Annotated in this window: 152 protein-coding genes, 2 tRNA genes and 1 other annotated feature; of the genes, 36 read left to right on the plus strand and 118 right to left on the minus strand. The window is 36.2% G+C overall.

Annotation, left to right across the window (positions count from 1 at the left end):
- Positions 1-123 precede the first annotated feature (123 nt).
- The 11 genes from ACLRVU_RS08295 to sufC all read right to left on the minus strand — a co-directional run bounded on the left by ACLRVU_RS08295 (position 124) and on the right by sufC (position 11389).
- A complete protein-coding gene (locus tag ACLRVU_RS08295; RefSeq protein WP_412891504.1) occupies positions 124-1401 on the minus strand; it encodes an EAL domain-containing protein in 1278 nt (425 codons plus the stop codon).
- A 56-nt stretch (positions 1402-1457) separates the two neighbouring features.
- Positions 1458-2927, minus strand: a complete 1470-nt coding sequence (locus ACLRVU_RS08300; RefSeq protein ID WP_412891505.1) for a methyltransferase domain-containing protein — start codon at positions 2925-2927, stop codon at positions 1458-1460.
- A 53-nt stretch (positions 2928-2980) separates the two neighbouring features.
- Positions 2981-3835 carry a hypothetical protein gene (locus tag ACLRVU_RS08305; protein WP_412891506.1) on the minus strand — a complete coding sequence of 285 codons (855 nt, stop codon included), beginning with the start codon at positions 3833-3835 and terminating at the stop codon, positions 2981-2983.
- Between the two features lie 7 nt (positions 3836-3842).
- Positions 3843-4556: a sporulation protein YunB gene (locus ACLRVU_RS08310; RefSeq protein WP_412891507.1), complete on the minus strand. Its 714-nt coding sequence runs from the start codon at positions 4554-4556 to the stop codon at positions 3843-3845.
- A 48-nt stretch (positions 4557-4604) separates the two neighbouring features.
- Positions 4605-6014, minus strand: coding sequence for a lipopolysaccharide biosynthesis protein (locus tag ACLRVU_RS08315; RefSeq protein WP_412891508.1), 1410 nt, complete (start codon positions 6012-6014; stop codon positions 4605-4607).
- A gap of 79 nt (positions 6015-6093) precedes the next feature.
- On the minus strand, positions 6094-6630 hold the full coding sequence (locus tag ACLRVU_RS08320) for a 5-formyltetrahydrofolate cyclo-ligase (RefSeq protein WP_412891509.1): 537 nt from the start codon (positions 6628-6630) through the stop codon (positions 6094-6096).
- Positions 6623-8026, minus strand: a complete 1404-nt coding sequence (sufB, locus tag ACLRVU_RS08325; RefSeq protein WP_412891510.1) for a Fe-S cluster assembly protein SufB — start codon at positions 8024-8026, stop codon at positions 6623-6625. Before sufB ends, ACLRVU_RS08320 begins: the two co-directional genes overlap by 8 nt.
- 2 nt (positions 8027-8028) lie before the next feature.
- Positions 8029-8466, minus strand: coding sequence for a Fe-S cluster assembly sulfur transfer protein SufU (gene sufU / locus ACLRVU_RS08330; protein ID WP_147552095.1), 438 nt, complete (start codon positions 8464-8466; stop codon positions 8029-8031).
- Complete coding sequence (locus ACLRVU_RS08335) at positions 8450-9679, minus strand: aminotransferase class V-fold PLP-dependent enzyme (protein ID WP_412891511.1); 1230 nt, start codon at positions 9677-9679, stop codon at positions 8450-8452. Before ACLRVU_RS08335 ends, sufU begins: the two co-directional genes overlap by 17 nt.
- On the minus strand, positions 9680-10576 hold the full coding sequence (locus tag ACLRVU_RS08340) for a SufB/SufD family protein (RefSeq protein WP_412891512.1): 897 nt from the start codon (positions 10574-10576) through the stop codon (positions 9680-9682).
- Between the two features lie 9 nt (positions 10577-10585).
- Positions 10586-11389, minus strand: coding sequence for a Fe-S cluster assembly ATPase SufC (sufC, locus tag ACLRVU_RS08345; protein ID WP_412891513.1), 804 nt, complete (start codon positions 11387-11389; stop codon positions 10586-10588).
- A 352-nt stretch (positions 11390-11741) separates the two neighbouring features.
- Here sufC and ACLRVU_RS08350 point away from each other — a divergent pair, with 352 nt between their 5' ends.
- A complete protein-coding gene (locus ACLRVU_RS08350; protein ID WP_412097168.1) occupies positions 11742-12830 on the plus strand; it encodes an AI-2E family transporter in 1089 nt (362 codons plus the stop codon).
- Positions 12831-13160: 330 nt separating this feature from the next.
- Here the strand turns inward: ACLRVU_RS08350 and ACLRVU_RS08355 are convergent, their stop codons facing one another.
- Both ACLRVU_RS08355 and ACLRVU_RS08360 read right to left on the minus strand, forming a co-directional pair.
- A complete protein-coding gene (locus ACLRVU_RS08355) occupies positions 13161-13238 on the minus strand; it encodes a YjcZ family sporulation protein (protein WP_074434793.1) in 78 nt (25 codons plus the stop codon).
- Between the two features lie 14 nt (positions 13239-13252).
- Positions 13253-13345: a YjcZ family sporulation protein gene (locus tag ACLRVU_RS08360; RefSeq protein WP_074434788.1), complete on the minus strand. Its 93-nt coding sequence runs from the start codon at positions 13343-13345 to the stop codon at positions 13253-13255.
- Between the two features lie 127 nt (positions 13346-13472).
- On the opposite strand from ACLRVU_RS08360, the gene ACLRVU_RS08365 reads away from it, so the two are divergent.
- From ACLRVU_RS08365 to ACLRVU_RS08375, 3 genes are read left to right on the plus strand one after another with little or no spacing between them, the layout of a single operon-like run.
- Positions 13473-14429, plus strand: a complete 957-nt coding sequence (locus tag ACLRVU_RS08365; protein WP_412891514.1) for a peptidylprolyl isomerase — start codon at positions 13473-13475, stop codon at positions 14427-14429.
- Between the two features lie 4 nt (positions 14430-14433).
- Entirely contained in the window at positions 14434-15312 is an 879-nt protein-coding gene (locus tag ACLRVU_RS08370) for a hypothetical protein (RefSeq protein ID WP_412891515.1), read from the plus strand.
- A gap of 51 nt (positions 15313-15363) precedes the next feature.
- Positions 15364-15768: an HIT family protein gene (locus tag ACLRVU_RS08375; RefSeq protein WP_412891516.1), complete on the plus strand. Its 405-nt coding sequence runs from the start codon at positions 15364-15366 to the stop codon at positions 15766-15768.
- 10 nt (positions 15769-15778) lie between these two features.
- On the opposite strand, the gene ACLRVU_RS08380 is transcribed toward ACLRVU_RS08375, so the two are convergent.
- From ACLRVU_RS08380 to ACLRVU_RS08395, 4 genes are read right to left on the minus strand one after another with little or no spacing between them, the layout of a single operon-like run.
- On the minus strand, positions 15779-16735 hold the full coding sequence (locus tag ACLRVU_RS08380) for an HD domain-containing protein (protein WP_412891517.1): 957 nt from the start codon (positions 16733-16735) through the stop codon (positions 15779-15781).
- On the minus strand, positions 16728-18704 hold the full coding sequence (locus ACLRVU_RS08385; protein ID WP_412891518.1) for a glycosyltransferase: 1977 nt from the start codon (positions 18702-18704) through the stop codon (positions 16728-16730). Before ACLRVU_RS08385 ends, ACLRVU_RS08380 begins: the two co-directional genes overlap by 8 nt.
- Positions 18705-18709: 5 nt before the next feature.
- Complete coding sequence (locus ACLRVU_RS08390) at positions 18710-19735, minus strand: lysylphosphatidylglycerol synthase transmembrane domain-containing protein (protein ID WP_147552073.1); 1026 nt, start codon at positions 19733-19735, stop codon at positions 18710-18712.
- A gap of 4 nt (positions 19736-19739) precedes the next feature.
- Complete coding sequence (locus tag ACLRVU_RS08395) at positions 19740-20744, minus strand: glycosyltransferase family 4 protein (RefSeq protein WP_412891519.1); 1005 nt, start codon at positions 20742-20744, stop codon at positions 19740-19742.
- 218 nt (positions 20745-20962) lie between these two features.
- Between ACLRVU_RS08395 and ACLRVU_RS08400 the strand changes: the two genes are divergently transcribed.
- Together ACLRVU_RS08400 and feoB are read left to right on the plus strand one after the other, a co-directional pair.
- On the plus strand, positions 20963-21235 hold the full coding sequence (locus ACLRVU_RS08400) for a FeoA family protein (protein ID WP_147552068.1): 273 nt from the start codon (positions 20963-20965) through the stop codon (positions 21233-21235).
- Positions 21195-23237 carry a ferrous iron transport protein B gene (gene feoB / locus ACLRVU_RS08405; RefSeq protein WP_412891520.1) on the plus strand — a complete coding sequence of 681 codons (2043 nt, stop codon included), beginning with the start codon at positions 21195-21197 and terminating at the stop codon, positions 23235-23237. The genes ACLRVU_RS08400 and feoB overlap by 41 nt, the downstream gene beginning before the upstream one ends.
- Positions 23238-23341: 104 nt before the next feature.
- Here the strand turns inward: feoB and tnpA are convergent, their stop codons facing one another.
- The 3 genes from tnpA to nifJ all read right to left on the minus strand — a co-directional run bounded on the left by tnpA (position 23342) and on the right by nifJ (position 31098).
- Positions 23342-23839, minus strand: a complete 498-nt coding sequence (gene tnpA, locus ACLRVU_RS08410; RefSeq protein WP_412891521.1) for an IS200/IS605 family transposase — start codon at positions 23837-23839, stop codon at positions 23342-23344.
- Between the two features lie 140 nt (positions 23840-23979).
- Complete coding sequence (locus tag ACLRVU_RS08415) at positions 23980-27117, minus strand: hypothetical protein (protein ID WP_412891522.1); 3138 nt, start codon at positions 27115-27117, stop codon at positions 23980-23982.
- A 468-nt stretch (positions 27118-27585) separates the two neighbouring features.
- A complete protein-coding gene (gene nifJ, locus ACLRVU_RS08420; protein ID WP_412891523.1) occupies positions 27586-31098 on the minus strand; it encodes a pyruvate:ferredoxin (flavodoxin) oxidoreductase in 3513 nt (1170 codons plus the stop codon).
- A 324-nt stretch (positions 31099-31422) separates the two neighbouring features.
- Here nifJ and ACLRVU_RS08425 point away from each other — a divergent pair, with 324 nt between their 5' ends.
- The gene (locus ACLRVU_RS08425; protein ID WP_412891524.1) at positions 31423-31935 is read left to right on the plus strand and encodes a phosphatase PAP2 family protein; all 513 of its coding nucleotides are present in this window, start codon (positions 31423-31425) and stop codon (positions 31933-31935) included.
- A gap of 83 nt (positions 31936-32018) precedes the next feature.
- On the opposite strand, the gene ACLRVU_RS08430 is transcribed toward ACLRVU_RS08425, so the two are convergent.
- Positions 32019-32888 carry an NAD(P)-dependent oxidoreductase gene (locus tag ACLRVU_RS08430; protein WP_412891525.1) on the minus strand — a complete coding sequence of 290 codons (870 nt, stop codon included), beginning with the start codon at positions 32886-32888 and terminating at the stop codon, positions 32019-32021.
- A 138-nt stretch (positions 32889-33026) separates the two neighbouring features.
- On the opposite strand from ACLRVU_RS08430, the gene ACLRVU_RS08435 reads away from it, so the two are divergent.
- Positions 33027-33500: a hypothetical protein gene (locus ACLRVU_RS08435; protein WP_412891526.1), complete on the plus strand. Its 474-nt coding sequence runs from the start codon at positions 33027-33029 to the stop codon at positions 33498-33500.
- A 50-nt stretch (positions 33501-33550) separates the two neighbouring features.
- Positions 33551-34045: a deoxyuridine 5'-triphosphate nucleotidohydrolase gene (locus tag ACLRVU_RS08440; protein ID WP_412891527.1), complete on the plus strand. Its 495-nt coding sequence runs from the start codon at positions 33551-33553 to the stop codon at positions 34043-34045.
- Positions 34046-34101: 56 nt separating this feature from the next.
- Here ACLRVU_RS08440 and ACLRVU_RS08445 read toward each other — a convergent pair whose 3' ends face one another.
- The 4 genes from ACLRVU_RS08445 to ACLRVU_RS08460 all read right to left on the minus strand — a co-directional run bounded on the left by ACLRVU_RS08445 (position 34102) and on the right by ACLRVU_RS08460 (position 37640).
- Positions 34102-34962 carry an EamA family transporter gene (locus ACLRVU_RS08445; RefSeq protein ID WP_412891528.1) on the minus strand — a complete coding sequence of 287 codons (861 nt, stop codon included), beginning with the start codon at positions 34960-34962 and terminating at the stop codon, positions 34102-34104.
- Between the two features lie 48 nt (positions 34963-35010).
- Entirely contained in the window at positions 35011-35520 is a 510-nt protein-coding gene (locus ACLRVU_RS08450) for a flavin reductase family protein (protein ID WP_412891529.1), read from the minus strand.
- 50 nt (positions 35521-35570) lie between these two features.
- Positions 35571-36899, minus strand: coding sequence for a citrate synthase (locus ACLRVU_RS08455; protein WP_412891530.1), 1329 nt, complete (start codon positions 36897-36899; stop codon positions 35571-35573).
- 105 nt (positions 36900-37004) lie between these two features.
- A complete protein-coding gene (locus ACLRVU_RS08460) occupies positions 37005-37640 on the minus strand; it encodes an HAD family hydrolase (RefSeq protein WP_412891531.1) in 636 nt (211 codons plus the stop codon).
- 91 nt (positions 37641-37731) lie between these two features.
- Here ACLRVU_RS08460 and ACLRVU_RS08465 point away from each other — a divergent pair, with 91 nt between their 5' ends.
- A complete protein-coding gene (locus tag ACLRVU_RS08465; RefSeq protein WP_412891532.1) occupies positions 37732-38934 on the plus strand; it encodes an AI-2E family transporter in 1203 nt (400 codons plus the stop codon).
- 236 nt (positions 38935-39170) lie between these two features.
- Here the strand turns inward: ACLRVU_RS08465 and ACLRVU_RS08470 are convergent, their stop codons facing one another.
- The 11 genes from ACLRVU_RS08470 to ACLRVU_RS08520 all read right to left on the minus strand — a co-directional run bounded on the left by ACLRVU_RS08470 (position 39171) and on the right by ACLRVU_RS08520 (position 52193).
- Positions 39171-40706, minus strand: coding sequence for a sulfatase-like hydrolase/transferase (locus ACLRVU_RS08470; RefSeq protein WP_412891533.1), 1536 nt, complete (start codon positions 40704-40706; stop codon positions 39171-39173).
- A gap of 167 nt (positions 40707-40873) precedes the next feature.
- The gene (locus ACLRVU_RS08475) at positions 40874-41251 is read right to left on the minus strand and encodes a hypothetical protein (RefSeq protein ID WP_412891534.1); all 378 of its coding nucleotides are present in this window, start codon (positions 41249-41251) and stop codon (positions 40874-40876) included.
- Positions 41252-41555: 304 nt separating this feature from the next.
- Entirely contained in the window at positions 41556-42950 is a 1395-nt protein-coding gene (ffh, locus tag ACLRVU_RS08480) for a signal recognition particle protein (protein ID WP_412891535.1), read from the minus strand.
- 9 nt (positions 42951-42959) lie between these two features.
- Complete coding sequence (gene ylxM, locus ACLRVU_RS08485) at positions 42960-43286, minus strand: YlxM family DNA-binding protein (RefSeq protein WP_147552032.1); 327 nt, start codon at positions 43284-43286, stop codon at positions 42960-42962.
- Position 43287: 1 nt separating this feature from the next.
- The gene (gene ftsY, locus ACLRVU_RS08490) at positions 43288-44268 is read right to left on the minus strand and encodes a signal recognition particle-docking protein FtsY (RefSeq protein ID WP_412891536.1); all 981 of its coding nucleotides are present in this window, start codon (positions 44266-44268) and stop codon (positions 43288-43290) included.
- 11 nt (positions 44269-44279) lie between these two features.
- Entirely contained in the window at positions 44280-47213 is a 2934-nt protein-coding gene (locus ACLRVU_RS08495) for a chromosome segregation protein SMC (RefSeq protein ID WP_412891537.1), read from the minus strand.
- Between the two features lie 79 nt (positions 47214-47292).
- Entirely contained in the window at positions 47293-48681 is a 1389-nt protein-coding gene (locus ACLRVU_RS08500) for an ATP-binding protein (protein ID WP_412891538.1), read from the minus strand.
- A gap of 3 nt (positions 48682-48684) precedes the next feature.
- Positions 48685-49362, minus strand: coding sequence for a response regulator transcription factor (locus ACLRVU_RS08505; RefSeq protein ID WP_147552022.1), 678 nt, complete (start codon positions 49360-49362; stop codon positions 48685-48687).
- A 96-nt stretch (positions 49363-49458) separates the two neighbouring features.
- On the minus strand, positions 49459-50397 hold the full coding sequence (locus ACLRVU_RS08510; protein ID WP_412891539.1) for a DHH family phosphoesterase: 939 nt from the start codon (positions 50395-50397) through the stop codon (positions 49459-49461).
- Position 50398: 1 nt separating this feature from the next.
- Entirely contained in the window at positions 50399-51607 is a 1209-nt protein-coding gene (locus ACLRVU_RS08515) for an acetate/propionate family kinase (protein WP_412891540.1), read from the minus strand.
- 376 nt (positions 51608-51983) lie between these two features.
- Complete coding sequence (locus tag ACLRVU_RS08520) at positions 51984-52193, minus strand: alpha/beta-type small acid-soluble spore protein (protein WP_041138305.1); 210 nt, start codon at positions 52191-52193, stop codon at positions 51984-51986.
- A gap of 99 nt (positions 52194-52292) precedes the next feature.
- Here ACLRVU_RS08520 and ACLRVU_RS08525 point away from each other — a divergent pair, with 99 nt between their 5' ends.
- The 4 genes from ACLRVU_RS08525 to gdhA all read left to right on the plus strand — a co-directional run bounded on the left by ACLRVU_RS08525 (position 52293) and on the right by gdhA (position 57136).
- On the plus strand, positions 52293-52727 hold the full coding sequence (locus ACLRVU_RS08525; RefSeq protein WP_412891541.1) for a hypothetical protein: 435 nt from the start codon (positions 52293-52295) through the stop codon (positions 52725-52727).
- A gap of 18 nt (positions 52728-52745) precedes the next feature.
- On the plus strand, positions 52746-53504 hold the full coding sequence (locus tag ACLRVU_RS08530; protein ID WP_412891542.1) for a PIG-L deacetylase family protein: 759 nt from the start codon (positions 52746-52748) through the stop codon (positions 53502-53504).
- 115 nt (positions 53505-53619) lie between these two features.
- Complete coding sequence (locus tag ACLRVU_RS08535; protein WP_412891543.1) at positions 53620-55677, plus strand: elongation factor G; 2058 nt, start codon at positions 53620-53622, stop codon at positions 55675-55677.
- A gap of 115 nt (positions 55678-55792) precedes the next feature.
- Positions 55793-57136, plus strand: a complete 1344-nt coding sequence (gdhA, locus tag ACLRVU_RS08540) for an NADP-specific glutamate dehydrogenase (protein WP_412891544.1) — start codon at positions 55793-55795, stop codon at positions 57134-57136.
- A 209-nt stretch (positions 57137-57345) separates the two neighbouring features.
- Here gdhA and ACLRVU_RS08545 read toward each other — a convergent pair whose 3' ends face one another.
- From ACLRVU_RS08545 to ACLRVU_RS08605, 13 genes are all read right to left on the minus strand, one after another.
- Positions 57346-57807: an ABC-2 family transporter protein gene (locus ACLRVU_RS08545; RefSeq protein ID WP_412891545.1), complete on the minus strand. Its 462-nt coding sequence runs from the start codon at positions 57805-57807 to the stop codon at positions 57346-57348.
- 29 nt (positions 57808-57836) lie between these two features.
- On the minus strand, positions 57837-58121 hold the full coding sequence (locus ACLRVU_RS08550; RefSeq protein ID WP_412891546.1) for a hypothetical protein: 285 nt from the start codon (positions 58119-58121) through the stop codon (positions 57837-57839).
- Positions 58122-58124: 3 nt separating this feature from the next.
- Positions 58125-58928, minus strand: coding sequence for an ABC transporter permease (locus ACLRVU_RS08555; protein ID WP_412891547.1), 804 nt, complete (start codon positions 58926-58928; stop codon positions 58125-58127).
- Entirely contained in the window at positions 58925-59899 is a 975-nt protein-coding gene (locus ACLRVU_RS08560) for an ATP-binding cassette domain-containing protein (RefSeq protein ID WP_412891548.1), read from the minus strand. The genes ACLRVU_RS08555 and ACLRVU_RS08560 overlap by 4 nt, the downstream gene beginning before the upstream one ends.
- 244 nt (positions 59900-60143) lie before the next feature.
- Complete coding sequence (locus tag ACLRVU_RS08565) at positions 60144-61424, minus strand: galactokinase (protein ID WP_412891549.1); 1281 nt, start codon at positions 61422-61424, stop codon at positions 60144-60146.
- A 1-nt stretch (position 61425) separates the two neighbouring features.
- Entirely contained in the window at positions 61426-62448 is a 1023-nt protein-coding gene (locus ACLRVU_RS08570) for an aldose epimerase family protein (RefSeq protein ID WP_412891550.1), read from the minus strand.
- A gap of 4 nt (positions 62449-62452) precedes the next feature.
- On the minus strand, positions 62453-63940 hold the full coding sequence (locus ACLRVU_RS08575) for a UDP-glucose--hexose-1-phosphate uridylyltransferase (RefSeq protein ID WP_412891551.1): 1488 nt from the start codon (positions 63938-63940) through the stop codon (positions 62453-62455).
- Entirely contained in the window at positions 63937-64947 is a 1011-nt protein-coding gene (locus tag ACLRVU_RS08580) for a LacI family DNA-binding transcriptional regulator (protein ID WP_412891552.1), read from the minus strand. Before ACLRVU_RS08580 ends, ACLRVU_RS08575 begins: the two co-directional genes overlap by 4 nt.
- A 99-nt stretch (positions 64948-65046) precedes the next feature.
- Positions 65047-65712, minus strand: coding sequence for an MBL fold metallo-hydrolase (locus tag ACLRVU_RS08585; protein ID WP_412891553.1), 666 nt, complete (start codon positions 65710-65712; stop codon positions 65047-65049).
- A gap of 88 nt (positions 65713-65800) precedes the next feature.
- Entirely contained in the window at positions 65801-66421 is a 621-nt protein-coding gene (locus tag ACLRVU_RS08590) for an HD domain-containing protein (RefSeq protein ID WP_412891554.1), read from the minus strand.
- The gene (locus ACLRVU_RS08595; RefSeq protein ID WP_412891555.1) at positions 66414-67076 is read right to left on the minus strand and encodes an HAD family hydrolase; all 663 of its coding nucleotides are present in this window, start codon (positions 67074-67076) and stop codon (positions 66414-66416) included. Before ACLRVU_RS08595 ends, ACLRVU_RS08590 begins: the two co-directional genes overlap by 8 nt.
- A 71-nt stretch (positions 67077-67147) precedes the next feature.
- On the minus strand, positions 67148-68059 hold the full coding sequence (locus ACLRVU_RS08600) for a hypothetical protein (RefSeq protein ID WP_412891556.1): 912 nt from the start codon (positions 68057-68059) through the stop codon (positions 67148-67150).
- 258 nt (positions 68060-68317) lie between these two features.
- On the minus strand, positions 68318-69082 hold the full coding sequence (locus tag ACLRVU_RS08605) for a metallophosphoesterase (protein ID WP_412891557.1): 765 nt from the start codon (positions 69080-69082) through the stop codon (positions 68318-68320).
- Between the two features lie 137 nt (positions 69083-69219).
- Between ACLRVU_RS08605 and ACLRVU_RS08610 the strand changes: the two genes are divergently transcribed.
- The 3 genes from ACLRVU_RS08610 (at position 69220) to ACLRVU_RS08620 (ending at position 71344) form a co-directional block, all read left to right on the plus strand.
- On the plus strand, positions 69220-69849 hold the full coding sequence (locus ACLRVU_RS08610; protein WP_412891558.1) for a PTS sugar transporter subunit IIB: 630 nt from the start codon (positions 69220-69222) through the stop codon (positions 69847-69849).
- Between the two features lie 95 nt (positions 69850-69944).
- Positions 69945-70562: a PTS sugar transporter subunit IIB gene (locus ACLRVU_RS08615; protein WP_412891559.1), complete on the plus strand. Its 618-nt coding sequence runs from the start codon at positions 69945-69947 to the stop codon at positions 70560-70562.
- A 32-nt stretch (positions 70563-70594) separates the two neighbouring features.
- Positions 70595-71344, plus strand: coding sequence for a MurR/RpiR family transcriptional regulator (locus tag ACLRVU_RS08620; RefSeq protein WP_412891560.1), 750 nt, complete (start codon positions 70595-70597; stop codon positions 71342-71344).
- 75 nt (positions 71345-71419) lie between these two features.
- Here ACLRVU_RS08620 and ACLRVU_RS08625 read toward each other — a convergent pair whose 3' ends face one another.
- The 17 genes from ACLRVU_RS08625 to ACLRVU_RS08705 form a co-directional block, all read right to left on the minus strand.
- Positions 71420-72745: a GHKL domain-containing protein gene (locus tag ACLRVU_RS08625; RefSeq protein WP_412891561.1), complete on the minus strand. Its 1326-nt coding sequence runs from the start codon at positions 72743-72745 to the stop codon at positions 71420-71422.
- A 1-nt stretch (position 72746) separates the two neighbouring features.
- Positions 72747-73466 (minus strand): LytR/AlgR family response regulator transcription factor, encoded by a 720-nt coding sequence (locus ACLRVU_RS08630; RefSeq protein WP_412891562.1) that lies wholly within the window; start codon positions 73464-73466, stop codon positions 72747-72749.
- A 100-nt stretch (positions 73467-73566) separates the two neighbouring features.
- Positions 73567-74259: a YoaK family protein gene (locus ACLRVU_RS08635; RefSeq protein WP_412891563.1), complete on the minus strand. Its 693-nt coding sequence runs from the start codon at positions 74257-74259 to the stop codon at positions 73567-73569.
- A 50-nt stretch (positions 74260-74309) separates the two neighbouring features.
- A complete protein-coding gene (locus ACLRVU_RS08640; protein WP_412891564.1) occupies positions 74310-74864 on the minus strand; it encodes a DJ-1 family glyoxalase III in 555 nt (184 codons plus the stop codon).
- 89 nt (positions 74865-74953) lie between these two features.
- Positions 74954-75718 carry a MurR/RpiR family transcriptional regulator gene (locus ACLRVU_RS08645; protein ID WP_412891565.1) on the minus strand — a complete coding sequence of 255 codons (765 nt, stop codon included), beginning with the start codon at positions 75716-75718 and terminating at the stop codon, positions 74954-74956.
- Between the two features lie 431 nt (positions 75719-76149).
- Positions 76150-76563: an ASCH domain-containing protein gene (locus ACLRVU_RS08650; protein WP_412891566.1), complete on the minus strand. Its 414-nt coding sequence runs from the start codon at positions 76561-76563 to the stop codon at positions 76150-76152.
- A gap of 248 nt (positions 76564-76811) precedes the next feature.
- Positions 76812-77516 (minus strand): phosphoribosyltransferase, encoded by a 705-nt coding sequence (locus ACLRVU_RS08655; protein ID WP_412891567.1) that lies wholly within the window; start codon positions 77514-77516, stop codon positions 76812-76814.
- Positions 77517-77540: 24 nt separating this feature from the next.
- Positions 77541-79406, minus strand: coding sequence for an aryl-sulfate sulfotransferase (locus ACLRVU_RS08660; RefSeq protein WP_412891568.1), 1866 nt, complete (start codon positions 79404-79406; stop codon positions 77541-77543).
- A gap of 19 nt (positions 79407-79425) precedes the next feature.
- Positions 79426-81282, minus strand: coding sequence for an aryl-sulfate sulfotransferase (locus ACLRVU_RS08665; protein ID WP_412891569.1), 1857 nt, complete (start codon positions 81280-81282; stop codon positions 79426-79428).
- Positions 81283-81297: 15 nt separating this feature from the next.
- Positions 81298-81609 carry a thioredoxin gene (gene trxA, locus ACLRVU_RS08670; protein ID WP_412891570.1) on the minus strand — a complete coding sequence of 104 codons (312 nt, stop codon included), beginning with the start codon at positions 81607-81609 and terminating at the stop codon, positions 81298-81300.
- Positions 81610-81623: 14 nt separating this feature from the next.
- Positions 81624-82538: an NAD(P)/FAD-dependent oxidoreductase gene (locus tag ACLRVU_RS08675; RefSeq protein WP_412891571.1), complete on the minus strand. Its 915-nt coding sequence runs from the start codon at positions 82536-82538 to the stop codon at positions 81624-81626.
- A gap of 100 nt (positions 82539-82638) precedes the next feature.
- A complete protein-coding gene (locus ACLRVU_RS08680; RefSeq protein ID WP_147551951.1) occupies positions 82639-84114 on the minus strand; it encodes a citrate transporter in 1476 nt (491 codons plus the stop codon).
- A 171-nt stretch (positions 84115-84285) separates the two neighbouring features.
- On the minus strand, positions 84286-85590 hold the full coding sequence (locus ACLRVU_RS08685) for an AraC family transcriptional regulator (protein WP_147551949.1): 1305 nt from the start codon (positions 85588-85590) through the stop codon (positions 84286-84288).
- 302 nt (positions 85591-85892) lie between these two features.
- Positions 85893-86405 carry a putative immunity protein gene (locus tag ACLRVU_RS08690; RefSeq protein ID WP_147551947.1) on the minus strand — a complete coding sequence of 171 codons (513 nt, stop codon included), beginning with the start codon at positions 86403-86405 and terminating at the stop codon, positions 85893-85895.
- Between the two features lie 71 nt (positions 86406-86476).
- Positions 86477-86917: a hypothetical protein gene (locus ACLRVU_RS08695; RefSeq protein ID WP_147551945.1), complete on the minus strand. Its 441-nt coding sequence runs from the start codon at positions 86915-86917 to the stop codon at positions 86477-86479.
- Positions 86918-87265: 348 nt separating this feature from the next.
- Positions 87266-87988 carry a MerR family transcriptional regulator gene (locus tag ACLRVU_RS08700; protein WP_412096583.1) on the minus strand — a complete coding sequence of 241 codons (723 nt, stop codon included), beginning with the start codon at positions 87986-87988 and terminating at the stop codon, positions 87266-87268.
- A 349-nt stretch (positions 87989-88337) separates the two neighbouring features.
- Positions 88338-89189 carry a tyrosine-type recombinase/integrase gene (locus tag ACLRVU_RS08705; RefSeq protein WP_147551941.1) on the minus strand — a complete coding sequence of 284 codons (852 nt, stop codon included), beginning with the start codon at positions 89187-89189 and terminating at the stop codon, positions 88338-88340.
- 301 nt (positions 89190-89490) lie between these two features.
- Between ACLRVU_RS08705 and ACLRVU_RS08710 the strand changes: the two genes are divergently transcribed.
- The 4 genes from ACLRVU_RS08710 (at position 89491) to ACLRVU_RS08725 (ending at position 92717) form a co-directional block, all read left to right on the plus strand.
- Positions 89491-90102, plus strand: coding sequence for a helix-turn-helix domain-containing protein (locus ACLRVU_RS08710; RefSeq protein ID WP_147551938.1), 612 nt, complete (start codon positions 89491-89493; stop codon positions 90100-90102).
- Positions 90103-90236: 134 nt separating this feature from the next.
- Entirely contained in the window at positions 90237-91145 is a 909-nt protein-coding gene (locus tag ACLRVU_RS08715; RefSeq protein WP_147551936.1) for an ABC transporter ATP-binding protein, read from the plus strand.
- Positions 91138-91887 carry an ABC transporter permease gene (locus tag ACLRVU_RS08720; protein WP_147551934.1) on the plus strand — a complete coding sequence of 250 codons (750 nt, stop codon included), beginning with the start codon at positions 91138-91140 and terminating at the stop codon, positions 91885-91887. Before ACLRVU_RS08715 ends, ACLRVU_RS08720 begins: the two co-directional genes overlap by 8 nt.
- Positions 91884-92717: an undecaprenyl-diphosphate phosphatase gene (locus ACLRVU_RS08725; RefSeq protein WP_147551932.1), complete on the plus strand. Its 834-nt coding sequence runs from the start codon at positions 91884-91886 to the stop codon at positions 92715-92717. The genes ACLRVU_RS08720 and ACLRVU_RS08725 overlap by 4 nt, the downstream gene beginning before the upstream one ends.
- A 276-nt stretch (positions 92718-92993) precedes the next feature.
- On the opposite strand, the gene ACLRVU_RS08730 is transcribed toward ACLRVU_RS08725, so the two are convergent.
- The 8 genes from ACLRVU_RS08730 to ACLRVU_RS08765 all read right to left on the minus strand — a co-directional run bounded on the left by ACLRVU_RS08730 (position 92994) and on the right by ACLRVU_RS08765 (position 104682).
- Positions 92994-93782, minus strand: coding sequence for an HAD family hydrolase (locus tag ACLRVU_RS08730; protein ID WP_147551929.1), 789 nt, complete (start codon positions 93780-93782; stop codon positions 92994-92996).
- Between the two features lie 320 nt (positions 93783-94102).
- Positions 94103-95140, minus strand: coding sequence for a serine hydrolase domain-containing protein (locus ACLRVU_RS08735; protein WP_147551927.1), 1038 nt, complete (start codon positions 95138-95140; stop codon positions 94103-94105).
- Positions 95140-97476: an excinuclease ABC subunit UvrA gene (locus tag ACLRVU_RS08740; RefSeq protein WP_147551925.1), complete on the minus strand. Its 2337-nt coding sequence runs from the start codon at positions 97474-97476 to the stop codon at positions 95140-95142. The genes ACLRVU_RS08735 and ACLRVU_RS08740 overlap by 1 nt, the downstream gene beginning before the upstream one ends.
- A 47-nt stretch (positions 97477-97523) precedes the next feature.
- Entirely contained in the window at positions 97524-98456 is a 933-nt protein-coding gene (locus tag ACLRVU_RS08745) for an AraC family transcriptional regulator (protein ID WP_147551923.1), read from the minus strand.
- A gap of 123 nt (positions 98457-98579) precedes the next feature.
- Positions 98580-101306, minus strand: coding sequence for a GGDEF domain-containing protein (locus ACLRVU_RS08750; RefSeq protein WP_147551920.1), 2727 nt, complete (start codon positions 101304-101306; stop codon positions 98580-98582).
- Between the two features lie 291 nt (positions 101307-101597).
- On the minus strand, positions 101598-101933 hold the full coding sequence (locus ACLRVU_RS08755; protein WP_147551918.1) for a PH domain-containing protein: 336 nt from the start codon (positions 101931-101933) through the stop codon (positions 101598-101600).
- Between the two features lie 21 nt (positions 101934-101954).
- Positions 101955-102575: a hypothetical protein gene (locus ACLRVU_RS08760; protein ID WP_147551916.1), complete on the minus strand. Its 621-nt coding sequence runs from the start codon at positions 102573-102575 to the stop codon at positions 101955-101957.
- A gap of 148 nt (positions 102576-102723) precedes the next feature.
- Positions 102724-104682 (minus strand): helix-turn-helix domain-containing protein, encoded by a 1959-nt coding sequence (locus ACLRVU_RS08765; protein WP_147551913.1) that lies wholly within the window; start codon positions 104680-104682, stop codon positions 102724-102726.
- Positions 104683-104918: 236 nt separating this feature from the next.
- On the opposite strand from ACLRVU_RS08765, the gene ACLRVU_RS08770 reads away from it, so the two are divergent.
- Positions 104919-104995 (plus strand) — tRNA-Arg (locus tag ACLRVU_RS08770).
- 748 nt (positions 104996-105743) lie between these two features.
- A complete protein-coding gene (locus ACLRVU_RS08775; RefSeq protein WP_412096582.1) occupies positions 105744-106985 on the plus strand; it encodes an MFS transporter in 1242 nt (413 codons plus the stop codon).
- A 202-nt stretch (positions 106986-107187) separates the two neighbouring features.
- Here ACLRVU_RS08775 and ACLRVU_RS08780 read toward each other — a convergent pair whose 3' ends face one another.
- The 6 genes from ACLRVU_RS08780 to ACLRVU_RS08805 all read right to left on the minus strand — a co-directional run bounded on the left by ACLRVU_RS08780 (position 107188) and on the right by ACLRVU_RS08805 (position 112141).
- Positions 107188-108429: an HD domain-containing phosphohydrolase gene (locus ACLRVU_RS08780; protein ID WP_412891572.1), complete on the minus strand. Its 1242-nt coding sequence runs from the start codon at positions 108427-108429 to the stop codon at positions 107188-107190.
- A gap of 165 nt (positions 108430-108594) precedes the next feature.
- Positions 108595-109728, minus strand: coding sequence for an AI-2E family transporter (locus ACLRVU_RS08785; RefSeq protein ID WP_147551904.1), 1134 nt, complete (start codon positions 109726-109728; stop codon positions 108595-108597).
- Positions 109729-109744: 16 nt separating this feature from the next.
- On the minus strand, positions 109745-110323 hold the full coding sequence (locus tag ACLRVU_RS08790; protein WP_147551901.1) for a phosphatase PAP2 family protein: 579 nt from the start codon (positions 110321-110323) through the stop codon (positions 109745-109747).
- Positions 110320-110859, minus strand: a complete 540-nt coding sequence (cysE, locus tag ACLRVU_RS08795) for a serine O-acetyltransferase (RefSeq protein WP_147551899.1) — start codon at positions 110857-110859, stop codon at positions 110320-110322. Before cysE ends, ACLRVU_RS08790 begins: the two co-directional genes overlap by 4 nt.
- Positions 110860-110952: 93 nt before the next feature.
- On the minus strand, positions 110953-111666 hold the full coding sequence (locus ACLRVU_RS08800; protein ID WP_147551897.1) for a lysophospholipid acyltransferase family protein: 714 nt from the start codon (positions 111664-111666) through the stop codon (positions 110953-110955).
- A gap of 1 nt (position 111667) precedes the next feature.
- Positions 111668-112141 (minus strand): dihydrofolate reductase, encoded by a 474-nt coding sequence (locus ACLRVU_RS08805; protein WP_147551894.1) that lies wholly within the window; start codon positions 112139-112141, stop codon positions 111668-111670.
- Between the two features lie 423 nt (positions 112142-112564).
- On the opposite strand from ACLRVU_RS08805, the gene ACLRVU_RS08810 reads away from it, so the two are divergent.
- The 3 genes from ACLRVU_RS08810 to ACLRVU_RS08820 are packed head-to-tail and all read left to right on the plus strand — an operon-like array spanning position 112565 to position 114442.
- Positions 112565-112957: a GntR family transcriptional regulator gene (locus tag ACLRVU_RS08810; RefSeq protein WP_147551892.1), complete on the plus strand. Its 393-nt coding sequence runs from the start codon at positions 112565-112567 to the stop codon at positions 112955-112957.
- Positions 112941-113801, plus strand: a complete 861-nt coding sequence (locus tag ACLRVU_RS08815; protein WP_147551890.1) for an ABC transporter ATP-binding protein — start codon at positions 112941-112943, stop codon at positions 113799-113801. The genes ACLRVU_RS08810 and ACLRVU_RS08815 overlap by 17 nt, the downstream gene beginning before the upstream one ends.
- On the plus strand, positions 113798-114442 hold the full coding sequence (locus ACLRVU_RS08820) for an ABC-2 transporter permease (RefSeq protein ID WP_147551888.1): 645 nt from the start codon (positions 113798-113800) through the stop codon (positions 114440-114442). Before ACLRVU_RS08815 ends, ACLRVU_RS08820 begins: the two co-directional genes overlap by 4 nt.
- A gap of 96 nt (positions 114443-114538) precedes the next feature.
- On the opposite strand, the gene ACLRVU_RS08825 is transcribed toward ACLRVU_RS08820, so the two are convergent.
- A complete protein-coding gene (locus tag ACLRVU_RS08825; RefSeq protein WP_412096581.1) occupies positions 114539-115198 on the minus strand; it encodes a DUF1905 domain-containing protein in 660 nt (219 codons plus the stop codon).
- Positions 115199-115406: 208 nt separating this feature from the next.
- On the opposite strand from ACLRVU_RS08825, the gene ACLRVU_RS08830 reads away from it, so the two are divergent.
- A complete protein-coding gene (locus tag ACLRVU_RS08830) occupies positions 115407-115871 on the plus strand; it encodes a MerR family transcriptional regulator (RefSeq protein WP_147551886.1) in 465 nt (154 codons plus the stop codon).
- 86 nt (positions 115872-115957) lie between these two features.
- On the opposite strand, the gene ACLRVU_RS08835 is transcribed toward ACLRVU_RS08830, so the two are convergent.
- Positions 115958-117409, minus strand: coding sequence for a GntR family transcriptional regulator (locus tag ACLRVU_RS08835; protein WP_412096580.1), 1452 nt, complete (start codon positions 117407-117409; stop codon positions 115958-115960).
- A 144-nt stretch (positions 117410-117553) separates the two neighbouring features.
- On the opposite strand from ACLRVU_RS08835, the gene ACLRVU_RS08840 reads away from it, so the two are divergent.
- Together ACLRVU_RS08840 and ACLRVU_RS08845 are read left to right on the plus strand one after the other, a co-directional pair.
- Positions 117554-118978: an EAL domain-containing protein gene (locus ACLRVU_RS08840; RefSeq protein ID WP_412842431.1), complete on the plus strand. Its 1425-nt coding sequence runs from the start codon at positions 117554-117556 to the stop codon at positions 118976-118978.
- A gap of 188 nt (positions 118979-119166) precedes the next feature.
- Positions 119167-120801 carry a potassium/proton antiporter gene (locus ACLRVU_RS08845; protein WP_147551881.1) on the plus strand — a complete coding sequence of 545 codons (1635 nt, stop codon included), beginning with the start codon at positions 119167-119169 and terminating at the stop codon, positions 120799-120801.
- A 227-nt stretch (positions 120802-121028) separates the two neighbouring features.
- On the opposite strand, the gene ACLRVU_RS08850 is transcribed toward ACLRVU_RS08845, so the two are convergent.
- The 4 genes from ACLRVU_RS08850 to ACLRVU_RS08865 form a co-directional block, all read right to left on the minus strand.
- A tRNA-His gene (locus ACLRVU_RS08850) sits at positions 121029-121104 on the minus strand.
- Positions 121105-121352: 248 nt separating this feature from the next.
- Entirely contained in the window at positions 121353-121517 is a 165-nt protein-coding gene (locus ACLRVU_RS08855; protein ID WP_412842434.1) for a winged helix-turn-helix domain-containing protein, read from the minus strand.
- A gap of 200 nt (positions 121518-121717) precedes the next feature.
- On the minus strand, positions 121718-122518 hold the full coding sequence (locus tag ACLRVU_RS08860) for a CPBP family intramembrane glutamic endopeptidase (protein WP_147551879.1): 801 nt from the start codon (positions 122516-122518) through the stop codon (positions 121718-121720).
- A 10-nt stretch (positions 122519-122528) separates the two neighbouring features.
- A complete protein-coding gene (locus tag ACLRVU_RS08865; RefSeq protein WP_147551877.1) occupies positions 122529-123329 on the minus strand; it encodes a helix-turn-helix domain-containing protein in 801 nt (266 codons plus the stop codon).
- 202 nt (positions 123330-123531) lie between these two features.
- Between ACLRVU_RS08865 and ACLRVU_RS08870 the strand changes: the two genes are divergently transcribed.
- Positions 123532-124359: a Cof-type HAD-IIB family hydrolase gene (locus ACLRVU_RS08870; RefSeq protein WP_147551876.1), complete on the plus strand. Its 828-nt coding sequence runs from the start codon at positions 123532-123534 to the stop codon at positions 124357-124359.
- A gap of 2 nt (positions 124360-124361) precedes the next feature.
- Here ACLRVU_RS08870 and ACLRVU_RS08875 read toward each other — a convergent pair whose 3' ends face one another.
- Complete coding sequence (locus ACLRVU_RS08875; protein WP_147551874.1) at positions 124362-125186, minus strand: Cof-type HAD-IIB family hydrolase; 825 nt, start codon at positions 125184-125186, stop codon at positions 124362-124364.
- Positions 125187-125318: 132 nt separating this feature from the next.
- On the opposite strand from ACLRVU_RS08875, the gene ACLRVU_RS08880 reads away from it, so the two are divergent.
- On the plus strand, positions 125319-125555 hold the full coding sequence (locus ACLRVU_RS08880) for a hypothetical protein (RefSeq protein WP_147551871.1): 237 nt from the start codon (positions 125319-125321) through the stop codon (positions 125553-125555).
- A gap of 603 nt (positions 125556-126158) precedes the next feature.
- Positions 126159-126623 carry an NUDIX domain-containing protein gene (locus tag ACLRVU_RS08885; protein ID WP_147551869.1) on the plus strand — a complete coding sequence of 155 codons (465 nt, stop codon included), beginning with the start codon at positions 126159-126161 and terminating at the stop codon, positions 126621-126623.
- 24 nt (positions 126624-126647) lie between these two features.
- On the opposite strand, the gene ACLRVU_RS08890 is transcribed toward ACLRVU_RS08885, so the two are convergent.
- The 4 genes from ACLRVU_RS08890 to ACLRVU_RS08905 are packed head-to-tail and all read right to left on the minus strand — an operon-like array spanning position 126648 to position 130271.
- Positions 126648-127232 (minus strand): sugar O-acetyltransferase, encoded by a 585-nt coding sequence (locus ACLRVU_RS08890; protein ID WP_147551867.1) that lies wholly within the window; start codon positions 127230-127232, stop codon positions 126648-126650.
- 15 nt (positions 127233-127247) lie between these two features.
- Positions 127248-127841, minus strand: coding sequence for a DUF1349 domain-containing protein (locus ACLRVU_RS08895; RefSeq protein WP_147551864.1), 594 nt, complete (start codon positions 127839-127841; stop codon positions 127248-127250).
- Positions 127822-129291 carry an HAD family hydrolase gene (locus tag ACLRVU_RS08900; RefSeq protein ID WP_412096577.1) on the minus strand — a complete coding sequence of 490 codons (1470 nt, stop codon included), beginning with the start codon at positions 129289-129291 and terminating at the stop codon, positions 127822-127824. Before ACLRVU_RS08900 ends, ACLRVU_RS08895 begins: the two co-directional genes overlap by 20 nt.
- Positions 129291-130271, minus strand: coding sequence for an ROK family protein (locus tag ACLRVU_RS08905; protein WP_147551862.1), 981 nt, complete (start codon positions 130269-130271; stop codon positions 129291-129293). Before ACLRVU_RS08905 ends, ACLRVU_RS08900 begins: the two co-directional genes overlap by 1 nt.
- 231 nt (positions 130272-130502) lie before the next feature.
- Here ACLRVU_RS08905 and ACLRVU_RS08910 point away from each other — a divergent pair, with 231 nt between their 5' ends.
- The gene (locus ACLRVU_RS08910) at positions 130503-131453 is read left to right on the plus strand and encodes an alkaline phosphatase family protein (RefSeq protein ID WP_147551860.1); all 951 of its coding nucleotides are present in this window, start codon (positions 130503-130505) and stop codon (positions 131451-131453) included.
- A gap of 825 nt (positions 131454-132278) precedes the next feature.
- On the opposite strand, the gene ACLRVU_RS08915 is transcribed toward ACLRVU_RS08910, so the two are convergent.
- Complete coding sequence (locus tag ACLRVU_RS08915) at positions 132279-133916, minus strand: DAK2 domain-containing protein (protein ID WP_147551858.1); 1638 nt, start codon at positions 133914-133916, stop codon at positions 132279-132281.
- A gap of 17 nt (positions 133917-133933) precedes the next feature.
- Complete coding sequence (locus ACLRVU_RS08920) at positions 133934-134290, minus strand: Asp23/Gls24 family envelope stress response protein (RefSeq protein ID WP_041138238.1); 357 nt, start codon at positions 134288-134290, stop codon at positions 133934-133936.
- Between the two features lie 229 nt (positions 134291-134519).
- On the opposite strand from ACLRVU_RS08920, the gene rpmB reads away from it, so the two are divergent.
- Entirely contained in the window at positions 134520-134705 is a 186-nt protein-coding gene (rpmB, locus tag ACLRVU_RS08925; RefSeq protein WP_041138237.1) for a 50S ribosomal protein L28, read from the plus strand.
- A gap of 161 nt (positions 134706-134866) precedes the next feature.
- On the opposite strand, the gene dnaJ is transcribed toward rpmB, so the two are convergent.
- The 14 genes from dnaJ to ACLRVU_RS08995 all read right to left on the minus strand — a co-directional run bounded on the left by dnaJ (position 134867) and on the right by ACLRVU_RS08995 (position 150824).
- A complete protein-coding gene (gene dnaJ / locus ACLRVU_RS08930; protein WP_147551855.1) occupies positions 134867-135994 on the minus strand; it encodes a molecular chaperone DnaJ in 1128 nt (375 codons plus the stop codon).
- Positions 135995-136053: 59 nt separating this feature from the next.
- Positions 136054-137862: a molecular chaperone DnaK gene (gene dnaK / locus ACLRVU_RS08935; RefSeq protein WP_147551853.1), complete on the minus strand. Its 1809-nt coding sequence runs from the start codon at positions 137860-137862 to the stop codon at positions 136054-136056.
- A 19-nt stretch (positions 137863-137881) separates the two neighbouring features.
- Positions 137882-138448: a nucleotide exchange factor GrpE gene (grpE, locus tag ACLRVU_RS08940; RefSeq protein ID WP_147551851.1), complete on the minus strand. Its 567-nt coding sequence runs from the start codon at positions 138446-138448 to the stop codon at positions 137882-137884.
- Between the two features lie 11 nt (positions 138449-138459).
- Positions 138460-139494: a heat-inducible transcriptional repressor HrcA gene (gene hrcA / locus ACLRVU_RS08945; RefSeq protein ID WP_147551849.1), complete on the minus strand. Its 1035-nt coding sequence runs from the start codon at positions 139492-139494 to the stop codon at positions 138460-138462.
- Positions 139495-139594: 100 nt separating this feature from the next.
- A complete protein-coding gene (gene hemW / locus ACLRVU_RS08950; RefSeq protein ID WP_147551846.1) occupies positions 139595-140719 on the minus strand; it encodes a radical SAM family heme chaperone HemW in 1125 nt (374 codons plus the stop codon).
- A complete protein-coding gene (locus ACLRVU_RS08955; protein WP_147551844.1) occupies positions 140712-141929 on the minus strand; it encodes an L-serine ammonia-lyase, iron-sulfur-dependent, subunit alpha in 1218 nt (405 codons plus the stop codon). The genes hemW and ACLRVU_RS08955 overlap by 8 nt, the downstream gene beginning before the upstream one ends.
- Positions 141930-141938: 9 nt before the next feature.
- Positions 141939-142904, minus strand: a complete 966-nt coding sequence (holA, locus tag ACLRVU_RS08960) for a DNA polymerase III subunit delta (protein ID WP_412096576.1) — start codon at positions 142902-142904, stop codon at positions 141939-141941.
- 17 nt (positions 142905-142921) lie between these two features.
- Positions 142922-144892, minus strand: coding sequence for a ComEC/Rec2 family competence protein (locus ACLRVU_RS08965; protein ID WP_412096575.1), 1971 nt, complete (start codon positions 144890-144892; stop codon positions 142922-142924).
- Positions 144883-145347 (minus strand): helix-hairpin-helix domain-containing protein, encoded by a 465-nt coding sequence (locus ACLRVU_RS08970; RefSeq protein WP_147551839.1) that lies wholly within the window; start codon positions 145345-145347, stop codon positions 144883-144885. Before ACLRVU_RS08970 ends, ACLRVU_RS08965 begins: the two co-directional genes overlap by 10 nt.
- Before the next feature lie 39 nt (positions 145348-145386).
- Complete coding sequence (gene ruvB / locus ACLRVU_RS08975) at positions 145387-146382, minus strand: Holliday junction branch migration DNA helicase RuvB (protein WP_147551837.1); 996 nt, start codon at positions 146380-146382, stop codon at positions 145387-145389.
- 7 nt (positions 146383-146389) lie between these two features.
- Positions 146390-146947 (minus strand): Holliday junction branch migration protein RuvA, encoded by a 558-nt coding sequence (gene ruvA / locus ACLRVU_RS08980; RefSeq protein ID WP_147551835.1) that lies wholly within the window; start codon positions 146945-146947, stop codon positions 146390-146392.
- A gap of 9 nt (positions 146948-146956) precedes the next feature.
- A complete protein-coding gene (locus tag ACLRVU_RS08985) occupies positions 146957-147658 on the minus strand; it encodes a gamma-glutamyl-gamma-aminobutyrate hydrolase family protein (RefSeq protein WP_147551833.1) in 702 nt (233 codons plus the stop codon).
- Positions 147659-147814: 156 nt separating this feature from the next.
- Complete coding sequence (locus ACLRVU_RS08990) at positions 147815-149365, minus strand: DEAD/DEAH box helicase (RefSeq protein WP_147551831.1); 1551 nt, start codon at positions 149363-149365, stop codon at positions 147815-147817.
- A gap of 82 nt (positions 149366-149447) precedes the next feature.
- A complete protein-coding gene (locus ACLRVU_RS08995; protein ID WP_412891573.1) occupies positions 149448-150824 on the minus strand; it encodes a D-2-hydroxyacid dehydrogenase in 1377 nt (458 codons plus the stop codon).
- 118 nt (positions 150825-150942) lie between these two features.
- On the opposite strand from ACLRVU_RS08995, the gene ACLRVU_RS09000 reads away from it, so the two are divergent.
- Complete coding sequence (locus ACLRVU_RS09000; RefSeq protein ID WP_147551828.1) at positions 150943-152424, plus strand: LCP family protein; 1482 nt, start codon at positions 150943-150945, stop codon at positions 152422-152424.
- A 60-nt stretch (positions 152425-152484) separates the two neighbouring features.
- A complete protein-coding gene (pepT, locus tag ACLRVU_RS09005; RefSeq protein WP_147551826.1) occupies positions 152485-153696 on the plus strand; it encodes a peptidase T in 1212 nt (403 codons plus the stop codon).
- Between the two features lie 52 nt (positions 153697-153748).
- Here pepT and greA read toward each other — a convergent pair whose 3' ends face one another.
- The 11 genes from greA to ACLRVU_RS09060 all read right to left on the minus strand — a co-directional run bounded on the left by greA (position 153749) and on the right by ACLRVU_RS09060 (position 164627).
- Positions 153749-154225: a transcription elongation factor GreA gene (gene greA, locus ACLRVU_RS09010; RefSeq protein WP_147551824.1), complete on the minus strand. Its 477-nt coding sequence runs from the start codon at positions 154223-154225 to the stop codon at positions 153749-153751.
- A 35-nt stretch (positions 154226-154260) separates the two neighbouring features.
- On the minus strand, positions 154261-154881 hold the full coding sequence (gene udk / locus ACLRVU_RS09015; protein ID WP_147551822.1) for a uridine kinase: 621 nt from the start codon (positions 154879-154881) through the stop codon (positions 154261-154263).
- On the minus strand, positions 154878-156125 hold the full coding sequence (locus ACLRVU_RS09020) for a peptidase U32 family protein (protein ID WP_147551819.1): 1248 nt from the start codon (positions 156123-156125) through the stop codon (positions 154878-154880). Before ACLRVU_RS09020 ends, udk begins: the two co-directional genes overlap by 4 nt.
- Entirely contained in the window at positions 156112-156996 is an 885-nt protein-coding gene (locus tag ACLRVU_RS09025) for a U32 family peptidase (protein ID WP_147551816.1), read from the minus strand. The genes ACLRVU_RS09020 and ACLRVU_RS09025 overlap by 14 nt, the downstream gene beginning before the upstream one ends.
- Positions 156993-157601, minus strand: coding sequence for an O-methyltransferase (locus tag ACLRVU_RS09030; RefSeq protein ID WP_147551814.1), 609 nt, complete (start codon positions 157599-157601; stop codon positions 156993-156995). Before ACLRVU_RS09030 ends, ACLRVU_RS09025 begins: the two co-directional genes overlap by 4 nt.
- Position 157602: 1 nt before the next feature.
- Positions 157603-158646 (minus strand): endolytic transglycosylase MltG, encoded by a 1044-nt coding sequence (mltG, locus tag ACLRVU_RS09035; protein ID WP_412891574.1) that lies wholly within the window; start codon positions 158644-158646, stop codon positions 157603-157605.
- A gap of 200 nt (positions 158647-158846) precedes the next feature.
- Positions 158847-159215: a DUF1292 domain-containing protein gene (locus tag ACLRVU_RS09040; RefSeq protein WP_147551810.1), complete on the minus strand. Its 369-nt coding sequence runs from the start codon at positions 159213-159215 to the stop codon at positions 158847-158849.
- A gap of 11 nt (positions 159216-159226) precedes the next feature.
- Entirely contained in the window at positions 159227-159646 is a 420-nt protein-coding gene (gene ruvX, locus ACLRVU_RS09045; RefSeq protein ID WP_147551807.1) for a Holliday junction resolvase RuvX, read from the minus strand.
- Between the two features lie 4 nt (positions 159647-159650).
- Positions 159651-159908 (minus strand): IreB family regulatory phosphoprotein, encoded by a 258-nt coding sequence (locus ACLRVU_RS09050; protein ID WP_041138215.1) that lies wholly within the window; start codon positions 159906-159908, stop codon positions 159651-159653.
- A 62-nt stretch (positions 159909-159970) separates the two neighbouring features.
- Positions 159971-162583 (minus strand): alanine--tRNA ligase, encoded by a 2613-nt coding sequence (alaS, locus tag ACLRVU_RS09055; RefSeq protein ID WP_412891575.1) that lies wholly within the window; start codon positions 162581-162583, stop codon positions 159971-159973.
- Between the two features lie 35 nt (positions 162584-162618).
- Positions 162619-162805, minus strand: a binding site (T-box leader).
- Positions 162806-162896: 91 nt separating this feature from the next.
- The gene (locus ACLRVU_RS09060) at positions 162897-164627 is read right to left on the minus strand and encodes an EAL domain-containing protein (RefSeq protein WP_412891576.1); all 1731 of its coding nucleotides are present in this window, start codon (positions 164625-164627) and stop codon (positions 162897-162899) included.
- Between the last annotated feature and the right edge of the window lie 102 nt (positions 164628-164729).

Genomic DNA, 164729 nt, shown 5'->3' on the forward strand with positions numbered 1-164729 from the left:
TCAGCCTTCCAAGCTGACTACGTGGGTTCGATTCCCATCACCCGCTCCAAGTTTAATAATACCTTTAGATAAAGATATCCTGCCAGATATCTTTTTTTGTGGTTAAAATAAAAAAATCCTTTATTAAAGGACTTCTTGACTATGCTGCTGATCCAGCAATACTTGAAACTCTTCCAACGGCATTGGCTTGTAATAATAAAATCCCTGAATATAATCACAGGCAATCGATTTTAGAAAGTCTACATATTCTTGAGTTTCTACGCCTTCAGCAAGGACTTTCATCCCCATTTCCTTGATCATACCTACCAAATGTATGATCATTTGTTTTCTTTTCTCATCTAACGGTTCTTTAAAAAAGAGACGATCCAGCTTGATAATATCTAAATCGGAATTAATCAGTACCGCAAACGAAGAATTCCCTCTGCCAAAATCATCAATCGAACAAGAAAACCCCGCCTCTTTAAACTCTTGAATGATTTCAAAGACATGATTTCCCTGATCAAATTTTATATCTTCCATAAACTCAAACTCAATGTATGAATGAGGAACCCCGATTTCTTCGGTTATACTTAAATAATCATTCACAAAAGCATGATCGCTAAAATTATTCGCACAGATATTAAAACTCATCGGTACACGTGCCTGATGCTGATCCAAGCCTTCTTTAAGATATGTACAAACACTTCGATAAGTTTTAAGATCAATCAGATAAATTTCACCAAACGTACTCAGATAAGGTATGTATTCATTGGTTGGAATCACTTTTCCCGACTCATCCTTCCACCTTAAAAGGACCTCCCCGCCAATGATCTTATTTGTTAATAGGTCAATCTTAGGCTGAATATAATAAATAAAATGATCATGGGTTCTGGCATGCGTGATACAGCGCATCTGTTTAATGTGATTTAAATAGCGCTGATATTTTCCCTCTGTAAAAACTTCAAAACAAAATGAACGTTTCATTAGCTCAGGGCAGTTAGTACGTATGATCGACGCTTTATTGACTAATTCCTCATAAGTACCCTTAAGCTCCCAAGGAGGCAAGATGCCAAAAGAAGTATAAACATTATGGAACAGCAATGGGTAAGGGATATCAAAAAGCTGATCGACCAATTCACTTAGAAAAGCATCGAGTACTTGATCATCCAATTCTTTATCGGGATTCTCATCAAATAAAATTAAGAAATGAAAAGTTTCTCGATAGATTCGCTGTAAAAAGCCGCGGTCACCAATAAAATGTTCGAGAATCTTCGTCACTTCTTCTAAAATCTCATTCCCCGTTTCGGCTCCGCAAGCCGCAAAAAAATAATCCCAGTTTTTTATCGTCATTTCTGCAAAAGCATAGCGTGATGCTTCTTGACTGCTCATGGCTTCATAAACCATTTTAACATTAGCTATCATCTTACCACCAGTCTCTCTCCCCTTATTATACCAAGATTATGTCGACAAAAAAAGCACTACTTCACCTGAATGATGAAGAGTGCACTTTGTCCTCTGCGGATGGTCATTTTCTTTTCGTCGATCAGTTCGATCTGATCCTTATAAAAACGCATTGCTTTCTTAAAAATCTCCGTATCGCTTGTATGAGCAAAAATAAATCCCTCCGGAACGGTTAGTTCGATCGCTTTCTTCATAAACTGCATATACAGTGTTTCAATGCTTTTACGATCTTTGTTAGCGGATTGTATTGGTAAATTCGCCATCACCTCATCAAACTGATGGGCATGGGTAAAACGATTCAGATCTCTTTGCACAAAATGAATGTTAACTCCTGCCAGCTCGCTGTTTTCCTTTGCCATCTTGATAGCATCATTAAAAACATCAATTCCCATCAAAAACTTACAGGGTTCAATATAATCACGTTCAATCAACAATGTCCCACTGCCGCAGCATAAATCAATAACTTTTGCTTTCGGTGTAACAAAAGGCAAAATCAAGTCTGCGATGCTTGCCGCCACATATGGCTGCATAGATGTTGCCAAAGCATTTTTACGATATTCAAAACGAGGATCATGATACGTATAAAGCTTTAAAAAAACTTGACAGAACCCTTTAGGCGTTTCTCTTAATCTTAATTCGATATCATAGTCTGACGCATTATTGATCAGTTTTCCCTCTGATAAAGTTTGAATTTTAAGCCCTAATCGTTTAATTTCATCGTTTTTAAGCTTATCTTTCTTTAATGAAGAGGTTTCAATTCTAAATGAATAGATGCCATCGCCTTTATGCATCTGATTTAATTGTTCCACTAATCCGGAATCTACGATTTGTTTCGCAATGACATCAATATTAAAGTCAATTTCTTTGAACCCTTTCAGCACCAGTAACAATTCATTATAATCACGAATCTTTTCAAGATCACGAATAGAATCCGCCAACAGCAGGATACCCATAGATGTCATTTTTTTATTCTTTGTTTCCAGTTTATCGAAAACCAATTCGCGGTTTGTATTCAATGTAGTTAAGATCACTTTTGTTTTTTTAGCTAAATCGATAAACTGTGGATGTTTAATGCTTCCATAATAATGGAATATTTCCATCAAACGCCCCTTCATTTCCTCTTTATGGCGCCAGTTTGGATCATCCAATGATACATTTAAACCTTCATAAAATTCCTGCAGCATCAATAAATGATCTTTCAATGAGAAGTTTTTGATAGCTTCAATCATCTCATTTTTTACGATCCAGTTTTCTTCCTTCAAAAACAGTTCGATAAATTCCTTTTCATGATCCATAAGTCCGCAGCAGCGTACAATCACAGCTGCATTTTTTCTTATCTTATTATCTTCATCCGTTAACAGATCAAAAAGAAAATCTGTCTCCAATTCAACCGGATTTTCTTTTACAGCCTCTTTTAGCAAAGTGACCATCGCTCTTGTATCCTGATGATTTTTGATCGCCTCGATCAATGTTTGTATATTCTTCATGACATCCCTACTTTCTTTGTAATCATAGCATAAATTAGGGATGTTGTTAAGCATTAAAGCCATTCTAACGGTCTTAATTGAGTTGGTTCGGCAATAAAGGTATAAAAATCCTTCAGTCTTTTTTCACTGATTTCAATATGCTGATAATATTTAACAAACGCCTTTTCATCAATTTGATCCTGAACATATAAAAGAATATCACTAAAGAAATCCTCCGGATACAACATGGCACTGTACATATAAATCAGATCAGCCGACTGAAATGAAATTGTATATTCCTTGACCTGATCGATCGTTAAATAAGAACGACTGTACATTCTCACTAAAAAGTTCAGATAATGATCGGTTCTATAACAAAAGGGATTCAGCCAATCTAAATAAGTGTCCAGCTGTCTGGCATGCAGAGACAATGACTTTTGAAAGGTCATTGTTTTATTAAAATAGTCCTGCAGATAAGCCAATGCACTTTCCGCCATCCCTAAATAATAAATAGTGAGAGCATAAAGATACTCAAACTGATGAGATTGCCCCATAATTGCCGGTAGAACACGGTTTTCAACAAGGTCCATCTCTTTAATCCACTTATTGATAATCTCTTCATAGCGTCCTGTTTCAATAGGAAACAGGCTTTGCTGAATTAGTTCTGTCAAATACACCTCTTTGTCCTTTGAACAAAGTAATATCCTATTTGAAGAGATATAGTGCTGGTAGCGATTTTTCACTAAATACAGATGATGGGTACCGCCGGTATTTAAAAAACTTTGTTCATACACTTGATACTGCTTAATAAAAGCCGCTTCCTCTAGCTTGCATTCCAAGCAGAAATAATGCATATTTTCATATTCAAAATAATTTCCATTAATATATTCTACATAGATTCCATAAAAGTCATAGATTAAATTTTTCATAGTCCTCCTAATTCAAAATATTATTTTGGTATTGCCCCTGATTCTGATTGGGATTTTGATAAACACTGTAATAACCCGGAACCAATCCATTGACCAGTTTTACCACCAGAGGATACTGATAAGTAAAAATACATGGTTCACTAAAAAAAGGAGATATCACATTTTGCTGGACACTGATTTCAATGACGATCTTCACTACAACATGGTTGATTCCATAGTTTTTCACATCCGTTTTCACTTCTGATTTTACATTAGAGATCATTTCATATTTTAATGGCACTTTGACATTGAGATAAGAAAGAATCGGAACATCCATTAAGCTTGCTACCGGAATATAAGAAACTATCCCTTTATTATCGCTTACTTCTTTAATGATCCTGCTGTATGTATCCTCTCCATCATCCTCATAAGTGCCACGCATAATATAATTTAAATCAGTTTCAATATGATAAACAAGTTCATTGGCAATCTCATTTACCCCTGCCAAGTTAAAATCAACACTGCTAATATCTCCCGATTCATTACGTCCAACAATAATTAATCCTTCCTCATCAACATCTTTATAACTTAAAGTAGCATGATTAACGACGACATTGACAAATTTCTCAACTTCCATTTTTCCGTAGTCTTTTGCTTTAGGTATCATTTGCAGGTATTGCCCATAGAGATAATAGCCAAATAAACTGATAATAATAACAACAATCAGTAATTTTATTTTCATATGACCTCCCTTTAAAGTATATGATGTAAAATAAAAAACTAATACAATTTATCGATGTATTAGTTTTCTTAAAATTTGATTAATTAATTTCTGATTGATAAACCATGCCACCACAACAGACAGCAGCATGCTTAAAAGCATGACATAAAGATTATCTACATAATATAAACACACCAGCAAAATCGTTATAATCATCACCAAAACGATCAGGCGATAATTATATTTGATTTTATAGTAATGCTTATTGATGTCGTAAGCACGATACAATGTCAGTACTAAGAATGATACAAACGTAGAAATAACCGCAGCATGAAGCCCCAGCCAAGTAATTAAAGCAAAATGGACAACTAGATTGACAACTGCCGCAATAAAAGAGGTAACCCCCGCTTTTTTCGATTCCTTACATACAACATAGACACTGCCATAGAAAGCCGCTATGCAAGATAAGTAAGTAGAAACGATTAGCAATGGCATATAGTTGATCGCTTCAAAATAAGAAGCACCTCTTACTAACACCTTAAACACAAACGGAGAAAAAGCAATCAAAAGCAGAAGTCCTCCTGACAGCAGCTTAAAGAGCTGAGCGAACATCCGCGAATAGTATTTTTCTAATCCGTTTTTATTGGCATTTCTTGAAGCAGACTCTGTCCATGCCAAGTTAAATGCCTGATAAAACATATTAAACATATTCGGTATTTTATATGCTGTTGCATAGATTCCCTGCGCAGCTTGACCTAATATCGCTATAATAATGACCTTATCGGAAAAATTAATCACAAACCAAGAGATCGCATTCGGAATCAGCGGCAAAGAATAGCGCAGCAGTTTTCCAAGATACTCCTGATCAAAATAACGCAAACGAATATATCGATGCAGTTTTTCATGCCAAATCAGATAAGCTAAGGCGACAATATCAGGTATCAGCAAAGAAAGCATATAACCATTGACTCCTGCTTTTAATACCATCATCGTAATGACCATCATGATAAAGTTGACAATGACTGAGATAATACTGTTTAACGCATATTGAGCATTCTTTCCTAAACCACGTACCACATTCCTAAAAAATAAAATCAGGGTTTCAATCCCGACATAAACAGAAAGAACGATTCTCAACATCGGTGTATTTAATCCGCTGATCGGAATAAAATACATGACAACCATCGCGATCAAGGATAAAAGCAAGACAAGAAAATAACCCGTTGAAATATAACGCTTTTTCTGTTCTTCATTCTTCGCATCGATCAAATAGCGGAAGACACCATTTTCTAATTGTAAAGTTAATACCGGAACGACTAATCCTAAAATGATTGTCGTTACATAATCTACCCCACCAAACTCTTCAACATTTAAGTAAGAACTGTAAATTGGGATTGTAAGAACAGTGAAAATTTTTGGCAACACCATCCCAATTGCGAGTATGAGGGTATTTTTTATTAATTGTTTATCTTTTCCCATAAATTTTCCTTTCTTCTCATTCATTATAAAGAAAGTTACCCGATTAAGCAAGAAAAAGCGATGGAATCCCACCCATCGCTTACTTATAAATTCGTTTTTCAGTAATAATATAATCTAGTGGCTGATCATGCGTTTCCCCGACAAATTCCTGCTTTTGAAATTCAAAGGCAATCCCAATCGTTTGCGGATGATATTGTTCAATATAGCGATCATAGTAACCCTTGCCATAGCCGATTCGTTCCTTCTTTTCATTAAAAGCAACTAAAGGAACAATCAAGGTTGAAAGATCTTCCGCTAAATCATCACTTGGCGGCTCCATAACTCCAAAAGTTCCTAAGATCAGCTGATCCAAACTATCAATATTATAAAAGCGCATACCATCCCGCTCTACTTTAGGCAAGGCTACACGAATGCCCCTTTCCAACAGATTGCAAATTAGATGAAGCGTATCAACTTCATGACGGATGGTCATATAGATTCCCAATGGTTTTTCCTTATTAAAAAAAGAAGAAGTCAGCAATGACTCTATAATTTTCAAAGAGTATGACTGATATTCTTCCTCATTAAGTGTCAAGCGCTGTTTGATCATTGCTTGACGAATTGTCTTTTTATCCAACGCTGCCTTCCATATCCAATTTAATTAACTGGTTAAGTTCAACTGCATATTCCATTGGTAATTCACGGCTGAACGGTTCAATGAAACCCATGACAATCATTTCCGTTGCCTGTGCTTTGGTCAAACCACGGCTCATCAAATAAAATAACTGATCTTCTGATACTTTTGATACAGTTGCTTCATGCTCAATAATCGAATCATTATTCATCATGGCATTGATCGGTACTGTATCACTTGTTGACTGCTCATCTAAAATCAAAGTGTCGCATTCTACTTTACTCTTTGCGTCATAAGCATTTTTGCCATGATGCACCAAGCCACGATAATTCACTTTCCCGCCTGTTCTCGAAATCGATTTAGAGATAATCTGACTAGACGTGTGCGGTGCCAGATGAATCATCTTTGATCCTGAATCCAAAATCTGACAATCTTCGGCTACTGCAATCGTGATACATGTTCCTTTAGCACCTTCTCCTGCTAAAATACATGTCGGATATTTCATTGTGACTAAAGACCCAATGTTTCCATCCACCCATTCCATAGAGCCGTTTTTATATACTTTAGCACGCTGTGTTACTAAGTTGTAAATATTCTTTGACCAGTTCTGAATCGTAGTATAGCGGCATTTCGCCCCTTCCAGCACAACGATTTCCACTACTCCGGCATGCAGTGAGTCTTTTGAATAAGACGGCGCTGTACACCCTTCAACATAATGAATATCCGATCCTTTATCAACAATAATCAGTGTTCTTTCAAACTGTGCCATTCTTTCAGAATTAATTCTGAAATAAGACTGCAGCGGTTTTTCTAAAGTTACTCCCGGAGGAACATAGATAAATGATCCGCCTGACCATACCGCTCCATTCAGAGCTGAAAACTTATTATCGCTATAAGGAATGACAGTATCAAAATATTTCTTAAAAATTTCCGGATATTCTCTTAATCCACTGTCAATGTCTAAGAAAATAACACCTTTTTCTCTGACTTCCTCTAACATATTATGATAGACAACTTCAGATTCATATTGTGCCGAAGCTCCGGCTAAGAAATGCTGTTCTGCTTCCGGAATCCCTAATTTATTAAAGGTATTCTTAATCGTTTCCGGAACTTCTTCCCATTTATCCGTTAAGTTGTCACTTGGACGATTGTAATAGATGTATTCATCAAAATTCATCTTGCTTAAATCTACACCCCAAGTTGGCATTGGCTTTTCTAAAAAGCATTTTAATGACTTTAAGCGATACTCTAACATCCATTCAGGTTCATTTTTAATTTTAGATATTTCTCTCACTATCTCTTCATTCAACCCTTTGGGTGTTTTAAAAACCGAAACATCTTCATCTTTAAAATCATACTCTGCATTGTTTGTAGGAATATCAAGATCTTCTATTGCCATGCTTATTCCTCACTTTCTTCTATCAATTTAATAAGCCCATTCCATCCTAATGTTGCACATTTAATACGGTTGGCTTGTTTATGTGTATTTTTGAAAGCAATTGCTTCCTCTAAAACCTCTTCATCATAATCTTTTTCATAAATCATATTCATATACTGTTCAATAATATAACGGGCATCTTTTAAATTTTTTCCCGCTAACAGCTCGCTCATGATTGAAGTAGAAGCTGTGCAAATCGCACAGGCTTCACCGTCAAAACGAATATCTTCTATGATTCCATTTTCTATCTTCGCCTGAACATCGATATTATCGATACAGGTTTCACTATCCATATTCACTCTTTTATATCCTGCTTCATCAGTCAATTCATGGTTACGTGGATATTCGTAATGGTCCATGATAATTTCTCTAAGCAGCATTGGATCATCTAAAGAACGCATCTAAGAAGTCATCCCCTTTCTTGCAGGCTTCTACCAATTGATCGATCTCCTCTTTCGTATTATAGAAATAAAGAGAAACACGCAGTGTCTGACTTACCTTTAAGTATTCATCTAAAATCTTGGCACAATGCTGTCCGGAACGAACTGCAATGCCTTTGCTGTTAAGCAAAGAGGCTCCATCTTGTGAAAAGACACCTTTTATATTAAAGGCAATCGGTCCTGCCCCATCCTTATTATAGATATCTAAATTATCTAACTGTGACAGCTTTTCGATCGCATAATGGCGCAGCTCCAATTCATACTGATGGATATTTCGCATGCCAATCGCACTCAGATAATCAACTGCCGCTCCTAAGCCAATCGCCCCTTCAATGTTTGGCGTACCCGCTTCAAATTTAGCCGGTGCATTCTTTAAGCTGACAATCCCACAGCTGTTAAAACGGGCATTTGAACCGCCCCCAAAACGAATCGGATTGGTTTTCTGTAATAGATCGTATTTTCCATAAAGAACGCCTATTCCTGTTGGGCCACACATTTTATGCCCGGAAAAAGCCAAGAAGTCAACATCCAAATCTGTGACATCTACTGGCATATGCGGAACACTTTGAGCGCCATCGACAACGACTTTAATTCCTTTAGTATGAGCCAACGCAGTAATTTCTTTAACCGGTGCTTCAAACCCCAATACATTGGTAATCTGAGCAATCGAAATGATACGCGTCATCGGAGTAATTGCTTTTTCCACGTTTTCAAGTGTGATTTTCCCCTCTTCGTTCAATTCAATATATTTTACTTTAGCTCCCGTTGCTTTTTCAATCTCAAACCATGGTAAAAGATTAGAAGCATGTTCTGCCACAGTCACTAAAATCTCTTCATCTTTTTTGATGCGAGGATAAACATACCCAAACGCTACTAGATTTAAAGATTCCGATGCTCCTGAGGTAAAGACAATTTCATTTTGATCCTCGGCATTGATAAAATTCGCAATCTTTTTTCTTGCCCCTTCAAAAGCAACATCTACCTCATAGCTTAAATCATAATCCCCACGATGACAGTTTCCTGAATAATCGGAAAGATACTCACATACTGCATCAATGACTTTCTTAGGTTTTAATGCCGTAGCTCCGCTGTCTAAATAGATTAGCGGCTTCCCCTGCATAGTCTTTCCATTCAGCATCGGAAAGTCTTTTCTTATTTTGTATACATCAAACATCTAATCACCCATTCTTTTTTCAAGTGTTTCATTAAACGCCTGTTTTACTGTTTCATTATCAATAACATCCACTACCGGAATCAAATATCCATAGGTAATCAAACGCATTGCATCATTTTTAGTCATTCCTCTTGACTGCAAATAGAATAGATGTTCCTCATCCATGCGCCCTACACCAGCCGCATGACTCGCTTTAACATCATATTCATCAATAAATAAATAAGGATTCGCTTTGGCTACACACTCCTTATCAAAAACCATAATTCGGCTGGTCTGATGTGTTGCCGACTGACTGTAGCCTTTTTCGATATGTCCAATACCATCGAAGAAAAGATGCCCTTGATCTTTTACTACCCCATAATTATTCATTTCCCCATAAGTCACTTTTGCACTATGTAATAAAGAGACTTCATAAGATTTTTTATACTGTTCGCTAGAAAGAGCAGCCATCTTAATTTTCGCGCTTGCTTCTTCACCGATGAGATGATAAGCATATTTACCCGTCACATCGCTCAATGATAATTCGGCATAAGCACTCTCCACGTTAGCGAATCGGTCAATTTCTACCTCATCACTGACCTTGATGCTGCTGTCGCTTTCGTCCAATGTCAGCATCGCTAAATGGGCATTTTCTTTTACTTGAATCTGACGCTTTAAGTGATGTCCATGACCACCTGAGCGGGTTTCAATGAGTTCTACCGAAACTCCCGGATTTAAAATATAGCGAACTTCAACATCCTGTTTTTCAATCTCAATATTCAAATTCATTGAGATTGGTTCGCTTGATTCGAAAATAATTGTTGTCTGATCGATTTTAACTCCTGTCGGTAAATCCTGAGAATGAATCTGATCGTCTTTGATTGAAATAGAATATTCCAATTTAACTCCTTGTTCCATACATTCTCCCTATGCTTTCTTTCCGCAGTTTTCCAAAATGATCGGACGTCTTGCTTCTTCTACTTCCATTTCAATCCCTAATTCTTTAACCCAATCGTAACCTTCCTGATCAATTTTTCCGATCACTTCATAGCCACCGTCTAAAACGATCTTTCCAGCTACCAATACATGGACATGGGTAGGTTTAACTAATTCAAATAAACGTTCATAATGAGAAACCATCACACACCCAAAATCATCGCTGCGCATTGAATTGATCGCTTCTGATACGACACGAAGTGCATCGACATCCAACCCTGAATCGATTTCGTCCAATAAAGCAAACTTAGGCTTTAACAGTTTCATTTGTAATATTTCATTGCGTTTCTTTTCTCCCCCAGAAAACCCTTCATTTAAATAACGATGTGCAAGATTTGGATCCATTTCCAATTCTTCAATGCCTTTGTCTAAGGTACGAATAAATTTAAATAATGAGATAGGTTTTTCTAAACGTGAGTTGATCGCTGATTTAAGAAAATCCGAATTTGTAACTCCGGGAATTTCCTGAGGATACTGCATCCCTAAAAAAAGACCGGCACGTGCACGTTCATCTACTGACATGCTTAATACATCTTCCCCGTCTAATGTGATACTCCCTTGAGTGACTTCATATTTAGGATGTCCCATGATCGCTGATAATAACGTTGATTTTCCGTTACCGTTAGGTCCCATGATGGCATGAATTTCTCCAGTGTTGACTTCTAAATCAATCCCCTTTAATATTTCTTTTTCACCAATACTTACATGTAAATCTTTTATTTTTAAAGTCGACATTGTATCGCCCCTTTCTAAGTTATTTTAGTAGAAAAACAAGATAAAAACAATGAATATGATTATATTTTTAAGAGAATATGTGATATTTTTTCAATTATCGATTTAATTCCTATCATTCCTCTTATAAATTTAATAAAAATCTACTTAAATCAACTGATTTAAGCACTATTAGGATACCTTTTTACGTATTATTTTTCAAGCGTAACGCACCTTATATATGACATAAATAAACGCTTTTATTATCAAAAACAGCAATTCCAACAAATTTCACAAATATTATTTTTTATTATTTAGAAAAGCACTTATAAATACGATGAAATGTGTTATATTTATAATGAGTAGGAGGGCTAATATGGAATACTTGAAGAAACTCATACAACAAATCAGCAGCCGGCGCTTTATGTTCACGATCCTAAACATTTTAGGACTCTCAATCATTATTTATATTTTATACGCAACTCAAGCAGTATGGATGAGCTGGGTCCGTATGGTATTAAAAATCATTGAGCCTTTCTTTGTTGGATTTACAATCGCTTATGTATTCTCGCCCTTTGTCAGTTATTTAGAAAAGCATCGCATCAAGCGCAACTATGCCATCGGCATTACCATCATTTTAATTCTGTTGTTTTTGGTTGCCATGATCGGTACCTTGCTTCCATTGCTTTATAAAAACATCATGGAATTAACAACTACCTTCACTAACGGTATTCAGGAATTAGAAAAGATTCTGATGAATTCATTCAACATCGATATTTCCAGTTACAGCGGCTATTTGATCGCTAAGATCAATGAAGTGATTCGCCCGGACAGTATCTTAAATACATCATTGAGTATGGTCGGACAAGCCCTGACAATTTTAGGAAATGTGATTATCTATATTGTTTTAAGTATTTACTTCTTAGCAGATTACAGCAATGTACGCAAACGCATCAAAAAAGTATCTCACTTTATTTCCCCAAAACTGCCGATTTATCTTAAAAAAATTGACGTGGGACTAATAGACTATATTAAAGCATTTTTAATTCTTTCTTGTATTCAAGGAGTTTTATATGGTGGGATGTATTTGATTCTCGGACATCCTAACTGGTTTACCTTGGGCTTGCTTTCAGGAGTCAGTGGGATCTTCCCTTATATCGGACCGATCCTCGCCAATACTTTTGGATTTATTACCACTTTAGGATTAGGAACAACAAAAGTCTTACTGCTTCTTTTGATGATCTTTATTTTATCTAATTTGGATGCTTATTATATTACCCCCAAGATTTATTCTAAAAAGATCGAGATCAAATCGATCTGGGTATTGTTTGGTATCTTAACCGGTTCGACGTTATTTGGTCCGATCGGGGTTGTGATTGCGATGCCGCTCTTAGTAATCTTTAAGATTTCTATTCAGACTTATCGTGAGCAAAACAGCTATCAGGAAGAAAATTACTATGATTAACAAAAAGGGAACTGATGATCAGTTCTCTTTTCTGCTTTTAAAATAATATAGATACGATTTACAATTGACCACATACATTCTTTCTCACTCAAGATCATCTATATTCTTTCCTAGTCTTCATTGCGATGATGCAAATAATGAACACAAAGTCGCATCTGTGCTAACAGTTTATCTGATCTCATCATTCTCTCCTTACTGTTCTGTACTCATTATTATAAAAAACATTTAGAGAATATCAGGGTGCCAACAAATAAAAAACACCCCACAGCTTGATCGCTATGAGGTATTATTTATACTGATTTTTTCTTTTTTGTTTGCTTTTTCTTCCTATTAAAAGATACCACAGATGATAACTAATAGGATAAATAAGACTAAGATCAAGCAAAAAGAGTTTTCATGAGCTAACATATTTTCCCCTCCCTTCAAGTGTTACATACGCAGCCAATGATAATCAAAAGGATGAACAAAACAATGACCAAAACAAATGGATTTTTTCTTCCTCGACATTCTTCCATCAATCTCACCTCACACTCTTAGTATATATTATGGGAAAATGCATAATCCTCATGTGTTTTCGCCTATTTTATTGAAAAAAATATATAAAAAGTTTATAATAAGACTGTTAAATTTAAGGAGGATCATATGAAACGAAACAAAATAGCTGCGTTAGCGATCGCTTTCATGCTAGTATTGAGCGGGTGTTCAAGCACAACCGGCAAAACAGTTGATGGGAAATCAGCACTGGCTTCAGTAAACGGTGAATATATATTCGCTGATGATATTTATGATGGCATCATTTCTTCAGCCTCAGGAGCGCAAACGCTTTATCAGGTTATCTTGCAGGAAATTGTGAAAAAGGAATGTCCGGCTACAGAAGATATGAAAACAGAAGCCGATGTCATGATCAGTTCGATTAAGCAAAATTATTCCGGTAAGGAAGATACATTAAAAACACAACTTAAAAATATGGGATATAGTGATCTTGATGAATATAAAGATGCCTATATGACCTATCTTCAATATTCAGAATTTATGAATCAGTATATCGAATCTCATTTCGATGAAATCTTTGAAGATTATTATAATTTAACTTCTCCAAGAATTGTAAGCCATATCTTAGTAAAGATGACAGATCCTAACAATCCAACTGAAGAAGAAGCGGCAAAATTGAAAGAAGTTCAAGACTTGCTGGCTTTAGGAAAATCATTTGAAGAAACAGCAAAGGAATATTCAGATGATGGTTCTGCAGCAAACGGCGGAAGCTTAGGAGTATGTGATAATAAAACAAACTTTGTTGAAGCATTCAAAACAAAGATGCTGGAAATGAACGAAGGCGAAGTCAGCGAACCGGTAAAAAGTGAATATGGGTACCATATTATTAAGATTGACAGCACCGATAAAGAAACTATTAAAGAACAGCTGTCTGCAAGTGATTCTGCATTAAAAGACTGGTCATCTGATACATTCTATGATCAATACTTAGAGTATATTGTTTTCAATTCATATAATGTTCAATATGGAGATGAAACCATCGAAAAAGCAGTCACTGATTACGTAAAAAGTGCGTTAGAACAAAGAGAAACATCAAGACAGGGGTAATGATATGAAAAAAACAATGATAATTGCAGCAGTGGCGTTACTTCTTAGCGGGTGCACCTCTAATAAAACCACAATCACTTCAAAAGTGACAGGTGGCGATAACATTGCTGTTAAAACGGAAAACGGAATTGAACTCACAAAACAAAAAATTTATGAAAGCCTGCTTTCTACTTATGGTGCCAACAAAGTTGTAAATGAGGCATTACTGATAGCGGCAAATATTGAAGTCACAGATACAGAGGCGATCAATAATAAAGTAAATGAAACGATCAAATCTTATACTGATATGCTCGGCGGAGAAGATAAGCTGTTAGAATACGTTAAATCAAATGGTTTTGATTCAATAGACAGCTACAAAGCAGAAATGATCGAACCAAGTGTTAAACAAACATTGATGATACAAAAGTATATCGAAGAAAACTTTGATACTTTAGCTGAAAAATACGGTTATGCTTATATTCGTTATTTCAGTGTAGACAATGAATCCGATGCGATCAGCTATATCAGTAAAATTGATAACGGTGAAATGACTTTTGAAGATGCTGCCAACGAGGCAACTGGCAGTGTACCGGATAAAAAACTGACTTATACAAAAGCTTCGACAAGTACAGTGGACAGCAGCATTGCGAAAATGTCAACCTCTTTTACAACTGATGGAATGTATAGTGTACCGGTTGCTTTATCGGATGGAAAGTATGCCGTCATCAACGTTATGGATACCGACCGTCAGGCAAACAAAGATGCCATTGTCACAAGCTTATTAGCGATTACAGATGTGACTTCTGAAGCAGAAGCACATTATTTAAAAGCTTATCAATTTGAAGTTTTTGAAAAAGGATTAGCTGAAGACATCAAGGGAATTAATGAAAATTATCTTAAATAATTGGGCTGTTTCAGCCCTTTTTATGTTAGAATAAAACAGGAGGGATTACTTATGTCAGATTGTATTTTCTGTATGATTAAAGATCATCAAATCAACAGCACCGTTCTTTATGAAGATGATATTTGTATGGCGATTCTCGATCTTTCTCAAGCAACCAGAGGTCACGCTTTAGTGATCAGTAAAGTGCATTATGATTCCGTCTTAGAAGCAGACGATGAGGCTTTGGCACATATGATTGTAGCAGCCAAAAGATTAGCGAATCAGATCAAGAAAAACCTGAATGCCCAAGGGATAAATATCTTAACAAACGCTAAAGAAGCAGCCGGACAAACAGTCAGTCATCTGCATTTCCATATTATCCCCAGATATGATCAGCATGATGGATTTAATCCAAAATTCACCGATCATCAGGGACAATGGGATTTAGAAGACATTAAAAATGAAATACTAAAGTAAAATATCCGGATTACTGTTCCGGATCTTTTTCATATAGTTTTGGTTTATAAAAACTGCGGTTTTCCAAAGAGAACACACGTTTAGTGAAGCCTCCCGGTTCAACTCCTTCAAGAGCTTTATCCATCATATTCATACGGGCATCGATATTATCGATTAAATATAAGATCTCCGCTTCTTTCACTAAAGGCAGTACCGGTGATCCATATTCCATCTTTCCATGATGTGATAAGATCATATGTTTTAATAAAACAACCTCTTCTCCCTCAATCTGCTTTTCTTTTGCACAATGCTCGACTAAGGCCTGAGCAATCGAAATATGACCAAGCAGCTTACCTTCCATCGTATATTCCGGAACAATCGGTCCGCTTAATTCAAACACTTTGCCTAAATCATGCATAATCACTCCGGAAAACAGCAGGTCTTTGTTTAGTGTTTCATACTGCTGACATAATGTTTCGGCAATCTGAAGCATCGATAAAGTATGATATGCTAATCCCGATACATATTCATGATGGTTGCGGCTTGCTGCCGGAAAGATCACATAAAGATCCTGATGTTCACTAAACAATGCTGATACAATCGTATTCAGCTTTTTATTTTCAATCTTAGCAACATACTCTTCAATCCCTGTAAGCAGATCTTCTCTTTCCATCGGCGCTGCTTTTAAATATTTCACCTGTTCTTCTTCACTCGAATCCAAGATTTGAAGCTTATTGACCTTTAACTGCAGATCATCATTATATTTTATCGCATCACCAACGACATGAACAACTTTCCCCGCTGTTACAGTAGCAATCTGTTCCGGTGTTGCTGCCCATAATTTCGCATCCAGCAATCCTGTTGCATCTTGAAATGTTAAAGAAAGATAAGGGGCTTTATTCGTCTTTCCATTGACTACATGTGTGATAATGGCATCAAATTCGACTCCATTATCTCCTGCCTTTATTTCCTGGATTTTTTTACTCATCTTCATAACCGCTCTCTTTCATTACTTGTTTAATCAATTGATAGTCAAATCCTTTTCTCATTAAATAGATATAGATTTTATTATATAAAGGCTTGCCATCAAATTTCTGACTATAACGCTTAAATGCTTTATCAAATTCTTTTAATATCAATTCTTCTTCTAGTTCCTCATCAGCATAGAAATCAAATGTCGTCATTACCTTATTGATAACAGCTGACGAGAACCCTTTCAGGTACAACTTATCTGCAATCGCATCGATCATCGCTGTACGTGACTTGCGTGAATTAGCGGCATAGGCCTTTTCAACGATTTCCAAAGCTGTTTCATATTCCTGCTCTTCACCATAGGCTTCTCGATTCCTTTCGATTACCTCATCTTCAATTCCCTTCATTCTCAAATTACTGATTGCCTTGTTGATCCCCAAGCCAAGCTTTGAGGCTCTCTGCAAATAATCAATCGTGTACTCTTCATCATTGATCAGATTCTTATCCATCAAAAGATTCACTGTCATATCAATCTGAATATCATCATAAAGTTCCAAACGATTCAATTTTTCGACAATTTGTTTTTTAGTATAGTCTTTAACTGTCAAAAAACGTAATGCTCTTTGATAAGCTTCCGCCACCTTCTCATGATCATTTAAAGCGTCAAATTCATCACGCTCAACGGTTTTTCCTTTATATAAGCCATATTTATTAATAATGCTTTCTGGAAGTTCAAAAGTAATTTCATTTTCATCTGATTTTAAAACACATTCATAACGATTGTTTTTTAAAGGAAATAAATTCTGTACTTTGTAGCTATAGTGTTTATGTTCAATCGCTAACTGATAAACACCATAGACCTTTTCATAAAATACATCATCACTGTATTGCTGTGCATCTAAATAAGCTTGATGACGAATATCTGCCGTATCCATCATTTGCACCATCTTAATTTTTTCCGCTAAATCTTTCGCATCGGTAAAATAGAAACCGTTCTTTCCATCTACAATCACACTTTCTAAATTCTTATCATGACGTGCCAACACCACTAAACCGGATGCCTGCGCTTCTATGAAAGTCAAGCCCTGTGTCTCTGTAATTGATGCTGATACAAACAGATCAGAAGCATGATAGTAGTTAGGCACCTGATCGCTTGTCACCGGTCCGGTAAAAATCACTACATCGTCAATTTTTAAACGACGTGCTTCTTCCTTCAGATCATCTAATGATGGTCCTTTTCCGACAATCATCATTTTAAAATGTACTCCATCCTGCTTTAATAATGCTCCGGCTTCAAGAATGAGTTCTACGCTTTTTTCAGGAGCTAAGCGCCCTAAAAAGGTCACAACAAATTCATCCTTAATCTGATACTGTTCACGAATTGCCGCTACTTTTTCCTGATCGATATTTTTTTCATCAAACGCATCCAAGATCAATCCAGTCGGAATGATATGAGCATCTTTTTCTAAGCCATAGCTGATCAGCGCTTCTTTTGTTTTTTCCGAAGGAACGATCAGTTCTGTACAATTATCGCCATAAATACGGCTGATATTTTCAATTGACTTTTTCACAATCGTATTCAGCGGTGTCAGTCCTCCGGCAACATAATGCGTATAGTCCTCATACATCGTATGGTACGTATAAACCACTGGCAGGTTTAGGATTTGCGCAGCAATCTTTCCAAATATGCCAATACCAAACTCTGTCTGAATATGAATAACGTCCAATCCTTGATTCGTAATTTCTTTCATTCCCTTGAAAGAAAAGATATTTGAAATGCGGTAGCCATATATTTTCTTCATTTCAATCCCCGGCAGTCGCAGTACATTCTCTTCATCTTTATAGTCACTGTCATCTGGAAGTTCAGAAGTCACAATCAATACTTCATGCCCATGCTTTTCCAACGCATGACGTAAGATGTGAGAAGATGTCGCAACTCCATTGATATCCGGTAAATATGTATCTGTAAAAATTCCAATCTTCATAATTTCTATTCCTTTCGATTGATTTGCGGATCTAAAGCAAAGACTAATGCCCCTAGAATCAGCATTAAGTAATACGTTACAAAACGCCAAACGATCATACTGCTTTTAGCTCCAACGCCTCCTAGTAAAAATCCGAACATAATAACGAATGTTCCTTCACTTCCTCCGGAAGCTCCCGGAATAGGGATAAAAGAAGTGATCATATAAATAAATGCCGTAATTCCGATAAACTCACTGACATGCAGCTGAGCAATATCTAAACTTAGTGCTTTGGCACAAAAGTAAGGCACGATATACAACACAGTTAATTTTAAAACATTGATGATCGATACGGTAATTAATATATTTTTATTTTTCTGCAGAACTTTCAGTTCATTGCGAAAGTCTTCCAAATGGCGTTCCACTTTCATCGCTGTTGTTTCATAATCTTTTACGATTTTTACTTTTGCTCCAATGCGTAAGACGACATTGACAAAGAAACTTTGTAAGGTACGAGATTTTGCTCCGACAAACAACCCTACAATAACCACAAAATTAATCGCAAATCCAATCAGTGCCAAAGAGAAAAACTCTGAAAAATTCTTACTGTAGTAAGAATATTTAAACAGTACAATGACCAGTGTATAAAGCACTACTATTGATTGATAGACTATAAAGTTCATCAAAAGAATACTAGCCGAATACGATGGCTGAATCCCCTGTTTGTTGAAAACATACACCTGAGCAAATTGTCCTCCGCTTTGAAATGGTGTAATCCCATTAAAAAATGTTGCACAAAAAGAATTGACAATGCCTTGTCTAAAAGAATACGCCTTATTATAAAGTTTCCCAAATATCGATAAGGCATACCCCTCTAATAAATTGTAGACCACCATAAAAATAAAGGCTACGATAATCCAATTTACTTTTGCGTTTCTAATGGTATCCATAATAAGATGAAATTCACCCTTTAAAGAAAAATAAAGCGCCACAAAAGCAAATAAGAATATCCAGACAAAGTTCATGACATATTTTTTTATTATCGCTTTCATAAGGTTACCTCTTCAGTACACTCTCGTATACCTTTCTCAAATCTTCCCCAATATACTGCAAGCTTCTCTTACGTGCCACTTCATACCCCGCTTCTTTTAATTCCGGTACTTCTTTGTTGATAATCTGTCTGATCAATGTAATAAATTGTTCATTATTTTTTCCCATATAACAATTTTCTTTATCGACTAGCCAGCCGTCAAAAACCGGAATATCACGAACAAGCACATTCGTCTCACTCGCTAAAGCCTCCAATACAACGATCCCTTCTGTTTCTTCTCGGCTTGGGAAAAAGAACACATCCGCATTAGAATAAGCTCCTTTGATGACATCCCCGCTGATATAACCCGGAAGAATGACATTTTTAGGCGGATTCATCATCAGCTTTCGAATGTTGTTGGTAGGCGCCGACATAAGTTTATCACCAAACCAAATAAATGTGTATTCCGGCAACTGTTCTGCTACTTCACAAAAAGTATCAAACCCTTTTCTTTCAAAAAACCACCCGACACAGATTATCACTTTCTGTTGTGGGGCAAGCTGAAAATATTCTCTGAATACTTTTTCTTTCGCAGCATCCTTTTTAAAGTTGTTTAAATTGATCCCGTTAGAAATTGGATAAATCTCTCTTTGAATATGGTAACTTTCCAATACCCTTTTTGAATATGGTGTCGGAGTTACAATGACATCACCAAAGTTATACATATGAATCAGCCATTTTTTATATAGAGGGGCAAGCAGATTACTAAACATAAATGAGTTTTTAAAATCTTCTTCTGTGGAATGCGCATGAAACACGATTTTCTTTTTTAAGCGCTTCGCTTTTCTTGCCTGTCGCCAGCTGTTATACCAAACGGTATTGATATGCAGGATATCATAATCTTTTGAGGAGCTGTCTTTTGTATATTCAATATTATTTAAACGCAATGCTTCTTCCTGATGCTTCATTGCTCTTCCGATTCCTGACTTGGCAATGGCATTTTCATTTTCAAAGTATAACTTTATTTTCATTTTATCACCTATCTGTATTATACTACATTTCCCATTAAAACAAAATACAGCTTATAAAGATTTCACTTTGCTGTCTATGGTCATAATGATACTATAATTTCTCCCCTTTTACAAACACTATTCTAGTTGTTTACTGATACTTTTTAGGCTGATTGGATAACCATTTTATAAGATAAGTCATAGAATAGAATGGCAAAGAGAAGAAGGAGTCATAAAATATGATAAAAATGAATACGTTAGAAGAAGGACAGATTGGTTATGTAAAAAACATTAATACGAGTGGCAGCATGCGTCGACGTTTACAAGACATCGGCCTAATCATCGGCACTAAAATAGAATGTATTTTGAAAAGTCCTGCGGGCGATCCTATCGCTTATGATATCCGTGGTGCTGTTATCGCATTGCGCAATGAGGATGCTCAAAAAATTATAATAAATGAGGTCGATAGATTTGAAAGAAATACCGATACTTGCTTTAGCCGGGAATCCTAATGTAGGCAAAAGCACAATCTTTAATGCTTTAACCGGATTAAACCAGCATACCGGCAACTGGACTGGCAAGACAGTCGCTAAAGCAGAAGGGAGTTTCTCGATCCATGATCAATCCTATACGTTAGTGGATTTACCTGGAACCTACTCCCTTTTTGCACATTCTGCTGAAGAAGAAATTGCCCGTGACTTTATCTGTTACGAAAACAATAAAGCGACAATCGTCGTTTGTGATGCAACCTGTCTGGAAAGAAATCTAAACTTAGTCTTGCAGACAATAGAGATTACAGATCACGTCATCGTCTGTGTCAATTTAATGGATGAAGCTAAAAAGAAAAAGATTAAGATCAATCTAATTAAGCTGGAACAGCTTTTAGGGGTTCCGGTTGTGGGTGCGGCTGCTCGTGATCCCCATACGATTGATCATCTCTTAAGCACCATAGAAACGATTGACGATTATCCTTTTTCACCGTTATCTATTGTGTATGATGAAAACATTGAACAGCATCTTTTAACACTGCAGGCACTTCTGCCTTCTGATACTCTTCCATCTTCTCGCTATCAAGCATTGCGCTTATTAGACAGTCCGTCTAACGAACGTCTCAATGCATACATCAAAACCCTCGATAACTGCGACGTTATTTTTGAGGCACAAAAGAAGATTCGAGATTCACTAAAGACGGAAGCTTTAGAAGACCAAATTATTCATACTATCGTTAAAAAGGCAGAAACGATTGCCAGTCAGGTCGTCACCGCCTCTCAGGAGCCCCATAAAGAACGAAAGATTGATAAATGGCTGACCAATCGAGTAACAGGCATTCCTATTATGCTTTTGCTCCTTTGCGTCATTTTCTGGATTACTATTTCCTTAGCTAATTATCCATCCCAGCTTTTATCAAATACACTGTTTGCCTTGGAAGATCAGCTCGCTCTTTTTATGAACAGTCTGCATATTCCCACCATATTAATTGACATGCTCATTCATGGCATGTATCGTGTATTGGCTTGGGTTGTAGCCGTCATGCTTCCGCCAATGGCAATCTTTTTTCCGATGTTTACTTTATTAGAAGATCTTGGCTATCTGCCTAGAATTGCCTTTAACCTAGATCATTATTTCAAAAAGGCTAAAACCTGTGGGAAACAAGCCTTGACCATGTGCATGGGATTGGGCTGCAATGCTGCCGGTGTCACCGGATGCCGCATCATTGATTCTCCCAGAGAACAGCTGATTGCGATTATTACCAATAATTTTATTCCCTGCAATGGCCGCTTTCCTACCCTGATTGCTTTGATCTCGATGTTTTTTATCGGCAGTCAAAGTGGATTTATGGGAACGATCTATGCTGCCTTATTGCTGACAGGTGTCATTTTGCTAGGGGTTCTTTTAACGTTTGTTTCTTCCCGTCTGCTTTCTTCTACTTTATTAAAAGGCGTGCCTTCATCTTTTATTCTTGAACTGCCGCCTTACCGCAAACCACAGATTGGAAAGGTGATTGTTCGTTCCCTGTTAGACCGTACCCTCTTTGTTTTAGCACGTGCCATCGCTGTCGCAGCTCCTGCCGGACTCATCATTTGGCTATTAGCCAATATTCAGGTAAATGGGTTAAGCGTATTGATGCACTGTGCTCATTTTCTTGATCCCTTAGGACATTTAATCGGGTTAGATGGAGTAATCTTATTTGCTTTTATTCTTGGTTTCCCAGCCAATGAAATTGTTGTTCCCATCATTATCATGACCTATATGTCTACCAGCAGTCTGATCGAACTAAGCAATCCTCAATTATACACACTTCTTTTAAATAATGGCTGGACATGGGTAACCGCCTTATGTACGATTGTGTTTTGTTTACTGCATTGGCCATGTTCAACAACATGCTTAACCATTAAGAAGGAAACTCAAAGCCTAAAGTGGACAATTTGTTCTTTTTTACTGCCAACTGCTTTTGGTTTTGTCATCTGTTTTGTGATTGCGACAACAGCTCGTTTATTCCATCTTATTCCATAATCATAACCACGCCTAAAAGACGTGGTATGCTCGCGCCCTATAAGGGCATTCTGTTGCGCTATATTTCATATATTGAAGCCTGACAGCCGCAACGCCTTTACTGGCTAGCCCTTAAAGGGCTTTTCTTTTTTGCCCCTTTTTACCGGCTCACCCGTAAACGGGTCTATAAATTCTTTCATACTCATTTGATCATATACTTTATCTTCCTGCAATTGTGTTTGGATATATTCTCTTATTACTTTCTCGTTCTTTCCTACTGTATCACAGAAATAGCCTTTCGCCCAAAAATGTCGACTTCCATACTTATACTTTAAATTTGCATGTCGATCAAATATCATTAATGTTGATTTGCTTTTTAAATATCCCATAAAATCCGATACTGCATATTTCGGTGGTATTTCTAAAAGCATATGTATATGATCTGGACATGCTTCTCCCTCTATTAATTTAACATCGGGTTTCCTATTGATTAAGAGTGTCAATATTTGTACAATATCTCTCTTCAATTTATTATATATAATTATCCTTCTATATTTTGGTACTATAACAATGTGATATTTACATCTATATGATGTATGTGATAAACTGTTTGTGTCTTTCATTAGACTCCCTCCTCTGTATTTTAATATTTAGCTGCCAGGCCAAATACTATTATATCATTGGAGGTTTTTTCACAACGCTAAAGCTAAAATCTTACCACGCGCATAGCACGTGGTATTTACTTCGTTAATGAAAAGAACCGTTATTTCACGGTTCTTATTTTCTTTTCCCTGATTAAAATGAGTCCTAGTAAACTACATGTCAGCCATGCTGCTAATGATAATAATGGAGTTGGATCCGCAGTATTCACCTGTTCATCTGATTTTTCTATAGGATCTTGTGATACTGACTGATCCGCATTTTGCTCAGGTACTTTTTCCGGAGGAAGCGACTCACTTGGTTCATTTTCGTTTGGTTTTTCCTCTTCCGGTTTATTTCCTGTATCTGGTTGCTGTGAAACGGTGACATAAACATTCGCTTCAACTTGTTCATAAATAGTTGTATTTTTAGGAATGAACAGCATTTTAAAATATCCCGAAGCGGTTGGAACAAAGTTAGGATCAGCAAAGACAAAATAGCCGTCCCCAACATTCCCTGACAACTGTCCCTGTGCCAATGTTTTTCCCCATTCCAGCTCTATTGAAGTCGGAAAAGTTACTGTTGGTATTAATGGATTGACTAAAACTTCTATATTGAGATCGTTTTGAACATTGTAAAGTGTATAAAGATCTCTTTTTTCACCCTCTCCTTGATAAACTGTACCATTCACTTTGACTGTAAGATTATCTTGAATATAGCCATTTTTCGGAGTGACTTTAAATTGGCAGTGATTTCCTTCAATAATCAGTCCCTCTATGTCCGATTCCTCGATAATGAAGATATGATAATCATTCCCTTGCTTATACGTCAGATGATGATATGTCTGACTAGGAAAATCATCAGATAAAGATGGGGTTAAATACCCAAATTGCGGAAAATAAAATTTATTGCTGTCTTCACCTTGATAGATGGACCAAATAGAAGGATCAGAGAAGGTCATATGATTCAAGGCATCTCCACCAGCCATCTGTCTTGTACGCAATCCTTTGACAAAAGGCTGATCCTCTACAGGAGTGATGGTATTCATATCTGAATATAATGCACCAACTGCTGTCTGCGGTTCTTTTTGAATTAAATCTTGATTATAATAGCAGTATTCTTCTTTCGATGTATAGGCAGTACCACTGCCATCATCAGCTCCTAAAAATTGATACGTTGTATTTCCGACAATACCGCCAACCTGTCCATTTCCCAACGCATTTTCCATTTCAAAACGTCCGCTTACATAACAATCTCTGATTTCTGATAAATTGATCCCTGCGATTCCGCCCGCTCTGATATCCTCTTTTAATCCATCACTCACCAAAGTTCCAATATGATAACAGCTTTGAATCGTTCCGTAGTTCCAAGCGGCAATACCTCCAAATGTCATATTTCCATTAACGATTCCCGTATTATAGCTTTGTATGATGGTTCCTCGGTTAGATCCTACTAATCCGCCATTGTTGCTTCTTCCAATAATCCGTCCGCTGTTATCTGATTTTTCAATCCGTGCTGTCTCCATTGTAGATCCACTGATACCACCGAATATCTGTTCACTGCCACTGATCTGTCCTTCGTTATGACATTGGCTCACCATTCCGCTTTGAGCCCCAACGATACCGCCAAGTGTCTTTTTTCCATCAACATTTCCTAGATTTTTACTATTGGTTAAAAACGCATTCTCGGACTGAGTTCCAACGATTCCGCCAATCGAACGTTCACCAGTAATATTTCCTTTGTTCGTACATTGATCTACCCGGCTGTTTTTGCCACTGACTCCGGCAATACCACCAACAAACAAGCTGCCACCGATCATTCCTTCGTTTTGACATTGAGTAATGGCTCCAAAAGAATAGCCAGAAATACCCCCGACCGATTGGTTGAATGCATCAACAGTCCCAAAATTGAAACAATTTTGAATCATGCCCTTAGAATACCCTACAATTCCTGCCACATAACTATCGCCAATAATTAAGCCACCATTTGTACAATCCGAAACCACCACATTATCCGAAGATGTCCCAACAATCCCTCCAACATAAGAATTACTTGAGTTTACTTCATTTTTATTGTGACAATTAGAAAGAGTGATAGCCCCTGTGGCATATCCCGCAATTCCCCCAACAGATTGATCCGTTCCAATAATAAGACCTGAGTTCACACAATTTTGAAGGGATCCTTTCGTATAGCCTGATACTCCGGCGACATATTTCTTTCCATCGATAGTATTCTCGTTTATACAGTCTGTGATAACCACATTTGTTAAGGAAGTTCCGGCTATTCCGCCGATATAAAAGCCATTTACCTTGATGTCATTTGCATTTGTACAATTAGAAATCGTAAGTCCTGATGTAGCATACCCTACAATCCCTCCTGCATAATTTCCCGTTCCGGATACAGTTCCATAATTATTGCAGTTTTTTAAAGAAGTTCCTGTGCTGTCTCCGATCACACCTCCGAAATAATTGGCCCCTCCTTCAATCGCTCCATAATTATCACAATTTAAAATCGTTGTATTTTCTTTTGTATATCCAGCAATCCCACCTAACATCTGTCCATTAGAGGTCACTGAGGCATAATTAATACAAGATTCAATCGTTCCCTCATTATACCCCACCACCCCTGCAGTAGTGGATTTTGCCGTAGTATTGACAAGGGATCCCTTGACCGTACAGTTTTTAACTGCCCCCCTGTTATATCCGACTAAAATGGCACGACTTACATTTCCTCCTGAAACTACCGTTCCATTGACTGTCAGATTACGAACTTCTCCCTCTTTATTTAACCAACCAATTAACCCTTGATATTCCACATATGGATTAGCATCATTAAGATATAAATTATGAATAGTATGTCCCTGACCGTCTAAAATTCCTTCAAATCCAATCATATTGCCCATCCCGACTGGTGTCCATACGTTTTGAGTCGGTAATTCATCCGAATTTAGATACAAATCCTGCTCTAACTTAACCACCTGTCTTTCACCGGTATTAATGGACAAAAAACTGTAAGCATTGGTATTGACCAACTGCATCAGCCCGGCAAACTGCGCCGCTGTATGTAAAGTGAATTCCGCTGAATAAACATTATACCAGCTGACATCCTTTGTAACACCGTCCCAATACGCATCATTGCTGGCAGCAGGACTGCTTTTTTCTTCTCCTACATTTACCGCCTGTACTGGATTTTGCTTTGGTAAGATAACGAGGCTTAACAATAACACCAATCCCATAAATACGAAAGTGATTTTCTTTTTCATTCCTTATATTCTCCCCTATTCTTTCTAGTATTTTAAGAAAAATAATAACATAATAACGATTATGTGGTATAATACGAGAAATTCATGAAGATTATTTACTTGTTTTTCTAATTCTCCGATATTTCCAAAGAAAAATATTGTTAAAATGCGGAATATATTGAAAATAAACGATAAAAACAGTATAATACAAATAAAGTTTCACAACATAATCGTTATTATGTTGTGTTTTTTCATACACAAAAGACCTGCCTTTATTCGATAGGTCTATCTATTTGGTATAACAGAATACTTACTATTCATTTCTAAAAATATATCACTCCTGATTAAATACACATCCGATTTTTCATCTGTTATTGCGCTCCTCTTAACTCAGTTTAACAGGGGCGCTTTTCTTTTTACTGTAATTTTTATAGTGTTAATAAAGCTTTAATAAGCAATAAACAAAAAAGAGACCTTTCGGTCTCTTGATTACATCATTCTGTCTAAACGTGCACGACGTTTTTTAGCGTCAGCTTCACATTTTTCCATTAATTGTTTTGCATGATCAGGATTTACTTTCATTAATTGAGAGAATCTGTTTTCAGATAGTAAGAAGTCTTGGAATCCAGTGAAATCAGGTTCTTTAGAATCGATTTGTAATGGGTTCTTTCCTTCATCTTCTAATCTTGGATCATATCTCAATAAGTTGAAGTATCCACATTCAACAGCACGTTTTTCTTGCTGCTGATGGTTAGCCAATCCGCCTTTGATACCATGTTCAGCACATGGAGAATAAGCGATGATTAATGATGGTCCATCATATGCTTCTGCTTCTTTGAATGCTTTGATTGTCTGCATTGGATTTGCTCCCATAGCCACTTGAGCTACATAAACATGTCCATATGCCATAGCAATTTGTGCTAAATCTTTCTTAGCTACTGCTTTACCGCCAGCTGTAAACTTCGCAATAGAACCTGCTTGAGATGATTTAGAAGACTGTCCACCTGTATTAGAATATACTTCAGTATCTAATACTAAGATGTTGACGTTTTGATCATTTGCTAATACATGGTCAACTCCACCGTATCCGATATCATAAGCCCATCCGTCTCCACCAACGATCCATTGTGATTTTGTAACGATATCTCCTTTATAATTTAAGAGATCTTTTACAGCTTCACATTTTGAAGCTTCGATCAAAGCGATCATATCATTGTATAATGCTTTTTCTTCTGCTTTATTTCCTTTAACTTCAATATATTTATTGAATACTTCTTTTAATTCCGGTTCAACTTCATCTTTAGTTGCTTCAATTACTTCTAAAATATGTTTTGTTTTGTAGTTGGCAGCTAATTTCATACCAAATCCAAATTCCGCATTATCTTCGAATAATGAGTTTGCCCAAGCTGGTCCTTGTCCGTTGTCGTCAATAACCATTGGTGTAGATGGTGTAGAACCTGCATAGATTGAACTACATCCTGTTGCATTAGCAATCAGCATGTCTGAACCGAATAACTGAGAAGCTAAACGATAATATGGAGTTTCCCCACATCCACCGCAAGCACCAGATACTTCGAAGTATGGTTTCATGAAACCAACACCCTTAACTGTTGTTGTTGGGTATTTATCTGCTTTATATGATACTTTATTGTACATGTAATCTGCTAATGGTGCATGTTTTAATTCTTCTTTAACACTTACCATTTCTAAGGCTTTCTTACCACCTTTACCTGGACATTCAGTCACACATAAACCACAGCCAACACAGCTGTCTGGTGAAACTTGAACACGGTAAACTAATCCATCAACACCTCTTCCGATTGGTTTTAATACATCGTTAGAAATATCTTCCGGAGCATTTGCCATTTCTTCATCATCTACTAAGAATGCACGGATTGTCGCATGCGGACATACCATCACACAGTTGTTACATTGGATACAGTTTTCTTTAATCCATGTTGGTACTTCTGTAGCGATAGCACGTTTTTCTTTTAATGCCATACCAGATTTCATGGATCCGTCTAATTTATCCATGAAGCTGGAAACTGGAAGATCATAACCATCTAATTCATTGATTACAGTAACGAAATCATCAAAATGATCATCTCCTGTACGAGTACGTGTAGTATTTACTGTTAAATCAGCCCAAGATGGATCAATCGCTACTTCTTCAATTGCATCTTTACCTTGATCGATGGCGATGTAATTTAATTTAACGATTTCTTCACCTTTTTTGCTGTATGATTTTTTAGCGGCTGCTTTCATTAAATCAATTGATTTTTCAATTGGTAAAATCTGCGGATTCAATGCGAAGAATGCTGATTGTAAAATGGTATTTGTTCTACGTCCCATACCGATTTCATGAGCAATCTTGTTAGCATTGATAATATAGAACTTAGCGTTCTTTTCTGCTAATTGTTTTTTGATTTTATTTGGCAGATAATCCACAACTTCTTCTTTAGAGAATTCAGTATTTAATAAGAATGTTCCACCTTTACGTAAAGATTTCAGCATATCATATTTTAATACATAGTTATCTACTGAACAAGAAACAAAATCCGCATTATCAATATAATAAGTCGCACGGATTGGAGAATGTCCGAATCTTAAATGAGAACGAGTTGCTCCACCGGCTTTTTTACTGTCATAAGCAAAATAAGCTTGAGAATAAAGATCTGTATTATCTCCGATGATCTTAATTGAGTTCTTATTTGCTGAAACAGTACCGTCAGATCCTAAACCATAGAATAAACAAGCTGTATAGTCTGATTCTACTTCAAAATTCGGATCTGTATCTAATGATAAATGAGTAATGTCATCTTTGATACCGATTGTAAATCCATTGAATGGATTTTCACTATCTAAATGTCTGTAAACAGCGTTGATATGTTTAGGGTTTGTATCTTTAGATCCCATACCGTAACGTCCGCCGATCACTTCGATATCTGTATCTTTTAATACAGAAACAACATCTAAGTATAATGGTTCTCCAGTTGCACCCATTTCTTTTGTTCTGTCTAATACGGCGACTTTTTTCACTGTCTTAGGTAAAACATTTAATAGATATTTAGCTGAGAATGGACGATATAAATGAACTTTTACTAACCCGACTTTTTCACCGCGTTTCATCATTTCATCTACTGTATCAATAATTGTTTCAGTAACAGATCCCATAGCAATAATAACTTTAGTTGCTTCTGGATCTCCGTAATAAGTAAACGGTGCATAATGTCTTCCTGTTACTTCTGAAATTTTATTCATGTAATCAACAACGATTTCAGTAACAGCGTCAAAATGTTCGTTTTGAGCTTCTCTTCCTTGGAAGTAGATATCGTCGTTTTCTGCCCCACCACGCTGAATTGGGTTCGTATGTGGATTCAAAGCATTTTCTCTAAATTTAGCTAAAGCTTCTTTGTCAATTAAATTTTCAAATACTTCGTAATCTAATACTTCGATTTTTTGGATTTCATGAGAAGTTCTGAATCCATCAAAGAAATGCATTACAGGTACAGAAGCTTTAATAGCTGTTAAGTGGGCAATCCCCCCTAAGTCCATAACTTCCTGCACTGAATGAGAACAGATCATTGGCATTCCTACTTGACGGCATGCATAGATATCTTGATGATCTCCAAAGATATTTAACGCACGTGTAGCTAATGCTCTTGCCGCTACGTGGAATACACCCGGTAATAATTCTCCAGTGACTTTATATAAGTTTGGAATCATCAGCAATAATCCTTGAGATGCAGTGAAAGTCGTTGCTAAAGCGCCTCCTTGCAAAGCCCCATGAACAGCTCCGGCTGCCCCTGCTTCTGATTGCATTTCAATAACATTCACTTGTGATCCAAAAATATTTTTCTTCCCTTGTGCTGACCATGCTTCCGCATGTTCTGCCATTGGTGAAGAAGGTGTAATTGGATAGATGGCTGCTACTTCTGAAAACGCATACGCAACATGAGCTGCAGCTTGGTTCCCATCCATTGACACATAATTTTTTGCCATTTTTTATAGTCCTCCTTATTGTTACTATATCTATTATACTCTTTAATAAAACAAATTTCTACCACCTAATAATATAAAAGTTGCACTTTTATAATTTTTTTATCATTCTAAAAAAATGTAAGATGGACCCTTAATAAAAATCTGATCTTTCAAACGTAGAAACATTTTGTCGCTACGTCTATCACTTTACCTTATTTTTTCACTTTTCTCAATGGATTTGCACCAACCAAATCAAGCAATTTTCCCCTTCTGATTCGTTTCTTATTATACTGGCAGCCCATCATAAAATATGATATAATGTGGACACTATTAGGGGGCCTAGAAATGATTAAAAAGATTCAGGCATTTGATTTATATCTCTTTCAAAAATTAAATCAGAAAACCTTTCCAAAATGGCTGGATCGCTTTATGATCTTTATGTCCTATATCGGAAACTGCGGTTATTTTTGGCTGTTTGTCACTGCTTATTTTTATTATGGGGCACCACCAAGGCAAGAAGGGATAAAGCTCTTTTTGGTTCTGATCTTTGCAACACTTTTAGGACAGGTAATGATTAAGCCGATCGTCAAAAGGAAACGTCCCTGCCATATACATAACATTCCCCTAAAAATTAAAATGCCAAAAGATTATTCATTCCCTTCGGGACACACGATGTCATCATTCGCCTGTGTCATCATTATTTTAAACTATAATCCATTTTTAGGCATTCTCAGCCTGCTTGTCGGTCTAGGCATCGCTGTCTCTCGAATCTATCTGAATGTCCATTATTTCAGTGATGTATTCTGCGGTGCTCTGCTGGGATTACTCGTTGGCTGGTGTCTGATTCTTTGGTTCTAAACGCATTTATTGCGTTTTTTTATTTTTATCTTCTGATCTATCTTACATTTTGAAGTGAGAAAAAACGATACTAAATCGTATCGTTAATGGTTCTCTTCATAATATTTAATCAATGCCTGAGTCCCTAAATCGCCTAACCCCTCATCCTGCAATGTCTGATACATTGAAAGGACGGCTTCCATAATCTGAAGATTAATGTGTGCTAAACCGGCTTCCTCTTTAGCAATCTTTAAATCCTTAATATAATGCTTGATGAAGAATCCGGGAGCGAAATCCTCTTTTTGAATACGTGGTGCCATATTGCTCATCTGCCAGCTGCCTGCCGCACCTGATGAAATGCAATCCAGCATATTTTGAATATTTAATCCGTTTGCCTCAGCATACGTCATGGCTTCACATACTCCCGCAATTGCTCCACCCAAGGCAATCTGATTCGCCATTTTAGTATGCTGTCCGTTCCCAGCTGTTCCAGTATAGTTCAATGTTGTTCCTAAAACCAATAGGATCGGCAGAACCTGCTGGTAAGTAGCTTCATCTCCTCCAACCATGATCGATAAGGTTCCCTTTTGTGCCCCTACATCACCGCCGGATACCGGTGCATCTAAAGCAGAGATTCCCTTTTCTTTAGCTGCTTTATAAATCTTTTGAGCCAAAGCCGGTGAAGAGGTAGTGAAATCGATAACGACTGCCCCGGTTTTTGCGTGAGCCAAGATACCGTTTTCAGCAAAATAAATCTCTTCTACATCTGACGGATAGCCTACCATGCTCATAATAATATCTTGATCTTTTACGCAGCCGGCAACATTATCATGCCATACGGCTCCTTCTTGGATGACATCTTCCACCTTACTTTTAGTCCGTGTATAAATCGATACCTCATACCCTTTTTTCATGAGGTTTCTTACCATGGATTTACCCATCACCCCAACACCAATAAACGCTATTTTTTCCATATTCCCATCTCCTTAATTGTTATCATACTTTATTTTCTCAGATTCGTCATCAGAATTCATTATTTTTTCAAAGTATAAGAGTTATAGATGTGCTTCATCAAAAAGTATGCTATAATGGATGCCATAGGTGGTGATGAAATGGGACTTAAAGAAGATATGCAAAAACGAAAAGAGCGTCGCGAAGCTATGCAGTATTTCCGCAGCAACAATGATGCCTTTCTTTCACCTGCACAGTATGCAATTGTCATTGTGAGCATTCTGGTAATTTCACTTGTCTGCGGGTTTATTCAGGCAGCAATCACATCAGGAACGACAGTTCGCTTTGGAATCGTTTATTTATTAAGTGCATTTTTGATTGCCAAGGTTGCTAAAAAGACGTCATCGTTTGTCAATCCGAAAGTACGAGTGATCTGCTATATCGGGTATGCACTGTCAATTATCGCAACCCCAATCTTTATTTTTGCGATTGCGGTTGGATTACAATACTTGCCCGCCCTTATAATAGAACCGCAAATGTGGGTCTATGCTTTAAATGCAATCCTGCGTCCTGATATATTTGGCTGGATTTTCTATATTTTAGGGGCTGCAGAATTAACCGCGTTATTAAAATAAACTCACTGCTGTGAGTTTTTTGTATGCTATAATGATGATTGGAGGTCACTATGAAAAGAATTGCACAATTTCACAAAGTTAGTTTTGAACAATTTAAAGAGGGCTGGGACTTAGGCGGAGATGTTGAAGAAATCTATCAGCAGATCAAATTGCCTAAGCGAGCTACAACCGGTTCAGCCGGATATGATTTTTTTATGCCGATTACCGTTGAATTAAAACCACAGGAAACGATTAAAATTCCTACCGGAATTCGTGTGGAGATGAAGGATGAATGGGTGTTAAAGCTTTATCCGCGCAGTGGTTTAGGCTTTAAATATCGCTTGCAGCTAAATAATACTGTCGGTATTATTGACAGCGACTATTTCTATTCCGATAATGAAGGGCATATTTTTTCTAAAATTACTAATGATACCAACGAAGATAAAACGGTTGTGTTAAAACAAGGTGAGGGCTTTATGCAGGGAATCTTCATTGAATACGGAATTACTATCGATGATGATGCTGCTTCATTGCGAAACGGCGGTTTTGGAAGCACCACCAAATAAAAAGTATAGACATTATTAAAAAGGCAGATCCGTCATAAAAGACTCAGATCTGCTTTTTATTTTATCAATAAAGTGAATGTCCCTATAACAATCAAAATCAAACCTAAGAAAGCTTTTTTAGAAAGTCTTTCTTTAAATACAAAGTAGGCAAAGCCGATGCTGACTAAAATACTGAGTTTATCGATTGGAATAACGATGCTGGCTTGACCGATCTGTAAAGCTTTATAGAAACAAAGCCAAGATAATCCTGTCGTTACTCCCGATAAGATCAGATACAGCCAGCTTCGGCAATCAATTTCTTTTATTTGACTTTGCTTATGCTGCATAAAAACAATAAGCCATGCCATCATCAGCACTACAATCGTACGAATTGCCGTTCCTAAATTAGACTCGACATTTTCTATTCCGACTTTCCCTAAAATAGAGGTCACACTGGCAAATACAGCCGATAATAAAGCGTAGCCAAGCCAAGCTTTGCTTTTTACAGTCTGTGAGGTTTCCTTTTTTTGAATCATCAAGGCAGTTCCTACTCCCATAAAAAGAATGCCTAATATCATTGGCAAAGTCAGTGGTTCTTTCAAAAAGATAAAGGCTAATATCATCGTTAAGATCGTGCTTGATTTATCGATGGGAACCACCTTATTAATATCCCCTAACTGCAAAGCTTTAAAGTAACAGATCCAAGAGGCACCGGTTGTTAATCCGGATAGGATTAAAAAGAATAAAGATGTCAAGGAAAGGGAAGGCAGTGTTGAAAAAGAACCTACAACAAATACCATCAGCCAGCTACATATTAAAACAATGATCGTTCTTAAAGCTGTCGCTAAAGAAGAATCTACCTTTTGCACCCCAACCTTAACTAAAATAGAAGTAATACCTGCAAAAAATGCAGAGAGTAAAGCAATGATTACCGACATCGCATATTCCGCCTCCCTTCTTCTAGTATGGCAATAAAAAAAGAGAAATTAATCTCTTTTTAAGACATCAATAATTTCCGCAATATAAAGATCATGGTAATCTTTTTGAGGATAGTTCTTCGCATCAATGTCTTTATCTAAAAATCCTTCCGGTAAGATCGGAGCTTGATACAGCTTTTTACAAATTAATACTAGCTTTGCCTCAGCAAAATAAGTGGTATCATCTATAAACTGCGGTGTTATTCCGGCTTTTTGAATCTTATCTTCATCTTTTCCAGAGACCCTTCCTAAATAACCTAATTGTTTTTTATAGTCTTCATCAAATACACAAAGGGAAAAGGTTTCCTCTTCATCAAGAAATTTCTTAGTATAACGCTGTGGTCGAATATAAATGGTCGCAACGGGCTTATTCCAATTAATTCCAAGTCCGCCCCATGAAGCGGTCATTGTGTTATAGCCTTTTTTTTCGTTTCCGGCTGTGACCAGCATCCATTCTTTACCAATCATGGTAAATGGGTTGCAAGTTAATTCTTCTACTGCTATCTTTTTAAAACTCATTTTATCACCTTCCATTTATCCTATTCTGATTTCATCTAAATGATACCACATTAGCGCTCAGAGATGTCGATATATTTTTTTATTTTTCCTACATACTGCGTTGCCGGACGAATGATGCGATCGGCATATAGTTTATTTTCTATATTGTGTGCCAACCAGCCGACACTGCGGCTGACAACAAAAAGTAATGGATAAAGATCCGTCGGAATCCCCAGCATATCATAGACCAGTCCGCTGTAAAAATCAAAATTACTGCAGACCTGTGTTCCCTTAATTTCTTTAATAGTTTCCGCAGCGATCTGATCAAACAGACGATAAAAGCGATATTCTTCTACACGTCCCTTTTCAATAGCCAGTTTTTCGCATTCCTTTGCCATTAATTCGCTTCTTGGATCACTCAACGTATAAATCGCGTGTCCCATGCCATAAACTAAACCGGAATGATCATTCGCCTCTTTATTTAAAATCCGGATAATCATTTTACGAATGAGCTTGTGATCATCCGTCATTCCGATTTCCTTCATCACTTCCAGCATCATCTTTCTGGCAGCTAAATTTGCTCCGCCGTGACGAGGACCTTTCAATGAACCGACAGACCCGGCAAAAGCAGAGTAAATATCTGTGCCGGTAGAACTGATAACCACATTCGTAAAGGTTGAATTATTTCCCCCACCATGATCAGCATGCAAGACTAGTAAAGTATCTAAGACACTTGCCTCATTTTTACTAAATGATTGATCCGGTCTTAGTAAATATAAAATATTCTCGGCAATGCTGTAGTCTTCCTTAATATGATGAATATATAAACTCTGATGATCAAAATGATGCACCTTAACATGATAATCATAAATCGTAATGCTCATTAACTGAGCCAGCAAATTTAGCCCCTGCTCCAAAGTATTTAACGGACTGACATCATCTGCCTGCTCATCATAGGCATAAAGTGCCAATATATCCTGCTGAAGCTTATTCATTAAGTTTGAAGCCGGATGGCGCAGAATCTGTGACTGCAGAAAATCCTCCGGCAAATGATAGCGCAAGCGAAGCTGAAAGGTAAAAGCTTCCAGTTCCAAAGCGTTCGGCAAATAGCCAAATAAGATTAAAAAGCAAACTTCCTCATAAATCAGACGACTGCCCTTATTGTTTATAATATCCTTAATGCTGATACCACGATAATAAAGATCACCGATGCAGTCTTTTTTTACACCATCAGCCATCGTATACCCAACAACATCTGCAATTGTTGTCAGTCCTACTAACACGCCGGTGCCATCTTCATTTCGCAATCCTTTTTTAACATCATAGTCTTTATAAAGCTGGTTTTTTATATCGTTATGAAGCAATGCTTTATTAAAAAAAGTACTGATTGACGTTTCCATATCCTCACCTCTTTTGAGATAGTATATCATCAATCAGTAAAAATTTAAATATTTTTAGTATTTTTATATATTATCTATCAATAATTGTACAATTTCAAAAACAATCTAACAAAATTCATTCCAATCTCTTATATATCGATCTGCCAGCTGCTGAATCTGCTGACGATGATCGATTTCATCATCATCTTCGATCGCATATACTCGATACCCGTTTTTCTTCAATGTTTCAATTGCATGCAGGGCATCTTCAAAAACAATCACCTCTTCTTTATTTAAATGCATTAGCTTGCAGGCTGCATCATAAATCACAGCTTCATCTTTTTTATTTGTGTTATACTCACTGGTTGTTATGATATGATCCATTAAGTCTGTAATCCCTAAACGATCTAAACACCCTAAAATAAACTCTTTTTCACTCGCTGTTGCAATGACCATTTTAATTTTAGCTTCATGAAATGCTTTCAGCTTTTCTAAAACACCATCTTTTGCTTTTACTAAATGATCATATTTTTCTTTTACTTTCACACTCACACGCTCGATCATTTCTTCACGAGTATACGGTAATTGAAAACGCTCAATGATGAAATCATTAGCTTCTTCCAAAGAAAAAGAACGCATCTCTAAATAAAGTTCATCCACATCGGGCAGTCTCAGTTCTTCAAAAATCTCCACTGTTGAACTTTTCCATACCCATTGTGAATCTAATAGTGTACCATCTAAATCAAAAATATATCCCTTCATCCTTGTCTCCTCTATCTAATGATAATATAATGAAATAAATTGAATTAGTCAATGAAAAATGGTAATATGGAAAAACTAGGGGAGGAATACAATGAATAACCAAACGATCAAGAAAATTATTAAACCATGGGTCATTCTGGTGACATTTACAATTATTTTAGCGGCTGTCATCTTCAACTTCACAGCGGTTTTAAATAAGGTGTGGTATTGGATCATGCTGTTTAAGCCACTGTATTACGGAATTGCGATTGCCTATGTCTTAAATCTGCCAATGAAAAAGATTCAGCAGTTCATCATCGCCCATACCAAAGAGAACTCTTTTATTCATAAGCGTTCAAGGGGAATTGCTGTTATTCTAACATTGGTGTTTGCTTTTATTATTTGTGCTTTAATCGTCAGTGTCATTATTCCAAAATTGATTGAAAGCTTCGGCATGCTGTTTAACAATTTCAGCGTTTATTTGCAGCATACAGTAACCTATGTCAATGAAGTGTTAGAATATTTCCATATTGATTATGATGCGTCTAAATCACAGATCGTTCAATATTTAAATACCTTAAGATGGGATGATATATTAAAAAACAGTGCGAAATGGCTGGGGGTTGGCGCGAGCAGTGTGATTAATACATCAGTTAATTTCATCGGATCATTTGGAACTTGGTTTACTGCCTTTATGATCAGCTTATATCTGTTAAATTCAAAAGAAGAATATATCATTCAATTAAAAAAGGTGATTGTCGCGATTTTCAGAGACCGCCCGGCTCAGTATATTTTCCGTATCGGTAAAAAAGCCAATGCTATCTTTGCCGGATTTATTGGGGGACAATTGGTAGAAGCCGTAATTTTAGGCGTTCTCTGCTATATTGGAATGCTGATTTTCCGTTTTCCATTCCCGGAACTGATTTCAGCAATCGTTGCTTTGACAAGTTTAGTGCCAATGTTTGGGGCGATGTTTGGAATGGCATTTGGCTGTTTGCTGATCTTTGCGATTAATCCGATTCAATCAATCTGGTTCATTGTCTATTTTCAAATCCTGCAGCAGTTTGAAGGAAATGTCATTTATCCTCGTGTGGTTGGCGGATCAGTGGGAATTTCGGGTATCTATGTATTGTTATCTTTAATCATTTTCGGTGGTCTCTTTGGACTGATTGGAATGTTAGTGGCTGTGCCGCTGACCGCATTGCTATATTCAATGACAAGTGAATTTGTTCATGAACAGCTTAAAAAGAAGCGTGCTTATGTAGATGAAACCGATTATTATATTTTACCTGAAGAAGCAACTGAAACAAAATGATAAGCTTTATCATCGTATAATAGCGTAAAATGGATACCTTAATAGGTATCCATTTTAATTTCGTTTTAATACGTTTAATCAAGTACTGCAAATATTTCGTTTAGTACCTTGCAGTTTGAAATCCATAAATGCAAATTGAACAATCCACCTGCTGCAAAGTATACCTCTTCATCTACTAGCTTGATATTTCCTCCCACTTTATCTGGTCGATGCCCCTAAGCTTTCTTAATATCAGACTAACGTTCATCACGATGATAGGGAACCTGATCGCAGGTTTCAATCATAAACTTTAATAATTCTTCTTTCATTTCTGTAATGATTTTTTGATATTGTTCTTCCTGAATCTGATTATTTAATTCTAAAGGATCCAGCGTTAAATCATAAAACTCATCTAACTCATACAAACGTTTCACGTATTTATACTTATGGCTGCGTATCATGACCGCTTTGGTATGTTGTGGCATTTTCATTTGTTCACTAGTTCTTGGCCAGTAAAGATGGTCTTTAGGATGCCCGCCATCCATGCAGTGTGTTTCATCTTCTCTTCGTCCACCCTCACAATGGACATAGCGGCGATGCTCTTTGATTGTAGTAAACTGTGAGCAAAGTGATCTTCCAAATTGCGGATAGGATAAAGGCATCATGGCAATTTCGCTGATCGTTTGCGGAATATCTGTAAGTTCAACTAAAGCAGTACGGATCCCAGGTTTTACCTCCATAGATTTAGGCGGCTTAATAACCAAAGGAACTTTTGTCAGCACATCTTCAAAGGTATTCTGATTGATTTCCGCAATGCCATAATCTCCTGCATAATCTCCATGATCACTGAACAAAAATATAGCCGTAGCATCATAAACCTGCTTTTGTCTAAATGCTTCTATCACCTTGCCAAAGTTCTCGTCTACATGATGTACCATTGCCAGATAGGTTTTCTTGATTGCCAACAATTCTTCCTTAGACCAATGATAAAGCTGATAATTTTCCCGCATGCCCTTCATAATACTTGGCTTTAACGCTGCCTGCGATGGCGTTAGTGTCACCATTGGTGACAATTTTTCTTGATCGATGACAGCATCGTCCTCTTTTGTACAGGCATAAAACGGATGCGGCAGGGTTAATGAGAGATACATGCATAACGGTGCATCACCCTCATAATTTTCTAAATAATGAATAGCATCTTTTATTTGTGCATCTTCCGCCCCCATAAAACCTATTGCAAAAGGATTCGTGTCATCAACAATTCCCTGATAAAAACTATAATAATTCTTTCCATCTTGTGTATGCCGGCTAGCTTCTTTCGCATTCGCAGCTTCAATCGCCATCTGCTGTGTTACTCCTTGTAAAATTGAACGATAGCCTTTTTTTATCGGCACTCCCTGAGCAATACAGCCTAATTCACTATAAGCATCACTGCGGTCATCGCAATATAAAGATAAATCTACCTCTTCTTTAAAGACGTCATTTTTACCGCCAAAGTAAACATGATAGCCATTCTTTTTCAATTCCTTCAACAAATTATCATCTTGTGCAGACATTAAATGATGCATTGTACGAAAACCATTCACATGCGGATAATTACCGGATAAAAAGCTGCATCTGCTGGGGACGCAGACCGGATTTTGACAGAACGCATTTGAAAAAGAAACCGCGTCATCATCGATTAGCGCATCAATATTAGGGGTAACAGATGCTTCGTTTCCTAAATGATGTACTGCTTCACTGCGAAAATGATCACTTACAAATAATAATAAATTAGGACGTTTATTTCCCATTATGTTTATCCTCCTTGTATCTATTTGTTCAGCTATTAAAACGATCTTACTATCTTCAGTCTATTCTTATTTGAAACTTATTTCAATCCATTTTCATATTTTTGATATTTTTATCAACAAACAAACCATTTAACTAAAAAAGAGGCAATCAACATATTACAGCCTCTTTATTTAACAGATATTTTTTTATAGATATTAATCAGGCAAAAAGCTATGATAATCGTATATCCTTCCAGCCAATAATAGGTATAGGGAATCTTTAAAAAGAAAATTGAAGCAATTAAAAGTATCATTATTCCACCCAATGTCAATGGTAATAACAGCTGATTCCCTTGATCCTTGCTTTCTATGCGATGGCAAAGAAAAATAGCTAAGATTGGTAATGCAGTCTTAATTAAAATTTTAATGATATAATAGACTTTAAAATAATCACCAAATAAAGCGTTCTTTGCCCATATACTGCTGTCATAATAATTAAAAAGTCCTAAACTAAACAGCAATCCAAACACAATGACAGAAAATAAGATTTTATTCTTTCTATGCATTTTAATTTCCTCCTCATCTTGTATTTGATATGAATGACAGTGTATCATAGCTTTAGTCGTATACATAAATAGATGTCACTATATTAAACTACCGCTATTTTATAAAACAGTTGGTGATTCTCATCTAAAGAATACCATTCTTTTTTAAGAATAAGATTTAATTTCTTTATTCTAAATTGGTGTGAACTATGTTTTTTCAAATGTTATAATTGAATAGATAGGGTAGAAAACTAAGAAACAAATAATATATTTCAATAAAAAAAGATTAAATGAGAGGTTAATTTCATTTAATCATTTTTTTATATTAACGTTTTTTCTTCTTTTTATGACGTTCTTTTTTACGGTTTCCCTGTACAACTGGGGCTTTTTTTGGTTTTCCGCTCATCATTCCCGTCATTGGATTCATACGCGTCATGTTTTCCATCATGGCTTTTGATTGTTCAAACTTCTTCAATAAGCGGTTGATATCTGCGACCTGCATCCCACATCCGCTGGCAATACGAATCTTGCGTTTTGCGTTCAGCACGGAAGGATCACGGCGTTCATCTTTCGTCATCGAGTTAATGATGGCTTCTGTTTTGACCATTTCCTTTTTCGCATCTTCATCATTAACATTAGGAATCGCTCCATTCATGCCCGGAATCATCTTTAATATACCAGAAATAGGTCCCAATTTTTGAACCTGTTTCAATTGGTCGAGCATATCGTCTAGTCCGAACTGTCCTGAGGTTAAACGATCCAATGATTTTTTAGCGCTCTTTTCATCAATAACATCCTGTGCTTTTTCGATCAGCGACATGACATCTCCCATACCTAAGATACGGTCAGCCATACGTTCAGGATAGAATAAGTCTAAGGCATCTAATTTTTCACCGGTACCGATAAACTTGATTGGCACTTGAGTAATGTGACGAATAGATAAAGCACCACCACCACGGGCATCCCCATCTAATTTGGTTAACACAGCTCCGGTAATGGATAATTTTTCATTAAAGCTGCTTGCCACATTCACAATATCCTGTCCGGTCAAAGCATCGACAACTAACAAGATTTCATCTGGATGGGCAATCTCTTTAATATGAAGCAATTCATCCATCAGCAGTTCATCGATATGTAAACGCCCGGCAGTATCGATTAAAATAACATCATGGTTATTTTCTTTTGCGTACTCCATCGCTTCGCTTACGATCTGTTCCGGTTTTACTTCTGTCCCTTTAGAAAAGACAGGAACATCTAATGAACGTCCCAATGTTTCTAACTGATCGATTGCGGCTGGACGATAAATATCGGCAGCAACTAATAACGGACTTTTCTTATATTTTTTACGAATCAGATTAGCAATCTTACCACCGGTTGTTGTTTTCCCGGCCCCTTGAAGTCCGACCATCATAATGACTGTTGGCTTCTTGGTAAAATTGATTTCTGATACTTCTGTCCCTAATAATTCCACTAATTCATCATGCACGATTTTAACGACCATCTGTCCCGGTGTTAAAGATCCCATGACATCTTGTCCTAACGCTTTTTCTTTGACGTTTTGGATAAAACTTTTAACGACTTTAAAGTTAACATCGGCTTCTAATAATGCTAAGCGAATCTCGCGAAGCATCTCGTCCATATTTTCTTCAGTTAATGAACTTTGGCCACGAATTTTCTTGATGGAACTTTGCAAACGTTCCGATAATGATTCAAATGCCATAATAGCCTCCTAAATATTTTTGATTTTTTCCAGATAAGTATAAAGCTTGTCATGATCTTCTGCTTCAAATGCTTCAATCTGGTCAATGAGTTGTAGTCTTTTTTGATGCTTCTCCAATAAGCCTAATTTTTTTTCATAGCTTTCTAATAAAGCAATCGCTCTTTTAAGATTATCATAGACAGCATTGCGTGAAACTTCCATTTCATCAGCAATTTCCGCTAAAGAAAGATCTTCATCATAATAAAGCGTCAAATAGCTTAATTGTTTATCGGTCAGCAACTGACCATACATATCCATCAATAAATTGACACGCTGTGTTTTTTCTAATGAGTCCATGTTATTCTCCCATCAGATTTTTGCATAAACCATAGACATACTGTTCTAGGTCAAAGGCCTGGAGATCATCCATTTTTTCTCCTAAGCCAATGAATTTAACCGGTATATTCAGGGCATCTTTAATCGAAAGAACGATACCTCCTTTAGCGGTTCCATCCATCTTAGTTAAAACAATGCCGGTAATCTCTGTAATTTTAGCAAATTCTGTTGCTTGTGATACTCCGTTTTGCCCGGTTGTCGCATCTACAACTAATAAAGTTTCATGTGGTCCATTAGGAATTTCACGTTTAATAATACGATTCATTTTTTCTAATTCGTTCATTAAATTGACTTTATTTTGCAAACGTCCGGCAGTATCAATAATCAGCACATCGGCTTTTTTTTCTTTTGCCTGTTTAATGCCATCGAATACCGCCGCTGAAGGATCTCCGCCTTCCTTACCTTCAATGATTTCAACATCTAAGCGTCTTGCCCATTCGGCTAACTGATCAATGGCACCCGCTCTGAACGTATCACCTGCCACCAACATGACGTTTCTTCCTTCATCTTTCATTCGATGTGCCAACTTGGCAATGGTGGTTGTTTTACCCGCACCATTAACTCCTACCATCAAGATGACCGTTAAGGCATTCTCCTGATAATTGATCGTGTTGGTCATTACACTATCGTTAGCATAGATCACAAACATCTTATCAATGATGATCTCATTGATATCTTTAGGATCGGTAATACCCTGCAAGCGGACTTCTTTTTTGATCTCATCCACTATTTTCATGACCATGTTGACTCCAACATCACTCATAATTAAGATATTTTCCAATTCTTCAAAATAATCATCGTCAATTTCTCTGAAACGTGCCGCTAACTGATTGATACGGTCTGAAAAACTGGCGTTTGATTTATCTAACCCCGCAACATATTTTTCATTTTGTTTAGCTGATTTTCCAACGATCTTCTCTTTTACTTTACTAAAAAATCCCATCTGTCGTCCTCCTAGTTCACTGTTTCAGCGACATCTTCAAATTTAACACTGATTAGCTTCGTAACTCCTTTTTGCTGCATGGTTGCCCCATACAGGATATCACACTGTTCCATTGTTCCCGGTCGGTGTGTCACAACGATAAATTGTGTTTTCCCGGCAAATTCCTTTAAATATTTAGCGAAACGTTCTACATTGGCTTGATCCAATGCCGCCTCCACTTCATCTAAGATGCACATTGGCACCGGACGCACCTTTAAAATCGCAAATAGGCATGAAATAGCAATTAAGGCTTTTTCTCCACCGGAGAAAAGCGAAATGTTCTGTACTGATTTTCCCGGCGGCTGAACATCAATATCGACTCCGGTTTCCAAAATGTTATCCGGATCCGTATATTTCAGTAAGGCTCGACCCCCACCCATTAACGCTCTGAAAACTTCATTAAATTCTTCATTAATTCGATGGAAAGTTTCATCAAATCGAGTGACCATTACATGATCCATCTCATCAATGGCTTTCAGCAAGCCGTTTTGTGCCTCTAATAAATCAATACGCTGTGTGTTTAAATGCTCATAGCGTTCATTCACACTCTTGTACTCTTCTATAGCATCTAAGTTGATATTGCCTAATCGCTTAATTTCTGTTTTCAAAGCAAATACTTCGCTGCGAGCTTCTTCATTATACACTTTATTGCCATAATTTTCGCTTGCATATTCAAATGTCATTTTATATTCTTCATTTAAATAAGCCAGTTTACCACTTAACTGTGACTCTACTTTCGTAAATTCAACACGTTCATTCATCAGCTTTGATTTTACATCTGCCATCGCTTTACGAATCTGACGCAATTCTTCTTCCAAAGCTTCATTATCATTGACATAGCCCATACGGGTTTCACGCTTCGCTTTGATAGATTCCGTTAAATCATCACGCTTTTGAATCGCCGCATTTAACTGTTTAACGACATCATTTTCAGCTTCATCATTCATAATCTGATTTACTTCCAATTTTTCGTTAGACAAAGTTTCATATTGTACCTTCAAACTTTTAAACTGAGCTAATTTAGATGAAACCTCTTCTTCTAAACGAGCAAAGGAAATCTTCTTTTGAAGCAGTTCATTGCTGTATTCACGACTACTTAAATCTAATTCATTGATCTGTGTTTTAAGATGAATCACATTGCTTTCTAAAGAAGTCATCTCGCTTTGAATGTCTTCCATCTCTTTTTTATGTGAATAACTGTTTTGCTGCTGACGGTTTTGTCCTCCGGTCATCGATCCACCGACATTCACTACATCTCCGTTAATCGTGACGATCTTATAGCGATAATATAAACTATTCGCTAATGCATTGGCTGTTTCCATGCTGTCTACAATCAGAGTATTCCCCAATTGATTCGCAATAACCGTTGCATATTTAGGTTCATACTCCACAAATTCACTGGCAATGCCTAAAAATCCTTTGGTATTTTTAGCTACTAATAAATGGTCTTCTCGTACCGTACGTTTAGATAAGGCATCAATAGGTAAAAAGGTAGCACGTCCGGCTTTATTCTTCTTTAAATACGCAATAGCCGTTCTGGCACTGTTTTGATTTTCAGTTAAAACAAACTGGGTTGCTGCTCCTAAGGCTGTCCCGATTGCCTGTTCATAGCCAACTTTAGGTGTCACCATCTTTTCTAAGACAGAAATAACACCATTGATGGAAGAAGATAAAATCGTTTTTACCCCATACTGATAGTTACTGTGATTTTGCTGCTGTTCTTTTAAAAGCATCTGCTTTGTTTTTAGAGTATTATATTTTGAATTCTGCTGTTCATGCAGCTGGCGCAGCCCTTCCATTTTCTTATTGACGGACTGGCGTGTTGCTTCCAGCTCATCGATTTCTTTTTGCGACTGATCATAACGCTCTACACGGTTATTGTACTCGCTTAATATATCCCCCAGCATCTGCTTTAATGAGGTAATCTTATGCTCCAGATCTGCTCCGGATTGATTTTCAATAATATGCTTGCGTTTTTCATCGATCTGCACTTTGCTGGTGGATAGCTGATTGACTTCTTCCATCGCCTGCATTAAGGCAACCTGCATTTCATCAACCTCTTTATCCAGCATCACCATCTTATTTTTCTTTGTTTCCAAAACAGCCTCTTTAGACGCTAAATCACTACTGTATTCTTGATCAAAGCGTTCTAAAGATGCAATCGATGCTTTTAACTGATCCAATTTATCTTTTAATTCCTTTGATTCAAAAACGATCAAACCAATCTCTATATCTTCCAATTGTTTCCTTAAAGCCAAATACTGTTCTGCTTTTTCTTTTTGCTTTTTCAAGGGAATGATCTGTTTTTCAAGTTCATTGACAATATCACTGATACGACTTAAATTATCATTTGTTTTTTCTAATCGCTTTAACGATTCGATCTTTCTTTTTTTATACTTTGCAACCCCGGCCGCTTCTTCAAACATTGATCGACGATCTTCCGGCTTAGAATCGGCAAAGCTGGAAATATTTCCCTGCGAGATCATAGATAAAGAATCACGCCCTAATCCGGTATCCATCATTAAATCAATGATGTCTTTTAAACGGCAAGGCTGTTTATTTAATAAATACTCCCCTTCATTATTATGACGGTAGATTCTTCTGGTAATTTCAATTTCCTGATAATCGTTGTCAATATAACGATCAGCATTATCAAAAACGAGGGTAACCTCTGCCACATTTTGTGGTTTACGATCCTGTGAACCTGCAAAGATGACATCGATCATCGAAGTTCCACGTAATGATTTGACTGACTGTTCACCTAGCACCCAGCGAATGGCATCGGTAATATTGCTTTTCCCGCAGCCATTGGGTCCGATGATTCCGGTAATCCCCTGTTGGAATTCTAGATTGACACGATCAGCAAATGATTTGAAACCATGTAGTTCGATTCTTTTTAAATACATATGCTCACCTCTTGTCTCAGTATATTATTATATAATAAATGACTTTAAAAATAAAGAAAGAAAAATAGAGGAGCTTCCTCTATCCCTCTTTACGATATGATTTAAAGACTTCTTTTAAAGCATTGTTTCTTTCATATGGGAGATTCACATAAAATTCTGAACCGACATCTTTTTGTGATTTCACCTTAATCGTTCCAAAATGAAGATCGACGATACTCTTTACAATCGCTAAGCCTAACCCGTTTCCTCCCACACTGCGAGCTTTATCTTCACGATAAAAACGTTCGAAAATATGTCGCTGTGCTTCTTCGTCCATGCCGATTCCGGTATCACTGATCATGACTTCAACATCTTTACTGTTGCGTTTTAAATTCACGGAAATATACCCGCCTTCATTCGTATATTTAATCGCATTATTCAACAAGTTGATCCACACCTGCTCCAAACGGTTCTGATCACCGCTGATCATAATGTCTTTTTTAGGAATATTGACATCGATTTCAATATCCTTCTGCTTAGCAAATTCTTCTAAAGAAGAGATCACACGATGTAGTTGCTCAGTCAGCGAATAGTTTTCTACATTTAAGGTAATGTCTTCTCCATCCAGCAGTGTCAGCTGCAGCATGTTTTTGCTTAGCTGTGATAAACGTCGGCTCTCAAACAAGATGATATCTGTATATTTTTCTCTTTGTTCAGGCGGTAAATCCTCATTTTTTAATATGGTCGCAAACCCGTTGATCGACGTTAAAGGGGTTTGAAATTCATGGGAAACATCGGAAATAAACTGCTGACGGGTTTGCTCGGTTTTCCCCAGCTGCTGTGCCATCAGGTTAAAGCTTTTATTTAATCGTCCAATCTCATCATTGCCGACATAATTAACACTGACTTTGTAATTTCCTTTTGCTAACTCCTGAGTAGCACGTGTCAAACGCGTAATCGGCTTAACAATAATATCCGCAATAATCAAGAAGACAACACTTCCCACGATAAAAATAAAGCCAACCGCCAATAATGCAGAATGTTTAAAAATGTTCTCCTGCTGAGAGATATTTTTCTGTACAAACAAAGTATATTGTGTTCCGTCGATTTCAAAATGGGTTCCTACCGTTTGAAAGAAGGAATTTCGCATATCGATATAGCCGTCTTTTTTATCTTTCAAATTAGAAATCGCTTCATCTAATTTATCCGGCTTTTTAAACTGTCCATACACAATCTCCGAATCATCATGGCTGACTAGGATTGCCACGTTCAAAGATTCGGAAATATTAGTAAGTACCTGTCCTACCTGATCATCTTCGACATAAGTCATTTGATTCAAGATCAGTCGTGTGGCATCCTGCAGTTCCACCCGGGTAAATTCAGATAGCTCCTCTGAATTATTTTTAAGAACAAAATAGCCGGCAAAGGAGAAACTAATCAGAATACTGACAAGAAATCCAAGAATCAGTTTTCCATAAATGGATTTCATTGCCTACTGTGCTTCCACTTCTACTTTATAGCCCAGTCCGCGCACCGTTACTACTTTAAAATCATCGATATGTCCTAAATTCTCACGAATTCTTTTAATATGAACATCAACGGTACGATCAAATCCATCATAATCCATGCCCCAAATCCTTTCGATTAGCTGTTCACGAGAGAATATCTGATTGGGATTTTTAGCGAGTTCAAACACCAATTCAAATTGCTTTAACGGTAAATGAATTACTTCTCCTTTATAATGAATTTCATATTTATCCCCATCTAGTGTCGTATTGCCAATCGTAATGATATTTTGTGCATTGACACTATATCTTTTTAAAATAGTTTTGACACGTGCCATTAATTCAGGTGCATCAAAAGGCTTTACCACGTAATCATCGATGCCCAAATCAAACCCTTTTAATTTATCTTCGGATGTCCCTTTTGCCGTCAGCATAATCGCTGGAATATCACGAATTTCTTTCATTTCTTTCACAAATTCATAGCCATCCATGATCGGCATCATGACATCGACAATAGCCAAGTCAATAAACTCATTCTCTACGATTTCCAAAGCTTCTTCGCCATTGCTTGCTTCTCGTATCTCATAGCCTTCTTTATTCAGATAAAACTTGATTAATTCACGAATATGAATTTCATCATCTACCACAAGTATTTTTGTCTTCATATATTGCCTCCACATATTCTTTCATTACTATAACTGATTTTTTTGAACTTTATATGACTATTATACTAAGAAAAAAGATTGTAAACAATTACAATCTTAATCTCTTTTCATTTGTTCCTCGATGACTTCGATCAATTTTGGCAAATCCTCGATCGATTCCAAAGTAGCTCCACTGGCTAGCTGATGTCCGCCACCATTAAATTGTTCAGCGACTTTATTCACTGATACATCACGGCTTCTCAAACTGACACGCCAGTTATTCGCTTCTGAGTTTTGAGTAATTGCCATCCATACACGAAATTCCTGAATATTTGACAGCATATTCACATAATCAGAACCACGTTCACGAGTAATACCTAATTCATCTAAATCCTCCTGATTTAGTGTATAGTAAGCAATGCCGCTGGCAGTTGACTCATAACGATTCAAGATAAAACGATTAATACGCAGATCAATTTCTTTACGCAGATACATTCTTTGATAAATATTTTCCATGTCAATGCCACAATCCAGCAAATAAGCACCGGCTTTTAATGTACTTCCATCGGTGCTGCGGAATAGAAAGCGATTGGAATCGGCAATCATTCCAAAATATAAGCAAGTGGCTGCCTGACAATCCATCGGTTCTTTAAAATAAGCCTGATACAATTCCGTAACAATTTGCGAAGTCGAAGATTTAGTCGGCTCCTCAATGTTTATATCACCAAACGAATCGACAATCAAATGATGGTCAATTTTAATTCTGCCTGCACATTGTGCATAATCTTCTCCATCAATCCGCTCATGATTGGCTGTATCTAAAACAATCGCCAAAGCATCACTGACATCTTCAAAGCTATCCCATATATAATCTTCTTCTAATTTCGTCAGAAGTTCTTCGTTTCTTTGTCCCTTCAGCATGATCTTGATGTTAGGAAAATGCTGACGCAGGATATGAGCCATCCCTAATTGTGAGCCATATGCATCAAAATCCGGATTGACATGACGATAAAGACATACTTTTTGATAAGTCTTAATAGTTTCAAATATACTCATTTTATTCTCCTTCGTTAATGCCAAGTAAACGCACCGTATCACGAACGATAACTAATTCTTCGTTGGTTGGCACGACCATGACTTCCACCTGTGATGACGGCAGAGAAATGACACGGCTTTCATCAGAGCGCTGATTATTTAACGCTACATCGATATGGCAGCCTAATGCTCTTGCGACATCATCGATGATCAGCGCTCTTAAATAAGGTACGTTTTCACCGATTCCGGCTGTAAAGGCAATGACATCGACACCGCCTAATTCCATCACATAGCTGCCAATATATTTTGAAACATTTCTTGCATAAAGCAATCCGGTCAATAATGCCCGTTCATTTCCTTCTTTAAACAAGGCCTGTTCAACATCACGTGAATCTGATGAGATACCGGACACTCCCAACATTCCTGATTTTTTATTGTAAATATCCAATACTTCCTGAGCCGTTTTATTCAGCTTTTTGCATAAGTAAGGCATGATCGACGGATCCACATCACCGCTGCGCGTTCCCATCATTACTCCAGCTAAAGGTGTAAAGCCCATTGAGGTATCGATGCATTTCCCATCTTCCACGGCAGAAATGCTTGCCCCATTTCCTAAATGACACACAATAATACGTGAACGCTTTGGATTACCTAAATGTGCAATCACCTGCTGTGAAACATATTGATGACTTAATCCATGAGCTCCATATTTTCGTACACCTAAATCAGTATAGTATTCATATGGCAGTGCATATAAATAACGTTCTTTATCCAATGTTTGATGAAAAGCGGTATCAAACGCAAAAACATGACGACTGTTAGGTAATGCTTCTTTAAAAGCACGATATCCGATTAAATGCGCCGGATTATGTAATGGCGCCAGTTCACACAATTCCTCTACTTTGCTTACAACATCCTCATCAACAATCACAGACTGATTGAAATATTCTCCGCCATGGACAATACGATGTCCACAAGCTTCAATTTCATCTAATGACTCGATGATATGATAATCCAATAATACTTTCAAGATAAAATCGACACCTTCTTTATGTGTTGGGAAAACATCTTGAACAACTTCCTTTTTACCATTGTATTTAATAACAGCCTGTCCGCTCTCCAAACCAATTCTTTCAACATTTCCTTGAACCAGCACTTCATATCCTGGCATTCTGTAAAGCTGAAATTTTAAAGACGAGCTTCCGGCATTGACCGCAATGATCATTGACATAATTTTTCCTCCAATTCCCAATATACATTTATTATCAACGAAAACATGTGATAAATATGCTTTTTTTATAATTCTGAAAACAATTTTTTGCCCTCATTATTCATTCTAACGGAGTTTTCAAAATATTTCAACGAATTCGATTATAACCGCTTTCAAAAATAGAAACTAATTTTATTTTTCAATTGAAAGTTTGCTGCTTTATTAGACAAAACTAGGTTAAACCGCATAAAATATCATGAATGTTTGAAAATAACAGGATAAAATAGAATGAGTAATAAAACTTAATAAAGACAAGGAGGAGTAAGCTTAGGAGTAAAGTAGGCGTAATTTAAATTAAAAAGAAAAATAGAGCACTCAAGAGTGCCCTATTTCATCATTAGTTTTGAGAAGATCCTTTAATTTGGTTTTGTCCCATTTGAACTAAACGTTTAGTGATTTCTCCACCAACTGAACCGTTAGCTCTAGCAGTAGTATCAGCACCTAATGTAACACCAAATTCGTTAGCGATTTCGTATTTCATTTGATCGATAGCATTTTTAGCTCCAGGAACTACTAATTTGTTAGTACTTGAGTTATTTGAATTCATATATCTCACCTTCCTTTCAAGATTATTGTGTAACTGTTTTAATTTTATATACTTATTTTTTTTAATTTATGTTAAAATATTTTAAAAGGCGGTGTCACCATGTTTCATATCATCATTATAGTACTATTAAAAATCATTACATTTGGGATTTATTTCTTTGATTATTCAAAGACCAAAAAATTATTAAAACAAGATCGTACGATCAAGCGTGTTTTATCCCTTCCTCAAAAAATGGAAGTTTATCTTTTTAATATCTACGTGGTTCTTCAATTCCTGATTCCTTTATCTGTTATGAATGAATCAATCTCAACATTGATTCATGTAGCTGGATTAATTTTAACCTATTGGCATTTGAATCGCTGGGTTTTTGTTTCAAAAAAATCGGTTATCTGCCGTGATGAATTTATTCGTGTGAAAAACATTCAGAAAGCAAGCTATGAAAAACATCGATTAACTTTCAAAGTTGGAAGTCGTCAATATAAAATCTTATTTCCATTAGTCACTAAAGAACATCTTGAAAAAACAATTATATAAAAAGAAAGGAAGATGTAAATGGATTTTACGATTGCTTATCCGAAAATGGATGATATCAAAACAGCTCTCTTTATTCAGCCGCATCCGGATGATAATGAAATCGGTGCCGGCGGAACAATGGCTTATTTAGTGAAAAAAGGAGTCAAGGTCTATGGACTGACTGTCACTCAAGGACGCGGCGGTTCAAATGATCCGGCAATCACTCCGGAAATGCTGGGAGAGATTCGTCAAAAAGAAGCACAGGCAGCAATGGATATTACAGGCACTATTAATTTAGGAGATCTTGGTTATCATGATCAAAATCCTGCTACCCATGAACAATTAGTTAAAGATTTTGTCAGAGTAATACGTGAAGTCAAGCCGGATGCCATTTTCACAGTTGATCCGGATTTACCCAATGAAATGCATCCGGTACATATTCAAACCGGTAAAGCACTTTGTGAAGCATTCATGCGCTGCGGTCAGCCTTATTATCCTTATGAAGACAATCGCCCGCATCCCGATGCTTTTTCTGTAAAAATCATCGGTTTCTATTTTACCAGCGATGATAACACAACCGTGGATATCACGGATTATATTGAAACAAAGATGGAAGCGATTCGCGCTCACCAATCTCAGATGGACGAAAAGCAGATACAGATGTTTTATTCGTTATTTGAAATGATGGCTTATAATACTTCCTATAAATATGCGGAACGTTTTAAACTTTTAGATGCTACATTGACACATTGTTTTGCCATTCCAAAAGAGTTAAAAGCAAAATTAAATGAAAAATAACTGCCTTCTTTATTATGGCAGTTTTTTTACCCAATAGTATGAAAGCGCTTTACTAAAAAATGAGATATGATAAAATAAAACTATAGATAGACCTTATTCAAAGGAGCGTGATAACATGAGAGTTTATCATTCAAATGAAATTGGAAATGTCGTTGTTTTAGGTCATAGTGGCAGCGGAAAGACATGTATTATAGAATCGATGGCCTACCGTGCCGGAAGCATCAGCAAAATTGGGAGAATTGCGGATGGAAATACACTCAGTGATTATGACAACGAAGAAATCAAACGTAAAATATCCATCAATACCACCATTGTTCCGCTGGAATGGGAAAACTGCAAGATCAACTTATTGGATACACCGGGAAACATTGATTTTGTATCTGAAATCAATCAAGCCATTCGTGCCGCTGAATCTGCTTTGATTATAGTTCCTGCCAGCAAAGGCATTAATGTTGGAACAATTCAAGCGATGAATAAAACCAAAGGGATGCCGAAAATGATATTTATCAATGGCTTAGATGATCCCAACAGTGCCTACCAGCAAAAGCTGACGGAATTAAAAGAAACATTTGGAAAAGCGATTGCACCTATTCAGGTTCCGATCATGGAAGATCATAAGATGGTGGGTTATGTCAATGTCGCTAAAATGGAAGGACGTCGTTTCCAAGGCGATCATACCATTCCTTCAGATATTCCCGATCATATGTGGGATGAAGTGAATCCGATTAAAGAAATGATTGATGAAGCGGTTGCCAATTCAAGCGATGCATTATTAGAAAAATATTTTAATGGGGAACCTTTCAGCAAAGAAGAAATTTCTTGGGCATTACGTCAGGGTGTGATGAATAATACAATTATTCCGGTATTGTGCGGAACAGAGACAATCGGGATTCAAATCATCTTAAATTCAATCGTCGCCTTTTTCCCTTCAGCTGCCGATACTTGTAATTCCTTTATTGTGAATAATCTTGAAACCAATGAACAAGATATCATTGGCTATAACGAAAGTTTGGCACCTTCTGCTTTTGTTTTTAAAACGATTGCGGATCCGTTTGTTGGGCGTATCTCACTTATCAAGATTTGTACAGGAACGCTTAAAAGCGGCATGACTCTTTATAACAGCAATAAAAAAGAAGCTGAAAAATTAAATAAGCTCTTTATTATGAAAGGAAAAGAATTGATCGAAACCTCAGAGCTGAATGCTGGGGATATCGGTGCCCTGACAAAATTGCAGTATACACAGACAAACGATACGCTTTGCACTTTAGATTATCGCGTTGCTTATGAACCGATTGAATTCCCTACGCCTTATTATTCTAAAGCGATTCGTCCTGTGGGCAAAGATAATGAAGAAAAGATTGCCAATGCCATTCATCGCTTGTTAGAAGAAGATCAGACACTGCGCTTTGAAACTAATCCTGAAACAAAACAACAGCTGATTTACGGAATGGGAGATCAACATTTAGATATCATCGTATCTAAACTAAAGAGTAAATTTAAAATTGATGTTGCCTTGGGGGATGTCATCATTCCTTATCGTGAAACGATTCGTTCGATGATTACTCAGCGTGCTAAATATAAAAAGCAGTCCGGTGGTCATGGACAGTATGGAGATGTTGAGATTACGTTTGAACCTTCTCTTCAATTAAATACCCCATATATCTTCGAAGAAAAAATTGTTGGCGGAGCCGTACCAAGAGCTTACTTCCCTGCGGTTGAAAAGGGATTGGCAGAAAGTGTAAAAGAAGGCGTGCTGGCTGGATATCCGGTCATCGGAATTAAAGCGACACTCATTGATGGGACTTATCATAATGTCGATTCTTCTGAATTAGCCTTTAAAACAGCTACCAGCATGGCATTTAAAGAAGCAATGGCAAAAGCCAAGCCGGCTTTATTAGAACCCTTCGTTAAAATGATAATTACCGCAGATGAAAAATACACCGGTGATATTATGAGTGACATTAATAAAAAGCGCGGACGTGTTGGCAACATTGATCATCAAGAGGGAACTGTTAGGATTGAAGCAGAAGTGCCGCAAAATGAAATCATGGAATATGCGATTGATCTTAAAGCAATGACACAAGGACAAGGAACATTTGAAATGGAATTTCTTGGTTACGAAATCGCTCCTGAAGCTGTTCAAAAACGTGTCATCGAACAAAGTAAAAAGTAAATTTCGAATGAAACCGGTATCTTAATGCCGGTTTTTTGTTAATTGCAAAAAATTTACTTTTTCTCTTTATTTATATCCTGCTTTTTAGTAAAATGAAAAACAAGGGGGATGAATTATGAAATATATCGAACGCGTTTTAAAAGAAGTTAAAGAAAAAAACAGCCATGAGCCAGAATTCAGCCAAGCTGTAGAGGAAGTGCTGGAATGCCTGACACCTGTCATTGAAGCACATCCGGAATATGAAAAACTTGCTATCTTAGAAAGAATCGTTGAACCGGAAAGAGCCATCATGTTTAAGGTTCCTTGGACAGATGATCAAGGCCAAGTTCAAGTAAACCGTGGTTATCGTGTCCAATTCAATGGAGCGATTGGTCCTTATAAAGGCGGACTGCGTTTTCATCCAAGTGTAAATTTAAGCATCGTTAAATTTTTAGGCTTTGAACAGGTTTTTAAAAATTCACTTACCACATTGCCAATCGGTGGGGGTAAAGGCGGGTCTGATTTTAATCCGCAAGGAAAATCAGATGCTGAAATCATGCGTTTTTGTCAAAGCTTTATGACAGAACTCTATCGCCATATTGGACCGGATATCGATGTTCCTGCCGGTGATATCGGTGTCGGTGCTCGTGAAATTGGTTATTTATATGGACAATATCGCCGCATACGCGGAGCCTTTGAAAATGGTGTACTGACTGGTAAGCCTCTGCCTTATGGGGGAAGCTTGATTCGTCCCGAAGCAACCGGTTTTGGAGCGATGTATTATGCTCAAGAAGTGCTTAAAGAAAAAGGCGAAAGCTTCGAAGGAAAAACGATTATTCTTTCCGGTTATGGTAATGTAGCTTGGGGTGTTTGCTTAAAAGCCAAAGAATTAGGAGCAAAAGTCATTTCAATCTCCGGAAGAGATGGTTATATTTACGATCCAAACGGAATTAATACCGATGAAAAAATTAATTTCCTAGTAAAGATCAGAGAATCGAATGATGTGAAATTAGCAGATTATGCGAAAGCCTTTAACTGTGAATTCTTCCCGGGACAAAAACCTTGGGGACTAAAAGGCGATATTGCTATGCCTTGTGCTACACAAAATGAAATCGGTTTAGAAGAAGCAGAACAATTGGCAAAAAACGGTATTCGCTATGTCATTGAAGGGGCGAATATGCCAACTCGTCCAGAAGCGATGAACTTCTTTAAAGCAAATAAAATTATTTTAGGTCCTGCAAAAGCGGCTAATGCCGGAGGCGTTGCGGTATCCGCTTTAGAAATGGCACAAAATTCAATGCGCTATAGCTGGACTTCAGAAGAAGTTGACGCAAAATTAAAACAAATCATGCAGAATATCCACGCTGCCAGCAAAGCCGCAAGTGAAAAATATGGATTAGGTTATGACCTGGTTGCCGGGGCTAATATTGCCGGATTTGAAAAAGTCGTAGCTGCCATGATCTCTCAAGGTATTTATTAATAAAAGTCAAATAGAGGATAAATAAATCTAATCCCACTAAAATAGACGAATGAAATTATTAAATTTCAAAACAGCTATGGAGTGGGATTTTTTATACCAAAAATTTAGCAACAGCTTACGATGGACAGCTAGTCCAGTATATTTATCTTTAAATATCTGAGGTTTTTTCATACAAAAATACAGTTCATTATCGAACTGTATTTTCAAATTTATGAACCGGTAGACTTATAATGCCTTAATCCTATCTTCCATAGAAGCAGACAGGGAATTAAAAATAAAAAAGCAAGAAACGGAGCGAACATATAATGGATATCCTGAGTTTTTCCAATGAGATATAAGAATGGATAGTATTGAAATAAAGCTAATGGAATAATATAGGTAAATAATTTTAATACTCCTTCGCCATAAATAGAAAAAGGATATTTACCGAACTCTCTTCCGCCATCTGTAAAAATATTTAGGAATTCCAGCCCTTCTGTTGTAAAGAAACATAGGGAGGCATAGATAATAAACAATCCACTAAATACAGCAACCCCGGAGATTATCATCAGAACTAATGTGAAAATCTTATCCGTACTCCATATAATCTGACAGCGCGGGATAGCGTAGGCAAAAATGATGGCAGATTGAATAAAGCGACCGATTCTAGACAATTCAATCTTAGTTGCCAATACTTGAAAAATAATATTGCGCGGGCGGACTAAAATACGATCAAATTGACCATTCCCAAAATTGAAGAAAACCCGTCAAAGCCACGGACAAAGCATTCTGCTAATGCAAAGGCAAGCATGACAATCGCAAAGCATAATAAGACTTCTTCAAAAGTAAAAGCATTTACGGTATGAAAACGTGTCATCATAAAATAAATCTCTAAAAAAGCAGAAAAAGATAAAATAAACTGTCCTATAATGGTGAGCAAAAAGGATACTTTGTACTGCATCTGACTATGCAGATGAATTTGAAAATATTTCAAGTATAGTTTCATCTTTTAACCTCCCTGTATAATAACTTTCTTCAGAGATTGATGCATCCACCATTTTCCAAATAAAACTAACACAACAGCCCAGAATATCTGAAGAAATAATCCCTGCACCAATGCTGCCCCTTGAATATTCCCATTATAAACTTGCAAAGGAAAATTAACCATCGATCCAAACGGGCTCCACTCCAAAAGAGTACGCAGATAGGTTGGCAGGAACGCTAAGGGAATAATCGCTCCTGAAAAAAATTCAGTCATCGAGGTTGCTACAATACGGATGCCCATCGGATTCATTGTATGAAAAGTAGCAATATAGATCAGCATGCAGTAAGCTACAACTATAATTACCGCAAGGATCATGGCTCCGATAAAGCAAATAAAACTTAGCCAAGAAGCTGGTAAACTCATTCGATATGGAACTGGCAGTAAAAAGGCAATCAGTAAAATTGGAATAAACCGCAAAGCAGCTTTCGCTAAACGAGTCGCCACATTTTTAGTGAACCACATCGTATAAAGATCCAATGGGCGCACTAATGAATAAGCTACTCCGCCAGAAGTGATCTCTTCAAAAAGATCGTTTTCTAAAAACCAAACCATCAGCAAAGCAATAGTGGATTGCTGTATCCAAATATAGGCTGACAGCTGACTAAAGGTCATCGGAAAAGCATTGGGATCAGCATCATAAAAAGCATGAAACATAAGCAAGGTCATGATTCCCCAGAAAAATTGCGTTACCATCCCTGCATAGGCTGCTCCGCGATACTGCAGCAATAAATTAAAACGGATCCTAAAAAAACTTAAATACTTTTTCATATGTGATACTCCTTATATAAGGAGATAATGATATCGTCAATGAAGGGAGGATCGATCGTGAGATCGTGAATATCGACTTGTGTTGATAAATAATCGATAGCTTCATTGATACTTAACTTTTCTTGATCCAATATGAGTTTAGCAATCTGCTGGTCTTCTTCATTCACCACTAATCCTTCTTTAGGAAGAATCGTTCCGCCATGATGCTCTAATCGGATAAACTTGTAATCCCCGTAACGTTTTTTTAAGGCTTCCAGTGGTCCGTCAAATAAGATACGACCATGCCCAATCAACAATATCCTAGAAGTCAGTGCTTCTATATCCTGCATATCGTGTGTCGTTAAAATAATCGTGGTGTGACGAGTTTCATTGATTTTTTTAATAAAATTTCTGACGGCTACCTTGCTGACTGCATCTAATCCGATGGTCGGTTCATCTAAAAACAAAATCTTAGGATCGTGAAGCAATGCCGCCGCAATTTCACAGCGCATTCGCTGACCTAAGCTTAATGAACGGGTTGGTGTCCTTAAAAGTGTTTCTAATCCAAGCAGCTCACTTAATTCTTTTACGTTGCGCTGATACACCGTTTCATCGATCTCATAAATATCCTTGAGCAATTCAAAGGAATCGACTACCGGAACATCCCACCATAACTGGCTTCGCTGTCCAAAAACAACCCCAATCTGTTTTACATACTTTTTTCGATCCAGCCATGGTACCATGCCATTGATGACACAGCGTCCATGTTCAGGCGTTAAGATTCCGCACATGATCTTGATCGTACTGCTTTTTCCTGCTCCATTAGGACCAATATAGCCCACAATTTCTCCTTCATTGATTTTAAACGAAATATCTTTTAAAGCTTCTACTTCAACCATCTCTTTTTTAAATAAAGATTTAACGGCTTCTTTAAAACCGGCATTTCGCCTGCCTACTTTGTAGGTCTTACTAATGTTTTCCAATTCAATCATTTTTTCACCCCTCTTTTTAAACAAAATAAAAGTACTACCATCGTAGTACTAAAAAATGGCAGAGCAATGTATCCTTTAGTTATCAATCAGCCATGCTTTCATTCTTCTGCCTCCTTACTTAAGGAGTGTAATGATAACACATTTTATACTTTGTTTCAATTCTTTCTTGTTTAAATCATAAAAAATGATCTATTTATTTAAATAGACCATTTTTGTACACTATTTGCGGATACGTAATCAAGACTTAGATGACTTTAATGCCTCCATGCTTTCTGATTTTTAAAATATGGCAAGTCCCTTCACTAAAGAAGTTTTCAATATAGGTCTGATAAGCTTCAACGAGGTGATCAGGAACGAAGGCTTGGATTGTACCGGCAAAACCACCGCCGTGAACACGACATACTCCCGCATCCTGCAAGAAGTTTTCAGTTAATGCCAATCCTAACGGAATACTTTGATTTTGAATATCATGGTTTGAGTAAACATTCTGCAGATATTTAAATGAACTGTTGCCAGAAAGCTGCACTTGCTTTTTAAACGCTTCACAATCATGGGCATTTAAAGCCTCCACTTCTTTTTCAACACGTTTATTTTCTTCAAAGAGATGAATCGCTCTTAATAAAGCGCGGTCATGACAGCTTTCATGTACTTTATTTAAATTAGCATAAAAATCAGCCTCCGAGATGTCACATAAAAACTGCTGACCAAACACTTGTGCTACTTCCTTCATTTCTACCGGAATGGCAGCATAATCATCTGTCAGATCCGCATGGGACCCTTTTGTATCGACAATACACAGACTATGCTTAAATGTCGGAAAATCAACTTCTAAACGTTGAATCTGAGGCTGATCTATATTTTTAAAATCTATGGATATAATCGATCCTACTGAAGATGCCATCTGATCCATCAGTCCACATGGTTTTTTAAAGTAGATATTTTCTGCATATTGCCCTACTTTTGCAATCTCCACAGGATCAATCGTCATCTCATTATAAAGTCCGGATAAAATCGTTCCGACTGCCACTTCAAACGCCGCCGATGAAGAAAGTCCGGCTCCCATTAGCACTTCACTGGTCATATAAGCATCAAATCCACCAATTCGATAGCCTAAAGCTGCAAGTTGGTGACATACTCCTCTTATTAATGCTTCTGAGGTTCCATTTTCATCCTCATTAACAGCTAAGTCATTTAAATCAATCGGCGCAATATCAAAATCATCGGACACAATTTTTATAATCGGTTCTTCCCGTTTAGCGACAATCGCTATGCAATCCAGATTAATAGAAGCTGCCAATACTTTTCCATGCTGATGATCGGTGTGATTACCACCGATTTCACTTCTTCCCGGTGCGCTGTAAATTTCAATTTCTTTTATGCCATATAGATTTTCAAATTGTTCAATCGCATTTATATAGCGTTGTCTTTGCTTGTCTAATTTATTTTCATCAATATAAATATCTAAAAGACACTCATCATACAGATGGTTTTCTATTTCTTTTTTTAAAAATGTAGATTGTTTCATATTATTTTTCCACTTCAAAGCGATATGCCGTAACAGCATCATAGCTTTCGCCCTTTCTTAAAATAACTTTCGGTTCTTTCGCCAAATGAATTTCATCCGGCATGTATTGTGTTTCTAAGCAAATCCCTTCTCTGGCTTTATAGGGATGCCCCTTTTTCCCGATCAATGTCTCATCTAAATAGTTAGCGGTATAAACTTGAACGCAAGGCAGATTGGTGCTGATGCTTAGCTTTCTGCCGCTGCGAGGATGACGCAGACAAATTTGATCCTGTGGCTGACTCAGCATGAATGGGTGATCGTATCCTTTTCCTAAAGCAAGCTGAGAATGAGACTGTTTTAAACCCTCTCCGATTGATTGAAACTCATTAAAATCAAAGGGCGTTCCCTCTACCTTTAAGAACTTGCCGTCAGGAAGTCCATCCTGATCGATGCAGGCAATTTCATCTGCCTTAACCATTAGTTCATGATGATCAATCAATTCTGTTTCATCACTTAAATTAAAGTAAGAATGATTCGTAATATTAATTAGAGTATCTTGATCACTGACAGCATGTGCGCGCATTGTCAGCGTATCCTCAATCAATTCATAAGTAATACTTAGATCAAGATTGCCCGGATAGCCTTCTTCTTTGTCCTTTGATAAATAATGAAAGACAACTCTATCTCCCTCTATTGTATAATCAAAGATTTTTTTATCAAAACCAATCAAACCGCCATGAAGATGATTCGGACCATTATTGATCGCTAAATGATAGTCTTTCCCGTTCAGACTGAATTCACCATGTTTAATACGATTAGCCACTCTTCCTGCAATAGCACCAATAAATTTATCCTGTTTTTGATAAGTTTCAAGATCCGAAAATCCTAAGACAACATCTCCAAAGTGTCCTTTTTTATCAGGCATTAAAACAGAAATGAGATGACAGCCAAAGTTCGTTACCATTACTTTAAGCTGATCATTCTCCATTTTGATCATGACAATTCCCGTTTGCGGATCTTTTTGTATCATATTGATGGTTGTCATTATATTATCCCAAATTAGAAACAAATCTCTTGAATGCTTCTATCCCTTCTTTATTTAATTTAAATACCCCGGCATCTTTTAAAACTTCAACAAAGACTTTCCCAATTTCTTCTTGAATTTTTTCTTTTACGTTCTCTTTAGTATACGTATGCACCTTGGCAATAGCACTTACCCATTCCTGATGTGTCCCTAAGATAGGATCATCCATTGCTCTTTCTTGAAGCAGAGCCTCTTCTACATACTGCATTTCCTTTACCAAACGCGCCGGTAAAATTGCCAGCCCCATGACCTCAATCAGTCCAATATTTTCTTTTTTGATATGATGTACTGCTGGGTGCGGATGAAAGATACCATCCGGATACATATCATTGCAGCGGTTATTTCTGAATACCAGATCCAACTGATAAAAGTCTCCCACTTTTCTAGCAATCGGTGTGATTGTATTATGAGGTACCCCCTCACTAAAAGCAATAATATCGACAGATTCATCACTGTAATACTGCCAAACAGCTAAAATATGTTCACTAAGTTTCAATAATTCTGCTTTATTTTTTGAGGTTAGACGAAGTGTGGATAATGGCCACTCAATTATTTCTGCCTTTACCGCCGGATAAGCTTTAAATGAATATTCTGCCAACACTTTAGCCGTCTCAATTGGAAAATGATGACATCCGCCTTGAAAATGATCATGGGATAAGATAGATCCCCCAACAATCGGTAAATCTGCATTCGATCCTATAAAGTAATGTGGCAGAACATCTAAGAAAGCAAGCAGATGTGAAAAAGTCTGCCCATTGATTTTCATCGGTAGATGCTGTTCATTAAAGACAATACAATGTTCATTGTAGTAAACATAGGGGGAGTACTGCAAATAATAGTGGTCTTCATCAAGTTTCATCGGAATAATTCGATGGGTTTGTCTGGCATTCTTCTTTAAATCTCCGGCAAAACCAACGTTCTCTTTGCATAACAGACATTTTGGATAATCTATAGATTTGATCAGTTTTGCTTTTTCGATTTCTTTTGGATCTTTTTCCGGTTTAGAGAGGTTGATGGAAATCTGAATATCCCCATAGGGACTGTTTGCAACCCACTTCATATTCTTATCCACTCTTGATTTACGAATATAGTTAGATGCAATCGACAATTGGTAATAGGCATCTGTTGCCGCTTTTGGACCTTTTATACTATAAAGTGAGTAAAAACGTTCAATGACTTCACTTGGCCGCGGCATTAAACAATTCATAATACGTGTATCAAATAGATCCCGATGGGTGGTGTCATCTTCAATCAGTCCCCGCTGACATGCCTCATCTAACAGAATCTTCAAAATTGGCGTACATTCTGTTAGATGCTCATTGATTTCTTCTTTTTGAAATTCATTCAGCTTTAATACATCCATTAATAAATTCGCTGCATAATCAAAATCGGTTTCCGCTATCAACTGCTGTTGTAAGGCAAAATTTAATAAGCGATTGATTTCATGGTTCATTTCTGATCCTCCTTTATCTGACAAGTCTCTCGTTTTACTAAATGACAGGGGAGATAAATCTTCATGGGTATCAACGTATTGCATAACAGCTTTGAAGCCACTAGCTGAGCTGCATATTCACCCATTTCCTGAGCGGGAGCATGAATAGTTGTCAGCGGCGGATTAGTATATGCCGAAGCCAAGATATCATCAAAGCCAATCAGACTGACCTGCTTTGGCACTTCGATTTTAGCCTCCTGCAAGGCTCTTAATGCTCCTATTGCAATCGGATCACTGGCAGCAAATAAAGCAGAAGGCAGAGTTCCATCATCAATCATTTTCTTTGTCATTTGATAACCGGATTCACTCGTATATTGTCCCAACATGATATATGGCTGAACCTCCAGATCATGAAGCAAAGCATATTGGCGAAACGCTTTTAAACGAGCATCACTAAATTTTTTATGATCACTGCCAAACTCTTCCCCGCCTAAATATCCGATTTTATGATGATTTAAACTACACAAATAATCCAATCCATCCTGCATGGCTTTATCAAAATCCAGCACAATGGAATTTTCCTGAATTGTTTCTGAAATCAAATCAACAAATAAAATATTCTGACAACAGGTTTTAAAATAAGCGATCTCTTCTTCACTGAACTTTCCAATGCAAATCAGTCCATCTTTTTGACCAATGTCAGGATAATGCTGGTCATTCTTAAAATAGCGGACAATAGGAATTTCCTGCTGCTGACAGTAGCGCTCCACCCCTAAACGAACAGACAGATAATAAGGATCTTCTAATTCCTGTTCCAAGCTATACCACTGTACAATGCCAATCGTAAAAGAAGGTACAAGCTTAATTTGATTTCTTGTCTTTTTCGTGTACTGAAGTTCTTTTGCAATCTTTAGCACCTTTTGTCTTGTTTCCGGTGTTACTGATATGGTGGTATCCTGGTTAAGAATACGGGATACTGTTGCCGAAGAAACCTGAGCCAATACAGCAATATCTTTTATCGTCGCCATAATGATTCCCCTTTCATTTCATCTTTATCTTAAAACCTTTTAGTAAATAAATCAATAGTTTACTAAATATTTACTAAAGAAAAAAGAAGGTTTCCCTTCTTAATAATAGAAATGAACATGCTTTCCTTGATATTCCCGACAAGGCATCTTTGGATGCGGGCTGCTTTCTAGCTCTCCGTCTTTCAAATGCACGGCATCCTCTAAGCAATAATCGATATAATTCGTCGAAATCGGACAGTCATAATGACTAGGCAAAAGAATACTGATCTGATCTTTCATGTTCATTAATTTCTTTAGGCTCTTAATATAAAGCTCAAGATTGCGATGACCGCCAAACATATAAATTGGTCCATCTTTTTGTACCGTATCTCCAACAAGCAGCCACTGATGATGAATTTCTAACAAAGCGATACTGCCATGCGTATGCCCCGGGATCTCTATTATTTTAAACTGATAATCTCCAATATCAATGATATCCCCCTCTTTTAAAAAATAAAAAGGAATTGTCGGGTTAATCTTTGTCTCTTCTGCCTGATGAAAACGGCATACCTTGAATTGATTAAGATTACCCGTATGATCGCCATCACCATGTGTTAAAACCACTTCAATGGGTAAAGACGTTATTTTTCGAATTTCATCAAGAATAGGTGTATCAGAAAAACCGGTATCGATCAACAAAGCATGATCCTTTCCTAAAATTAGGAATTCTCTCACCCGCTGATCATCTAAAATATAAAAGTTACTAGCAAATTGTGTAATCGTCATAAAATCTCCTCCTTTTTATGTTTCTATAAAAATTATAGTGTTCCTATATCATATAAGCAATAAAAACGATGAACGTTATTGCCCATCGTTACTTCTTATTTTGTTTAATGACTGTTTCAAAACGGTCTTTTAAAGCTGCCGGATCCTTTAACAGTGAACGCAGTGCATTGAGTCCTGCTTTGTTTTTCTCTGTCTCTAGGTACAGCTTTAGATAACCGCCCTCTCCATACTTTTCTACTAAATGGTTATAGCAGCGGGTATACTGTTCCTTTTCATCAAGCTGAGGATCATGTGTCAAACCATACTGCCACGTTCGATAGAGGATTGTATCGACATCTAAATCACGGTCAGCTTCGGCAATGATTTTTCCATACAGACTGCGTGGTTCTGTCGTATTGCTGGCACGATGATCTTCAATCGCTTCCTTGATAATTAAAAGCTGTTCTGGTGTAAAATATTCATTCAAGACATGATCGTAATATGCTAAGATAGCAGAACTTAAGTGATGATCCTTTCTGCCAAAAGGCATTCCTAAGTCATGGAACGCCGCAATAACATAAACCATCTCCTGATTCACATTATAATCTTCAGCAATCTCCATACTGTTAGCAATTACTTTTAAAACATGAGCTTCATCATGTCCCTTATCATAATTTCTATACGTTGGGATAATGATTTGCTTTAAATAATCTTTTAGCTTTCTATCCATCTTTCTTCCCCATCTCACTAAAGTCCTGAATGGTTTGGATAACTCCCGGCAACACAATAAACACTTCCTCTTTTTCCTTTGGACAGACCACAATAATGTTTTGGCAGCCTGCTTTGTAAGCATGATGAATGCCCGCTAATGAGTCTTCAAAAATTATGGTTTCTTGAATATCACACTCCAACAGTTTAGCAGCATCTAAAAACATTTTCTCTTTATTTGTATAACTGCCATTATCATAAACAATTTTTAAGGGATCCATCCAGCGATCTAAATGAAAGCTTTCAACAAAGAAATCAATATTCTCTTTTATCGAAGCACTGGCAATCGTAAAGGGAATCCCTTGTTTTTTTAATAAATCAAAATAGTCCTCTACACCTTTTACCAAATGAAACGACTCAGGATCATTCAGACAAGCCTGACGATATAACTCCTCTTTCATTAAAGAATAGTATTTGCTTTCCTTTTCATCTATTTCTCTTTGCATAAAATATTCGATAATCTGATGATTGGGCACACCATTCAGCCGTGTATGCAGTTCTTCTTCACTGATTCCTTTTTGACGAAGATGCAAAGACATCTCATTCCAAGCCTTAATATGTTTATCATTATCAAAAAATAAAGTTCCATTAAAATCAAAAATCACTGCTTTTTTCATAGGCGCCTCCTTGTTCTTATATTATACAAAAGCAAGAAGTGTTTTGCAAAAGAAAAAACCGATTCCTCGGTTTAGTCTAAACGTTTTACTTCGTAGCTGTTTGAAACATAATGATTGATTGAAGAAATATAACGGAAGCTGGCAAATGCCATGAAGACATAGCCGATCACGATATCCTTCACAAAAGCACCCATGATCTCAGGCAGCTCCATGAAGCTAGGAACAGCTTTGATAGCTTCAAATATTGTGACATCAAAGACCTTGTAGATTTCAACTCCGATACTTACATATTCTGCCAAAAATAAAACGATAATACTGATGATAATAGATATCCAAAGTCCTTTTTTAGATAATGATCCAGCGAATTTTTCATATCCTTTAACGGCACAAACCACCATTAAATAAGCTGCGATCGCTACGATATAGCCTAATTGATAGACACCTACCCAAATAGCCCCGCCAATTAAAGCACCGAGAACAGCCCCAACTATCCCCATATCAATATTCTCTTTCTTTGCTGATTTTTCAGTTGTAGCATTAACGATCTTTTCATAGCATTCTGGACAGATGACTTCCACATTTCCCTGAATACTGTAAAAGTCTAAGCCATTTTCATTTTCACAATATTTGCATGTATGAATAAATCCTTCTAATTGACAATAACTCGTTACTTTTTTCAATATTTCAGCTAATGCTTCACTGCTTGTTTTTTTATTATCTTTTAAATTAATTGATACAATGCCTTCATTATAGCTAACGTAGTTCACGTTTGCTACTTCTTTCGCCATTGAACTAAACATATCACGATTTTTTTCATTATCGCTTCCTTCAGGTTCTTTCGCATTCACTGTAATTAAAAAAACTTTACGTACCTTATCATAAACAACGACAACCGGATAGCTTTTAAAAATACCATAAACAGCATTTCGCTGCTTATCCTCTTTAAAGTTGTTTTCAATTACAAATTGTTGTAAATTTTTCATAAATCCTCCCATTAATCAACATAATTTGACATTTCCCTGCCGGTATCAGTATATCATAATTCCTACTTATATGGTATATGCTTTGAAAATAAAATAAACAAAATTTCTTATTTGTCCCTTACAACAAATCCTCCATTTTGCTTATTTTCCAGTTGTTTCCAACTATCGGCTTGTTTATATTAACACATTCCATGTCTTTTGACACAAACGAAGCACCTCTTACTAAAAAAAACACATACCCACAAATATAGGTATGTGTTAATGATCAGTGACATTCTCATTTTTCGAATAAACTTCTGATTTTTTTATAGTCGTAATGGACATATTATTTAAACAAAGACAGTTGATCTGTCCGCCCTCAAAACTTCCTAATCCGCCGTCAATACCAATTTTATCATGGAATATCGGATCTTCCCAAATATCAAAAATCTGTTCCCCATGTAAGAAGCAGGTCGGTGTATGCCCAAAGATGATAGTTTTTCCATCTAATCCCTTGCTCATATAAAAATATTCGCGCATCCATGCGCATTCTTCTTCGGTTTGATCATATAATCCTTTTTCAGGATTGATTCCCGCATGAATCAGCACATATTTCTTTTTATTCATCATGACTTCAATAAAGCTCGGACAATCATTTACAAAACGAATCATATCCGCTAAGAACGTAGCTCTAACCTGTTTATATTCTTCTTCACTGATATTTTTCTTATTCAAATATTGGTGATAGTTATCAATTGTTTTTCGCCCGCCGTTTTCTATCCACATACGAAACTGGTTCGTCGTCGTATCATTATCTTTTAAGAGCGATTCCCGCATCATGATCTCATGATTGCCTTTGATCAGCTGAATATTTTTACGTTTAAATATTTCAAAGTAAATATCCAGACTTTGTGGTCCGCGATCACAGACATCGCCTAATATATACATATCATCTTCATCTCTGAATTGAATCTTTTCCAGTAATTTCATGAACACCTGATAATGTCCATGCAAATCAGAAATGATATAGACCTTTTTTGCCATACTATCACCTCGTTTTTATTGTATCATACTCTTAGAATAAATCTATTGAAATACATGAAAAGATTTTACTAATTAAGAAAATGAGAAATAGCGGCAATAATTGTTGCTATAATGTATAAAAAGGGGTGTGATGATCTATGGATCAATTTTATCAAAATATCTACAGTGATTTGTTTTATTATTGGGTTATCGGTAAAAAAACCGATTTTCACCAGCATCATATCCTGATGAGCAAAGTTGATAATAGTGATTCTGCACGTATCATCCGCTTTGATTTAACAAATGCGACCGCCTATCTTAAAATTTGGAAGGAAGATCTCATCGAAGAAGAAATCATTGATGAAAACGGAGAACATATATTCTATCTGCATTACCACATCAACGATATCCGTCAGTGTCGTTACTTATTTTATGAATTCTATAAAGTGATCTTACATCATAATAATCAAATCAAAATAAAAGTAGCTTTATGCTGTTCGGGCGGGTTGTCGACTTCACTTTTTTCTGTCAAGCTGGCAGAATTAGTAGAACTGGAAAAACTAAATTATGATTTTACTGCCATCAGCATCTATCATTTACGTTATCAGCTGAATGATTTTGATGCTATCCTACTGGCACCTCAGATTGCCTATCTGGAGCCTGCAATCTTAAAAGCAACAAATCGTAAGATTCCTATCTTTTGCATTGAACCGATTGATTTTGCGACCAATAACTATCACCGGGTACTAACCCAGCTGAATCAGTTGCAGCTCAGCAAGTTAAAATAACATTTTCATTTTTTACAAATCGTTTACTTCTTTGGAAAATGTGCTTTATTACAAAAGTTCTCTGTTATGATAAAACTGTAAAGGAGGCGAAGAAAATGGATGAATTTTATAATGAGCTTTATGGAGATCTTATCTTTGAATGGATTAAAACCCTTTGTTTTAAATATCAGTTTCCTCATGCTTCGCAAAAAGAAGAGGAGATGTACAAAAAAGCATCAATCAAAAAAGAAGATTATTGTGGCAGTGTCACTTTATGGCTAAAAGAACACATCATCGAAGAAGAAATCAAAGATAAAGACAATCATACAATCTTCTATCTGCATTATAATATCGTATCTTTAAAGCAGTGCTACAGTTTTATTCACGATTTTTTCAGAGCTTTCATCAATTTTTTGGAGTTATCTCATACACGTGTCTTATTATGCTGCTCCGGCGGACTTTCGACTTCCTTGTTTTCATATAATTTACAAGAAGTAGCTGACAGCTACCACCTCCCTATTACATTTTCAGCAGTCGGTGTTACTGAGCTAAAAGACGTTTTCCATAAATATGATATTATCTTATTAGCTCCCCAGATTGCTTATATGCAATCCACCATTGCTCAATATAAAACAAATGATAAACAAAAAATCATCTGTATTTCACCAAATGATTTTGCAGCTCAGAACTATCATCAATTAGTTTTAGAAATTGTCGATAGGAATTTAACTTAAAAACGTTTATAATAGAAACAGGAGGGGATTTTATGATCACGTTGCTGAGTCGTATTTTAACTTATTTAAATGGTACATTATTCAATGATGATTATTACCGTTTCTGTCTTTTTGTCATTGAAAACTATACTCAGATGGATAGTATGACTTTAGATAAAGTCATTGGAAAAAGTCGTGTAAAAAAAGGCGATATTTTAGCTTTCTGTCGACTTTTGGGCTTTGACAGCTATGAAGCTTTTAACGAATATTTGATGCAGACACACAGTATGCGTATGGATCAAATACGCGCTAGAATGATCGATGTCAACAGTGATACATTTATGGATATGATGGGCGGAGTCTACAGTAAGGAAGAATTAAAAGATAAGATTTCCATGATCTGTAAGATGATTTTTGAAGCCGATCGCATCGTCTTGTTTGGTGCCCAGTATCCAATGGCAATCAGTGTAGAAATGCAGACAGACTTTATTTCATTAGGCAAACCAAGTATCCAGTATCATAGTTTTATCCCTATGCAGCTAACTGAAAAAGATGTTGCAATCGTTGTTTCCGGTACCGGACGCTATATTCAGGATTTTAATCGTGAAAAAGAACATGTTCATCTAGAAAGAGCACAGTCAATTCTGATTACACAAAATAAAATCTATGCTGACAGCTCAATGTCTTTAGCAAAACATACCATTATCATTCCAGGAAAATATGATGGCATTAACTTTAATTATCAATTAATGATGATCTTTGACTTATTGAGAATTCATTACTATCAACAATATTATTTATAAAAAAGCAGCGAATTATAGTTGCAGTGCCCTAAAAAGTTAAATCAACTTTAGAAGGACACTGCAAATCGCTGTTTTTTAATGGTTTAATAATAACTGTATTTTAAAGGTTTGATCGTCATAAGTAATATTGGTAATCCCGTTATACTTACTTACTATCTTTTTAATAGAGGGAATCCCAATTCCGATCTGATGCTCTCGTTTACTGGAAATAATCCCATCTTCTTTTTCAATAATTTCTCCCTCATAGCTATTGCTGACCACAATCATAAACGAATCTGTTCCGGAAATTCCCGCTTTAATATCAACAAACCGCAGCAGTTCCCGCTGGCGTCTGCAAGCTTCAAAAGCATTCTCTAATAAATTCCCCAGCAAAGTAATCAAATCCTGTTCATTAATCGCTATCTGCTGAGGTAATTTAAGAGAAGTCGTCATTCTTATATTATCTTTTTGTGCTTCCTTTAAAAAATGCTGCACCATCGCTTCAACCACAATATTATCACATAAGCAAATCGATTCGTTATGGATCTTATTCAGCATTGAATCCAAATAATGATCGGCTTTTTCACTTTCTCCCATAGAAAGATATTCCCTGACCACTAACACATGATGTCGAATATCATGACGTATACGGCGCATATCGTTAAACTGCGTTTCAATCATTCGATACTGATTTTGCTGCAACTGGTTCTGACGATCCAAGGCATGGTATTTTTCTTCAATCTCCTTTCCTTCAATCGTTCTTTCCAGTGTAATAAATAACCCTGTGTGAGCTAATGTCACCGCTACATACCAAAAAATCGGCACTGTTATATTCGTAATAAAGAGATCACTCAGCTTCATATATTCAATAGACGGCAATAAACAAAAGCGATGAATCAGAAAGAAGCACACCGGTACCAGCCATAAATAATTAGATAATGGCAATTCCTTTGATTTCATAATAAGCGGCTTAATTACACGTTTAACGATTAGAATCATCGGCGGCAGACAGACTATATTAATCAATATATACACAATCAATGAGATCAAAAGAAGAGATTCGTTTTTTATCACTACCGGTAAAATACGATCATACGAACGGTAGAACAGATAAATGGCATCGCTGTAATTGACAATAATCATAAAGGTAAAGATTAAATCATTTAGTCGAAGCTTACATTTTTTCTTAATTAAAGAAATTATCAGCAACTGCCAAATCAGGATCACAACAAAATCAATGCGATCATCTAAAAAATAATAGTGAATGAAAATAGCGATGAGATCATAGACCATGAATTCTCCTACTATCATCCACATCTGCTTTCCTGTAAGGTTCGTTAAATCCTTAAATAAATACCAGATAATAAAGGCTAACGAGAAAAAAACAAGCCAAGGTTTAAGCAGATGATCAATTGGGAACATCTTAAAGGGTTCCTTCTAGTTTAGCAAACTGATAATCTGCATACTGCTGTCGAATCTCCGCACGCTTCGCTCTGGCGATTGGAATTCGTTCCTGATTATCCATTAAGAAATCTGTAGTATCCATTTTACTGACCCTATCCATATTGATGATGCAGTTGCGATAGCAATTCAAAAATGACGGATAGCATAGCAGCATTGGCGCAAACCGGTCAAAGGGCATATAGCTTTTAATCATTCGTTGTGTTGTATGTATCTGGATATAATGATTATTATAATCCGTATAAATAATATCCTTCAATAGAACCTTAATCTGAATTCGTCCTTCTTTTACCTGAATAAACTTGCTTTTCGCATTCAACTGCTTCAGGCATCTTTCCATCACTTCAACTAACAGCTCATATTGATAAGGCTTCAATAAATAGTCAAATGCTTTTACCCGATAACTTTCCACTGCATAATCTTTGCTGGTCGTTGTAAATATCAAAATTTTATCTGTATCCTTTTGCCGAATCATTTTAGCAATCTCTAAGCCATTTATTCCCGTTAAATAGATGTCAATGAATATAATGTCATATTCGACATATTCTGACTGGAGGAAAGATTCCCCATCTTCAAAATGATCAATATCCATTTCCAAATGCTGCAATTGATTATATGTCTGAAGATATTCAACCAACTGCTGCTGTTCCTTTGGTGAATCTTCAATGATCGCTATTTTCATAAGATCATACCCCACTTATCTACAAATTTTGTCATTTATATTATACATGAAAAAACAACAGATTTAAATAAGGAATCCACAACAATAAAAACGACTGCAATCAGTCGTTTTTGGATTCTATAAACATGATTATAAAAACGATAGCTAAGACAAATACACTAATTAAGATCGATTTTTCCATCAGAAACCGAGTCAAATACATTGACATTACAGCCCCAATGATAAACAGTACAATAATCATAAAGTACTGCAAAGCATGTTTTTTAGCGGTTTGATCATGATGAATCACCGCTTTATACAGCTGCTCACTTCCACTTCTTAAATTACCTGTACACATTGTTGAGGCATAGGCATTCCCATTCACCTTACGAAAACTTTCTGCCTGCAGGGAACAGACAAAGGAAATCGCCACATTGACCATTAAATCATATTTCCCGCTAGGAACAAGAGCAACGATGCCCATGATCGCTAGTTCAAACAACACGATGATCTGACGCCAATGGATATTGAGATCACTTTTATACTGATAATGTTCACGAACTCCTTCTGCCAGCAAAACTCCAAGAATAAAGGCAAGAACCGGAATTAGATAAGAAGCGGCTTTAAGATAATCCCCATTGCCGATATTAAGCCCTAAAAAAATAATATTTCCGGTTTGAGCATTGGCAAATACGCGCCCACGGCAAAAATACGTATAAGCATCTAAATATCCTCCCACAAAGGCAAGCAAAGATGCCAAAATGAAAGATTCCGAAACTTGCTGTTTTGTAAGTTGTTCTCGTAAGAATTTCATCCTTTTCCCTCTAGTCCACGTTTTCTTTTTTCTATTGTACTCTTTTATCCTTATTTTTCAATATCCAAATACAGCATTCCTTTCTTTAACGGATCACTGTCTCCTCCTAATAAGTCAACAACAGCATAAGCAAACGGCAAAGTAGTCGCCGGTCCTCGACTGGTAATCAATCGATCATCAATCACGACTGTTTCCTGACAATATTCTGCTTCTGTAAATAAGCTTTCATATTTTTCACCCGGATAAGACGTTATTTTTCTTCCTTCTAAAATTCCGGCTGCATGCAAAACGATCGGTGCAGCGCAAATAGCTCCAATATATTTATGCGCCTTATCAAAATAACGAATAAGCTCAAGTACCCTTTGGTCATCTCTTAAATTCACTGCTCCCGGCATTCCTCCTGGCAAGATTACCATATCATAATTATAAATTTCTTCATCTAAAAGATGGTCGGCTTCCACTTTAATACCATGAGCTCCTGTAACCCATCCCTCTTTAGTGGTACTGATTAACTCTGCTTCAAAACCTGCTCTGCGCAAGATATCAGCGACAAATAAAGACTCCCCTTCTTCATATCCGGTGGCTAATAATAACGCTATTTTCATATTCATCTCTCCTTTCACACTCACAAGTATACTAAGAATACATGGTCCCTTCTATTCATTTCCTAAATTAAGAAATGAAAAAACAAGGATCATTCCTTGTTTAAATAAGCGTATTCCTGAGCAATTAAACTGGCAATACATTGCAATTGATAAGGATGACTTGCCTGATCCTGTAATGAATCAAAATGAATTGTTTCTATAAACTCCTCCTGTGGTTCTTCTCCGCCATAAACAAAATAGAGTTTAGGACATTTCAAGGACTGCGGCAAGCGGCGAAACTCATAATCAAAATAGGCACCTGTATAACTAAAAATAATAATTAAGTCGTCCTGAGTGGCAGATTTAAGATATTCCATCTGTTGTTTATAGGAGATTTTAGTATAAGTCACTTTCCCCAGCATCAATAAATCACTCTGTAAATTGAGTGCTACTGAACCGGCTTTCATCAATCCAAACAAAGCAACCTTATGGTAGCGCTGAATATCCTGACATAATTGTCGAATCTGTTTAGGTTGAATAGATTTTATAACCTGATCTATACTTTCTTTGATCTTTACACTATACTCCTCGATGCGTTTTTCCAGCAAAGGTGATGAGGAATAGAGTTCAAAACGAAGATCCGGCAACGTTAACAGCGTTTTAAGTTCGTTATAATCCTGTAAGCCAATCTCTTTACAAAAACGAGAGATTGAACTGATTGCTACGTGACACTGTTCTGCCAATTCACGAATACCGATCGCTTCCATATCATTTAAATGAGTTAAAATGAATTCTGCGATCAAGCTATTGGTAGATCCATCTTTTTCACTTGCCAGTGTGCTTAAAAAAATGATTGGAAGTTTACTGTAAAGCATGTTTCTCATCTCCTCTTATTTAAATCAAAATGAATTCTTATGAATAGATTTCCCATCTATTTTTGAATTGTTATTTAAAAATCCTGCAGGATCACTCATCTTGCTGCTTTAAACAACTATTTAAGCCTCTTTACGGTTGATTATTATGAATTTCCAGCTTTCAGATTTACCTATTAGTATGGTATATAACCCTCTAATCAGCACCTATCTTAATTTCGTCAAGAAAATATATCCCTAATAGAGAATTGTTGTTCCATAATCATTATTAACCTTATGTTAAATCAATTGCCGAATCTCCATCCATTCTAATTTTCCTTTTTTAATAACTTTCTTACTAGATTGGACTTTCCTATTACGTTCTCCTATGGTGCCTAAGATTTTATCTGCATATTTTTCCTTTTGTTATTAAGAAACTTTATGAAATCATCAATTTATTGGTTAAATATCTCAACAACCTCAAAACGTTCAAAAGTAATAGGTGTTTGTTCTGTAAAAGTATAGCCACGTTTTGCCGCATCTCGTGTCCAATAACGTATATTCCCCGTTCTCCACTCTTCAAAAGTTTCATCTTCACCTTCAAGCTTTACCATATCCCAAGTTAGATTACAAAACTTGACAGTTTCAAGAGCCACTGTTTTTATTACGCAGGCTGGATTGCCACATCCATCGAGTACCAGTGATAAATCTCCAATATTAGGTGTCTTCTCATTTTCTAATATAACCGAAACTGTGGCAGTTTTCTTTCCGGAAAGTACAAGGGCCAATAGCTCGTCTGCCATTTCGGGACTATCACCGAATGCAAAAATTTCAAAATAATCTTGATTTGTGTTCTTCGGATCGTTCATTTCCTATCTATCCTCCTACAGTTTTAATTTATAGGGATATTATAGCGTTATTTAATACCATTAACAACTTTATCCCCTTCATTCAACATAAATTCACTCATTTTGGCAATTTATTAGATACTATTCTAACAATAGAAAATTTTGAAATAGCTTTCTGCTTTAATCCTATTATTTTACCTTTATCAGATTATGACAGCTAATAACTTTTACTAAACAAAAACGAATGTTCAATAGAACATTCGCATTTATTAAAGCATTTGATAACCATAAGAATTAACGACTGCATCTAATGATTTGCCAGCCTCGCAGTCAGGGCAGTGATGAGGATCTGATAATTTGAAATTAGGCAGATCTTCATGAGTGAAAACACCATACACCGGATAATCATCAACCTGATCGACATTAGCAAAGATTACAGAAAGTCCGGTCACTTTACCACCATAAGCTAGGATCGTTCCGATAGCTTTAGAAATGGTACGCCCGCTCATCGCTGTCGCTAACACCACTAATACATTTTTACCTTTAATCATCGGTTTAATATTATTACGAACCACCATCTGTCCGGTATTATCAAACTCCGGCGTGATGACATAAAAGCTTTTATGCTTATTATTTGAAGGGAACCCTCCATCACTTAATTCTTCTGCTAAATAAGCACCAATCACTTCACAGCCGTCCATACAGATAATGGTATCTACAGGAGTACGGTTAGCGCCGATTTCCGCCATTGCTTCTAAATTAATTCCCATTACATTTCCAGGCAGCTTTACCTTTTTGACATATTTTTCTGCCATCACTTTTGCAACTAATTTAGCTTCTGACTGTCTCATCTTTAATGAAGACATATCAATATAGTAGTTGACGTGAAAGCGATCGCTGGAGAAATGCCCCGGAGTAACTCTCAGCACCAGCTGGTCATTTGATTTTGCCGGAATCTTGATTTGTTCTTTCATTGATTGGACTCCTTTCTTTACCTTCTAGCAAGTAATTTTAATGCCTGTTTCGTATTTTTTGTCATCGACAATAACACGTACATCATAAGTTCCATTTAATCCGGCTTTATTAACTGAACAGCTGATCTTTCTGGCATCTTTTTCTATAAAGGTTCCACAGCATAATGCCGCAAACGGTGTCTTTGCTGTAGAAATGAAATAACCATGCTGTTCATCATTTTGTTCCAGCATCAGCATAACCAGCTGACCGGATTCAAATGTTGCTTTGAAAGTGAAGCGATCATCTTCCTCTTCAATTGCTGCCTCATAAATATGACTTAATTCTTCATTGCATGAATCCATAGGGATTAATGTATCTGATTCTTTGGTAACCCCCATCTGTCCTAGACGGACACCTTGTCCTAAAGGCAGATTATCCTGATCATGATATAATCCTAATTTTTCCGCACGATAGAAGTTTCCTTTAACTTCCAGTTCGAGCATCACTTCATCGTCCAATACTTCAACGGTAATTGAGCGTGTTTTAACCATTGGATCATCCTGCATCAATGCTGCAAACTGTTCAGAGGCATCATCACCGTAGTACTGGATACCTCCGGAATGGATCATATAATGTCCTTCTTTATAGTATTCTACATTACAAATATACTGAGAGAAGAACTCCTGTCCTCTTTCTTTACCGTATTGCCAAACCTGCTGAATCGTCATATCATCCGTATTAATCTTATAACGCACCCCACGAGAAAAGTTATCTTTGTTTAAGATGCGCTTATCCGGATTTTTAGAACGGAAATGTCCGTTGTCAAAGCACATTACATCACCATTAGGCGTAATCACATTGGCATGCTGTTCATACTGCCAATCAAATTCACCATCACTAATTGGTTTAAAGAAATAAGGCAGATATTCTTTTGGCCACATTTCCGGATCCCCAATGATCCAATTCAGTTTACCTGAATTAAAATCAATATTGCACATACTGTCAATATGACGTCCTGAGAATGTCAGTGAGTCTGTTTTTTCATCATACCATACTGCATTGTTATGGAACCAGTCTTCTTCTGTCCAGCTTCCGCTTTTTGCCACTTTCGTCGGATCTAAGAAATCCTTGTAATCCCAAGTCTTTAAGATTTCCCCGCTGCTGCGGTCAACTAATACACACATGTCTTCTACAGTGTCACTGGTTAAATCTTCTGTTAAGATTAACAGATTGCCATTAGCCAATTCAAAATGATCATGATGATATCCACCAGGAATGGTGTATTCTTTAATGATTTTTCCGACCATGCTCATTTCATAAATTCCTGACATATAGTAAGGAAGCTTTAATAAACGATGTGTTCCAATCAAGATATTGCCATTTGCTGCACGTTTGATATCGAATACAGTTGGGATATTTAAATGCCAACGCACATCTCCGGCATAATCAAAGCCAGTGGCAAGATCTGTCAAGGCAGGAGATACAAAGATCAGTTCATCTCTTAAATAATGATAAGTAGTCTTCATATGCACTAGTTCTGGTACATCATTTGATAAAGGTTCAGTTTGAATATGAACGGTATGCTTTTTACCGCGGTATAATTCAATTTCAACTGTATTATCATATCCTCCATATAAACCTAGAACAGGTAAGATATGTGTTTTTGCTTTAGGGAACGTATGCATCATAGTTCCCTCTTTTTCTTTGCCTAATACTCGAATAGTAACAGCGGTTTCTTCCTCTGTTTTAAAACAGATTACAGCTGCTAAGGGATTAATAAAGTAAGGATTTAATTTAACTAGTGGATGATCGAATGTAAATGAACCTGCTTCTAATTCATCTAACATTGCTTTTTCTGCTTCAGTCTGACGATCCACTAAGCTTTTTATAAATGTATATTCAATTGCCATTGCTTAACCTGCTTTCTACTTAACATTCAATTTTAATGCCAGTTTCATATTTTTTATCATTGATAATAACACGTATATCATAAGTTCCGCTTAGTCCTGCTTTATTGATTCCGATACGAGTATTGCGGTCATCAGAATCTAAGAATGATCCACAGCACATAGCTTTAGCGGGCTGAGAAGTCGTGGAAATATAGTAGCGATGTACTTCATCCCCATTTTCCAACATCAGCATTACAAGATCCCCCTTCATAAAGCGACTAAAGAAAGTGAATTTATCCATTTCATCTTCAACTCTTGCATTGCAGTCTTCTGGCAGCATTTCACCCGTTGCCTCTGCAGGGATTTCTGTATCAAACTCTAAAGTGACTCCCATTGAACCGAGGATCTGTCCTTCTCCTAATTCAAGGTTGTTTCCTTGTGTATATAGTTTTACCTTTTCAGCACGATAGAAGTTACTGTTTGTTTTTAATTCAAACATTTTCACGTTATGAACAACTTCAACCGTAATGGCTTCCTGACGACCACCTGTTTGTACGGCGTAAGCTCCCAATGCTTCGGAAGGCTGTCCGTCTTGATCATAAGCAATCCCACCGGAATGGACTAAATAATGTCCTTCATTATAATATTCGACATTACAGATATAAGGTGAGAAGAATTCAGCACCACGGTCTTTTCCATACTGCCAAACCTGTTCAATCGTCATATCTTCGGTATTGATTTTATAGCGAACCCCTCTTGAATAATTATTGTGGGCAAGAACTTTTTTAGCTTCGACCTTAGTAGAGTTATGATGATTATCAAAGCACATCACATCACCGTTAGGCGTAATTAAATTAGCATGCTGTTCATATTGCCATTCAAAGTTATTTCCCACAGGTTTAAAGAAATATTTCTGCATATGTTCAGGCCATGTTTCAGGATCCCCAATGATCCAGTTTAATTCACCGGAATCAAAATCAATGTTCACCATCGAATCAATATGACGACCTGAGAATGTTAAAGAGTTTGTATTTTCATCATACCATACTGCATTGTTATGGAACCAGTCTTCATCTGTATAAGATAAGCCTTGTCCTTCTCCCGGGGTTAAGAATTTTTTATAATCCCAAGTCTTTAAGATTTCACCAGTCTGACGATCCAGCAAGACACACATATCTTCTACAGTTTCACTTCTTAAATCTTCGGTTAAACATAAGATATTGCCGTCCGGCATTTCAAATTCATCATGATGATAGGCTCCTGGCACACGGTATTCTTTATAGATTTTCCCTACCATGCTCATTTCATATAGCCCTGACATATAGTAAGGCAATTTAATTAAACGGTCTGTCCCGATCAATAGATTCCCATTTTTCAAACGTTTCGCATCAAATACACATAAAGCTGTTAAATGGAAACGAATATCTCCAGCAAAATCTACCCCGATTGATTTTTCTGATCCTGCCGGTGTCAACAGCATGATATTATCTTGGAAGTATTCCGGCGTAGTTTCAATATATTCCACAACGCTTTGATCGCAGACATCCCCTAATTCAATCTGAATTGACGTTGTTTTTCCACGATAAGGTGTAATTTCTACAGTATTATTATAATTTGCATAAAGTCCTAACACTGGCAGGATATGTGTTCTTGCTTTAGGGAAAGTATGCACAATATCCGCTGCTTTCGTTTTTCCTTTTACACGAATTGTCACTGCTGTTTCTTCTTTAGTTTTAAATAAAACGACAGCTGACAATGGATTTATTAGATATGCATTCACTTTTACCAATGGATTTTCAACAGTGTAATCGCCACTTTCAAATTCAGCCAGCATTTTTTCTTCAGCTTCTTTTTGTAATGGAATCCAATGTTCTATTCTTTTATATTCTACGCTCATTTCATTTTCTCCTTCTTATGCATTTTCCTCAATCATTTTAATAATGGCAGGTTTTTGCTGTAACCCTTGCATACGTTTTACTTCCGCTCCATCTTTCAGCAAAATTAAAGTCGGATATCCCTTCACTTCATATTTCTCAGTTAGATCACTGTTTTTGTCAAAGTCTACTTTTAGAATTTTAACTTTTTCTCCTACTGCCTTTTCAACATCATTTAATACAAATGCCAGCATCTTACATGGTCCGCAAGTTGTTGAGAAAAAATCAACCAATACTAATCCACTCTCTGCTAATTCATTGAATTCTGCACTTTCTACCTCTTTTAACATCTTGTTTCCTCCTTTTATTTTACATATCTTGATACTTCTTGAGCAGCAATCGCACCATCTGCACAAGCTGTAATAACCTGTCTTAAATTCTTTGTGATACAATCTCCGGCTCCATAGATTCCGGGAACTTTAGTTTCCATTTTATCATTAACTTCAATATAGCCATAATCATTTAAGATTCCCAAATCTTTAACGAAAGCCGTTACCGGTGACAGTCCGATATATTCAAATACGCCATCGCAGTACACTGTTTTTTCTTCTTCAGTCTGAGTTGATTTAAAATGGACACCTTCTAACTGACGATCACCGACAAATTCCAATACATCCTGATAAGGATAAACCGTCACATTATCCAACGCTCTTAATTTATCACAGGCAATCGGATCTGCGGTTAGATCAAACATTGTTACAATCGTCAATGATTTAACCATGCCAGCTAAATAGATAGATTCTTCCACTGCTGAATTTCCACCGCCGATAACAACAACATCTTTATCGCGATAATAGGCTCCGTCACAGATTGCACAGAAACTGATGCCGTTACCAACAAACTGATCCTCTTTTGGAATATTTAATCGTCTTGGTGTTGTTCCTGTTGCAACGATAATTGCTTTAGTACAAATAATTTTTTCACTATCTTCTTCAATATAGATTTTTTTTATATCTTCTTCATTCTCGATCTTGGTTACCGTTCCGTAATCAAACTCGACATTCAACTCCTGAGTGTGGGTAAACATCTGCATCGCAAGCTCTGCACCATTAATAGTCCCCATCCCGGTATAATTTTGAATTTCGTTTGTATTGATGATTTGCCCCCCTGGCGCTAGTTTATCTAACATCAATACCTTTAAATCTGCTCGAGCTCCATAAATCGCGGCTGTCATGCCCGCTGGTCCGGCTCCAATAATCACTAAATCGTAAGTATTCATCCTATATACCTCCTATTCTTTTATTTTACTCCTTAACCCCTAAATAAGTAATAGATATTTTAAGTTTTCTGAAATCTATTCCACCTAATATTTTTACTTTCTAAAATAACAGATTGATAAATGGGATACCGACAATAATAATGATCACAAATTCAATCACCACAAAGACTGTTGAATATTTATAAACATCCCCCGAAGACAAATATTCTTTGTTTCCAAACATCATCGCAGCAAATGGCGATGCGGCTGGTGTACAAGCTGCTGAGAGCAGTACAGTAAAGATTAATAAAGTAATGATCGGTGCCGGATTAACGCCTGCATTTACACAATAAGTCAGGGCGACTGGCTGTAAGATCATTCCAATAACCAGAGAGTTACAGATATTCGTTAAGATAATTGCCATTAATAATAAGACAATTGTAAACATCATACCTGACATTCCTGAAAAGATTGGCGAAAGAACGGCATTCAAGAAGGCGGTGATTCCTGTTGCTTCATTTGTCAGAACACTTCCCAACAAGATAGCGGAAGTACAAAGAAAGAACGTTGCCCAAGCAAAATCTTTTCCCATCACTTCATTTAATTTTAATACCGGTCCATCATCAAATTCTAACAGAGTTAAAATACACGTCAGCACTAAGGGCATAACCAGTGAATTCTTGTTAAGGAAGCTTAAAATTGGTACATTTGGCAATAAACTTGGCACTAACATAATAAAGATGAAGACACACAAGAAAATACCATAAACCTTTTGAGCCATAGACATTGGCGGCAATGGATTTTTTTCCAGCATTTCAATACTGATTTTCTTTAGCGGGGATACGTCCGGTCTAAAGATAAATTTAATAATCAATACTGTTGCCACAATAAGCAATAATCCTAATGTAAAGCAGCCAATAAAGTAGCTGGCATCTGAAACTAGGACTCCTTCCATCCCCATTAAAGTTGGGAAGTTATTTAGTAATCCACGATAGTTCCCTAATAATGCCAATCCGTTTGACATATAAGGCGGAACCGGGAAACCAATTAATGCAGCAATAACAATACCGATAATCATTAATTTTGGATAAGTATCTTTCTTCTTAAAGCCAACTTCTTCAAAAATCCCATACAATACCGGCCAAAATAAGAAGATCGGTGCAAATGCACCAATAAATACTGACATGACATAAGTCCCTAACAGCATGACAAAGGTAAATACCCAAGGTCTTCCTTCAATCATTTTTCTGGTGGTAATCCATCTGGCAATATAGACAGTTAAACGTCGATTCGTTAATCCCCCCATAAAAATCATTAAGAAAAGCAGCTGAACTACAGTCGGATTCCCAAAACAAGACATCAATACATTGTTTGAAGTGGAAAAACTCGTAAACGTTAACATGAAGATGCTCGCTAAACTTGCCACCGTCGGATCTATTGTTGACCACAGATAGATCGTTCCGATGAATACCCCCATTACCTGTAACCCGACCTCTGTTACATTTGGCAAGACACCCAAAGGAATGAAACGAAATGCGATCATAATCGCCATTCCGATCAAGAAATGGATGTACGAATTTTTGATTTTCTTTTTCATACAACTTACCTCTCACTATAATTTTCCGTATGCTTGTTAAAAAATTATCATACTTAACACGGATAATTATACAAAAAATGTAAGCGCTTGGTAATAGCGGTAACTTAGATTTAAAATTTATTAGAAACTAAAAAAAGGAAAGTCATTTTAAAAATCACTCTCCTTATCAATTCATTTTAATTGTCTGCCTATTGCATCCAATGCAATCTGAATATTAAGTCCCCCAATTGTTTTTTCAATATCTACTTTTAACGTTAAAGCCTCCTGATAATCATATAAGCGATCAATATAAAAACAGATCTTCCATTTTTTCAATTCATTAATTCCATTCTGTAATGACTGTAGTCTTAAAGCCTGAAACAAAAGCTCTTTTTGACCATCATCTTTTAAATAACGAAACGGAAAAATGATTTTAAGATGCGCATCGATAGTTTTAATTAACTGTGTCAGTAAATCTAAAAATTTATATACCTGATAATCTTCGTCAATATCTTCTCCCATATCCAAGTAAGGATTTAAAACAATATCGATTCCTTTCATATTAATGTTGTTTGCTTTCGCAACCGCTAAATATTTATATAACTTGTAAATCGTATTATCACGGTGCTTATCAATATGATATCTCTTAATAAAGTCCTGCAGCACTTTTTCTTCACCTGTTTCTTGATAGTGATCTTCAATCCGAGCTGTTCTTTCTTTCCATTTAATAGGGGATACTTCAAAATACTTTTTAAACAGACCATAGAAAGATTTCATGTTCAAGATGCCTACACTGGCAGCAATTTCTACCATTGATAACTGATCGTCAATAAGTTGATCTAAAATATGAATCAGTTTGCGATAAGACAGAAAGGTTTTAAATCCTTCACCGCCTATTTTCTTCATAAACTGTGAAAAATAAGCCCGATTCATATAGAATTCCTGAAGAATATCTTCTACCTCAATCTTTTTATCCATATGCTTCATGATGTATTCAACAATACTGTAGTAGCGTAACTGCAGTTCATAGGTAGGATATTCTTCTTGATTTTTAGTATGAGAGATAAGCTGATAGGAAAGAAACAGCAGATGAACTAAACTGTTTTCATTCAATCTTCTTTCTTTTTCATCTCCTTGATCATAATAGAGTTTGATCAAAAGATCGACGACAATCGCATTCAAACGCTCTTTAAGCGGTCGTTCAATCTCATGAATCTCATCGTTATTTAAAAATTCTACATATTCAATCTTTTCAAAGATATCCTTAAACTCAGATAAGCATACTTTTACCGACAATATCTTTGCTCCATCAGATTCAATGCTATGTACGATAAAGCGATTAATAAAGGTAAACTGACCTTCATGGAGCGTAAGATGACGCTGAACTTTATGAATTGTCAGACTACCTTCCAGCACTAAAATAATTTCCAAATCCTCCTGATGATAATGCGCCTTTGATGAATATACTTCCATCATTTTAACGTCAATTCTTTTCATCTCACCACTCCCCGCTATCTATTGATTATCGCATATGTTTTTCTTTTTTTAAAGAGAGGGTTACATAAATTTCTTATTTATTTAAACACAATCATGTTTTTACTTTTTAAATAATCTAACCACCTATGATCTCAACTTCTGATGAATTAATAAAAATGAAGTTCTTAAAGATATCTGAAAACTCCTTTTTTATATAAGTATTTAATTTCCTTTTTATTGTACTTTCATAACAGCACAATCACTCTTCAATTTTGATTTCAGACCGTTATTGACGCTTATTTAGATAATACTGACTTAGCTAATTATATTTGTTTATTGTGTTCATTAACTGCTTCACTCTTACAATTATTATTCAAAAGATTGATCACCTTTACTGCATAGTCAGATGATACAATAGCATGACCTCTCATATATCCGGTTACTATTGCTTGTGCATAAACTCTTGATGCCGATTTACTGATTTCATTTATCAAATTTTTGGCAAGTGTATTCGCTAAAAATCCTGCTTTTCTTAATTCAAATACACTTATTTTACTATCTATTCTCTTTGATAAAATATCACTTGTCTTTAAAATTACGGCATTTTTTGATTCTTCATCTCCAATATCTATATAAGAAATGAATCTATCCGCATTTTTTCTTGCCCAGATAGCGAGCTCTCTTTGGGTTAATCTTCCCAAAATCTGCTCTAATTCAATTCTTTTATCCATATCATCCATAACTTTTATTTTATATGGAGATGGAACTGTTATTCTATCTTCAATATATAATTGCCTTTCATGCTCATTCCATGCATATTCTTCTGGCTCCGTCATATCCCCCTATAATGCCTTTCCATATAATCCTAACGACTTTCAACTGCTCACTCTATATGCAGATTTTTAATTTATTTCATTTTATTATTTATTAAAAAAGCTCTCAATTCATTTTCATCCTTAAAAATTTTATCAAAGATCAGGTATAAAGAATCTGTAACATCATGCTCTCCAATCGCATAACATTTTTTGCCCAAACCATAGGCAATCCCCGCTTCAATATGCGCTGACTTTCCTGCCGGAAGCACTAATAAAAAATTGTCTGAATGTTTCTCTCCCTCTAAGTCAGCTTCAAATAATAGCCTAATACGAGGATCATCTAATTTCATTGATTCAAATGTTTCCGCAAGATCAGCATCATTTAGATTTAAACCGGCTTTTTCATGAGAAGCTTCATTTTTTAAAAAGCAGTAGTGTAAAATATTTAATTCCTCAAAAATATTGCATATTTTTAGGATTCTTTCTTTATTTCTTGCCCTTCCAGCAATATAAAACTGATAGTTCTTATTCATAGTCCTCTCATCTCCTATTTGGCTATACTTGATGGTTACTTTTAGAATCACCATAATGCATTATTGACCAAGTCCTCTGCTAAACCATAAAATATACGGATCTTTTAATTATTCTTTCACGACTTATTTTATCATGCTTTACTTCATATAAAAAGACTTATCAACGCTTCATTGATAAGCCCCAGTCTTAATAATTTTATACCTCCCGTTATCACAAGGGATGATCTATTATAAACAGCTTCAGTAATGCGTATTTTGAGATGTTTATTGTTTTCTGAGCTTCAATCCTCATCAATATCCTCCTGCTATCTAATTTCTTTTATAGCTATCTCAATTTATACATTCTTTTTATTCATCTTTAAATGTTTCAGCAAGCCAATTTTTCTGATGACAGTACGGACACTCTAAATACTTTCCCTTTTTCCCATTATTTAAAGTCACTATATCCTTAAAGAAACTTATCGTGAACTTTTTATTACAATTAGGACACACATAAGCATTTTGTGCTGAATGAAAAAAGATTAGTGCAAATAACAGCAAAACATTAACTCCTATAATAAGATGCATCAAGATACCACCTGATAAAGATCCTACGATACAGCTTAAAAATAAGATCATCACATAAAAGGTGAGCAATAGATACGTTATTCTTTCTATTTTCTTATGATGTTTTTTTCTTATAATCAGCTGCTCCAACTCCTCTTCGCTAGCTAAAGAAATTGTCTTATTAACTGTAATCTCTTCCAAAGCTACCGACAGTCTTTCTTTTAATTCAGTTAGATTTTTTATTTGATAGTCAATGGTGCTTTGATGTTCTGCCAATATATTCCTAAGCATTTTATATTGATCATCAGAATTTAAAATAATCTTTATCTCTTTTAACGGCAGTTCTAATTTTCTATAAAGACAGACTAATTTAAACTTTTTTAAATCTTCGTCTGTATAAAGTCGCCTCCCACCTTCACTTATTTGAGAAGGTTTCACAATATTTTCCAAATCATAGTATTGTACTGTTCTTTTTGTAACCCCACATAATTCAGCTAGCCTGCCAGTAGTATAATAGTTTTCCATCATCATATCCTCCTGTTATTTTCAATACAATTTTATGGTATTACGCTACGTGACCAGCAAGATATTTCAACCTTTTTTAATTAAAAGAGTCACTGATTTTGTATTATAAAATGACAGCTCCTCCAATGACCAAAATCCACACCTCTGTTTTATTAACAGCAAAAATTTTTCAATGATATATACAATAACTTATTCTGCTTCCAAAATATGAGTTACCACCCATTTTTTGGACGCCCATAAAAAGCAAAAGCTGACGATTGTTCCAGCTATACCATTGAAATGGTCCTCTTACCTATCATCTAATTAAATCAGGGCTTATCTTTTTAGGTACACGCCGATTTATTCAAATCTAACAAAGCAAGTCCACTAAATCCATTTTTGATAATGACTTTTGATATTCTTTGCCGCTTGTCAAAGTATAAATGCGAGTAGTTTCAATGTTGGAATGTCCCAGTATATCTGCCAATCTTACGACATCCTTCTGCATTCTGTAATAAGTTAAAGCGAATAAGTGACGTAAATTATGAGGATAGACTTTTTTTCCATCCACTTTAGCGTCTCCGCATAGTTTTTTCATCGCTACCCAAATATTAGAACGATCCATCGGATTTCCTCTTTTAGTTACAAATATCGGACCACTTAAAATCTTTTCTTGCTTACAGTAAAGAATCAAGATCTTTCTTAACTTATCGGGAATAAAAATAACTCGTGTTTTCCCTTTATTATGGACTATTGATTTCCCCTCTTTTAGACTTTCAACCGTGATATATTGATGTTCAGATACACGTATGCCTGTACCGCAGATTGTTTGCAGCAGCATATAAAGACGCTCGTTTTCTTTTCGCAAAGCGGCTTCCAACAGTCTTTTATATTCCTCTTTTGAAAGTTCTTCTTCACAGATCACATTTCTTTGCAGCTTATGCAACTTTAATTTAAAACTGCTCAGATTCATAAACTCTAAAAGTCCGTTAATCGCAACCAGCATACTATTAATACTTGATATTTTATATTTCTTATCCGCAAGACTTTGCTTATAAGCCACTAAAATCTCTTTAGTAATTATTTTATCTTCGGGAAGATATTCATAAAAAGCTCTGATATCTCGCATATACTTATTAATTGTTGAGATACTTCGTTCTTCCTCATATAAAAAATCTTTATACTTTTTTATGGTTTTCATACTTAATTTAGCTCGTTTCATTTCGCACTTCTCCTTTTTGATTCATTGTGTTATAAACTATCATAGCACGTTGAATTTATACAGCATACTAATAATCAGGAGATAATCTAAAAATAAAATGTTTTTTTATAGACTTGATATGATTTTATCCACTTCACATATTTAAGGTTCTAAACTTAGGATATTTCTTATTTAATATACGAATTAATATTTTTATACTGCCTAGATTAAGAAACAATAAAATGATTGAAACAGGCTTTTAGTTGTTTGAATGAGTTGAATAGATTATACTGTTAATTAGATAATCATAGGAGGAAACAGTATGGATTTTAGTGCGAAACTGCAGCAATTAAGAAAACAAAAACAAATGACGCAAGAACAGCTGGCTGAGCGTCTTTATGTAACACGTACCGCCGTTTCTAAATGGGAGAGTGGCAAAGGATACCCCAATATTGAATCCTTAAAAAGCATTTCTAAATTGTTTTCCGTTTCTATTGATGAATTATTATCAGGAGAAGAACTGATTGTCTTAGCTGAAAATGAGAATGGTAAAAACATCAGCAGCTTATTGAATCTGATCTATGGGGTTTTAGATCTACTCTGTTTACTTTTTATCTATTTGCCGTTATATGGGCAAAAGGAAGCGGATTTTATACGTGCGGTTTCTTTGCTTGTTTATCAGGATACCACCCCAGTCATTCGTACCCTCTATTTTATCCTTTTGATATCACTTTTTATATTTGGAATCATTGAACTTCTTATGCGTTACTATAATAATGATAAAAGCCTGAAAAAAATCAAAATAATATCGATCTTTGTTCATGGAATGGCAGTTATTTTCTTTGCAATCAGCTTGCAGCCATATGTCAACGTTATGCTGTTTATGCTTTTTATTATTAAAATATACATTTTAATAAAATCTAAAAACAATTGATATAATCAACAAAATTTATGCTCTGACACGATACGTGTCGGAGTTTTTTTATGATGTGACAATTCGTTTCTTGAGGTTTAAAGGGAATAGCCAAATAATAGACATGCAAACCCTATTGCAGAAAGGAAATCATTATGACAAACGTTATTGAAACTTATCAGTTAAGCAAATCATATCAGCATACAATAGTCATTGATCATGCAAACCTTCATGTTCCTACAGGTAAGATTTATGGCTTGCTGGGAAGAAATGGAGCCGGAAAAACAACATTAATGAAGATGCTGCTTCAATTAGTAAAACCGACCGGCGGACATTTCAATTTATTTAATGAGAGACCAAAGGAGGAACATTATCATCGAATCGGATCTTTAATTGAATCTCCGGGATTTTATGATAATCTAACCGCTTATGAAAATTTACACTTGCTTCAATGCTATCAAGGCAAACAGGAGGATCAAAGAATTTATGAAGCATTAAAAACCGTTAATCTTCATCATGAAACAAAGAAAGTATTTTCAGACTATTCCTTAGGAATGAAACAGCGTTTAGGAATAGCCGCCGCTATTGCACATCAACCGCAGATGCTTATTTTAGATGAACCAACTAATGGATTAGATCCCATCGGCATCTCACAAATGCGCTCTCTATTAGTAAAATTGTGTCATGAAAATAAAATGACCATTTTAATAGCTAGTCATATTCTTAGCGAAATAGAACATATAGCCGATGTTATCGGAGTGCTTCATCAAGGGCGCTTAGTTGAAGAGATGACAATCGATGAACTAAAACAAAAACAACGTAGTTATTTATCTATTCATGTAAATGATCCCGAGCAATCACTCAACTGTCTCCTTCAATACGCCCCTACCCTACAATATGTATTAGATGGGCAATGGATCAAGCTTTATGACTGCAAACAACAAAGTGATGTCTATAATCAGTTATTGATAGAAAATCATATTGCGGTTCAGGAGCTGCGAATTGAAAAGGAAGCTCTGGAAAACTACTTCTCAGATCTGATAGGAGGAAAAGACATTGGTTAGGTTTATATATTGTGAATGGTTAAAATTGAAACGTTCAAAGATTGTTTTATTTAGTGCTGTCAGTGTATGTGCAACACCTTTCATGCTGTTTGTTGAAGCATTGCAGACACATTTTGAACATCCGGAGCTGCGATTTACTTTAGCGGATATTTACAGCAACGGCTTACTGTATGAGATGCTATTAATTAATATGATGGTCTATGTCGCCATCACGGCATATCTATTCAGTCGGGAATATACAGAACGAACATTAAAAACGATTCTTCCGGCTCCAATCTCACGCTCTTCCTTTTTAACGAGCAAATTTTTGATTCAGTTAATTTGGATCATGATATTGATGTTAATCACTTGGGCTGGAATCTTTCTTTTATCCGGATTATACCATCTGATGATTGGCATAGAAGGCTTTCAAATATCCGTTGCTTTTACATGGCTTATTAAAATGCTGCTAGGTGGTATCCTGATGTTTATAACGTTGAGTCCGTTTGCTTATCTTTCTTTAAAAAGCAAAGGTATTGTCGTTCCTATCATCTTTTCTGCCGTCATTATAATGGGGAGTGCCGCTCTAGCTAATCAAGATATAGGTGTATTATACCCATGGACAGCAACCTATTTTCTTATGGTGGGAAAAACTTTATCTACCGGCTATCCTATTTGGCTAAGCAGTAGCATAATTATTTTAATTGCCATGATTGGCTTTATTAGCACATATACTTATTTTAAGAAGGAGGATTTAAAATGATAACTAATTTAATCGAAGTCCTTAAAGTCATTATACTGGGAATCGTCGAAGGTATCACAGAATGGCTGCCGATCAGCAGTACCGGCCATATGCTTTTAGTAGACCAGTTTATTACTTTAAATGTCAGCGATCATTATAAGGAAATGTTTTTTATTGTGATCCAGCTTGGAGCTGTCCTTGCTGTTGTTGTATTGTTTTATAAAAAAATGATCCCTTTTCAATTTAGTGATAAGCATTCACCGATGATTAAAACCGATATTCTGTCACTATGGATGAAAGTTGTGGTAGCCTGCATTCCCGGGGCAGCTATAACCCTTTTATTTGATGACTACATCGAGGCACATTTTCATACACCGGCAGTCATTGCCTGTGCCTTAATTTTTTACGGAATCGCATTTATCTTTATCGAAAGCTGGAATAAAAAACGTACGCCTGTTGTCCATGAGCTAACAGATATTACGTATACAACCGCTTTTATGATAGGACTGTTTCAAGTCCTATCCATTATTCCGGGAACATCACGTTCCGGCTCTACGATCGTTGGCGGATTATTAATCGGTGTTTCAAGAGTTGCAGTCGCCGAGTTTACTTTCTTTTTAGCTGTACCGGTCATGTTTGGACTGAGCTTTATCAAAATGATGAAATTTGGCTTTATCTTTACAACCGCCGAACTGACATTGCTGATTATTGGAATGGTTGTCGCTTTTGTAGTGTCATTGATCGTTATTCGCTTCTTAATGAACTATATTAAAAAACACGATTTCAAGGTTTTTGGCTGGTACCGCATTATCTTAGGAATCACTGTTTTACTTTATTTCACATTTCTATAATTCACGAGGATTGAACATATCGTTCAATCCTTATTGTTTTTATTGCTTGCTTTTTCTTGAAGTATCATAAAACTAAATATATAATAGTACCAATTAAGGAGAGAAACGATCGAACAGCTAAAAAGCAACTATGATAGACTATATGGAATACCACAATAAAGAAAGAAGCAATATCAAAAGAAAAAGGATTGAGTCCATATAAATATAGACAACAGTCCTTTCAACAATTCACTTAAAATGAACATATTCAACTTTTTATAGGGACACTACTTCTCTCTAATCCAACTCAATATTATTTTCGATCCAATAGGCAACCCCATCTTCATTGTTGCTTTTTGTCACACTGCTCGCTAAAGTCTTTAATTCACCAATCGCATTTTCCATAGCTATGGCATTAGGACATAATCTAAACATTTCCAAATCGTTTTCATCATCACCAAACACAACAACTTCATCGATATCAATATCCCATAGCTGACATAAATATTCAATCGCGTGAGCTTTTGATACTTCCTTATGTAAAATACGACATAAAAGCGTTCCTTCAATGCGATGGGCATACATGTAATCCGGCAGAATATCTCTCAGCTTCTGCATGTCTTCTTCTTTTTTAAGATCAAGAACGATTCTCTCAATCATCTTGTTTGGCAGATGTTTTAAATCACAGACTACATAATTCTTTTCATGAGGATCAACTTCCCAAACATTATGATTTGCATAGACTTCCTCATTCATTTCAATCGTAATCCTGCTGTCGGCAAACTGCGTTAACAGTGCATCGATAAATAAATCAAAATCAGCTTTGTTTAATCCTTTATGATACATGATTCTATCCTGTTCATCGTAAATCATCGCCCCATTAAGACATGCCAGCAGATCATGAGGAATCCGCTCTACCAAGTTCATTCTTTTTAATACTCTTAATGCCCGTGCTGTTGCCGGAACGAATTTTATTCCCCGTTCTCTTGCCTTCGTAATGATCCGATACGTGTAGTCACTGATGCTTTTTTGATCATTCAGCAATGTTGCATCAAGATCTGTAATGATTAATTTTATTGGCTTCATTTACCCTATCCCCTTCTTCTAATACAAATTATCTCTTACTAAAGAAGTAATCCTTTAATTGAAGATAGACTAATATTATCGTATATCATTCATTAATACTAGTGCTAAAGCCTTCATTTCAATATTAGAAAAAATCATTGCATTAATCTACGTCATGTATTCCTTTGGTTTCAAATACTAAACATCCATATTCTCCTACCTTCAAACATAAAGGCTCAGAAGCTTTAAAATTTATATTGTTATTTATATATGAAAAACAATTATTTTCATAGAATAACTCGCTAAAATAAGCTATCCTCAGTTAAGAGAATAGCTTTTCCTTACAAAACAGATGGCAATATATAATCGACAATGAGATCCCAACGATCATGCGCCTTGCGCATATTTGCCGACGTGATGGCTACCACTATTTCTTTTTGAGGAATACAGCAGATCATATTTCCGCCATCCCCTAACGCCATATAAGCATAAAGCTTTTCTGACTTATAAATGCACCATAGATAACCATAATGGGTAAAAGAAACCTTGATTTCTTTTTCCAAAGGGATACCTGTGGTCGATGCCTTAATCCATTCTTTAGATACAATTTGTTTTTGATTATACATCCCATCGTTAAGATAAAGGGAGCCGAATCTTGCCAAGTCACGGGTTGTCAGCTTAAGACCCCAGCCACCGGTAGAGTAACCCATGGGATCTTTTGCCCAGCCCTTTAACTGCTTGCCAAACAAACCTTCATAATCAAATGTCTGATCAGGATTATCAGCGACTTCCTTGATGCCAAGCGGTTTAAATAAATAAGTATTCGCAAATTCTCTGGCACTTATCCCTGTTGCTTTTGTGAGGATGACTGATAAAAGATGAGCACTGCAATTGGCATATTTAAATGAACCGATATTGCCGTTTTTACCTAATAAATCAAGAGAAAATTTAATCCAGTCTTTTCGTCTGACCATTTTCTCCATAGGCTCCTGCATCGGTTTAAAAAGATAAGGCGCTCTCATCGTCAGTAAATGTCGAATCGTAATCGACTTTTTCACTACTTCTGAAGGATGACAGACATAATCAGGGAAGAAGTCCAGTACTTTTTGATCCAAACTCTTTATGTACCCCTGATCGACAGCAATACCGATTAAGGCTGAAAGAATACTTTTAGTAACTGAGGCAATATGACAAGTATCTTCTTTTTGATAACCGTTATAATAACGTTCAAAAACTGTTTTATTTGATCTTATCACAATAATTCCGTTTAAATTTTTATACAGAACCGGTATGACTTTGTCCATTTCCACTAGCTTTTCTTCCTGTATGCCACCCACGATTGGATCGACTTTTTCAAAAGATAAGACAGGAGGTTTCATTACAAATACCTCCCTGTCAGTGAATTTTGATCTTTCTTCATTTCTTCCGGGGTTCCCTCGGCAATCATATATCCGCCTTCACTGCCACCGCAAGGTCCCAATTCAATCAGATAGTCACAAATCTTTAACACATCCGTATCATGTTCAACCACAATAACCGAATTCCCTTTTTCTACCAACTGATCTAAGAGTTCAATCAATTTTGCGATATCATACTGACTAAGCCCTGTTGTGGGTTCATCAAGAATATACAGGATATTTCCTTTTCTTTTTCTGCCGATCTCCTTTGCCAGTTTGATTCGCTGCGATTCCCCGCCGCTTAATGTCGGTGTAGGCTGCCCTAATTGAATATAGCCCATTCCAATCTGCTGCAAAATCTTTAAAGGACTGAGTATGGCAGGCTGATCACAAAAGAATTCAGCAGCTTCATCAATACTCATCTCTAATACTTCGGCTATCGTCTTTCCTTTATAATGGATCGCTAAAGTATCCTGATTAAATCGTTTCCCCTGACACTTCGGACAGGTTTTATTAATGCTGAGATGTTCTCCCAGCCATATTTTTTCATAACCGCTGCCTTCACATTCTTCACAGGCACCTTTTGAATTGAATGAAAAGAAGCTTTCCTGCATGCCTTGATTAATAGCTTCCTTTTGATTTGCATACAAAGATCTGATTTTATCCCAAATACCAATGTAAGAAGCAGGGTTAGAATTACTGTTGCGACCAATCGGAGCTTGTGATATTTCCGCATAACCGGCAATCACGTTCATTCCTTTTAACCCCTCAGCCTCTGTCTTTACTGTTGTATCTGCCCTCTTACTTTCTTGAGAGGCATATTTAAAATGAGTTCGCAGTAGTGGCAGCAGTGTATCAGAGATTAATGAACTTTTCCCACTTCCGGATTTTCCGGCTATTCCCACCAGTGCATGCAGAGGAATTTTGACCGTAATATTCTTAAGATTATTCGTTTTAGCGTTAAAAATAGTAAGAAAAGGATGCTGATCAAGAAGCGGTTTAAACTTTCTTATCGGCATTGTCTTTTCACCGGATAAATAACTTCCGGTAATTGAGGAAGGTGATTTCAATAAGCCCTCAACATCTCCCTGATAAACAATCTGTCCACCTAAATGTCCAGCAAAGGGACCGATATCAATGATATGATCAGCTTGCCGAATCGTATTTTTATCATGTTCGACAACAATCACTGTATTGCCAATTTCCTTTAGCTGCCGGATCGAAGCAATAATATCTTCCTTTTCAGAAGCGTGCAGCCCTGCTGTCGGTTCATCTAAAACATAAATCAGTGAATCCATTTTTGTATCTAAATGAGCATTCAAAAATAATCTCTGCAGTTCACCGCCACTTAAAGTCGACATTTCCCGATACAATGTCAGATAACCTAACTTAGCATTCATTAAGTGCTTTAATTTATTAAGGATATCTTGAACTAAATTGCTTCCAAGCGGACTGTACGCTTCTGTTTTAAGTGTCTCTAAAAGAAAATGATAAAGGTCACAGATAAGCATCGTGCATAGTTCACCAATGTGCTTTCCATGAATAAAAACACTCCTTGCTTCCTCGCCAACACGATAACCATGACATTCTTGGCATAACTGCATCGCATAAAAATCTTGAACGGCTTCTCCTTTACGCTGACGATTTTCAAAGGCTTTGGTTAAACAATAACTATTTTTTCCCTGTTCAAAACGCCCATAAATGACTTCATCTTTTACTTCATTGGGCAGTGAAACAAAAGGCATATTAAAATAATCATGAAAGCGTTTCTTTAAAATATTCATATAGCCCGGAGTCACTTTTGATTTAATAAAGATGTCCTTTAGTGTCATCTGGTCATCGCTGACAAGCTGATCGATATTAATTTCATAGTTTGCTCCTTTCCCAGAACAGTGCAGACACATTCCGCTGGCAGAGTTATAGGAAAAAAAGCTAGGACCAAAATGTTCATCCGCATCGTAATCCTCACTGTTTACTTTCCCTTCGCTGGAATATAAGAGTGTCAGCATATGCAGAATTCCTGTGCGTGTTCCAATGGTGGAGCGTGGATTGCTTTGACGAATCGTATTTTGATGAACGGCAATTGTAGGTCCGATTCCTTCAATTGAATCAAATTTATAAGATTCTTCCAAATTAGTCAGCATGCCTAAAGACTGCAAATATTGCTTGCGTCCTTCCTCAAAGATAATATCAAAGACTAAGCTGGATTTACCAGAACCACTGACTCCTGTTGCTGCGATTAATTTGTTTTTAGGCAAGGTTACATCCATATTCTTCAAATTATGAAGTCGAGCTCCCCTGATCTTTATTTCTTTCATGTCATCACCTCATCATTAAATTCAGAATTTAATCAGAGATGGAAAAGTTATTTAGAAGAAACGATAGGTTCTACCGGCAGATAAATATCGACTAAGTGCATATTATTTGGATCAGCTGTATGGTCATTCATATACATTTCAAACGGACAGCTGTCACTGGGGACATAGCCACTTGTTGTCAGCCATTCTTCATAAATATAATCCCAAATCGCACTATAAAGATGCTGTTCAATATAAAAATGTCCTACAAGATATTGCCCGGCTGGTAATTCCATCACTCCAAGTCCACTGTTTTCGTCCACCTTAGCCTCCTTAGCGAGCGTTATCGCAATGCTGGTCTTGAAAGAATCCGGTTCAGTAAATTCAGGGTGATCATGATAGATGGATAGTACTCTTGTTTTTTCGTCCAACAGATTCTGTTTTTGTGCAGCGACAAATAATTGCTTTAATAAAACGGAAAACTGATTAGCCAATTCACCGTAATTTCCGGTAAAACGGACATAAGCTACTCGCATTTTTTCAATATTCAAGATTTCTACCTGTCCCTCTATCTTTTCTTTAAGCTTATTCTTTTCCATATCTGATACACTTTGATTGTATCTGGAAATATTATATTGGTCTTTGCAATTCTTGCGGTAATGTTTACGATAGTCAGTAGGACTGATCTTATACATCTGCTTAAAGCTTCTTGAAAAAACGGCAGAGTCGGTAAAACCCAAATGATAAGCAATATCTGTAATGCTCATATCATCACGCTGACCTAAAAGTAAAGCTGACTTTTCCAGTTTAAAGCGATGCACATACTGTGACAGGGATTCATGTGTCATCGCTTTAAAAATACGATGAAAATGATATTTAGAGAATCCCGCAATCTGTGCAAGTTCTTCAAGGGTAAATGACTCAAAAGCATGTGCTTCGATATAATCCTGAATTTTATTAATGCGATGCTGATATTCACTTTTACTTTTATTGTGTTCCATACAGTTTCTCCTTTATATAGATATTGACCTGTTTTTATTATACTTGATCCATTTTAATAGCTCAACGAGAGTGTCTCATAACAAATAAAACTGCCTGTTATTAAGCAGGCAGCCTAGTAAATTCTAATTACTCGTATTTAAATATTTCCATTCATATTGCTCCATCGGAATCGGTTTACTGAAAAGAAATCCCTGTACCGTTTTCACTCCGCACGCTTTCAAAACTTCAAACTGTGCTTCGTTTTCTACCCCTTCCGCAATCAAATGAATACCTCTTTTATTGCATACTCCGACCATTGCTTCAACGATAGATTGTGCATAAGCGTTGGAAACAATATCTTTCACAAAACCTTGGTCAATCTTTAAGATATCAAACTGAGCCGTAGCGAGTAAAGCAAGATTTGAACTTTCTGCTCCAAAATCATCGACGGAGACTAAAAATCCTGCCTCTCGAATTTGATTAATACGATCTGTCAAACTTTTACAGTTCGTCGAACATGTACTTTCAGTAATCTCCACTTCTAAATATTTTTTAGAGATTCCGTATTTTTTTATGATCGCTTCCAGCTTTTCTAATAAATGGTCTTCCATAAAAGTACTGCGTGAAAAATTACTGGAAATCGGAAACAGCTTTTTGCCTTGCTGCTGCCATTTTTGGAGTTGGGCGCAGACAGTTTCAAAAACATAGAAATCAATCTTGCTAATCTGATAAGTGTTTTCCAAAACCTGAATGAAGCGATCCGGTGGCTGAATCATGCCGTCATCATCAATATAGCGTACCAATGCTTCTGCTCCAACCAACGCATGAGTACCGACATCAAGCTTAGCCTGTAAGTAAACCTGAAATTGCTTGTTTATGATTTTTTCTTTTAACAGCTCCGGATCAGATAAATAATCTAACACATCATTTTGGTGGCGATAGCGCCCGGTCTCCAAATGACGATGATAAAATTCTCTTTTGTCTGTATACATGAATTCATCTGCCTGATTGATAATAGATTGAATAGAATGACAATCCTGTTCCCATTTATAGCCTATAGCGGCATTACATTTTTCCATAGCTAAATTATTTTTTAATCTATAAAGAATTTCTTTAAATTCCTCTTCTTTTATGCCTAAGCAGATGACGATGAATTCATCCCCGCCGATTCTATAAAAAGAACCTGTGATAACACTTTTTTGAATAATTTCGGCACATTTCTTCAATAAAGCATCGCCCGCATCATGACCAAACTGATCATTGACTTCCTTTAGTCCATTGACATCTAAATAAATCACCCCTACAGATTGCTTGTTTTCATTTAAGCGACCAAGATCCAAAATATAGCGGTTACGATTATAAAAAGAAGTCAACGTATCCACATAGCTTAAATGATAAAGTGCTTTTTCATCTTCTTCCCTACGCATTGCCAGCATAATATAATAGCGTAATGTTTCTAAAAAGTTCACTGCATTTTCAATCGATTCCTGTGATGGATTATCCAAACCAATGCAGCCGCTTAACAATCCATCTCGTTCTAACGGAACCATAATCACACTTTGAATTCCCTGCTGAGCAAGAAATTCATACTCATACGTCATCTCTTTAATATCTTCTAAATCAGAAACAACTATATTCTGCTGATGATCAAACATGTTCATCCATATTTCGAATTCTGATTTCGGCAAATACTGTAAATTATCGATCTGTGGTTCTATATCCTCACGACACCATTCCGCAATATTAGTGAGATGGTCTTCATAAAACTTGAAAATATAAGCACGCTCCGCTAAAAACAGCTCTCCTATTTGTTTTAAAACATGATCCGCAGCATTTAACATATCCTGATTGCGATATAACTCCCTAATACATTCTACTAAAACATTATCTCTTTCTAAACGCTTCTTTAATTCATTTTTTTCATTTTCCGCATCTGTAATATCAAAAGCAATTTCCATTCTTGCTTTACGCCCTTCCCATTCCATCAAACGATCTTTTAATAAATAATGACGCTTTGTAATCAGATTCGTATGTTCCCAAGTATAGGTTTCATCCTTTTTCAATTGTTCACTTGTACAAAAAGGACATGGTGCATCTAATCCCTGCAAAGCCTGATAACACTTTAAATGTGCATCATCCGTAATATGAAATGTCTTTTTTCCCATCTCATTGGCAAATAAAAGTTCATGTGTTTCGATATCGGATACATAAAGCAATTCTGTTATCTCATTCATGGGTGCCAGTAATTCTTGAAAACGCTGATTTAACTGTTCACTCTTTTTTCGGTTTTCATCTTCTGCTTTATTGAGCTCTATACGGCGTTTTTCTTGAAAAAAGGCATAGACTGTACACAAGATAGCTATTAATGTAAAGATTCCACTCATATATAATAATAAAATACGGGCATCATGAACGGCATCTTCCGTATAAATTTCTGCCGCTAGGACTGTCTCATTAGCCAAATCAAAAAAGTCCTCACTTAAATCAAATAACCTGTCCCGTGAAACCTCTTGATTACGGTAAGCAATAATCTCGCTCTTAATTTCCTCCCATTCTATACACATTTGTGAAAGTAAAAACTGATATTCCTCTCCATCAAGTTTAATCAATGCCAATTCTGTACTGCCCTCACAAAGTCCATTTAAAATAGTATCGATGTCTGTAATTAAACGATCATCGGGATTATGATTGAGTTCTTTTTTGATCAGTCTTTGAGTGGCTCCACGAACGATTCCGGTATAATTGATAATACGTGCATTACCTTGAAGATTATTGATAGAACGAATTGAAAATACTCCGGTCAATAATAAAGCCACACATAAAATAACAGGCACAACTGCAACCCGCAGATTTGAAAATTTCTTATTCACCAAAATCACTCTCCTATTGCTGATAATCCCTCGATCTTCTAAAAATGATCCTATTTAAATACATTATAACATTTTTCTTACCTAATTTATGCTTTAGTTTCTAAATAATTGAATTTCTGGAAATCACTATGAATAAAAAGAGAGGCGCTCTGACCTATCTTCAATCCGTTAGACCTTTGGTCTAATTTTTTTTGAGTACTTCATTCAACTGTAAATAATAAAAGATAATAGTTTATAAAAATAAAAAGTTATGCTTTTAATGCACAACTTTTCATCAACCCTTCTATAAATTTATTTAAGATGAGTGGAAATGATCTCCATAATCTTATTTCGTTTCATCACCGAAATTTTATAAATCTCCCCATTAAAGGCAGTTATTTTTATTCCCGTCTTGATAAAGAAATTGATTGAAAATGGCGCCAACGATTCAATATCTCGATATTCTATATCATAGGCAGCAGATTTTTTAAAAGGACCCCATGTACGAAAAGCAATCCTCTGATTAGTAAAATAGAATTTACCGGAGATTTGTTTTTTATAAGGCATCTGTGGTGTTTTCCATGTATCCCCCTTCTTTTCTTCAATAATTGTTTCATTTGTTCTTAAATCTAATTCTTCTGTTTTCATATATTTCTCCTATTTCTTTTATTATGACTGTGCAATAAGTGCTGCTTGATTGATCATAAAGACTTTAAATGCCTCATTTTCATCTTTGAAGTCAACTTCATTTAAAATCTTATCATTTAATTTAAAACCAAGACGTCCACCATCATAAAAATCAATGTAGATGACAGCTTCTTTTTTATCTTTGAGCGTTATATTTTTTATTTTTTCTTTAGCCACAGAAAAGAATTCATCTTCATTAAAATCCATTTTTACTGCGGACTGCGATGCATAGACATAAAAAAAGTAAAGGGTCTGATTATCATATGCAATCAGGTAATTACGGCTGCCGATTTCTGAACCGCGATACGAAGCACGTCCTGTCAGTGTGGTACGTATAACTGCTTTTGCGGCATTCTTTGCTAATGATTTAGCTTTATCCCCTGTCGTTTGACACATGCTGTTGGTGCTGTAGGCATAGGCAAACTTTACTTCCTTATCTTTTAAATAGTAATCCTGAATATACTGAAGCTGTGTCTTTACACTTTGAATGCGTTGATCTACTGCCCCCTTGCGACGTTTTTCTGTTACTTTTAATAGTACAAAAATAAGCACCGCAACAAAGACAAGCCATATGCTAATAAAAAAAATTGCTGGATTCTCCATTTTTTATTTCCTCCCCTATTTATGAGTGTTTTTGTTTAGTTTTTACCTCTTAATCAAGGCATCACTTTACTCCCATGTATATCCATTGTAAACATAAAAAAAATGAAAATATAGGAAAAGAATTTCACTTATACAAGTGAAATTCTTATTAAAGCATAGTTAATTTTTTCATGATCTGAAATAATGCTTCCTCACTGCGATCATTCCAAAGTAGTTCAAGTGAGCTTCTATCTGTTAATAAATGGTTTAAAAAGACATCATAAAAATGACATTTCTCTAAAGAATCCGGGTGGATCCAGCATATGACCAATATCTCTATCACCGTATTCTTCCATTGAAGCGGTCTTTTTATCTTTACTATGCCAAAACACTCTTGTAAGGGCATCTCAACAAAATGAAAATACCCGGTAGTTGAACAAAAGGTTCCATTAAATACCCAATTTTCTCGAGATAGGAAATTTTGATATTCTAATTGAACTTGACTTTTATCTTTATGACCATATAAGGCATTGAAAATATCCAGTATGGAATCCGCCTCTTCCAATTCAATAAAATAAGCCGACTGGAGCGGAGGAAAAAAAGCTTTATTTCTTCCTTCTACTTCCATTAATTTAAAATATAGTTCCTGATAATGACCATTTAGTATAGCCTCACTGTACAGCATCACCCCTTGATTCGTGAAATCTTCGCAATATTCCGGACTGCTGATTAAAAGATCATAATTTCTGACTTCTTTTATCTCCTTAATAAGATAACGTTCTTTTATTTCAATGGAATCAATGCAATGTGCAAAGTCTTGCTTAATCTTATTTACTAATGATAAAGCACTCATATAGCCGGAACTCGGAATAATCAGAATTTTTTGGCGTTTCACAACTGAGCGCTGCTGATTCAGCAATGCTTGAAATGTATAAGAAAACTGAACTACGTCTTCCTGACTGATACAACAGTCATCGCCCTCTCCCCTATTATTTAAAGTCAGATAGCTGAGTTCTAAAGAAACCAAGGATCTTAATATCCCCTTTAGGCGCCATTGCCGAAGCCATTTATTATCTTCATACATAGCATACTGTGATCGCACGACTAACGGATAGAGTGCAAATTGAAGATTATTGATAAAATCTTGAGGAAATGAACAAGTGGGCAGCATTTTTTGTAATTTTCGCAGCTGTTCCTTAGCACAGTTCAGGCTTTGTTTATAAAACCTGGGGGATTGTTTCATCTGCTGTATGGAATGAACATCTATATAGCAAAATAAAACGATGCTTAAATAATAGACTTCCGACTCATCCATCTCAAATATATTTTCTTCATGCAGACGTTTTTTTAATGACTGTACAATCTCGAAGCTTTCCCACGATGTAATCTCATCGATCTGTGACTGATCGAACTCTATTTTATGCCCCAGTTGAAAACGATGATAGGATAACAGCAGCTGATACATAAATTTCTCTAAATGAATATCCTTTATCGTATAAGATCGGCTGCTGATCAGTGTCAGCCATATATTTCTGATCTTACGGCGAGTCGTTTCTTCTATTTTAAAGTAGTTTTGATACATTTTATCTTTACGAATCAACATCGTTATATGATGATAGTAGCCATAGATATCCATGATGCAAAAACGCTGATGAAGCTCACTCCCGGTAATCTTAAAGCCATAATTCGCTTTACTGATGAGTATCAATTGATACCGCTGCAGCAAGTTTCGAATCTGATGAAAGGTTTTATTCAGAGAACGCTTATCGATAAACTGTGATGCTGCGATTTGATCTGCAGTAACATATTCCTGTTCAAAAAGAATAGAAATTGTTTGGTAAATTCGTATTTGTTCATCTGTTGGAATCTCACTGACATCCCCATAACTTCCTAATTGAGGTAAAAGTTCTTTTTGAAACTGCTGATCATCAATGATAAGAAGCTGATACCCTAACCCCCGTTTAGCTTTGATTTCAATTCCCATCTGATCCGCTTTTGACTGTATGATCAATATTTCGCTTTTTATCGTTCGATTGCTGACATGCAGATGACTAGAAAGTTCCTCACTTGTCATGATCCGATCCTGTTTCCACAATAAAAAAATCAACATAAACTGTCGTTGCGTCATTATTATCCCTCCAACATACTTGCTGTTACATTGTCATTATTCTATCATGAATGATATAAAATACAAATAGAAGGAAAGAAATATACCGACTTCAGCACTTCAAAGAGGAAATGGCAAGGTTGCTTTTTACTAAGGAAAATGCTAAAATAATAAAGCAAATAGAGATACAGACAGAAAGTATGCCCCTTGAGCTGCGAAGCTTGGAGGCTTGGCTTTTATTTAAACTCAATATTACTGGCGCATTAGCTCAGCTGGATAGAGCACACGCCTCCTAAGCGTGGGGTCGGGCGTTCGAATCGCCTATGTGCCGCCAATTTAAGATTATTTAGAGGTTTTCTTTGACCTCCTTCGGACATAAATCATATGTCCTTTTTTATTTAACATTATCAACGCTCAAACATCATTAGTGAACGATAACTTGCGTTTATGATATATAGTTGACTTATTCATCATAAAAAATTTAATAATAATTAAATATTGTGTATAAGTAAAATAGGTGTCAGTTCATTACCATTGACCCATTAGCACAAGTCCTGATGCCCATTTTTAATCAAACTTTTTTTACCTGTAAATACAGTCATTTAAGAAGTGCATTTTTATTTGGGACAGCACTTTTTTTAATTTTTCAGAGTCCAAATCGAGTGCTTTTATTCCTTTAGCCACAGACAAGACTTTACAAATTGATGCTTCTTATATTTTACCAAAGATCCTGTATATACTCTATAATTGTCTTTAAATGAGCTGTGAATTTCTTAAAAGTCCGTAAATTATTGGATCGTCGTTCATCCCTTAATTCTTTTGATCCCAATATTCTTCATATATTTTAAGCTTTAATCTCATGATGAATCACTGAAATTTTACTTTCAACACTTAGCTTATTGATGATCATATTTTTGTTTTAGCTATAAACGTATTTTCATTCCAATTTTGTATAATAATAAGCAATTGGTAAACCCTAATATTAAAATAACACACTATATCAACCTATGTTTTGACACCGTTAATGTAAACATGAAGATATTTATTACTGTATTACACTATCATAAGTTAGGAGAATGATTTTGAAAAAACAAATATGGAATTATGCCTGGGTTATTTTATTAGCTGTATCTTTAATAAGAGGGGTTGCAGGTGCCGGAATCAATACCTCCGCCGGGATTTTTTTAGCTCCTGTATCGAGGGATTTAGATGTCGGGGTAGGAAGGTTATCTCTATATCTGAGCATTGCCTCTATCGCAAATTTATTATGGCTCCCAATAGCCGGAGATTTGATAAATAAGATGAAAATAAAAAGAATCATTGTATTGAGCACATTACTGCAAGTAATCCCGTTTCTTTGTTTAGGTTATATGAATTCTGTTTGGGCATGGTATATTTTTGCGGTACCAATGGCAATCGGGGCAACCTTTTTAGTCAATCTGTTAGGTCCTATCCTCATTAATCGCTGGTTTCATAAAAATATAGGATTAGTTATGGGATTAATGATGATGATCAGCAGTCTCATGGGAGCTGTGTTTCAGCCTATGTTAACAGGTTTAATTGCCGCTAATGGGTGGCGCAGTACCTATGTCTTATTTGGTCTATTTGCTTTGATTTTTATTTTAGTTGTGGGTCTGGTATTCATTAAAGAAAATCCAGCATATCAAAAATCACAGCAAGCAAATAGTAAAAAAACAACCAAAACCACAGATAATAATAAAAAAAATAAGAATATCTTATCTAAAGTGATATTAAAATCACCGGCATTTTATTTATTATTATTGTTTATGGTCATTTTGACAGGCTTTGCTTCCTTTCAACAGCACGCGACTAATTTTGGCATAGCAATGGGATTAGACATCACTATTATTGGAAAAGCTCTTTCTTTATCCATGATGGGATCCGCAATAGGATCAGTTCTCATTGGAATTTCCAGTGATAAAATAGGGATTATAAAAACATGTGCAGGCATTATTACGATTGCTTTTATTTCCATTATATTATATAGGTTTGTTAATGGGTCTATCTTAATCTTTGCTTTCGCCTCTTTCTTACATGGTTTAGCGTCTTCATCCATTAGTGTTGTAGGTCCGCTTCTCACCATAGAGTTCTTCGGTCAAAAAGATTATCCAACAATATTCCCATTTGTTATGACTAGTCTCCCATTAGCGACCATCATATTACTACCGGCATATGGGTTCATCTATGATTATTTCGGAAATTATAATCCTGTATTTATATTCCTGCTTGGTGCTGTCATTATATCCGTATTTTGTTTACTGATCGGCTATCGAAGCAGTCGCCGCAGCATGATAAAGAACTAAACTCTCATCCCTGTTATTAAGATATGTTTTATTTATTACTTCCTGAAAACACAATGTAAAAGCTCTCCTTCACTGAGAGCTTTTTTCATTAAATGATTATAGATTCTCCTATTCTTAAAAAGCCACACAGATTTTTATTTGGATGACACCTTTTTATTTCAAGAAGCATTCAATTAAGAAATAACCTGCAAAGGCGGACACTCTAGTTTACTTTAGCACACTGATCTCTAAGTTCTAAGTAGTCTTTCAGCATATCCGCATATAACTGTTTGATTTTTTCTGTATTTTGTTGTACTTGAACCATTATTTCTTCATGATGAAGTACAAATACATGTACGATATCCACATCGATTTTTCCTTCCTCTGCCATCTCTTCTATAATAGAAATAGCTTTTGCAACAGAGAATTTTTCTTTATAGCTTCGTTTCCCTAATAAAGCACTAAGAATATCCGCAATCGCTACGATTCGATCCCCTAAAGTCAGTTCTTTGTTCGTTAAATGATGTGGATACCCGCTCCCATCTAATTTTTCATGATGACGCACTGCCATATTCAGCACATCTGTTTGAATATAGCCTTTTAGAATTTCTTCGGTAATCGAAACATGACGCTGCATTAACTGTGTCTCTTTGTCATCAAGTTTTCCTTGTTTTTCTAAGATGCTGATGGGAATTGCCCCTTTGCCAAGATCATGCAATAAAGCTCCATAATATAATTTATTCATTTCTACTGAATTTAATTGATACTGCTTTCCCAATTCAATCGCAATGGCTGTGGTTGTAATCGTATGCAAAACTGTAAATTCACTTCTAAAATCAATCGAGTAAGCAAGCATTTCAAGATAACCTCTGCGTTCATCCTCACCTAAATAAATTGTTTGATAAAGAGCGTTCATTTTATCTTGATACATCATATTTTCTAAAGCGTGTATGAGGACATGGTCTTTATTTAAAGCTTCAAATGCTTTGACCTGCAAAGGATCAAACTGTCCGCTTTGATGAAGTAATAAGGTCAGTGAGGCTCCTTGTTTAACGGCAACATCGATGCGGTCACACAGATGGATCAAAGAAGCAATCTTTTTATTTGAACATCTTGTTTTCATTAGTTTTTCATAGGACATATGATGATACAAAACACAATCTGAATTCTTTTTCAAAGGAGACAGCCTAGACAAAAATAAATAGCCATAAATAGCATGTTCCCAGACATCTTTACTCTCAAAACTTAGCAAGGCATCCATATCATCTGTTTTATAAGCCCCGATATCATGAAGCAATGCGAGTTTTGCAACATGCAGATATTCTTCCTGAGGAACCTTCAGATAAGACATGATTTCCAGACAAAGAAAAGCAACCCGTTCGCCATGATCCACTAAGCGGTTATCCAGTTTATTCAGCATTGTTTTTAGAATAACGATGACTTCTTGGTCTTTTATGATGTTCATATTTTTTCCTCTCTATCCTTACTATCTGTTTTTTAGTATACACTAGATACCCTTCATTTGAAATAAAATTAGTCTAGAGAAAGAGATAAAAATATGGATTTGTTTCATTTTTATTTCAAGATGCCTATAGATTTAAAAACCTCCGTCTTTAAACGAAGGTTATGTTTATTCGATATCATCGATTTGTTTCTGTTTAGAGGTCTCTGCCTGATAATCCCGCACTTCTAAAATAATCATTCGAATGACAGCAATCAGCGGTACACCTAAGAACATTCCTAAAAAGCCAAATAATCCGCCAAACAGGGTAATCGCAAAGATGATCCAGAAAGGACTGATCCCTACCGAATCGCCTAAGATTGCGGGTCCTAAGATTAAACCATCGAACTGCTGCAAAGCAAAGATAAAGATCGCTACCCAGATCGCTGTGATAGGATTCATGACAATCAAAGTGATAATGACTACCGGGATTCCACCAATGAACGGACCAAAATAAGGAATCATATTGGTTACCATAATAATTAACGCCAGCATAAAGGCAAATTTCAAATTCAATAATGAAAAACCAATATAAGCAATAATCCCGATAATCAAGGAATCGACCGCTTTTCCATAAATAAAATTAGAGAAGATCACATGAACCTTACGAACATAATAATGAATCAAAGAGATCTTCTTTTGATCAATAAACATTCCCATGAACTGATCAAAAATACGCATCAAGTTTCTTCTTTCAAAAAGCACATAGGGACAAATGACAATCCCCATCACCCAAGAAAGGAGTACACCAGCGGTGTTGATTGCCCCCTGAGCATATTTTAAAACATCAAAGTTCAGCAAGCGATCAAAAGGAATTTGAAAATCATTAAATGTAGACTGCAAGAAAGCAACCAGTTTAGGATCACTAAACGTTGACGTTACCAACTGATCAAACTGTTCCACATATTGCCCGGATTTACTGATAAAGTCCATCACATTATTAACTGTAAGTGGAATCAAATATAACAGTAAGATCGCTAAAAGAAGCAAAAAGGCAAAATAAGTGATAAATACGCTCAAAGATAAACGCCTTTCAATCACCCAAGGCTTTTTCGTTTTTTCCAGTATTCTTTCCATCTTCTTACAAAGCGGATATAGGAAATACGCTAATGCCCCACCTACAATAAACGGTGTTAATATCGTTAATATCATTTTAAAGACATCATAAATTATATGTAAACTATCAAAGGTTTTGTAGAATACAATCACAGCTGCGGCTAATAAAAACCACTCTAAATAATGTTTAAATTTCTCTTTAGACAATCTTTCCACCTCTTTGCTAGTAGTCTAGCATTTTCTTAAATACTTTTTCATACATTACAGCTAATAATATACCACCAAATACAGCTCCCGCCAATACATCACTGAAATAATGCACATGCAGATAGATTCGCGTAAATGCAATAATCGGAATCATTGCCCAAGAGGCATAACTGAATACTCTTTTATATTTCAAGTTACTATGAGCAAACATAATCCCTAGCATCCCGTAAAACATGACGGAGCAGGTTGTGTGGGAACTGGGAAAACTAAAACCAGTTTCAACCGCTAGGCGATCCAACGGTCTTGGTCTTTGAACAATATTTTTTAAAGTATAGTTCATTAAAAATCCAAAACTGCTGTTAAGTGTCAAAACTAAACCCAGTCTTCTTTTAAAGACAATGAGAAGAACACAAATGATTCCATAAAATGTCCCAGATCCTAAATTAGTAATATTGATGATAAACTGATTGGTTTTAGGGGACTGTAATAAAGATACATAATCATAGATCTGATTATCCAAAGGTAAAATGATATTTGTCTTTACCAAGATCAATATTACAATTAATACTAGCCATGCCATTATCCACTTCTTCATTTGGATTCTTTCCTCACTCTTTCTCCATCTTTTTTAACAATACACGCCGGTATTCCCACAACGGTACAATTAGGAGGAACATTCCTCAAAACCACCGCCTGTGCGCCTACGATAGAATCATTGCCAATCGTAATATTCCCAATTACTTTAGCGCCCGCACTCACCATTACCCGATCCTCTAAAGTAGGATGACGCTTAAGTGTCAGTGGTCCTGTCCCGACACCGCCGAGCGTTACACCCTGATATAAAGTACAGTCATTTCCAATCACCGTTGTTTCTCCGATTACCACTCCATGTCCGTGATCAATAAATAAACGTTTTCCGATCTCTGCTCCCGGATGAATTTCAATTCCCGTTATAAAACGAGCTAGCTGACTAATAAAGCGTGCCAGTATCTTCAGATGTCCTTTCCATAAAGTATGGGCAATACGATAAAAAAATAACGCATGAACCCCAGGATAATTTAATAAGACATTCCATCTGTTTTTTGCTGCCGGATCGGTCTCTAAGATCTTTTTGACAAGACTCTTTTCCACATAGATCTCTCCTTGTTTGTCATTTAACCATGTTTCATTCACTTTTACAAATGATGTTATAGTTATATATATGAAAAAAGGAGAAAGATGCTCCTATTCTCCCAATACCTCATCCATTTTCTCTTGAATTCTTGATTGTACTAATTTTGCGATATCCACAGTTGACATTTCTTCATATTCTTCTGGATAAATAGGTTTCAAGTAGTGAACCTGAGCGGTAACTTTCGCAATTGTATTTGTATCAAACGGTTTATAGCAGTCAATACATGCTACCGGCACGATTGGTTTTTTTGCTTCTACCGCTGTTTTAAATGTTCCGCCTTTAAATTCCCCCATCTTATTCCCTTCACGTGAACGTGTACCTTCCGGGAAAATAAAGTAAGTACGTCCTTCTTTCAACTCTTTTGTTACCTGTCTGATAATTTTGACTGAACCGCGGATATCATTGCGATCCATTGCCTGTGCCTGATCGATTACTGCAATTTGCTTTACGATTGGAGCTTTTAACAGCTCCTTTTTGATGACTGCTGTTGTTGGTCTTTTATGTGTTACCGCAATAATCACCGGATCAAAAAGTCCCTGATGATTAGGAGCCATCAAATAACCGTCTTCTTTTGGCAACTGCTCTAAACCTGTACAAACAATCTCCACCCGCCCCGCTCTTGCTACATCAGTTAAAAATTTATTGATAAAGCCATATCTTTTTTCTATTGGAAACTTATCTACCTTCTGTAATCGTTTCAATTGAATTAAATAGTACGGTATTTTCCAAAACAACCGCAATACAATGAGTGCTATTCTTTTCATTCTATTTGATCCTCCTATACTTTTTTAAAATGAAAGTCTCTTTTTCTACTTCTTCTATACACTTAAACCGATCCTCTTTAATTACCGGAAAATAGGCATCACCCGTATAATCACCCGGAATATAAGAAACAATCAGCTCGTTAGCTAAATCAAGGGTCTGTTGATAAACAGATGCTCCTCCGCAAATATAAATGTCTTGATCTTTCTCATAATCTTTCAGCAAAGTTTCTAAATCATGACAAACCTCAGCATTGAGATTTTCAAGATCATGTGCCTTGCTTACTATGATCGTTTTTCGTTTTGGCAGCGGTTTGCCAATCAACTCAAACGTTTTTCTTCCCATCAGAATAGTCTGATTCAAGGTTGTTTCTTTAAAATGTTGAAGATCTTCGGCATTATGCCACGGCATCCCCATTCTTCCTTGAGCGCTTCCAATCAAGTTATTTTTATCCATTGCCACGATGATTTTAATCATAGTCTCTACCTCTTTATTGAAATCATTTACCATTATAGCATAACTTATTCAAACTGTGAAACCAAATTCACAGATTCCTAATGCAACTATTTTTTCATAAATTCACCCTATTTCAGCTTTAAAAATGAAAAGAATCGAACAGCGCGTTTCATCCTCTGAAAATAATCAGGTTCACATACAAAATCCTTTTATAATACTAGTAGAAAATAAAAGCAATCACGTTTCCACTCGGTACTCCATACATTCTATAAATTAATTTACACGTCCTAAAATCAATGAGTTCACCGGGTTTAGCCAGAAAAATCAACTGCTGTACAGTGGTTGATTTTTATTATACGCAAAAATTTATCATTATGAGATTGACAACTGTACATGCACAGACTATACTGTATATGTACAGTAAGTACAGTTAGGAGGGAAAATGTGGAGATCATATTAAGCAATAGTTCAAATAAAGCTATTTATGAACAAATCGTTTCACAAATCAAAGCGATGATCATGAATGGAACATTAAAACCGGGTGATTCCTTGCCTTCTATTCGCGGTTTAGCCAAATCTTTGCATATCAGTGTCATTACTTCCCAACATGCTTACGAAGATTTAGTTCGAGACGGCTTCATTGAAACGGTTGCCGGCAAAGGCACTTTTGTTTCTCATCAAAACAAAGATTTTGTACGTGAAGAACAACTGCGAATACTGGAAGCAAAAGCAGAAGAGTTAGTGGAAGACGCAAAAATGAATGGTATTCAACTTTCTCAATTAATTGAAACCATTACATTATTATATAAGGAGGATGAAAATGGACACAATTCTTGAATTAAAGAATATTAATAAAAAATTTGATGATTTTCAATTGAAAGATGTCTCAATCACCGTTCCCAAAGGAATGATCGTCGGTCTGATTGGTGAAAATGGGGCTGGAAAATCAACAATTATCAATATAATAGAAGGATTATTAAAAGAAGACAGCGGGGAAATATATGTCTTTAATCAAAATCTCAGAGAACATGAAAAAACGCTTAAACAAGACATTGGCATTATTTACGACAGCTGTCACTATAATGAAAAATTTAAGTATTCGGATCTTGGCAAAATGATGAGTCTGATCTATCATCAGTGGGATCATGAAAAATATCTTGAATATATCGAACGCTTCTCACTGCCTAAGAGTAAAACAATTTCCCAGTATTCAAAAGGAATGAAAATGAAGCTATGTTTTGCCGTCGAGCTGTCTCATCATCCTAAATTATTAATCTTAGATGAAGCAACCAGCGGGCTGGATCCCATTGTTCGAGATGAGATTCTAGAAATCTTGCAGGAATTTATTATGGATGAAGCCCATAGCATATTGATGTCTTCTCATATCACCAGTGATTTAGATAAAATAGCAGATTATATTACATTTATCCATAATGGTGAAATCTTATTAACCAAAACCTATGATGATATTCAAAGTCATTACGGTCTTATCCGCTGCGGACAAAAGATCTTTGAAACCCTGCCGCAAGATGAAATATTAGCATATAAAAAAGAGGATTTTGAATATAAGGTATTAGTGGAAAACAGACAGGATTTCCAAAAGACCTATCAGGATATTGTCATTGACAAAGCAACAATTGAAGACATTATGCTGATGTATGTAAGGGGGATAAAACTTTGAAAGCATTAATATATAAAGATTTGTTCGTTTTAAAACAAAAAAGTCAGCTTGCAACACTTTTTCTTAATTTAGCAATAATGATTCCTATTGGCTTTTTCTTTCAAAATTTATACGGGTTAGCCCTGATTGTGGTTTTATCTTATCCGATTGGCGGCAGTGCTTTTATACAAGTGGTAATGGAAAAGGAAGAACGGACTAATTTTGACAAGACCATCATCTCTCTGCCTGTCACTAAGGCTGAAATCATTCTAGCTAGATATATTACCTCTTTTATCTTCTTTGGAATTCATATGCTGTTTGGGCTTCTATATACTTTGATTCATATCTATGTCATCCAATCCGTCAGTTTAGAATTAGGTTTGCTTTTATGGGGAGTAGGCATCTTGATTGGAACTCTGATGATCTCTATTAACAATGTCGGCTATATCCTACTAGGGGCAAGAAAAGGAACATTCGTTTATATGATCATTTTAGGTCTTTCCATCTTCGTCTATTTAGTGACTTTTCTTGGTTTTGACATGAAACAGATTCTGACTTTGAGTTCTACCGTATTGATGATAATCGCCTGTATCGCAACGATCCTTAGTCTGATCATCAGTTATCTTGTTTCACTAAAAATATTTACTCGCAAATATTCATAATAAAAGACAAAAAGAGTTGAAAAGAAATCATACTGTATTTCCCTAAACTCTTTTTATTATTGAAGATTTATCTTATTCGTATGATCTAAACTGCAGCTACTCTGTATTGATTTTTAGATAGCTGATGATATCTTGCTCATCAGGCTGCGTCTCCCCATAGTATTCCCCATGGTAATACAAAGCAAAATGACTTCTTCTTTCATCCCTTATATTCACGATACAGCATTTTGGCAGTTCCACAGTTTTGCCTCTAGTATAAATAATTCTTTCCTCATAGGAGATTCCAAAATAATCCAGCGTTTCCAACAGCTTAGAAAAAGAACACTGCCATGCCTTTGCCTGCATAATTTCTGATACCTCCTCAACACTCAGTCCAGTCAGCATCGCAATGCATTGCTGACCGCAGTAGCCGGCTTTAGGATAAGTCAATCTTTTAATATCAGTGATCTTTCGTATGGGATTTTGCAATGTATAAGGACTGTTTCGATTGATTCGAGTTAAATAGCTGATAACGTTAAAAGAAACATTGAATTTAGTGTCACAATTCAACATTTTCAATATCGATTTTTTAATCGGAATATAATAAAAACCGTCTCCTTTAGGAATCAGCCTGCATTCAAAATCACAGCCTTGAATAGTTACTTCTACCGCAATATTGCCTTTTTGACCACAGATTTCCCAAACATTGAAGGGAATATCAATAAAACAGCGATTCCCCTGCTTAAAGACTGTACCAATAAATGTATGTATCATCATGCTGTCTCCTCTTCTTTAATTTATTCTCATCATATCCTAACTTTACCTTATTCATAATTCCATTATAGCAAAATCTCAATTGTCCGTCATGGTGAATATTTCTTCCTTCTTTAAAAATTTCTGAGATTGTAGGACAGGATAGCCTATGCTATAATTAGGATAGTTGAATTAAAGTTAACTTTAAATATTATTTGAGGAGGAAAACCACATGTCCTATACCATTGGAGAAGTTGCAAAGAAAATGAATGTCGCTCCTTCTACACTTCGCTATTATGATAAAGAGGGGCTTCTACCTTTCATTCAGCGCAGTGAAAACGGAATTCGTTATTTCACAGAGAAAGACTTTGAAATTCTTTCTGTCATCCATTGCCTGAAACAAGCCGGAATCTCAATCAAGGATATTAAACGTTATATCGATATGATTGGTGAAGGAGATCAAAGCATTGATGCACGCTTAGAATTATTCAAAAAAGAAAAAGCATCCGTAGAAAACAGAATTCTGGAAATGCAAAGAACACTCGCGATACTAGAATATAAATGCTGGTATTATGAAACTTCTAAAAAAGACGGAACGATGGCTTATGTCGATCACATGACACCTGAAGAAATGCCGGAAAAATATGCGAAGATAAAACGAGATCTGGAAAAACTAGATATTGTCCCTTCTAAATAGAAAAGGATGGTATGATTATCATGAAAAGGTTTGCTTTCTATTGACAAGGAAACAAACCTTTTCATATTGCGAATAGTATTTACTCTTTATCTAATTAAAGGGATCTTGATTTTTTTAGCTTCCAATAAACCATAATAAACGATATGTTCTCTGACAAATTCTAATATATACTTAAAACATTCTGTTAATTCCCAAGTAAATGCTTCTTTTTGCCCCTTCAGCAGGAATTGAAGGGCTTTTTTGCTTTTATCAGCCACAACTATTTCACTCTTGATCCCTTTTTCAAAGAAGGAATAATAATAGCCATAACGGCAGATTTCTCTTAACTGAATAAATATTTCCCGATAAGGCTGTAATGAAAGGTGATCGATCAAACATTGATAGAGGTCATCGATAAAGATATGATCCTGCTTAAAAGACTGTTCGATAAGATACTGTTTCGTTGTTTCTTCGATCGAATCAAAGCACATTCTGCTGGCTTGCGGTAAGACGATAATCAGTAATTGCAGTGCATTTAAATACAGAAGTGTATTTTGACGCAACAAGCGATCCCTCATACATTTATGTGCCGTCTCTTCATCTTGCAGCATGACTCGGGTTCCTTTTCCATTGATCGTTTCGGCATATCCCAGCTTATTTAATAAAGACAATGCTGATCGAACTGTAGATAAACCAACATGATAATATTCTGTGAGTTTTCTTTCAGAGGGCAAAAAGTGATTCAACGGATATTCTCCAAGAGAAATCTTATCAATCAAATCATGAACGATACGCATATAAAAATGATCCTGCCGATAATTTACAGTCCACTCGAATGGCTGCGCTTCTTCTACTCCCTCACTTTGATGATCTTTCGACATCGTCGACAGTCTCTCTTTTACGATTGCAGTTTGTGTATTTAATATTTGCGAAAAGCGATGGATCTGTTCATCTTGATCCTCTAGCAATAAAGTATTCAAGAACTCCTCTGCTCCTTTTTTCGAAGAATCAAAGAGTAAACGGTTAATCTGATCCTCTTGGTTTAAGAAAGAAAGTTTTGCATATACCTCCATATCGCAGATTAAATCATAGAAAAGAGGATTGCCTGAATGACGGAATAGTTCCTCTATACAGGATTGATACCATTTTTTAGGATTCTTCTGTTTTAACCATTTATTAGAAGAATATCGTTTCACCAGTTCACATAATTCTTCCTTTTCATACTGCTCAAGTGAAAAAGACAAAAGCAAGGGGAGTATAACCGCCATCGACTGATACGTCTCAATTACAAAGGACTGCTGATGAAACAGATGGGACATAATCTGTTGATCTTCATCTCCCTGATAGCTCACATACAATCCTTTCCGTTCTTCTCCTATAATGTAGCCCTCAGCTTTTAATTGATGAATGACATTCTTTACCGTTCGCTTACCCACATGATACATTTCCATCATTTGACTTACAGAAGGCAGTTTCTCCCCATTATAAAATCGTTTCGTTAAAATTTGTTCCTTTAAACGCTCATAGACATGATCGAATAATGTTTGCTTATGCTGCATCATTTCCTCCTAAAAATAAGATTATTAATATTATAGCCATATCTCTCCTTTTTACAATCCAGCTATATCTAAATGGGCCCAGATTGATTATTGATGTTCAAAAAATTTGATGATATTATTCATGTGTCAAAGGTGATGAGAACAATGAAACTGCTTTTTACGATTTTTAATGGTATTAAAATAGTTCAATATAATATCTACATTATTTTTCTGATTCTTTTTTTGCTTGCCAGTATTTTTTTGATGAGTGGCTGTTTCGTTCAAAAAAGACGAAAACATTTAAAAATACAGGCTGTTCAAGATCCTATAACAAAAGGCATCAGCATGACAGCATTCGCTCAACAATATGAAAAAATGGTTTTACAGTCTCCGCCGTTCACCTATACCATGGTATTTATGAATATGAAAGGATTTAAATGGATCAACGAGAAGTTCGGTTCAGAAATCGGCGATCAAATCTTATTCGATCTCTATCATATTTTAGAGACTCATGTTTATACCCATGAGTTTCTATGCCGTAATAATTCGGATTGCTTTTTTCTTTGCCTCAAGGAACATGAACCAAATAAGATTCGTCAGCGCTTAACCGATATGATTAAAAACATTAACACCTTTTCTAAAAAAACAGAGAATGACTATTCTTTTTATCTAGGCGCTTATCTCATTGATGATCTCACTATAAATGCCAGAATAGCACAAGACCGTTCACGCATTGCCTGCTATCAAAAAGAAAACGTAAATTACTGCTATTTTTATGAAGAAAAATTGACCGGTCAACTCGATAGAGAGTACGAATTGAATCAAATATTTGAAACCTCTTTGAATAATCATGAATTTATTCTTTACTTTCAGCCAAAAATCAAGTTGAGCGATAATTCTATTGCCGGTTTAGAAGCTCTCGTTCGTTGGCAGCACCCAATAAAAGGAATGATTACTCCCCAAGTGTTTATTCCGTTGTTTGAAAAAAACGATAAAATCTGTCAGCTGGATTTATTTGTCTTTGAACAAGTCTGTCAATACTTAAACGAATGTCAAAAGAAACAAAAAACAATGTATCCGATTTCGGTCAATTTATCCCGCGCTCATTTCAAAAGACCTTATTTCTTAGACGCTTTCTCTCAGATAAAAAGAAAATATGATATTCCTGACAGATGGATTGAATTTGAATTTACTGAATATACCTTTTTTGATAAAGAACAGCGAAAGACAGTAAAAAAAGCAATTGAGGAAATGCATCAGTCTGGTTTCCTATGTTCTCTCGATGATTTTGGCGTTGGCTTTTCAGCGTTAGCTCTTTTAAAAGATTTTGACGTAGACTGTATCAAATTAGACCGTGAATTCTTTATCGATATCGAAAATTCAAAAGCGCAAACGATTATATCCGGCTTTATTTCCATCGCCAAAGAATTAGGAATAAAAGCCGTTGCCGAAGGTATTGAAACAGTAGACCAAATCGCTATACTAAAGCAATGCGGTTGTGAGATCGTTCAAGGCTATTATTTTGCCAGTCCGATGCCTCTTGACCAATTGGAGGTCTGGCTTGAAAATTTTAAACCTCATTCTTTATAAACTCCGGATACGGTTCAGTTATCACCTTAGAGTATCCTATTCAGTAAAAACAGCAGAACGTAATATTCTGTTGTTTTTTAATAATTTATTATTCTGTCGTTTTTACTTAAATTTATATATTATATTTTTATGATATAACATATTATAAATGTTTTTATATGTTATAATTAAAAAAAGGAGGAGATTCGATGAATACAATATTGCTTGTAGGAGCCATCGTTATTATCATCTGTATTTTATGCAGCAAGCTCTCTGATAAATTTGGTATCCCCGTTCTTTTCTTTTTTATTTTACTGGGAACAATCTTTGGAAGCGATGGCATATTTAAGATTCCATTCGAAGATTTCCAATTTGCTGAAGATATATGCAGTGTCGCTTTAATCTTTATTATTTTTTATGGCGGATTCACAACCAATTGGGCACACGCTAAAAAGGTTGCACCCGTTTCCATACTCCTCTCGTCCGTCGGGGTTCTGCTGACGGCTTTACTCACTGGCTTTTTCTGTTACTTTGTTCTTCATTTTGAATGGCTTGAAAGTATGCTGATTGGAGCCGTTCTTTCCTCAACCGATGCCGCCAGTGTTTTTTCTGTTCTTAGAAGTAAGAAGCTGAATTTAAAATATAGAACTGCCTCTTTGCTGGAATTGGAAAGCGGAAGCAACGACCCATGGGCATATACGATTACTATTATTATCCTATCTTTAATGTCGCAGAAGTTAACGTCGTTTGATATTTTTTCAATTGTTTTTTCACAAGTGGTTTTTGGTGTCTTGTTTGGGACAGTTATCGCTATTCTTTCTAAGAAGATTATGTCTTCTGTTCGCTTTGAAGTGTCTCAGTTTGCTCCCCTGATCATGGTTGCGATTGCCATTCTCTCCTATGCCCTTCCTACTTCCTTTAACGGAAATGGCTATATCAGTGCTTATATTGTAGGAATAGTATTGGGAAACTCGGAGATTGGTGATAAAAAAGAACTTGTCAGCTTTTTTGACGGCATTGTCGATCTCTTTCAAATCTTTCTGTTCTTCTTATTGGGACTGCTGGCATTTCCATCACAAATTCCAAACAGTCTGCTTCCTGCTTTAGCGATCGCTGTATTCATCACTTTGATTGCCAGACCGATTGCAGTTGGAATTATCATGAAACTATTCAAGTGTCCGCTCGAGCAAATCGCTTTAGTAAGCTTTTCCGGACTGAGAGGTGCAACATCTATTATCTTTGCGATCATGGTGACAGCTTCTCCTACCTATACCAATAACGATATTTTTCACATCGTTTTCTTCATCGTTCTTTTGTCCATTGCGATTCAAGGGACATTACTGCCCTATCTATCTTCAAAATTAGCGATGATTGATAATCATGAAGATGTATTAAAAACATTTACGGACTATAGCGATGAAAAGAACATTCAATTTCTAACATTAAAAATGCAGGAGAATCATCCTTGGGTCGATGCATATATCAAGGATATTGTGTTACCGCCGCAGACTCGCATTGTAATGATTAACCGTAAAGATATAAAAATAACACCTAAAGGAAATAGAAAAATAGAAAAAGATGATGAATTGGTGATCAGTGCCTTTGAAGCTCAAACAGAAGACGATCTAAAACTATCAGAAATTATCCTTGATGAAGATCATCATTGGCTGAATACTTATCTGCGAGATATAAAAATAGATCACGGACTGATTGTTCTGATCCAACGAGATAATCAAATCATAGTGCCTCATGGTGATGTCCTGCTTTTAAATGGGGATATGATCGTCATTGCCCATAGCAGTAAAGGACACCTGTTAGACAAGATGATTCTTGATATCGAATAGTGTCACCAGTTTCATTTTTGAAGAAATTGTAATTTTTCATTCAGTTATCTTAATACTCCTGTATTTTCCCTTGATACTACTAATAATATAAGATTAACAAAAATAATAGTGTCTTTAGAATAAGCTAATAAAATCAGCTATATAAATGGCTAATCCTTTTAATAAAAAAAAATCAACTGCTTAAACAGTTGATTGCTTTTATATATTTGCTGATGTTAGTTTTAAAATGGGGCGACCGATGGGAATCGAACCCACGAATGTCAGAGCCACAATCTGATGTGTTAACCACTTCACCACGATCGCCATATCGCTCATCAGCAAAAAATATTATAGTATAAAACTTATTACTTGTAAAGCATAAAATGACATTTTTTAAAATTTCTTTGTGATTATATCTTTAAAAAAAGAAGCACAGGAACTGTTCAACGATTGCAGCGAATATGAAATACGTATGCTGGTTAATTTGATGAAAGTAACAAAGACTTCCATGCGAACTGTAAAGCTATTTAAAATCATAATAATTGAGAATGAATAAAACCGAAACGTGTAGCTCACATGAATGATGTGAGGTTGCTTCCCTCTGGGACATTGTTATAGCTCCATATGCTTGCATATAGTTGGTCTTTTGTAAATACCTGCCCTTTGTGGCAAAAGAGAAAATACAACAGGTCAAATTCTTTAGCAGTTAGATATATGTTTTCTCCTTTATCATTAATAAAGGTTCTAGTAAAGAATCAATCTGAAATTCAACCGCTTGTTGTTTAATGAAAGCTGGAGAACTGGAAAGTTTAGAAGATAGCCATTCAACGGTTTGTTGGAAAATATGTTTCTCATTTTCTGTAAATTCTATAATTAATATTTTCCCACAATATCACCTTCTCTCGTTATATTTTTATATCCTTATGAATAATTTAATCTAGCCTTTAACTACTTCTTTAATCAATATCCAAAGTAGAAAAAGCGTACCACAGCTAACTGCAACTAGAATTATTAATTGGATTGTAATAGATGTTTGCGTGATTAGATACCAAACAAATTCACATAAGTTGCCTGCGATATGAACAATAATTGTAGCAGTTAATGATTTAGTAAGACTATAGCAAGCGGCGAAAATGACTCCTCCAATAAATGCAAATAATACAGTTATGAAACTTCCTGTCATAAGATGAACTGAAGCAAATAATGTGGCACTAATAATAATTGCTGATATAGTTGATAAATTCTGCAGCAATTTAGGCAAAATAATTTCACGAAAGCAAAGTTCTTCAGTGATAGGAGCGAAAACATAAATTGCCAAAATATAGACTAACCAGTTACCTTGTACCATTGTGTCCATAACCGGTATGCTTTGTAAAGCCGGAAATGCAGCAAATATACCATTCCACATTAATGAAAAACAAATTATAGAAAACAGTGCCCATTTAAAATATGAACATGATAAGCTGTTAACATCCATTTTGAAATTTATAACTATTTGTTTTTTTCTCTGTATTACAAATATAGTACAGAGAAATAAGAGGTTTCCAAAAATTGATAAAAATAGGGCATTATTAGAAATGATATCCAGTATCGATCTACTTATATCGATCAAATTGTTTTGTAAAGAACACCAAAGCCATATAACACTCATTGCCAATACATTAGCAGCAATTTGGCTTCCAATAAACAAGAGCACATAAAGCGTAGAGACACCTATAGATTCTATTCTTTTAACCATATATAGCACCTCATCTCTCTTTCTTACTAAAGTTTAGCCAAGCATCAAACTTCATTCTTAATCGTGTACTCCATTTGCTGATATATTCATCATTCCTAATAAGTAGTTCATATGCTTCTTTCATTACACTACCATAAAGAAACATATAAATAGAAAACGCTATCAAGAATAAAAATACAGGAATAATGTCATCGTTTAGTGAAAGTTCGTAATATTTTGATACAACTATCATACTTGCTCCTAATATGAATATAATAGGAAGTGGTATCATCATATTTAGGTATTTCTTTCTTAAACCATTGTATCGGATACTTAATTCATCAATATAGTTCCTATCGAATAATAGTGGCTGTTGTTTTAATTTTCTAAATTCATAATCTGAATCAGTTATACATAACCTAAATATGATAATTATTCCAATAAGGATAAAAGAAATAACACTGATTATTCTTATGGCATACTGCTCTTTAAATATAAGAAATGGAATACCAGCGCATATTAAGATTGCTGTACCTAAGCCAAGTTTATTAACAGTATTTCTTTCATGTAGAATCCATGATTCTGCTTTTTCTCTACTTACATAATAGCTTTCATTAGGCTCATCTTTTAATGCTTCATTTTCTTTTAAGAGATAATCAACAGATACATTGAATATATTAGCAATCAACATTAGTTTTTCCGTTTCTGGAAATCCTTGATTATTTTCCCATTTACTTATCGCTTGCCTAGTAGTTCCTATCTGTTCAGCTAATGCTTCTTGAGATAACCCCTTTTCTTTTCTTAACTTATACATTTTTTCTCCAAATACCATCTCAAACTCTCCTTTCTGTATTTTTAGTATAAAGTGATTTTACATACATTACCATCATTCTTGAAATGCAGTTACGTAACTTTGAGTTGCAGTCATGTTACTTTTTCTATATCAAGATATTTTCAGATAAATCTTTTTTACAAATGATAAAAAACTGGGATTCCCTTGCTACTTATGTTAAAGTGTTGAAGAGGTGATGAGGATGTATAAATTAGTTTTTGCGGATTTAGATGAAACGCTGTTAGCCGATCATCATGTTCCGGCAGTAAACCTACAGGCAATTAATAAAGCAAAACAACAAGGCGTTAAAATCATTCCCTGTACCGGACGCGGATACGATATGACAATCGATGTTCTTAAAGAACTGGATCAATACGATCAGACGGGTGAATATCTGGTGGGGTATAATGGTGCTTTGATTATGGAAACAAAGGGTCCTAAAGAATTGATGTTTAATGGTTTAGAATACGAATTAATGAAACAGATCTTTGAATATGGTAAAAATCTGGATGTCTGCTTAATGGTCTTTACAACTGAGGGTTGCTACTTGTTTAATGCCAATGAAGATGAAATTCAAAGAAAGACAAGACAAAAATCAAACTTCAAGGTAATGGAAGGCTATGACATTGATTTTTTAAAGGATCAGCGCATTGCTAAAATAAACTATGAAAATACCGATATGGAATATATGGCAAAAATAAAACAAGAGATTGAGCCTTTAGTAGGCGATAAAGTGAGTGTCACAGCTTCTTCTTCCCGATATATCGAATTTAATAAAAAGGGAGTGAACAAAGGCGTAGGATTAAAGTGGTTAGCTGATTATTTAGATATACCAATCGAAGAAACGATCGGTATTGGCGATAATTACAATGATATCGATATGATCAAAACTGCCGGATTAGGAGCGTGCGTTGCCAGTGCCCACCAAGATATTCAGGATATATCCGATTATGTTGCAAAAAGAGATTATGCCGATGGTTCTGTTGCGGAAGTTATCGAAAAATTTATACTTAAAAATAGTGCCGAATAGCACTATTTTTCATTTAGAATAAATTTCTCAATCAGTTCTGCCAAAACGCCTTGATTATTATCATTTTCACATACATAGTCGCATGCTTCTTTAACGTCAGGAACCGAATTTCCGGCAGCGACACTCAGCCCTGCCGCTAAAAGCATAGGCATATCATTATAATTATCGCCTACCCCAATTGTCTGCTCAATATCACAGCCTAGTAATTTAGCGAGCTGTCTGAGTGTATCGCCTTTATTAACACCTAAACGGTTCAATTCCATATAGCGATTAGAAGAGTAACTGACACTTACAGCATCATCTGTAAGCGAACGCATCTCTTCTTCAAAACTTTTTAAATAAGGAACATCCACATTTTGATAAAGAACCTTAGCGATTGGTTCATCTCTTAAAAACTCAATAGATTCTCCTTCAATTTCAATAAACGTATTTTTTTGATTATAGAAGCGCTGACGTTCATCCTCATTAAGATTATAAACATATACTTCAGTTGAAGTATACACATGAATACAAACATCTTTTGTTTTACCGAATTCAAATAACTCAGCGGCTTTATCAAAATCTAATCCATTGAAAAATATTAAACGATTATTCTTATTTTCCGTTAAAGCACAGCCATTAAATGAGATGGAATATTCATTTTCTTTATCATCCAAATCTAAATCTTTTAATATAGCTTGAATTGCCATATACCCTCTGCCGGTACATGGAACAAATTTTACCCCTCTTTTTGAAGCTTCATGAATTGCTTTCTTATTTGCTTCACAGATTTGGTGATGATCATCTAATAAAGTTTCATCTAAATCACTCGCAATTATTTTATACATATCTATTCCTCCGTTAATTGTATTGTACATGATTTCTCCTTTGAATAGTGAGAATCTCAAAATTTGAAAAGAAATGTATCTGAATTGTACTTACCCGACAAATCCGTTAGAATAAAATAAAGAGGTGATAAGATGTCTAAAACGATCGACGTCATGACGTTAATGAAAATTAATCAGTACTTAAAAGAGGAGAATATAGATTGTATTCTTCATCATGCCAGTGCCTGCGATAGTCGCTCTTTGCGCATTGAGACACATAGCGATATCAATATAGGAGAAGTTTGTGATAAAATCAATGTATTTTTAAATCAAAGCTGGCTTAAAGTAGAGGTAGATCCCTATGATTCATTTCATCTATTAATAAAATGAAGCTCTTATTTCTTTAAGTAATAAGAGTTTTTAATTTTCTTCATCACTTCTTTTAAAACCTGATAGCTCTCTAACTGATTAAATTCATTTTCCATTTGGCTTTTGCGAAAAGGATAGATCATAGATCAAAATTTTTATGATACAAATACCCTTTCTTATCAATAGCTTTAAGAACAAAAGTATGGTTATCTAACGTTTTACCACCACAGCGGCGATGCAGTATTTTCTTGTATAGGACATAAAAATAGAAATATTTATTAGATAATAGCCATTATTATATTTCTCATTTTTTCCTTAAGTGAATACTGTGAATATTCTTTTTTATATAGATACATTTCCTTAATTATTATTTAAAGGATTTTTTTACCCTAAACACGCATTACAGAACTTCTCCCCAATAAAAAGATTTAATTCATTCGCTCTCACTACGCTTAGAACGTAATATATGTGATCCCATTCCACTATTTAGTTATACTTATAAACTTATATTAATTGCATGAATTATTTTCTAAACGTCTATTCTTTTAAATAAATCTATTTAGGCAAAGCACGATCAATGCTATAATGGCAATAGAAAACTAATAAAGAATGGGACAGAATAAAATGAATTATGTAGAAACAATTAGAAAGAAGATCGGACACGATGATTTGATCCTAGCCGGTTCAAATATTATCATTACCGATTCGTCACACCGAATTCTGCTTCAAAAAAGAACCAACGGGACATGGGGTCTGCTTGGCGGATTAATGGAAATCGGTGAATCCTTAGAAGAAACTGCGATTCGTGAAGTCAAAGAAGAGGCTCATGTAGACATTGCCAAATTAAAGCTTTTGAATGTTTTCTCCGGACCTCAATACTATTTCACACTGCCAAATAGAGATCAAATTTATGTCATAACCGCTTTATTTCATGCCCAAATCATAAGCGGTGAATTGCTGGCGGATGGGATTGAAAGCTTAGCTTTAAATTACTTTGATTTAGAAAATCTGCCGGAAAATATGGAAGAAGAATATAAAACTTATATCCAATTTTATAAAAACTATATAAAAGAAAACAAGTCAATCTGATCATGATCAGATTGACTTTTATATTTAAATATTATCACGAATTACACGACAAGGATTACCATAAGCCACTTTATTTGAAGGAATATCCTTCGTCACCACACTGCCGGCACCAATAACAACATTATCACCAATCGTAACTCCCGGCATAATGATTGCTCCGCCGCCTATCCATACATGATCGCCTATGATCACTGGGGCAGTCTGAGTTTTACAGAAAGCAAAGGTACCGTTCTCTTTTCTTTCACCAAAACGTTCTATTGCATTAGTGGGATGAAAAGCCGTATAAATTTGAACATTGGGTGCAATCAAAGCATAATCACCAATAATTATCTTATTATCATCTAAGAAGGTGCAATTCATATTCACTTCGCAATTTTCACCGAAATATATATTTTCGCCATAGTCCACATAGAATGGCGGCGTAATCCAAAGGTTCTGACCAAACCCGCCTAACAGCTGTTTAAGCAGTTCCGTTTTATTCTCACTATCCTTTGAGTCACAAAGATTATACTTGCGTACTAAATCCTTGGCTAAATGCCATTGGGCCAGCAGTTCTTTATCTCCACAGTCGTATAATTCGCCTGCTAACATTTTATCTCGTTCTGTCATGTTCGTCTCCTTTATCTATATATGTGTATCCTCATTCCATTTTAATGGCTGTAATTTCCAATGATCCATGATTGCTTCAAAAGAAGAATCCATTGGACTGCACGCATAGATACCTAATTTTAATCCTTTATCAACAGGCAGATGAAACATTCTCAATTCGCTATATTGTGTTCCATCAATTGAGTATTCAATTAAATAATCATGGTCTTTTTTATGCAGTCGGTAATAAATCTCGGATATACACGGTTTTAATTCAAAGGCGAGCGCCCAATCGGAATAACCGCTGCAAGTAACGACACTGCCTAACATAAGACTGTCATTTAACCCAGTTTCCAAAGAAGCTTTTGCCCAGTTCTCTTCATCAAAATAAAGAAATAAACCGGCTTGATCATAAAGTTCTTTCCCTTTAAAAGAAACTCGGACATCATAAGTAAAATCATCCTTTTCAATCGGCAGTAAATAGGCATGTCCTGTATTCCTTCGATAACCGTAGTTAGTCTTTTGCCAAAAATCCGTTTGCGGCTGGGTCATTAAGTGGATATACTCATCAGAAATATCATACACCTCCGGTGCATTTAACCATTCTCCGTTATAATCTGTGATCTTCATCTTTTTTCTCCCTATCTAAAAAGATTGAATTTATAAAACAGGCAACTCCGTTATGCTGATAATCTAAAGCAATATAGTCCGCATTCTTTTTAGTTTGAGAACTGGCATTTCCCATTGCCACACCAATGCCGGCTTCTTTTATTATTTCCGCATCGTTATCTGCGTCACCAAAAGCGATTATTTGTTTTAAGGAAATACCATTCCACTCGGCAATCTTTTTTAGGGCAAAACTTTTGGAAAGGTCAGGATGCATAAATTCATATTCAATTTTTCCTGCCTGAACACTTTTAAATGCTGCACTTTTCAGTTTTTCTCCATGTGCTTTGATCAAGGGCATATCTTCGGGCTGACTCATCACGATCAATTTGCTCTGCGGTGTACGGTAGATTTCATCAAAATCAATAACTTGATAGTCAATACCGTCACTAAGAGAAAGACGAACAGCAAGATCATCTTCTTTCATCACTCCCAGCGTATCATCTAAATAAACCCCAAAATTAACCGAATAGCCATCAAAGTGATCTATAATCGTTTTTATGTCCTGCCCATCTATCGTGTAATATTTTTCTTCCTTATTTAAACGGTAATCTTTAATATGTCCGCCATTTATCCCCAATATAAAGTCAACAAGATCTTCCGCCTGCCACTGTTTAATCAGTTTTTCTATAGAACATAATGGTCGCCCACTCGCTAAACCAAATAAATATCCGTTTTGTTTTAACCGAACTAGGGCTTGTTTTGTCTTCTCAGTCAGCTCCTCTTGATCATTTAAAAGAGTTCCATCGATATCACTGACAATCATTTTTATATTTTCTTTGGATGAAAAATCGACAAGCTTCAACAGGTCAATTGGCTGATGAAAGGTAAATGTAGGATCAACAATTCCTTCATCTGAGACACTGCCCCATAATGCATAGCCAAAATCTACTCCCGCAGCCTGACAACACAGATAGTCACTCAAAGCATCCCCAATGTAGATAACCTCTTCTCTTTTTATATTTAATCTTTCTAAACATAAAAGAATTGGTGCAGGATCTGGTTTATGCAAAGTCGTATCATCCGCCAAAACAGCGGTTTCCATAAATTGATCTAATCCTTTAGATACTACATCAATCTCATATTGCTTCTTCGTCTTGGCAGAAACGACTGCCTGTCGCATATACTTATGCACTGTTTCAAGCACTTCTCTGATTCCTAAATAAACAGCTGCACCCTCTTCATAATCGTTTACATACTGTACCCATCGAGCATAGGTTTTTTCTTTATCCTTAATATTTAATTCATCCATCACCTTCATTCCCGGATAGGAAGCAAACTTCAACACTTGCTCATAAGAATAATCTATACCTAGTTCTTCTTTGATGATTCTCTGCAAAGGAATCATATTCATTTTTAAAGTATCTAATATCGTTCCATCGATATCATAAATAACTGCCTTATATTTTTTCATTATTTTTCACCTGCTATCTTTTTAATAAGGTTCATCATTCCTAAATATTCCAGACCATCAAACAGACATTGATTAGGATTTTCTTCAAGTTCTAAACAATAATCCTGATGGATCCATGACTTAAGCTGTTGTTTTAATAAAGGCAAGTCCAAAGGAAAAGAAAGTTTGGAGGATATCTTGATTTTTTGAGGATCATTGCTAAGACAAGCAATGACTAATAGATGGGAAATAATCTGATTAAATTCCATTTCATTATGACAAGCTCGTATAGCCTGGTTAATCGTTTTATCGTGATATGGAATCAATCCCAATTCACCGATAATTCCCTTATATCCATTTAAAATTGCTCCATTCACCATCACTGAACCACCCATTCCAAGAGAACTGATATACAAATAAACAAAATTATCTATCGATTCATCATGCTTATAGATTCCTCTCTGCATACATTTAACATCATTCTCAATATAAATCGGAACTGTGATTTGCTGCTGCAGATGTTCGATCCAGTCATTTCTTATATACTGATCCTCATGGTCTGTATAATAAAGCTGCCCATTCACAATTCCTTCTACTGCCATCACAACCGCAGTGGATTTATATTTCTTAATCATCTCTTTTATTTGTTCTGAAAGCTGACCAAAAGAAGAATACTCTATTTTACTCGACTCGATGATCTTATATAATCTCATTATTTTACATTCAGCATAATCTTTATGAACAAATAAGCATATCAAGCTAAACAAATCTGAATTCAAAGAAAATCGCACAGGACATCTTCCTCCCGTGGATTCATCTACACCAATGCTTTCTACGATGTTATTATCTTCAAATTGTCTCAGCATATTACGAACACTGGATTGAGATAATTGTGTGTCTTGAACCAAGTCCAACATGGTTGCATTTTGTTTCACATATAAATGATGAAGCAGTAATTGACTATTGTTTTGTTTCAAAACGGTATGTGCATAGACTTGCATTTTATCGCCTCCATACTTTTATTATATTATAATAAAAGTAAACGTCAATCTATTTTTAAAAGAGATGAAAAAGTTAATTTTTATTTTGAAAAATAAATAATGAAAAAAAGACTTCAGTCCAAAATATAATGATGTTAAAAAAGCATTGACTTAAAGTTAACTTTAAATGATAAAGTTATCTCATCAAAAAGGAAGTAAGGGACTTTTTGATAGAAATAGGAGGTAGAGATAATGAAAAAAAAGATGACAAACACTTTTATTGCATGTGCTATTGTCCTCATTGCTTTTGCGGCAGCCTTTATTACAAACGCAAATGCTTGTAGTGACTGTAAGGTAAATGCGGCTGCATTTACAGGAAATATTGAGGAAAGACTGCCACAAACCATTATTCAAAAAATAGTGGAAGATTTTATAAACAATCCTTTAGTCACAGGAAAAGAAAGGAAAAAAGTACTGATTCTCGGATATGATGGATTTCGTGAAGATGGCTTGAATAATATCTCTGATCTAGAAAACAGTGCTGTTTTATCGATTATGGATTCCGGCGGCTTGTATCATAGTTTTGCCGGCGGCTTGAAAGATTCTCCGCAGGCAGCCAGTACATCTCCCGGATGGGGTTCAATTCTTACAGGCGGATGGCATGATTATCATGGTATTGTTGATAATGGACTTCCCAAAAAGGATGTTCCCACCATTTTTGAGTCTGCAGTTCAAAAAGGATATTCGACAACATTTATTTCTTCATGGGGAGAACATTTTAATACTGTTTATACACAAGACATTCTAAGAGCGCAGTTGTTAAATGAACCTTCACAATACATTTTGGCAAAAAATGATGAGGACAGTAAAAATCAGACAATAGAAGCCATACATCAAGATTTTGACATCATAATGGCTATTGCCGAATATACAGATAATGCAGGACATTCCAGTGGTTTTAGCAATGATAATCCCTTGTACCAAGAAGCTTGTCAGAAAGCCGATCAGTGGGGAAAAGAAATTTTAAATGCCGTAGAAAGTCGTGAAAATTATTCAAAGGAGGATTGGCTTATTATTATCACGACCGATCATGGCGGTTTAGAGCAGCATCATGGTGGTCAAAGTGATGAAGAACGAAATACCTGGTTTGCAGTAAATCAGCCTATAGCCATTAATGAAGAATGGCTGAATTATCATAAATAAGTAAAAACCTTTGCACGCTTAGCTTTAATAAAGCGAAGTATGCGGAGGTTTTTGCATATAATCCAGATGTATTTTACCATTTTCGTACATTAACGATAAAATGAGGCGGAGGTTTATGATGAATATAATGTTAGTCGCAATAATTAAAATTATTTTAAATATTGGTAAAAAGGACTTATCTTGCTTTTTTGTCTTCGCTACAACCGCTTTTTATAAACTAATATATCTAGTTAAGAACCCTAAGAAAGTATATGAATTATTAACAGAATATCCCATTACACAAAAAAACAACGATTTTTAGATAAAGAAAGCATACAAATACGAAGTAGTAATAAACGGCAATGTTTTATTATTTATCCACTAAGAAGATGACGGATACCATTCATAAAAATAGGGAATCTTCTTATTAAGAAAGAAGTATTTTAACTATATATATTTTCCGATTATTTTATTTTTCCCCATTTATATCTAATATCTTGTAATGTTTATACTGTAGCATTATTTTGGGTTATTTTATGGTTTTCAAGCTCCCCCTTTTTCCAAAGGGGAGTTTCTGCAAAGTAAGGTTTTCATCAATACACCGTGTCTGATCACTAGAAAAATTGATAAAAAACAGATAGTAAAGGTAATGAATAATATGCACTCATTATGCAAAAAATAATCCCAATTTAATATTTTTGAATAGTTTCGGTAATTGAAGTACCTAGGTACTTCAAAATAAAAAAGGGTATTTGAATTCACCATTGTGAACCAAATACCCATAAGAATCCATGTTACTATAATTATAGACTTTTTTAGCTATATAATTAAGTATTTTTGAATGTTTTACTCGACGCCGACAATAAATGAATAGATCGGCTGCATACCTAAATGAACTTCTAATTCGGCTTCTGAATTTTCTTCAATGAAATGCGTAATTTCATCTAATTCTTCTTTGCTGACATCATCTCCGGCGATCAGTGTGATAATCTCATCTTCATCACTGAATAATCCATTCAAGGTGTCTTTGCAGGCTTCTACTTTACTAGGAACGCAGGCAACAATGTTTTTTTCTACCATTGCCATATATTGATTCGCTTTAATATCTACTCCATCAATATTCGTATCTTTAATAGCAAAAGTCACCTGTCCGGTTTTAACATTATTTACCGCTTCCATCATATCTTCGATTGTATCCTCTAAATCAGCTTCCGGATTAAACATGATGCACGCTGATAATCCTTGTGGAATTGTCTTTGTCGGAATAACCTTTACATTGACTTTGCCTTCCAATACTACAGCAGCCTGATTAGCTGCCATAATTATATTTGAGTTGTTTGGCAAAACAATCACATTTTTAGCATTAATGCTGGTAATAGCAGCCACTAAATCTTCAGTAGAAGGATTCATAGTTTGTCCTCCACTGACGACATAATCACAATTTAATTCCATGAACATATCTTTGATTCCGGTTCCCGCTGCTACTGAAATCAGTCCAACTTCTTTTTCTTCACGCGGTGCCTCGGTTTTTGAACTCTGAGCCTGTTCTTCAATAATGGTATTATGCTGTTCCTGCATGTTTTCAATTTTCAGTTTAATAAATTCACCAAAACGCTGAGCTAAATTCAATGCTTCCCCTGGCTTTAAAGTATGTACATGGACTTTAACAATATCTTCATCCTGTACTACAACAATACTTTCTCCTGGAATCATTGATAATTCATTTTTCAATTGATCTTCACTGAATTTATGCACCAGTGATTCCTCTAATCTTAAAATAAATTCAGTACAGTATCCAAAGCCTTCTTCCCCAGTATCTACACTGCTGGCAGCTGCCTGAACATCTGCAAAAACATCCACTTTTTCAATTTTATCTCCGGCAATCGCAGACATGAACCCGGTTAAGATTAATACTAATCCGGCTCCGCCACTATCCACAACTCCTACTTCTTTTAAAACCGGCAATAATTCCGGTGTTCTTTCTAATGAATCTTCTGCCTGCTTCACAAAATAAGAAAAGACGTCTTCAATTGATTTATCTTTTTTAGCGTATTTGACAACAGCATCCGATGCTTCTCTAATCACTGTCAAGATCGTACCTTCAACTGGTCTCATAACGGCCTTATATGCCACTTTAGCACCGTTTTTAAAGGCTTTTGCCATATCTACGCAATCAATCTCATCTTTCCCTTCTAAAGCTATAGAAACACCTCTAAAGATCTGTGAGAGAATAACTCCGGAATTTCCGCGAGCTCCCATCAGCAATCCTTTTGATAATTTCTTTGAAATGTCATAGATGCTGCTTGCATCCATATTTTCAATCTCTTTTGCTCCTGAAGAAAAAGTAAGTGACATATTCGTTCCCGTATCTCCATCAGGCACCGGGAAAACATTTAGGGCATCAATTTCATGATGCTGATTATGCAGTAGATAGCAACCTGCCAATACCATTTCTTTAAATAGCTGTCCATTGATTTTTTCCATTTATGTTCCCTCCACGCTTACTCCACTACTTTAATGCCTTGAACATAAACGTTAACAGCTTCGACTCTAACATCTAGTGATTTTTCAAGAACATATTTTACTTTCTTTTGAACTTCATATACGATTTCTGAGATCTTCATGCCATATCCAACGAAGATGTACATATCCACGATTAATCCCGTCAATCCTTCTTTTGCTTCTATGCCGCGAGAAAAATTATCTTTCTTTAGCAATTCATAGAAACCATCTTTTAACATTTTCTGACTGGCCATACCCACTACCCCGTAACATTCGGTAGCTGCACCGCCAGCTGTTTGAGCTACGACTTCTGAAGAAAAATTAATATTGCCAAATTGTGTATTTTTTTCAATCATCAAGTGATCCCTCCATATTGTTTCATTTATGTATAATAAACGCTAATATTATTATACCCTAGATATTTTGATTAAGCAAATAATTCACGACCAATACATTATATTCGTCTATTTCCAATATTTCAACAACTTTCATGAATTAAATTTATATTTTTTGCTTGATTTTTATATTATTAGATGTTATTATTGGTAAGTATGAAAAAGCCACTAAAAAAGGGGGTAAAATGAAATGTCAAGAAAATGTCAATTAACTGGTAAAGGTGCAATGTCAGGAAACGCACGTTCACATTCATTACATGCGACAAGAAGAAAATGGAATGTTAACCTTCAAAAAGCAGTCGTATTGGTGGATGGAAAACCAACAAAAGTTAAAATTTCAGCAAGAGCTCTTAAAACCTTAAGAAAAAGCGCTTAATTTTAGTATTGTAAATTTACCATGGTAAGATGCAAACGCATCTTTTTTTATTAATCAAGCTATTGTATAGGATAACCCTATATGATAGCTTTTTTAATTATCTATAAAGAAACCCCCTCAAGCTGTTTAGTTCAACTTTTGGGGGTTAGCTCGTATGTTTATTAACGTTTAAATGCTTTTTTGAAATTATCGAAGAAAGAATCTTTTTTCTTATCCTTTTCAACGATCTTACGATAAAGTTCTTTTTCTTCTTTAGATAATTTAGTTGGAATCTTAACCTCGATCTTTACTAATTCATCTCCATAGTTATCACTGCGTAAATCTTTGACACCTTTACCTTTTAAGCGCAATGTCGTTCCATGCTGTGTTCCTTCTGGAATTTTTAATGTAACTTCACCATATGGTGTCGGCACATCGACTTCACATCCTAATGTCGCATTAGGTGCGGAAATTGGAATATTAATCAAGATATTACGTCCATCACGAACAAAATGAGGATGTCTCTTTATCACGATTTCAACATATAGATCTCCATTAGATCCCCCATTGCTTCCACGTGCCCCTTTTCCGGCTACACGCAGCTGCTGATGGGAATCAATACCTGCTGGAATCTTTAATTCCACTGTAATATTCTTGTTAGTATATCCGCTGCCATGACATTGATGACATTTTGTTTTAACTGTTTTTCCTGTTCCCTGACAGTCTGGACAAACACTCTGATTCACAAAGGTACCAAAAGCAGTACGCTGCTGTGTTTTAATCTGTCCGGTTCCGTTACAGCGTGAACACGTCGTATAATCATTCGGTGTTTCCGCACCGGTTCCATGACAGTGAGAACATTGCTCATCATAATTGATTTTTAAATCCAATGTTTTTCCATTAATCGCATCCATGAAGTCAATTTCCACTTGCATGTAACGATCTTGTCCACGACGTGGTCCGGTTGAACGCGCACGCGTTGATCCGCCCCCACCGCCAAAGAATGAACTGAAAATATCACCAAGATCCATATCATCAAATCCACTGAATCCGCCTTGGAATCCACCGCCGAAGCCACCTGCGCTTTGATCGAAAGCAGCATGTCCGTAACGGTCATAAGCAGCACGTTTATTATCATCGGATAAGACATCGTAAGCTTCTTGAACTTCTTTGAACTTTTCTTCAGCATCTGCTTCTTTATTAACATCAGGGTGATATGTTTTTGCGAGCTTGCGATACGCTCTTTTTATAGTGGGAGCATCTGCATCCTTGCTGACACCCAGCACTTCATAATAATCTCTTTTTGCCATTTGCTACCATCCTTACGTATTATGATCTTAGCCAAGGGAAAAATCCCTTGGCCAAATCATTAATTCTTTTCTTCAAAATCTGCATCTACCACATCATCAGCCCCACCGCTGTTTGTATCGGTTGGGTTTTGACCCTGTTGTTGTTGGTAAGCATAAGATGCCATTTGCTGAGCCATTTGTTCTAATTCATTCATTCTAGCTTCCAATGTATCTAAATCATTGTTATCCAATGCTGTTTTTAACTCATCTCTTAATTTTGTTGCTTCTTCTTTTTGTTTTTCATCGATCTTATCACCTTGTTCTGCTAGTGATTTATCAATTTCATTGATCATTTGTTCTGCTTTGTTTCTTGTTTCTACTTCTTTACGTTTCTTTTCGTCATCTGCTTTATTAGCTTCTGCTTCTTTTACCATTCTATCAATTTCTTCATCACTCAATCCAGTAGAGTTTTGAATTGTAATAGATTGTTCTTTATTTGATTTCATATCTTTAGCTTTAACGTTTACGATACCGTTAACGTCGATATTGAAAGTTACTTCGATCTGAGGAACTCCTCTTGGAGCTGGTTCAATACCATCTAATTTAAATAAACCTAATTGTTTATTGTCTTTTGCCATACTACGTTCACCTTGTAAGACGTTGATGTCTACAGCTGGCTGATTGTCAGCAGCAGTTGAGAAGATTTGTGATTTTGTAGTTGGAATAGTTGTATTTCTTTCGATTAAGACAGTCATGACACCACCCATTGTTTCAATACCTAATGATAATGGTGTAACGTCTAATAATACGATATCTTTTACATCTCCGGCAATAACTCCACCTTGGATAGCAGCTCCCATAGAAACAACTTCATCAGGGTTTACTGATTTATTAGGCTCTTTTCCTAATTCTCTTTTTACAGTTTCCTGTACAGCAGGGATACGTGTTGATCCACCTACTAACAATACTTGATCGATTTCGTTAGGTGTAACTCCAGCATCGCTTAATGCACGTCTAACTGGTCCTACAGTTCTTTCAACTAAATCTCTTGTTAATTCATCGAATTTAGCACGAGTTAATGTCATTTCTAAATGCACTGGCCCGTTTGCTCCAGCTGAGATGAATGGTAATGAAATTTGTGTCTGCATAACACCTGAAACATCTTTTTTCGCTTTTTCAGCTGCTTCTTTTACACGCTGCATTGCCATTTTATCTGTACTTAAATCAATACCTTCTTGCTTTTTAAATTCAGCGACAACATAGTCCATGATTTTCTTATCGAAGTCATCTCCACCTAACATATTGTCTCCGGCAGTTGATAATACTTCGAAAGTACCGTCTGCTAAGTCTAGGATAGATACGTCAAATGTTCCTCCACCTAAGTCATAAACCAAAACTTTTTGTTCTTTATCTAATTTATCCAACCCAAATGCCAAAGCGGCAGCTGTTGGTTCATTGATAATACGTTCTACTTCTAATCCGGCAATTTTACCTGCATCTTTAGTTGCTTGTCTTTGGGCATCATTGAAATAAGCCGGTACAGTAATAACCGCACTTGTCACTGTTTCCCCTAAATAAGCTTCTGCTGTTGCTTTTAAGTTCTGCAATACCATGGCAGAGATTTCTTGTGGTGTATAATCTTTTCCATTGACATGTTCTTTATAGGCAGTCCCCATATGTCTTTTTACTGAGGCAACTGTATCTTTGTTTGTTACTGCCTGACGTTTAGCAGCTTCCCCAACAATAATTTCACCATTTTTAAATGATACTACTGAAGGTGTTGTTCTGTTTCCTTCTGGGTTAGCAATTACTTTTACTTCTCCGTTTTCCATAATACTAACACAAGAGTTAGTAGTTCCTAAGTCAATACCAATAATTTTTTTGCTCATATTCTTATCCTCCTAAAAATTACTCATTTACTTTTACTAAAGATGCACGAATCACGCGATCTTTCAACTTGTATCCTTTTTGTAATTCTTCCACGATCATATTATGACCATAATTTTCATCATTGACCATCATAACTGCCTGATGGAAATTTGGATCGAATTCTTTTCCTTCCACATCAATCTGTTCAATGCCATGTTTTTTTAATGCATCAATGAATTGAGTGGTAATCATTTCATAACCTTTTAAGAAATTCTTTAATTCTTCACTTGGTTCAGCAACATTCTGTGAACGTTCTAAGTTATCCACAACGGGCAGCAGATCTTCTGCAAAAGACTGAAGCATATATTTTAAAGCATTTGCATGTTCATTCTGCAGACGTCTTTTAAGGTTTTCCATATCGGCAAATACCTTATAATAATCTGTTTTCCATTTTTCTACTTCTTCACCTAATTCAGCGATTTTTTCTTGTTGAAGTTCTTCCACTGACTTTTCTGTGATTGGTTCTTCAACTGTTTCTTCTTGTTCCTGAGCTTGATTTTCTTCAACTTCTTCGTTTACTTCCTGCTCTACTTTATCTTTTTCCATTCTTTCACCTCTTATTCATCATCTTCGTCGTCATCATCAAAGAATAATTCTTCGATATTCTTTGACACGTAATCCACTAAAGAAACAACCTGTTCATAAGGCATTCTTGTTGGACCAATAACGGAAATAGTTCCGGATGAATGACTGCCGGTTTTGAATGATCCGGAAATCACTGAAACATCTTCTAATTCTGTTAAAGGAAGTGGCTGACCAATTTTAACAGTGACGCCTTCTTCTTCACTCAATCCGATGCTTTGCCACATCTGTGAATTTTCAAAGGCACTGACAAGTCTTCTTAATTTATTGACATCATTAAATTCAGGCTGATACAGCATATTCTCTTTACCAGAGAAATAAACATCTTTGCTGGCAAACTTGACGAAAGCTTCCAAGAAAGCTCTGAAAAGCACTTCATGTTCCTGAATACGACTGGAGATGATCGGTTTTACATCCTTTTCTAAACGAATGATGACCTGGTTGATCGGAGTGCCGATCAGCATCTCATTCATGACACCTACACAAGAGATCAAATCTTCATAGCTATAAGTCCCATCTAAGATGAATGTCTTATTTTCCACATGACCCATATCGGTCACAATAATCACAGAGACACGCTCATTGGAGATTGGAACGATCGTAATATTCTGTAAACTTTCATTCCGGGCATCCGGTCCTAATGCAATTGAGGTTAAATGCGTCAACTGACTCAGCATCTCACAGCTTTCCTTTACGACCTCGTTTAAAGTTCTGCCGCGTTCACTAAAGATTGTCTGCATCTGATTTTTAATCGTATCCTCGATTTTAAAATCTGTCAGTGTTTCCACATAATACTTGTACCCCTCCACACTGGGAATACGTCCGGAAGATGTATGTGTTTTTTCTAAATACCCATAATCCTCCAAAGCTGCCATTTCATTACGAATCGTTGCGCTCGAGTACGGCAGTTGATATCTTTCCAATAAATACTTAGAACCTACCGGTTCTGCGGTTTCTACGAACGCATCAACAATGGCTTTAAATATTGTGATTTGTCTTGATGTAAGCATGATGTCACCACCTTTTAGCACTCATCATTTTCATGTGCTAACTATATTATACATAATTATTTAGCACTGTCAACAATTTAGTGCTAAAAACATTAAAAAGTTAATCGACTAATTCAAGCAGAATAAAATCAAGCAGATCCATCCCTTTACTAGTTGGACACAAATGATTTTCTTCGATGATTAAAAGTCCCTGATTGATAAATGGCTGCAGCTTTTCTTGATAATACGTTAGCAAATCGATCTGATAGCGCTGCTTAAATAAAGGAAGTGAAATACCGTTAGCCAAACGCAGTCCCAACATTAAAGCTTCAAATATGCTTTCCTTATGACCAATCGTTTCCTTAGTCTGCAAGAACTCCTCATTTAAATAAGCAGACAACTGCTTTGTATTATTATAGCGTATATTATCAAGATAGCCATGTGCACCTAAACCAAATCCATAATAATGCTGATTTAACCAATAGACACAGTTATGCAAAGATGGATGTCCGTCTTTTTCAAAATTACTGATCTCATAGCGATGAAAACCAAACTGTTCGAGCTTTTCACGAATTATTTCTGTAATCGTATATTCTTCCTGCTCGTCCATCCCTTCAAAATGTTCATTATATAACACAGTATGTTCTTCTAATATTAAAGAGTAATAAGAAAGATGGGTAATCGGCAATGTTTCCACAATCATCAGATCTTTTAAAATATCTTCTTTTGTCTGTAAAGGCAGATTATACATCAAATCGATAGAAATATTTTTTATACCAACTTCCCATGCCTGAGAAATCAACCAAAAAACCTCCTGATTATGATGCAGTCGACCTATCTTTTTTAAGATTGCTTCATTAAATGTCTGAACACCAATACTTAGACGGTTAATCCCATAAGTTTTAAACAGCAATAACTTTTCATATGTCATGGATTCGGGATTGACTTCAATCGTATATTCAAGCGCACTGCCTGCATAGGGCTTTAATATCAGCAAGAGTCTTTCCAGCTGTTCCTCATTTAAGCTGCTGGGAGTGCCGCCGCCAATATAAAGCGTAGTAATCGGGACATTAATATCATACTGTTGAATCTCTTTTTTTAAGGCTTTTAGATAACGGTCCACCCATTCTTTTTTATAATACATTTTAGAAAAATCACAGTATGTGCAGATGCTCGTACAAAAAGGGATATGGACATACAATCCCATCCCTTCATTATTTTCCAACCATTCTATTTTTTTATTCATCTTCTTCACCAAATTCAAAATTACTTGCAAGTCCGCCTAGCGACGTTTCTTTATAAGCAGAATTCAGATCTTTTCCGGTTTCATACATGACTTTTACCACTGCATCAAAAGAAATCTTATTTTTACGGATATACCCGAGCTGTTTTGAGTATACTGCCGCATCCATCGCTCTTAATGCCGCAAAGCCGTTGCGTTCAATACAAGGAATCTGGACATAGCCGCCAACAGGGTCACAAGTTAAGCCTAAATTGTGTTCCATTCCCATCTCTGCTGCATATTCAATCGCACTGTTGTTAAGTTCCAGCAACCATGCGTAAAGTGCTGCCGCCATTGCACATGCTGAACCGATCTCCGCTTGACAGCCTCCGTCAGCTCCGGAAATCGTCGCATTTTTCTTGATGACATTTCCAAACAATCCGCCAACACCTAAAGCTTTGACCAAATCTTTCTTTTCCATATGCAACTGTTTATAGCAGTAATACAGCACTGCCGGAATCACACCGCTGGCCCCGCATGTCGGAGCAGTCACGATCGTATGTCCACACGCATTTTCTTCACTGACTGCATAGGCATAACTACTTACCAGCAGACGTTCGCGTTCACTTTCTTTTTTTGTGTTTAAAGCCTGAGCATGCATCATCTTTGCAACTCTTTTTAATTGCAGACGTCCGGGGATCGTTCCTTGTGTATGCAGTCCGTCTTCAACACATTGGAACATAGCTTCTAAAACGTGGTATAAATAGATTTCAATCTCTTCATCTTCAAATTCTAATATATAATCGTAAAAAGAAATATTATGATCTTCAATATATTGAATGATTTCAGTCATATTTTTTTGCGGATAGACTTCCTGATTGGTTTCATTTTCAACGCCGGGCATCTCAATCTTTCCTCCGCCTACAGAGTATGCAGTGACCTCATCTATCTTTTTTTCTTCCTCATAAACAGCAAACATCATGCCATTAGGATGATAGGGCAAAGCATCGGCTTTAAACTTAAATATACACTCTATCGGCGCTAAAGTCTGTTGAATTATATAATCGGTTAAATGGCCTTTCCCGGTCAATGCCAAAGATCCGTATAATGTCACTACGATCTTTGAAGCATTTGGATAAAGCGACTTGATTCTTTCTGCCGCTAATTTAGGTCCATAGGTATGCGAAGACGAGGGTCCTACGCCAATTTTATATAAGTTTCTTAAAGATTCCATAATTATCTCCTATACTTTCATCAAAAATAATTCCAAGCCCAGTCTCTTATCGACCATTCCTTTTTTAATATTAGTATCTAATAGGGCCAAGTCATTCAATTTGCTCATTAAATCCTGTATATCATACAAAGAAGCATCGGCGCGAATATAGCGCAGTCTAAATGGATTGATGCCCAAAATCTTGGCAATCTCCTGATCATTATACCCTTTTCGATCCAATGTTTTCACTTGCATCAATAAACGCATCTGATTGGCAATCAGCACAATCAGCTTGACAGGTTCTTCATTATTTACCATCAGGTCTTTATAGATATGTACAGCATCTTGCTGATCTTTTTTCATAATCGCACTGACCAGTTCAAAAGCATTCTCTTCTAATGGCTTACTCACAACGGCACGTACATCTTCTAAGGTAATATGCTCTGAATAAAGACACAATTTCTCAACCTCGTTCGAGATCATCATCAGATCATTAGGCAGACGACTGAGCATAAACTCCAAGGCATCATCATCAATAACCGCTTTTCTGCGCTTAACCGCATTGCGAACCGAAGATTTAAGTTGATGATGCCCGATCTTATCCATCAGCATAAAAGTTGTCTCTTTTTTTAATAACTTTACTAATTTTTTACGCTCATCAAAGTTTTTTACATTATGATAAATAACAAATATTGTAGATTCCATCGGTGCTTTAAGGTATTTTTCCAGCAAAGTGCCATCTTGATTAAGACTCGCCGGTCCTTTTTGAGTCGTTAAAAAATAAGGATTTTTCAACAGCACCATTTTATAGTCACTTAAAAAAGGCGGCATATTGCAGTCTTCAATGACTTCCTTCAGTTCTGTTGAAGCAGAATCATAAACTGCAAGATTCATATTTTCTTCACTGATGCCATATTCAGTTTTGATATCTTTTAGTTTTTGTTCCAATAGGAACGTTTCTTCCCCATAAAGCACATAAATCATTTTTATCACCATTCAAATTATACCCTGTCTCAGGTTTTTCTACAATAATTAATTCGGTGAATCCCAAAAAGACTGATAATCTCCACCATTCCCATCGTATCACTGCGATAAACGTCAACATCATAGGCTTCCAGCCGTTTTAAAACCTCCTTATTAGGATGATGATAAAGATTGTTTTCCCCTACACTGATAAGACCATACTGTGGCAGATAAGCAGATAGCAGCAAAGCACCTGTAGACGTATTAGAGCCATGATGTCCCACCTTTAAAACATTGACGTTCAACTGTGGATAACGTGCTGTTAGCTCTTCTTCCTGAGCAATCGGCAGATCACCGGTAAATAAATATCCGAGCTGATTTAAAGACAGATAATAGACTAAACTATTGGCATTTTTATCATCAGCGGCATAAGGTAAAGGCAGATATTTTAATATGCCGATATCTTCTCCTTTAGTCATTACTTTATTGACTTTAAAATGCGTCAGCAGACTGTCACTGGCCCCCATATGATCAAAATCATCATGCGTTATAATGAGCGCTGTCAGTTCTTTAATACCAATCGATTTTAAATAAGGAATGATGCGTTTTTCTGAAAGATCATAGCTTTGATTCCCACCGGTATCAATCAAATAATTACCCTGATGAAAGGGCTGCATAATTAAAAAACAGTCTCCTTGTCCCACATCAATCATCACTACTCGGCTGTATGGCTGAAGATAGGGATAAAAATATAGGATCAATAACAGACTTGCCAGTTTTAAATAATCGTTATATAAAGAGGATTTGATTGGTTCATGGTATAAAGATAATAATAAAAAGCCGTAATAAAATAAGATAAAGATCCATGGCGGCTTCATAAAAATCCATTCTATTGAATAATGATTCAAAAAATAAAGAACCCGTTCAAACTGTGAAATCACAAATCCCGTGACCGTTCCCAAAAGATTAAAACATACCATGTTTAATAATACGATGCCATAAAGATATTCAATCACATGAGCAAACAGCCAAATAAAAAAGAAACTAAACGGGTTCAACGAAAATTGAGTAGATAAAATAATGGGAATCCCTGCTAAGTAGGGATAGACGAATGAAAAACGATGCCCTTTAGCAAGCAAAATAAAAGCATAGATAGTAAAAGAGAAGATATAGGATAAAGAATAAATCACAAAAGGATTGTAAAGACAAAATAAAATACTGATCCCCGAAAGAATCTCTATATCATTCACCTTATCTTTTAATAAATAGCGAAACAAAAGCATTAAATAAGCCCGCCATAAGGAAATCATATCACCTAAAAACAAGACGTAACCCCCTAATAGAAACAAAAGCCATTTTGTTTGATGAATGCCGAGCCTTTCTAATAATTTTTTAAGCATCATTAAATGCATTCCAGAAAGGGCAAAGAGATGAACGATCGATAGATTTTGTCCCGCTTCTAACAGTTCTGCCATCGCTTCATCTTTTATTCCCAATATCAGCTGTTTCGTCATTGAAACCACTTTTTCATTTTTAAAGCTCTCTATCCACCGCTCAGTCTTACATAACCATGATAGATGATTATCATTGGAAAGTATTTGTGTTTCTTTAACCTGGTAAAAAATCTTTTGACTAAAACAATACAGACGATAGTCAAAGGCATTAAAATTGCTTGGTTCGGATATTGTCTCCTGCTTAGCCTCAATAACTAAATGATTGCCTTTTTCAATTTCCTGTCCATGACTGATCACTCTTATCTTTCCATAATCCGTTTTTAAAATATAGTGGTATTCCTCCGCCTCCACCACTTCGCCTTTTAATTCATTTGGCAACTGCTCCTGTGGAACATTAACCATAAAGGAAAACAAAAGAACAGGAAGTTGAAGCAGCAATGTAATTTTAAGTTTATATTTTCGATAACAAAAATACAGCAGCAAGCTATATATCAAACCAATCGCATAAGTGCCATTGATGAATAAAATTGCCATAATCATAAACAAAGCCAAGTAAACTATAAACATAAATAGGGTCTCCATTTTAAATAAGTCTTATAGCCCACACCGCTAATCTCCATAATTTGCTCAATGTGGGTAAATGAACTTTGATTTCGATAGTCAATAATCTTTTCAGCTTTCTTTTGGCCAATCCCACTGATGCTCATCAACTCCTCTAAGCTACCTTGGTTCAAAGAAATTTTTTGCTGTGTCACACTAGGTATAAATACAATATCCTGATCTAGTAAAGTGCGCCCCATATTGATGCAAGAACAGTCCGCATCATCATCAAGCTCCAGTTGTGAAAATAATTGTTCCATAGTAGATTCACTTAATTCAAAGGCTCCTGGGTTACTCAAAGCACCTTCCGCTACGACTGTAATCATCGGCTGATTTTTTTCTTTAGATACGGGTTTCTGTGTTTGAAAGGCAAAAAAATAACTGCTAAACAGCAGTATAATAAATAAAACAATTGATTTCATATAACCTCCTAAATAAAAATAGACCTAACTTCGTTAGATCTACTTCGTATGATAAGGAATATTAAAATGCTGATAAGCCATTTCTGTTACGACACGTCCTCTTGGTGTACGTTTGATCAGCCCTGTCTGCAATAGATAGGGTTCATAAACATCTTCTAATGTCATTGGTTCCTCACCGATTGAAGCAGCAATCGATTCCAATCCCACCGGTCCACCACGGAAGCGTTCAATTATACCTAAAAGATACTTGTGATCGACATCATCCAATCCTAAATGATCGACCTTTAATCGTCCCAATGCTTCTTGTGTACGTTCTAAAGTAATCATTGTATCTCCATTAAACTGCGCAAAATCACGCACACGGCGAAACAGACGGTTGGCAATACGAGGGGTTCCACGAGAACGACGGGCTAATTCCGCCTCTGCTTCCGCTTCCATTTCCATGCCATATACTCCGGCAGTACGGGAAATAATCTTAATTAATTCTTCCGGCTGATAATATTCCAGTTTAGAGATAATCCCGAAACGGTCTCTCAACGGCGCCGATAAATCTCCCGCACGGGTTGTCGCTCCAACTAAGGTGAACGGCGGCAAATCAATACGTACGGAACGCGTTGAGGCATCTTTTCCAATCACCACATCCACACAATAATCTTCCATTGCCGGATACAGGATTTCTTCAACCACTTTTGGAATACGATGAATCTCATCAATAAATAAAACATCACCTGCTTCTAACTGAGTTAAAACAGCTACCAAATCCCCTGTTTTTTCAATGCTTGGTCCTGTTGTCACTTTAATGTTGGTTCCCATCTCATTAGCAATAATCATAGACATCGTAGTTTTTCCCAGCCCCGGAGGACCATACAGCAACACATGATCCAGTGATTCCTCACGCATTTTAGCAGCCCCAACAAACACTTTTAAATTTTGTTTAAGATCTTCCTGTCCGACATATTCCGTAAAGGACTGCGGACGCAATGTGATCTCTTCCACTTCTTGGTAAGTGGCATCCAATATTCCTTCTCTATTCATGTTTTCCCTACTTTACTAATAAACTTAATGCTTGTTTAACGTACCCATTAGTATCTAACGCATCGTCTTCAATTTTTTTCATTATCTTCACAACATCAGCTTCACGATACCCCAATGCCACCAGCACTTCAATGGCTTCATCAAATGCCGGATTGACAGAAGGCTCACTATGCAGAACGATTTTCCCCTGCAGGTCCAATATAATCTGTCCGGCAGCCTTCGGACCAATTCCCGGTATCTTCTTTAAGAAATTGATATTACCACTTTCAATAGCTCCGACAATACGCTCTACTTCCAAGGTCGCTAAAGCCCCTACCGCTGTTTTGGGACCAATCCCTTTTACAGAGATTAATTTTAAAAACAATTCTTTTTCTTCTAAAGATTTAAACCCAAAAAGAAGATGTCCGTCTTCTTTTACCTGCTGATAAATATATACAGTCATATCACTGTTTGTTTTAAAGCTATATGGATTAGGCACATAAATCATATAACCAATTCCCTGATTTTCCAATACGATGTGATCCTTAAAGATCATCGTGACAATTCCTTTTATATAACTGTACATATTTTCCTCCTAAATACGATTAATAAATTCCTTAAAGATCCCCAACATTAACTCATCTTCATAATGTGTCACTTCCGGATGAAACTGCACACCATAAATCTTTTTAGAGACATGCTCAATTCCCTCAATAATACCATCCACTGCTGTGGCTGTCACTTTAAACTGAGGCGCAATCTGATCTACCGCCTGATGGTGATAAGAATTAACATAAGCCCTTTTACCTAACACACTATATAATAAACTGCCCTCTTCGATATCGATAAACTGACAGCCTTTTCCTCGGCTTCCCTGCTGTGTATGCTGAATGACATTTTGATCTTTTAATGTAACATCCTGATACAAAGTCCCGCCGAAATAAACATTAATCATCTGATTTCCACGACAGATTCCCAAGATCGGCATATCTAACATTGTGGCTTTATCCATGACTTTCTTTTCATAAGTGTCACGTTCATCATCCAATTCACCGCATAAGCGATGTACCGGCTGATTGTAATACAGTGGATTGATATCAACTCCCCCGGTCATAATCAATCCGTCACACACACGAAGTGCCGCTTCAATCGCTTCTTCATCCTGCATGATAGGTAAAATAAGAGGCGAATGTCCGCTTGCCACTACCGCATCGATATAATTTTGACTGATATTGGCACGTCTTACACCGTTTTCTCTGCTAATCCCACCAGAAATCGCAATAATTTTCTTACTCATTCTCTTTCCCCCTTTGAATATTATCAGTATAGCACGCTTTTCATGAAAATAAAAGATAACACACTACCATTATATCAGAGAATCACTATCATTATATGCCAATGAAATACCATTGTTGTAACAATAAAAGCGAGTCCTCATGACCCGCTCTTTATATTAAGCTCTAACTAATTTTACTTTATTGCGGCCAATACGCTGATTTTGACATTTATCCAATACTTTTTTAGCATATTTCTTTTCAATTTCAACATCAGTAAATTTCGGTGCCAAACGAATATGTCCAACCGCTCTTTTATTGATATTACTGTTATCTAAGATAAAGAATAATACCTGTTTAGCCTGAATACGTTCTTTCTTTCCAACATTTAAACGAATCACTTCATACTCCGTTGGCTTTTCAACACGCTGTGTTTCATCAAAACCAATTTCTTTTTCATACAGCATTGAAAACAAAGAAGCTGATAAATCCACAAGCATATGATGATCATACGCACTCATCATATCCACAAAACGCTGATGACGACGATCTTCAAAGTACTGACTGGCTTTTGTTAATAAAGCGGCTGCCTTCACCTCTAAGATTTGTTCATTGGTTGGAATCGGCAATTCTTTAATCGTGCAGTTCATTTGCTTTTGAACTTGTTCGATAAAGCTCTTTTCACGGCTCGTAATTAAAGTATAGCTGGTTCCTTCCTTAGAAGCACGTCCGGTACGTCCGATACGGTGTACATACGCTTCCTTTTCCTGTGGCAATTCATAATTAATAACGTGTGTTACATTTTCAATATCAATTCCACGGGCTACGACATCCGTTGCTACTAATAAAGTCGTCGCTCCTTCTTTAAACTGACGCAAAGCCTTCATACGCTGTTCTTGTGACAGATCTCCATGAATCGCTTCTACTAAATAGTTGCGGTTCTTAAGTTCAAAAACAAGATCATCCACGCCTTTTTTAGTTTTACAGAAAATAATCCCACTTTCGATCTGAGCAAAATCAATCAAACGACATAAGGTTTCTAAACGTGCCTTAGGCTTTGTTTCAATATAATATTGTTTAATCGTAGAAGCCGTTTTCGTATGTTGATCGACTTTGATTAATTCCGCATCCTCACGCATATAGTTTTTAGCGATACGCTGAATATCTTCTTTCATAGTGGCAGAGAACAATACCGTTTGACGGTCTGTATTTGTCTGTTCCAAGATTGTTTCAATATCTTCCAAAAATCCCATGTTCAGCATTTCATCTGCTTCATCTAAAACAAATATTTTTACTTGATCCAATTTTACAACTTTACGACGCATCAAATCCATTAAACGTCCCGGAGTCGCCACAATAATGTCTACTCCTCTTTTAATATCACGAATCTGCGGTTCAATTTTACTTCCACCATAGACAGAGATGATCTTGGCTTTTGAAAATTCACCGATACGACGCATTTCATTTTCTATTTGAACGACTAATTCTCTTGTCGGAGATAAAATTACTCCCTTAATTGATTTATCATTATTATATTCTAACAACGAAAGCATCCCGCTGGCAAAAGCCAAAGTTTTTCCTGTTCCAGTTTGAGCTAAACCGATAACATCCTGCCCCTCTAACATTAAAGGAATCGCCTCTGCTTGGATGTTTGTTGGTTTATCATATCCCATATTACGGATACCTTGCAGTACCTCAATACTTAAATTAAATTCTTCAAATCTCTTCATTCATTTCTCCTTTTTCTTGCAATAGATTATTTGTACCACATTTTCTTGCAAAAAGCAAACAAAAAAGGCGATTAATCACCTTCTATTCAACATTTTCTTCTATAAATGCCAATAAGTTGGAAAATGCAAACTGAACCAGCCGATTCCTTGTCTCTACCGCTGCCCAAGCACTATGCGGTGTAATAACCAAGTGCTGTGAATCACAAAGCGGAAGCAAGGGACTATCTTTTGACATCGGTTCTGTTTCTAATACATCTAATCCGGCACCGGCTATCAAATGATGTTTTAAGGCAAAAGCCAATTCAAATTCATCGATAATCGGTCCTCTGCCAACGTTAATCAGATAAGCAGTACGTTTCATATGTGCGAATGCTTTCCCATTGAATAGATGATACGTTTGTTCATTCAAGGGCGCATGGATGCTGACGATATCACTTTGTTCAAGCAAGGTCAAAAACGGTACCTGCTGATAGTGTTCGTGATGATTTTGGCCGCTTGTCGAATAATAAATAACATGACAGCCAAAGGCTTCTGCTATTTTGGCTACCTGACATCCGATCTGCCCTAATCCTATTATACCCCAAGTTTTCCCTGATAATTCGTTAAATGGCATTCCAAAATGAGAAAACGAAGAAGATTTGCAGTAATCTCCAGACTGAACATAGTGATCATAATAAGCCATTTTTTCATAAAGATATAAAAGCAAAGCAAACGTATGCTGTGCCACAATATCGGTAGAATAACCGGACACATTTTTTACCGTAATCTGATGATCCTGGCAATACGCTAAATCAATATTATTTGTCCCGGTGGCAAACAGTCCGATATATTCTAAATGTTCAGCAGTTTTTAATACCTTTTCATCCAGCACCACTTTATTTACCAATACATAATGAGCATCCGCTATTCTTTCGATTGCTTCTTCCTGAGTGGAGGCAGGATAAATCGTCAGCGATCCCAATTTTTTAAATAGTGTAAGATCAATATCATCGCCCAGTGTCTCTCCATCCAAAATCACAATTTTTTTCGTCTGAGTAGAAAAAGGTACAGTTATCTCTTCTAAAGTCAGCTGATTAAACCATTCGCCTAAACGAATCGCTTCATTGAAAGGCAGGATAGAACGGGTTTGTATAACCCCACAAGCTTGCTGATCCACCATTTCAAACGCTAGTATTCGATTAACCACCGCTAACCCTAAGGTACGATTTGTCAGCTGCTTCAATTCTTCCAGCTGATTGCGAATGTCATCAAATAAAGCGGGCTCCTCTTTTATAGTTTCTTCCACACATTCCTTGTAGCCAGAAGCACTCAAAATATGCGAAGTAAAGCTTTCACTAAAAAGCAGCGGCAAAACATAATCATAAATACTTACCGGAACAGGGCGGTTATATCCCAAAGTAAAATTATATAAAAGAACACATCCTAAATCTTCATTTTTCATCTGTTCAATCAATTTCATTTTTCTCACACTCCCTGACTCATTATATATGATTATGCGAAATTTGTCATGCGAAAAAAGCGATGATATTGATTGACTAAATTTGCTCCATTGGGTAATATTAAACAAGGTGATAGAAATGAGAAAAATATTCGCAATTGTGCTGTCTGCCATCTTTATCGGAATTACCGGATTCAGCAGCTGGCAGCTTTATCAATATGAAGGCTTTACAACTGGTTTTCGCTATACATTTATTATTATCTTAGTCGTTCTTTGTGCATTGGTCTTTATTCGCTTTTGGTCAACACAGCTAAGAGCGGTTAAGCGTAAGATGCCGCTTAAAGAAAAAAACAGAATTAAACGCAAGCGATTAAGCTCGATCTGTTTAATGCTGGCATTATGTATCGCATTAACCTACGTCAACCATCTTTATTATAATATCGATAAAACGATGGATTCCATCACGGATGTTGATTTAACCGAGGAAATATTGGTTTGTAATGTATATGCTTTAAAAGAATCCAATATTACCAGTTTAAGTTCAAAAGACATCGATTATTTTGGAACCTTGTCCTGTGAAGATGGCAGTATTAAGATGCCGTTATCCAACATACTCAAAAAAGATTACAACAAAACGTCTTCTACTCATACGATTGTCTCTTATCCAACCGCAGTAGATCTTTACATCGGATTGGCAGAAAAAGATGTCGATGTCATCGTCGTCTCGGAAAAAGAAACGGAAACGATGAAAAAGTATAATGAAGATTTTACGCAAAAGACTACTTTAGTCTGTCAGCTGTCTCTTTCTTCTTCAGCAACCAGTGATCCGGTCAATGTTGCCAGTGAACCTTTCAATGTTCTGATCATGGGGGTTGATATTCGTGAAGAAGAAGGAACAATCAAAACAGACAGCCGTACGGATACATTGATGGTTGCTTCTTTCAATCCTAAAACGATGAAGATTAGTTTAATTTCTATTCCTCGTGATTCTTATGTCAGCATCAACGGCGGACAAAAAGATAAGATTACACATGCCGGGATGTCCGGGATTCCATCTGTCATCAATACAGTCGAAGAACTTTTAGATATTAATATTAATTATTTTGCGAAATTCAACTTTAATGCGTTAGTTAAAATTATTGATGCCATCGGAGGTATTAATATTCATGTTGATTACGGTTTCTGCGAACAGGACAGCAATGATGTGCCTGATGCCATCTGCTTAGAAGAAGGTCAGCAAAACTTAAATGGGGAACAGGCTTTAGCGTATGCCCGTCATCGTAAGACCGTGACTGATCATATCCGCAACAATGCCCAGCAGCAAGTCATTCAAGGAATTACCAATAAGCTGACGAGTTTCTCTGTGGTAACTAACTTCAACTCTATCTTAAAAGTATTATCGTCAAACATGCTGACGAATTTTACTAAAAAAGAATTGTATACGCTTGCCGGACTGGCACCAAACTTTGGCAATTTAAGCTATCAAAATCTAATTATTTCAGGTGAAGATGACATCACTTATCTTCCTCAATATGGAGAAGAGCTCTATGTAACGTATCTGGATGCAACATCCATTACAGAGGCAAAGAACTTAATTGAGCAAATACACAAGGGGCAATGATTTCATTGCTCTTTTATTTTAATCGGCATATAATTAAAATTATAAGAACGGAGGGATATTATGAATGTTGTTGATCGATTTTTAAATTATGTCAAAATAGATACCCAATCCTCTGCTGCTTCCAGCAGTGTGCCAAGCACATTAAAGCAACTGGATTTAGCGCGATTTTTAGAAAAAGAAATGCAGGAAATGGGAATTCAAGAAGTAAAGCTAGATCATTCCGGAATTGTTTACGGATGTCTTCCGAGTAATACAGATGAAGTATTGCCTACAATCGGATTTGTCGCACATATGGATACTTCACCGGATATGAGTGGTGAAAATGTGAATCCGAGAATCATTGAAGATTACGATGGCTCACCAATCGTCTTAAATGAAGCGCTAAATATTGTGATGGATCCTGAAGAATTTCCTAGTTTAAGGGAAAATATTCATCAGGATTTAATTGTGACTGACGGAACGACTCTTCTAGGAGGCGACGATAAAGCCGGAATTGCAGAAATTATGCAGATGGCTGACTACCTTTTAGCCCATCCGGAAATTAAGCACGGTACGATTAAATTAGCTTTTACACCTGATGAAGAAGTAGGACGCGGAACCGAAAACTTTGATGTGAATTATTTTGGCTGTGATTTTGCTTATACCGTTGACGGTGGAGCTATTGATTGTATCGATTATGAAAACTTTAATGCTGCCAGCTGCAAAGTCAGTGTTCAGGGAAAAGGGATTCATCCCGGTAGTGCTAAATATAAAATGATTAATTCATTATTGGCAGCGATGGAATTTCAGAGCTTGCTTCCGGTTTTTGATAATCCTGCCTATACCGACGGCTATGAAGGGTTCAATCATTTAAACAACATGAGTGGAAATGTCGATTTTACACAGATGGATTATATTATCCGTAATCATGATGAACATCTGTTGGAAAAGCAAAAACAGGATTTTATCAATGCCCAAGACTTTATGAATAAAAAATATGGATATCCGATTATATCTTTGGATATCCAAGATACGTATGCCAATATGAGACAGCATATTGAAAAAGATATGCGTGTTATCGAGAAAGCAAAAGCTGCCATGACAGAAATCGGCTTAACACCTAGAAGCAGTGCGATTCGCGGCGGAACTGATGGAGCGATGCTTACTTATGAAGGACTGCCGTGTCCAAACCTAGGGACAGGTGGGTACAATGCGCATGGCAAATACGAATATGTCAGCATTAACGCTATGAAACAATGCGTTGAACTATTAATTGAGATTGCTAAAGCATAAACAAAAAAGCGGAAATTCCGCTTTTTTTAATAAAAAAATCCCGCAAGCGAGATTATTTATACTCAATTTTTAAAATCTTAACTTCATAAGGATCTTCCACTGCGACAGTGACGATTTCATTAATACCATGTCCGATGATTGCCTTTGCCAATGGTGATTCATTTGAAATCTTTCCATTTCCCGGATCTGTTTCAAAAGAACCGACAATTGTATAAGTTCCTTCATCATTATCTGCTAGATCTAATAAAGTGACTGTTGTTCCCGGTTTTACCAAGGCAACATCTGTATCATCTTCATTAATAATCTCAGCATGCTGCAGCATGCTGTCAATTTCTTTGATTCTTGCTTCTAATGCGGCTTGTTTATCTCTGGCTGCATCATAGTCAGCATTTTCAGACAAGTCCCCTTGTGCTCTGGCAGCTTGTAACTCTTCTATGACATGTGGACGTTCAACATTAACTAAATTTTCACGTTCTTTTTTTAATTTTTCGATACCACTTAGGGTTAGTAAAACTTTATTTTCTTCCATGTTTTTTCACCTTCCAGTCCTAAATATAACATAATTTATTGAATAATACTAGCAATTTTAGTAATTAATAGGTCGATCGCCACATCATTTTCTGTGTTTTCCGGAAATATAATATTGGCATATTTTTTAGAAGGTTCAATAAAAGCATCATGCATTGGCTTTACTGTACTTAAATATTGATTGATGACAGATTCCACGGTACGTCCGCGCTCATTCACATCACGAACTAAACGACGGATAAAACGGATATCATCCGGTGTATCACAATAGACTTTGATATCGCATAAGTCACGTACTTCCTTTTGGGCTAAAACAAAGATCCCCTCTAACACGATGACACGGCTGGGAGCGATCATTTCTACGATATCACTGCGGGTATGCAGCTCATAATCATATGTCGGCTTTAAGATCGTCTCCCCTCTTTTTAAGGCAGACAGCTGCTCAACTAAAAATTCTGTATCAAAAGCATCCGGATGATCATAATTATTCTTCACACGTTCTGCCATGGTTTTATGGGTTTGATCTTTATAGTAATCATCTTGGCGAATCACAGTGACATGAGTTTCATCTAAAAAAGATTCCACCAGTCGATTCGCAATGGTTGTCTTTCCCGAAGCTGTTCCCCCGGCAATCCCGATAATAATGGGTTTCACTATTTTCCCACCTTTCTTGCCATATCGTCTTTTTTAACGATCCCCTCTACTTTCACATATAAAACTTCCATCGGGTGATTGGCTACCTCTATTTTTTCCATATCTTCATTATATAATTCCCTCACAACCATTTTGAAATTATCACGATCAGGGCTGAAAAACTCAACTTCATCTCCTAATTTGAAATAGTTGCGCTGTTCGATTTTTGCCAGCTGAGTCAGCGGATTATAATGCAAGACGCGCATACAAAACTCCTGAGTAGGATGTTCATCACGCAAATTGAATAACTGATCTTTTTGACTTGGCTTTTGATTATAGAAACCAAGTGTCAAAGCACGATTCGCAGCTTTATTCAATTCATTCATATATTTGGAATCATATTCAAAATGATCCGGATCAGCACAATAAGCATCAATCAGTTTGCGATATGTTGACACAACTGTCGCAATATAATGCAGAGATTTCATTCTCCCTTCGATCTTGAAGGAATCAACACCTAGTTCAATCAGTTCACCGATATGATCTACTAATGACAGATCCTTGCTGGACATACTAAAAGGGATATCTTCATCTGTATTAATTTTTCTGTTGCCTTTATAAATATCATAATACCAGCGGCAAGATTGAGAGCAGCCGCCACGATTGGCATCACGTCTTGAGTAATAATTTGACAGCATGCATCTTCCAGAATAAGAGATACATAAAGCGCCATGAATAAAATATTCTACTTCAATATCAGTTTCTGCCATAATGGCTTTAAGATCCTGATAATCAACCTCACGTCCTAATACAACTCGTTCCAGTCCCTGCTTCTGCCAGAAACGAATGGCTTCTGCATTTGTCGAAGACAGCTGTGTAGACACATGCACTTGCAGCGATAAATCTAATTGCTTAGCTAAAAGCATAATATATGGATCAGCTACAATGATCGCTGTCACACCAATTTCATCTAACGCCTTTAAATATTCACTAATGCCTTCTAAATTTTCTTCATGAAGAATAATATTGCAGGTCACATGAATCTTCGCCCCGTACTGATTGGCAAATTCTACTGCTTCTTTTATATCCTCCAAAGTAAAGTTAGAAGCTAAAGAACGCAGAGAAAACTCTTTTCCACCGACAAATACAGCGTCAGCACCATACATGATTGCCACTTTTAATTTTTCTAAATTTCCGGCTGGAGCCAATAGCTCAGGCTTTTTGGTAATCACTCTTTTTCCATCTATGATTGTACTAACGTTTCTCATTTTCTTCACGCTTCCTTACATCTTCAATCTTATAAACTGTTCCGTCTTCCAAGAATCCATGATCATAGTCATGGTGAGGATACTTGCTTTTCAATTCTTTTTCTGTTCGGTGCTTCTGATAACAATCAATCACATCCAAGATATAATCATTATCCAAATAAAGTGTTTCTATATAACCGTATTCTCCCGGAATGGACAAGTCCAGTGTACAAAGTTCATTCGTGGTATAAATATGCGTACCGGCTTCATCTTCATAGATATAAGAATACTCTTCTTTATTATTCACTTTGATCTTGATTCTATCTTCATAAGTGCTGGTTTCGGTCTTATTAATCTGCTGGAAATAGTTTGTCAGCAGTTCTCTTCTTGAACATGATATGTACTGTACTCCGTGAACAGGAACGATGCATGGCTTCTGACTATGTGTCACAATAGCTTCCACTTCATCATAATGCAGCTGTCCGGCAAGCATAAAAGCATCAATTCCTAATAATGATAAGCTGTTGATAGTCTGATGATTTGTATTTAAGGTGTCAGGAGCATAGATCATCTTATAGGATGCTTGCAGTTCCCTAACGATATTCAGCACTCCAAAATCCTGAAAAACAATACCGTCAATCTCACTATTCATCAGATCTTTTAAAAATACTTTTAATCTTGTTATTTCATGCTGGTGAAAAAGACGATTTACCAAAACATAGACTTGCATTCGATGATCGATTTTAGCTGTCATCTCTTGAATCTGTTCAATTGTGCAGTTTAAAATGCCACCATTGGAATAATGGTCCGTTCCGATAATTACCCCTGCTATCTGACGTTCAATCAAAGGCCCAATCATCTTCTCATCATTTAAGTGAACAATATATTTCATTCTTTTTCCTTTCTTTTGACCACAACGATTCCGTCTCCTACCGGATAATAATGGGCATCATAAAGTTCATGGTCAAATATCCAATCTCTGAATCTTTTTATTTTTTTAACTAATTGTCTTGTATTACGACTGCGGATCTCTTCTATATGATCGACCATGCCATGAAAATCCAAATTATCAACGATTACAATGCCATCCTCTTTAATATAAGGAATATACTTTTCAAAAAAGCGTTGATATTGTGCCTTGGCCGCATCAATAAACAAGGCATCAAAGCTTTTAAGCACCAGCTGGCTTTCATCAAAGGTTAATGCATTATCATGGTGAAGATAAATCTGATTCTGCAGTTTATATTTTTCAATATTCTCTTTTGCTTCCTGATAGCGCTCATCATCCAGTTCAATAGTTTCCACTTTCATCTGATCGACATTGGTCACTAAACGCATTGCGGAATAGCCAATGGCACTGCCGATTTCCAGTAAAGTCGCTGCTTTTTCTTCATTTAAAAGGCTGATCATAAAATCAAGCCCTTCTTTTTGCATTACCGGTATATTACGTTTTAATGCTTCTAATTCAATTTTATCTAATGTTTTCTGATCTATCATACTAATACCACATATTTTCCTCTACAGCTTTATCATGTTCTTCTAATGTTTTAGAATATATAACATTTCCATCTTTTAATGCAAAGAAGAATAAGTAATCATGCTTTGAAGGATTCAGACAGGCTTCAATCGTTGTTTTATATACACTGCTGATCGGTCCTACCGGCAATCCTTTATACATATATGTATTATAAGGAGAATCGACTTCTAAATCCTCATATGAAATATCTAACCCGGTTCTTTGTAAAGCATATAAAACCGTAATATCACTTTGCAGATTCATATCAATATTCAAACGGTTTTTAAAGACTCCGGCAATCATTGGTTTATCCTGTTCATACAGGGATTCCCTTTCCACGACTGAAGTAAACGTTAAGAATTCATGGACACTCATGCCCGTTGCTTTAATCTGATCTAAGTAAGATCCGAAAACCGTTTCTGACATATCCAGCATCAGTTTGGTATATTCTTCAATGGTTGCATCCACGCCTACCGTACTGTAAGTCTCCGGATATAAATAGCCTTCCAGCGGATAAAGCAGCTGATCATTTAAAATATCTGCCGTTAAAAAATCATACTGATCGCTCAAGCTTTGCAGATAAGCCGAATCTTTCCATTTATTTAACACCTTATCTTTTGAAACATTAAGTTCTTTAGCAATGATCTCCGCAATTTCAGGAATCGTCAGTCCCTCATTTACTGTAAATCCTGCCTGTACTAAATTTTCATAAGATCCGGTTGATAAAATATGAAAGATTGTTTTTAAATCCATATTTTTATTTAACTGGTATGTATTCACTTGAATGATGGGATAAGAATTAAACTTTAAAAATAACTGTGTAAAAAATTTACTCTTAATCAATCCGGATGCTTCTAATTCATTCACAACATCCCCATGGCTCATTCCTTCAACCACCGTAAATTGGACTTTTTCATCATTTTTTGAGACTGCCTTAATAGATTGCTGATAAGTCATAAAAAAACCGGCTCCGGCTATCATCACCACGACCACAACAGCAACAATAATTTTATGTATACGTTTCATTCGTTACCTCCAAATAAGTTTATTATAATCTATTTATCGACGCTTTTCAATTTATTATGCCTATAATAGCGCAGAATATAAAGTTGGAAATCTTAAATGCTGTAAAGACGATTACTGCTGATAGCCATCTTCTTATATTTAAATTCGGTAAGATTAAACGTGATCCGTTCATACAATAAAAAAAGACTGATAAATCAGTCTTAATGGCAACATTCTCCGTCGTCACCGCAACAGCATTCGTGATCTTCACCATCATGGCATCCACATTCACCATCTCCTGAACAATCACATTCTCCGTCACCATGATTGTGACATCCGCATCCACCTTCATCTTGAGCAACAAAGCTTTGGAATACTTCTTCGATCATTTCCCATTCTTCCGGTGATTCTACTTCATATAATTGTCCTTCATCATCGAATGAAGAAGCAAATACAGTTGGCTGTTCTTCTTTCGGATCAAAATATAAAACATATTTCTTTCCTGTTTCATCACTGTTGAATGTGAACAATACTTCTAAAGCATGTTCATTTCCTTGATCATCTGTCACTACGATTTGATTTGTATCCATTGTAATCTCCTTTAATGGCTATCTAAATAAGACTGCAGTATCGTTACAGCTGCCATCTTATCGATAACTTTTTTTCTTTTTTTTCTTGATACATCTGCAAAGATCAATGCATTTTCCGCAACCTTTGTCGTTAAACGCTCATCTGCAAGTATCACTTCAATTCCTTCGATATTCTTTTCAAGCTTTTCTTTATACTTGATTGACACTTCGCCGCGAATACCGACATCGCCATTCATGTGTTTAGGCAAACCCAAAACAATTTTTTTAATGCCTTCCTGAGCACATAATTCTTTTACTCGAGGAATGCTCAAACTGTCCTGATTTTCCGCAAATCGGAATGTCTCAACCCCATGGGCAATCATTCCCAATGCATCAGAAATGGCAATTCCTAACGTTTTTGACCCTAAATCAAGTCCCATTATTTTTTCCATAAATCTACTTACTTTCCAAATAAAATTTCACGAGTTCTTCGATAATTTCATTGCGATCGATTTGCTGGATAATAGCACGTGCTCCCTTGTGACTAGAGATGTAAGCAGGATCATTTGAAATCAAATATCCGGCAATCTGATGTACGGCATTATAACCGCGTTCTTCTAATGCTGAAACAACCGTTTGTAAGTTTGAGCGAATAACCTCTCGCTTAATATCTTCGGCACTGAAAATTCTTGTTGCTGTCATATCTTTCTCCATATCAGTCACTCCCTTCTGCTAATCCTCATAAGCATTGTACACTATTTATCGCAATTTATCTACTATAAAGCTTTTTTAATTTCGCTAATTCCCAACAAAACTTTGTCCAATTCTTTTGTTCCGCCTTGTGCAAAATCAGGCTTTCCGCCACCACGTCCATTGCTTGCTGCACAAGCTGCTTTTACCAGATCTCCGGCTTTGTATCCCTTAGCGACAATGTCTTCACTGACCGCTACATAATAAGTGGCTTTATCCTCGTCAACATTGACTAAAGCAACGATTCCGCTGCCTAATTGACTGCGATATTCAAAAGCAAGCTGTTTTGCTTCATTCGCACTCATTTGTTCTTGATTCACCAATAGAAATGGAATGCCATTGATTGTCTCAGCGCTGCTTAATTTTTCTTTTGCTTCAATACTGTTGAGTTTAGAACGTAATTTTTCATTCTCTTTTTTGCTTTCATTTAATTCCGTCTGCAACGCTTCTACTTTCGTTAAAACTTCTGCCTTGTTTTTAAGCTTCAAAGTATCACTGATGGCATCGACCGTTTGAACCGCATGATTTAATGAAGTATATGCGGCTTTGCCAGTCACCGCTTCAATACGGCGAATCCCTGATCCGATACTTTCCTCCATTTCAATCTTGAAAATACCGATTGCAGATGTATTTGAAACATGGCAGCCACCACATAGCTCTACTGAGTATTCAGAAATATTAACAACACGAACTTCATCCCCATATTTTTCATCAAATAAAGCGATTGCACCTGAAGCAATTGCCTCATCTTTTGACATATGAGAAATATTTACCGGATAAGCTGCAAAGATTTTATCATTTACAATACTTTCAATCTTGTTTAATTCTTCTTTACTTAGTTTTTCATAATGCGTAAAGTCAAAACGTAAACGCTGAGCGTCCACATATGAACCGGCTTGTGCAATATGACTGCCCAGCACTTCTTTTAAAGCTGCCTGCAGCAAATGAGTTGCCGTATGATTATTTTGAGTTTGATTTCTTAATGTCATATCAATTTCAAGCGTAAGTTCATCGCCAACTTTTACCTGTCCATTCTTTATTTCTACATAATGTAAATGCTGACCATTTGGTGCTTTCAATACATTTGTACATACTAAAGCAGTCGTCTCATTTTTAATCGTTCCCTGATCTGCACATTGACCACCCATCTGTGCATAAAAGTTCGTGTGGTCAAAAATAATTTCTCCGCTGTCTTCTAATACGTCAACTTGTTTTCCATCTTTAAATAAACCGATAACTTTTGCCTTCAATGGTATCGGGTTATAAGTAAATGCTGATGGTTCCACAAATTTCATCAAATCCTCTTTTTGAGAGCCCATCGATTCGTTTCCGCCTCTGGCATTGCGGGCACGCTCTTTTTGTTTTCTCATCTCTTCTTTAAAACCGTCTTCATCTACTTTCAGCTGATGTTCAGCTGCAATTTCCAAAGTTAATTCAAAAGGGAATCCATACGTATCATATAGTTTAAACGCTGTTTTACCGTCAATCGTATCCCCTTTCGTGTTAGCAATGATCTCTGAAAGCATCTTTTCTCCGCCACTCAGTGTCGCGTGGAAACGCTCTTCTTCAATCTTTACCAACTTTTTAATATATTCCACTTTCTCAGGTAAATACGTATAAAATTCTTTCATGATATCAGATACCACATCCACAAGATTAAACATGAATGTTCCCTCAATACCAATCTTTTTACCATAGCGTACTGCACGTCGCAGAATTCTTCTTAATACGTAGCCGCGTCCTTCGTTATCAAACTGAGCGCCATCTGCCAAAGCAAATGTCACCGTACGAATATGATCGGCAATGATACGATAAGCCATCTTATCTTGTTCATAAGAGACTTTTGCTAATTTCTCTGCAGCTTTGATCGTTGGTAAAAAGAAATCGGTATCAAAGTTTGTTTCACCTTCTTGGATAATACTCACAATACGTTCTAATCCCATTCCGGTATCTATATTCTTTTTCGGCAATTCCTGATAGTCTCTGCGATCTACACCCTCTTTTGCATTGAATTGAGAGAATACTAGGTTCCATATTTCAACATAGCGATCGTTTTCTAATTCTTCATAGAATAATTTTGTACCAATATGATCAGGATCATATTTTTCTCCGCGATCATAGAAAATCTCTGAATCCGGTCCGCATGGTCCTTCTCCAATTTCCCAGAAGTTTCCTTCTGTTTTGAGCATGTGATCTGGGTGAACACCTTTTACATTTACCCAATACTCATAAGCTTCTTCATCATCTTGATATACTGTAATATAAAGCTTGTCTTTTTCAAATGCCAGCCACTGTTCACCGGTTAAAAATTCCCAAGCAAAATCAATTGCTTCTTTCTTAAAATAATCGCCAATCGAAAAGTTACCCAACATTTCAAAGAATGTATGGTGTCTAGCTGTTACCCCAACATTTTCAATATCGTTGGTACGAATTGATTTTTGAGCATTCGTAATTCTAGGTACGTCCGGTGTAATCGTTCCATCAAAATATTTTTTGAGTGCTGCCACACCGCTGTTAATCCATAATAAGGTAGGATCCCCATTAGGGATCAGCGAGTGACTAGGCTCTACCTTATGTCCCTTGCTTTCAAAAAAGTCTAAGAACAGTTGTCTAACTTGATTTCCGGTTAATTTTTTCATAATGTCCTCCTTTAAAATATAAAAAGCCGCTCCTAAATAGGAACGACTTAAATCGCGGTACCATCCTAATTCATGACTATCTGTCACACACTTAATTATGCGATAACGCTGCAAAGCGAACTTCTCCAAAGTAGCCTTCAATAATATCATTTAAAAACTTTCACCAACCGTTTTCTCTCTATAAAATAGACATTATCTACTCATCTTCTTCACTGAATTACCTAGAATTATATAGTATAATACGATAAATTTCAATACTCATCTACAAATATTATGTTATGTTTTTACGATTATAAACTTAAATCTTACTATTTTAGTGATTTGTTGTTTTTAGCCAAAGTTTTTGATACGCCTCTGCCTCAATCGGTTTCCCCATTAAAAAGCCCTGACCGATATTGCAGCCGATCTTTTTAAGATATTCCCATTCTGCCTGTTCTTCAATCCCCTCGCAGACTACACTCATCCCAATGTCATGGGCTAACTGAATGATCTTCTCGATAATGATCTGCGTTCGAATGTTGGTGTTATACCCCTTCAGCATGCTTTTGTCAATCTTTAAAATGTCTGCCGGAACTACACTCAGTAAGTTTAAAGAAGCATAACCAGTACCAAAGTCATCAATGGCAATTTTATAATGATGTTCATGCAGTTGTTTAGTCAACTTAATCATTTTCTCACTATTTTCCACAAAAGCGGATTCTGTCAATTCAAAAATAATATATTCATGGGGAATCTGATAGCGGTCAATCACCGCACAAAAATCTTTAAAATAATTTTCTTCTTCAATATGCAGTCTTGATTGATTCGTAGAGACAGGATGTACTTCTACTCCTTCATCTATCCACTTTCTCATTTGCCGACAAATCTTATCAAGCATATAATAGTCGAACGAGAAGATGAAGCCCTGCTCTTCAAAAATCGGAATAAATTCACCGGGCATGCGGATTCCCTCTTTAGTGATCCATCTCACTAATGCTTCTCCCGCCACCAAAGCTCCTGAAGTCAAATCAAACTGTGGCTGTATATAAAGCGAAAACTCATTTTCTTCCATTGCCTTTGGTGCTTCTTCCAATAATTTGCTGCGTTGATACTGAGCCGTCATCATCCATTCCTCATAATATGCATAGTGATGACGATGACTAATCGAGCGACTTCCTTTTTTTTGAGCAATCAAAGCCTTATCCAACATATCTTTGATATATTCGGCATGGTTATTTTCAATTTGATAGATTCCTATATTAAAATGAATTTTTGTTTCTAAACGCTGACGGATCTGCGGATCAAGCAAAACTGTTTCAAGCTGTTCCACTCTCTGTTCCAAAGAGGGCTTATCCTCAAAACAATACAGCATAGCAAAAATATCTTTCTCCACACGTCCACAGGCTTCACGCTCTTTCAAGGTCGCAAAAAGATTCTTTGCGATATGCTTCAATACCAGATCTCCCATCTTATAGCCATGACGACGATTCACAAAACGAAAATCTCGAATACCGAATTTGATCATGACGTATTTCTGCTTCGGATACTTTTTTAAAAGTAAAGCCACTTCTTCCTCAAATCCTTGTAAATTATTGATCTGTGTCAATGGATCGATCATTGCTGCCTTTTGGATTACTTCTAACTGCTGCTGTAAAGATAAAGAACCGTTTCGACTTATCAGTCGCTCATCTTTAATAGAAGAATAGAAATGAGTCAGACACCAATTTTTTTCTTCTTGCCATATACCACTGATGCAAATGTCAATTTTTTTAAATTGATCTTCTTCCAGATTCATCTCAATCGTCATGGTTCCTACTGCAAAGCAGATAAGCGGATGAAGAGAAAAAACATGATAATCCTGCTGTTTAATTGCAACCTTTCCATGATAATCATCCCGCAGTTGTCTAAGGTAAGAGAGGATTGCCTGCTTGCCATAACGCTCTTGCTCCTCACTGATCCACAGTAATTTCTCTGATAGATGGGATGCAAATATATCTTCTTCTTTGTGTTCAAAAAAACATGCAACCATTGACTCACTTAAATCTTTAATCTTCTTTTCAATCATGTTGATCCCTTACCCTCGCATTTCTAAAAGCCTTGATTATTCCGGCTATTTTCAACGATTTATTATGAAACGATGTACACAACATAATACGCATTATGTTGT

Origin of the sequence: Beduini sp. (assembly GCF_047239305.1) — a bacterium.
Taxonomy (GTDB): domain Bacteria; phylum Bacillota_I; class Bacilli_A; order Erysipelotrichales; family Coprobacillaceae; genus Beduini.

Coding starts and splice junctions, on each gene's coding strand:
- ACLRVU_RS08640 (WP_412891564.1), bottom strand. CDS start 74,864: ATGAAAATAGCGTTATTATTAGCCACCGGATATGAAGAAGGGGAGTCT.
- ftsY (WP_412891536.1), bottom strand. CDS start 44,268: ATGGGATTTTTTAGTAAAGTAAAAGAGAAGATCGTTGGAAAATCAGCT.
- ACLRVU_RS08825 (WP_412096581.1), bottom strand. CDS start 115,198: ATGATGATACATACATTTATTGGTACAGTCTTTAAGCAGGGGAATCGC.
- ACLRVU_RS08385 (WP_412891518.1), bottom strand. CDS start 18,704: ATGAAGATTGGAATTTTTACAGATACATATTTACCGGATATCAATGGA.
- ACLRVU_RS08305 (WP_412891506.1), bottom strand. CDS start 3,835: ATGAAAAATTTAATCTATGACTTTTATGGAATCTATGTAGAATATATT.
- ACLRVU_RS08710 (WP_147551938.1), top strand. CDS start 89,491: ATGGATTTTAGTGCGAAACTGCAGCAATTAAGAAAACAAAAACAAATG.
- ruvA (WP_147551835.1), bottom strand. CDS start 146,947: ATGTACAGTTATATAAAAGGAATTGTCACGATGATCTTTAAGGATCAC.
- ACLRVU_RS08890 (WP_147551867.1), bottom strand. CDS start 127,232: ATGACAGAACGAGATAAAATGTTAGCAGGCGAATTATACGACTGTGGA.
- ACLRVU_RS08400 (WP_147552068.1), top strand. CDS start 20,963: ATGATAAAAATGAATACGTTAGAAGAAGGACAGATTGGTTATGTAAAA.
- ACLRVU_RS08350 (WP_412097168.1), top strand. CDS start 11,742: ATGGAATACTTGAAGAAACTCATACAACAAATCAGCAGCCGGCGCTTT.
- alaS (WP_412891575.1), bottom strand. CDS start 162,583: ATGAAAAAATTAACCGGAAATCAAGTTAGACAACTGTTCTTAGACTTT.
- ACLRVU_RS08425 (WP_412891524.1), top strand. CDS start 31,423: ATGATTAAAAAGATTCAGGCATTTGATTTATATCTCTTTCAAAAATTA.
- ACLRVU_RS08830 (WP_147551886.1), top strand. CDS start 115,407: ATGTCCTATACCATTGGAGAAGTTGCAAAGAAAATGAATGTCGCTCCT.
- ACLRVU_RS08470 (WP_412891533.1), bottom strand. CDS start 40,706: ATGGGAAATAAACGTCCTAATTTATTATTATTTGTAAGTGATCATTTT.
- ACLRVU_RS08445 (WP_412891528.1), bottom strand. CDS start 34,962: ATGTCGGTAATCATTGCTTTACTCTCTGCATTTTTTGCAGGTATTACT.
- ACLRVU_RS08600 (WP_412891556.1), bottom strand. CDS start 68,059: ATGAAAAATTTACAACAATTTGTAATTGAAAACAACTTTAAAGAGGAT.
- ACLRVU_RS08555 (WP_412891547.1), bottom strand. CDS start 58,928: ATGAAAAAGTATTTAAGTTTTTTTAGGATCCGTTTTAATTTATTGCTG.
- ACLRVU_RS08725 (WP_147551932.1), top strand. CDS start 91,884: ATGATAACTAATTTAATCGAAGTCCTTAAAGTCATTATACTGGGAATC.
- ACLRVU_RS08790 (WP_147551901.1), bottom strand. CDS start 110,323: ATGAAGAAGTGGATAATGGCATGGCTAGTATTAATTGTAATATTGATC.
- nifJ (WP_412891523.1), bottom strand. CDS start 31,098: ATGGCAAAAAATTATGTGTCAATGGATGGGAACCAAGCTGCAGCTCAT.
- ACLRVU_RS08395 (WP_412891519.1), bottom strand. CDS start 20,744: ATGAAAATAAAGTTATACTTTGAAAATGAAAATGCCATTGCCAAGTCA.
- ACLRVU_RS08340 (WP_412891512.1), bottom strand. CDS start 10,576: ATGGAACAAGGAGTTAAATTGGAATATTCTATTTCAATCAAAGACGAT.
- rpmB (WP_041138237.1), top strand. CDS start 134,520: ATGTCAAGAAAATGTCAATTAACTGGTAAAGGTGCAATGTCAGGAAAC.
- hrcA (WP_147551849.1), bottom strand. CDS start 139,494: ATGCTTACATCAAGACAAATCACAATATTTAAAGCCATTGTTGATGCG.
- ACLRVU_RS08875 (WP_147551874.1), bottom strand. CDS start 125,186: ATGTATAAAATAATTGCGAGTGATTTAGATGAAACTTTATTAGATGAT.
- ACLRVU_RS09040 (WP_147551810.1), bottom strand. CDS start 159,215: ATGGATACAAATCAAATCGTAGTGACAGATGATCAAGGAAATGAACAT.
- ACLRVU_RS09060 (WP_412891576.1), bottom strand. CDS start 164,627: ATGATTGAAAAGAAGATTAAAGATTTAAGTGAGTCAATGGTTGCATGT.
- ACLRVU_RS08620 (WP_412891560.1), top strand. CDS start 70,595: ATGATCACGTTGCTGAGTCGTATTTTAACTTATTTAAATGGTACATTA.
- ACLRVU_RS08695 (WP_147551945.1), bottom strand. CDS start 86,917: ATGAATAAGAACTATCAGTTTTATATTGCTGGAAGGGCAAGAAATAAA.
- ACLRVU_RS08415 (WP_412891522.1), bottom strand. CDS start 27,117: ATGAAAAAGAAAATCACTTTCGTATTTATGGGATTGGTGTTATTGTTA.
- ACLRVU_RS08900 (WP_412096577.1), bottom strand. CDS start 129,291: ATGAAAAAATATAAGGCAGTTATTTATGATATCGATGGAACGATATTA.
- ACLRVU_RS08870 (WP_147551876.1), top strand. CDS start 123,532: ATGTATAAATTAGTTTTTGCGGATTTAGATGAAACGCTGTTAGCCGAT.
- ACLRVU_RS08970 (WP_147551839.1), bottom strand. CDS start 145,347: ATGAAATCAATTGTTTTATTTATTATACTGCTGTTTAGCAGTTATTTT.
- sufB (WP_412891510.1), bottom strand. CDS start 8,026: ATGGCAATAGAAGATCTTGATATTCCTACAAACAATGCAGAGTATGAT.
- sufU (WP_147552095.1), bottom strand. CDS start 8,466: ATGCGTTCTTTAGATGATCCAATGCTGCTTAGAGAAATTATCATGGAC.
- grpE (WP_147551851.1), bottom strand. CDS start 138,448: ATGGAAAAAGATAAAGTAGAGCAGGAAGTAAACGAAGAAGTTGAAGAA.
- ffh (WP_412891535.1), bottom strand. CDS start 42,950: ATGGCATTTGAATCATTATCGGAACGTTTGCAAAGTTCCATCAAGAAA.
- ACLRVU_RS08800 (WP_147551897.1), bottom strand. CDS start 111,666: ATGAAAAGAATAGCACTCATTGTATTGCGGTTGTTTTGGAAAATACCG.
- ACLRVU_RS08295 (WP_412891504.1), bottom strand. CDS start 1,401: ATGATAGCTAATGTTAAAATGGTTTATGAAGCCATGAGCAGTCAAGAA.
- dnaJ (WP_147551855.1), bottom strand. CDS start 135,994: ATGGCAAAAAGAGATTATTATGAAGTGCTGGGTGTCAGCAAGGATGCA.
- ACLRVU_RS08300 (WP_412891505.1), bottom strand. CDS start 2,927: ATGAAGAATATACAAACATTGATCGAGGCGATCAAAAATCATCAGGAT.
- ACLRVU_RS08615 (WP_412891559.1), top strand. CDS start 69,945: ATGGATGAATTTTATAATGAGCTTTATGGAGATCTTATCTTTGAATGG.
- ACLRVU_RS09020 (WP_147551819.1), bottom strand. CDS start 156,125: ATGAGAAACGTTAGTACAATCATAGATGGAAAAAGAGTGATTACCAAA.
- ACLRVU_RS08665 (WP_412891569.1), bottom strand. CDS start 81,282: ATGAGCGTAGAATATAAAAGAATAGAACATTGGATTCCATTACAAAAA.
- ACLRVU_RS08525 (WP_412891541.1), top strand. CDS start 52,293: ATGTTTCATATCATCATTATAGTACTATTAAAAATCATTACATTTGGG.
- ACLRVU_RS08455 (WP_412891530.1), bottom strand. CDS start 36,899: ATGGAAACGTCAATCAGTACTTTTTTTAATAAAGCATTGCTTCATAAC.
- ACLRVU_RS08815 (WP_147551890.1), top strand. CDS start 112,941: ATGGACACAATTCTTGAATTAAAGAATATTAATAAAAAATTTGATGAT.
- ACLRVU_RS08650 (WP_412891566.1), bottom strand. CDS start 76,563: ATGAACGATCCGAAGAACACAAATCAAGATTATTTTGAAATTTTTGCA.
- ACLRVU_RS08335 (WP_412891511.1), bottom strand. CDS start 9,679: ATGTTTGATGTATACAAAATAAGAAAAGACTTTCCGATGCTGAATGGA.
- ruvB (WP_147551837.1), bottom strand. CDS start 146,382: ATGAATAGAGAAGGAATATTGGATGCCACTTACCAAGAAGTGGAAGAG.
- ACLRVU_RS08440 (WP_412891527.1), top strand. CDS start 33,551: ATGAAAAGAATTGCACAATTTCACAAAGTTAGTTTTGAACAATTTAAA.
- ACLRVU_RS08565 (WP_412891549.1), bottom strand. CDS start 61,424: ATGAAACAATCTACATTTTTAAAAAAAGAAATAGAAAACCATCTGTAT.
- ACLRVU_RS08700 (WP_412096583.1), bottom strand. CDS start 87,988: ATGGAAAACTATTATACTACTGGCAGGCTAGCTGAATTATGTGGGGTT.
- ACLRVU_RS08955 (WP_147551844.1), bottom strand. CDS start 141,929: ATGGAATCTTTAAGAAACTTATATAAAATTGGCGTAGGACCCTCGTCT.
- dnaK (WP_147551853.1), bottom strand. CDS start 137,862: ATGAGCAAAAAAATTATTGGTATTGACTTAGGAACTACTAACTCTTGT.
- ACLRVU_RS08760 (WP_147551916.1), bottom strand. CDS start 102,575: ATGGAGAATCCAGCAATTTTTTTTATTAGCATATGGCTTGTCTTTGTT.
- ACLRVU_RS08840 (WP_412842431.1), top strand. CDS start 117,554: ATGAAACTGCTTTTTACGATTTTTAATGGTATTAAAATAGTTCAATAT.
- ACLRVU_RS08515 (WP_412891540.1), bottom strand. CDS start 51,607: ATGTCAATGATCATTGCGGTCAATGCCGGAAGCTCGTCTTTAAAATTT.
- ACLRVU_RS08630 (WP_412891562.1), bottom strand. CDS start 73,466: ATGAAAATAGCGATCATTGAAGATTCACCAAAGGAACAGCAGCAGTTG.
- ACLRVU_RS08755 (WP_147551918.1), bottom strand. CDS start 101,933: ATGAAAACAGAAGAATTAGATTTAAGAACAAATGAAACAATTATTGAA.
- ACLRVU_RS08675 (WP_412891571.1), bottom strand. CDS start 82,538: ATGAATACTTACGATTTAGTGATTATTGGAGCCGGACCAGCGGGCATG.
- ACLRVU_RS08530 (WP_412891542.1), top strand. CDS start 52,746: ATGGATTTTACGATTGCTTATCCGAAAATGGATGATATCAAAACAGCT.
- ACLRVU_RS08495 (WP_412891537.1), bottom strand. CDS start 47,213: ATGTATTTAAAAAGAATCGAACTACATGGTTTCAAATCATTTGCTGAT.
- ACLRVU_RS08780 (WP_412891572.1), bottom strand. CDS start 108,429: ATGAACATCATAAAAGACCAAGAAGTCATCGTTATTCTAAAAACAATG.
- hemW (WP_147551846.1), bottom strand. CDS start 140,719: ATGAATAAAAAAATAGAATGGTTGGAAAATAATGAAGGGATGGGATTG.
- ACLRVU_RS09025 (WP_147551816.1), bottom strand. CDS start 156,996: ATGAAATATATTGTTCACTTAAATGATGAGAAGATGATTGGGCCTTTG.
- ACLRVU_RS08595 (WP_412891555.1), bottom strand. CDS start 67,076: ATGAAAAAAGCAGTGATTTTTGATTTTAATGGAACTTTATTTTTTGAT.
- ACLRVU_RS08590 (WP_412891554.1), bottom strand. CDS start 66,421: ATGGATAGAAAGCTAAAAGATTATTTAAAGCAAATCATTATCCCAACG.
- ACLRVU_RS08380 (WP_412891517.1), bottom strand. CDS start 16,735: ATGAGTAAAAAAATCCAGGAAATAAAGGCAGGAGATAATGGAGTCGAA.
- ACLRVU_RS08845 (WP_147551881.1), top strand. CDS start 119,167: ATGAATACAATATTGCTTGTAGGAGCCATCGTTATTATCATCTGTATT.
- ylxM (WP_147552032.1), bottom strand. CDS start 43,286: ATGGACTCATTAGAAAAAACACAGCGTGTCAATTTATTGATGGATATG.
- ACLRVU_RS08550 (WP_412891546.1), bottom strand. CDS start 58,121: ATGAAACTATACTTGAAATATTTTCAAATTCATCTGCATAGTCAGATG.
- ACLRVU_RS08885 (WP_147551869.1), top strand. CDS start 126,159: ATGAATTATGTAGAAACAATTAGAAAGAAGATCGGACACGATGATTTG.
- ACLRVU_RS08510 (WP_412891539.1), bottom strand. CDS start 50,397: ATGAGTATATTTGAAACTATTAAGACTTATCAAAAAGTATGTCTTTAT.
- ACLRVU_RS08765 (WP_147551913.1), bottom strand. CDS start 104,682: ATGACGCAACGACAGTTTATGTTGATTTTTTTATTGTGGAAACAGGAT.
- pepT (WP_147551826.1), top strand. CDS start 152,485: ATGAATGTTGTTGATCGATTTTTAAATTATGTCAAAATAGATACCCAA.
- ACLRVU_RS08660 (WP_412891568.1), bottom strand. CDS start 79,406: ATGGCAATTGAATATACATTTATAAAAAGCTTAGTGGATCGTCAGACT.
- ACLRVU_RS08735 (WP_147551927.1), bottom strand. CDS start 95,140: ATGAAACCTCCTGTCTTATCTTTTGAAAAAGTCGATCCAATCGTGGGT.
- holA (WP_412096576.1), bottom strand. CDS start 142,904: ATGGTGATAAAAATGATTTATGTGCTTTATGGGGAAGAAACGTTCCTA.
- trxA (WP_412891570.1), bottom strand. CDS start 81,609: ATGTTAAAAGAGGTAGAAAGTGCAGAATTCAATGAATTAGCAGAGAGT.
- ACLRVU_RS08690 (WP_147551947.1), bottom strand. CDS start 86,405: ATGACGGAGCCAGAAGAATATGCATGGAATGAGCATGAAAGGCAATTA.
- ACLRVU_RS08575 (WP_412891551.1), bottom strand. CDS start 63,940: ATGAACCATGAAATCAATCGCTTATTAAATTTTGCCTTACAACAGCAG.
- mltG (WP_412891574.1), bottom strand. CDS start 158,646: ATGAAACGTATACATAAAATTATTGTTGCTGTTGTGGTCGTGGTGATG.
- ACLRVU_RS08705 (WP_147551941.1), bottom strand. CDS start 89,189: ATGAAACGAGCTAAATTAAGTATGAAAACCATAAAAAAGTATAAAGAT.
- ACLRVU_RS08860 (WP_147551879.1), bottom strand. CDS start 122,518: ATGGTTAAAAGAATAGAATCTATAGGTGTCTCTACGCTTTATGTGCTC.
- ACLRVU_RS08535 (WP_412891543.1), top strand. CDS start 53,620: ATGAGAGTTTATCATTCAAATGAAATTGGAAATGTCGTTGTTTTAGGT.
- sufC (WP_412891513.1), bottom strand. CDS start 11,389: ATGTCGACTTTAAAAATAAAAGATTTACATGTAAGTATTGGTGAAAAA.
- ACLRVU_RS09030 (WP_147551814.1), bottom strand. CDS start 157,601: ATGATAGATCAGAAAACATTAGATAAAATTGAATTAGAAGCATTAAAA.
- ACLRVU_RS08990 (WP_147551831.1), bottom strand. CDS start 149,365: ATGAAGAGATTTGAAGAATTTAATTTAAGTATTGAGGTACTGCAAGGT.
- ACLRVU_RS08355 (WP_074434793.1), bottom strand. CDS start 13,238: ATGTTAGCTCATGAAAACTCTTTTTGCTTGATCTTAGTCTTATTTATC.
- ACLRVU_RS08315 (WP_412891508.1), bottom strand. CDS start 6,014: ATGGGAAAAGATAAACAATTAATAAAAAATACCCTCATACTCGCAATT.
- ACLRVU_RS08360 (WP_074434788.1), bottom strand. CDS start 13,345: ATGGAAGAATGTCGAGGAAGAAAAAATCCATTTGTTTTGGTCATTGTT.
- ACLRVU_RS08450 (WP_412891529.1), bottom strand. CDS start 35,520: ATGAGTTTTAAAAAGATAGCAGTAGAAGAATTAACTTGCAACCCATTT.
- ACLRVU_RS08610 (WP_412891558.1), top strand. CDS start 69,220: ATGGATCAATTTTATCAAAATATCTACAGTGATTTGTTTTATTATTGG.
- ACLRVU_RS08585 (WP_412891553.1), bottom strand. CDS start 65,712: ATGACGATTACACAATTTGCTAGTAACTTTTATATTTTAGATGATCAG.
- ACLRVU_RS08985 (WP_147551833.1), bottom strand. CDS start 147,658: ATGAGTAAGAAAATTATTGCGATTTCTGGTGGGATTAGCAGAGAAAAC.
- ACLRVU_RS08685 (WP_147551949.1), bottom strand. CDS start 85,590: ATGAAAAGAATTGACGTTAAAATGATGGAAGTATATTCATCAAAGGCG.
- ACLRVU_RS08465 (WP_412891532.1), top strand. CDS start 37,732: ATGAATAACCAAACGATCAAGAAAATTATTAAACCATGGGTCATTCTG.
- ACLRVU_RS08365 (WP_412891514.1), top strand. CDS start 13,473: ATGAAACGAAACAAAATAGCTGCGTTAGCGATCGCTTTCATGCTAGTA.
- ACLRVU_RS08715 (WP_147551936.1), top strand. CDS start 90,237: ATGACAAACGTTATTGAAACTTATCAGTTAAGCAAATCATATCAGCAT.
- ACLRVU_RS08370 (WP_412891515.1), top strand. CDS start 14,434: ATGAAAAAAACAATGATAATTGCAGCAGTGGCGTTACTTCTTAGCGGG.
- ACLRVU_RS08460 (WP_412891531.1), bottom strand. CDS start 37,640: ATGAAGGGATATATTTTTGATTTAGATGGTACACTATTAGATTCACAA.
- ACLRVU_RS08570 (WP_412891550.1), bottom strand. CDS start 62,448: ATGACAACCATCAATATGATACAAAAAGATCCGCAAACGGGAATTGTC.
- ACLRVU_RS08635 (WP_412891563.1), bottom strand. CDS start 74,259: ATGAAATTCTTACGAGAACAACTTACAAAACAGCAAGTTTCGGAATCT.
- ACLRVU_RS08835 (WP_412096580.1), bottom strand. CDS start 117,409: ATGCAGCATAAGCAAACATTATTCGATCATGTCTATGAGCGTTTAAAG.
- ACLRVU_RS08805 (WP_147551894.1), bottom strand. CDS start 112,141: ATGATTAAAATCATCGTGGCAATGGATAAAAATAACTTGATTGGAAGC.
- ACLRVU_RS08390 (WP_147552073.1), bottom strand. CDS start 19,735: ATGAAAGCGATAATAAAAAAATATGTCATGAACTTTGTCTGGATATTC.
- ACLRVU_RS08500 (WP_412891538.1), bottom strand. CDS start 48,681: ATGAAATCCATTTATGGAAAACTGATTCTTGGATTTCTTGTCAGTATT.
- ACLRVU_RS08910 (WP_147551860.1), top strand. CDS start 130,503: ATGAAAAAAAAGATGACAAACACTTTTATTGCATGTGCTATTGTCCTC.
- ACLRVU_RS08995 (WP_412891573.1), bottom strand. CDS start 150,824: ATGAAATTGATTGAACAGATGAAAAATGAAGATTTAGGATGTGTTCTT.
- ACLRVU_RS08745 (WP_147551923.1), bottom strand. CDS start 98,456: ATGGAACACAATAAAAGTAAAAGTGAATATCAGCATCGCATTAATAAA.
- ACLRVU_RS08655 (WP_412891567.1), bottom strand. CDS start 77,516: ATGAAAGAACAAATCAAGATTCCGGCAAAATCAAATGACCAGCTGGTG.
- ACLRVU_RS08475 (WP_412891534.1), bottom strand. CDS start 41,251: ATGCATAGAAAGAATAAAATCTTATTTTCTGTCATTGTGTTTGGATTG.
- ACLRVU_RS08580 (WP_412891552.1), bottom strand. CDS start 64,947: ATGGCGACGATAAAAGATATTGCTGTATTGGCTCAGGTTTCTTCGGCA.
- ACLRVU_RS08375 (WP_412891516.1), top strand. CDS start 15,364: ATGTCAGATTGTATTTTCTGTATGATTAAAGATCATCAAATCAACAGC.
- ACLRVU_RS08520 (WP_041138305.1), bottom strand. CDS start 52,193: ATGAATTCAAATAACTCAAGTACTAACAAATTAGTAGTTCCTGGAGCT.
- ruvX (WP_147551807.1), bottom strand. CDS start 159,646: ATGGAAAAAATAATGGGACTTGATTTAGGGTCAAAAACGTTAGGAATT.
- ACLRVU_RS08895 (WP_147551864.1), bottom strand. CDS start 127,841: ATGAAGATCACAGATTATAACGGAGAATGGTTAAATGCACCGGAGGTG.
- ACLRVU_RS08505 (WP_147552022.1), bottom strand. CDS start 49,362: ATGAAGACAAAAATACTTGTGGTAGATGATGAAATTCATATTCGTGAA.
- ACLRVU_RS09050 (WP_041138215.1), bottom strand. CDS start 159,908: ATGGAGAAAGATATGACAGCAACAAGAATTTTCAGTGCCGAAGATATT.
- greA (WP_147551824.1), bottom strand. CDS start 154,225: ATGGAAGAAAATAAAGTTTTACTAACCCTAAGTGGTATCGAAAAATTA.
- ACLRVU_RS09000 (WP_147551828.1), top strand. CDS start 150,943: ATGAGAAAAATATTCGCAATTGTGCTGTCTGCCATCTTTATCGGAATT.
- ACLRVU_RS08625 (WP_412891561.1), bottom strand. CDS start 72,745: ATGTTCCCAATTGATCATCTGCTTAAACCTTGGCTTGTTTTTTTCTCG.
- ACLRVU_RS08435 (WP_412891526.1), top strand. CDS start 33,027: ATGGGACTTAAAGAAGATATGCAAAAACGAAAAGAGCGTCGCGAAGCT.
- tnpA (WP_412891521.1), bottom strand. CDS start 23,839: ATGAAAGACACAAACAGTTTATCACATACATCATATAGATGTAAATAT.
- ACLRVU_RS08730 (WP_147551929.1), bottom strand. CDS start 93,782: ATGAAGCCAATAAAATTAATCATTACAGATCTTGATGCAACATTGCTG.
- ACLRVU_RS08915 (WP_147551858.1), bottom strand. CDS start 133,916: ATGGAAAAAATCAATGGACAGCTATTTAAAGAAATGGTATTGGCAGGT.
- ACLRVU_RS08560 (WP_412891548.1), bottom strand. CDS start 59,899: ATGATTGAATTGGAAAACATTAGTAAGACCTACAAAGTAGGCAGGCGA.
- ACLRVU_RS08965 (WP_412096575.1), bottom strand. CDS start 144,892: ATGTTTATAGTTTACTTGGCTTTGTTTATGATTATGGCAATTTTATTC.
- ACLRVU_RS08645 (WP_412891565.1), bottom strand. CDS start 75,718: ATGCTTTACAGTAAACTTCCAATCATTTTTTTAAGCACACTGGCAAGT.
- ACLRVU_RS08865 (WP_147551877.1), bottom strand. CDS start 123,329: ATGGTATTTGGAGAAAAAATGTATAAGTTAAGAAAAGAAAAGGGGTTA.
- gdhA (WP_412891544.1), top strand. CDS start 55,793: ATGAAATATATCGAACGCGTTTTAAAAGAAGTTAAAGAAAAAAACAGC.
- ACLRVU_RS08740 (WP_147551925.1), bottom strand. CDS start 97,476: ATGAAAGAAATAAAGATCAGGGGAGCTCGACTTCATAATTTGAAGAAT.
- ACLRVU_RS08605 (WP_412891557.1), bottom strand. CDS start 69,082: ATGGCAAAAAAGGTCTATATCATTTCTGATTTGCATGGACATTATCAG.
- ACLRVU_RS08680 (WP_147551951.1), bottom strand. CDS start 84,114: ATGAAAAAGAAAATCAAAAATTCGTACATCCATTTCTTGATCGGAATG.
- ACLRVU_RS08310 (WP_412891507.1), bottom strand. CDS start 4,556: ATGAAAATAAAATTACTGATTGTTGTTATTATTATCAGTTTATTTGGC.
- ACLRVU_RS08430 (WP_412891525.1), bottom strand. CDS start 32,888: ATGGAAAAAATAGCGTTTATTGGTGTTGGGGTGATGGGTAAATCCATG.
- ACLRVU_RS08905 (WP_147551862.1), bottom strand. CDS start 130,271: ATGCAAGTCTATGCACATACCGTTTTGAAACAAAACAATAGTCAATTA.
- ACLRVU_RS08880 (WP_147551871.1), top strand. CDS start 125,319: ATGTCTAAAACGATCGACGTCATGACGTTAATGAAAATTAATCAGTAC.
- ACLRVU_RS08920 (WP_041138238.1), bottom strand. CDS start 134,290: ATGATTGAAAAAAATACACAATTTGGCAATATTAATTTTTCTTCAGAA.